The 227,912-nt window shown below is 69.1% G+C and carries 212 protein-coding genes and 4 pseudogenes (1 of these 216 only partly in view); 135 read left to right on the forward strand and 81 right to left on the reverse strand.

Translation table 11 applies throughout. The annotated features are described in order from the left end of the window. From ACQP1O_RS14100 to ACQP1O_RS14140, 9 genes are all read right to left on the reverse strand, one after another. Positions 1–621, reverse strand: partial view of a cysteine hydrolase family protein gene (locus tag ACQP1O_RS14100; RefSeq protein WP_433566249.1) — the 5' portion only. 78 nt of this gene lie to the left of the window's left edge; the window shows 621 of its 699 coding nt (coding positions 1–621); the start codon lies at positions 619–621; its stop codon lies beyond the left edge, outside the window. Beyond that, positions 618–2,006, reverse strand: coding sequence for an allophanate hydrolase (locus ACQP1O_RS14105; protein WP_433566250.1), 1,389 nt, complete (start codon positions 2,004–2,006; stop codon positions 618–620). The genes ACQP1O_RS14100 and ACQP1O_RS14105 overlap by 4 nt, the downstream gene beginning before the upstream one ends. Before the next feature lie 56 nt (positions 2,007–2,062). Beyond that, on the reverse strand, positions 2,063–2,731 hold the full coding sequence (locus ACQP1O_RS14110; protein WP_433566251.1) for a GntR family transcriptional regulator: 669 nt from the start codon (positions 2,729–2,731) through the stop codon (positions 2,063–2,065). Positions 2,732–2,827: 96 nt separating this feature from the next. After that, positions 2,828–3,898: an LLM class flavin-dependent oxidoreductase gene (locus tag ACQP1O_RS14115; RefSeq protein WP_433566252.1), complete on the reverse strand. Its 1,071-nt coding sequence runs from the start codon at positions 3,896–3,898 to the stop codon at positions 2,828–2,830. Further along, entirely contained in the window at positions 3,898–4,413 is a 516-nt protein-coding gene (locus tag ACQP1O_RS14120) for an SRPBCC family protein (RefSeq protein ID WP_433566253.1), read from the reverse strand. Before ACQP1O_RS14120 ends, ACQP1O_RS14115 begins: the two co-directional genes overlap by 1 nt. Positions 4,414–4,513: 100 nt before the next feature. Continuing rightward, complete coding sequence (locus ACQP1O_RS14125; RefSeq protein ID WP_354840285.1) at positions 4,514–5,023, reverse strand: winged helix-turn-helix transcriptional regulator; 510 nt, start codon at positions 5,021–5,023, stop codon at positions 4,514–4,516. A gap of 60 nt (positions 5,024–5,083) precedes the next feature. Further along, a complete protein-coding gene (locus ACQP1O_RS14130; protein WP_433566254.1) occupies positions 5,084–5,815 on the reverse strand; it encodes a hypothetical protein in 732 nt (243 codons plus the stop codon). A gap of 61 nt (positions 5,816–5,876) precedes the next feature. Then, complete coding sequence (locus ACQP1O_RS14135; RefSeq protein ID WP_433566255.1) at positions 5,877–6,611, reverse strand: maleylpyruvate isomerase family mycothiol-dependent enzyme; 735 nt, start codon at positions 6,609–6,611, stop codon at positions 5,877–5,879. 199 nt (positions 6,612–6,810) lie between these two features. Continuing rightward, positions 6,811–8,466: a transposase gene (locus ACQP1O_RS14140; protein ID WP_433566256.1), complete on the reverse strand. Its 1,656-nt coding sequence runs from the start codon at positions 8,464–8,466 to the stop codon at positions 6,811–6,813. 325 nt (positions 8,467–8,791) lie between these two features. Between ACQP1O_RS14140 and ACQP1O_RS14145 the strand changes: the two genes are divergently transcribed. Both ACQP1O_RS14145 and ACQP1O_RS14150 read left to right on the forward strand, forming a co-directional pair. Next, positions 8,792–9,922, forward strand: a complete 1,131-nt coding sequence (locus ACQP1O_RS14145; protein WP_433566257.1) for an agmatine deiminase family protein — start codon at positions 8,792–8,794, stop codon at positions 9,920–9,922. 103 nt (positions 9,923–10,025) lie between these two features. Beyond that, complete coding sequence (locus tag ACQP1O_RS14150) at positions 10,026–10,601, forward strand: TetR/AcrR family transcriptional regulator (RefSeq protein ID WP_433566258.1); 576 nt, start codon at positions 10,026–10,028, stop codon at positions 10,599–10,601. An 18-nt stretch (positions 10,602–10,619) separates the two neighbouring features. Here the strand turns inward: ACQP1O_RS14150 and ACQP1O_RS14155 are convergent, their stop codons facing one another. Continuing rightward, entirely contained in the window at positions 10,620–10,967 is a 348-nt protein-coding gene (locus ACQP1O_RS14155; RefSeq protein WP_433566259.1) for a zinc ribbon domain-containing protein YjdM, read from the reverse strand. A 35-nt stretch (positions 10,968–11,002) separates the two neighbouring features. After that, on the reverse strand, positions 11,003–11,815 hold the full coding sequence (locus ACQP1O_RS14160; protein WP_433566260.1) for an alpha/beta fold hydrolase: 813 nt from the start codon (positions 11,813–11,815) through the stop codon (positions 11,003–11,005). 180 nt (positions 11,816–11,995) lie between these two features. Between ACQP1O_RS14160 and ACQP1O_RS14165 the strand changes: the two genes are divergently transcribed. From ACQP1O_RS14165 to ACQP1O_RS14205, 9 genes are all read left to right on the forward strand, one after another. Next, complete coding sequence (locus ACQP1O_RS14165; protein ID WP_433566261.1) at positions 11,996–12,472, forward strand: NADH-quinone oxidoreductase subunit B family protein; 477 nt, start codon at positions 11,996–11,998, stop codon at positions 12,470–12,472. Continuing rightward, entirely contained in the window at positions 12,469–14,448 is a 1,980-nt protein-coding gene (locus ACQP1O_RS14170; protein ID WP_433566262.1) for a proton-conducting transporter transmembrane domain-containing protein, read from the forward strand. Before ACQP1O_RS14165 ends, ACQP1O_RS14170 begins: the two co-directional genes overlap by 4 nt. Before the next feature lie 5 nt (positions 14,449–14,453). Next, positions 14,454–15,410: a respiratory chain complex I subunit 1 family protein gene (locus tag ACQP1O_RS14175; RefSeq protein WP_433567679.1), complete on the forward strand. Its 957-nt coding sequence runs from the start codon at positions 14,454–14,456 to the stop codon at positions 15,408–15,410. Then, complete coding sequence (locus ACQP1O_RS14180; protein ID WP_433566263.1) at positions 15,407–16,069, forward strand: hypothetical protein; 663 nt, start codon at positions 15,407–15,409, stop codon at positions 16,067–16,069. The genes ACQP1O_RS14175 and ACQP1O_RS14180 overlap by 4 nt, the downstream gene beginning before the upstream one ends. Further along, positions 16,066–17,532, forward strand: coding sequence for a proton-conducting transporter transmembrane domain-containing protein (locus ACQP1O_RS14185; RefSeq protein WP_433566264.1), 1,467 nt, complete (start codon positions 16,066–16,068; stop codon positions 17,530–17,532). The genes ACQP1O_RS14180 and ACQP1O_RS14185 overlap by 4 nt, the downstream gene beginning before the upstream one ends. Then, positions 17,529–19,007, forward strand: coding sequence for an NADH-quinone oxidoreductase subunit C (locus tag ACQP1O_RS14190; protein ID WP_433566265.1), 1,479 nt, complete (start codon positions 17,529–17,531; stop codon positions 19,005–19,007). The genes ACQP1O_RS14185 and ACQP1O_RS14190 overlap by 4 nt, the downstream gene beginning before the upstream one ends. A 129-nt stretch (positions 19,008–19,136) precedes the next feature. Then, a complete protein-coding gene (locus ACQP1O_RS14195) occupies positions 19,137–19,457 on the forward strand; it encodes an ArsR/SmtB family transcription factor (RefSeq protein ID WP_402765153.1) in 321 nt (106 codons plus the stop codon). A gap of 96 nt (positions 19,458–19,553) precedes the next feature. Then, on the forward strand, positions 19,554–21,386 hold the full coding sequence (locus ACQP1O_RS14200; RefSeq protein ID WP_433566266.1) for a phosphoenolpyruvate carboxykinase (GTP): 1,833 nt from the start codon (positions 19,554–19,556) through the stop codon (positions 21,384–21,386). Positions 21,387–21,543: 157 nt separating this feature from the next. Next, positions 21,544–21,924: a DUF5313 family protein gene (locus ACQP1O_RS14205; protein ID WP_433566267.1), complete on the forward strand. Its 381-nt coding sequence runs from the start codon at positions 21,544–21,546 to the stop codon at positions 21,922–21,924. A gap of 11 nt (positions 21,925–21,935) precedes the next feature. Here the strand turns inward: ACQP1O_RS14205 and ACQP1O_RS14210 are convergent, their stop codons facing one another. Continuing rightward, positions 21,936–22,979, reverse strand: coding sequence for an extracellular solute-binding protein (locus ACQP1O_RS14210; protein ID WP_433566268.1), 1,044 nt, complete (start codon positions 22,977–22,979; stop codon positions 21,936–21,938). Positions 22,980–23,329: 350 nt separating this feature from the next. Here ACQP1O_RS14210 and ACQP1O_RS14215 point away from each other — a divergent pair, with 350 nt between their 5' ends. The 11 genes from ACQP1O_RS14215 (at position 23,330) to pdxS (ending at position 38,021) form a co-directional block, all read left to right on the forward strand. Next, complete coding sequence (locus ACQP1O_RS14215) at positions 23,330–25,540, forward strand: SulP family inorganic anion transporter (protein ID WP_433566269.1); 2,211 nt, start codon at positions 23,330–23,332, stop codon at positions 25,538–25,540. 220 nt (positions 25,541–25,760) lie between these two features. Next, on the forward strand, positions 25,761–27,968 hold the full coding sequence (locus tag ACQP1O_RS14220) for a SulP family inorganic anion transporter (protein WP_433566270.1): 2,208 nt from the start codon (positions 25,761–25,763) through the stop codon (positions 27,966–27,968). A 297-nt stretch (positions 27,969–28,265) separates the two neighbouring features. After that, on the forward strand, positions 28,266–29,012 hold the full coding sequence (locus ACQP1O_RS14225) for a (2Fe-2S)-binding protein (protein WP_433566271.1): 747 nt from the start codon (positions 28,266–28,268) through the stop codon (positions 29,010–29,012). 486 nt (positions 29,013–29,498) lie between these two features. Then, a complete protein-coding gene (gene thrS / locus ACQP1O_RS14230) occupies positions 29,499–31,556 on the forward strand; it encodes a threonine--tRNA ligase (protein ID WP_433566272.1) in 2,058 nt (685 codons plus the stop codon). Further along, on the forward strand, positions 31,553–32,146 hold the full coding sequence (locus tag ACQP1O_RS14235) for an HIT family protein (RefSeq protein ID WP_433566273.1): 594 nt from the start codon (positions 31,553–31,555) through the stop codon (positions 32,144–32,146). The genes thrS and ACQP1O_RS14235 overlap by 4 nt, the downstream gene beginning before the upstream one ends. A gap of 1 nt (position 32,147) precedes the next feature. Beyond that, on the forward strand, positions 32,148–32,819 hold the full coding sequence (pgsA, locus tag ACQP1O_RS14240) for a phosphatidylinositol phosphate synthase (protein WP_433566274.1): 672 nt from the start codon (positions 32,148–32,150) through the stop codon (positions 32,817–32,819). Positions 32,820–32,839: 20 nt separating this feature from the next. Next, positions 32,840–33,802, forward strand: coding sequence for a phosphatidylinositol mannoside acyltransferase (locus ACQP1O_RS14245; protein WP_433567680.1), 963 nt, complete (start codon positions 32,840–32,842; stop codon positions 33,800–33,802). After that, the gene (locus ACQP1O_RS14250; RefSeq protein WP_433566275.1) at positions 33,799–34,923 is read left to right on the forward strand and encodes a glycosyltransferase family 4 protein; all 1,125 of its coding nucleotides are present in this window, start codon (positions 33,799–33,801) and stop codon (positions 34,921–34,923) included. The genes ACQP1O_RS14245 and ACQP1O_RS14250 overlap by 4 nt, the downstream gene beginning before the upstream one ends. Then, positions 34,923–35,963: an NUDIX hydrolase gene (locus ACQP1O_RS14255; RefSeq protein ID WP_433567681.1), complete on the forward strand. Its 1,041-nt coding sequence runs from the start codon at positions 34,923–34,925 to the stop codon at positions 35,961–35,963. Before ACQP1O_RS14250 ends, ACQP1O_RS14255 begins: the two co-directional genes overlap by 1 nt. Before the next feature lie 114 nt (positions 35,964–36,077). Then, on the forward strand, positions 36,078–36,746 hold the full coding sequence (locus ACQP1O_RS14260) for a hypothetical protein (RefSeq protein WP_433566276.1): 669 nt from the start codon (positions 36,078–36,080) through the stop codon (positions 36,744–36,746). Positions 36,747–37,100: 354 nt separating this feature from the next. Then, positions 37,101–38,021, forward strand: coding sequence for a pyridoxal 5'-phosphate synthase lyase subunit PdxS (gene pdxS, locus ACQP1O_RS14265; RefSeq protein ID WP_354837128.1), 921 nt, complete (start codon positions 37,101–37,103; stop codon positions 38,019–38,021). Positions 38,022–38,103: 82 nt separating this feature from the next. On the opposite strand, the gene ACQP1O_RS14270 is transcribed toward pdxS, so the two are convergent. Continuing rightward, entirely contained in the window at positions 38,104–38,592 is a 489-nt protein-coding gene (locus ACQP1O_RS14270) for an MmpS family transport accessory protein (RefSeq protein WP_433566277.1), read from the reverse strand. Positions 38,593–39,305: 713 nt separating this feature from the next. Here ACQP1O_RS14270 and ACQP1O_RS14275 point away from each other — a divergent pair. Next, the gene (locus ACQP1O_RS14275; protein ID WP_433566278.1) at positions 39,306–39,743 is read left to right on the forward strand and encodes an SRPBCC family protein; all 438 of its coding nucleotides are present in this window, start codon (positions 39,306–39,308) and stop codon (positions 39,741–39,743) included. A 7-nt stretch (positions 39,744–39,750) separates the two neighbouring features. Further along, positions 39,751–39,876 (forward strand): annotated as a pseudogene (locus ACQP1O_RS14280) (diguanylate cyclase); the annotation flags it as partial. On the opposite strand, the gene ACQP1O_RS14285 reads toward ACQP1O_RS14280, so the two are convergent. After that, positions 39,848–40,495, reverse strand: a complete 648-nt coding sequence (locus ACQP1O_RS14285) for a TetR/AcrR family transcriptional regulator (protein ID WP_433566279.1) — start codon at positions 40,493–40,495, stop codon at positions 39,848–39,850. The pseudogene ACQP1O_RS14280 and the gene ACQP1O_RS14285 overlap by 29 nt on opposite strands. Before the next feature lie 92 nt (positions 40,496–40,587). On the opposite strand from ACQP1O_RS14285, the gene ACQP1O_RS14290 reads away from it, so the two are divergent. Next, positions 40,588–41,607, forward strand: coding sequence for a hypothetical protein (locus ACQP1O_RS14290; protein ID WP_433566280.1), 1,020 nt, complete (start codon positions 40,588–40,590; stop codon positions 41,605–41,607). Between the two features lie 43 nt (positions 41,608–41,650). On the opposite strand, the gene ACQP1O_RS14295 is transcribed toward ACQP1O_RS14290, so the two are convergent. The 9 genes from ACQP1O_RS14295 to ACQP1O_RS14335 form a co-directional block, all read right to left on the reverse strand. After that, a complete protein-coding gene (locus ACQP1O_RS14295) occupies positions 41,651–42,262 on the reverse strand; it encodes a hypothetical protein (protein WP_433566281.1) in 612 nt (203 codons plus the stop codon). A 41-nt stretch (positions 42,263–42,303) separates the two neighbouring features. Beyond that, the gene (locus ACQP1O_RS14300; RefSeq protein WP_433566282.1) at positions 42,304–43,764 is read right to left on the reverse strand and encodes a hypothetical protein; all 1,461 of its coding nucleotides are present in this window, start codon (positions 43,762–43,764) and stop codon (positions 42,304–42,306) included. Continuing rightward, a complete protein-coding gene (locus ACQP1O_RS14305) occupies positions 43,761–44,459 on the reverse strand; it encodes an FHA domain-containing protein (protein WP_433566283.1) in 699 nt (232 codons plus the stop codon). Before ACQP1O_RS14305 ends, ACQP1O_RS14300 begins: the two co-directional genes overlap by 4 nt. A gap of 11 nt (positions 44,460–44,470) precedes the next feature. Then, positions 44,471–45,763 (reverse strand): vWA domain-containing protein, encoded by a 1,293-nt coding sequence (locus tag ACQP1O_RS14310; protein ID WP_433566284.1) that lies wholly within the window; start codon positions 45,761–45,763, stop codon positions 44,471–44,473. Further along, positions 45,760–46,671, reverse strand: coding sequence for a protein phosphatase 2C domain-containing protein (locus tag ACQP1O_RS14315; RefSeq protein WP_433566285.1), 912 nt, complete (start codon positions 46,669–46,671; stop codon positions 45,760–45,762). Before ACQP1O_RS14315 ends, ACQP1O_RS14310 begins: the two co-directional genes overlap by 4 nt. Positions 46,672–46,674: 3 nt before the next feature. Beyond that, on the reverse strand, positions 46,675–48,942 hold the full coding sequence (locus tag ACQP1O_RS14320; protein WP_433566286.1) for a tetratricopeptide repeat protein: 2,268 nt from the start codon (positions 48,940–48,942) through the stop codon (positions 46,675–46,677). Between the two features lie 243 nt (positions 48,943–49,185). Continuing rightward, on the reverse strand, positions 49,186–50,010 hold the full coding sequence (locus tag ACQP1O_RS14325) for a PaaX family transcriptional regulator C-terminal domain-containing protein (RefSeq protein WP_433567682.1): 825 nt from the start codon (positions 50,008–50,010) through the stop codon (positions 49,186–49,188). An 84-nt stretch (positions 50,011–50,094) separates the two neighbouring features. After that, positions 50,095–51,297, reverse strand: a complete 1,203-nt coding sequence (locus ACQP1O_RS14330) for a saccharopine dehydrogenase family protein (RefSeq protein WP_433566287.1) — start codon at positions 51,295–51,297, stop codon at positions 50,095–50,097. Positions 51,298–51,316: 19 nt separating this feature from the next. Next, the gene (locus ACQP1O_RS14335; RefSeq protein ID WP_433567683.1) at positions 51,317–52,321 is read right to left on the reverse strand and encodes an alpha/beta hydrolase family protein; all 1,005 of its coding nucleotides are present in this window, start codon (positions 52,319–52,321) and stop codon (positions 51,317–51,319) included. Between the two features lie 107 nt (positions 52,322–52,428). Here ACQP1O_RS14335 and ACQP1O_RS14340 point away from each other — a divergent pair, with 107 nt between their 5' ends. Then, complete coding sequence (locus ACQP1O_RS14340; RefSeq protein WP_433566288.1) at positions 52,429–53,280, forward strand: acyl-CoA thioesterase; 852 nt, start codon at positions 52,429–52,431, stop codon at positions 53,278–53,280. Between the two features lie 82 nt (positions 53,281–53,362). Here the strand turns inward: ACQP1O_RS14340 and ACQP1O_RS14345 are convergent, their stop codons facing one another. Next, complete coding sequence (locus ACQP1O_RS14345; protein WP_433567684.1) at positions 53,363–55,054, reverse strand: APC family permease; 1,692 nt, start codon at positions 55,052–55,054, stop codon at positions 53,363–53,365. 208 nt (positions 55,055–55,262) lie between these two features. Here ACQP1O_RS14345 and pdxT point away from each other — a divergent pair, with 208 nt between their 5' ends. The 7 genes from pdxT to ruvB all read left to right on the forward strand — a co-directional run bounded on the left by pdxT (position 55,263) and on the right by ruvB (position 60,276). Next, positions 55,263–55,883, forward strand: coding sequence for a pyridoxal 5'-phosphate synthase glutaminase subunit PdxT (gene pdxT, locus ACQP1O_RS14350; RefSeq protein WP_433567685.1), 621 nt, complete (start codon positions 55,263–55,265; stop codon positions 55,881–55,883). A gap of 94 nt (positions 55,884–55,977) precedes the next feature. Then, positions 55,978–56,730, forward strand: a complete 753-nt coding sequence (locus ACQP1O_RS14355; protein ID WP_379385415.1) for a YebC/PmpR family DNA-binding transcriptional regulator — start codon at positions 55,978–55,980, stop codon at positions 56,728–56,730. Between the two features lie 95 nt (positions 56,731–56,825). Further along, complete coding sequence (locus ACQP1O_RS14360) at positions 56,826–57,350, forward strand: O-acetyl-ADP-ribose deacetylase (protein WP_433566289.1); 525 nt, start codon at positions 56,826–56,828, stop codon at positions 57,348–57,350. A gap of 96 nt (positions 57,351–57,446) precedes the next feature. Next, a complete protein-coding gene (locus tag ACQP1O_RS14365; RefSeq protein WP_433566290.1) occupies positions 57,447–57,893 on the forward strand; it encodes a hypothetical protein in 447 nt (148 codons plus the stop codon). A gap of 116 nt (positions 57,894–58,009) precedes the next feature. Further along, on the forward strand, positions 58,010–58,579 hold the full coding sequence (ruvC, locus tag ACQP1O_RS14370) for a crossover junction endodeoxyribonuclease RuvC (RefSeq protein WP_433567686.1): 570 nt from the start codon (positions 58,010–58,012) through the stop codon (positions 58,577–58,579). Beyond that, complete coding sequence (ruvA, locus tag ACQP1O_RS14375) at positions 58,576–59,181, forward strand: Holliday junction branch migration protein RuvA (RefSeq protein ID WP_433566291.1); 606 nt, start codon at positions 58,576–58,578, stop codon at positions 59,179–59,181. The genes ruvC and ruvA overlap by 4 nt, the downstream gene beginning before the upstream one ends. Before the next feature lie 6 nt (positions 59,182–59,187). Next, on the forward strand, positions 59,188–60,276 hold the full coding sequence (ruvB, locus tag ACQP1O_RS14380) for a Holliday junction branch migration DNA helicase RuvB (protein ID WP_433566292.1): 1,089 nt from the start codon (positions 59,188–59,190) through the stop codon (positions 60,274–60,276). A gap of 81 nt (positions 60,277–60,357) precedes the next feature. Here ruvB and ACQP1O_RS14385 read toward each other — a convergent pair whose 3' ends face one another. Continuing rightward, on the reverse strand, positions 60,358–61,326 hold the full coding sequence (locus ACQP1O_RS14385) for an NADP-dependent oxidoreductase (protein ID WP_433566293.1): 969 nt from the start codon (positions 61,324–61,326) through the stop codon (positions 60,358–60,360). A gap of 69 nt (positions 61,327–61,395) precedes the next feature. On the opposite strand from ACQP1O_RS14385, the gene ACQP1O_RS14390 reads away from it, so the two are divergent. After that, positions 61,396–62,379 carry a GlxA family transcriptional regulator gene (locus ACQP1O_RS14390; RefSeq protein WP_433566294.1) on the forward strand — a complete coding sequence of 328 codons (984 nt, stop codon included), beginning with the start codon at positions 61,396–61,398 and terminating at the stop codon, positions 62,377–62,379. 4 nt (positions 62,380–62,383) lie between these two features. Here the strand turns inward: ACQP1O_RS14390 and ACQP1O_RS14395 are convergent, their stop codons facing one another. Further along, positions 62,384–63,079, reverse strand: a complete 696-nt coding sequence (locus tag ACQP1O_RS14395; protein WP_433566295.1) for a FadR/GntR family transcriptional regulator — start codon at positions 63,077–63,079, stop codon at positions 62,384–62,386. Positions 63,080–63,234: 155 nt separating this feature from the next. Between ACQP1O_RS14395 and ACQP1O_RS14400 the strand changes: the two genes are divergently transcribed. From ACQP1O_RS14400 to ACQP1O_RS14410, 3 genes are read left to right on the forward strand one after another with little or no spacing between them, the layout of a single operon-like run. Further along, a complete protein-coding gene (locus ACQP1O_RS14400; protein ID WP_433566296.1) occupies positions 63,235–64,377 on the forward strand; it encodes an acetamidase/formamidase family protein in 1,143 nt (380 codons plus the stop codon). After that, positions 64,377–65,573 carry an amidase family protein gene (locus tag ACQP1O_RS14405; RefSeq protein WP_433566297.1) on the forward strand — a complete coding sequence of 399 codons (1,197 nt, stop codon included), beginning with the start codon at positions 64,377–64,379 and terminating at the stop codon, positions 65,571–65,573. Before ACQP1O_RS14400 ends, ACQP1O_RS14405 begins: the two co-directional genes overlap by 1 nt. 23 nt (positions 65,574–65,596) lie before the next feature. Beyond that, positions 65,597–67,048 carry a DUF222 domain-containing protein gene (locus ACQP1O_RS14410; RefSeq protein WP_433566298.1) on the forward strand — a complete coding sequence of 484 codons (1,452 nt, stop codon included), beginning with the start codon at positions 65,597–65,599 and terminating at the stop codon, positions 67,046–67,048. A 971-nt stretch (positions 67,049–68,019) separates the two neighbouring features. On the opposite strand, the gene ACQP1O_RS14415 is transcribed toward ACQP1O_RS14410, so the two are convergent. Then, positions 68,020–69,315 (reverse strand): amidohydrolase family protein, encoded by a 1,296-nt coding sequence (locus tag ACQP1O_RS14415; protein ID WP_433566299.1) that lies wholly within the window; start codon positions 69,313–69,315, stop codon positions 68,020–68,022. A gap of 80 nt (positions 69,316–69,395) precedes the next feature. Further along, a complete protein-coding gene (locus ACQP1O_RS14420) occupies positions 69,396–70,106 on the reverse strand; it encodes a GntR family transcriptional regulator (RefSeq protein ID WP_433566300.1) in 711 nt (236 codons plus the stop codon). 226 nt (positions 70,107–70,332) lie between these two features. Between ACQP1O_RS14420 and ACQP1O_RS14425 the strand changes: the two genes are divergently transcribed. The 4 genes from ACQP1O_RS14425 (at position 70,333) to ACQP1O_RS14440 (ending at position 74,541) form a co-directional block, all read left to right on the forward strand. Beyond that, positions 70,333–71,532, forward strand: a complete 1,200-nt coding sequence (locus ACQP1O_RS14425; protein ID WP_433566301.1) for an amidohydrolase — start codon at positions 70,333–70,335, stop codon at positions 71,530–71,532. A gap of 69 nt (positions 71,533–71,601) precedes the next feature. Beyond that, complete coding sequence (locus ACQP1O_RS14430; RefSeq protein WP_433566302.1) at positions 71,602–72,447, forward strand: ABC transporter ATP-binding protein; 846 nt, start codon at positions 71,602–71,604, stop codon at positions 72,445–72,447. Continuing rightward, complete coding sequence (locus ACQP1O_RS14435) at positions 72,444–73,361, forward strand: ABC transporter permease (protein ID WP_433566303.1); 918 nt, start codon at positions 72,444–72,446, stop codon at positions 73,359–73,361. Before ACQP1O_RS14430 ends, ACQP1O_RS14435 begins: the two co-directional genes overlap by 4 nt. A 46-nt stretch (positions 73,362–73,407) precedes the next feature. Beyond that, positions 73,408–74,541: an ABC transporter substrate-binding protein gene (locus ACQP1O_RS14440; protein WP_433566304.1), complete on the forward strand. Its 1,134-nt coding sequence runs from the start codon at positions 73,408–73,410 to the stop codon at positions 74,539–74,541. Here ACQP1O_RS14440 and ACQP1O_RS14445 read toward each other — a convergent pair. The 3 genes from ACQP1O_RS14445 to ACQP1O_RS14455 form a co-directional block, all read right to left on the reverse strand. Next, positions 74,525–75,280 carry a hypothetical protein gene (locus ACQP1O_RS14445; RefSeq protein WP_433566305.1) on the reverse strand — a complete coding sequence of 252 codons (756 nt, stop codon included), beginning with the start codon at positions 75,278–75,280 and terminating at the stop codon, positions 74,525–74,527. The genes ACQP1O_RS14440 and ACQP1O_RS14445 overlap by 17 nt on opposite strands. 94 nt (positions 75,281–75,374) lie before the next feature. Then, positions 75,375–75,944: a DivIVA domain-containing protein gene (locus ACQP1O_RS14450; protein WP_433566306.1), complete on the reverse strand. Its 570-nt coding sequence runs from the start codon at positions 75,942–75,944 to the stop codon at positions 75,375–75,377. Positions 75,945–76,031: 87 nt separating this feature from the next. Next, entirely contained in the window at positions 76,032–76,697 is a 666-nt protein-coding gene (locus ACQP1O_RS14455; RefSeq protein ID WP_433566307.1) for a TetR/AcrR family transcriptional regulator, read from the reverse strand. Positions 76,698–76,753: 56 nt separating this feature from the next. On the opposite strand from ACQP1O_RS14455, the gene ACQP1O_RS14460 reads away from it, so the two are divergent. The 7 genes from ACQP1O_RS14460 (at position 76,754) to ACQP1O_RS14490 (ending at position 85,642) form a co-directional block, all read left to right on the forward strand. After that, positions 76,754–78,247: a flavin-containing monooxygenase gene (locus ACQP1O_RS14460; RefSeq protein WP_433566308.1), complete on the forward strand. Its 1,494-nt coding sequence runs from the start codon at positions 76,754–76,756 to the stop codon at positions 78,245–78,247. 181 nt (positions 78,248–78,428) lie between these two features. Continuing rightward, the gene (gene yajC / locus ACQP1O_RS14465) at positions 78,429–78,803 is read left to right on the forward strand and encodes a preprotein translocase subunit YajC (protein ID WP_433566309.1); all 375 of its coding nucleotides are present in this window, start codon (positions 78,429–78,431) and stop codon (positions 78,801–78,803) included. 101 nt (positions 78,804–78,904) lie between these two features. Then, positions 78,905–80,605: a protein translocase subunit SecD gene (gene secD / locus ACQP1O_RS14470; protein WP_433566310.1), complete on the forward strand. Its 1,701-nt coding sequence runs from the start codon at positions 78,905–78,907 to the stop codon at positions 80,603–80,605. A 2-nt stretch (positions 80,606–80,607) separates the two neighbouring features. Further along, positions 80,608–81,837, forward strand: a complete 1,230-nt coding sequence (gene secF / locus ACQP1O_RS14475) for a protein translocase subunit SecF (RefSeq protein WP_433566311.1) — start codon at positions 80,608–80,610, stop codon at positions 81,835–81,837. A 17-nt stretch (positions 81,838–81,854) separates the two neighbouring features. Next, positions 81,855–83,573 carry an ABC transporter substrate-binding protein gene (locus tag ACQP1O_RS14480; protein ID WP_433566312.1) on the forward strand — a complete coding sequence of 573 codons (1,719 nt, stop codon included), beginning with the start codon at positions 81,855–81,857 and terminating at the stop codon, positions 83,571–83,573. 37 nt (positions 83,574–83,610) lie between these two features. Then, positions 83,611–84,183 carry an adenine phosphoribosyltransferase gene (locus ACQP1O_RS14485; protein ID WP_433566313.1) on the forward strand — a complete coding sequence of 191 codons (573 nt, stop codon included), beginning with the start codon at positions 83,611–83,613 and terminating at the stop codon, positions 84,181–84,183. A 229-nt stretch (positions 84,184–84,412) separates the two neighbouring features. Continuing rightward, a complete protein-coding gene (locus tag ACQP1O_RS14490) occupies positions 84,413–85,642 on the forward strand; it encodes a PucR family transcriptional regulator (protein ID WP_433566314.1) in 1,230 nt (409 codons plus the stop codon). Here the strand turns inward: ACQP1O_RS14490 and ACQP1O_RS14495 are convergent. After that, on the reverse strand, positions 85,639–85,926 hold the full coding sequence (locus ACQP1O_RS14495; RefSeq protein WP_433566315.1) for a hypothetical protein: 288 nt from the start codon (positions 85,924–85,926) through the stop codon (positions 85,639–85,641). The two genes, ACQP1O_RS14490 and ACQP1O_RS14495, sit on opposite strands and share 4 nt — an antisense overlap. 115 nt (positions 85,927–86,041) lie before the next feature. Between ACQP1O_RS14495 and ACQP1O_RS14500 the strand changes: the two genes are divergently transcribed. The 9 genes from ACQP1O_RS14500 (at position 86,042) to ACQP1O_RS14540 (ending at position 97,698) form a co-directional block, all read left to right on the forward strand. Further along, positions 86,042–88,021 (forward strand): peptidoglycan DD-metalloendopeptidase family protein, encoded by a 1,980-nt coding sequence (locus tag ACQP1O_RS14500; RefSeq protein WP_433566316.1) that lies wholly within the window; start codon positions 86,042–86,044, stop codon positions 88,019–88,021. Between the two features lie 45 nt (positions 88,022–88,066). Then, positions 88,067–88,546, forward strand: coding sequence for an RrF2 family transcriptional regulator (locus tag ACQP1O_RS14505; protein ID WP_433566317.1), 480 nt, complete (start codon positions 88,067–88,069; stop codon positions 88,544–88,546). Between the two features lie 66 nt (positions 88,547–88,612). Beyond that, positions 88,613–89,818 (forward strand): MFS transporter, encoded by a 1,206-nt coding sequence (locus ACQP1O_RS14510; protein ID WP_433566318.1) that lies wholly within the window; start codon positions 88,613–88,615, stop codon positions 89,816–89,818. A gap of 171 nt (positions 89,819–89,989) precedes the next feature. Beyond that, entirely contained in the window at positions 89,990–91,588 is a 1,599-nt protein-coding gene (locus tag ACQP1O_RS14515) for an ABC-F family ATP-binding cassette domain-containing protein (RefSeq protein ID WP_433566319.1), read from the forward strand. 209 nt (positions 91,589–91,797) lie between these two features. Further along, complete coding sequence (locus ACQP1O_RS14520) at positions 91,798–94,158, forward strand: RelA/SpoT family protein (RefSeq protein ID WP_357008088.1); 2,361 nt, start codon at positions 91,798–91,800, stop codon at positions 94,156–94,158. 345 nt (positions 94,159–94,503) lie between these two features. Next, positions 94,504–95,193, forward strand: coding sequence for a hypothetical protein (locus ACQP1O_RS14525; RefSeq protein ID WP_433566320.1), 690 nt, complete (start codon positions 94,504–94,506; stop codon positions 95,191–95,193). Between the two features lie 237 nt (positions 95,194–95,430). Further along, complete coding sequence (locus tag ACQP1O_RS14530; RefSeq protein ID WP_433566321.1) at positions 95,431–96,348, forward strand: patatin-like phospholipase family protein; 918 nt, start codon at positions 95,431–95,433, stop codon at positions 96,346–96,348. Positions 96,349–96,438: 90 nt separating this feature from the next. Next, the gene (locus ACQP1O_RS14535) at positions 96,439–96,747 is read left to right on the forward strand and encodes a pyrimidine/purine nucleoside phosphorylase (protein WP_354837226.1); all 309 of its coding nucleotides are present in this window, start codon (positions 96,439–96,441) and stop codon (positions 96,745–96,747) included. Positions 96,748–96,825: 78 nt separating this feature from the next. Next, positions 96,826–97,698: an LLM class flavin-dependent oxidoreductase gene (locus ACQP1O_RS14540; RefSeq protein WP_433566322.1), complete on the forward strand. Its 873-nt coding sequence runs from the start codon at positions 96,826–96,828 to the stop codon at positions 97,696–97,698. 9 nt (positions 97,699–97,707) lie between these two features. On the opposite strand, the gene ACQP1O_RS14545 is transcribed toward ACQP1O_RS14540, so the two are convergent. Beyond that, the gene (locus tag ACQP1O_RS14545; protein WP_433566323.1) at positions 97,708–98,856 is read right to left on the reverse strand and encodes an epoxide hydrolase family protein; all 1,149 of its coding nucleotides are present in this window, start codon (positions 98,854–98,856) and stop codon (positions 97,708–97,710) included. A gap of 63 nt (positions 98,857–98,919) precedes the next feature. Between ACQP1O_RS14545 and ACQP1O_RS14550 the strand changes: the two genes are divergently transcribed. Next, on the forward strand, positions 98,920–99,864 hold the full coding sequence (locus ACQP1O_RS14550; protein ID WP_433566324.1) for a helix-turn-helix transcriptional regulator: 945 nt from the start codon (positions 98,920–98,922) through the stop codon (positions 99,862–99,864). 196 nt (positions 99,865–100,060) lie between these two features. On the opposite strand, the gene ACQP1O_RS14555 is transcribed toward ACQP1O_RS14550, so the two are convergent. From ACQP1O_RS14555 to ACQP1O_RS14570, 4 genes are all read right to left on the reverse strand, one after another. After that, positions 100,061–100,891 carry an alpha/beta fold hydrolase gene (locus tag ACQP1O_RS14555; RefSeq protein ID WP_433566325.1) on the reverse strand — a complete coding sequence of 277 codons (831 nt, stop codon included), beginning with the start codon at positions 100,889–100,891 and terminating at the stop codon, positions 100,061–100,063. A gap of 145 nt (positions 100,892–101,036) precedes the next feature. After that, positions 101,037–102,071, reverse strand: a complete 1,035-nt coding sequence (locus tag ACQP1O_RS14560) for an NAD-dependent epimerase/dehydratase family protein (protein ID WP_433566326.1) — start codon at positions 102,069–102,071, stop codon at positions 101,037–101,039. Between the two features lie 13 nt (positions 102,072–102,084). Beyond that, a complete protein-coding gene (locus ACQP1O_RS14565) occupies positions 102,085–102,393 on the reverse strand; it encodes a hypothetical protein (RefSeq protein ID WP_433566327.1) in 309 nt (102 codons plus the stop codon). A gap of 9 nt (positions 102,394–102,402) precedes the next feature. Beyond that, a complete protein-coding gene (locus ACQP1O_RS14570; protein WP_433566328.1) occupies positions 102,403–104,064 on the reverse strand; it encodes a fatty acid CoA ligase family protein in 1,662 nt (553 codons plus the stop codon). 430 nt (positions 104,065–104,494) lie between these two features. Between ACQP1O_RS14570 and ACQP1O_RS14575 the strand changes: the two genes are divergently transcribed. From ACQP1O_RS14575 to ACQP1O_RS14590, 4 genes are all read left to right on the forward strand, one after another. Beyond that, the gene (locus ACQP1O_RS14575; protein WP_433566329.1) at positions 104,495–105,541 is read left to right on the forward strand and encodes a 3-oxoacyl-ACP synthase III family protein; all 1,047 of its coding nucleotides are present in this window, start codon (positions 104,495–104,497) and stop codon (positions 105,539–105,541) included. Positions 105,542–105,545: 4 nt separating this feature from the next. After that, the gene (locus tag ACQP1O_RS14580) at positions 105,546–106,475 is read left to right on the forward strand and encodes a hypothetical protein (protein WP_433566330.1); all 930 of its coding nucleotides are present in this window, start codon (positions 105,546–105,548) and stop codon (positions 106,473–106,475) included. A gap of 175 nt (positions 106,476–106,650) precedes the next feature. Next, positions 106,651–108,687: a LuxR C-terminal-related transcriptional regulator gene (locus tag ACQP1O_RS14585; RefSeq protein ID WP_433566331.1), complete on the forward strand. Its 2,037-nt coding sequence runs from the start codon at positions 106,651–106,653 to the stop codon at positions 108,685–108,687. Positions 108,688–108,710: 23 nt separating this feature from the next. Continuing rightward, entirely contained in the window at positions 108,711–110,075 is a 1,365-nt protein-coding gene (locus ACQP1O_RS14590; protein ID WP_433566332.1) for a lipase family protein, read from the forward strand. Positions 110,076–110,257: 182 nt separating this feature from the next. On the opposite strand, the gene ACQP1O_RS14595 is transcribed toward ACQP1O_RS14590, so the two are convergent. Both ACQP1O_RS14595 and ACQP1O_RS14600 read right to left on the reverse strand, forming a co-directional pair. Then, a complete protein-coding gene (locus ACQP1O_RS14595; RefSeq protein WP_433566333.1) occupies positions 110,258–111,079 on the reverse strand; it encodes an SDR family oxidoreductase in 822 nt (273 codons plus the stop codon). Positions 111,080–111,120: 41 nt separating this feature from the next. Then, positions 111,121–112,155: an alpha/beta hydrolase gene (locus tag ACQP1O_RS14600; protein WP_433566334.1), complete on the reverse strand. Its 1,035-nt coding sequence runs from the start codon at positions 112,153–112,155 to the stop codon at positions 111,121–111,123. Positions 112,156–112,368: 213 nt separating this feature from the next. Between ACQP1O_RS14600 and ACQP1O_RS14605 the strand changes: the two genes are divergently transcribed. Together ACQP1O_RS14605 and ACQP1O_RS14610 are read left to right on the forward strand one after the other, a co-directional pair. Next, a complete protein-coding gene (locus ACQP1O_RS14605) occupies positions 112,369–113,166 on the forward strand; it encodes an ArsR/SmtB family transcription factor (protein ID WP_433566335.1) in 798 nt (265 codons plus the stop codon). Continuing rightward, positions 113,166–113,699, forward strand: a complete 534-nt coding sequence (locus ACQP1O_RS14610; protein WP_433566336.1) for a hypothetical protein — start codon at positions 113,166–113,168, stop codon at positions 113,697–113,699. The genes ACQP1O_RS14605 and ACQP1O_RS14610 overlap by 1 nt, the downstream gene beginning before the upstream one ends. A gap of 32 nt (positions 113,700–113,731) precedes the next feature. On the opposite strand, the gene ACQP1O_RS14615 is transcribed toward ACQP1O_RS14610, so the two are convergent. Further along, complete coding sequence (locus tag ACQP1O_RS14615) at positions 113,732–114,493, reverse strand: 3-hydroxyacyl-CoA dehydrogenase (RefSeq protein WP_354837256.1); 762 nt, start codon at positions 114,491–114,493, stop codon at positions 113,732–113,734. A 302-nt stretch (positions 114,494–114,795) separates the two neighbouring features. Here ACQP1O_RS14615 and ACQP1O_RS14620 point away from each other — a divergent pair, with 302 nt between their 5' ends. From ACQP1O_RS14620 to ACQP1O_RS14680, 13 genes are all read left to right on the forward strand, one after another. Beyond that, on the forward strand, positions 114,796–115,476 hold the full coding sequence (locus tag ACQP1O_RS14620; protein ID WP_433566337.1) for a hypothetical protein: 681 nt from the start codon (positions 114,796–114,798) through the stop codon (positions 115,474–115,476). Between the two features lie 16 nt (positions 115,477–115,492). Beyond that, positions 115,493–116,368 carry a MinD/ParA family ATP-binding protein gene (locus ACQP1O_RS14625; RefSeq protein WP_433566338.1) on the forward strand — a complete coding sequence of 292 codons (876 nt, stop codon included), beginning with the start codon at positions 115,493–115,495 and terminating at the stop codon, positions 116,366–116,368. Continuing rightward, positions 116,365–117,018, forward strand: coding sequence for a hypothetical protein (locus tag ACQP1O_RS14630; RefSeq protein ID WP_433566339.1), 654 nt, complete (start codon positions 116,365–116,367; stop codon positions 117,016–117,018). Before ACQP1O_RS14625 ends, ACQP1O_RS14630 begins: the two co-directional genes overlap by 4 nt. Before the next feature lie 178 nt (positions 117,019–117,196). Beyond that, on the forward strand, positions 117,197–117,487 hold the full coding sequence (locus ACQP1O_RS14635; protein ID WP_213556317.1) for a hypothetical protein: 291 nt from the start codon (positions 117,197–117,199) through the stop codon (positions 117,485–117,487). Then, positions 117,487–117,768, forward strand: coding sequence for a hypothetical protein (locus tag ACQP1O_RS14640; protein WP_433566340.1), 282 nt, complete (start codon positions 117,487–117,489; stop codon positions 117,766–117,768). Before ACQP1O_RS14635 ends, ACQP1O_RS14640 begins: the two co-directional genes overlap by 1 nt. Before the next feature lie 53 nt (positions 117,769–117,821). Beyond that, the gene (locus tag ACQP1O_RS14645) at positions 117,822–118,646 is read left to right on the forward strand and encodes a hypothetical protein (protein WP_433566341.1); all 825 of its coding nucleotides are present in this window, start codon (positions 117,822–117,824) and stop codon (positions 118,644–118,646) included. Positions 118,647–118,689: 43 nt separating this feature from the next. Then, on the forward strand, positions 118,690–120,165 hold the full coding sequence (locus tag ACQP1O_RS14650) for a hypothetical protein (protein ID WP_364612297.1): 1,476 nt from the start codon (positions 118,690–118,692) through the stop codon (positions 120,163–120,165). After that, positions 120,162–121,652, forward strand: coding sequence for an SCO6880 family protein (locus ACQP1O_RS14655; RefSeq protein WP_354837270.1), 1,491 nt, complete (start codon positions 120,162–120,164; stop codon positions 121,650–121,652). Before ACQP1O_RS14650 ends, ACQP1O_RS14655 begins: the two co-directional genes overlap by 4 nt. Before the next feature lie 3 nt (positions 121,653–121,655). Beyond that, the gene (locus tag ACQP1O_RS14660) at positions 121,656–125,189 is read left to right on the forward strand and encodes a hypothetical protein (protein ID WP_433566342.1); all 3,534 of its coding nucleotides are present in this window, start codon (positions 121,656–121,658) and stop codon (positions 125,187–125,189) included. Then, the gene (locus tag ACQP1O_RS14665) at positions 125,186–125,494 is read left to right on the forward strand and encodes a transposase (RefSeq protein WP_379395031.1); all 309 of its coding nucleotides are present in this window, start codon (positions 125,186–125,188) and stop codon (positions 125,492–125,494) included. Before ACQP1O_RS14660 ends, ACQP1O_RS14665 begins: the two co-directional genes overlap by 4 nt. A 179-nt stretch (positions 125,495–125,673) precedes the next feature. Next, positions 125,674–126,210: a hypothetical protein gene (locus tag ACQP1O_RS14670; protein ID WP_433567687.1), complete on the forward strand. Its 537-nt coding sequence runs from the start codon at positions 125,674–125,676 to the stop codon at positions 126,208–126,210. Between the two features lie 37 nt (positions 126,211–126,247). Next, on the forward strand, positions 126,248–128,149 hold the full coding sequence (locus tag ACQP1O_RS14675; protein ID WP_433566343.1) for a TraM recognition domain-containing protein: 1,902 nt from the start codon (positions 126,248–126,250) through the stop codon (positions 128,147–128,149). Then, entirely contained in the window at positions 128,146–128,529 is a 384-nt protein-coding gene (locus ACQP1O_RS14680) for a DUF4913 domain-containing protein (protein ID WP_354837280.1), read from the forward strand. Before ACQP1O_RS14675 ends, ACQP1O_RS14680 begins: the two co-directional genes overlap by 4 nt. Positions 128,530–128,619: 90 nt before the next feature. Here ACQP1O_RS14680 and ACQP1O_RS14685 read toward each other — a convergent pair whose 3' ends face one another. Both ACQP1O_RS14685 and ACQP1O_RS14690 read right to left on the reverse strand, forming a co-directional pair. After that, a complete protein-coding gene (locus ACQP1O_RS14685; protein ID WP_433566344.1) occupies positions 128,620–129,180 on the reverse strand; it encodes a hypothetical protein in 561 nt (186 codons plus the stop codon). 403 nt (positions 129,181–129,583) lie between these two features. After that, complete coding sequence (locus ACQP1O_RS14690; protein WP_433566345.1) at positions 129,584–130,441, reverse strand: peptidylprolyl isomerase; 858 nt, start codon at positions 130,439–130,441, stop codon at positions 129,584–129,586. Positions 130,442–130,621: 180 nt separating this feature from the next. Here ACQP1O_RS14690 and hisS point away from each other — a divergent pair, with 180 nt between their 5' ends. The 3 genes from hisS to ACQP1O_RS14705 all read left to right on the forward strand — a co-directional run bounded on the left by hisS (position 130,622) and on the right by ACQP1O_RS14705 (position 133,882). After that, a complete protein-coding gene (hisS, locus tag ACQP1O_RS14695) occupies positions 130,622–131,902 on the forward strand; it encodes a histidine--tRNA ligase (protein WP_433566346.1) in 1,281 nt (426 codons plus the stop codon). A 186-nt stretch (positions 131,903–132,088) separates the two neighbouring features. Beyond that, entirely contained in the window at positions 132,089–132,736 is a 648-nt protein-coding gene (locus tag ACQP1O_RS14700; protein WP_433566347.1) for a hypothetical protein, read from the forward strand. Between the two features lie 144 nt (positions 132,737–132,880). Beyond that, on the forward strand, positions 132,881–133,882 hold the full coding sequence (locus ACQP1O_RS14705) for a malate dehydrogenase (RefSeq protein WP_433566348.1): 1,002 nt from the start codon (positions 132,881–132,883) through the stop codon (positions 133,880–133,882). 23 nt (positions 133,883–133,905) lie between these two features. On the opposite strand, the gene ACQP1O_RS14710 is transcribed toward ACQP1O_RS14705, so the two are convergent. Beyond that, on the reverse strand, positions 133,906–134,778 hold the full coding sequence (locus ACQP1O_RS14710; RefSeq protein ID WP_433566349.1) for a TIGR03619 family F420-dependent LLM class oxidoreductase: 873 nt from the start codon (positions 134,776–134,778) through the stop codon (positions 133,906–133,908). Positions 134,779–135,025: 247 nt separating this feature from the next. Here ACQP1O_RS14710 and ACQP1O_RS14715 point away from each other — a divergent pair, with 247 nt between their 5' ends. Further along, a complete protein-coding gene (locus tag ACQP1O_RS14715; RefSeq protein ID WP_354837294.1) occupies positions 135,026–135,775 on the forward strand; it encodes an SDR family oxidoreductase in 750 nt (249 codons plus the stop codon). Between the two features lie 175 nt (positions 135,776–135,950). Here ACQP1O_RS14715 and ACQP1O_RS14720 read toward each other — a convergent pair whose 3' ends face one another. The 3 genes from ACQP1O_RS14720 to ACQP1O_RS14730 all read right to left on the reverse strand — a co-directional run bounded on the left by ACQP1O_RS14720 (position 135,951) and on the right by ACQP1O_RS14730 (position 137,513). Beyond that, on the reverse strand, positions 135,951–136,949 hold the full coding sequence (locus ACQP1O_RS14720) for a hypothetical protein (protein ID WP_433566350.1): 999 nt from the start codon (positions 136,947–136,949) through the stop codon (positions 135,951–135,953). A 61-nt stretch (positions 136,950–137,010) separates the two neighbouring features. After that, on the reverse strand, positions 137,011–137,187 hold the full coding sequence (locus ACQP1O_RS14725) for a hypothetical protein (RefSeq protein WP_433566351.1): 177 nt from the start codon (positions 137,185–137,187) through the stop codon (positions 137,011–137,013). Further along, positions 137,184–137,513 carry a type VII secretion target gene (locus ACQP1O_RS14730; RefSeq protein WP_433566352.1) on the reverse strand — a complete coding sequence of 110 codons (330 nt, stop codon included), beginning with the start codon at positions 137,511–137,513 and terminating at the stop codon, positions 137,184–137,186. Before ACQP1O_RS14730 ends, ACQP1O_RS14725 begins: the two co-directional genes overlap by 4 nt. A 137-nt stretch (positions 137,514–137,650) precedes the next feature. Between ACQP1O_RS14730 and ACQP1O_RS14735 the strand changes: the two genes are divergently transcribed. The 4 genes from ACQP1O_RS14735 (at position 137,651) to ACQP1O_RS14750 (ending at position 142,931) form a co-directional block, all read left to right on the forward strand. After that, the gene (locus tag ACQP1O_RS14735) at positions 137,651–138,637 is read left to right on the forward strand and encodes an NAD-dependent epimerase/dehydratase family protein (RefSeq protein WP_433566353.1); all 987 of its coding nucleotides are present in this window, start codon (positions 137,651–137,653) and stop codon (positions 138,635–138,637) included. Between the two features lie 31 nt (positions 138,638–138,668). After that, positions 138,669–139,682, forward strand: coding sequence for an Rv2578c family radical SAM protein (locus ACQP1O_RS14740; protein ID WP_433566354.1), 1,014 nt, complete (start codon positions 138,669–138,671; stop codon positions 139,680–139,682). Positions 139,683–139,944: 262 nt separating this feature from the next. Then, positions 139,945–141,852 carry a 2-oxoacid:acceptor oxidoreductase subunit alpha gene (locus ACQP1O_RS14745; RefSeq protein WP_433567688.1) on the forward strand — a complete coding sequence of 636 codons (1,908 nt, stop codon included), beginning with the start codon at positions 139,945–139,947 and terminating at the stop codon, positions 141,850–141,852. After that, on the forward strand, positions 141,852–142,931 hold the full coding sequence (locus ACQP1O_RS14750) for a 2-oxoacid:ferredoxin oxidoreductase subunit beta (RefSeq protein WP_433566355.1): 1,080 nt from the start codon (positions 141,852–141,854) through the stop codon (positions 142,929–142,931). Before ACQP1O_RS14745 ends, ACQP1O_RS14750 begins: the two co-directional genes overlap by 1 nt. Positions 142,932–142,941: 10 nt before the next feature. On the opposite strand, the gene ACQP1O_RS14755 is transcribed toward ACQP1O_RS14750, so the two are convergent. Both ACQP1O_RS14755 and ypfJ read right to left on the reverse strand, forming a co-directional pair. Beyond that, positions 142,942–143,355, reverse strand: a complete 414-nt coding sequence (locus ACQP1O_RS14755; protein ID WP_433566356.1) for a hypothetical protein — start codon at positions 143,353–143,355, stop codon at positions 142,942–142,944. Between the two features lie 319 nt (positions 143,356–143,674). Then, positions 143,675–144,598, reverse strand: a complete 924-nt coding sequence (ypfJ, locus tag ACQP1O_RS14760; protein ID WP_433566357.1) for a KPN_02809 family neutral zinc metallopeptidase — start codon at positions 144,596–144,598, stop codon at positions 143,675–143,677. A 120-nt stretch (positions 144,599–144,718) separates the two neighbouring features. Between ypfJ and aspS the strand changes: the two genes are divergently transcribed. After that, positions 144,719–146,512 carry an aspartate--tRNA ligase gene (gene aspS, locus ACQP1O_RS14765; protein ID WP_433566358.1) on the forward strand — a complete coding sequence of 598 codons (1,794 nt, stop codon included), beginning with the start codon at positions 144,719–144,721 and terminating at the stop codon, positions 146,510–146,512. Positions 146,513–146,605: 93 nt separating this feature from the next. Here aspS and ACQP1O_RS14770 read toward each other — a convergent pair whose 3' ends face one another. Beyond that, positions 146,606–147,661, reverse strand: a complete 1,056-nt coding sequence (locus ACQP1O_RS14770) for a hypothetical protein (protein WP_433566359.1) — start codon at positions 147,659–147,661, stop codon at positions 146,606–146,608. Between the two features lie 195 nt (positions 147,662–147,856). Between ACQP1O_RS14770 and ACQP1O_RS14775 the strand changes: the two genes are divergently transcribed. Beyond that, entirely contained in the window at positions 147,857–149,026 is a 1,170-nt protein-coding gene (locus ACQP1O_RS14775) for a phosphotransferase family protein (RefSeq protein ID WP_433566360.1), read from the forward strand. A gap of 100 nt (positions 149,027–149,126) precedes the next feature. After that, on the forward strand, positions 149,127–150,485 hold the full coding sequence (locus ACQP1O_RS14780; RefSeq protein ID WP_433566361.1) for a replication-associated recombination protein A: 1,359 nt from the start codon (positions 149,127–149,129) through the stop codon (positions 150,483–150,485). A gap of 89 nt (positions 150,486–150,574) precedes the next feature. On the opposite strand, the gene ACQP1O_RS14785 is transcribed toward ACQP1O_RS14780, so the two are convergent. Continuing rightward, positions 150,575–151,234, reverse strand: coding sequence for a CatB-related O-acetyltransferase (locus tag ACQP1O_RS14785; RefSeq protein WP_433566362.1), 660 nt, complete (start codon positions 151,232–151,234; stop codon positions 150,575–150,577). A 71-nt stretch (positions 151,235–151,305) separates the two neighbouring features. Between ACQP1O_RS14785 and alaS the strand changes: the two genes are divergently transcribed. The 4 genes from alaS to ACQP1O_RS14805 all read left to right on the forward strand — a co-directional run bounded on the left by alaS (position 151,306) and on the right by ACQP1O_RS14805 (position 156,936). Continuing rightward, positions 151,306–153,972 carry an alanine--tRNA ligase gene (alaS, locus tag ACQP1O_RS14790; protein ID WP_433567689.1) on the forward strand — a complete coding sequence of 889 codons (2,667 nt, stop codon included), beginning with the start codon at positions 151,306–151,308 and terminating at the stop codon, positions 153,970–153,972. A gap of 204 nt (positions 153,973–154,176) precedes the next feature. Next, positions 154,177–154,629, forward strand: coding sequence for a Holliday junction resolvase RuvX (gene ruvX / locus ACQP1O_RS14795; RefSeq protein ID WP_357008253.1), 453 nt, complete (start codon positions 154,177–154,179; stop codon positions 154,627–154,629). Further along, entirely contained in the window at positions 154,626–156,137 is a 1,512-nt protein-coding gene (gene mltG / locus ACQP1O_RS14800) for an endolytic transglycosylase MltG (RefSeq protein ID WP_433566363.1), read from the forward strand. The genes ruvX and mltG overlap by 4 nt, the downstream gene beginning before the upstream one ends. Next, on the forward strand, positions 156,127–156,936 hold the full coding sequence (locus tag ACQP1O_RS14805) for a shikimate dehydrogenase (RefSeq protein WP_433566364.1): 810 nt from the start codon (positions 156,127–156,129) through the stop codon (positions 156,934–156,936). Before mltG ends, ACQP1O_RS14805 begins: the two co-directional genes overlap by 11 nt. A 24-nt stretch (positions 156,937–156,960) precedes the next feature. On the opposite strand, the gene ACQP1O_RS14810 is transcribed toward ACQP1O_RS14805, so the two are convergent. Beyond that, positions 156,961–157,437 carry a DUF3291 domain-containing protein gene (locus ACQP1O_RS14810; RefSeq protein ID WP_433566365.1) on the reverse strand — a complete coding sequence of 159 codons (477 nt, stop codon included), beginning with the start codon at positions 157,435–157,437 and terminating at the stop codon, positions 156,961–156,963. A gap of 13 nt (positions 157,438–157,450) precedes the next feature. Then, on the reverse strand, positions 157,451–158,068 hold the full coding sequence (locus ACQP1O_RS14815) for a helix-turn-helix transcriptional regulator (RefSeq protein WP_433566366.1): 618 nt from the start codon (positions 158,066–158,068) through the stop codon (positions 157,451–157,453). A 124-nt stretch (positions 158,069–158,192) separates the two neighbouring features. Between ACQP1O_RS14815 and ACQP1O_RS14820 the strand changes: the two genes are divergently transcribed. Continuing rightward, a complete protein-coding gene (locus tag ACQP1O_RS14820; RefSeq protein ID WP_433566367.1) occupies positions 158,193–158,675 on the forward strand; it encodes a B-4DMT family transporter in 483 nt (160 codons plus the stop codon). 128 nt (positions 158,676–158,803) lie between these two features. Here the strand turns inward: ACQP1O_RS14820 and aroB are convergent, their stop codons facing one another. From aroB to ACQP1O_RS14840, 4 genes and pseudogenes are all read right to left on the reverse strand, one after another. After that, positions 158,804–159,922 (reverse strand): 3-dehydroquinate synthase, encoded by a 1,119-nt coding sequence (aroB, locus tag ACQP1O_RS14825; protein WP_357008225.1) that lies wholly within the window; start codon positions 159,920–159,922, stop codon positions 158,804–158,806. 793 nt (positions 159,923–160,715) lie between these two features. Then, positions 160,716–161,207 (reverse strand): annotated as a pseudogene (locus ACQP1O_RS14830) (shikimate kinase); the annotation flags it as partial. A gap of 71 nt (positions 161,208–161,278) precedes the next feature. Next, a complete protein-coding gene (gene aroC / locus ACQP1O_RS14835) occupies positions 161,279–162,484 on the reverse strand; it encodes a chorismate synthase (protein ID WP_379387245.1) in 1,206 nt (401 codons plus the stop codon). 61 nt (positions 162,485–162,545) lie between these two features. Beyond that, entirely contained in the window at positions 162,546–163,007 is a 462-nt protein-coding gene (locus ACQP1O_RS14840) for a prepilin peptidase (RefSeq protein ID WP_433566368.1), read from the reverse strand. Positions 163,008–163,157: 150 nt separating this feature from the next. On the opposite strand from ACQP1O_RS14840, the gene ACQP1O_RS14845 reads away from it, so the two are divergent. Genes ACQP1O_RS14845 through ACQP1O_RS14860 form a run of 4 tightly spaced genes read left to right on the forward strand, consistent with a single transcriptional unit; the run spans position 163,158 to position 165,687 of the window. Then, entirely contained in the window at positions 163,158–164,282 is a 1,125-nt protein-coding gene (locus tag ACQP1O_RS14845) for a M24 family metallopeptidase (protein WP_433566369.1), read from the forward strand. A gap of 37 nt (positions 164,283–164,319) precedes the next feature. After that, a complete protein-coding gene (gene efp / locus ACQP1O_RS14850) occupies positions 164,320–164,883 on the forward strand; it encodes an elongation factor P (protein ID WP_354837343.1) in 564 nt (187 codons plus the stop codon). A gap of 20 nt (positions 164,884–164,903) precedes the next feature. Then, positions 164,904–165,410 carry a transcription antitermination factor NusB gene (gene nusB / locus ACQP1O_RS14855; RefSeq protein ID WP_433566370.1) on the forward strand — a complete coding sequence of 169 codons (507 nt, stop codon included), beginning with the start codon at positions 164,904–164,906 and terminating at the stop codon, positions 165,408–165,410. A gap of 19 nt (positions 165,411–165,429) precedes the next feature. After that, positions 165,430–165,687: a YciI family protein gene (locus ACQP1O_RS14860; RefSeq protein ID WP_433566371.1), complete on the forward strand. Its 258-nt coding sequence runs from the start codon at positions 165,430–165,432 to the stop codon at positions 165,685–165,687. A 12-nt stretch (positions 165,688–165,699) separates the two neighbouring features. On the opposite strand, the gene ACQP1O_RS14865 is transcribed toward ACQP1O_RS14860, so the two are convergent. Continuing rightward, entirely contained in the window at positions 165,700–166,677 is a 978-nt protein-coding gene (locus tag ACQP1O_RS14865; RefSeq protein ID WP_433566372.1) for a quinone oxidoreductase family protein, read from the reverse strand. An 86-nt stretch (positions 166,678–166,763) separates the two neighbouring features. On the opposite strand from ACQP1O_RS14865, the gene ACQP1O_RS14870 reads away from it, so the two are divergent. After that, positions 166,764–167,336, forward strand: a complete 573-nt coding sequence (locus ACQP1O_RS14870; RefSeq protein WP_433566373.1) for a helix-turn-helix domain-containing protein — start codon at positions 166,764–166,766, stop codon at positions 167,334–167,336. Positions 167,337–167,471: 135 nt separating this feature from the next. Here the strand turns inward: ACQP1O_RS14870 and ACQP1O_RS14875 are convergent, their stop codons facing one another. Continuing rightward, a complete protein-coding gene (locus ACQP1O_RS14875; protein WP_433566374.1) occupies positions 167,472–167,873 on the reverse strand; it encodes a winged helix-turn-helix transcriptional regulator in 402 nt (133 codons plus the stop codon). A gap of 110 nt (positions 167,874–167,983) precedes the next feature. Between ACQP1O_RS14875 and ACQP1O_RS14880 the strand changes: the two genes are divergently transcribed. After that, positions 167,984–168,919: an NADP-dependent oxidoreductase gene (locus ACQP1O_RS14880; protein WP_433566375.1), complete on the forward strand. Its 936-nt coding sequence runs from the start codon at positions 167,984–167,986 to the stop codon at positions 168,917–168,919. An 89-nt stretch (positions 168,920–169,008) separates the two neighbouring features. On the opposite strand, the gene ACQP1O_RS14885 is transcribed toward ACQP1O_RS14880, so the two are convergent. The 5 genes from ACQP1O_RS14885 to ACQP1O_RS14905 form a co-directional block, all read right to left on the reverse strand. Further along, complete coding sequence (locus ACQP1O_RS14885; protein WP_433566376.1) at positions 169,009–169,647, reverse strand: NUDIX hydrolase; 639 nt, start codon at positions 169,645–169,647, stop codon at positions 169,009–169,011. A 28-nt stretch (positions 169,648–169,675) separates the two neighbouring features. Continuing rightward, complete coding sequence (locus tag ACQP1O_RS14890; protein ID WP_433566377.1) at positions 169,676–170,929, reverse strand: adenylosuccinate synthetase; 1,254 nt, start codon at positions 170,927–170,929, stop codon at positions 169,676–169,678. 28 nt (positions 170,930–170,957) lie between these two features. Next, complete coding sequence (locus ACQP1O_RS14895; protein ID WP_433566378.1) at positions 170,958–171,938, reverse strand: hypothetical protein; 981 nt, start codon at positions 171,936–171,938, stop codon at positions 170,958–170,960. Between the two features lie 5 nt (positions 171,939–171,943). After that, entirely contained in the window at positions 171,944–172,963 is a 1,020-nt protein-coding gene (locus ACQP1O_RS14900) for a hypothetical protein (RefSeq protein ID WP_433566379.1), read from the reverse strand. 93 nt (positions 172,964–173,056) lie between these two features. Continuing rightward, on the reverse strand, positions 173,057–174,208 hold the full coding sequence (locus ACQP1O_RS14905) for a serpin family protein (RefSeq protein ID WP_433566380.1): 1,152 nt from the start codon (positions 174,206–174,208) through the stop codon (positions 173,057–173,059). A gap of 136 nt (positions 174,209–174,344) precedes the next feature. On the opposite strand from ACQP1O_RS14905, the gene ACQP1O_RS14910 reads away from it, so the two are divergent. Both ACQP1O_RS14910 and ACQP1O_RS14915 read left to right on the forward strand, forming a co-directional pair. Continuing rightward, positions 174,345–174,857, forward strand: coding sequence for a DUF4334 domain-containing protein (locus ACQP1O_RS14910; protein WP_433567690.1), 513 nt, complete (start codon positions 174,345–174,347; stop codon positions 174,855–174,857). A gap of 83 nt (positions 174,858–174,940) precedes the next feature. Beyond that, positions 174,941–176,173 (forward strand): FAD-dependent oxidoreductase, encoded by a 1,233-nt coding sequence (locus tag ACQP1O_RS14915; protein WP_433566381.1) that lies wholly within the window; start codon positions 174,941–174,943, stop codon positions 176,171–176,173. A 73-nt stretch (positions 176,174–176,246) separates the two neighbouring features. Here ACQP1O_RS14915 and ACQP1O_RS14920 read toward each other — a convergent pair whose 3' ends face one another. The 3 genes and pseudogenes from ACQP1O_RS14920 to ACQP1O_RS14930 all read right to left on the reverse strand — a co-directional run. Continuing rightward, positions 176,247–176,873, reverse strand: a complete 627-nt coding sequence (locus tag ACQP1O_RS14920) for an alpha-ketoglutarate-dependent dioxygenase AlkB (RefSeq protein WP_433566382.1) — start codon at positions 176,871–176,873, stop codon at positions 176,247–176,249. Positions 176,874–176,920: 47 nt separating this feature from the next. Beyond that, entirely contained in the window at positions 176,921–177,292 is a 372-nt protein-coding gene (locus ACQP1O_RS14925; RefSeq protein WP_433567691.1) for a hypothetical protein, read from the reverse strand. 207 nt (positions 177,293–177,499) lie between these two features. Beyond that, positions 177,500–177,796, reverse strand: a pseudogene (locus ACQP1O_RS14930) (roadblock/LC7 domain-containing protein); the annotation flags it as partial. 517 nt (positions 177,797–178,313) lie between these two features. Here ACQP1O_RS14930 and ACQP1O_RS14935 point away from each other — a divergent pair. Together ACQP1O_RS14935 and ACQP1O_RS14940 are read left to right on the forward strand one after the other, a co-directional pair. Beyond that, positions 178,314–179,009: an SGNH/GDSL hydrolase family protein gene (locus tag ACQP1O_RS14935; RefSeq protein ID WP_433566383.1), complete on the forward strand. Its 696-nt coding sequence runs from the start codon at positions 178,314–178,316 to the stop codon at positions 179,007–179,009. A 79-nt stretch (positions 179,010–179,088) separates the two neighbouring features. After that, entirely contained in the window at positions 179,089–180,543 is a 1,455-nt protein-coding gene (locus ACQP1O_RS14940) for an MFS transporter (protein ID WP_433566384.1), read from the forward strand. Between the two features lie 51 nt (positions 180,544–180,594). On the opposite strand, the gene ACQP1O_RS14945 is transcribed toward ACQP1O_RS14940, so the two are convergent. Together ACQP1O_RS14945 and ACQP1O_RS14950 are read right to left on the reverse strand one after the other, a co-directional pair. Next, entirely contained in the window at positions 180,595–181,479 is an 885-nt protein-coding gene (locus ACQP1O_RS14945) for an alpha/beta fold hydrolase (protein WP_433566385.1), read from the reverse strand. 43 nt (positions 181,480–181,522) lie between these two features. Continuing rightward, complete coding sequence (locus ACQP1O_RS14950; protein ID WP_433566386.1) at positions 181,523–181,864, reverse strand: alpha/beta fold hydrolase; 342 nt, start codon at positions 181,862–181,864, stop codon at positions 181,523–181,525. 106 nt (positions 181,865–181,970) lie between these two features. Here ACQP1O_RS14950 and ACQP1O_RS14955 point away from each other — a divergent pair, with 106 nt between their 5' ends. Then, positions 181,971–182,570 (forward strand): TetR/AcrR family transcriptional regulator, encoded by a 600-nt coding sequence (locus ACQP1O_RS14955; protein ID WP_433566387.1) that lies wholly within the window; start codon positions 181,971–181,973, stop codon positions 182,568–182,570. Between the two features lie 3 nt (positions 182,571–182,573). Here the strand turns inward: ACQP1O_RS14955 and ACQP1O_RS14960 are convergent, their stop codons facing one another. The 4 genes from ACQP1O_RS14960 to ACQP1O_RS14975 form a co-directional block, all read right to left on the reverse strand. Next, entirely contained in the window at positions 182,574–183,464 is an 891-nt protein-coding gene (locus ACQP1O_RS14960; protein WP_433566388.1) for an alpha/beta fold hydrolase, read from the reverse strand. Positions 183,465–183,563: 99 nt separating this feature from the next. Beyond that, positions 183,564–184,931, reverse strand: a complete 1,368-nt coding sequence (locus ACQP1O_RS14965; RefSeq protein WP_433566389.1) for an MFS transporter — start codon at positions 184,929–184,931, stop codon at positions 183,564–183,566. Continuing rightward, positions 184,928–185,374, reverse strand: a complete 447-nt coding sequence (locus ACQP1O_RS14970; RefSeq protein WP_433566390.1) for a MarR family winged helix-turn-helix transcriptional regulator — start codon at positions 185,372–185,374, stop codon at positions 184,928–184,930. Before ACQP1O_RS14970 ends, ACQP1O_RS14965 begins: the two co-directional genes overlap by 4 nt. 81 nt (positions 185,375–185,455) lie before the next feature. Then, positions 185,456–186,904: an APC family permease gene (locus ACQP1O_RS14975; protein ID WP_433566391.1), complete on the reverse strand. Its 1,449-nt coding sequence runs from the start codon at positions 186,902–186,904 to the stop codon at positions 185,456–185,458. A gap of 103 nt (positions 186,905–187,007) precedes the next feature. On the opposite strand from ACQP1O_RS14975, the gene ACQP1O_RS14980 reads away from it, so the two are divergent. The 17 genes from ACQP1O_RS14980 (at position 187,008) to ACQP1O_RS15060 (ending at position 206,573) form a co-directional block, all read left to right on the forward strand. Continuing rightward, on the forward strand, positions 187,008–188,216 hold the full coding sequence (locus tag ACQP1O_RS14980) for an ROK family protein (RefSeq protein ID WP_433566392.1): 1,209 nt from the start codon (positions 187,008–187,010) through the stop codon (positions 188,214–188,216). A 246-nt stretch (positions 188,217–188,462) separates the two neighbouring features. Then, on the forward strand, positions 188,463–189,101 hold the full coding sequence (gene pyrR / locus ACQP1O_RS14985; protein ID WP_433566393.1) for a bifunctional pyr operon transcriptional regulator/uracil phosphoribosyltransferase PyrR: 639 nt from the start codon (positions 188,463–188,465) through the stop codon (positions 189,099–189,101). Beyond that, a complete protein-coding gene (locus tag ACQP1O_RS14990; protein ID WP_433566394.1) occupies positions 189,098–190,063 on the forward strand; it encodes an aspartate carbamoyltransferase catalytic subunit in 966 nt (321 codons plus the stop codon). Before pyrR ends, ACQP1O_RS14990 begins: the two co-directional genes overlap by 4 nt. Before the next feature lie 70 nt (positions 190,064–190,133). Continuing rightward, positions 190,134–191,426, forward strand: a complete 1,293-nt coding sequence (locus tag ACQP1O_RS14995) for a dihydroorotase (protein WP_433566395.1) — start codon at positions 190,134–190,136, stop codon at positions 191,424–191,426. Between the two features lie 104 nt (positions 191,427–191,530). Next, positions 191,531–192,031, forward strand: coding sequence for a transporter (locus tag ACQP1O_RS15000; protein ID WP_433566396.1), 501 nt, complete (start codon positions 191,531–191,533; stop codon positions 192,029–192,031). Next, a complete protein-coding gene (gene carA, locus ACQP1O_RS15005; RefSeq protein ID WP_354837406.1) occupies positions 192,028–193,146 on the forward strand; it encodes a glutamine-hydrolyzing carbamoyl-phosphate synthase small subunit in 1,119 nt (372 codons plus the stop codon). Before ACQP1O_RS15000 ends, carA begins: the two co-directional genes overlap by 4 nt. Further along, a complete protein-coding gene (gene carB / locus ACQP1O_RS15010) occupies positions 193,146–196,451 on the forward strand; it encodes a carbamoyl-phosphate synthase large subunit (RefSeq protein WP_433566397.1) in 3,306 nt (1,101 codons plus the stop codon). The genes carA and carB overlap by 1 nt, the downstream gene beginning before the upstream one ends. Continuing rightward, positions 196,448–197,272 carry an orotidine-5'-phosphate decarboxylase gene (gene pyrF, locus ACQP1O_RS15015; protein WP_433566398.1) on the forward strand — a complete coding sequence of 275 codons (825 nt, stop codon included), beginning with the start codon at positions 196,448–196,450 and terminating at the stop codon, positions 197,270–197,272. Before carB ends, pyrF begins: the two co-directional genes overlap by 4 nt. 140 nt (positions 197,273–197,412) lie before the next feature. Beyond that, positions 197,413–198,261, forward strand: coding sequence for a patatin-like phospholipase family protein (locus tag ACQP1O_RS15020; RefSeq protein ID WP_433566399.1), 849 nt, complete (start codon positions 197,413–197,415; stop codon positions 198,259–198,261). Between the two features lie 44 nt (positions 198,262–198,305). Next, a complete protein-coding gene (locus tag ACQP1O_RS15025; protein ID WP_433566400.1) occupies positions 198,306–198,935 on the forward strand; it encodes a LysE family translocator in 630 nt (209 codons plus the stop codon). Between the two features lie 84 nt (positions 198,936–199,019). Continuing rightward, complete coding sequence (locus ACQP1O_RS15030) at positions 199,020–199,448, forward strand: VOC family protein (protein ID WP_433566401.1); 429 nt, start codon at positions 199,020–199,022, stop codon at positions 199,446–199,448. A gap of 602 nt (positions 199,449–200,050) precedes the next feature. After that, on the forward strand, positions 200,051–200,374 hold the full coding sequence (gene mihF / locus ACQP1O_RS15035) for an integration host factor, actinobacterial type (RefSeq protein ID WP_033086940.1): 324 nt from the start codon (positions 200,051–200,053) through the stop codon (positions 200,372–200,374). Positions 200,375–200,381: 7 nt separating this feature from the next. Beyond that, entirely contained in the window at positions 200,382–200,966 is a 585-nt protein-coding gene (gene gmk / locus ACQP1O_RS15040) for a guanylate kinase (protein ID WP_379440071.1), read from the forward strand. 74 nt (positions 200,967–201,040) lie between these two features. Beyond that, positions 201,041–201,319, forward strand: a complete 279-nt coding sequence (gene rpoZ / locus ACQP1O_RS15045; RefSeq protein ID WP_433566402.1) for a DNA-directed RNA polymerase subunit omega — start codon at positions 201,041–201,043, stop codon at positions 201,317–201,319. Positions 201,320–201,326: 7 nt separating this feature from the next. Beyond that, positions 201,327–202,547 (forward strand): bifunctional phosphopantothenoylcysteine decarboxylase/phosphopantothenate--cysteine ligase CoaBC, encoded by a 1,221-nt coding sequence (gene coaBC, locus ACQP1O_RS15050; RefSeq protein ID WP_354837421.1) that lies wholly within the window; start codon positions 201,327–201,329, stop codon positions 202,545–202,547. Positions 202,548–202,763: 216 nt separating this feature from the next. Then, entirely contained in the window at positions 202,764–203,978 is a 1,215-nt protein-coding gene (gene metK / locus ACQP1O_RS15055) for a methionine adenosyltransferase (protein WP_433566403.1), read from the forward strand. Between the two features lie 81 nt (positions 203,979–204,059). Beyond that, positions 204,060–206,573, forward strand: coding sequence for a primosomal protein N' (locus tag ACQP1O_RS15060; RefSeq protein WP_433566404.1), 2,514 nt, complete (start codon positions 204,060–204,062; stop codon positions 206,571–206,573). Positions 206,574–206,579: 6 nt separating this feature from the next. Here ACQP1O_RS15060 and ACQP1O_RS15065 read toward each other — a convergent pair whose 3' ends face one another. Genes ACQP1O_RS15065 through ACQP1O_RS15075 form a run of 3 tightly spaced genes read right to left on the reverse strand, consistent with a single transcriptional unit; the run spans position 206,580 to position 208,344 of the window. Beyond that, entirely contained in the window at positions 206,580–207,017 is a 438-nt protein-coding gene (locus tag ACQP1O_RS15065) for a MarR family winged helix-turn-helix transcriptional regulator (protein ID WP_433566405.1), read from the reverse strand. Positions 207,018–207,027: 10 nt separating this feature from the next. Then, positions 207,028–207,453, reverse strand: coding sequence for a hypothetical protein (locus ACQP1O_RS15070; RefSeq protein WP_433566406.1), 426 nt, complete (start codon positions 207,451–207,453; stop codon positions 207,028–207,030). 45 nt (positions 207,454–207,498) lie between these two features. Further along, positions 207,499–208,344: an SDR family oxidoreductase gene (locus ACQP1O_RS15075; RefSeq protein WP_433566407.1), complete on the reverse strand. Its 846-nt coding sequence runs from the start codon at positions 208,342–208,344 to the stop codon at positions 207,499–207,501. Between the two features lie 77 nt (positions 208,345–208,421). On the opposite strand from ACQP1O_RS15075, the gene ACQP1O_RS15080 reads away from it, so the two are divergent. Continuing rightward, positions 208,422–209,015: a TetR/AcrR family transcriptional regulator gene (locus ACQP1O_RS15080; RefSeq protein WP_433566408.1), complete on the forward strand. Its 594-nt coding sequence runs from the start codon at positions 208,422–208,424 to the stop codon at positions 209,013–209,015. Between the two features lie 49 nt (positions 209,016–209,064). Here the strand turns inward: ACQP1O_RS15080 and ACQP1O_RS15085 are convergent, their stop codons facing one another. Further along, a complete protein-coding gene (locus ACQP1O_RS15085; RefSeq protein ID WP_433566409.1) occupies positions 209,065–209,862 on the reverse strand; it encodes an ABC transporter ATP-binding protein in 798 nt (265 codons plus the stop codon). A 247-nt stretch (positions 209,863–210,109) separates the two neighbouring features. Between ACQP1O_RS15085 and ACQP1O_RS15090 the strand changes: the two genes are divergently transcribed. The 6 genes from ACQP1O_RS15090 to ACQP1O_RS15115 all read left to right on the forward strand — a co-directional run bounded on the left by ACQP1O_RS15090 (position 210,110) and on the right by ACQP1O_RS15115 (position 216,343). Further along, positions 210,110–210,799, forward strand: a complete 690-nt coding sequence (locus ACQP1O_RS15090; protein ID WP_433566410.1) for an HAD family hydrolase — start codon at positions 210,110–210,112, stop codon at positions 210,797–210,799. Positions 210,800–210,993: 194 nt separating this feature from the next. After that, positions 210,994–211,590, forward strand: a complete 597-nt coding sequence (locus ACQP1O_RS15095; RefSeq protein WP_433567692.1) for a PadR family transcriptional regulator — start codon at positions 210,994–210,996, stop codon at positions 211,588–211,590. A 93-nt stretch (positions 211,591–211,683) separates the two neighbouring features. Next, the gene (locus ACQP1O_RS15100; RefSeq protein ID WP_433566411.1) at positions 211,684–212,703 is read left to right on the forward strand and encodes an esterase/lipase family protein; all 1,020 of its coding nucleotides are present in this window, start codon (positions 211,684–211,686) and stop codon (positions 212,701–212,703) included. Between the two features lie 64 nt (positions 212,704–212,767). Next, a complete protein-coding gene (def, locus tag ACQP1O_RS15105) occupies positions 212,768–213,340 on the forward strand; it encodes a peptide deformylase (RefSeq protein ID WP_379440082.1) in 573 nt (190 codons plus the stop codon). A 1-nt stretch (position 213,341) separates the two neighbouring features. Then, positions 213,342–214,265, forward strand: coding sequence for a methionyl-tRNA formyltransferase (gene fmt / locus ACQP1O_RS15110; protein WP_433566412.1), 924 nt, complete (start codon positions 213,342–213,344; stop codon positions 214,263–214,265). Between the two features lie 701 nt (positions 214,266–214,966). Further along, complete coding sequence (locus ACQP1O_RS15115) at positions 214,967–216,343, forward strand: RsmB/NOP family class I SAM-dependent RNA methyltransferase (protein WP_433566413.1); 1,377 nt, start codon at positions 214,967–214,969, stop codon at positions 216,341–216,343. A gap of 151 nt (positions 216,344–216,494) precedes the next feature. Here ACQP1O_RS15115 and ACQP1O_RS15120 read toward each other — a convergent pair whose 3' ends face one another. After that, positions 216,495–216,764, reverse strand: coding sequence for a hypothetical protein (locus ACQP1O_RS15120; protein ID WP_433566414.1), 270 nt, complete (start codon positions 216,762–216,764; stop codon positions 216,495–216,497). 67 nt (positions 216,765–216,831) lie between these two features. Continuing rightward, positions 216,832–217,239 (reverse strand): annotated as a pseudogene (locus ACQP1O_RS15125) (Rieske 2Fe-2S domain-containing protein); the annotation flags it as partial. Positions 217,240–218,256: 1,017 nt separating this feature from the next. Here ACQP1O_RS15125 and ACQP1O_RS15130 point away from each other — a divergent pair. The 4 genes from ACQP1O_RS15130 to ACQP1O_RS15145 all read left to right on the forward strand — a co-directional run bounded on the left by ACQP1O_RS15130 (position 218,257) and on the right by ACQP1O_RS15145 (position 222,359). Then, positions 218,257–219,828 (forward strand): class I adenylate-forming enzyme family protein, encoded by a 1,572-nt coding sequence (locus ACQP1O_RS15130; RefSeq protein ID WP_433566415.1) that lies wholly within the window; start codon positions 218,257–218,259, stop codon positions 219,826–219,828. A 639-nt stretch (positions 219,829–220,467) separates the two neighbouring features. Then, positions 220,468–221,373, forward strand: coding sequence for an alpha/beta fold hydrolase (locus ACQP1O_RS15135; protein WP_433566416.1), 906 nt, complete (start codon positions 220,468–220,470; stop codon positions 221,371–221,373). A gap of 180 nt (positions 221,374–221,553) precedes the next feature. Then, a complete protein-coding gene (locus ACQP1O_RS15140; RefSeq protein WP_433566417.1) occupies positions 221,554–221,832 on the forward strand; it encodes a hypothetical protein in 279 nt (92 codons plus the stop codon). A 218-nt stretch (positions 221,833–222,050) separates the two neighbouring features. After that, the gene (locus tag ACQP1O_RS15145) at positions 222,051–222,359 is read left to right on the forward strand and encodes a hypothetical protein (protein WP_433566418.1); all 309 of its coding nucleotides are present in this window, start codon (positions 222,051–222,053) and stop codon (positions 222,357–222,359) included. A gap of 105 nt (positions 222,360–222,464) precedes the next feature. On the opposite strand, the gene ACQP1O_RS15150 is transcribed toward ACQP1O_RS15145, so the two are convergent. Continuing rightward, complete coding sequence (locus ACQP1O_RS15150; RefSeq protein ID WP_433566419.1) at positions 222,465–222,959, reverse strand: hypothetical protein; 495 nt, start codon at positions 222,957–222,959, stop codon at positions 222,465–222,467. A 435-nt stretch (positions 222,960–223,394) separates the two neighbouring features. Here ACQP1O_RS15150 and ACQP1O_RS15155 point away from each other — a divergent pair, with 435 nt between their 5' ends. Beyond that, entirely contained in the window at positions 223,395–224,099 is a 705-nt protein-coding gene (locus ACQP1O_RS15155) for a hypothetical protein (RefSeq protein WP_433566420.1), read from the forward strand. Between the two features lie 242 nt (positions 224,100–224,341). Next, on the forward strand, positions 224,342–224,980 hold the full coding sequence (locus tag ACQP1O_RS15160) for a nitroreductase/quinone reductase family protein (protein WP_433566421.1): 639 nt from the start codon (positions 224,342–224,344) through the stop codon (positions 224,978–224,980). Positions 224,981–225,387: 407 nt separating this feature from the next. Here ACQP1O_RS15160 and ACQP1O_RS15165 read toward each other — a convergent pair whose 3' ends face one another. Beyond that, on the reverse strand, positions 225,388–225,846 hold the full coding sequence (locus ACQP1O_RS15165) for a Panacea domain-containing protein (RefSeq protein WP_433566422.1): 459 nt from the start codon (positions 225,844–225,846) through the stop codon (positions 225,388–225,390). A 486-nt stretch (positions 225,847–226,332) separates the two neighbouring features. Here ACQP1O_RS15165 and ACQP1O_RS15170 point away from each other — a divergent pair, with 486 nt between their 5' ends. Then, on the forward strand, positions 226,333–226,809 hold the full coding sequence (locus ACQP1O_RS15170; protein WP_433566423.1) for a hypothetical protein: 477 nt from the start codon (positions 226,333–226,335) through the stop codon (positions 226,807–226,809). 136 nt (positions 226,810–226,945) lie between these two features. Here the strand turns inward: ACQP1O_RS15170 and ACQP1O_RS15175 are convergent, their stop codons facing one another. Further along, positions 226,946–227,716 (reverse strand): MerR family transcriptional regulator, encoded by a 771-nt coding sequence (locus ACQP1O_RS15175; protein WP_433566424.1) that lies wholly within the window; start codon positions 227,714–227,716, stop codon positions 226,946–226,948. Positions 227,717–227,912 lie beyond the last annotated feature (196 nt).

Consider the following 227,912-nt stretch of genomic DNA (forward strand, 5'->3'; position numbering starts at 1 on the left):
GCCGCCCTGCGCGGTGATCATGGCCAGGCCGGCGCGCTGGAAATCCGGGAAATACGAACCGACGCAGTCGGAGACGACCAGGCATTCGTAGCCGCGGTCATTGGCCTCGCGCACCGTCGTGTGCACGCAGACCTCGGTGGTGACGCCGGTGACCAGTAGTGAGCGAATCCCGGTGCGGGCCAGCACATCCGCCAGCTCGGTGGCGTAGAACGCGCCCTTGCCGGGCTTGTCGATCACCACCTCGTCGTCGCGCGGCGCGAGTTCGTCGATGATGTCGTGGCCGTATTCGCCGCGGATCAGGATGCGCCCGAACCGGCCCGGGTCCCCGATGCGCTGGGAGGGGTTGCCCCGTGCCAGCTTCGCCGGTGGGCAGTCCGACAGGTCGGGCAGATGGCCTTCGCGGGTGTGGATGACGGGGAGCCCGGCGGCGCGGGCGGCGGCCAGCAGCGCCGCCAGCGGCTCGATGACGGTGCGTAGCAGCGTCACGTCATTGCCGAGGCTCTCGCCGAATCCGCCGGGTAGCAGGAAATCGCGCTGCATGTCGATGACGAGCAACGCCACGGTGTTCGGGTCGAAGGTGAAATCCGCGGGTTGCGCCGGAATGTGGTGAACTGCCGTCATTGTCGTTCCTTCTGTGCGAGCCGGAATTCCGAATGCGCCACGGCCGGGCGCGGCTCGTCGAGGATGCGGGCGGCCGCCGCGAGCACGGTGTCGTCGGCGAGGGCCGGTCCGAAGACCATGACCGCCAGCGGGCGGCCGTCCGAGGTGGTGCCCACCGGTACCGAGATCGCGGTGAGATCCAGCAGATTCCCGAAATGCGTGTAGTGGCCCAGCACGGTGTTGGTGGCGATGGGATCGGCCTGCACCTGCGCCACGGTGAAGGTGGTGCCGATGGTGGGCACCACGATCACGTCGAATTCTGCCCACATCCGCGCTACCGCGGCCCGCAATTCCTGCAGGCGCTGCTGTGCGCGGAACACGTCGACCGCGGTGAATCGGAAACCGCCGGTGAGGATCTCGCGGATCACCGGCAGGATCGAGCCGGGTCGTGCGGCCAGGAAGGTCTCGAACTCCACCAGCCGCTCGGCCACCCATGGACCTTGGTACAGCAGTTCGCCCGCGGCCAGGAAGGGTTCCAGCGTGGTGGGTACACAGTCGAATCCGTGCCGTCCCAGCCGATCTCGCACGCCCAGATGGGCGGCCCGGAAGACCTCGTCGCCGAAGAATTCCAGCTCGGCCGCGTCGGGCAGGCCGACCCGCACCCGCCCGCCGCTGAAACGCGGCCCGCGCTCCCGGCTCCACGGATCGTCCGAATCCACACCCGCGATCACCGCGAAGACCCGATCCAGATCCTCCACCGTGGTCGCCATCAGCGACAGGCAGTCCAGCGATCGGCAGGCCGGCACCAGGCCCACGGTGCTGATCAGCCCGCGCGAGGGCTTCCAGCCGAGGATCCCGTTGAGCGCGGCCGGTACCCGGCCCGATCCGGCCGTATCGGTGGCCACGCAGAACGGCACCTCGCCCAGCGCCACCGCGCGCGCCGACCCGGAACTGGAGCCGCCGCAGATCAATTCGCCGCCGTAGACACTGCGCGGAATGGGGTAGGGCGTGCGGGTGCCGTTGAGCCCGGTCGCGAACTGGTCCAGGTTGGTCTTGCCGACGAACAGCGCGCCCGCGTCCAGCAGGCGCTGGACCGCGGGCGCGGTTTCGGTGGCCGTGTAGGTGAAATCGGGACAGGCGAGGGTGGTGGGCCACCCCGCCACGTCGATGGAGTCCTTCACCCCGAACGGCACCCCGTACAGCGGCAGGGTGCGCGCCCCCGGGCGGCGTTCGATCTCGGCGGCAGCGGCGAGCAGCTGCTCACGCGGCACCGGGGTGATCCAGGTGCCGTCCGCGCCGCGGGCGGCGATGGCGTCGGCGACCCGCGCGGCGGTGTGCGTCGGTGAGCCGCTGCCGCTTTCGTGTGAGGCCAGAATCTCCACGACCGTGGGACCGGTGGTACTCATCTGTCGATTGTCGACAGAATGTGTGAAATCGGCGGTCCCGCAATGTATCCGCTGTGTTAGCGGATATCCAGGTCCAGATAGGCCCGCTCGCCGTGCCGCACCAGCGCGTCGCAGGCGACGGCGGCGTCGCCCGACTCCAGGGCGGCCAGCAGTTCGGCGTGGCGTCGAATGCCATTGCGGCGCTGCGCGCTGCGCGCCTCGGTACGCAGGTTGCGAGCCATCGGCAGCTGAAGCTTCAGCAGGATCGGCTCATACGCCAGATTCAGTTGCCGGTTGCCCGCCAGCGCCACGATGGCGGCATGGAAGCGTCGATGGGCATTGTCGCGCTCGAACAGGTCCCCGGCGGCGTCGGCCGCGCGCATCTCCTCGAGCGCCGCCCGTACCTCGCGCAATGGATCACCTTCTGCCGCAAGCGGGAAAGCATTCTCGATGGCGTGCCGCTCCAGCACCCGCCGCAACTCGAACAGCTGCAGGATGTCGGTCGCCGACCATACCGCGACCCGGAACCCACGGCGCGGCACATGCTCGATCAGCCCCTCCTGCGCCAGCAGCCGCAGTGCCTCCCGCACCGGCGCGCGACTGGTCCCCAGCCGCGCGCACAGGGCCTCCTCGCCGATTCGCTCCCCGGGTTCGAACACCCCGCTGAGCACCTCGGCCCGCACCTGCCGGGTCGCCACCTCCACCAGACTCGGCGGCAATCCCGCCCCATTCGTCCCCGGCACCATGAATCGAGATTATGCTGTCCGGTCCGCGACAGCCCGCTCGCTGCGGCGATCGCGAAAAGGACTGTGCCCTGGCCGAAACCGGGCCGGGTGTCTCTGTCAGTCGGCGGGCGACGGCGAGCTGATCGGGGTGTGGTCGAGGTCGGCGATGAGATCCAGGGCCTGGGCGAGGTTGGACAGCTTGGTGGCGAGGGTGTCGCCGGCGGGGTAGAGGCGGACGGTGTCGACGCCGACGTCGCTCCACGTCCGGAGTCGGCGTCGCACCATCTCCGGGGTGCCGATCAAGGTGGTGGCGAGGATCATGTCGTCGGTGACCAGCGCGGTCGCTCCCGCGCGGTCGCCGGCCTGCCAGCGTTGCCGGATCTCGCCGGTGACGTCGGACCAGCCCTGGCGGGCGTAGGCGGCGTTGTAGAAGTTGGTCTTCTCGCTGCCCATGCCGCCGATGCTGAAGGCCAGCTCGAGTTTTCGGCCGGCGAGGTGGCGGCTGACGGCTTCCTCGTCGTCGAAGAACGCGACCTCCGCGCCCTGGCAGACATCGATGTCGGCGCGGATGCGGCCGGCCGCGGCGAGGCCGGCGTCGAGGTGGTCGAAGTAGGCGTGGGAGCCCTCGGGGACGAAGCTGGTGCCCAGCCAGCCGTCGGCCACCCGGCCGGTGAGCTCGAGCATCCTGGGCGACATGCTGGCGATGTAGATCGGGATGCCGGTGTTGGCGGGGATCGACAGCCGCATCGGTTTGCTGTTGCCGTCCAAGGGGATTCGGATCGTGTCGCCCTGGTAGGAGACCTTCTCACCGGCCGTGGCCTGCTTGATGACGTCGATGGTCTCGCGCATGCGGGTGAGCGCGCGGGCGAACGGGACGCCGTGCAGGCCTTCCATGACCTGAGGGCCGGAAGAGCCCAGGCCGAGCAGGAAGCGGCCCTGGGAGAGTTCGGCCAGGGTGAGCGCGGCCTGGGCGATGGCCACCGGCGACCGGGTGCCGACCTGGATGATGCCGGAGCCCAGCAGGATTCGATCGGTGCGGGCGGCGAGGTAACCGAGCACCGAGGGGGCGTCGGAGCCCCAGGCCTCGGCGACCCAGCAGATGTCCAGGCCCATGGTCTCGGCCTCCCGAACGAAATCGATGACCTGCTGGGAATCGCGGGAGAGTTCGACGGTGGTGGCGGTGCGCATCAGCGAGTCCCCTCCTCGGCGCGGCGCTTGATGTCGGCGACCACGGCCTGCATGGCGGCTTCGAATTCCCGCATGCGCACGAACACGATCTTCTCCTCTTTCTCGGGCATGGCCTCGATGGCGATGCTCAGCCCGGACCGGCCGGGGCCCATGCGGACCCACTGCCGCAGAGTCGCGCCGCCGTCCGCGGACTCGACGGTGAAACGCCATGTGGCCGAGGGGTGCTCGGGATCACTGACCGCCCAGGCGAAGACGCGCGGCGGATCCCATTCCACGACATGGGAAGTCGTCGACCATTCGCCCAGCGCCTCGTGCCGGCTGGTGCCCACGAAGGTGCTGCCCACGCCGGGCGGGGTGTCCGGCCGCACCCAGTGCGCCGATTGCAGTTCCGCGCTCATCTCCGGCATCAGCCCGATGTCCGAGACGAGCGCCCACACCGCCTCGGGTGTCGCGTCGATCCAGATCTCGGCCTGCGCCGTCGGTCCATCGGCATACTTCGCGCCGGTCCACTCCATGCGTCACCTCGCTGTGAGAGCTGCTACTGGCTCGATGGTTGCATAAATAGACGATGCAGGTCAACGCATGATTTCAGGATGTCGCCGGAATGCGGGAAAGCTACTTGGTCTCCTGCCGCGCGAACCGCGCCCGGATATCGGGCCGCTCGCGCAATCGCTCGGGATAGCCGGGCCCCATGCGCAGCCGCGACTCCTCGATCGGCACCGGTTGATCGCAGTGCTCGCACACCACCTTGAGCTGGGTGTCGTGCCCGCACGCGGTGTGGTTCAAGATCACCGGCGGCCCGTCCGCGTCGGCGAGCCAGCGGTCGCCCCACCGCGACATCACCAGCAGCACATCCCAGAAGTCGCGGCCCTTCTCGGTCAGCACGTACTCGTACCAGGTGGGTTCGGTGTGGTACGGCCGCTTTTCGAGCAGCCCCTCCTCGACCAGCCGCTTGAGCCGATCGCTCAGGGTATTGCGGGCGATCCCCAATTCCTGCTGGAACTCGTCGAATCGCCGCACCCCGTAGAAGGCTTCACGGAGCACCAGCGGCGTCCACCAGTCCCCGAGCAGATCCATGGTCCGGGCGACCGAGCAGGGCCACCGCGCGAACGACGTACGCTTCATCCCCCGAGGATACCGGTCTCACCATAGGACCATGCAGATGACGGCGATGCCGTCCGGCCGTCAGAGCTGGCACGCCAGAGCGGCCGTGCCGGTGCCGTGCACGAATTCGCGATCGCCGTAACGCAGTTGGCCGTCGTTCCATGCGCCGCCGAGTCCGGTCACGAAATTCCGCACCAGATCCTGATCGGCGCGGTCGGCCACCAGTACCAGATCGCCCGATTCGGTGACCGATCCGCCGCCGAGCCGGTCACGCACCTGCGGATCCGCGATCAGGGCATCGTGGAAGCGGGTGCGGTCGATGCCCGGGACGGTGACGGTGAAGCCGTCGGCGCGGATGTCGTCGCCGGGCAGGTACTCGAAGGTCAGCACCGATTCCTGGTTGTAGCGCACCCGCAGGTCGTCGGCGACCCAGCACAGATTCTTGAAATCGGTACAGGCCAGCTGGAATTGGCGGGACCGCTCGTAGGTGGCCGCCCCGGTGTCGGAGGACCAGAACACCCCGTCCAGCAGTTCCGAGCCGACGGGCAGCGCGAGTTCGGTGAGCGCGGTCGCGTTCACCTCCAGCTCGAACTGCGACAACCGGTCGTTCAGCCGGGGATCGGCCGGGTCGGTGATGGTGGCGGTGTTGGTGGTGGCGAACAGCTCGGAGGTGGGCTGGGTGGGATTCCCCGGAACGCACGACGCCGGTCCGTACGCCCGCGCGGGCGCCGTGGCCGGACCTGTCGCGACAGCCCCGGCGCCGGTGATCGCGAGGACGGCGGCCAAGGTGGCGGTAATGCGAACGGCGGTCATAGTTTTCGAGTCTGACCGGCGTCGGGGCCGGGTGGGAGCGGGATGGCCGAATTCGGGATGGTCAGATCCAGATCGGGGCCGGCGGCACGGTGTCGGCGCCCGCGGCGATGAGTCCGGTTGCGGCGGCGGGAATCCGGCCGCTGAGCCAGCCGAGCAGGTCGGCCTGCGTCCCGCTGATACCGATCGGGGCCGAGTGCCCTTCGCCTCTCAGCTCCCGGCGGAAGTCGCTGTCGGTGGCTCGCAGCCATAGGGCCGGGCCGTCGGGTGTCCGGCCGGAGAGCGCGTCGGCGATATCGTCGAGAATCCAGCGCGCCGCGGATTCGGGAATGTCGGAGAACGAGTATCCGGCATTCAGGTCGGCGTGGTGAATCTCCAATTCCCGCAGCCGCATCGGCACCAGCGTCTCCGGTGTCCGCGGTTCCCCGGTGCGGGGCCGGACGGTTCGCTCCCACGCCTCGGCCGGCAGCAGCCGCACCGCGTCGGCGAACCGCTGCGCGCCGGCGGCCACATCGGCCAGCTGTTCGGCCACCGGTCGCGCCGCGCCCGCCTCGATCTCGGCGGCCCGCGCCGCCATGCTCGCGTACTGCGGGGTCTCCACGCCGGTGCGCGACCAGGTCAGCAGGCGCACCAGGCTGTCCCCGGCCCGGCAGACGTGCGCGATGACATGGCCCCGCGTCCACGGCGGGATCAGCGAGTCGCCGCTGATCCGGTCGTCGGTGAGCGTGTCGACCGTCGCGAGGAACCGCTGCGTGGACTCCTCGATCGGTTCCAGCCAGCCCGCGCCCTTGCCCGCCACTCCCTGCTTCCTTCCTGTCGTCGATCGTCGTCAAAGCCACCCTAGGTGGCTGGTGTCGAACGGGTATCTGACGGCCGGCGGTGTGGTGGTGCTGGTGGGTGAGGTCGAGTTGGCGCGGGCCGGCGGTGGTATCGGTTGTTGTTTGTTTCCGGTTGTGCCCGTGGCGGTTTGGCCTGACAGCGCCGGATGACCGGCGCTGTCAGGCGGTGGTGGCCCAGCCGGTGCTGGTGTGGGTGAGTCCGAGAACGGCGAGGCGGGAGAGGTTGACCGCGGCGGCCAGCAAGCTGAAGTCGGCTCCGATTTTGGCCCGGCCGCGCATGCGGGCGCGGCGTCCGCCGTGGCGGCGGCGCATCAAATGGCCGATCTTGCGTTCGACCTTGGGTCGGGTCGCGCGGTAGTCGGCCTTCCAGACCGGATCGAGCTGCCGCTGGCGACCGGCGACCAGGTAGTTCTCGAAGGCGCCGACGGTGATCGTGCGCCCGCCCGCCGCCGAGGTGCACTGCGAACGCAGCGGGCACTCGGCGCAGAGGGCACCGAAGTGGGCGGTGCCGGTATGACGGCCGGTGCGGGCAGCGATCGATGCGGTGGCCCCGGCCGGGCAGCTCACCGTGCGGGCATCCAGGTCGATCGTGAACCGGTCCTTGGAGAAATGGCCTTTCACCGACGACGACGGCTGCACCTTCACTCCGTTGTGAATCCCGTTGTCGTCCAAACGTTTCAACAACTCACCGGACCCGTAGGCGGAGTCACCGAACACCGCGGCGGCATCCTCGTCCCGACCTTCGGCTTCGGCTTCGGCTTCGGCTTCGGCTTCGGCTTCGGCTTCGGCTTCGGCTTCGGCTTCGGCTTCGGCTTCGGCTTCGGCTTCGGAGGGCAGGGTATCGGCGAGCAGTTCCTCGGCGGGGTCGGCGTCGCCGGTGTTGCCGGGGGTGACGGTGGTGGCGGTGATGATCTCGCTGTCGGGATCGATGGCGATATGACCCTTGTAGCCGTCGAACCCGCGCGCTTGGGTCTTGTGCCCGTGGCGGGTTTCGGGGTCGACGGTGGAGATCACCCGATCGGCCGCGGTGCCCCGCACGATCCGGAAGGTCCCCTCCTCGTCGGTGATGTCCTGGCCGAGCACGGTGGCCAGCAGCGCCGCGGCCTTACCGGTGGCTTCGTCGAGGTCGCGGCCCTCCAGCAACACCAGCATGGCCATCGCGTCACGAGCCCGGGAATCGATCAGTGCGGCGCGGGCGGTCGCATCGTCCCAATCGATGACCGGTTTCGCCGCGGTGGCGTAGTCGTCACCGCTGCTGATCCGCGCCCGCAACGACCCCGCAAGCTCGGCGCCGGCGACCGCGAGCAGCCCGCGGATCGCCGAGCGGACCAAGGTGATGGTGTCCATCGTGGCCACCGCGTCATACAACGGTGTCGAGTCCAGCACCCGTTTGCGGCCCACCAGCCCGGCCTGGCGTGCCACGGCGAGCACAGCGTCGAAGATACGGCCGGGCCGATCCGAACGGGCCAGCCTCGCGCGCATGTCCACCAGCACCGTGTGCACGAACCCCGGATAATCGAAAGCCAGGCCACCGGCGGCGTATTTCCAGCGGGCGTCGAACGCGAACCGCTCCACCGCTTCCCGATCCGACAAACCTTCGATCCGCTGCAACGCCATCACCACCGCCACGATCATCGGCGGCACACTGCGCCGCCCGACATCGGTGAACAGATCAGCGAACATCTCATCCGGGAACAACCGCCCGCATTCCCGGTGCAGCACACCGTAAATCGAGTCCTCGCCCACCCGGCCCGCGCAGAACTCCACCGTCGACTGCAACAGATCACCCTGAACCGGCACACGCCCCAACGTCACCGCAACATTCTGCTCGAGACCCGCCCCTCACCGCACGAAAAACACCAGTCACCTAGAGCGAGTTCGGTGACGAATGATGCTGGCGCGCAAAGATATACGGCTCTCGTTAAACGGCCCCGCCGATCTTGTGCCCGCGCGCCGAGCCCGCCCGTGCCTGGTGACCTGCGTCGCGTTCCTTGACTGAAAATTCAGTCAGGAATACAGTCCTTGGTGCCCGGCTCGGGGTCGTCGTGTGCGGACGGCCGTCCTACCAGCGGGTTCAGCGGATTCAGCGCGCCGGAGAGGGAAACGCCGCGCCGTGCCCCTCACACAAGGAGACTGCGAGATGCAACGACGCCGGTTCATGCGATCCGGGATTTTGACCATGGGCGGGCTGCTGCTCGCGGGCTGCGACGGGCCGATCTCGTCGTGGTTCAGCGGCGACACCTCGTCCTCCACGCCCAACGACGGGCGCTCCTGGGTGATGCCCGACGAGGGCGCGCCCCACAGGCGCACCTGGATGGCCTTCGGCGCGAGCGAAGCCATCTGGGGTAGGCAGTTGCTGCCGCAGGTCCGCCAGAACCTGGCCACCATCGCCGCCACCATCTCCCGCTTCGAACCGGTGTCCATGCTGGTGCGCCAGGACGAACTCGAGATGGCGCGAAACATGCTGGGCGGTGCGAATGTCGAGCTCATCGTCGCCGACCTCGACGACCTCTGGATGCGCGACACCGGCCCGGTGTTCGTGCACGGCAACGGCACCAAGGCCGGCGTCGACTTCAACTTCAACGGCTGGGGCGGCAAACAGCAGCACCGCCGCGACGCCAAGGTCGCCACCATCGTCGACGGCCGCGCCGGGGTGGAGACCGTGCACACCGATCTGGTGCTCGAGGGCGGCGGGCTCGAGGTGGACGGCGAGGGCACCGCGCTCATCACCGAATCCTGCGTGCTGAACAACAATCGGAATCCGGGTTGGAAGAAGCGCGACGTCGAGGCCGAGCTCGAGCATCTGCTCGGTATCACGAAGGTGATCTGGTTGCCGGGCATCGCCGGGCACGACATCACCGACGGCCACACCGATTTCTACGCCCGGTTCGCCCGCCCCGGCGTCGTGGTGGCGGCACTCGACAACAACGAGGAGTCCTTCGACTACGACGTGACCCGCCGTCACCTCGACATCCTGCACAATGCCACCGACGCGCAGGGCCGCCCGCTCGAGATCGAAACCCTCGAAGCGCCTTCGGAATTGCGCTACCGGGGCGCGGGCGACGACTTCGCCGCGGGGTACATCAACTTCTATGTCTGCAACGGCGGCGTCATCGCCCCCGAATTCGGCGACCCCGAGGCCGATTCGGCGGCGCAGTCCACCCTGCGGCGCCTGTTCCCGGATCGGACCGTGGTGCAGATCAATATCGACGCCATCGCGGCCGGTGGCGGTGGCATCCACTGCACCACCCAGCAGGAACCCGTCGACTGAAGCATCCGAGCCCCCGGTGAAGCCTGTAATTCACCGGGGCGCGGCCGGTTCGGGAACGCCGCCCGTTCGGACCGGCCGCGCAATCGTTCTAGAGTGAGGAATCGTGTCGGACCGTCAGACCCAGATCCTGGAAGCCGCCGTTCGCGTCATCGCGCAGGACGGAGTCCGCGGACTGCGGGTCGAGAAACTGGCCGCCGCCGCGGGCGTGTCCACCGCGCTGATCTACTACCACTTCAAGGACCGTGCCGGCATCCTGCGCGCCGCCCTCGAGCACATCAATCACCGGGCGGAGTCCTACACCGGCCCCGCGTTCGCCGATCTCGGGGAGCCGCGCGCGCAGGTCGAGCGCATGCTGCTGCTGGAACTGCAGGACACCGACGAGGTCCGCGAGAACAGCGTCGCCTGGGGTGAACTGCGCGCCAGCGCGGTCTTCGATCCCGCACTGCGCGAACCGCTCCGGGCCAGCACCGAATCCTGGAACTCCGATGTGGAGACGCCCATCCTGCACGGTCAGGAAACCGGTTCCATCCCAATGGATCTCGATGCCGCAGCCGTCGCGGAACGCCTCACCGCCCTGGTCGAGGGTCTGAGCGAGCGCTGGCACAGTGGCTCGCTCACCCTCGACCGGGCCCGCACCCTGCTGGCCGGCGCGATTGCCGCCGAACTCGGTGCGCCCTGACGCGCTTCCGGCCCGCCGTCAGACCTTCTTCACCACACTGGATTTCAGCTGCATCGCGCCGATGCCGTCCACCTTGCAGTCGATATCGTGATCGCCGATGCCGGGCGCGAGCCGGATATTGCGTACCTTGGTGCCCGCCTTGATGCCGGTCGGGCTGCCCTTCACCTTCAGGGATTTGATGACGGTGACGGTGTCGCCGTCGGCGAGCGCATTACCGACCGCGTCCCGGATCACCCCGTCCCCGACCGCCTCGGTCTCCGCGTCGAGGGTCCACTCGTGCGCGCACTCCGGGCAGGTCAACAACCCGCCCACCTCGTAGGTGTACTCGCTCGAACAGCCGGGGCACGGCGGCAGGGTAACGCTCACTGGTGGTTCCTTCGGGGGTTGGAATCTGCTGGGGCTCAGGCGTTCACGCCGGTGAGGAAGTCGATGATGGTGCGGTTGACCTCCTCGGGGCGTTCCAGATACCCGTAGTGGCCGCACTTCTCGATCTCGACGAAGCGCGCGCCCGGAATCGCCGCGGCCACCTCCCGGCCGAAAACCGGTGGCAGCATGCGATCGTCGGCGAATCCGACCACCAGGCTGGGGATGGTGATCCGGGCGTAGTCGGCGAGTCGATTGTGGGAGCGGTCCATCCGCATCTGGGACAGCACGCCCGGCGCGGGCTCCGCGCTCGCCGAGTACTCGAAGATGTCGAGCCACTGCTGGGCCTGGTCATCGGCCTCGAGCGTGTGCGGCGACAGGTTCAGCATCGCCTTGATGGCGGCCGCGTACTCCGGCGGCAGCTTCACCCCCTGCGCCGCCAGCGCTTGCTCGCCCTTGTTCAGGGTGCTCGCCAGCGGATGGGGCCGTCCGGTGGTGGCCAGCATGACGGCCCGGCGCACCAGATCCGGCCGCGCCAGCGCGAGTTCCTGGGTGACGCGTGCGCCCATGGACGTGCCCACCACATGGGCTGGGCCGCCGAGGAATTCGATGAGCGCGGCGGTGTCGGCGACCAGATCCTCGATACGCATCCCGTGCGCGCTCTCCTCCGACGGCGCGATGCCCCGGTTGTCGAAGGTGGCGACCCGGAAACCGGCCTTCACCAGTGCCGGAACCTGATACGTCCGCCACACGCGGCCGGGGCTGCCGGTTCCCATGATCAGCACGACCAGGGGCCCGCTGCCGGTGACGTCGTAGTTGAGTCGGATGCCGTTGAGGGTGGCAAGGGGCACGGTCGGTCTTTCTCTAGGCGGTCCTGGGAACGCCCGAACGTACCATGTCTTCGAAATTTACTTCTTTCATTGTTTCGCAAACAGTGGAGCAGGGCGCTCGCATCTGCTAAACCTTCATGCCGTGGGTGACGTACTCGTAGGGGTTGCTCTTCCCACCGTCCGAAGCGGGCGGTGACAGCCATGGGCTGGTTGCGGATCATCCTGCGGATCGGCCGCGTGGCCGAGGCCGCGCCGGAGCCGCCGGCGACAGCGAATGTTCCCGCGCTACTGCGGGGTTCACTGCAACTGCGACACGTGGATGCCGGCTCGTGCAACGGTTGTGAGCTCGAGATCTCCGGCGCGTTCGGTCCGGTATACGACGCCGAACGCTACGGTGCCCGGCTGGTGGCCTCGCCCCGGCATGCCGATGGACTGCTGGTCACCGGTGTGGTGACAAGGAACATGGCAGAGGCATTGCGGCGCACGCACACCGCCACGCCCGCGCCGCGCGTGGTCGTGGCCTGTGGTGACTGCGCGCTGAATCAGGGGATGTTCGCGGGCGCGTACGGCGTCGCCGGGGCGGTGGGCGACGTGGTCGACGTGGATGTGGAGATCCCGGGCTGCCCGCCCACACCTGATGCGATCGTGGCCGCGCTGCGCTCGGTGACCGGCCGATGACGGCTGCTGTAGCGAGACACGCGGGGCCGCCGGTAATACCCCTGCGGGACAACAGCGCCGGCGTGGTGCTCGCCGGGGTGGCCACCGCGCTGGCCGGCGCCGCAGGGGTGGCGGCGGGGCTGACCGGCCTCTTCGGCCCGCCGCGTGCCCTGTCGCTGGGCTGGCTGCTGCCGCTGTCCGGGGTGTATTTGCGGCTGGACCGGCTCGGCGGATTCTTCCTCCTGATCACCGGCGCGGTGGCGATTCCGGTGGGCGCCTACGTGATCGGGTACGCGCGGCGTGAGCGCCTGGGCCCGGTACCGCTCGCCGTCCTGCCGATCTTCGTGGCCGCCATGCTGGTGGTCCCCGCCGCCGGATCGGTCACCACGTTCCTGCTGGCCTGGGAATCCATGGCGATCGCCTCGCTGGTCCTGGTCTTCGCCGAACACCACCGCCGATCCGTCCGCACCGCCGGAGTGTTCTATGCGGTCATGACCCAGCTGGGTTTCGCCGCCATCCTGGCGGGGCTGCTGGTCGCCTCGGCCGCCGCGCAGGGCGCCGACCGGTTCGCGGCGCTGACCGCGGTGCCCGACGGCACCCGGACGGCGGTCTTCGTGCTCACCGTCGCCGGTTTCGGCTCGAAGGCCGGGCTGGTGCCGCTGCATGCCTGGCTGGCCCGCGCCCATCCCGAGGCGCCCAGCCCGGTGTCGGCGCTGATGAGCGCGGCCATGGTGAATCTCGGCATCTACGGCATCGTGCGCTTCGATCTGCAACTGCTCGGACCGGGCCCGCGCTGGTGGGGGGTGGCACTGGTGGTCATCGGCGGGATCACCGCCGTCTACGGCGTGCTCCAGGCGTCGGTGGCCGCGGATCTCAAAAGGCTGCTGGCGTTCTCGACCACCGAGAACATGGGTCTGGTCACGCTCGCGCTCGGCGCGGCGACCCTGCTGGGCGCGGCCGGATCCACCGCCGCCGCCGGCGTGGCGATGGCGGCCGCGCTGCTGCACCTGATGGCGCACGCCGCCTTCAAGAGCCTCGGATTCCTCTGCGCCGGTTCGGTATTGACCGCCACCGGCCTGCGTGATCTGGATCTTCTCGGTGGCCTCGCACGTCGCATGCCCGCCACCACGACGCTGTTCGGCGCGGCCGCGCTCGGCGCGTCGGGGCTGCCGCTGGGCGCGGGATTCGTCAGCGAATGGCTGCTCGTGCAGTCGCTCATTCACACCGGCCCGCAACGTGATCTCGTGGTCACCCTGGCCGCGCCGCTCGCGGTCGGCGCGGTCGCGCTGACCGCCGGGCTGGGCGTCGCGGCCATGGTGAAGGCCTTCGGCGTCGGCTTCCTGGCGCGTGCTCGCTCCGGGGAGGCCGCCGCCGCGAGTGAAGCGCCGCCGTCGATGATCGCCGGAATGGCGTTGTGCGCGAGCGTGTGCGGGGTGCTGGCCGTCGTGCCGATGGTGGTGGGGCCGGTGGTGCGCCGCACCCTCGCCGAACTTCCGGTCACCCGGAGCGCGGATTTCACCGGCCTCGGCTGGACGGTCCGGCTGCCCGGGATGGCGGGATCGATCTCACCCGGTGTCATCGCGATCGTGGTGGCCGGTGCGGTGGCGGCCGTCGCCGTCGCGGCCGCCCTGCGCGCCCGGCGCAATCCGGCCGCCGCGGCCCTGCCGCTGTGGGCCTGCGGCGCGGACCAGCCCACGCACCGGATGCAGTACACCGCAACCTCCTTCGCCGAACCGCTGCAGCGGGTCTTCGACGACGTGCTGCGCCCCGACACCGATATCGAGATCACCCCGCTGGCCGAATCCCGGTACCTGGTCGAGAAGGTCGCCTACCGCGCCCGCATCGCCGACACCGTCGAACAGCGGCTCTATCGGCCGGTGGTGCGCGCGGTGCGGCTCGCCGCGGCCGCGGTGGCGCGCGCCCACAACGGCAGCGTCCATCTGTATCTGACCTATGGCGCGCTGGGTGTGCTGATCGTGCTGGTGGTGTCGCGATGACCGTGCTGTCGTATGTCGCGGGCGCGGCCCAGATCGGCGGCGTGATGGCCGGAGCGCCGCTGGTCACGGGGGTGATGCGGCAGGTGCGGGCGCGCGCCGAAGGCCGCGCGGGCGCCGGCGTCACGCAGCCGTGGCGGGACCTGCGCAAGCAGTTCGGCAAGCAGTCCATCATCCCGGCCGGCACCACCGTCGTCTTCGCCTGCGCCCCACTGGTGCTGGCGGGCACCACCCTGGTGATCGCGGCCGTCGCGCCGCTGGTCGCGACCGGGTCCCCGCTCGACGGCGCGGCCGATCTGTTCGCCGTGGTGGGCCTGCTGTTTCTCGGCACGGTGGCGCTGACCCTGGCCGGGCTCGACACCGGTACCGCCTTCGGTGGCATGGGGGCCAGCCGGGAGACCGTCATCGCCGCGCTGGTCGAGCCCACCATCCTGCTGTCGGTGTTCGCCCTGTCGATTCCGGGCGGGTCCTCGAATCTCGGTGCGCTGGTGCGCAATACCATCGACCATCCGGGCCGGGTGGCCACGCTGAGCGCGGTGCTGGCCGCCGCCGCGCTGGTGATCGTGATCATCGCCGAGACGGGCCGCCTGCCGGTGGACAACCCCGCCACACACCTGGAGCTGACCATGGTGCACGAGGCCATGGTCCTCGAATACGCCGGTCCCAGGCTGGCCTTGATCGAATGGGCCGCCGCCATGCGGCTGACCGTGCTGCTGGCCCTGCTGGCGAATCTGTTCCTGCCGTGGGGCATCGCGGGCAGCGCATCCGGCCTGGCGGCGATCGGGCTCGGGATCGCGGCCATCGCCGTGAAGGTGCTCGTGCTCTCGGTGGCCCTGGCCTTCGCCGAGGTGTTCATCGCCAAGCTGCGGTTGTTCCGCGTCCCCGAACTACTGGCCGGCTCGTTCCTGCTCGCCCTGCTCGCGGTGACGGCTGCCAATTTCTTCACCGCGCGAGGAGGAGCGTGACCGCGAACGGGTATGCCAGCCTGCTCGATTTCGCCGCCGGCGCCCTGGTGCTGGTCGCGGTGTTCGTGGTGTGGCGGCGCGATCTGCACGCCATCACCCGGCTACTGGGTGCGCAGGGCGGCGCGCTGGCCGTGATCCCGATCGTCGAGGGCATCCAGCATCGCGACCTGCCGCTGCTGGTGGTCGGCGGCATCGTGCTCGGACTGCGGGCGGGCGTGCTGCCGTGGCTGTTGGGCCGGGCGGTCGGGGCCGAACGGGACGAATACCGTGAGGCCACCCCGCTGGTGAACACCGCGGCGTCCCTGCTGATCGCGGCCGTGCTGACCGTGGTGGCCTTCGCCGTGACCCGGCCGCTGGTGAACCTGCGACCCGGACCGGAGACCGCCGCCGTGCCCGCGGCCTTCGCCGTCATTCTGATCGCGCTGTTCGTCATGGCCACCCGCCGCCATGCGATCTCCCAGGCGGCGGGATTCCTCATGCTGGACAACGGGATCGCGGCCACCGCCTTCCTGCTCACCGCCGGTGTCCCGCTCATCGTCGAACTCGGCGTCTCGCTGGATGTCTTCTTCGCGGTGATGGTGATCGGGATTCTCACCGGCCGGTTGCGCCGTGCCTTCGGCGGAGCCGACCTCGACCAGTTACGGGAGCTGCACGAATGACTTCGATCGTGATGTCCGCCATGCTCGCGCCCGTCCTCGCCGCGGTCGCCGGCGCGCTCGGCGGATGGCGGCGGGCCACCGCAGTGCTCACCGTCCTCGCCGCGCTCGTCGTACTGGGTTGTGCGGTGGCCCTGGGCATCCGGCTGCACGGCCGCGAGCTGGTGCTGGCCGACGGGTTGCTGCGGGTGGACGGGCTGTCGGTGACCATGCTGACCGTCATCGGCGTCGTCGGCGCGCTCGCCACCTGGGCCGGAATCGGGTACATCGACGCCGAACTCGCCCACGGCCACACCGACGCGAAGGCCGCCCGCGCCTACGCCGCCCTGGTCCCCGCCTTCCTGGCGGCCATGGTGGTCGCGGTGTGCGCCGGCAATATCGGCGTGATCTGGACCGCCGTGGAGGCCACCACCGTCGCGACGGCGTTCCTGGTCGGCCACCGCCGCACCCGGGCCGCACTGGAGGCAACCTGGAAGTACGTGGTGATCTGCTCGGTCGGCATCGTGGTCGCCTTCCTGGGCACCGTGCTGCTGTACTTCGCCGCCCGGCACGCGGGCGCGCCGCCGGAGCATGCTCTCGATCTCGACGTATTGCTCACGCGCGCACCGGGACTCGATCCCGGTGTCACCCGGCTCGCCGCCGGACTGCTCCTGATCGGATACTGCGCCAAGGCCGGGCTCGCGCCGTTCCATACCTGGCTCGCCGACGCCCACAGCCAGGCGCCCGCACCGGTGTCGGCACTCATGAGCGGGGTGCTGCTGGCGGTGGCGTTCTCGGTAGTGTTGCGGGTCAAGGCCGTTGCCGACCAGGCCATCGGAACCGGCTATCTACGTACGGGTCTGCTGACCCTCGGCCTGCTCACCCTGGCCATCGCGGCGCTGCTGCTCACCGTCACCCGCGACGTCAAACGGATGCTCGCCTACTCGTCCATGGAGAACATGGGCCTGGTGGCCGTCGCGGCCGCGGCGGGGACCCGGCTCGCCATCGCCGCACTGCTGCTGCACGTTCTCGCCCACGGCGTCGGCAAGACCGTGCTGTTCCTGTCCACCGGCCCGTTGCAGGCCGCCCACGACTCCACCGCCATCGCCTCGATCACCGCGGTGGCGGCCCGATCCCGGTTGCTGGGAACGGCTTTCGCGGCCGGCATGGTGGCGCTACTGGGACTGCCGCCCTTCGCTCTGTTCGCCAGCGAACTGGCGATCGCCCGATCCCTCGCCGACGCCCGGCTGGCGTGGGCACTGGGCGCGGCGCTGCTGCTGATCGCGATCGCTTTCGCCGCGCTGGTTCGCAACAGCAGCCGAATCCTGCTGGGCCCGGCGCCTTCCGGCGCACCGGCCATCGCGGTGCCCGCCACCCTGGCCACCGCCCTCGCGGTCGGTATCGCCGCCGCACTGGCCCTGGGCGTGACCGCCGGACCGCTCACCGACCTGTTCACCACCGCGGCCGGGCAGGTGGCCGCCCGATGAACCGCACCAGCCGCCCGGTCGCCGTCGACGAACTCGCCGATATCGCCGAGGAACTGCTGGGGGCGGGCTATCGGCTCGCGCTGGCCGCGGCGCACGACGACGGCCGGTCGCCGCTGCGTGTGGTCCATCTGTTCCTGGCCGGCCGCCCCGACCGGCGTGTAGAGCTGGAATGCCTGCTGCCCGGCCATGATCCGGTGTTGCCGTCGCTGGCGTACATGTCGTTCCCGGCCGGGCGCTTCGAACGGGAGATGCTCGATCTGTACGGGATCGGACTGCGCGGGCATCCCCGGCCGCGGCGGCTGGTGCGGCACGCGCACTGGCCGGACGACTGGCATCCGATGCGGGCCGACGCGCCGCAGGTCGTGCCCGAATTCGGTGGCTCCGGTGAATTGCGCTTTCTCACGGTCGGTGGCGAGGGCGTCTATGAGATTCCGGTCGGTCCGGTGCACGCCGGAATGATCGAGCCGGGCCACTTCCGGTTCTCGGTAGTGGGGGAGACGGTGGTGCGGCTCAAGGCCCGGCTGTGGTACGTCCACCGCGGCATCGAACGCCTCTTCCACGGCCGATCCGTCACCGGCGCGACGGAACTGGCCGAACGAGTCAGCGGCGACAGCTCCGCCGCGCACGCGCTGGCCCATTGCCTCGCGGTAGAGGAAGCTTGCGGCGCAACCGTTCCCGAGCCGGCCCAGCGGCTGCGCGCCCTGCTGGTCGAGCTCGAACGGCTCTACAACCATGCCGCCGACCTGGGTGCGTTGGCCAATGACGTCGGTTTCGGCCTCGCCAACGCGCACGCCCTGCGGCTGCGCGAGGAACTGTTGCGGCTCAATGCCGCGGTTACCGGAAACCGGCTGCTGCGCGGTGCCATCCGGCCCGGTGGCGTGCTGCTGCGGGAACTTCCCGACCCCGCGAGGCTGGCGGCCATCGCGGGCGACCTCGCCGAGGTGACCGCGGCGACCCTCGGCAACGGGGTGGTCTACGACCGCTTCGCCGGGACCGGTGTGCTGGCGGCCGACGATGCGCGGGCGCTCGGCTGCCTGGGCTATCCGGCCCGCGCGAGCGGCCTGGTCACCGACGCTCGCGTGGACCACCCCGTCGTCGACCTGCCGGTCGAGGAGATCGCCGCCGTCGGCGGTGATGTGCTCGCCCGCTACACGGTGCGGCGCGACGAGTTCGCCGCCTCGGTCGCGTTGATCACCGACATTGTCGTGAACCACAGCGGTGGAACGGAATTTGCGGGCACGAGGGCGTCCGGGATCAGGCTGGGCAGCGGTGTCGGCATCGTCGAGGGCTGGCGCGGCACCATCGTGCACCGGGTGGAAGTCGACGACGCCGATCGGCTCACCCGGGCCAAGATCGTGGATCCGTCCTGGTTCAACTGGCCGGCGCTGCCTGTGGCCATGAAAGAGACGATCGTGCCGGATTTTCCCTTGGTCAACAAGAGTTTCAACCTGTCGTACTCGGGCAACGATCTGTGACCGGTCCCAGCAACAACCTCGGACAGGCCGGTCATGGTTGTCCTGTTTGCTAAACTCTGCAATCAACCGGGTGAATCATTCGCCACATGATTCGCCGCCGATGGAAGGAATGGCTCGCAGGTGCCAGGGATGCAACAGCCGCTCTATCAGATGAAGGCTGACTTCTTCAAGACACTGGGCCATCCGGTCCGCATCCGGGTCCTCGAACTGCTGAGCCAGCGAAATCACGCTGTGTCCGAAATGCTCGCGGAGATCGGTGTGGAGGCCGCGAACCTGTCCCAGCAATTGTCGATCCTGCGGCGAGCCGGGTTGGTCACCGCCCGCCGCGAAGGACTCTCGGTGACATACGAGCTGACCTCCCCTCAGGTGGCGGAACTGCTCGCGGTGGCCCGCACCATCCTCACCGGCGTCGTAGCCGGCCAGGCCGAAGCACTCGAGCAACCGGCGTAGCGAAGGTCCTCGTCGATTCCGGTGGGGTCACCCGACCTCGCTGTTTGCGTGTTTTCTAAACTAAAAACCTAGTTGTTCCACGAAGAGAGGTTCGCCGTGCTCGAACGTCCCACCGCCACCGTCGCCACCGCGTCGGCCCCGACCGACCATCCCGGCATCCTGGCCTGGGTCGCGGAGGTCGCCGACCTGACCACGCCCGAGCGCATCGTCTACTGCGACGGCTCCCGCGACGAGTGGGATCGGCTCACCGCCGAGCTGGTGGCCAACGGGACCTTCGTCCCGCTGCAGGCCAAGCCCAACTCGTTCTGGTGCGTCTCGGACCCCGACGACGTGGCGCGGGTGGAAGACCGGACCTTCATCTGCTCGGAGCGCGAGAGCGACGCCGGGCCGACCAACAACTGGGTGGATCCGGTCGACATGCGCACCGTCATGACCGAGCACTACCGCGGGGCGATGGCCGGGCGCACCATGTACGTGATCGCCTTCTGCATGGGCCCGCTGGACGCCGCCGAGCCGAAATACGGTGTGGAGATCACCGATTCGGCCTACGTCGCGGTGTCGATGCAGATCATGACCCGCTCCGGCACGCCGGTCTGGGAAAAGCTCACCGGCGAGACGGAATACGTGCGATGCCTGCACTCGGTGGGCGCGCCGCTCGGTCCGGGACAGTCCGATGTGCCGTGGCCGTGCGACAAGACCAAGTACATCGCGCACTTCCCCGAGACCCGCACCATCTGGAGCTACGGCTCCGGCTACGGCGGCAACGCGCTACTGGGCAAGAAGTGCTTCGCGCTGCGCATCGCCTCGGTCCTCGGCCGCGACGAGGGCTGGCTGGCCGAGCACATGCTCATCCTGAAACTGACCTCGCCGCAAGGAAAGACACACTACATCGCCGCGGCCTTCCCGTCCGCGTGCGGCAAGACCAACCTCGCCATGCTCGAACCCACCCTGCCCGGCTGGAAGGCCGAGACCGTCGGCGACGACATCGCCTGGATGCGGTTCGGGGCCGACGGGCGGCTCTACGCGGTGAACCCGGAGGCCGGATTCTTCGGTGTCGCACCGGGAACCAGCGTGCGGACCAACCCGAACGCCATCGCCACCATCGACGCGGGCAGTTCCATCTTCACCAATACCGCCCGCACCGACGACGGGGACGTGTGGTGGGAGGGCCTGACCGAGCAGCCCCCGGCCCACCTCCTCGACTGGCACGGCAAGGATTGGACGCCCGGCTCGGAAACCCCGGCCGCGCACCCGAATTCGCGCTACTGCACCCCGATCGAGCAGTGCCCGTCGGTGGCCCCGGAATGGAACGACCCGCGCGGCGTGCCGATCTCGGCGATCTTCTTCGGCGGCCGGCGCGCCACCACCATCCCGCTCATCGCCGAATCCTTCGACTGGGCGCACGGGGTGTTCACCGCCTCGGTGCTGTCCTCGGAGACCACGGCCGCCGCGGCCGGGAAGGTCGGCGTGGTGCGCCGCGATCCCATGGCCATGCTGCCGTTCCTGGGCTACCACGTGGGCGACTACTTCGCGCACTGGCTGGCGATGGGGGAGCGCGCGGGCGCGCAGCTGCCGAAGATCTTCCAGGTCAACTGGTTCCGGCGCAGCGCCGACGGGAAGTTCCTGTGGCCCGGCTTCGGCGACAATGTGCGCGTGCTGAAGTGGGCGCTCGAACGACTGGACGGCACCGCTCCGGCCGAGCGCACCCCGATCGGCTTCGTGCCCACCGCCGCCGCGCTCGATTTCGACGGACTCGGTGACGGCTACCGCGGCCTGATCGACGCCGCCCTGACCGTCGACACCGACGAGTGGGTGCGCGAGCTGGAATCGATCGACGAGTGGTACGCCACCATCGGCGGCAACCGTCTGCCCGACGCCCTGCGGGCCGAACTCGCCGCCCTGAAACTGCGCCTCGCCGAGGCGCTCTGACGGTGCCTGCGCGGCGGAGCTGTCGGATGCCGGGGCGGTCGGGTGCGCATGTCGTACCTGACCGCCCCGGGCATCACCGGTGTGCATACTCTCGAGGACGCCGTCGGCACGACATCACCTGCCAGCCCGTATCCGTCACCATCGAAAGCAGTCAGAGATGAGCGATCCGACCAAACCGAATCTGGTGCAGCGCCTGCGCTATATCTGCGGCGGGACGCTGCCGCCGAGCATGCGGCAGTGGGTGATCGACGACCTGACCGGTCCGGGCGCGGCGCGGCGCTACATGTTGCGCATCCTCATCCCGATCATTCCGCCGCTGTGCCTGTTCCTGCTCATCCCCGGCCCGCTCTGGATGGGCCTGGCCATGATGGCGCTGCTGTACCTGCCGCTGATCTACTTCACGGCGGCGCTCATGTACGTGTTCCGCCGTGCCCGCCTCACCAAGCACGGCCTGGATCCGGCCCTGGCCGACCAGCGCGAGCGCGAGCGTGCCGCTGCCGCGCGGGCCGCCTACGAGCGGGCACACGGCCGCGGCTGAACCCGGGCGGATCAGCTCAGGTAGCGCTGGGTGAATTCGGCCAGGATGCCGGCACCGTTGCCCTTCACCTGATCCCAGGAGAAGGGCAGCTGCTTGACCTCGTCGTAGGAGCGGGTGCCGGGTGCGACCGGGATGTCGGTGCGGGCGGGAATCATCTTGTGCGCGGCGGTGATCTGCTGGGCCTCGGGGGTGAACATGTAGTCCACCAGGGCTTTCGCGGCCGCCGGGTTGCGGGTGGTGTTCAGGATGAAGACCGGGCGCGGTGTGATGACGGTCCCCGAGGACGGCGAGATGACCCGCAGCGGAACCCCTTTGGCGGCCGCGTCGTAGGCCGCGTAGTCGACACCGCCGAGGACGACGGCGTAGGCGCCCGCGGTCACCCCGTCGAGGGCGGGACCGTTGCCGCCGCGCACCACCATGCCATTGTCGAAGAGGGCGTCGAACATGGCCCAGGTGCGGTCCTTGCCCCACGCGCTGACCATGGCGGCCAGCAGGTCCCGTGCGGTGCCGGACTCGCGCGGGTCCGGCATGATCACCCGGCCGCGGAACTCGGGCGCGGCCAGATCGGCCCAGTCGTTCGGCAGGCGCGGGCTCGCCTTGCTGTTGACCACCATGGTGAGCGCAGACCCGTCCCGGCCGATGAAGCCGTGACCCTTGCCGATCCAGCCGTCGTGCACCCGGTCCGCGCCGCGCGGGGTGTAGGGCAGGGTGCGGCCCTGCAGGTCGTACTCCGCCGCGGGCGTCCAGGACGCCAGGTACACCACATCGGCCTGCGGCTGCGGGCCCTCCTTGTCGAGTCTGGCGGTGATCTTGCCGGTCTCGCCGTTGACGACGTTCACCTTCACCCCGGACGCCCGGGTGAACCCGGCCAGCAGATCGTCGGTGAGGTCCTGCGGATTCGCCGAGTACAGGGTGAGCTGCCCGGACAGCCCCGGCGGCGGGGTCCACGAACTGGTCACGGCGGGAACGGACACTGGTCCGGCATGCGTGCCGCAACCGGTGGTCGCGAGCGCGGCGGTGACGGCCGCGATGACAGCGCGGCGGGGGAGCGACATTCCGCGGAACCCTTTCCGAAGGACCCCGTCTCACTCCGGGTTCCACAGCAATCTGGCGCGAGAGACTAGGCAGCGTCTTTGACTCGGCAGGGTGAGGCGGGTGAACAGCCGGTGACATCTCGGCCTGCGAGAGTCTTTTTGCACTGTTCAGTGAGTTGTGTCACAGTTTGATAGCGGTTCGCCTCAACTGCCGCAAACGCTTTTCATTTCTTTTGCACTGTCTTTACGATTACCCGCGATCTGCCAAGCGTCGTGGTTCTCCAGCCTCGCCCGCCGCTGCCTCTCGATTCGATGCCAGTACATGTTGACCGATGAACCGGGCGGCGCTGCCGTGCCGGCGAAGGAGAGATATGTCCACCGACACCGATCAGCCTCCACGGACGTCGCTTCCCGGCTTCGCCGCCCTGGTGCGCCACGATCTACCCGCCTCGTTCGTCGTCTTCCTGGTCTCCCTGCCGCTGTCCATCGGCATCGCCGTCGCCGTGGGCGCGCCGGTCGCCGCCGGACTCATCGCCGCGGTGGTGGGCGGCATGGTCGCCGGACTCTTCGGCGGATCGACCCTCCAGGTGAGCGGGCCCACCGCCTCGCTGACCGTGGTGGTCGCCGAATCCATCAACCAATTCGGCTGGGCCGTCACCTGTTTCATCACCATCCTGGCCGGTGGCCTGCAGATTCTGTTCGGGCTCAGCCGGATCGCACGCGGGGTGCTGGCCATCGCGCCGGTGGTGGTGCACGCCCTGCTCGCCGGAATCGGCATCGTCATCGCGCTCGAACAGGTGCACGTGCTCATGGGCGGCGATTCGCTGACCTCGTCCTGGGACGCGATCGTCGCGCTGCCGCACCAGCTGGCCTCTGTACACCCGGGTGACCTGTGCATCGGACTGGTCGTCATCGCCATCCTGCTCGGCTGGCGGCGGCTGCCCGAACCGGCCCGCCGGGTGCCGGCGCCGCTGGTGGCGGTGGTGGTCGCGACCCTGCTGGCGCGCGTGCTGCCGGTGCGGGTCGAGCGCATCACGCTCAACGGCTCACTGCCGGCGGAACTGCACCTGCCCCAGGTGCCGCACGGCAGCTGGGCCACGGTGGCGCTGATGGCGGTGACCATCGCGCTCATCGCCAGCGTGGAGACCCTGCTATCGGCCGTGGCCGTGGACCGGATGCGCCAGAACTCCAGGCGCCGAACGGATCTGGATCGCGAGCTGCTCGGCCAGGGCGCGGCCAACATGGTCTCCGGTCTGATCGGCGGCCTGCCGATGGCGGCGGTCATCGTGCGCAGCATCACCAATGTCAAAGCGGGAGCGCGCACCAAGGCCTCGACCATGCTGCACGGGCTGTGGATCCTGCTCTTCTCGGTGGCGCTGGTCGACGTGGTGCGCTCGATTCCCAAGGCGGCGCTGGCCGGACTGCTCATCGTGGTCGGCATCCAGCTCATCAAACTCGCCCATATCCGGCGAGCCCAGCGCACCGGCGATCTGGTGGTATACGCCGCCACCGCCTTCGTGGTGGTGTTCTGGAATCTGTTGCTGGGCATGCTGGTCGGGCTCGCACTGGCCTTCGGCCTGCTGCTGTGGCGGGTGGTGCGGGTGTCGGTGGCGGCCGAGGAGGTGGACGCGCTGCGCTGGCGGGTCACCGTCGACGGCAGCTTCACCTTCCTGGCGCTGCCCAGGTTCACCGCCGAGCTCGCCAAGGTGCCCGGCAGCGCCGAGGTGGTGGTCGAGATGACCGTCGACTTCATGGACCACGCCGCCTACGACGCGGTGCAGGACTGGGTGGACCAGCATCGAAGTGCAGGCGGCACAGTCGAATTCGTGGAGGTCGGAGCGGTGCGCATGGCCGACGTCGTCGACGGGCCGCCCGCCCGCCGACACTCCCGGCACCTGCTGAACGAGGTCCTCGGACCCTGGCGGCGCACCGCCACCGATGTGGACCCGATCGTCGCCGGTGTGGCCGCCTATCACCGCAGCCACGCACACGTCGTGCGCCCGCACCTCGGGGTGCTGCGCGACGGCCAGGAACCGGACTCTCTTTTCGTCACGTGCGCAGACTCCCGCATTGTGCCGAACGTGATCACCAACAGCGGTCCGGGCGACCTGTTCACGGTGCGCAATGTGGGCAACCTGATTCCGCGTGACGCCCAGGACTCGTCGATGGAGGCCGCGCTCATCTACGCCCTCGACAAGCTGGATGTCCGCTCGGTGGTGGTGTGCGGGCACTCCGGGTGCGGCGCCATGGGCGCGCTGCACACCGAACTGGTCACCGGGTCCCGGCTCGACGATTGGCTCGCGCACGCCCGGCCCAGCCTCGAGCGCTTCCGGCTCGGGCATCCGGTCGCGGTGGCCGCGGCGGCGGCTGGGTTCGGGCCGGTCGATCAGCTCGGCATGGTGAACGTGGCGGTGCAGCTGGAAACGCTGTACGCGCATCCGGTGGTTCGCCGCGGCGTGCAGGAGCGCGGCGTGGTGCTCTCGGGTCTGTTCTTCGATATCGCCACCGCTCGCGTAGTGGAGGTCACCGTGGATGGGATCGCCGAGATCGATGACGCCGGGCGGGTGGCCCAACCCGCGTGACGACCGGGGAAGAAGGCGTGTGGGCCCGAGAGGGTTCACACCCTTTTACGTTGGGGCCCTTCTTTTTACGTTGGAGCATTTTTCACATTGGGGCCCTTCTTTCTCAGACTTTGCTAAGTCTTTACCTTTACTCTTGGCTCTGCTCGTCCGGTGAGTCTGCGGCCAGAGTCGTCCGCAGCCTTTATTCGATGCCCCCTGTACATGCTCGCTGAGGAGCGAAATGTCTCGCGACACCGATTCACCGCCAGGCAGAACCGACGGCCGGCTCGACAGCCTGCTTCGTCATGATCTTCCTGCATCCCTTGTCGTCTTTCTCGTCGCATTGCCGCTCTCACTCGGCATTGCGGTCGCCTCCGGCGCTCCTATCGCCGCCGGACTCATCGCCGCCGTGGTCGGCGGCCTCGTGGTCGGCCTGCTCGGCGGTTCGCCGCTGCAGGTCAGCGGGCCCGCGGCCGGCCTGACCGTGGTGGTCGCCGCCACTATCAACGAATTCGGCTGGAAGACAGCCTGTTTCATCACCGTGCTGGCCGGTGTGCTGCAAATTCTGTTCGGGCTCAGCCGCATTGCCCGCGCCGCGCTGGCCATCGCGCCGGTCGTGGTGCACGCCATGCTCGCCGGTATCGGTGTCACCATCGCATTGCAGCAGTTCCATGTGCTGCTCGGCGGCACCTCGCAGAGCTCCGCGTGGGAGAACCTGAAGGAGCTGCCGAACCAGCTGCTCAACCTGCACGGCGACGATTTCGTCGTCGGCCTGGTGGTCATCGCCATCATGCTCGGCTGGAAGTACGTGCCGGGCAAACTGAAGGTGCTGCCCGGCCCCCTGATCGCCGTGGTCGCCGGCACCGTGTTGTCGCTGGTGCTGCCCGGTAATCCGGAGCGAATCGTGCTGAGCGGCTCGCTGTTCGACGCCATCGGCCTGCCCGACCTGCCCTCCGGCGAGTGGGGTGAGGTGGTGCTCGCGGCACTGACCATCGCCCTGATCGCCAGCGTGGAGAGCCTGCTGTCGGCGGTCGCCGTGGACAAGATGCACACCGGCGCACGCACCAATTTCGACCGCGAACTGGTCGGGCAGGGCGCGGCGAATGTGATCTCCGGCGGCCTCGGCGGCCTGCCCGTCACCGGCGTCATCGTGCGCAGTGCCACCAATGTGCAGGCCGGCGCCCGCTCGCGCGCCTCGGCATTCCTGCACGGCATCTGGATCCTGGTGTTCTCGGTGGCGCTGGTCGGCCTGGTGCAGCAGATTCCCAAATCGGCCCTGGCCGGTCTGCTCATCGTGGTCGGCATCCAGCTGGTCAAGCTCGCCCACATCAGGCTGGCCCGGCGCACGGGCGACCTGCTGGTGTACCTGGTGACCGTGCTCGGCGTGGTGTTCCTGAACCTGCTCGAGGGCGTCATCATCGGCCTGGCGCTGGCCTTCGGCCTGCTGCTGTGGCGGGTCGTGCGCGTCTCGGTGACCGCCGGCGAGGTGGCCGGCACCGATCGCTGGCTGGTCAGCATCGACGGCACCTGCACGTTCCTGGCGCTGCCGAAACTGTCCTCGGAACTGGCCAAGGTGCCCGGCGGGACCGACGTGCTGGTCGAGATGAGCGTCGACTTCCTCGACCACGCCGCCTACGAGGCCATCCACGACTGGGCCCGCCAGCACGAGAGCACCGGCGGCACAGTCGAATTCGTGGAACTCGGCACCGCCCGCATGGAACACGCCCTGACCGGGCCGCCGGTGCGCGGGCGCGCCCGCACCCTGCTCGACGATGCGCTGCGCCCCTGGCGCGAGGACGACGGCAACCCGATCACCAGGGGCGTGGCCGCCTTCCATCAGCGCAACGCCCATGTGGTGCGCCCGCACCTGGACGAGCTACGCGACGGGCAGAATCCGCACTCGCTCTTCCTGACTTGCGCGGATTCGCGGGTCGTGCCCAATTTGATCACCAACAGTGGGCCCGGCGACATGTTCACCATCCGCAATGTCGGCAACCTGGTGGTCCCCGGCGGCCGCGACAGCTCCATCGAGGCGGCGCTCGCCTTCGCCATCGACGATCTGGTCGTCGACAACGTCGTGGTCTGCGGTCACTCCGCGTGCGGGGCGATGAAGGCGCTGGTCGCGGGTGGGCCCACCGGGCCCGGCCTGGGCAACTGGCTGGTCCACGGCCGGGCCAGCCTGGATCGCTTCCACTCCGACGACCCGGTAGCCGCCGCGGCGGCGCGTGCCGGATTCGGGGTGGCCGACCAGCTGTCCATCGTGAACGTGGCCGTCCAGCTGGACACGCTGCGCGCCCACCCGGTGGTCCGGCGGGCGATCCTGGAACGCGGCCTCGAGGTCTCCGGCCTGTTCTTCGACATCGGGACCGCCCGAGTCCTGGAGGTCACCTCCACGGGCATCCGGGAAATCGACGCACCCGAGCTATCGGCGTTGGCCCACACGCACTGACAGCACCACCCTGCGATGGTGCGGGCTTCCCGTTCGGGAGTGCCCGCACCATCGTGTTTTCGGGGCCGGCCGTCCGGCCGGTGCTCACCGCCGGGCGCGTCGGCGCGGTGGGGGAGCTCGCGCGGCATACGCTGAGCGCGCCTCGCGGTATCGCGGGTCGAACGGGTGCGCCGGGGGTCGCGGGGGAGCGGCCCACATCGGCGCGAAAACGTGACATCGTGGGTAGTAATCACCGTGGATCGGCCGGATCGGAGTCGAATGGAAATGGTTGCGCGGCCCCCCGTTACACAGGCCCTGATGCCGGGCACCGAGCTACTGCGACCACAGTGGCTGGCCGAGCGGATCGCCGACATGGGGATCTCGTGGGGGACCGCCAACACGCGAGTGTCGGGGACGCTGTGGTGGTGCATGGCGGCCTCGTCGCTGGTGGATCCGATCGTCGCGGCCATCGCGAGCGGGCGGCCCGCCTTCGACCCCGCGCTCGAGCACATCGCCCTGGAGATCCGGCCCGACGGCGGCGTGGAGCGGGTGCTGCCGGAACCGCGCGGCTACCTCGTCGGCGCGGGTCCGCTGCCCATCGAATCCCGGTCTCCGATCACGCCATCACCGCGATCCGGGGAGGCCGCGGGCCCTGCGAGCGCCGGTCCGGTGGTTCCCGCCGAGGACGCGGACGCCGAGTCCGGAGGCTGCTGTGCGACCGCGTCCGTCGGACATGCGTTGCGGCACACGCTGTCTCGCGTGATTCCGGTGGTGGCCGAGGTGTCCGGCGCGGGCGCGGCCTCGCTGTGGGCGATCGTGGCCGACGCCATCGGCAACCGCGCCCTGGACATCGGGGCCGAGGAGGCCGGTGCCCGCCTGGCCCGCGATGTCGCGGGCCGGCTGCCGGTGCCACGGTTCCAGGACGTCGGCGGCCGCACCTTCGTCCGCCGCATCTCCTGCTGCCTGGTCTTCGAGGTACCGGGCTGCGAGATGTGCACCAGCTGCCCCAAACGCCCCGCCCCCGAACGCGAAGCCCTGCTCGCCGAGGTCGCAGCGCGCGGCTGACGGCCCGACCGAGCACGTCGGCGCGCCCGCGCCCGCCCGCGGCCGCCACCCCGGCTGCCCGAAACCTCCTGCGGCGCAGGACAAGTGCACCCGGTCGAGGCCGCCGCACGCGGGTGGCGGCCTCGGCCCGGCGGTGAATTCGCTTGCCGTGCCGGTGCGGACGCTCGGAGAATCATGCGGTCGACCTGCCCGAGGGCGCTGGACTCCGCGCTTCGGGCCGATCTTGTTCCACAGGTGCCGCCGGATCCTCGATTCTTCGTGCTGATCGGGTGTTTCACCTGGTCACCGGAGCGGGATCGGCCCGGGCCGGGATGTGGCCGGTGGCGGGCGACGCGGCGGGGCCGGTCCATCGGCACACGGTGACAACCGTGCCGATAGAGTGGTGCCGCCGGGGCTCTGCCCTTCACGAAGGGGGTGCCCGGTCATCCAGTCCAACCTGTACGGCGGATCGACCACCCGCCGTGAACCGCCAAGGAGTGTCCAGCCGTGACCACCTCACCCCAGCAGACCCCAGTCGCCCGCGTCCGGGTTACGGCTGGGACTACCGCCGGGGCCGCGGTGCGTGAGGCGGACCTGCCGAGCAAGGGCCCGGCGGCGGTCATCGTGGTGCGTGACGCCGAGGGCGCGCTCAAGGACCTGTCCTGGGTGCCCGAGCTCGACACCGAGGTCGAGGTCGTCACCGCCGATTCCCCGGACGGCCGCAATGTGATCCGGCACTCGGCCGCGCACGTGCTGGCCCAGGCGGTGCAGCAGGAGTTCCCCGAGGCCAAGCTGGGCATCGGCCCGTTTATCAAGGACGGCTTCTACTACGACTTCCAGGTCGACCGCCCCTTCACCCCCGAGGATCTGGCCAAGCTGGAGTCCCGGATGAAGAAGATCATCAAAGGCGCGCAGCGGTTTTCGCGCCGGGTGGTCGAGATCGACGAGGCCCGTGTCGAGCTGGCCAAGGAGCCGTTCAAGCTCGAGCTCATCTCCGACAAGTCGGGCATCGACGATCCGGAGGTCATGGAGGTCGGCGGCAAAGAGCTGACCATCTACGACAACCTGGACCCGCGCACCGGCGAGAAGCTGTGGGGCGACCTGTGCCGCGGCCCGCACATCCCGACCACCAAGTACATTCCGGCCTTCAAGCTGACCCGGTCCTCGGCCGCCTACTGGCGTGGTGACCAGTCCCGCGAGGACCTGCAGCGCATCTACGGCACCGCGTGGGAATCCAGCGAGGCGCTCGACGAGCATCTGCGCTTGCTCGAGGAGGCCGAGAAGCGCGATCACCGCAAGCTCGGCCTGGAACTGGACCTGTTCTCCTTCCCCGACGAGCTGGGTTCGGGCCTGCCGGTGTTCCACCCCAAGGGTGGCATCATCCGCAAGGAGCTCGAGGACTACTCGCGCCGCCGCCACATCGCCGCCGGCTACGAGTTCGTCAACACCCCGCACATCACCAAGGGCCACCTGTTCGAGGTCTCCGGCCACCTGGACTGGTACCGCGACGGCATGTTCCCGGCCATGCACCTCGATGCCGAACTCAACGAGGACGGCTCGGTGCGCAAGCCCGGTCAGGACTACTACGTCAAGCCGATGAACTGCCCGATGCACAACCTGATCTTCCGGTCGCGCGGGCGCTCCTACCGGGAACTGCCGTTGCGCATGTTCGAATTCGGCTCGGTCTACCGCTACGAGAAGTCCGGCGTCGTACACGGCCTCACCCGGGTGCGCGGCATGACCCAGGACGACGCGCACATCTACTGCACCAAGGAGCAGATGCACGCGGAGCTGACCAGCACCCTGCAGTTCGTGCTCTCGCTGCTGCGCGACTACGGCCTCGACGACTTCTACCTGGAGCTGTCCACCAAGGACCCGCAGAAGTTCGTGGGCTCCGACGAGCTGTGGGAGGAGGCCACCGAGACCCTGCGCAAGGTGGCCACCGACTCCGGTCTGGACCTGGTGCCGGATCCGGGCGGGGCCGCCTTCTACGGCCCGAAGATCTCGGTCCAGGCCAAGGACGCGCTCGGCCGCACCTGGCAGATGTCCACCATCCAGCTGGACTTCAACCTGCCCGAGCGCTTCGAGCTGGAATACACCGGCTCCGACGGCGCCAAGCACCGCCCGGTCATGATCCACCGCGCGCTCTTCGGCTCCATCGAACGCTTCTTCGGCGTGCTCACCGAGCACTACGCGGGCGCGTTCCCGGCGTGGCTGGCGCCGGTGCAGGTGGTCGGCATCCCGGTCGCCGAAACCTTCGTCGAGCACCTGGACGTCGTGATCGAACGCCTGCAGGACAACGGCATTCGCGCCGAGGTCGACCGCAGCGACGACCGCATGCAGAAGAAGATCTTCAACCAGACCGCGCAGAAGGTGCCGTTCATGCTGCTGGCCGGCGCGCGCGATGTGGAGAGCGGCGCGGTCAGCTTCCGCTTCCGCGACGGCACCCAGGTCAACGGTGTGCCCGTGGCCGATGCGGTGGCCACCATCGTGGACTGGATCGGCCGCCGCGAGAACGAGTCGCCGACCGCGGAGGGCTTCGAGATCCGCAAGGCGGATCGATGAGTGAATGGACTGCACCCGTGTCCGAGCAGATCGTGGATACCGGTGCGGGGGATCCGGACCGCCTGCAGCGGTTGTGGACCCCGTACCGGATGTCCTACATCACCGGCGAGGCCGAGGATCGCAAGATCGACGCGGCCAAGAAGACCGGGCACCCTTTCACCGACATTCCGGAGATGTCGGACGAGGACGGTCTGATCGTCGCGCGTGGTGAATGGGTGTACGCGGTGCTGAACCTGTACCCGTACAACCCGGGCCACATGATGGTGGTGCCCTACCGCCGGGTCGCCAACCTCGAGGACCTGACCACCGAGGAGAGCGCCGAGCTGATGGCGTTCACCCAGCAGGCGATTCGGGTGATGAAGCAGGTGTCGCGGCCCGAGGGCTTCAATGTCGGCCTGAATCTCGGTGGCGTTGCCGGTGGTTCACTCGCCGATCACCTGCATCAACATATCGTGCCGCGCTGGAGTGGGGACGCGAACTTCATTACCGTCGTCGGCGGAGTGAAGGTGATGCCGCAGCTGCTCCGGGAAACCCGGGCGCTGCTGGCACAGGCGTGGAAGGAAGCCGACGCATGGAAGGACGCGGGATAGCGTGCTGAGCTTCTTCGGTCGCGAGACGTTCGCCAAAGCGACTGCGCCCCTGGGCAAAGCGCTGGTGAGCACGGGGCTCACGCCCGATGCGATGACGCTCATCGGCACCACCGCCTCGATCGCCGCGGCGGTGACCCTGTTCCCGACCGATCACCTGTTCTGGGGAACCATGGTGATCTGGTTGTTCGTCATGTTCGACATGCTGGACGGGGCCATGGCCCGCGCCCGGGGCGGCGGCACGAAATACGGTGCGGTGCTGGACGCCACGTGTGACCGCGTGGCCGACGGCGCCATCTTCGCGGGGCTGGCCTGGTGGTCGGTGTACCACGCGAACTCCAAGCATCTGTTCGTGGCGACCCTGGTGGTGCTGGTGACCTCGCAGGTCATCTCGTACGCCAAGGCGCGGGCGGAGGCCAGCGGGCTGTCGGCCGACGGCGGCCTGATCGAGCGGCCCGACCGGCTGGTCATCGTGCTGGTCGGCGCCGGATTGACCGGTATCGGTGGTTATTTCGGCATCACCTGGCTGTCGTACGCGGTGTACGCGGCCATGTACGCGCTGGCGGTGCTCAGCATCATCACCGTCTTCCAGCGGGTGCTGGCGGTGCGCAATTCCCCCGGCGCCCGCGACATCATCGCCCCCGCGGCGAAGGCCCCGGAGGAACCGCAGCGGTGACAACCGATTTCACGTCCGCGATGACCGACAAGGCGTACGCGGCCGGGTGGCGGCTTGTCCGCAGCCTGCCGGAGGGCATGGCGCGCAAGGGCTTCGACGTGGGCGCGAACGCCGCCGCCCGGCGATCGAACCGGGAGGCGCACCGCGGGCATCCGAGCCAGCTGCGCCGCAACCTCGCCCGTGTGCTGGGCACGACACCGGAGGCGGTGCCGGACAGCCTGATCGCGGCGAGTATGCGGTCCTATGCCCGCTATTGGCGCGAGGCGTTCCGGCTGCCGTCGATGGACCACGCCGCGCTCGGACAGCTGCACGTGGACGGGATCGAACACCTGGACGCGGCGCTGGCCCGGGGCAAGGGCGTGCTGCTGGTGCTGCCGCACTCGGGCAACTGGGATATGGCCGGGGTCTGGCTGGTGCAGAACTACGGCCAGTTCTCCACGGTCGCCGAGCGTTTGAAGCCGGAGTCGCTGTTCGAGCGGTTCGTCGAATACCGGGAGAGCCTGGGCTTCGAGGTGTTCCCGCTGACCGGCGGCGAGCAGCCGCCGTTCCCGCAGCTGGCCGATCGGCTGCGGGACAACAAGGTGGTCTGCCTGATGGGGGAGCGCGACCTGACCGGCAAGGGGGTGCCGGTCACCATGTTCGGTGAACGCACCTGGCTGCCCGCCGGCGCGGCCAAGCTGGCCGCCGACACCGGTGCGGCGCTGCTGCCCGTGCACTGCTGGTTCACCACCGAGGCCGACGGCCGCGAGGGCTGGGGCATGCAGGTCTTCGAGGCGCTGGATCTCTCCGGCGGCGTCGCACCCGCCACCCAGGCGCTGACCGACGTGTTCGCCGCCAATATCGCCGCCCATCCGGCGGACTGGCACATGCTGCAACCCCTGTGGGAAAGCGACCTGTCGCAGGCCAGACTGGAACGTATCGCCGCTGCGCAACAGGCGCTGGGCTATGACGCGCAGGGGTCGCAGGGAACAGGGGCGCTATGAGAATCGGCATGGTCTGCCCGTATTCGTTCGATGTGCCAGGCGGGGTGCAAGCCCATGTCGTGGAGCTGGCGCAGGTGCTCATCGAGCGCGGCCACAAGGTGAGCGTGCTCGCGCCCGCCGCCGACGACACGCCGCTGCCCGATTTCGTGGTGTCGGCGGGCAAGGCCGTGGCCATCCCCTACAACGGCTCGGTGGCGCGACTGTCCTTCGGGCCCACCGCCTATACCCGGATCCGCCGCTGGATCGCCGAGAACGACTTCGACGTCCTGCACATCCACGAACCCAACGCACCCAGCCTGTCCATGCTGGCGCTGAAGATCGCGGAGGGGCCGATCGTGGCCACCTTCCACACCTCGACCACGAAGTCGCTGGTGCTCAGTACTTTTCAGGGTGTGCTGCGGCCGTACCACGAGAAGATCAGCGGCCGGATCGCGGTGAGCGAGCTGGCGCGGCGCTGGCAGGTGGAGGCGCTGGGCGGGGACGCGGTCGAGATCCCCAACGGTGTCGACGTGCCCGCGTTCGCGCACGCGCCGCTGCTGGCCGGGTATCCGCGCGCGGGGAAGTCGGTGCTGTTCCTGGGCCGGTTCGACGAGCCGCGCAAGGGCATGGAGGTGCTGCTGGGCGCGCTGCCGGAACTGGTGCGCCGGCACCCGGAGCTCGAGCTGCTGATCGTCGGCCGCGGTGACGAGGACCGGCTGCGCCGCGAGGCGGGGGAGAACGCGGGACACCTGCGCTTCCTCGGCCAGGTGTCGGATGCCGAGAAGGCCTCGGCCATGCGCAGTGCCGATGTCTATGTCGCGCCCAATCTCGGCGGTGAGAGCTTCGGCATCGTGCTGGTCGAGGCCATGGCCGCCGGGACCGCCGTGGTGGCCAGTGATCTGGACGCCTTCCGCCGGGTGCTGCGCGACGGCACCGCGGGACAGCTGGTGCCGGTCGGGGACTCGGCGCGGCTGGGTGAGGCGATCAGCGGCATGCTCACCGACGACGTCCGGCGCGAGGAGTTCATCCGCACCGCCAATCAGGTTGTCGGCGAATACGATTGGCCGGTCGTGGCCGAACAGATCCTGCGGGTGTACGAGACCGTGACCGTCGGCGACGTGCGCGTCAGGACCGCCGGATGATCACCTTCTCCGCGACGACCATCCTGGTCCTCGCCCTCGTCGCGGCCCTCGTCGTCACCGCCGCGGTCTGGGCCTACACCACCGCCAACCGCCTCGACCGGCTGCACGTGCGCACCGACCAGGCCCGCCACGCGCTGGACGCGGCGCTGGCCCGGCGCGCGGTAGTGGGACGCTCGGTGGCCACCACCCTGGGTGGGCTCTACGATCCGTCCCTGATCGAGCAGGCCCGCAGGCTGACCGCGCTGGCCGACCGGGCAGAACGCTCCAACTGGCGCGACCGCGAAACCGTCGAGAACCAGCTCGCCGCCGCGCTGTCCGCGGTCGACATCGCGCTGCTGCCACCCCAGCTGGTGGCCGAACTCGCCGACGCCGAGGCCCGGGTCCTCATCGCCCGCCGCTTCCACAACGACGCGGTCCGCGACACCCTCGCCCTGCGCACCCGCCGCCTGGTCCGCTGGCTGCACCTCGGCGGTACCGCACCGCTGCCGACCTACTTCGAAATCGCCGAACGGGTCACCCCCGCTGCCTCCACCGGGCTCGACGTCGACACCGTCCGCACCTCGGCCCGCGTGGTCCTCGTCGACGAGAACGACCGGGTCCTGCTGTTGCAGGGCGTCGACCCCAAGGTTCCCGACGTCCCGTTCTGGTTCACCATCGGCGGCGGCGTCAACCCCGGGGAAACCCTGCGCGAGGCCGCGATCCGCGAACTCTACGAGGAAACCGGCCACGCCGCCGACTCCTCGGCCCTGCGCGGCCCCCTCTGGCGCCGGGTGGCGGTGTTCCCCTTCAACGGCGAACTCATCCGCTCGGAGGAACTCTTCTTCGCCCTGCGTGCCAAGGCGTTCGACCCGGTCCCCACCAACCTCGACTACATCGAACGCCGCTCCATCACCGGCAGCAAATGGTGCACCCCCACCGACATCGCCCAGATCGACCACTCCGGCGAAACCGTCTACCCCTACCACCTCGACCATCTGCTCGCCGAGGCCATCGCGGCCGCCGACTCCGACATCGAGCCCGAAGTCCGTTCCATTCGCTGACAACCGCCGGACTCGGTCCGGTGGGTGGGATCGGCGGCTGAAAGCTCGCATTCCGGGCGGCGGGCGGGGCTACGGTGGGGCGATCAATGGTGATCTGTGGCAAGGACTTACGGCATGAAATTGATGTATGTGTTGTGGGGTGCGGGGCTGGGGGAGCGGCTGCGGGGCGAGGAGCTGCGCAAAGAGCTGGCCGGGGTAGGGGTGACGGCCTATCAGGTGAATGTGCGGGATGCCGATGTCGAGGCCGCGCAGGTGAAGCACACCACCTATGACGCGCCGATCGACGCCGTCGTGAGCGTGTGGATCGAGGGCGAGCACGCGGCGGTCACCGCTGCGCTGCGGACGGTGGCGGATGACGTGAACGGCTGGATCGTGGATGAGCGCCGGCCCATCGAGCCGCCGGTGGTCGCGGACGGGGCCCGGACCGACGCACTGGCGAATATCGCGATTCTGCGGATTCCCGAGGACCTGACGCGCGAGGAGTGGCTGCATCGGTGGCACGTCCTGCACACGCCAGTGGCTATCGAGACCCAGGACACTTTCGGCTACGTCCAGAACACCGTCACCGAGGCGATCACCGACGGCAAGCGGGTCGACGCCCTCGTCGAGGAACTGTTCCCGATGGCGGCCATGACCAGCGCACATGCCTTCTACGGCAGCGGCGGGGACGATGCGGAACTGCAGCGTCGCGTGACGGCCATGATGGAGAGCGTCGTCCGCTTCGGCGCGCACCTGAACCTGGATCTGGTGCCCACGAGCCGGTACGTCTTCACCCTGGGCTGACCGGCGACGTCCCGGACCTCCCGTGATCTATGGCGCAATCTCCGCTAGGGTCCCGGGGAAGGTTTGCCGCGCAACGGAATCGGCGGACCGTGTGTGGAAGGTGGAAAGTTCTTCGTGTCTTACCTGCTCTATGACTTCCTGGAGCCGTTGATGGGTCCGGCCGCGGCCGAGTACTGGGCGACGATCTTCGTCGTCGGACCGCTGTAGTAGCGACGCGGTAACCCTGGCGCTGTGACGCCCGTCATCCCTTGCGTGGCGGGCAGTCCAGTCGTGTCGGACTGGCTATGAAGTGGCCTGAAAGCGCCGCCTAGAATCGACCTGTTCGATTCCGAGCGATCCGACCGATTGGCCCACATGACCCAGGAGTTTGCCGTGACCACGCCCGACACCACCCCGACCATCGGTACCGCCCGCGTCAAGCGCGGCATGGCCGAGATGCTGAAGGGCGGTGTGATCATGGATGTCGTCACGCCGGAGCAGGCCAAGATCGCCGAGGATGCCGGTGCCGTCGCGGTCATGGCGCTGGAGCGGGTCCCCGCCGACATTCGCGCCCAGGGTGGCGTGTCCCGCATGTCGGATCCGGACATGATCGACGGCATCATCAACGCCGTGTCCATCCCCGTCATGGCGAAGGCCCGCATCGGCCACTTCGTCGAGGCGCAGATCCTGCAGTCGCTGGGTGTCGACTACATCGACGAGTCCGAGGTGCTGACCCCGGCCGACTACGCCAACCACATCGACAAGTTCGCCTTCACCGTCCCGTTCGTGTGTGGCGCGACCAACCTGGGCGAGGCGCTGCGCCGAATCACCGAGGGCGCGGCCATGATCCGCTCCAAGGGCGAGGCCGGCACCGGCGACGTCTCCAACGCCACCACCCACATGCGCAAGATCCGCGACGAGATCCGCCGCCTGACCTCCCTGCCGAAGGACGAGCTCTACGTGGCCGCCAAGGAACTGCAGGCCCCCTACGAGCTGGTCGCCGAGGTCGCCGAGACCGGCAAGCTCCCGGTCGTGCTGTTCACCGCCGGTGGCATCGCCACCCCGGCCGACGCCGCCATGATGATGCAGCTCGGCGCCGAAGGCGTGTTCGTCGGCTCGGGCATCTTCAAGTCCGGCAACCCGGCCGAGCGTGCCGCCGCCATCGTCAAGGCCACCACCTTCCACGATGACCCCGATGTCCTCGCGAAGGTCTCGCGCGGCCTGGGCGAGGCCATGGTCGGCATCAACGTCGAGGAGATCCCCCAGCCCCACCGCCTTGCCGAGCGCGGCTGGTAATCGGCTCCGGCCGGTAAACGGCTCCGCGACAATCTGATTCGACATCGCCGGGTGGTCTTCGAGGCCACCCGGCGATCGTCGTTCACTTGCTTCCGGTGATTGTGCTCAGATCCGTGGTGCAGGTGGCCATGGCCAGCGAACCGGTGGCGGTGTTCTCCACCAGCACCTTGTCGCCCTGCACGATGCGGCAGCTGATGGTCGCACTGTCATCGTCGGCGGCCGTCGCGGTGAGGGTGGCCATCTTGAGAATGCCGGTCAGGGTGACATCCTTGCTCCACGGCAGTTGCGCCGCGGTGCTGGTCCCCGATCCCGTGTCGCCGATGCTGTAGGTGATCGACGGCTTGACGTACGTGCCTTCGCCGGACCCGGTCACCTCGTAGCGGACATCCACGGTGCGCTTGGATTCCTTGGCGACGTCGTTCGCGGCCTTGCCGAACACCGCTGTGCAGGCTGCGAACGGCAGCACGATGAGCAGCAGCAGTGCCCCCACGATCCACGGCCAGATCTTCCGCTTTCTGGGCGGTGGCGGCTGCATCGGATATCCCGGAGCCGGAACACCTTGGTACGTCATGAATCCCCTTGATTTGTATTCCTGTGGACCGGAGCGGAACCGTATCAGCGGGAATGCGCCGTGAGAACCGCCCGAAGCGGGGAGGGATAGGTCGTCGAATCGGTCGTGGAATCCGTTGGTATCGGGCGGAATTGGAGATTCTTGCCGAAGTCGGCAGACCGAGGATCTCAGAGGATTGCGCGGTCGCATTGTGCACGATTCCGCAATTGCATTGTGTACGAGTGACCTTCGGCCCCGTTGGGTTGCCAACTGATTGCTATATGTCAAGGATCGCCAACGCGGCACGCGCGGCGCTGTGAGCCTGCCCATACCGGTGGCTACCTGCGTGCATACCGTTCAGCTAACCCCGGCTAATTATTTCGGACTGTACTGCGGCAGATCTACTACCTGGTACTTCCTCGCTGGTCTTCGGCTCGGTCGCCGGTGAACTGTGATGATCAGCCATTCCGGCAAGGAGTCGGCATGCTGGTAATCGACCACCTCGCCTATCGGTGGCCCACCCTGTCCTGGCCTCTGTCATGTCCGTCACCGGGTCGTTGCTGGCGCCGCGATCCCACCGAGACCTTCGACGCCCGCCATCGCCGGTGGTGAGCCGACCGGGCTCGGCGAAACCGGGCACGGACACGCCGCCCGGGTGGTGGCCCGGCCGCCCGCTTGCTGGTGTCATGAACGCCAGCGCCGCAGCCGAACACCCTCGAGGCGAAAGGACCGCCATGCCCGCCGCGTCCCGTACGGTGACCATCGCCCGCCCCGTCGACGAAGTGTTCGCCTTCTTCGCCGACTCGACCAACAGTGCCCGCTGGCGCACCGGCGTCAAGCAGATCGCCGCCGAAGGCCCGCCCGCCGTGGGCACCGTCTACCGTCAGACGGTCTCGGGTCCCGGCGGCCGGGGCATCCCCGCCGACGTCCAGATCACCGAGTACATCCCGAACGAGAAGGTCGTCCTGAACGGCATCGCGGGACCGCTGCGCCCCACGGTCACCTATGCCTTCACGCCGGTGGCGGAGGGCACCGCGGTGACCTTCTCGCTGGCCGCGGAACTGTCGGGCCTCAAGAAGCTGCTCATGAACGGCCCGGTCCAGAAGACCATGACCGCGGAGGTTTCCGGCCTGGATCGCGCCAAGGCCCTGCTCGAGTCCGGCACGGCCTGACCGCGCCGGGACCGTCCATCGCCCGGACACCACCTTCGCGAATGTGAAAGCCGATGTCCTGGAACACTTCTCGCCAGGATTCCGGCGCGTCGACTTCGTCGAGGTCATTCTCGATTCGCCCGGGGCGGCCTGACCTCGCCCCGGTGGTGACCCGCGGTCGCATAGCCGCAGATCAGTGGCAGGTACACGGTGTCGACGATGTCCACCAGCACGTCGTCGGGCACCATCGGCGCGCCGCGCGTCACGAACTCGTTGCGCAGCAGGTCGATCGGCGTGGTGGCGACCCGGGCGACGCACGCCGCGGGCGGGGCCTCGCCGCGGTCGGCCGCCCGCTCGAGGATGGTGAGCCACGGCCGGGTTCCCGTGTCCCCGGACTGTTCCCGTAATTGCGCGAGCAGCTCGGGCTCGTTCGCGAGCTGGGAGAGCAGGCTGCGCAGGATCCCGCCGAGCGGCGAGGACAGATGGGAGTTGGCGCGGCGCAACAACTCCAGCGCGTCCGCGCGCAGGGCGCCCGTATCCGGCAGTTCGAGCGCGGCCGAGGTCAGCTGCCGATACGCCGCGACGCCCAGTGCGGCGCGGTTGGGCCAGCGCCGGTAGATGGCGTTCTTGTTGGTGCCCGCCCGGGCGGCGACGGCGTCCATGGTCATCCCGGGGTACCCGGATTCGAGCAGCTCGTCCACGGCCGCACGCAGGATCGCCTGTTCCAGTGCCGGGCCGCGGCGGCGGGTCGTGCGCTCTGTCGATTCGCTCATAACGGTACTGAGCGTACCTTGCGAGACCGGTTCGAAGCGGGTTATGGTCGCAACTAGGGTACGACCAGTACCGTAAATGGAGGAGGTAGCCGATGAGAGCGATCGGCGTTTGCTACGACACCGGCTTCGTGAACCTGGGCAGCAGCACCCACGAGCCGTTCGATATCGCCCGGGTCCGCGAGGACATGCGGGTCATCCGCGCGGACCTGCACTGCGACGCGGTCCGCATCACGGGCGGGTACCCGGAAAGGCTGAATCTGGCGGCCTCCGAGGCCGCGGCCGCCGGATTGGAAGTCTGGGTGTGCCCGTTCCTGAACGACGTCACCGAGGACGAGGTCCTCGCCGCCGTCGCCGACTGCGCCGAACACGCGGAACGCCTGCGTGCGAGCGGCGCGGAGATCGTGCTGGCGGTCGGGTCCGAGCTCGCCATGTTCGTGCTCGGATATCTGCCCGGCGAAACCCTGGCCGAGCGGGCCGCCGCCCTCCGCACCCCGGCGGGCCAGGCCGCGCTCGCCGGAATCCCCGCTCGCGTCAACGATCTCCTGGCCCGCGCCGCCGCGATAGCGCGGGACCGGTTCCGCGGCAGGCTGACCTATTGCAGTCTGCCGTTCGAGCAGGTCGACTGGGAACTCTTCGACATCCTCGCCACCGACGCCGGATACCGCGGCGCCGAGCTGGCCCCCGGCTATCGGGACACCATGCGCGCCTATGTCGCTCAGGGTGAGCAGCTCGGAAAGCCGGTGGCCATCACCGAATTCGGCTGCCCGTCCTTCCGTGGCGCGCCCGATGCGGGCCCACACGGCTTCGACATCATCGAATGGGACCCGGACACCGCGAGACCGCTACGCCTCGACGGCCCCTACGAGCGCGACGAGCCGGCCCAGGCCGACCACCTCACCGACCTGCTCGGCATCCTCGATACCGCGGGCGTGGACGCCGCCTTCTACTACTGCTTCGCCCGCTACGACCTGCCGCACCGCGACGACCCCGCGCTCGACCTGGACCTGGCGAGCCCGGGACTGGTGAAAGTCCGTCAGCCGGAGGGCAGTTCGCTGACCTGGGAGCCCAAGGCGGCATTCGGGGCCCTGGCGAAGCAGGCGGAATCGCGCTGAGTTCCGGTCCCGCGGGTCGGCCGATCAGGATTGTCGGGCGGGCTCAGCCGACACGGATCGCCGGCCGGTCCGGATGGTCCCAGGCGACCTGGATATCGGGTTCCTCGGCGTGCTCGCGCTGGAACTCGAGCAGCCCGTCCACGGTGAACAGGCTCGCGGCGTCCGTCCGGCGGCGCAGCGCCCCCGCCGACATGCGCAGGCCGACAGTCAGATCGAAGTCCAGTCCGCGCCCGAGCAGCATGGGTCCGGCGATGAACAGCACGGTGGTGTCGTCGGCGGTGCGGATACGAGCGCGGGCGGAGCGATCGGCACGTTCGTCCCAGAGCGCGGGCAGGTAGCGCCCGGTGTCCCGAAGCGGTTTGAGGACTTCGCGATTCAAGGCCGCGTAGTCGAACCACCCGGTGCGGTAGGTGAATTCGCTGTCGCGATCGTATTCCAGGCGCACGGAGGCGGGCCGGACGAAATCGTGCAGCGACACCACCGCGGCGGGGCGGCCCCGGGTGCGCAGGAGTTCGGCGACCCCGCTCGCGACGGTGAGCGGGTCCGCGGCATCCGCGCCGTCCACAGCGATCACCGCGTACCCGGTCAGCGCCATGGCCCGCTCGGCGATGAGTTCGTGCAGGGCGTCGGGGCTGATGGCGGTGAAATCGGGCACGAGACCATCTTGGCCGAGGTCTCGTGCCCGGTCACCTCCGGTCAGCGGTACTCGGCCAGGCGCGGGCGGACGCCGAGCAGCACCAGGACCGCGACGACCACGGCCGCGCCGTACGGGAGCCAGGTGCTCCAGCCCGACAAATCGTTCTCGCCCTGGGTGATCGCGGTGTCGAAGGCGTGCTGGTTGATGTCGATGGTCGACACCAGGGCCTTGTCGTAGGCCGCGAAGTGGTCGTTGGAAGCGCCGGTGTCGAGGGCGATGGCCGCCCGCAGGTCCGAGCCGGACAGTCCGCGCAGCGCGTGATCGTCGTGCTGGTAGGCCTGATAGGCGAGCAGGCTCTGCTCGGCGGCCCGGCGCTCACCGGAGAAGGTGATGTTGCGCAGTTCCTCGCCGAGGAAGGAGTCGGCGCTGAGGGCCTGTGCGAGATCGCCGCTGTGTGCGCCGATCGCCTGGTCGAGCGCGCCCGCGTAGTCGTCGAGGCCGCGCGCCCCGACGCCGGCCAGTCGTTGCGCTTTCTCGAGGAAGCTCTGCTGGTACGCCGCCGCGTGTCCGGGGTCGAGCAGGTACCGGCTCTCGTCGGCATTGGCGTCGTAGCTCAGCGCCCGCGCCTGCCGCAGCGCCAGCAGCGAGTCGAAGGCGTCCTGCTTGGCGACGGTGAGCTGGTGTGCCGCAGAAGCATTCGCGAGGTAGCCGCCGGCCAGCACCCCCAGCATCAGCACGGTGGTCGCGGCCAGCGCCGGGTTGACCCGCCGGTGCAGCATCACCCGCAGCACGACCTGCAATCCCGCCAGCACGCCGAGCAGCAGCAGGCCCAGCACGGCGATGCGCACGCGGGCCGCGACCGTGGTGTGCTCGCTGTCCTGGTACGCCTGGCTCAACACACCGCTGTTGGTGTCGGCCAGCTTCAGGGCGCGCGACAGCAGATCCGGCACCATCCCTGTCGCCGCCCGGTATGCCTCCAGGGTGCGGGCCGAGGGCTGTCCCGCCGCCCCGCGGTCGAGATCGCCGAGCTGGAAGGTGTCCGCGGCCAGTGCCTCGTACTGTCCGAACTTGTCGAGCAGCTCCCGGATCTGCCGGGACGCATCGTCATTGGTGGCGATGGTCATGGCCTGCTGCAGGTCGGCGTCGGCCTGCACCCGGCGTTGCTCGTAGCCGGCGAGCGCGTTCCTGCGCACCGTCGACAGCGTCGAATCGCTCCCGGCGAGCAGCACATTCGCCAGTTGGGCGTCCATATCGGCCAGTGCGAAGTACAGGTCCTCGGTGGCGGTCACGGTCGGCGCGGTGTGCCGGCCGATCACCTCGATGCCGTGCCGGGTCGACCGCGCGTCGGCGGCCATGACCAGCGCGGTCACCGCGGTGAGCAGCACCGTGGCCACGGCCAGCAGCCGGATCCAGCCGGGGGTGTCCGTGCGGCCCGGGAGCAGCCCGCGCACCTGCGCGAGCACCCCGGTCCGACCGGTCTCGGGGCGCGGAGTCCGGGGACGGGTCAGCATCGTCGTCATGACGGGGTGTCCTGCTTCAGGGTGAGAGTTGTCCACGCGCCCAGGTGGATACGGTCGCCGGATCGCACGGGCACCGCCTGCCCACGCGGAATGGGATCGGCGGCCGCGTTCATGCGGGTGCCGTTGGTGGAACCGAGATCGATGACGGCCCAGCCGTTTCCGGGCTGCGCGACGAACAGTACGTGCAGGTGCGAGACGCCAGGATCCTGTGGGGGACCGGTGAGATCGATCTCGGGATCGATGCCCTTGGAGGCGCTGTAGCGGCCCACCCGGACCTGCGCGCCCCGCAGCGCGAAGACGCGTTCGGGGCAGTAGACGGGGAATTCGACGTCGTCGTCCTCGCCGCGCATGGTGTCGAAGTACTCGCGGTCGGCGAAAACGATTGCTGTCCAGGCGGTTCCGGGTACCTCGGCGGCGGTCGGCGCGACCATCGTCGGTACGGGCGCGACCACGGTCGGTGCCGGCACGACCACCGTGGTAGCCGGCGCGGCCATCGGCACCCCGGGCCCGCCCGCCACGAAGTCGTAACTGCACCCCTCGCAGAACCGTCCCGTCTGCGGCTCGCCGCACACGGGGCACGGCACCCCCGTGGGTTCCGGTGCGGGCGTGGGTTTCTCGCCCGCCTCCATGAGCAGTCCGCACACATCGCAGTAGTCGCCGGCCGCCGAATCGTGTCCGGCCGGACAGGTCAGCATGGTCGTCCCCCTCACCGCTTGTGCACGCGAGAGGTCTTGGTCGACCGCGTGTCCAAGGTCATCTCGTCGGCCTTGCGCACCGCGGACTTCAGCCGCACCGTCCCGGTCCGCGCGTCGAGCACGTCTACCACCCCCTCCAGCAGCTTGGCCGTGTTCGCATTGCCGGACGCCGCGGCGATCTGCACCGCGCGCCCGAGTTTCCTGGTGGCCGTGTCGAGGTCGCCGTCGCGCCGCGCGGCGAGGCCCTCCTGGATGACCCCGGCGAGTTCGGCCTGCCCGGTGTAGTGGGCCACCTCCGGGCTGATCTTGCTGGACTGGGCTACGTCGGCGGTCCACACGGCCTTGATCAGCCCCTGCCCCAGCACCTCGGCCTGATCCCCGCTGCCGCGCACCAGCGCGACCCGCCCGGCGAGCATGACATCGCCGAGTCCGCCGGGCGCGACCTCGACGCAGATGTGGTAGTCGCGGCTCTCCGCGCCGCCCCAGGACCCGGTCGGGTATTCGCCGGTCTGCGTGCCGGTTTCGGTGCGCCGTCCGGTCAGGTCGAGCAGCTCCGGCGCGACCTGCTTGACGAATTTCACGGTGGCCCCGCGCGGGGTCCACAGCCGCAGGGCGACATCGGCGACCGACTTGCCCATGGCGGCGGTCGTCATGGCCTGGAAGTCGGCCACCAGATCCCGGGGGTCGGCGACGATGTCGACGGTGCCGAGCAGCGCGCTCGAGATCTTGCGCAGTTCCGCGATGTCCCAATCGGTGCCGACGCCGCGGCAGTCGCACACGTACACCCCGGTGCCGGCCTGGATTTCGGCGTCGAGCTGCTGTGGCGTCTCGTGCTCGTCACGGCCGTCGGTGAGCAGGATGGCGTGGCGCAGCCCGCCGCGGTCCCCGAACAGCTGCCGTGCCAGCCGCAGCCAGGTGCCGATCGCGGTGCCGCCCCCGGCGCGCAGGTTCTGCACGGCCGCAATGGCATTGGCCTTGCTTCCGGGCGAGGCGGTGATGAGCGACGGCGTGACCGGGTACACCATGCGCGCCTGGTCCGTGCCCGCCACCACGGCGAAGTCCACGCCGTCGCGCACCGCCGAGATGGCGGCGGCGGTGGCGTTCTTGGCGGCGGCCAGTTTGCCGTAGGCGTGGTCCATGCTGCCCGAACAGTCGACGATGATCACCTCGGCCGCCCCGCCGCCGGCCGGTATCGCGCCGCCGCCGGTGGCGGTCACGGTGACGACCGCGTCGACCCGCGTCGCACCGGCGGGCAGGTACTCGTTCTGGAAGGTGTCGATGCGGAAACCCAAGGGGTCGTTCATGATCGGTCATTCCTCGAGAGGGCGGGAAACGGTGCGACGGCGACGGTGATGTTGTCGCCGCCGCCGGCGGCCAGCGCCAGATCGGCCAGCTGGTGGGCCGTGGCGCGGGGGTCGGTCAGGGCGGACGGCAGGGCGAGCGCGGTGAGCGCGGCGGCGTCGGGGTAGTAGTTCCACAGTCCATCGCTGCACAGCAGCACCGCGCCCGGTCCGTCCGGGACGAAGGTGCGCAGATGGGGTTCGACGCCCTCCGCGTCGGCCCCGAGCCAGGCGGTGAGGGTGTGCGCGTCGGGCATGGACATGGCGGTCACCTCGTCCACACCCAGGTCCACCAGCCCCGCCGCCACCGAATCGTCGATACTCAACCGGCGCGGCGGGGTGGCCGCGGGGTCGCCGGTGAGCCAGTAGGCGCGGCTGTCGCCGATGGACCCGACGGTGACCGTGGTCGCCGTGACCGCCGCGGTCACGATGGTGCAGGACGGTGTCAGCTCGCCCCGATCACCCAGGGCCGCAACGGCTTCGGCCGCCGCGCCGATGGCCAGGATGGTCGCCGCCTCCACGCCGAGACCCGCGCCGAGTTCGGCCGCCAGCCGGTCCGCGGCGGTGGCGGCGGCTCGCTGGGCGGCGTCGGCGGCGTGCTCGGAGCTGGACACTCCGTCGCACACCACCAGGATCCGGGTGCCGTCGAGGACGTGCAGTGCCATCGCATCCTCGTTGTGCGCGTGCCGTTTCCCGCGATCGGTGACCGCGGCGAGCGTGCCGAGGTCGAGCTGCCGGCGGTCGGGCACGGCCGCCGGGGTGATCTCACCGGTCAGCGATGCGCCGCAGTCCTCGCAGAATCGGTCGCTGTCGGCGCATCGCGCTCCACACGCCGGGCACACGTCTGTCGTCTCCTCGAGTGTCGTCGTCATGGCTCACACCCAGCTGACGGGGCGAATGGCGTTGGCGCGGTTGACCAGATCCCGCCGCGTCCGTTTGTCGGGGGCCAGTCGCGCCAGTGTCCGGAACTGGGATTCCAGCGCGGTCCGCAGCTCGCGGTCGGCGAATCGGCAGCCCAGCACGGTCGCGCCCGGTTCGACCGGCTGCGCGGCCGCCAGGGTCCGCGCGGCGTCGAGGACGGCAATGCTCCGCCACGCCTTGTGCTCCGGATCGAGCGGGAGTCCGCTGAGGCGATCGCCGGCGGCGACGAGATACCCGTGCCGGCCCGACCCGCCCGCGAGTTGCGCGCCGAAGGCGGCGAGCTGGGCGGCGGTGTGATGGCTGGAGCCGGCGGGCACCGATTCCGCGGCGGCGATGGCGCCGTCGATATCGCGCTCCTGCAGCCGGGTGCGGGCCAGACCGAAGGCGGCACTGGGGTATCCGTGGTCGGTCCGCCACACCTGCAGGTACAGCCGGGACGCGGCGTCGAACTCACCCGCGCACTCCCTGGCCGCCGCGAGCGCGAGCTTGGCCGCCGCCTCACCGGGCAGCATGCCGTAGACGGTGTCGAAATGCTCGCGCGCGGCGGTGCAGTCGCGGCGGGCCAGGGCGGTCACCCCGCGATACCAGGTGATCCGCCAGTCGGCGTCCTCCGACTCCTCGAGCGTGGCGAGTTCGGCTGTGGCCGTGTCGAAGTCGCCGCTCTCGATACGGGCGCGGACGAGTGCCAGGGCCACCTCCGGCGAGGACCCCGGTGCGGCCTCCAATGCGGTCACCAGCTGCCGGGGATCGCCGATCGAGGTGGTGGCGAGGAAGCCCGCCGCGGGATCGGACGGATCGACCCCGGGCACCGGCAGTGCCGCCACGATGGCGAGCGGGTCCGGTGTTGCGGGCCACTGCTGCGGGTCGGCGCCGAAAGCCGCACGCTCGCCGCTGAACACGGTCGACAGCGCGGGTCGAGGCTGCCCGTCCTCGGCGGCCACCACTTCGCGCAGCACGCCGGTGACCTGCTCGGCCATCTCCGAGGCGGACCCGAATCGTTCGTTCGGATCAGCGGCGGTGGCGCGCTCGAGCAGCCGCCGGAACGACGGGAACTGCTCCAGCAGCGGCACCTCCGTCGCGGGCGGCAGGGTGTACCGGTAGGCGTGCTGGTAGTCGAAGTTGAAGGTCAGCACGGCCAGTGTCCGCGCCACGGTGAACAGATCCGACTCCACAGACGCGCCCAGGGTTTCCAGCTCCGGCGCACAGTAGCCGTCGGTCTTGAACCCGGCGCTGTCCTCGTCGTCCATGTGCCGGACCGCACCGAGGTCGATGAGCTTGAGCTGCTCCTCGGTCTGAATCATATTGTCGGGCTTGAAATCGCAGTACAGCAGATTCACGCCGTGCAGGTAGCCGAGCGCGGGCAGGATCTCGAGAATGTAGGCCAGTCCCCGGGCCAGCGGCAACGGCTGCAGCCGTCCGGCCGGATCGTGCTGGGAGCGTAGCTCTTTCAGCGATGCCCCGCCGATGTACTCCATGACGATGTAGCCGACCGGCTCCTGCGTGCGAGGGTCGGGATGCCGAACGAAGTTGAAGATCTTGACGATGTTCGGGTGCTCCACCGACGCCAGGAACTGCCGCTCGGCCACCGCCGCCGCCAGGGCGTCGGCGTCACCGGTGTCGAGCAGGCCCTTGAGCACCACCCAGCGGTCGCTGACATTGCGGTCGCGGGCCAGGTAGATCCAGCCCAGGCCGCCGTGGGCCAGACAGCCCAGCACCTCGTACTGCCCGGCCACCAGATCACCGGCCGTCAGCTTCGGGGTGAAGGAGTAGGCGGTGCCGCACTGGCGGCAGAAGCCCTCGGTGCGGCCCGGCGCGCCCTCGCGGCCGCGGCCCACCCGCTGATTGCAATTGCTGCAGAAGCGCTCGCGCTCGGGCACCTGCGGGTCGGCCATGATCGCCGTGGACGGATCCCGGTAGGGCACCTGCGGAATCGACACCAGGCCCGCGCCCAGGCGGCCCCGGCTGGACCGTGCGGTGCGGGTCGAGCGGGAGGAGGAGCGGCCGGAGCCGCGGCGACTCTGCCGGCCCGAGCGGGACGAGCCCACCCCGGTCCGGGAAGCCGGATGCCCAGAGGGCGTCGGCGCGGCCCCGGTGTAGGTGGCCGCGAGCACCGGTGTCGGAATGTGCTGCGCCGGTGCGGCGGGCGCCAGCCCGCATTCGTCGCAGAAGCCGTCCTGAATGGTGCCGCCGCAGTCCGGCCGCAGGCAGTTGGTCATGATCATGCCGTCTTCTCGATGATGGCCCGCTGATACTCGGCCACCGCGCGGGTGGCGGCATCGAGCTGGGCCAAGGCCTGATCGACCTCGGCGATCGCCAACACTGGCACCCCCCTGTTGCAGCGATGTCCCTCAACGGGTGTGAGCCCGTCAGCACATGCTGCCACCGCTGAGCGTATGCAAACCGTAAGGATTTTCCGGGTTCCGGGTCACCGTCATGGCCGAGCCGGGGGATGATGTGCTGTCGGTCTAATCTCGGGCGCCGGTGGGGGCCGCGGTGATCTCGGCGACCGCCTCCGCATACCAGCGGAACAGCCGAATCGGCGGCAGGGGAGCAGCATTCAGCTCCGCCCAGCACTCCGCGACCGCCGCGCGCGCGGTCACCCCGATCCAGTGCCGGGGAAGCAGTTCGGGCGGCAGCAGTGGATCGGACACGACCGCACGATCGAACTCGCTCGCCAAAGTGATTGCCAGCGAAAGCTGTCGGGTCGAATCTGCGGTGCGCAGCGCCGGCAGGGTGCGCTCGGCGGCCGCGAGCAGCCGCTCGTGCCCGGCGGCCAGCCGGTCCAACGGCCACAGTCGCGCCGCGAGCTCGGCACCCGCGGTGATCCCCCCGACCGACAGCTCACCGGTCGACAGCGTGGTCAGCTGCCCGTCGATGCCGAGTTTCGCTGCGAGGGAACGGATTCGGTCCTCCCACGCGTGCGGCGACACATACAGCCCGCCCTGGATCGGCGCGCCGCCGCGGTACACGATGTCCTCGCGCATGGCGTCACGCGCCTGCCGATTGGCCTCCGGTACCGCGAAGGCCGCCAGATGCCAGACGCCGTCCCACCGCACCTCCCCGCGATCCTGGGCGTAGGCGAAGCGCAGATACTCCAGATCGGGTTCGATGGTCCCGCGGGTGTCCTCGGTGGCGCGCAGTACCGCCTTGCGCCCGCGCCCCTCGTGCGTGAATCGCCCCTCGGCCACCAGCCGTTTGATGCACAGCCGCACCTGCTGATCGCTCATGCCGAGCAGAGCCGCGACATCGTAGAGCTCACCGGCGTCGATCGTGGCGTCCTCCCGGATCATGCTCTCCACGAGCGTCCGGGTCGGAATCTCGGTGGCCGGAATCAGATCGTCCACGGCGTACTCCTCACTCCACGATGCACGGTGCTACCCGACCGGTTCCCGCTCGACGACGACCGGTGAGCCGCCGCCGAATTCGCGGCCCAGATCCGCGAAGAACCGCGGCGCGTCGATGACCGCCTCCGGCGGATGCACCCCCGGACGGCGGGCGCAGCCGTCGATGACCTGGGACATGCCCAGCGCCAAGGGAATCCCGGTCGCCCGCGCCATATCGCCGAACAGCTTATCGATGCCACCGGCCACCGATGGGTCCAGGTGTGCCAGCACCCGATATTCGCGCCCGGCTCGCCGGCCCGACAGGGCGGCGAAGAACGGCGGCAGATTCCCCGGCCCCCGGGTCCGCAGGGCCGTCGGCACCGAGCGGGCGATCCGCGCCAGCGTCGGCCGCGCCAGCTCCCGCGCGGCCCCCTCGTTGGTGAGCCGGCCCGCGTCGATATCGCGGCGCAGCATCTCCAGGTAAGCCAGCGTCGACGGCGTCACCACCATCAGATTGGCCGCGTCGCCGACCGGTTTCAGGCTGCGCTGCAAGGTGATCGGCTCGGGGTGGCCGATGGTGTAGGCGGTGCCGTGCCGCCCGCCGGGCAGGGTGAGCTCGACCGGGCGCAGGGGGCGCTGCGCGACCACCCGGCCCGCCGTCACCGCCGAGATACTGCCGCTGCTCTGCTGCATCCAGTGGACGGCCGCCGCTGTCGGCTGCTCGTCGGCCAGCAGCGACTCCGCACCGCCGCCCGCGCCCGGAACATCCACCGGCCACGCGGTATACGCGTCCAGGACGGTGTCGAGCTCGGCTGCCGCCAGCGCCGCGAGCAGATTGCTGATCCCGGGGCTGGCACCCATTCCCACGATCGCGCACACCCCGGCCGCTCGCGCCCGGTCATCGAGCCCCAGCATCTCGACGGTCGGCTCCCAGTCGTCGCAGATATCGAGATAGTGCGTGCCGGTGTCGATCGCGGCGCCCAGCACGGTCCGGCCGAATCGGTAGTAGGGGCCCACGGTATTGAGCACCAGATCGACCTGCGAGAGCACGTCGCGCAGCGCGGGGGCGTCGGTGACGTCGAGCGGGCGCGCGGACACCGGTACCCGGGCGCCGGCGAAACGCCGCGCCACTGCCGCGGCGGCCTGCCCGTCCCGATCGGCGATCACGATCCGCTCGACGCCCAGCAGCCGGGCGGCGGTGTCGACGGCGGCGGCGCCCATCGCGCCCGCCGCGCCCAGGGCGAGAATCTTCATGGCGTACTCCTGTGCAGCATCAGTGGTTCGGTGGATGGGCGGCGTACTCGCGCAACGCGTCGAGATAGCCCGGGGCATAGAGGGATCGGGGCGCGAACAGCGCGACCAGGAAGGGCCGCAGGCCGTCGGGCTTGTCGAGATCGAACTTCACGATGTTGTGCGAGGCGTCCGGGAAGGTCCGGACGGTGAGCAGGTGCGCGGGCACCGATTCCCGGTACACACGGGCCGTTTCGGCGACATCGACATTGAGATCACGCTCACCGAGCAGCAGCAGCGTCGGAACCCGCAGTTGCGCAAGGGTTTCGGTGACATCGGATCGGAAGTTCTTGCCCACGAACCGCCAGCGGTCCGCCGACATGGGCGGGGAATCCGCGGTGGCCGCGAGGTAACGGTCATAGCTCGCGCCCTCGCGCAGCAGTGACAGATCGTTCTCGCGTCGCCGCAGCTCGGCGGCGATCTCGTCGTCGGAGGCGTGCCGCTCGCGCAGTTCGGCGCGCAGGTTGTACTCGCCCTGCCGGATCCAGTTGACGGCCGTGCCGACCGCGATCATGAACCGCAGCTCCGGATGCCGGACCGCCACCTCGGGCAGGACCCACCCGGCCTGGCTGATGCCCCACAGGCCGATGCGGCCCGCGTCGATGTCCGGACGCCCACGCGCCCACGCGATCGCGGCCTCGGTCTCGGCGGCCCGATCCTGCATGCTCTGGTCCAGCCAGTTGCCCGGCGCACCGTCGACACCCGGCTTGTCCCACGCCAGTGACGCGTACCCGGCCTGCGCGAAGGTCTCCCAGATCGGCCGGTAGAACTCGTCGCGGTCGGCGGTGGCCGCGCCGTCGCCGTGCACGAAAACCACCAGCCCGAACGGTCCTTCCCCGTGTTTCGGCAAGGCCAGCGTGCCCTGCAGCGGCTGAGCGCCCCCGGTGATGGTGACCCGCTCAGCGCGAATGTCGAAGTCGTGCTGGACGATCACCCATCCGCCCGCCGACAGCGCCAGTGCGGCAACGCAACTCACGGCGATGAGGATCCGGCGCTTCCAGCTCATGAAACTATCGTAACAGAAACGATCGTGGGGATATTGATAGATTGGCGCGGTTGTTAGCCTGAGCGCGACAAACGGGAAGGGACGGGTGCATGGCGACGATCGAAGAGGCGCTCGAAATAGAGCAACTCGAACGCGACATCTTCCGCGGCGCGTCCACCAAGACGCAGCTGCCACGCACATTCGGCGGGCAGGTGGCGGGGCAGGCGCTGGTGGCGGCGGTACGCACGGTGGATCCGCACTATCAGGTGCATTCCCTGCACGGGTATTTCCTGCGGCCGGGCAATCCGGAGCGACCCACCGTCTACCAGGTGGACCGCATCCGCGAAGGCCGCTCCTTCTGCACGCGCCGAGTCACCGGCGTGCAGAACGGCGAGGCCATCTTCACCATGTCGGCCTCCTTCCACGTCGGCGACGAGGGACCCGAGCATCAGGACCGGATGCCCTCGGTGCCGCCGCCGGCCGAGCTGCCCGACGCCAAGGAGTCCATGAGCCCGGAACGGCTGTGGGCCATGCGCGAATGGGAGCACTGGGACATTCGCACCATCCCGCAGGAAGAGGTGGACCGCCGCGACGGCCTCGTCGCCCAGCAGCAGGTGTGGTTCCGCTACCGGCACGCGCTGCCCGACGATCCGCTGTTCCACGTCTGCACCCTGGCGTACATGAGCGATATGACCCTGCTCGGCTCGTCCAAGGTCATCCACCCCGACGAGCCCACCCAGAACGCCTCGCTCGACCACGCCATGTGGTTCCTGCGCCCGTTCCGTGCCGACGACTGGCTGCTCTACGACCAGCAGTCGCCTTCGGCGGGCGCGGGCCGCGCGCTGACCGGCGGGCGGATCTGGAACCAGGCCGGGGAACTGGTGGCGGTGGTCATGCAGGAGGGCCTGACCCGCACCTTCCGTGACGAGCAGGCCGAGTCGTACCCGGCCGGAACCGCCTGAGCCGCATACGAAACCATCCGAGCCGTATACAAATCGAGCGCGCCACCGGTGAATTCCGGCGGCGCGCTCGGGTTTTCGGCGATCAGGCGGTCTGCACGCGCAGGTGGCACACCACCGTGTCGTTCATCTTGCGCAGCACCCGCTCCAGCTCGTCACTGCGATGGCTGGGCAGCACGTGGTTCCACCCGGCGGGCGGCTCGATCTCGGCGATCACCACCACCTTGCGGCGGCCGGTGAAGTTATCGGCGACATAGCGCGCCACCGGGCCGCCGACCGTCGAATCACCGTCCTCGAGCAGTACCAGGCGCACGTCCGGATGCCAGGCCTCCCACTCCTTGGTGAAGACGGTGATGTTCTCGCCCGGCAGGCACACGTGCACCGCGGTCACGTCCCGGCCCAGCGACATGGCCGCCGAGAGCGCCTCCCGGCTCAGCTCCGACACCTCCGACACCGGCACCACGATCGCGGTCTCGGTGGCCTTCGGCTCGGCGGGCACGCAGCCTGCGCCGCGGCAGCCGTCGATGCGGGTGTAGATCGTGCGGATCCGCTCCATGGCCACCACCAGCAGCGGTAGCACCACCACGATCAGCCACGCGCCCTCGGTGAATTTCATTGCGGTGGTGACGATCAGCGCCACACAGGTGAGCACCGCGCCGAAGCCGTTCAGCGCCGCCCGCCACCGCCAGCCCCGGGTGCGCACGTCCAGCCAGTGCCGGACCATGCCGACCTGGGCGATGGTGAAGCCCACGAACACGCCGATCGCGAACAGCGGCACCAGCGCGTTCATATCGCCGCGGGATGCGGCCAGTAGCACCGCCGAGGACATGCCCAGCGCCAGCACGCCGAATCGGTACACCTGCCGCTGCGAGCTCACCGCGAAGCGGTGCGGCAGCGAATTGTCGTCGGCGAGAATCTTGGTCAGTGTCGGCAGGCCGCCGTAGGAGGTGTTGGCCGCCAGCGCCAGCAGGATCACCGTCGCGAATTGCACTGTGTAGTAGGCGATTCCGTGACCCAGTGCCGCCTCGGTCAGCTGCGAGAGGATCGTGGTGCCCTCGATCGGGTGGATCGAGAACTTGCCGATCAGCGTGGCCAGCCCGAGGAGCATCAGGCCCAGCAGCACACCCAGCGCCACCTCGGCCCGCTGCGCGCGCTTGACCTCGGGCCGGGCGAAACTGGGCACCGCGTTGGCGATGGCCTCCACCCCGGTCAAGGCCGCGCAGCCACTGGAGAAGGCCTTGAGCAGCAACAGGACTCCGATGGTGCGCGCGTTCTCGGCGACGGCCGCGCCGGTGGCGACGCTGGCCGGTTCCGAACGCAGCAGGCCCGCGACGATCACCGCGAAGATGCCGAGCACGAACACCACGGTCGGGGCCATGAAGGCGCGGGCACTCTCGCGGATGCCGTACAGATTGAGCACGGTGATCCCGGCCAGCACGGCCAGGCAGATCCACACCGTGTAGGGGAACAGCTCGGGGAACGCGGAGGTCAGTGCCGCCACGCCCGCGGCGATCGACACCGCGACATTGAGCACGTAGTCCACGATCAGCGAGGCCGCGGCCACCAGACTGGTCCGCCGGCCCAGCCGGGCCTTGGCTACCGCGTACGCGCCGCCGCCGTTCGGGAAGGCGGCGATGACCTGCCGGTAGGACGCGATGAGTACGGCCAGCAGCACCACGATCGCCAGGGTCACCGGGAGCGTGAAGCCGAGCCCGGTCGTCCCGGCGGCCGCCAGCACCAGCACGATCGCCTCCGGGCCGTAGGCCACCGAGGCCATGGCGTCCAGCGAGAGCCCGGCCAGTCCGGTCGCGACGGTCAGCCCGTGCCGGGGCGGCGGTGCGTCGACTCCGCCGCGCGGCCCGGGCGAGGTTTGCGGTAGCAAATCAGTCACATGCCGCAGTGTTCACCCGAAACGCCTGTTGGACACCCGCCCTAACGGAACCCTGACACCGTAGGTGAGCAGGGCCACACATCCCCGCAAACGTATGCTCGACGGCGTGAAACCGACGATTGGTGTGCTGGCGCTGCAGGGCGATGTGCGTGAACACCTGCATGCTCTCGAGGCGTGCGGGGCGAATGTGGTGCCCGTGCGCCGCGAATCCGAGCTGGCCGCCGTCGACGGTCTGGTGCTGCCCGGTGGCGAATCCACCACCATCAGCAAGCTGCTGGAGGTCTTCGACCTGCTGGAACCGGTCAGGCAGCGCCTGCGTGACGGGCTGCCCGCCTACGGCTCGTGCGCGGGAATGATCCTGCTGGCCTCCGAGGTGCTCGACACCCGCCCCGACATGAAACCGCTGCACGGCATTGATATGACCGTGCGCCGCAATGCCTTCGGACGGCAGGTGGATTCCTTCGAAGCCGACGTGGACTTCGCGGGTCTCGACGGCCCGGTACGCGCGGTATTCATCCGGGCCCCCTGGGTCGAACGGGCCGGGGACGGTGTCGAGGTGCTGGCCCGGGTGCCCGCGGGTCCGGCGGCCGGACGCATCGTCGCGGTCCGTCAAGGCAATGTCATGGCAACCTCCTTCCATCCCGAAGTGACGGGCGATCTGCGGGTGCACAAGCTGTTCGTCGACACCGTGGTGCGTCCGCGCGCCGGAGTCTGAGCGAGCACTCGAGTAGACTGGTGCAGTTGTCCGTCCGCCGGGGCGGGTACGTTGCCACTTGAACGACAGCGCCCCCTGAAATGAGGAAGTAGGAATGAGCGGCCACTCAAAATGGGCCACCACCAAGCACAAGAAGGCCGGGATCGACGCGAAGCGCGGCAAGCTCTTCGCGAAGTTGATCAAGAACATCGAGGTGGCGGCCCGCACCGGTGGTAGTGACCCGGACGGCAACCCGACTCTGTACGACGCCATCCAGAAGGCGAAGAAGTCGTCGGTCCCCAACGACAACATCGAGCGCGCCCGCAAGCGCGGCGGTGGTGAAGAGGCCGGTGGCGCGGACTGGCAGACCATCATGTACGAGGGCTACGGCCCCAATGGTGTCGCCGTGCTGATCGAGTGCCTCACCGACAACCGCAACCGCGCCGCCGGTGAGGTGCGCGTGGCGATGACCCGCAATGGCGGCAATATGGCCGACCCGGGTTCGGTGTCGTACCTGTTCCACCGCAAGGGCCTCATCACACTGGAGAAGAACGGTCTCTCCGAAGACGACGTGCTCATGGCGGTGCTCGATGCGGGCGCTGAAGAGGTCAACGACCTGGGCGAAGCCTTCGAGATCATCTCCGAGCCGGGTGACCTGATCGCCGTGCGCACCGCCCTGCAGCAGGCCGGAATCGACTACGACTCCGCCGAATCGAGCTTCCAGCCGTCGATGTCGGTGGCCGTCGACGCCGAGGCCGCGCGCAAGGTGTTCAAGCTGATCGACGCACTCGAAGACAGCGACGACGTGCAGAACGTCTTCACCAACATCGACGTCTCCGACGAGGTGCTGGCCGAGCTCGACGCCTGATCGAGCTCCGAACGACGCGGGCCGCTTCCCGAACCGGGAGGCGGCCCGCGTCGTATTTCCCGGGCTCTGCGGGTGCCGGGTGCGAGAATTGCGGCGTGCCCGAATTACGTGCCGTGCGAGGCGATATCACCGAACAGCAGGTGGATGCAGTGGTGAACGCGGCGAATTCCTCTCTGCTCGGTGGCGGGGGAGTGGACGGCGCGATCCATCGCAAGGGCGGACCGGAGATCCTCGCCGCCTGCCGCGCACTGCGGGCGTCCCAGTACGGGCGCGGCCTGAAGACCGGGCAAGCGGTCGCGACCACCGCCGGAAACCTGCCCGCCCAGTGGGTGATTCACACCGTCGGCCCCGTGTGGTCGGCGAGCGAGGATCGCTCGGCGCTGCTGGCGTCCTGCTATCGCGAATCCCTGCGTGTGGCCGACGAACTCGGGGCGGCCACCGTGGCGTTCCCGGCCGTCTCCACCGGCGTGTACGGCTGGCCCATGGACGATGGCGCGCGCATCGCCGTCGAGACCGTGCGCGGCACCGAGACCCGGGTGCGCGAGGTGCGGTTCGTGCTCTTCGGCGACGAGGCGTTCCGAATTTTCGCCGCGGCCCTCGCCGCGAATCAGGGTGCGTGACGGGCGAATTCCGGGTTTACCCCGATGTGCGTCAAACCTCCTGTGCGACAAGCTGAATCCCGGGTCGGGTCATAGTCGATAGGAGTTGATTCACACATGGCTCAACGGTTGCTGGTCGGTCTGGGCGCTGCGGCCCTGATCACCGCCGCGGCTGGTGCCCTGGCCCCGGCGGCATTCGCGACGGATCTGGCCGAGGGAGTTTCGTGCAGTGATCGGAGCTGCCGCAACGACACCGACGACATCTATCGCGTCCAGGTGCGGGTGCACTGCTCGGGATTCGGTGACGGGTACGAGACATCGGTCTGGGTGCACAGCCACACCACCGAACAGCTGCAGGTCGGGTGCACCGGCCACTGGGTGTCCGGCGGATACCGTCCCGGCACGCCCTCGATGAACTCCGACGGCACCTGGAACTCGCCTCCGATGGAGAAGGAGCCCGACCGATTCGAGCCCAGTTACCTCACGGGCATCGACTACCTGAGTGCCGTGGTCGACAACAGCGGCCGCCGGAGGCCCGGCGCGCCCGCGCCCAGCGGCTCCTGATTCCGGCCGGATCACCCGAGCCCGCACCGTGACCGGCCGTGTCGATGGACAATGTCGCCACGCGGGTCCGTTAGACTCTCGAACAGTTGTTCGTTCACGGTGTGAGAGGGGTTTCGGTGCGGGTGATGGGCGTCGACCCCGGGCTCACCCGGTGCGGCATCAGCATGGTCGACGGCAGCATGGGTAGGCAGGTCTCCCTGCTCGCCGTCGATGTGGTGCGCACCCCGCCGGAAATGGAGCTGGCGCAACGGCTTCTGCTCGTCGCCGACGCCGCCGAGGCCTGGATGGACGCCCACCGGCCCGAAGTCGTGGCCATCGAACGCGTCTTCTCCCAGCACAATGTGCGCACCGCCATGGCCACCGCGCAGGCGGGCGGCGTCATCGCGCTCGCGGCCGCCCGGCGGCAGATCCCGGTGCACTTCCACACGCCGTCTCAGGTGAAGGCGGCCGTCACCGGCAACGGTTCGGCGGACAAGGCGCAAGTGACCGCCATGGTGACCCGTATTCTCGGGCTGGCCGTCGCGCCCAAGCCCGCCGACGCCGCCGACGCGCTCGCCCTGGCGATCTGCCACTGCTGGCGCGCACCCATGCTGGCACGCATGGCCAAGGCGGAGGCGATGGCCGAGCGGCAACGGCGCATGTACGAGGAAAGGCTTGCCCAGCAACGGAAGGCGGTAACGCGGTGATCGCGTCGGTACGCGGCGAGGTACTCGAGATCGGGCTCGACCATGTGGTCATCGAGGCGGCGGGGGTCGGCTATCGGCTCAATGCCACCCCGGCCACCCTGGCCGGGCTCACCCGCGGCGAGGACGCCCGGCTCTACACGACCATGATCGTGCGTGAGGACTCCATGACGCTGTTCGGCTTCGCCGACACCGAGGCGCGGGAGCTGTTCGTGCTGTTGCAGACCGTGTCGGGGGTGGGCCCGAAGCTGGCCATGGCCGTGCTGGCGGTGCTCGAACCGGAGGCGCTGCGCAAGGCGCTCGCGGAATCGAATGTGGCGGCGCTGACCCGGGTCCCGGGTGTCGGCAAGCGCGGCGCCGAACGCATGGTGGTCGAGCTGCGGGACAAGGTGAATCTGGTTCCGGTGCAGTCCGGCCCGCCCGGGGCGGGGCCCGCGCCCATGGCGACCCCGGTACGGGAGCAGGTGGTGGACGCGCTCATCGGGCTGGGCTTCCCGGCCCGGCAGGCGGAGGGTGCGGTGGACGCCGTGCTGGCCGACGACCCCGGCATCGGCACCTCGCAGGCGCTGCGCACGGCGCTCGGGCTGCTGGGCAAGAATCGATAGGCCGTCATGACCGACGAGTTCGACGATATCGACGACACCGAATCCGCCGTCAGCGCAAGCTATCTGCAATCCGACGGCGAGGTCGAGGCCAGCCTGCGCCCGAAGTCCCTCGACGACTTCATCGGCCAGCCGCGCGTGCGCGAACAGCTGGCGCTGGTGCTGCGCGGGGCGAAACTGCGCGGCGGCACCCCCGACCACGTGCTGCTGTCCGGCCCGCCGGGGCTGGGCAAGACGAGCATGGCCATGATCATCGCCGGCGAACTGGGCACCGCGCTGCGGCTGACCTCCGGCCCGGCGCTGGAACGCGCGGGCGACCTGGCCGCCATGCTCAGCAATCTGGTCGAGGGCGATGTGCTGTTCATCGACGAGATCCACCGCATGGCGCGGCCGGCCGAGGAAATGCTGTACCTGGCCATGGAGGACTTCCGCGTCGACGTGGTGGTCGGCAAAGGCCCTGGCGCGACGTCGATTCCACTCGACATCGCGCCTTTCACACTGGTCGGCGCGACCACTCGATCAGGTGCCCTGACCGGTCCGCTGCGTGACCGCTTCGGCTTCACCGGCCACATGGACTTCTACGAACCCGAAGAGCTGCAGAAGATTCTGGAACGTTCGGCCCGAATCCTGGGCGTGCGCTTGGAGTCCGACGCGGCGGCCGAGATCGCGGGCCGCTCCCGTGGCACGCCCCGTATTGCGAACCGGCTGCTCCGGCGCGTCCGTGATTATGCCGAGGTCAAGGCAGACGGACTTGTCACCCGTGAAATCGCCTGTGCCGCACTGGCGGTGTACGACGTGGACGCACTGGGTCTGGACCGCCTCGACCGCGCGGTGCTGAGCGCGCTGATCCGCAGCTTCAACGGCGGCCCGGTCGGGGTCTCGACCCTCGCCGTCGCGGTCGGTGAGGAAGCGGCCACGGTCGAGGAGGTGTGTGAACCCTTCCTGGTGCGGGCCGGATTGGTGGCCCGCACGCCCCGCGGTCGCATCGCGACAGCGGCGGCGTGGGAGCACCTCGGCTTGGTCCCGCCGCCCGACCTGGTTTTCGGATCGATCGAAGTGCGGCGTCACGAGCCTCAGATGGATCTGTTCGAGCCGTAAACCGTTCACGGGTGCGAACTTCCGTGAATGGAACCGCGCCGCTTGTCGTTCTCCGGCGGGCGGCGCGGTTCCATTGCTATGTCACTCGACGGTGAGGACGAGCTTTCCGACGGTACGGCCGGTCTCGCCGAGTGCATGGGCCTTGGCGGCGTCGGTGAGCGGGAAGGATCCCGCGATGGTGGGGCGCAGCGCACCGGATTCGGTGAGCTCGCGCAGCGCCTCCATCCCGGTGTGATCGGCCTCGACGAGCAGGATTTCGGCACGCACGCCGAGCTTCTCGGCATCGGCCTTGTAGTGGTCGCTGCCATTGGCGCGCAGGGAAACCAGAATGCCTCCGGGCCGCAGGGTGCGCAGGGACCGGTGGGCGTGGTCGGCATCGATGGGGTCGAGGACCATATCGATATCGCGGACCGTGTCCGCGAAATCGGTGGTGCGGTAGTCGATCACCTCGTCGACGCCGATGCCGCGCAGGAAATCGTGGTTGGCGGCGCTGGCGGTGCCGATCACGTACGCGCCGCGCGCCTTGGCGATCTGCACCGCGAAGTGCCCGACACCGCCGGCGGCGGCGTGGATCAGAACCCGCTGCCCGGCCTGCACATTCGCGGTGTCGACCAGCGCCTGGTAGGCGGTCAGGGCGGCCAGCGGGATGGCGGCGGACTGCGCGTGGTCCAGGTTGGCGGGCTTGCGGGCGAAGGCCCGGGCCGGTCCGGTGACGTATTCGGCGGCCGCGCCGTGCCCGTGCGGATAGGGGAGCATGCCGAACACCTCGTCGCCGGGCTTGAACAGGGTGACACCGATCCCGGTCGCCACCACCTCACCGGAGACGTCCCAGCCCAGCACGAACGGGGGCGGGGGCAGGAACAGGCCCGCGCGGCGGCGGTGGCCCCAGTCGGTCGGGTTCAGGGCCGTGGCGCGCACCCGCACCAGGATCTCGCTCGGACCGGGCTGCGGCACAGGCAGTTCCACCTCGTGCAGGACTTCGGGACCGCCGAGCACGTCCTGGCCGATGGCCTTCATGGTGGTGGGGATGATGATCTCCTTCTCGCTCATGCCTCCAGCTTGCCGCCGGGGAAGCGGGGAGGAAATGGCATGATTGACAATATTCGATAGGATCGTGCCATGCAGTCGGAGAAGGCACAGCCGCACCGGGTCGTCGTCCTGGCGCTCGACGGGGTCTACCCGTTCGAGCTCGGCATCGCGAACCGGGTGTTCGGCACCGCCGACGGACGGTACGAGGTGATCACCTGCTCGCTGGACGGGCGGCCGGTGCGCAGCAGTTCCGACTTCGACATCGCGGTCGCGCACGACGCGAGCCTGCTGGAAACCGCCGACACCGTGGTGATTCCGCCGTGCGATGTCGTGCCGATCCTGGAAAGTGGCCTGCCGCAGGCGGTTTCGGACGCACTGGCCTCCATCCGCCCGGGCGTACGGCTGGTCTCCATCTGCACCGGCGCGATCGTGGTCGCCGCCGCGGGCCTGCTCGACGATCGGCCCGCCACCACCCACTGGAACTTCGCCGACCGGTTCCGGCGGACCTTCCCGAGGGTCCACGTCGACCCGAACGTCCTCTACGTCGATGACGGCGACATCCTCACCTCCGCCGGCGCCACCGCCGGAGTCGACCTGTGCCTGCACCTGATTCGCGCCGACCACGGCAGCGAAGTCGCCAATATGGTCGCCCGCCGCTGTGTCGTCCCGCCCTGGCGCGAAGGCGGCCAGGCCCAGTTCATCGAGCAGCCGGTGCCCCCGCCGACCGCCGCGGGCACGGCCACCGCTCGTCAGTGGGCGCTCGAGAATCTGGACCGGCCGCTGACCATGGCCGACCTCGCGGATCGAGCGCGCATGAGCGGCCGCACCTTCGCGCGCCGTTTCCGCGACGAGGTCGGGATGAGCCCGGGACGGTGGCTGATTCAGCAGCGGGTATTCCGCGCCCGCGAATTGCTGGAGACCACAGAGCTTTCCGTGGATCGGATCGCCGGGGAGGTCGGATTCGCCACCGGAGCCTCCCTGCGGCAGCACCTGCACGAGGCGATCGGTGTGTCGCCACTGGCCTATCGGCGCACCTTCCGGACCGAGGCGGCGGTCGGCGCGATGCGCGCCTGAGCGCTCAGCGCGCTGCGATGCTGAGTTCGCGTACCTCCCGCAGGTGTCGTTCCATGGCCGCGCCCGCGCCCGCGCTGTCGTGGGCCGCCACGGCCTCGTAGATCCGGTGATGGCCCTCGAGCGATAGGCGGCGGGCGTGACGTGTGCGGTGGGAGAGCGTGCGGGTGCTCCTGGTCCACTCGGTGGTCATGGCGCACAGCGTCACCAGGAGCGGATTCTGCGCGGCGTGCGCCAGCAGCGTGTGGAATTCGACATCGAGCCGGAGGGATTCGGCGGCGGAGAGGGTGTCGCTGGAACGGGTCAGGACATCGTCGAGGGACAGCAGGTTCGAGTCCAGGGCACGCAGGGCGGCCAGCTCCGCGATCCGCGGTTCCACCAGATCACGCAATTCGATGGCGTGGCCGAGTTCGATATCCAGCGCCCGTAGGCCCTCGGTGAGCGCGTCCGCGTGCCGCGGGGTTTCGGTGACGGTGCTGCCGCGGCCCTGGCGGCGTTCGATGAGCTGCTTGGATTCCAGCTCGAACATGGCCTGGCGCAGGGATGATCGCGACACGTTCATATTCGCGGCCAGCTCGCGTTCCGACGGCAGCCGATCCCCGGCCCGCAGCTCGCCATTGGTGATCAGCGCCTCCAGATGCGCGGCGACCTCCGCGCTGACGCTGCGCGCACGCCGGCGCAGCGGGGGAATCGATGCTGTCATCGCCCGAGTTTAAATCCGTTCCCAGCCAAGCTATTTCGGTCAGGTAAAACGCCAGTTACGTTCGGTTTCGAGCTCCGTCATCGCCCGCTCACGCGGCTTATGGTCGGCACATCGGATGGTCCGACCAATTCGGTCGGGTACGAGAGGTAGTGAGCGTGACGTCGATCGTGCGGGAGTTCGTCCCGGCGTTTCCGGTGCTGCAGTCGGGTGCGGGAATCGGCTCGGGCACCGGTTATCTGCCGGTCGATCCGTCGGCGGTGCTGTGGGGACGGCTGCCGTGTGCGCGGGACCGGCCGATCGCGGCGGTCGAGCCGGGACGCAGCATCGTGGTCGACACCGTCAGCCACGAAGGAATTCTCGACGACCAGGGCTCCGACCCCATTGGATACTTCGGGCGGAATGGCGTCGAGCGCGACCAGGTGCTGGCCGACGCCGTCGAGGTGGCCGCGACCAGGAATCGTGACTCGCTGGCCGGGCCGCACATCGTTACCGGGCCGATCGCGGTGACCGGCGCGCAGCCGGGCGACCTGCTCGCCATCCGCATCGACGAGTTGACCATGCGCGCACCCTATGGCGTCGTCTCCACGCGGCACGCACGCGGCGTCCTGGCCCATCGGCGCGGATTCGACGGGAACTACGGGCAGTTCTGTGCGGTGGAATCCCGGGACGGGAGGTGGTTCGGCACCATGCCCATGCATCCGGATCGGCCGCAGCGGGCCAGTTTTCCGCTGCATCCCTTCCTGGGGATCATGGGCGTCGCGACCGACACCGAGAGCCGGGTGTCGTCGGTGCCGCCGGGGCTGCACGGCGGCAATATAGACATCCGCCGCCTCACGGCCGGCGCGACACTGTTTCTGCCCGTTCAGGTTCCGGACGCGCTGTTCTATATCGGTGACCCGCATTTCGCCCAGGGGAACGGCGAAGTGGCGCTCACCGCGCTGGAAGCGCCACTGCGGGCGCGATTGACGGTCGACGTGATTCCGGGCGCGCAGGTCGCAGCCGGACTGGGCCGGACGATCGGGCCGTTCGCCGCCGCGCACGGGCTGGTCATTCCGACCGGCTTGGACGAGGACCTGAACCGGGCGCTCGAGGTCTGCGTCCGCAACGCGGTGGAACTGGTGGTCTCGCTGTTCGACGCCGATCCGCAGCAGGCGTACCTGTATCTCAGCGCCGCAGCGGATTTCACCATCTCGCAGGCAGTGGACCGGGTGCGCGGGGTGCACGGCGAGGTACGGGTCGCCGACTTCGCCCACCATGCCGCCACCGAGCTGGCCCGACGCGTCCTCGAGCTGGCCTGATGACGACCGTGAAGCAGATCGATGATCGGGCAACGGATTTCGATCGGAGGGTATGGCGTGAACTGGGTGCGCCTCTGGTCCGCGCCACCGGCGACGGCGTTCTCCGCGGGCACACCGTGGCAGTGAAGGATCTCTACTCCGTCGCCGGGTTTCCGCTCGGCGGAGGAGTTCCGGACTATCTCGGCGCGCCCGCGCCGTCGCACGCGGCCGTGGTGGCCCGCCTGCTCGCAGCCGGTGCCGACATCACCGGCATCGCGCAGACCGACGAATTTGCCTACAGCATTACCGGCGGGAACGGGCGCTATGGGATGCCGGTGAATCCCGCTGCTCCGCACCGGGTTCCGGGGGGATCGTCCAGCGGCTCCGCGGTCGCCGTGGCCAGCGGCGCGGTCACCATCGGGCTCGGCACGGATACGGCCGGATCGATCCGGGTTCCGGCCGCGTATCAGCGGTTGTGGGGAATCCGTACCTCGCACGGCGAGGTACCCACCACGGGAGTGCTGCCGCTCGCGCAATCATTCGACACGGTCGGCTGGATGACGCGTGACGCCCTCGCCTTGGCTGCTGTGGCGGAATGCCTGCTGCCCGAACAAGAATCGGGTGACGCACAGTTGATCGTGGATCCGAGATTGTGCGCTGTCGCCGATGACGAGCCGGCTGCCGCGAGTGTCGCCGCCGCGAAGCGGATGGGTGCCGTCGAGACAGATCTGAGCGCCGACACAGAATCGTGGTTCACGGCGTTCCGGGCGGTCCAGGCATTCGAAGCCTGGGCCAACCACGGAACCTGGATACGGGCGCACCCCCGATCACTCGAATCCGAAGTGGCGCAGCGCTTCCGGTTCGCATCGACGATCACCCCATCGCAAGCTGCAGAGGCTCGTGAAGTGCTACGCCTAGCCGCCGAACATCTCCGCGCCGCACTGCGCGACCGGATTCTGATATTGCCCACCACCGCCACACTTCCGCCGCCTCGGACGGCCGCCGCCGAAGCATTGGAATCGGGCCGGACACGCACCCTGCATTTGACATGTTTGGCCGCTATCGCGGGTGCACCTGCCGTCACCTTTCCGCTGGCGGATATTCATGGAATTCCAAATGGTCTGTGTTTGATTGGGGCGCCCGGTATGGATCGAACCATTATTCGATATGTAATCGAAAAAGATAGGGATACTGGACAATTCGGGTTCTCTCGATGATGACGCGGCGGTAGAATTAGCACATGGATTCGAAGGGGGAAACACTCGACACGTGCGGTATCGCCGAATTGGCGGCCGCTGTCGAAACCCTGTCGACTTCCGTTCTCCACGGCAATCTGAACCGGTTCTCCGACGGTGATGTCGTGGAATTGATGCAGCGCCTGGAAACCTGCAAACGGCAACTGTCCGCGTTGGATTCACGCCTGATCATCGAAGCGTGTAACCGTTCGCTGCCCGAGGGCAGTGGGGCCAAGGATGTGGTGCCGTTCCTGCGGCAGACGTTGGGATTGTCGAGGTATGACGCGTCGGTGCGGGTGAAGATCACCCGCCAGTGCGGGGAGTTCTTCGAACCCACCGGACACCTGCGCCCGGCCGCATTGGAGAAGACCGCTGAAGCCTTTGAAGCAGGCGACATCTCGCGTGATCATGTCCGCAACATCATCGACGTCATGAACCACCTGCCCACCGACATCCCCGCCGAGACGCGCGCCGAGGCCGAGGACATCCTGGTCGGCCACTCCCGTATCGGGTGGCCCGACGATCTGCCGAAGATCGGCCGCGACATCCTCGCGCGTGTCGACCCCGACGGCAAGGTCGTCTCCGACGCCGACCGTCGTCGTCGCCGTGGTCTGATCCTGGGTCGTCCCGGGGTGGACGGGATGTCGTGGATCGAGGGCTGGATCACTCCTGAGTTGCGGGCGTTGTTGGATGCGGTGTTCGCCAAGCTCGCACGCCCGGGCATGTGCAACATCGACGATGCCGACAGTGTTGCCGCCACGGTCAAGGTGGTCGATTCGACGGTGCTCGAGGCCGCGGCGCGTCGTGACCGTCGCGATGCCGGTCAGCGCACCCACGACGCCTTGTTCGCTCTGGTGCAGCCCGGCGTCGACCCGGCCAAGCTCGGCTCCCACCGGGGTCTGCCGGTGCAGGCGATCTTGACCATGTCCATCGCGGATCTCGAGCGTGGGGCCGGGGTCGCGACCACCGCCTCCGGCGGCCACGTGAGCATCAACGAAGCCCTCAAACTCGCCGAGGGCACCCGCCCGGTGTTGGCGGTCCTCGACGCGAACGGGTTGCCGCTGTACCTGGGTCGCTGCGAGCGCCTGGCCACTCCCGCCCAGCGGTTGGCGTTGATCGCCCGCGACAAGGGCTGCACCCGACCAGGATGCGACGCACCCGCGAGCATGTGCGCGGTGCACCACATCACCGACTGGGCCACAGGCGGACCCACCGACCTGACCAACCTGACCTTGGCGTGCGATCACTGCCACGCGCTCGTGAACGACAGTGCCGATGGATGGAAAACCGTTGTCATGGGCAAGGATTCCCCCTATCGGGGGCGGACGGGTTGGATTGCTCCGAAACGTCTTGACCCCACGGGCACCCCACACGTGAACGACAGACATCACGTGGGGCAGTGGGTCGCCGCTGCCGTCGATTTCAGTTGCCGAAGGTGGGGTTCACGGGCAGCCTGATCCCCGGCTGCTCGTGTGCTGCTGGTGTGCGCAGGGACGGGGAGGTGTGGTTGCGTCGCCTGCCCTACCGGACTTGAGCTGACGCCGAGTTCGGGAACCGTCTCCCGCCGATCCCGGCCCACGGACTGCACGCATCACCTTCTACAGACAACCCCACCCTACCCACCAATCACTGAACCACCCACGCCCACAGTGATATTGCCGCCACCGCGATCGGTACGGCCATCGCCACCGCGACCACCATCTGCCACCGCGATTCCGACCGCAATCACCACCACGTCCGCGACCGCCAGCGACGACCCCCGGCCACCGCTGGCTCACCGGCTATCTCCGAACCCCGAACTCCCGCACCGACATTCCTGCCACCGCCACCGCCACTGCGATCGATACCTGCGTGGCCATCTCGTTTACTGCTGAGACTGCCGCCCCGACCGCGACCGCGATCGGTGCCTGCGTCGGCCACCTCGGTCACCGCCGCCGCCCCGACCGCGACCGCATTCGGCACCGGGGAAGGCCGCCTCTGCGACAGCCCCCGCCATCTACCGCCTTGCAGGCGACCGGCTCCGGGGGATCGCGACCGAATCGGTCGACCGCATTTTCAGGGCCCAAGGTCTCGGAGTCCTGACAACTGGTCGGCGCTCGCGGCCGCAGCTCGGGCCCCTCAGGCCGGTGACCCAATCCCCGGCAGCACGGACCATCTCCAACCCGCCGACCCCCCGTCCTCACTCATTGCCTCGCGCCGGGAGGTCGATCCACGGCGTCACTACCGATCGGCAATGTCCCCCAGGGGCGCAAGCCATCACGTGGCGACCCCACCCCGTGATCTGAAGGAACACCTCCTGCAGCAACCCCACGTGCGGCTTCGAAGGTGAGGGGGCTGGTAGGTGAAGGCGCTGACGTGAGCCCGGCCCCGCTCCCTTCTCCAGGCAGCTTTTGTCCTTTAGTCTTTTGGTTCTTTGTCTGTTGGTCTTTTAGTTTTTGTCTCTTGCGTTTTCGTCATTCCGGATTACCTCATGCACGCGGGTGGTGCGGGCGGTCATGCGTCCGGACTTGAAGACGTAGTTCCGATCCGGGCGGTCGAGCAGGGCCCCTTCCACTCTCCGCGTGGACAGCACCACCAGATCGGCGGCCGCGCCGACGCGCAGCCCGTACCGCTCCGAGATGCCAATGGTGCGGGCCGCCTCGGTGGTCGCCATCGCCAGCACCCGGGTCAAGTCCTCGGGGCCGGAGAGGTGCGCGGTTTGGGCCAGGAAGAGTCCTATATCGAGCATGTCGGCGTTGCCGTACGGGGTGAAGGCATTGCGGATGTTGTTGGACGAGTACGCCGTTGTGATTCCTGCCTGCCAGAGCTCCCGGATCGGAGCGATCCCGCGGCGCACATTGGTGACATCCGATCGGCCACCGAGATGCACGTCGGTGGCGGGCAAGGGGACGACGGAGATTCCGCTCGCCGCCAATTGCTCCAGGGTGCGGGCACGGTCGGCACGGGAACGACCGGCCAGAGAGGTCATATGACCGAGGGCGACCCGCCCGTGCCGGCCGGTGCGCTCGGTGACCTCGGCGATGTAATCGGCCATGGCATAGCGGGGGTCGGTGGCGTCGTCGGCGAAGTCGGCGTGGATATCGAGCGGGACATCGAATTCGGCGGCCAGGTCGAAGATGAGATCGATGTGGCGGCGGCAGTCTTCGACGGTGCGTTCGTTGTAGGCGCAGCCGCCCAGGACATCCGCGCCCGCGTGCAGACTCTCGCGGAGGAGGTCGAGGGTGCCGGGAGCTTGGAGAATGCCCTCCTGCGGGAATGCCACGATTTGAATGTCCAGGCGGTCGCGATACTCCTCGCGCAGATCCAGCAGCGCGGTCACACCCCGCAGGCCCACGATCGGGTCGACATCGGGGTGCGCGCGAATGGCGGTGGTGCCATTGCCGATCGCCATGTCGAGGACACGGCGGGCGCGGTCGCGGATGGCGGCGACAGTGAAGCCGCGCTTGAGTTCGGCGGTCACGCTGATGGCCCCGGCCAGGGTGCCGTCCGGATTGGACTTCTCGGCGTCGAGGAGCGCCTTGTCCAGATGCACATGGGATTCGATCAGACCGGGAATGACGACTCGTCCGGCGCAGTCGATTTCCTCGGCGCCCCGGTCGGTGAGCGCCGGCCCGATCGCGGTGATGACGCCGCCGTCGATCGCGATGTCGACCAGCTCAGCGTCCTCGGCGATACGCGCGGCGCGCAACATCAGATCCACGGTGTGCGGCAACGGATCCGCCATGGTGACCTCCCGGACGAAGTGACTCCGTTTTGTATACGAGAGCCGTGTTTCGTCCCGGGGTGGCAATTGCTGCGCCGATGTTACGAAGTGTGCGACCTCGAAGTGCGCTGTCGCGCAGTGCTTTCGGTGCGCGGCAACGCGGTTTCTCCGGTGTGTTTCCGGAACCGGTAGGCATTGGCGGCGTGCGTGATGTGGGCGCTCACCACATCGGCCGCGCGGTCGGGGTCACCGGCCTCCAGCGCGGCACAGATCTCTTCGTGCTCGCTCCACGAATCGCTGGCGCGGCGCGGCAGTTCGACCGAGTACACCCAGGCGATCTTCCAGCTCAGCTGCATGATCAGCTGCGCGAGCAGGGTACTGCCCGACGCTTCGGCGAGCACTTCGTGGAAGCGGCTGTTGAGCCGGGCCAACTCGTCCAGGCGGCCCGCCCGCACCGCGTCCTGGCCCAACGCGGTGAGCTCCTTGAGGCGTCCGAGTTGTTCGGGCGTGCGCCGCGCCGCCGCCCGTGATGCGCAGAGCGGTTCCAGGCGGGCCCGGATCTCCAGCAGGTCGGCGGCCTCGTCCTCGGTGAGTTCCGCCACGAACACCCCGGCATAGGGCCGTGACGAGGCGAAACCCTCGGCTTCCAGGGTGCGCAGCGCTTCCCGGACGGGCACGCGGGAGACGCCGTAGCTCTCGGCGAGCGCATCCTCGGTGAGTCGTTGGCCGGGGGCGTACGCGCCGCGAATGATGTCGTCACGGATGGCGCGGCACAGCTGCTGCGGTGTCATGCGCCCGGCGGTGCTGGTCACTACGGCCTCATCTGACGATCGGTGGAACGGGGATTTGCATACGATCCATCGTGGCCTCGCCCGACGGGATCCCGCAAATCTACTGCACCGGCCAGATATTCGCGGGTCCGGCTGTGTCGCAGGGCTTTCGGGTCGCTGAGCAGGCAGTGTTTGTATACGATGCGGCCATTCCGTCCGGAAGGATTCCCGAGTTGCCGTTCTCTCTTCGATACAGGTGGTGCACTCCATGAACGATCTCCTGCTCCGCGGCGGCCGCCCCTGGACTCCCGGAGTCCCGCTCGCCGGCGCCGACGTTCTCGTCCGGGACGGCCGGATCACGGCGATCGCGCCCGATCTGAGCGCCGAGGGCGTCGACACCGTGGATCTGGCCGGGGCGCTGGTGCTTCCGGGTCTGGTCGAGTCGCACTGTCACCTCGACAAGACCATGTTCGGCGGTCCCTGGGTGCCCAATACCGGCGGGCCGACCCTGGCCGGGCGCATCGCCAACGGCGAGGGCCGCCGTGACGAGCTCGGACTGCCCAGCGCCGACTACGCGTCGAACCTGCTGGGGGCCATGGTGTCCGGCGGGACCGCGCACGTCCGCAGTCATATCGACATCGACCCGGAGGTGGGCCTGCGGGGCGTGGAGGCGGTCCGGGCTGCCGCGGCGCGGCACGCGGACCGGGTCGACGTGCAATTGGTCGCCTTCCCGCAGGGTGGTCTGCTGACCCGGCCGGGCACCGCCGAGCTGCTGGAAGCCGCGCTGGCCGAGGGTGTCGAGGTGATCGGCGGGCTGGATCCGGCCGGCTACGACGGGAATCCGACCGGCCAGCTCGATTTGATCTTCGGTCTCGCCGAGAAATATGGCGCGCACATCGATATCCACCTGCACGACCGGGGCGCGCTGGGCGCCTGGCAGTTCGACCTGATCGCGGCCCGGACCAGGGCCACGGGACTGGCAGGCCGGGTCACCATCAGCCACGCCTACGCGATGGGGGAGCTCGCCCCGGGTGAGCAGCGCCGGATCGCCGAGAACCTCGCCGATGCAGGGGTTTCCATGATCACCTGCGCGGTGGGTGACGCGCCGGTGGTGCCGGTGCGGGTGATGCACGAGGCGGGTGCGGGGCTGGCGCTGGGCAATGACGGCGTCCGGGACCTGTGGACGCCCTACGGCGACGGCGACATGCTGCGCCGGATCATGCAGGTGGCCTTCCGGGATCGGCTGGTGTCCGATGCCGATATCGAACTGGCGCTGGCGGCCGGAACCTATGGCGGCGCCGCGGTTCTCGGAATCGAGGACTACGGGTTGCGGGTGGGTGCGCCCGCCGACCTGTTCACCGTCGACGCCGAAACACCCGCTGCGGCTGTGGTTTCCGTTCCGACCCGAAAGCTGGTGGTCAAGCGCGGCCGGGTGGTCGCCCGGGATGGCCGGCTCAGCGCGGGCTGATCGTATACGAAACAAAGGTGTAATCGCGTGGACCGCGTCCGGCAATGATCCGCCGATAGAACTGTGGACATGCGCACCACCGCCTCAACCATCGTCAAAGGCCAAGGCCCGGACGGGAATACGGAGCCCGCCCAGGGCGGCAATGTATACACCGATCCGGCCTTGGCCTTTCAGCATGTCGGCCTGACCTTCGAGAACGGCACGCAGGCGCTCGACGGCATCGATATCGCCATCCGGCCGGGAGAGTTCGTCTCCCTGGTCGGCCCGTCCGGCTGTGGCAAGTCCACCCTGCTGCGCCTCGCCGCCCGATTCGAGCAGCCCACCGCCGGAACGGTTTCCGTCGCCACCGGCAAACTCGGCTACGTCTTCCAGGAGGCGACGCTGCTGCCGTGGCGCTCGGTGCTGCGCAATGTCGAGCTGCCCGCGGAGCTCGCCGGCGTGGACAAGGCCACCCGGCGGGCGGGCGCGCGCGAGGCGCTGGAACTGGTCGGGCTGTCCGGCTTCGAGAACCACAAGCCCGCACAGCTTTCCGGCGGCATGCGCATGCGGGCGTCGATCGCGCGGGCCCTGACGGGTGCGCCCGAACTGTTCCTGTTCGACGAACCGTTCGGGGCGCTCGACGAGATCACCCGGCAGCGCCTGAACGAGGAGGTGAGCGGGCTGTACCGGCGGTCGGGCTTCACCGGGGTGTTCGTGACGCACTCGGTGGCCGAGGCGGTGTTCATGTCGAGCCGGGTAGTCGTGCTGACCGGGCGCCCGGGCCGGGTGGCAGCGGATATCGCTGTCCCGCTGGACTTCCCGCGGTCACCGGAGTCGCGGTATGCCCCCGAGTTCGGTGCCGTCGCGGCGGAGGTGTCGGCGGCGTTGCACGACGCGGAGCGGGGAGCCACGCGTATCGAGGGGAGGGCCGCATGACCGCCGCCACCGCCGACAGCGGAATCGTCGTGCCCGAGACGGCCGAGAAGACCAAGACAACCAAGACAACCCGGACGACCGAGGTAACCGCGCGGCCGCCACGCGCGCCACGGAAACTCCGCTGGCCCTTCGCCATCGCCCCGGTGCGCGTGCTCGCCCCCGCGCTGGTGTTCGCACTGGTCATGACGGCCTGGACGATCGCGAGCCACGTCCTGATCCCGCAGGAATCCCGATTCCTGCTGCCGCCACCGGAATCGGTGGTGTCCAAGGGCCTGTTCGATGCCGCCACCCGCACCGAGATTCTCACCGCCCTCGCCTCGACCGTGCAGATCGCGCTGGTCGGTCTGCTGATCGCCATCGTGCTCGGGGTCGCGTTCGCGGTGATCATGAGCCAGGCGCGCTGGGCCGAGTATTCGCTCTACCCGTATGCCGTGATCCTGCAGACGATTCCGGTGCTGGCCGTGGTGCCGCTGTTCGGCTTCTGGTTCGGCTACGAATTCGGCAGCCGGGTCATCGTGTGTGTGATGGTGTCGCTGTTCCCGGTTATCACCAATACTCTCTTCGGCTTGAAGTCGGTACAGGCGTCCGAACACGACCTGTTCACGCTGCACGGCGCCAACCGGTGGCAGCGGCTGCTGAAACTGCAACTTCCGGCGGCGCTGCCCGCCATGATCTCGGGATTCAAGATCTCGGCGGGCATGGCCGTGATCGGTTCCATCGTCGCCGATTTCTTCTTCCGCCAGGGCAATCCGGGCATCGGCCGGATGATCGACGTCTACCGGCAGCGGCTGGCCACCGAGGAACTGCTGACCGCGCTGCTGCTGTCCTCACTGGTGGGCCTGATCCTGTTCTGGATCTTCGACTTCCTGGCCGGGCGTGTGGACCGCGCCCACGGCAAGCGCGCCGGCGAATAGCCGAACAGATTCTCTCGCAATCAGTTTCAACCCTCTAGGAATGCTCGTGAAGAAACGTGTCCTCGCCGCTGCCGCGATCACCGGCAGCGTCCTGCTCACCGCCGCCTGCGGTGGCGGCGCCTCCACCCCGAAACCCTCCGGGCAGGGTGTGCTGGCCGGAGTCTGTCCGTCCACCATCGTGATCCAGACGGACTGGTACGCCACACCCGAACGCGCGGCGGCCTATCAGCTGGTCGGCCCGAACGGCACCGTCGACCCCAAGAAGGGCGCGTACACCGGCCCGCTGGGCGACACCGGCGTCAATGTCGAAGTGCGACTGGGCGGTCCGTTCCTCGGTGGCCAACCCGTACCCGCGCAGATGTACCAGGACAACTCCATCACCCTCGGGCTGGTCCCGACCGACGAGCAGGTGCGAGCCAGGGCGAAATTCCCGCTGACCGGCGTCTTCGCCTCGCTCGCGAAGAACCCGCAGATCATCATGTGGGATCCCGCCACCTACACCGTCAACTCGTGGAAGGACGTGCCCGCGACCAACGCCCCGATCCTGTATTCCGAGGGCAAGGTCTACATGGACTACCTGATCGCCAACGGGTACGTGAAGAAGGAACAGGCCGACGCCTCCTACGACGGCACCCCCAGCCGCTTCGTCGCCGAGCACGGGCGGGTCATGCAGCAGGCCTACGTCTCCAACGAGCCGTACCGCTGGGAGCACGACGTCAAGGGCTGGCAGAAGCCCACCGGTCACCTGCTGGTCGCCGACGCCGGATACGAGAGCTACCCGCACGCCTGGTCGGTCCGCAGCGGCGAACTCGACAAACTGCGCCCCTGCCTGCAGAAGCTCGTCCCCATGCTGCAGCAGGCCCAGATCGACTACGTCACCAACTTCGACCCCACCAACCAGGCCCTGCTCCGCATCGCGCAGACGATCCCGGACGGCCCGCCCATCTCCGCCGCCGGCAATACCGACTCCGTCCGCGTCCAGCTGGAGAACAAGATCGTCGCCAACGGCCCCGGCAATACCCTCGGCAATTTCGACACCGACCGCGTCACCCGCGCCATTGCCCAGGTCACTCCGCTGCTGCGCGCCAAGGGCCAGCAGGTCCCCGACAACCTCACCGCCGCGGACCTGGTCACCAATGAATTCATCGACCCCGCAAAGGGTCTCAAGCAGCAGGGATAGGCGGGGCGGCTGCGGGGGCCGCCGGTTCCGGGGCGGCCGATTCCGGTGTGCCCCGGAAGAAGTCGGCGTAGACGCGGAATGCCATGGCCAGGTAGGCGAGGGTCTTGGGAATCATGAGCAGACCCAGCTGGGGGATGCGGCGAGCCCACAGGATGACGGGCAGGTAGCAGGCGAACGACGCGGCCATGGCGTCGGAGAGGAAGCGGAAGGTGCGGTCGCCGGTGCGGGTGGCTTCGCGGCGCATGAGGTACATCTCGCCGGCGCCCACGGCCAGCAGCGGGAGATTGCGGTCCACGCCGTACCCGGCGGGCGTCTCGTCCCTGTCCCAGTTGTTGAACGGCGTTGCCAGCAGGATCAATCGCACGAACGACAGCCCCAGCAGCGATGTGGTGAAACCGTCCCAGGAGCGCCGGAACCGCAACCGCCAGGCATCCAGTGAGAGCACATAGAACAGGGTGATCGTGATCGAGGTGGCCATCTCTCCCAGCCCGATCAGACTCGCCCGCTGTCCCCGCAGGCTCAGATATCCGCGGTCCTCGCCGCGTGCCATGGACACCGCGCGCAACGCCAGGTGTGCGGTGTCGCCGGTCGCCAGCAGGGTGAACGCCTCCTCGAATCGCGCCGCGGTTTCCCGCTGCTCCCGCGGAACCCGGTCGCGATTGCGCCGCATGGCGATCACCAGCCCCCAGATGATCGCCAGATAGGACATGTTGAAAGCCAACTCGAATCGTCTACGCATGACGATCAGTCTGTTGCGCGGGCTGCTCCGGAGGCAGGGCCCAAGGTCCTTACGCGGGGAACGTCCGATGGAGATTCTCCTCCGCCTTCAGGCTTCAGTGCCGGGATGCTTCGGACTTCTCGAGCTGGTGGACCACCAGCTCGAGAAAGGCGTCGACCTCCTCGCGGTGATAGGCGGGCGCGCCGTCGGGGGCGAGGTGGAAAGTGATGTCCCGGACATCCTTCGGAGTGAGACCGTTGGGGCCGTGATGGGCGAGCGTTGCCGCCAGACGGTCGAGGAACGCGCCCACTTCGTCGACCGGATAGCCGGGCAAACCATAAGGGGGAGCAGAGAATTGGATGCGCAGGACGTCGTCGTGGGTGAGGGTGTCGGGGGTGCGGCCGGCAGGGAGGCGTCCGCGGCCGCGGCGTAGGTATTCCAGCTCCGTGCAGACGTAGTCGAGGAAGTCGTCGACCTCGTCGATGTCATAGCCGCGATGTCCGGGTGGCGGACCGTCGAATTCGATGTGCCGGATGTCGGCGATGCTCAGATGGTCGCGGCCGAGCATGGTGTCGGCGACGCGTGCGCAGAAGGCGTCCACCTGGGCGGGGTGGTAGCCGTGGGGCCCGGACGGCGCGTGGCCGAACCGGGTGCGGCGGACGTCGTCTGGGGTCACGTGGGTCATTGTGCCAATGGCTTCATGTCCGAATTACCTCCGCCCCCAGCCGAATCCGGCCGCACCGGACAAACGGGTCCGTTTGTACAGAATGGTTCAGTGCTTGCGGACGCCGTCGATGAGCAGATGCCGGATGGCGTGGCTGAGATCGTCGACCGCCTGCACCTCGGGCGTCCGGATGCCGTGCAGGATGGCGGCCAGCAGCATGCCGGTCACCGCCCGCGCGGTGTTCACGGTGTCGAGATCCGCACGCAGATAACCGCGTTCGACCCCGTGCTCGAGGTACCCGGCGGTCAGCGTGTCGGCGGTGTCGAGCAAACCGTAGAGCCGCGCGGTCAATTCGGTGTCGATGCCGGTGGCCTGGAACAGCAGCAGCTGCGCCACCCGCCGGTCCTCGAGGAAGATGTGGTTCAGCGCGTCGCCGATGCGATCCACCTGCGCGCGGTACTCCTCGAGGCTGTCGGCGGCGTCGGGGGCATTGTCGGTCCCCAGCGAATCGATGATCCGCGCGGACAGATCGTCGATGACATGGTCGATGATGTCGCGCTTGTTCTCGAAGTACCGGTAGAACGTCCCGTGCCCGATACCCAGCTCGGTGGCGATGTCGGCGATGCCGGTGGCGTGGTAGCCCCGCTCGGCGAAACACGCGAACGCGGTGTCGATGATCTCCTGCCGGAGTTCGGCCTTGCGCCGTTCGATTCTCGAGGATGGCTTCGTCACGAGCCCGATGATACGGTTCTCACAAACGGAATGAGATGTCATTCTGTGACGTGTGCATCATTTATTTGTTCGAACACAGTTCTTGCAGGAGGTTCGGCGTGGCACCTCAGTACGACGCCATCGTGGTCGGCGCGGGATTCGGCGGTATGGGCGCGGGCATCGAGCTGGATCGGCTCGGCTTGAGCAATTTCGTCATCCTCGAGCGGGAGAACGATCTGGGCGGCACCTGGCACGTCAACCGCTACCCGGGCCTGGCCGTGGACATCGCCTCGGTCACCTACTCGTACTCCTTCGAGCCCAACCCGTACTGGTCGCGGCTGTTCGCCCCGGGTTCGGAGCTGAAGAAGTACGCCGAGCACGTCGCCGACAAGTACGACCTGCGCCGGCGCATGCGGTTCGACACCGTGGTCGGGGGTGCGCGCTGGGACGAGGAGCAGCAGCACTGGGTGGTCTCCATCGAGAACGGTGAATCGCTCACCGCGCGCTACCTGATGGCAGCCACCGGATTCCTGTCGCAGCCCTACACCCCGCCGTTCCCGGGCATCGACACCTTCGCGGGCAAGATCATCCACACCACCGCGTGGGACGACGAGGTCGATCTCACCGGAACCAGGTCCGCCATCATCGGCACCGGCGCGACCGCCGTGCAGCTGATCCCGGAGGTCGCCAGGAAGGCACAGGCGCTGACCGTCTTCCAGCGCACCCCGATCTGGGTCGTCCCCAAGGTCGACGCCCCGATTCCGCCCGCGGTGCAGAAGCTGTTCGCGCGAGTCCCGTTGACGCAGAAGGCCGCGCGCCTGGTCAACACCTCCATGCTGGAGGCGCTCATGGTGATCGGCGTACTGCACTTCAAGGAGGCCAAGCCGCTCAACAAGGCCGCGAGCATCCTGGCCAAGGCTCATCTGCGCACCCAGGTACGTGACAAGGAGACTCGCAAGAAGCTGACGCCGGACTACGACTTCGGCTGCAAGCGCCCCACCTTCTCCAATCTCTACTTCAAGACCTTCAACGAGCCGCATGTGCGGCTGGAGACCAACTCCATCGACCACATCGAGCCCGACGGCATCGTCACCGCCGACGGCCACAAGACCGAGATCGACACTCTCATCCTGGCCACCGGCTTCAACCTGTGGGACGTCAACTTCCCGGCCATCGAGATCATCGGCCGCGACGGCCGCGATCTCGGAAAGTTCTGGCGCGACAACCGCTTCCAGGCCTACGAGGGCATCACGGTGCCGAAGTTCCCCAACTTCGTCAGCCTCAACAGCCCCTACTCCTACAGCGGCCTGTCCTACTTCACCACCATCGAGGCGCAGATGAAGCACATGGCGCGCCTGTTCGGGGAGATGTTCCGCCGCGGCGAGCGGGTCTTCGAGGTCACCGAGCGCGCCAATGCCGAATTCCTGGATCGCGTCACCGAGAAACTGGATTCGTCGGTCTTCTACGGCGGCCAGTGCGCCACGGCCCGCAGCTACTACTTCAACCAGCACGGTGAGGCCGCGCTGCTGCGCCCGACAAGCACCCTGAACGCCCATCGCGAGGCGACCACCTTCCCGCTCGACGACTACACCTACGGGCAGCAGCCGGCCTGAGCGGGACTGCGCGGTCGGCAGGGTCGGCGGTCGACCGCGCAGCTGGGGGAACGGGATGAATCAGCCCTGCGCGAACGGGCGTGGACTCTAGAACAGGTCGCCGCGCATTCTCTCAGGGATTACTGGCAGACTGTGTGGGAAACGCACCCAACCGACCACTTACTAGGGGCTGACTTCGACGATGGACCTTCTGCTGCCGCTACTGCTGGTTGCCCTGCTCATCCCGATGTTCCTCGGTGTCCGCCGTCAGAAGCGGGAGATGTCGAAGGTCACCGAGATGCAGGACAGCCTGAAGGTCGGCGACCGGGTCGTCACCACGTCGGGGCTCTTCGGCACCGTGGTCGAGCTCGATGACACCACCGTCGATCTGGAGATCGCCGAGGAAATCGTCACCACCTGGCTGCGGCAATCGATCCGCGAGGTGCGCAGCGACGACGACGCCACCGAGGACACCACCGCCGAGACCACCGAAGTCGCGTCTTCGAACGGCGTCGCCGACGATCATGGCGCCGCCCCCGAAGCCGCCGACGACGCGCCGCGGCTGACCAAGGACTGACATACTCCGCGCCATCGGCCGCACCGGATTCCCGGCGGCCGGTGGCGCTGCGGTGTGTGCCCGCTCGTTCCACCTTCGAATCCGCCTAGGAGATAAGTACTGTGCCACCTTCTCAGGGAACGGCGCACCCGTTGCGCCTGCTCGGCATCTACGCCGCGCTGGTGGCTCTGATGTTCGGCCTGATCTTCTTCACCGGGGACAAGCACCACACCCCGAAGCTCGGCATCGATCTGCAGGGCGGTACGCGCGTCACCCTGACGCCCCGCACCCCGGATGGCGGTAAGCCGAGCCAGGACAGCCTGAAGCAGGCGCAGAACATTATCGAGCAGCGCGTGAACGGCCTGGGCGTGGCGGGCTCCGAGGTCGTCATCGAGGGCGACAATCTGGTGATCACCGTTCCTGGTGCCGATGGTGCACAGGCGAAATCGCTGGCGACCACCGCCAAGATGTACTTCCGCCCGGTGGTGCAGAGCGCCCCCGCGCAGGCGGGCAAGCAGGCCCAGCAGCCGCAGCAGACCCAGCCGCAGCAGCCGCCGAGCACGAGCGCGACGCCGACCGAAACCACCCCGGCCACCGCCGAGGCTCCGGCCCCCACGACGACCGGCGAGGCCCCGCAGAACCGGGTGTTCCCGGCGCAGGCCCCGACCACCCCGTCCGCGCCGCCGTCGACGCCCGCGCAGCCGGGCGGCCAGCAGCAGACCGCGCAGGAGATCGCGGCCGCCAAGGCGGCCCGCCAGAGCACCGACCAGAACGCCCAGCTGCAGGCCATGGCCACGCTGGACTGCTCCAAGCCGGATCCGTTGCAGGGCAACGACGATCCGAACCTGCCCCTGGTGACCTGTAGCACCGACGGCACCACCGTCTACCTGCTCGACAAGTCGGTGATGGACGGTACGGAGATCAAGGACGCCTCCGGCGTGCTGCAGCAGGCCCAGTGGGTGGTCAGCCTGCAGTTCAAGTCCAGCGGCACCGACCAGTGGGGCAACCTCACCAACAAGTACGTGGGCAAGCAGATCGCCTTCACCCTGGACTCCCGCGTGGTCTCCGCGCCGGTGATCAAGGAGGGCGGCCAGTTCAGCGGTAGCACCGCGATCTCGGGTCCGGGCATCAATGCCAAGACCTCCAAGGAGCTGGCGAACACCCTGAAGTACGGTTCGCTGCCGCTGTCGTTCGGCACCTCCGAGGCCGAGACGGTCTCGGCGACCCTGGGCATCTCGTCGCTGCACGCCGGTCTGATCGCCGGTGCCATCGGCCTGGTGGCGGTGCTGCTGTACTGCCTGCTCTACTACCGCATGCTCGGCTTCCTGGCCGGTTTCTCGCTGCTCGCGGCGGGTGTGGCGGTGTACGCGCTGATCGTCCTGCTGGGCCGCTGGATCGGCTTCACCCTGGACCTGGCCGGTATCGCGGGTCTGATCATCGGCATCGGTATGACGGCCGACTCGTTCGTCGTCTTCTTCGAACGCATCAAGGACCAGATGCGGGAGGGCCGCAGCTTCCGGTCCGCGGTCCCGCGAGGCTGGCAGCGCGCGCAGCGCACCAACCTGTCGGGCAAGACGGTCTCGCTCATCGCCTCCGCCGTGCTGTACGTGCTGGCCGCGGGCCAGGTGAAGGGCTTCGCCTTCACCCTCGGTGTCACCACCGTGCTCGACGTCATCGTCCTGTACCTGGTGACCTCGCCGCTGATGATGCTGGTCTCGCGCTCGCCGTTCTGGGCGAAGCCGTCGGTGAACGGCCTGGGCGCTATTACAGAGCTCGCACAGGAACGCAAGGCCACCGCCGGCGTCCTGGTGAAGGAGGCGTGATCATGGCCAAGTCCTCTCCCGTCGTCGTGGATTCCGATTCCGAGCTCGACTACGAGGCCGTACCGGCAGGCAAGCGGCACAGCCTGTTCGAGCGGCTCTACACCGGTACCGGTGGTTTCGAGATCGTCGGCAAGCGCAAGGTGTACTACGGCATCGCGGCGGCGCTGATCGCGATCGCGGTGGCCAGCATGGTGTTCAAGGGCTTCACCCTGGGCATCGACTTCGCGGGCGGCTCCCGGATCCAGCTGCCCGCCTCCGACAGCGTCACCACCTCGAAGGTGGAGGACGTCTACCGGTCCACGCTCGGCCACGACCCGGTGACCGTGCAGAAGGCGGGCTCGGGGTCCTCGGCGACCATCCAGATCCGTTCCGACACACTGAGTGTCGAGCAGGCCGACAAGCTGCAGACCGCGCTGTTCGACACCTTCCATCCGAAGGACTCCAACGGCCAGGCCAGCCGCAATGCCATCAGCATCGCCGAGATCAGTGGGACCTGGGGTGGCCAGGTCACCAAGAAGGCGCTGCTGGCGCTGGTGGTGTTCGTCGGATTGACCACGCTCTACATCGCGATTCGCTTCGAACGCGATATGGCGTTCGCGGCGGTCGGCTCGCTGTTCTTCAACCTGATCGTCACCGCGGGCATCTACTCTCTGGTCGGTTTCGAGGTGACGCCGGCGGCGGTCATCGGTCTGCTCACCATCCTGGGCTATGTGCTCTACGACAACGTGGTCGTCTTCGACAAGGTCGAGGAGAACACCCGCGGTGTCCTGCACCTGACCAAGCACACGTACGCGGAGAAGGCGAACCTGGCGGCCAACCAGACGCTGATGCGCTCGATCAACACCACCGTCATCGGCATCCTGCCGATCATCGGCATGCTGGTGGTCGCGGTGTGGCTGCTCGGTGTCGGCACCCTCAAGGACCTGGCGCTGGTGCAGCTGGTCGGCATGATCGTGGGTGGTTACTCGTCCATCTTCTTCGCGGTGCCGGTGCTGGTGACGCTCAAGGAGACCTGGGGTCCGGTGGCCGCGCACACCAAGAAGGTGCTCAACCGCCGCTCCGGTGGCGCAAAGGCGCGGGTGGGCGCGGCGGCCGCCGAGCGGGTCGGCGCCGCGGGCCGTGGCGCCGACGCCAATGGACTCGGACGCGACCACGCGCCGCGCAGTCAGAGTGCCGGGGCGCCGCGCCCCGGGGCCCGGCCGACTGGGAAACGACAGCAGCGACGGCACTGAGCGCAGGGGGTGCGACCGTGAAGCAAGACCACAGGGTTGTGCGCCGGACCGCCGTCGCGCTGGTGGCGGGTGCCCTCGCCGCCGGTGCGCTGGCCGGGTGCTCCAGCAAGAATCAGGTGCCCTCGATCGGGTACGGCGTGGACGCGGTCATCGCCAGCTACAACGGCGGCAGCACGCTGGGCGCGAACAGTGGTGCGGCCGCGGTGTTCTCGCGAGTGCTGACCGGGTTCTTCTATACCGGCCCGGACGGGCAGCCGGTGGCCGACACCGACACCGGCACCGCCAAGGAGGTCCCGGGCGAAGCGCAGACCATCCAGTACCGCCTCGCCCCGGAGGGCGTCTACTCCGATGGCGTGGCGACCTCCTGCGATGACCTGGTGCTGACCTGGGCGGCGCGCAGCGGACGATTCACCAAGGCGGGTCCGGGCGGGCCGGTGCCGCTGTTCGACGCCGCGGGCACCGACGGCTACCGCGATATCGAGCGGGTGGACTGCCAGCCCGGATCCAAGGACGCCACCGTGGTGTTCCGGCCGGGCAAGCACTATTCGGCGTGGAAGACGCTGTTCAATGCCACCGAGCTGATGCCCGCGCACGTCATCGCCGCGCAGGTGAAGATCCCGAGTGTGGTGACGCCGGTGCAGACCGGGGATCAACCCACCCTCGAGCGGATCGCCGACTTCTGGAACAACGGCTGGAAGCTCGCCCCGGGCAAGGTGGACCTGACGCTGCTGCCGTCCTCGGGGCCGTACCGGATCGACTCGTTCGGTGACAAGGACGGTCTGGTGCTGGTCAAGAACGAGAAGTGGTGGGGCAATCAGCCCCGGACGCCGCGGATCGTGGTGTGGGACCGGCACTCCGACCTGAAGTCGAAGGTGTCGGACAAGTCGATCGGCGTGCTCGATGTGGGCGCCGGGTCGCTGGGTGAGGTGAACCTGGGCGGGTTCCACAAGCAGAATCTGCCCGGCCGCGGGGTCGAGCAGCTGGTGCTGAGCACCGGCGGAGTATTCGGATCGGCGGACGCGCGCCGGGCCTTCGCGCTGTGCGTGCCGCGGCAGGCGCTGTTCGACAAGTTCGGGCACCCGGGCTACGACGTCAAGCTGGGGCTGGGTGCGAGCCTGCTGAATTCCCGGACGGTGCAACAGGATTCGCTGTACTACCCGGCGGTCTCGGGTGCGGGTGACAAGTACAAGGGTGGTGAGGCCACCGCCACCCAGGCCGCGGAGACCTCGGGTGTCCAGAACCAGACCGTGCGCATCGGCTACGTCAAGCCGGACGAGCGGCGCGCGGCCACGGTGACCGCCATCGCCGACGCCTGCAAGGCCGCGGGCATCACCGTGGTCGACGCGGGCGCACCGGATTTCGCCGCGTCGCAGCTCACCGACGGCAAGGTGGACGCCATCCTGGGCGGCACCGCCGGCATGCCGGGCCCGTCGGGTTCGCTGACCGGTACCGACGCCATCGCGTCGCTGCGCACCGGCGCGGGGCTGAATTTCGGCCGGTTCGGCAACGGCCGCTACGATGCCATCGCGGATCAGCTTGCGGCCGAGGACAACTCGGGCACCGTGCTGAATCTGATGACCGAGCAGGAGAACCTGCTCTGGAGCGAGATGCCGTCGGTTCCGCTGTTCGCCGCCCCCCGCACCATCGGGTTCGGCGACGGCATGGAGAACGGCATCGCCAGCCCCACCGAGGCGGGAGCGGGCTGGAACATGGATCGCTGGGTGCTGAAACGGTGAGAGCCGTGGTGGCGTGGTGAATGAGGAGTGGGTGCGGATGAGCAAGCACGAGATGCTGGAGACGGCCGAGGTGGCAGGGGAGCGGGCCGCCCGCGCGGAGGCCGCGGTGCAGCGGTTGACCCGCTGGCGTGACGACTTCCCGACGCCGGGAGTACGTTTCGCGGATCTGACCCCGGTGTTCGCCGACTCCGAGGGCTTCCGCGCGGTGCTGGACTGCTTCGCGGCCTGTGCCCCCGATGCCGACCTGGTGGCGGGCGTGGACGCGCGCGGCTTCCTGCTGGGCGCGGGCGTGGCCGCCACGCTGGGGACCGGCGTGATCGCGGTTCGCAAGGCGGGCAAGCTGCCGCCGCCGGTCATCTCGCGCGAGTACACCCTCGAATACGGTTCGGCCGCACTGGAGATCCCGGCCGACGGCATCGATCTGAAGGGCCGTAAGGTCCTGCTGCTCGACGACGTGCTCGCCACCGGCGGCACCCTCGCCGCGGCGGCCGAGCTGTTCGTCGCCGCCGGGGCCGAGGTGGTCGCGGCGGCGGTGGTGTTGGAGCTCAGCTTCCTCAAAGGCCGTGAGCGCCAGGGTGATTACCCGCTGACCTCCATCGTCAAGCTGTGACCGGTCACCTCCCCGCCCCGATGTCCTGACCGATCAGGCCTGCACGGCGGTGGGGAGGATCTCCCCGAGGGTCTGCCGGAACCGGATTCGGCCATCACGAAGACCGGATCGGATCGGGGTTGATCGGCCGGATTTGGTGGAATGACAGGCCGGTCCGGCGGTGGCGGCTATTCGCCCTGCTGGATTCATTTGCCCCGCGAAGGGATTCGGTCGCGGCAACAATGTACCGGTGAGTAACCCACCCGAGGATCAGGCCGCGTTCGCGGAATTCCTGGCGGCCCACCTGTCCGAGGCCGCACGGGAGATCCTGGCGGCGGTGGTGCGCAGCGTCCCGGATTACGAGCAACTGCCACGGGATCTGCTGGAGCGGGACGTGATCCATCGTGCCGAGGACAATCTGCGGCTGTTCGCGCGACTGCTGGGGGAGGGGCGTGAACCCCAGGCGGGCGATCTGGACGACATGATCGCGGTCGCGGCGCGGCGGGCGCGCGAGGGCATCCCCCTGGACGCGGTGCTGGCGGTGTATCACCAAGGGGCGCTGGCGGCCTGGAACTTTCTCACCGCGCAGGCGCGGACGGAACATGAGCGGGAGGAACTGCTGCGGGCCGTGCCGCAGTTGCTGCGGTACCTGGGCGTCGTCATTCCCGGTGTGGCAGGGTCCTATCTGCGTGAGCGGCAGGACCTGCACTGGGAGCAGCGGGAAGCCAAACGCGCTCTGGCACAGGCATTGTTGCAGGGCAAACCGGCCGAGCTGCCGGCCGACCGATTCGGGATCGTGCTCGGCGGCTACCACGTGCTGGCGCTGCGCACCGCCGGCGCGGTGGGCGATGTGCGGCCCGCCGCAGTGGGCGATGTGCGGCCCGCCGCAGGGGATGGCGCGCGGCCCGTCATGCGCGTGATCCACGGGGAGGTCGACGCGCTGTCACCGCTGGCGCTGACCGTGCTGGATCGGGCCGGGGGGTGGGTGCTGGTGCCGCTCAGCGAACCGGCCGCCCGGGTCGACGCCGCGGTCGCCCGGATCGCCGCCGCCGCGGGTGTCCGGGTGATAGCCGGGACAGCCACCGCCGCAACGGTTTCCGAGATTCCCGCGCGCGCCGAGGAGGCGGGGGAGATCGCCCGGCTCGCCCTCGGGCTGGGACGGCCGACCGGCGTGTACCGGATGGCCGACCTGGCCCTGCAGTACCAGTTCGCCCGCCCTGGCCCCGCCCGCGCCTGGCTGCTCGGCCTGCTCGCGCCCCTGGCCGAGCATCAGCACCTGATGGCGGCCCTGCGCGCGTATCTGGCCTGCGACCACAATCGCGTCGCGGCCGCCGAGTCGCTGGTCGTGCACCGGAACACCCTGAACTACCGCCTGAACCGCATCGCCGCCCTCACCGGATACGATCCCGGCCGCTCCGAGCACACACCCCTGTTCACCGCGGCTCTCACCGCGTTCGATCTGTGGGCCGCCGGCCTCTAGCGGGCAATGACCCGGGCGACGAAACCGGTGACCACCAGCCAGAAGACCGCGGCCAGGCCGTAATTCAGGATGATGTCGACGTTCGGGCTGCCGGTGTGGAACAGCCCCGGGAAGAACAATGCGAGAGGTTCGGCGAGCCCCTTGATGAAGACGAAGAACTTGTTGGCCTGATCCGCGTCGAGGATCAGCATCAGGATGTAGACGCCCTCGACGAGGGCGAACAACGCGCCGACGCCGCTGATGATGCGAGCGGCGTGGACTTCATTGCGGGCGACGTACGGCATATCAGGGGGATGCCCGCTGTATGCCTGTTGAAACAGACACACAGATCCGTGAAACCGCGTGTCCGCCATGGCATGATGTCCGGGTGATCACCGCGGCGGCCGGGAGCGTTCGGGCGTGAAGCCCAAAGTCCTCGTAGGTGGGGCGGTCGCCCTGGTGCTGGGTCTGCTGACCCTCGTCCTCATCATCATCCTGCCCGCCAGCGAGACCAGCTGCGGCCCGGGCACACCCAGCGTTCCGGTCGTCACTTCGGCCCGCACCGAACCCAACTGCCCCACCACCGGCTCGCCCGTCGAGGCCGGCCTGCAGGAGGGCGCGTTGCGCGTGCTGCGTTGCACGGTGGCCCACTTCGGCATGATGGATATGCGCGGCATCGTGAACGACGACTCCGTTCCGGATCTGAAGGCCGGGCGCTCGGTGGAATTCATCGTCGGCGCCGACGGCGGCAAGGGCGACGCCGTCGTCTCGTTCCTGCAGCAGAACGCCGCCGCCTTCCGGGTCGACTACCTGATCTGGAAGCAGCGCAGCTGGACTCCGGGCGCGGCCGCCGGCACCGAGTGGAGCCCGCTCGGCGACCGCGGCGACGTCGCCCGCAATCACCTGGACCGGGTCCAGGTCACCATCAAGGCCGCCGCTCCCACCTCCACCGAGCTCGCCCCGGCCAATGTCTCCATGGCGGCCGCGCCCGGCACGGTGAACGAGGCGGGCGGCCTCACCGGGGCCGGGCGGCACCAATATCCGCTCGCCGCAGGCGCATTCACCGTCAGCGATGTGTTCGGCGCGCGCGGCGGCACCCACCTGGGCGTCGACCTGGCGGCCCCCGCGGGCACGCCCATCTACGCCGCCGCCGACGGGCTGGTGGTCGCCGCGGGCGCGGCGTCCGGCTTCGGAGACTGGGTGGTCATCGACTCCCTCGACCAGAGTGGCCGCCGGTACTCCACCGTGTACGGGCACATGTACCAGAACGGCATCTTCGTGCACACCGGCGATATCGTGCAGATGGGCCAGCACATCGCCGACGTCGGCAGCAATGGCGAATCCTCCGGCCCGCACCTGCATTTCGAGCTGGTGCCGGGCGGGCGGCTGACCGGCGGGCACCAGGTCGACCCCATGCCGTGGCTGGCCGGCGGCACCATTCCCGCGCCCAGTACGCCCTACTGCGAGAACGGATTCGGCACGCCGGGCGGCAATCTCGCCTCCGGGAAGGTGCCGCCCGAACTCGAGATCTGGTACCGCCGCGCGGGCTCGCTGTGCCCGGAGATCGGCGCCTCGCTGCTGGCCGCCCAGGGCCAGGCCGAATCCGGGTTCCGCACCGACGCGGTGTCCCCGGACGGCGCACAGGGCATCGCCCAGTTCATGCCCGGCACCGCCAAGGCCCTCGCACCCGACGGACAGCCGTATGTCATCGACGCCGACGGCAAAGGCTATGCCAGCGTGCTGGATCCGGCCGACGCCATCATCGGGCAGGGGCGCTACATGTGCGCCATCGCCAAGACCATCGAGGGCTGGATGTCGGAGGGCAAGGTCTCCGGCGACCTGACCGCGCTCACCATCGCCGCCTACAACGCCGGTGAGGGCGCGGTGCTCGCTTCCGGCGGCATGCCCAACCAGATCTCCCGGCACTACACCGAGACCAGGCCGTACGTGGCGCGGATCCTGGCCGCCGAGCCCGGGTTCCGCAGCCTCGGCAGCGAGGGCCGGTTCCAGGCCGACCCGAACGCCGATCTGGGGGCGCAGATCGTGGCGGCGGGACAGCAATGGGTCGGCACCCCTTACGTTTTCGGCGGTGGCGGCCCGGGCGGGCCCAGCGACGGCGGGTTCGACCAGGCGGGTTTCACCGCGGCCGCGGTATTCGCCGCCAGCGGCAGCACCATCAGCCTGCCGCGCACGGCCGAACAGCAGTGGGAGCAGGGCGTCGAGGTCCAGCTGCTCAATGCCGAACCCGGTGATCTGGTGTTCGGGTCCTTCGGCCCGCGCGGGCCCTCGGACGTGGGCGTCTACACCGGCAGCGGCCGCATGCTGCACGCCGAATCCGGCGGCAAGGTGACCGAGGTACCGCTTTCGAACGGCATGAAGGCCCGCCGCATCAGCCGTTGAATCCGGGGTTGGCCGGAGTATCCGGGACATGTATTATCCCTATTCATGATGATGGGTGAAGGCGTCGAATGGGGACTGCACTGCTGCACCGTGCTGGCCTGGCTCGACGATCACGCACCGATCGCCACCGCCCGTCTGGCCGAGATCTTCGAACTGCCGCCCGAGTATCTGAAGAAGCGGCTGCAACCGCTGGTGCGCGAGGGAATCCTCGACTCCACGCCCGGCGCGCGCGGGGGTTACCGGTTGGCGCGCGCACCCGAGCGCATCACGCTGATGGACGTGGTGGCCGCGGTCGAGGGACGCACGGAAGCCTTCCGCTGCACCGAGATTCGCCGCCGCGGGGCCGGAGCCACCCGGGCGAGTACGGAATTCGCCAAACGCTGCGGCATCGCGGGGGCCATGAGGCGCGCCGAGCTGGCCTGGCGGCGCGAGTTGGCCGCGCAGACCGTGGCCGACCTGATGGCCGACGCCCCGGCCAATGCCTCGGCCCACACACGCAGCTTCTATGAACGTGTGACCGCCTGAGCGGTCGCGTCGTCCGCGAGAAACCGGCCCGGCCCCGCGCCGGGTTTTTTCGGAAGGAGATTCGGGATGGCAAATATCCCGGTTACTGCCCGGCCGTCGACGGCCGAGGCCATCGCCGCGCCGAACGGGTTGCGGCGCACCCTGATCCTGGCGCTGGGCACTTTCGCCGTCGGCACCGACTCGTTCATCCTGGCCGGGTTCCTGCCGGACCTGGCCGGATCGCTGCGGGTGTCCACGGCGAGCGCGGGCGCGGCGGTGACGGTGTTCTCGGCGGCCTATGCGCTGGGGTCGCCGGTGCTGGCCACCATGACCGCGCGGCTGCCGCGCCGCGCACTGCTGGTGTCGGCACTGCTGGTGCTCGCGCTGGCGAATCTGGGATCGGCACTGGCGCCGACGTTCTCGATCCTGCTGGCCGCCCGGATCGTGGCGGCGCTGGGAGCGGCGGCCTTCACGCCCAATGCGGGTGCGGTGGCCGCGGCGCTGGTGTCGCCGCAGGCGCGCGGGCGGGCGCTGGCGGTGGTCGTCGGCGGCCTGACCATCGCGACCGCGCTGGGTGTGCCGCTGGGTGATCTGCTGGGGCACTGGCTGGGCTGGCGGTCGGCGCTGACCGGGGTCGCGATCGTATGCCTGCTGGCAGCGGCCGGTGTCGCGACGTGGGTGCCCGCGCTGCCCGGCAATCCCGCGATCCCGCTGGCAAAACGGCTGGCGGTGCTGCGCAATCGGTCGGTCGCGGCCGTGCTGCCGCTGACGGTGCTGGGCATGGGGGCGGCGTATGTCGTGTACGCGTATGCCGTTCCGGCGTTGGGGGCCTTGGGGATCGGGGCCGCCACGACCGCGTGGATGCTGATGCTGTACGGCGTGGGCGCGGTGGCGGGCAACCTGTCGTCCGGTTACGCCACCGACCGCTTCGGCGCCACCCGGGTGCTGACCGCCGGATACGCGGTGATGGCAGCGACCCTGGCGATCATGGGTGTGCTGGCGGCGACGGATACCCATGTCCCCGCCCTGGTCGGGCTGCTGGCCCTGGGCTGGGGTGCGGCCAGCTGGTGCCAGACGCCGGCCCAGCAGCACCGGCTCATCGCGGCCGCGCCGCAGGAGTCCGGGCTGGTGGTGGCGTTGAACGCCTCCTGCATCTACGTCGGCATCGGCGCGGGGACCGCGCTCGGCGGCATCACCCTGGGGCACGGCGCGGAGGTCATGTACGGCCTGGCCGCACTGCTGGCCGTGATCGCGCTCGGCTACCTGCGGTGCGCCGCGCGAGCCGCGCGCTGACCGGCGGTGAGATCCGGCTCACGAAATACGTTCTTGCACGGGCTCGTTGATCTCGGTTACCGTAGTCGAGTTCTTTTCCCGTCCGATCGGAGACATGCCGTTGCTCTTCTGAGGTGATCGCCGAGTGGCCCGCAATCGCGCGCCGCATTCGCTCACTCTCGGGAGGTCCGCATGTCAATGCCCGTTATTTCCGTTTCCGATCTCACCTTCGCGTGGCCGGACGGCACCGGAGTCTTCGACGGTCTCGACGCCCAGCTCGGACCCGGTCACCTCGGCCTGGTCGGCAGCAATGGCGCGGGGAAATCCACCCTCTTCCGCCTGATCACCGGCGAACTGCGCCCCGCGCGCGGCTCGGTGAGCATTCCGGGGCACTTCGGGTACCTGCGTCAGGACCTCGGATTGGCCGCGGGGCAGCGGGTCGATGCGGTACTCGGGCTGGCCGGGATCCGGAAAGCCCTGCACCGCATCGAATCCGGATCCGGCACCGACGCCGACTTCGAAACCGTGGGCACCGCCTGGGATATCGAGGAACGCGCCGTGGCACTGCTCGGACGGCTCGGATTGCATTACGTCGCAGGGGATGTCGCGCAGCTGGACCGGCGGCTCGACACCCTCTCCGGCGGTGAGACCGTGCTGCTGGGCCTGGTCGCCGAGCTGCTGCGCGAACCGGACGTCCTGCTGCTGGACGAACCGACCAACAACCTCGATCAGGTGGCGCGGCAACGCCTCTACGAGGTCGTCGCCCAGTTCCCCGGCACCGTGCTCACCGTCAGTCACGACCGCGAACTGCTCGACCGCGTGGACGCCGTCGCCGAGCTGCGACAGGGCGAGATCCGGCTCTTCGGCGGCAATTTCAGCGAGTACGAGCGGACCATCGAGCTCGAGCAGGACGCCGCCCGCGCGGCGATCCGGGAGGCCCGCAGCGATGTCCGCAAGCAGGCGCGCGAACTCGTCGAGGCCCGCATCAAACTCGACCGGCGGCAGCGCTACGGGCAGAAGATGTGGGACCAGAAGCACGAACCCAAGATCGTCATGGGTGAGCGCAAACGCCAGGCCCAGGTCGCGGCGGGCAAGCTGCGCAACAACCACATCGGCAAGGTCGAGGAGGCCAAGGATCATCTGACCGACATGCAGGACCGGCTGCGCGACGACCGCGAGATCCGCGTCGACCTGCCGGACACCCGGCTCTACCCGGGCCAGGACGTGCTCGAACTGACCGAGGTGCGGCTCCCGTGCGGGCCGACGGTGACGCTGACAATCAGTGGCCCCGAACGCATCGCGCTCACCGGACGCAACGGCATCGGAAAAACCACACTGCTGCACCGCATCCGGGAGGAATCGCCCAGGGTGCCCTGGCGCATGCTGCCGCAGCGCCTGGACGTCTTCGACGAAGGCAAGTCGGTGTTCGAGAACGTGGCGGCCACCGCGCCGCACGCCTCGGCCGAACAGATCCGGGCCCAGCTGGCCCGGTTCCTGTTCCGCGGCACCGACGCCGATGTCGCGGCCGGCGCCCTCTCGGGCGGTGAGCGGTTGCGCGCGGCCCTGGCCATGCTGCTGCTGGCCGAACCCGCGCCCAAACTGCTGCTGCTCGACGAGCCGACCAACAACCTGGACCTGCCCAGCCTCGCCCACCTCACCGAGGCGCTGGCGAGCTTCCAGGGCGCGCTGCTGGTGGTCAGTCACGACCCGCGGTTCCTCGCCGAGATCGGGGTGACGCGGCGGCTGGAACTGACCCCGGACGGCCTGTTCGAGCGCGCGGGCGAACAATGAGCAGGGAGGCCCGGCCGACACCGGAACAATCCGGGTCCCATGCGGGCGCGAAACCGAGCCCCGACCGGGTATCGTTCATCGCTCCGGAGCTGTTCGGACCGGCGGTGATCGCTGTCCCGGTCGGGATCCGATTCCAGGACTAAAGTGGATGATCTGGGTGGTTGAACGGTCCGATAGGGTTTCCGATCGAGGCCGCGAGCGGAGGTGGCATGACACAGCATCTGGAGAAGGCGAACTCGGGGCAATCGCCCGAGGGTGAGTCCGCCACCCCATCGGCCAACGGGCAGTCCGCCGCTCGCAACACCACCGCCGTTCCCACCTCCGCATCACGTCGCGTCCGCGCGCGCCTGGCACGCCGCATGACCGGGCAGCGCGGCATCGCCGCCGTGAAGCCGGTGCTCGAGCCCCTCGCCAGCGTGCACCGGGAGCTGTACCCGAAGGCGAATCTCGCTCTGCTGCAACGGGCTTTCGACGTCGCCGACGAGAAGCACGCCCACCAGTTCCGCAAGTCCGGCGACCCGTACATCACGCACCCGCTGGCCGTGGCCAACATCCTGGCCGAGCTGGGCATGGACACCACCACGCTGGTGGCGGCGCTGCTGCACGACACCGTCGAGGACACCGGGTACTCGCTCGACGAGCTGACCGCCGAATTCGGCACCGAGGTCGCCCATCTGGTCGACGGCGTCACCAAGCTGGACAAGGTCAACCTGGGCGCGGCCGCCGAGGCCGAAACCATCCGCAAGATGATCATCGCCATGGCCCGCGACCCCCGCGTGCTGGTGATCAAGGTCGCCGACCGGCTGCACAACATGCGCACCATGCGCTTCCTGCCGCCGGAGAAGCAGGCCAAGAAGGCCCGCGAAACCCTCGAGGTGATAGCGCCGCTGGCCCACCGCCTGGGTATGGCCACCGTCAAGTGGGAGCTGGAGGACCTCGCCTTCGCGATCCTGCACCCCAAGAAGTACGACGAGATCGTGCGGCTGGTCGCCGACCGCGCGCCCTCGCGCGACACCTACCTGGCCAAGGTGCGCGCCGAGATCGTGAACACGCTGGCGTCGAGCCGGATCAATGCCGTGGTCGAGGGCCGTCCGAAGCACTACTGGTCGATCTATCAGAAGATGATCGTCAAGGGTAAGGACTTCGACGACATCCACGACCTGGTCGGCATCCGCATCCTCTGCGACGAGGTGCGCGACTGCTACGCGGCGGTCGGTGTCGTGCACTCGCTGTGGCAGCCCATGGCCGGGCGGTTCAAGGACTACATCGCCCAGCCGCGCTACGGCGTCTACCAGTCGCTGCACACCACCGTGGTCGGCCCCGACGGCAAGCCGCTGGAGGTCCAGATCCGCACCCAGGACATGCACCGGACCGCCGAGTTCGGCATTGCCGCGCACTGGCGGTACAAGGAGACCAAGGGCAAGCACTCCAACGACTCCACCGAAGTCGACGACATGGCGTGGATGCGTCAGCTGCTCGACTGGCAGCGGGAGGCGGCCGACCCGGCCGAATTCCTGGAGTCGCTGCGCTTCGACCTCAAATCGCCCGAGATCTTCGTGTTCACGCCCAAGGGTGACGTGATCACCCTGCCGCAGAAGTCCACCCCGGTGGACTTCGCCTATGCCGTGCACACCGAGGTCGGCCACCGGTGCATCGGCGCGCGCGTCAACGGGCGGCTGGTCGCGCTGGAACGGCAGCTGGAGAACGGTGAGGTCGTCGAGATCTTCACCTCCAAGGCCCAGAACGCCGGACCCTCCCGGGACTGGCAGAACTTCGTGGTGTCCCCGCGCGCCAAGGCCAAGATCCGGCAGTGGTTCGCCAAGGAGCGCCGCGAGGAGGCGCTCGAGGCGGGCAAGGACGCCATCAGCAAGGAGGTCCGGCGCTCGGGCCTGCCGCTGCAGCGTCTGATGAGCGTCGACGCCATGAGCGCCCTCGCCCACGAGCTGCACTACACCGACATCTCGGCGCTGTACGCGGCCGTCGGCGAGAACCAGGTGTCCGCGCACCACGTGGTGCAGCGGCTCATGGCCCAGCTCGGCGGCGTCAGCGACGTCGAGAACGAACTGGCCGAGCGGTCCACGCCGTCCACCGTGCCGGCGCGTCAGCGCACGACAGGCGATGCGGGCGTGGAGATTCCGGGCGCGCCCGGGACGGTCTCCAAGCTGGCCAAGTGCTGCACCCCGGTACCCGGCGACGAGATCATGGGCTTCGTGACCCGCGGCGGCGCGGTCAGCGTGCACCGCACCGACTGCACCAATGCCGATTCGCTGCGCTCGGAACCGGAACGGATCATCGAGGTCAAGTGGGCGCCGTCGCCGTCGTCGGTCTTCCTGGTGGCCATCCAGATCGAGGCCCTGGACCGCACCCGCCTGCTGTCGGACGTGACCAAGGTGCTGGCCGACGAGAAGGTCAACATCCTCTCGGCCGCGGTCACCACCTCCGGTGACCGGGTCGCCATCTCCAAGTTCACCTTCGAGATGGGCGACCCCAAGCACCTCGGCCACCTGCTCAACGTGGTCCGCAATGTGGAAGGCGTCTACGACGTCTACCGCGTGACCTCGGCCGCCTGATCCCGTCCCGCCCCGGCGGAAGCCGGTGGGGGACAGGTCAGTCGGCGCGCAGCAGCGGCTGGGTGGAGCAGCGGAACGCGCCGCCGAACAGTCGCGACACCGCGAAGTCGATGTACTCGACGGTGATGCCGCGGCCCTCGAGCTCCTTGCCGATCCGCTCGAATGCCGGGTCGGTGGTGTAGGTTCCGGCGTCGATGGGCAGGCGTTGGTGGCCATGGCCGCGGCCTCGTCCTCACTCACCCCGATGCGCTCCCAGTCGCGCAGCCGCTCGGGCAGGCCCTCGGGGAGGCGGTCGGGGCAGGCGATGAGCAGTCCCTCGCGCACCAGGCCGATCGCGCAATCCAGGTGCAGCACACGCTCGGGCAGGCGGACGGGCGTGACGGTGAAGCCGTGCGGCCGCAGGTATTTCACGAGCCAGCGGTAGCCGAGCTCATTGCTGGCCATGCCGGACAGGCCGACGAAGACCTCGGTGCCGAGCACCAGGACGTCACCGCCCTCGAGGAACGGGCCCGGTCCCGGGTGGCCGACCGCGGCCTTGCCGGGCTGGAGCAGCGAAACGTAGTGCGCCGCAGACGGCATCACGCGGTCCAGCAGCAGGTCGCGGCTGGGCAGCACCTCCATGCGGCGGTGCGGGAACTGGAGCACGCCCTCGATCACGTGCTCGCCGATGGTGAACCACGGGTCACGGACGAAGAAGTTGGCGTATCCCATCGGGCCCGCCGTGGCTTTCTCGTCCGCGGTGAACCGCCGAGGCCGCAGTACCTCGACGCCGTGGCGGGTGAGCACGGCGGCGAGCTCGTCCCGCTCGGCCTCCCATCTGCGCTGCTTGTCCGGATACACCGCGCCGAAGTCCCGACCCCACACCTCGTCCAGGATGTCCAGCGCGCCGGGTTCCACCGGCATCGAGTGGCCCAGTATCTCGGCATTTGCTGGGGCCCGGAATTCGCTCTGCGAAACCACCACTGTCCGCAGCCGTGCGAATTCACTGTCCACACGAACGTTCTGAGTTTCAGCAAGCATGGAATGACACGGTAACGCCTGTATGCCCGCCCGGATTCGCCTGATGCGGGTCGCGCGACTTGCGGAATTATCCTTATGAGCGGCTGGTCTTCTGGTTGCGGTGGCCAACTTCCGGAGCCGTGGCAATCGGATGGGGATCCAAGTCGGAGCGGATCGTCACCTTCCGGGTGGCCGCTGGCCGAGCCGGTGGCTCCCGAGCTCTACCATGGTTTGCGATTCGATTGCTGGTTCCCGGGCGGGTAGGAGATCCATATGTCGACGGGCAAGCGCGTCAAACTCGCCCTGGGTAGTGGCGGCGCACGCGGATACGCGCACATCGGCGCGATCGCCGAACTCCAGGAGCGCGGCTACCAGATCGTCGGCGTGGCCGGATCGTCGATGGGGGCACTCGTCGGCGGGCTGTTCGCCGCCGGGCGGCTCGACGAATTCACCTCCTGGGCAACCACTCTCGGCCAGTTCGAGGTGGCGCGCCTGCTGGATCCGGCGTTCAGTGAACCGGGCGTGATCCGCGCGGGCAAGGTCCTCGACCGGATCCGCGAGATGCTCGGTGACCTGCGCATCGAGGATCTGCCCATCCCGTATGTCGCGGTGGCCACCGATATGACGACCGGCCGGTCGACCTGGTTCCAGACCGGTGAACTCGATGCCGCCATCCGGGCCTCGATCGCCATTCCCGGATTCATCACCCCGGTGCTCGTCGACGGGCACGTGCTGGTGGACGGCGGTGTGCTCGATCCGCTGCCGGTGGTGGCGACCATGGCGCTGGGCCCCGCGGACATGACCATCGGCGTCGACCTCTCGGGTGCGCCGGACCCGGCCTACGATCGCGCGCAACCGCGCACGAACTGGTTCACCCAGTGGTGGCGGGCCTCGGCGCAGCGGCTCGGCGGTGCACGCACCCCGGTCGAGGAGGTGCCGGCGCAGCCCCCGGCGCTGAGCAGCATCCGTGCCACCGATGTCGCCCAGCGGGCCATCGATCTCATGTTGGCCGCCCTCACCCGCCAGCATCTGGCCGCCCACCCACCGGACCTGGTGATCGAGGTGCCGCAGAACATCTGCGGCACCATGGATTTCCATCGCGCCACCCCGATCATCGAGCAGGGGCGGGCGTTGACGGCTCGGGCTCTCGACGCCCTGCCCGACCGAGCCCTCGACGCCCTGCCCGACTGAACGATTGCCCGGCGGTCGCGGGTACGATCGGCGCGAACCGGACCGGCCCGCGCGGTCGGTCGTCACCCGTAGGAAGGGCCCCGTACCAGCATGAAGTTCGAGAATGTCACCGTCACCAAGCGCGCCAACGTCTACTTCGATGGCAAGTGTGTGAGCCACAACATCGAACTGGCCGACGGCACCAGCAAGTCGATCGGTGTCATCCTCCCCGCCACCCTGACCTTCAACACGGGTGCGCCGGAGATCATGGAACTGCTCGAGGGCCAGTGCAACGTCACCCTCGCCGGCGAGTCCGAGGCCGTCACCTACAAGGGCGGCGAGTCGTTCTCCGTGCCGGGCAACTCCAGCTTCCAGATCGAGGTCGTGGAGCCGGTCCACTACGTCTGCCACTTCGGCTGAGTTTCGAACCCCTGTGGCCCGGTCGCGAATGTGACCGGGCCACAGCCATTTCCGGCTCCGGCGTGGTACGCATGGGGTATGACGACCCTGGGAGTGGTGTTCCGGCCGCAGCAACCGCCCGAGCGGCTGCGGGACGTGGTGCGGGCGGCGGACGAATCGGGACTCGACCAGCTGTGGCTGTGGGAGGACTGCTTCCTGGAGGGCGGGATCGCCACGGCCGCAGCGGCGCTCGCGTGGAGCGAGCGGGTGCGGGTAGGGGTGGGGGTACTGCCGGTGCCGCTGCGCAATGTCGCCGTCACCGCGATGGAGCTGGCGACGCTGGAGCGGATGTTTCCCGGGCGGGGGATCTGGGGTGTGGGACACGGGGTTCAGGACTGGATGGGGCAGGTGGGGGAGCGGGTCGCCTCGCCGATCACCCTGCTGCGCGAATACCTCGACGCGTTGCGGGCGCTGCTGGCGGGGCAGCGAATCACGGTGAAGGGCAGGTATGTCCGGCTCGACGACGTCGCGCTGGACTGGCCGCCGACCGCCGCGCCGCCGATCCTGGCCGCCGCGACCGGGCCCCGCACACTGGGATTGGTGGGGGAGGCCGCAGACGGAGTGATCCTCACCAGTTCCACGCCCGCCGACGGGATTCGGACGGCCGCGGAGATCGTGCGTGCCGCCCGTCCCGAAACGCTTGCGGCACAGCCATATCCGATCGTCGTGTACCTGCTGGCGGCCACCGGTTCCGGCGCCGCCGAACGGGTGGCCGCGGAGCTGCGCGCCGAGGGACGCGACACCGTCCCCGGTATCGGTGTGGCGGGCGATGCCCGGACCATCGCCGACACCGTGCTCGGCTGGATCGAGGCCGGCGCCACCAGCGTGGTCCTTCAACCCACCGGCGACGAACCGGACCCGGTGGGTTTCGTCCGGTTCGCCGCCGAGCAGATCGCGCCCCTGGTGCCCTGACCCGACGGGCTAGCGCAGGTCGCGGAAGAACTCGCGGATGTCGTCGACCAGCAGCTCGGGTTCTTCCATGGCCGCGAAATGCCCGCCGCGATCCACGTCCACCCAGCGGGTGATGGTGTTGGACTGCTCGCAGTAGCGGCGGATGCACACGTCGTGGGCGAAGGCGATGACACCGGTCGGCACGCCCGAATTGGCCGCGGGCGCACCCCATTCGCCGGTCTGTGCGTACCCGACGTAGGCCGCCGATCCGGCGGTGCCGGTGAGCCAGTAGAGCATGACGGTGGTGAGCAGGCGATCACGGTCGATGATCTTGTCCGGCTCCACGTTTCGGGGATGGGTCCACTCCCGGAACTTGTCCATGATCCAGGCCAGCTGGCCCACCGGCGAATCCACCAGCCCGTAGGCCAGCGCCTGCGGGCGGGTGGACTGGATCGCGACGTAGCCGAACTCCTCTCGCATGAAGGCCTGGATCCGCCGGATCCGGTCCCGCTCGAGGTCGGTGAGTTCGTCGATATCGTTCACGGCGGTCGGCGGCGGCAGGTTCGGGCCGCCGTTGACATGCACGCCGATCACCCGATCCGGTGCCGTGCGCGCGACCTCCGGACTGACCGCGCCGCCGATATCGCCGCCCTGCACGCCATAACGCTGGTAGCCGAGACGGTTCATCAGTTCCGCCCAGATCCGGCCGATCCGGGCCCTGGTCCAGCCGGTGTCGCCGACCGGACCGGAGAAACCGAACCCGGGCAGCGAAGGAATGATCAGGTGGAAGGCGTCGCCCGGGTGACCGCCGTGGGCGCGCGGATCGCTCAGCGGTCCGATGACGTCGAGGAAGTCGGCGATGGATCCGGGCCAGCCGTGGGTGAGCAGCAGCGGCACCGCATCCGGCTCGGCCGAGCGGATGTGCAGGAAGTGGACGCGCTGGCCCTCGATCTCGGTGACGAACTGTGGATACCGGTTGAGCTCGGCCTCGGCCGCGCGCCAGTCGTATCCGGTGCGCCAATGGTCGACGAGTCCGCGCAACCAGTGCACGGGCACGCCGGTGTCCCAGTCGTCGCCCGGCAGCGGCGCGGGCAGGCGCGCGACGTCGAGCCGTCGCCGCAGGTCATCGAGCTGCTCGGCGGGAATGTCGATGCGGAAGGGAGTGATCTGCTCGCTCATGAGAACCACGCTACGGGGCGGTTAGGACAGCTTCTGCCCTAGCGGTGCGGCAGAATCGAATTCGTGTTGGAAACCTCCGCCAGACTGCTCCGACTGCTGTCGCTGTTGCAGACCCCACGCGACTGGAGCGGCGCGGAACTGGCCGCGCAACTCGAGGTGGATGTGCGCACCGTGCGCCGGGATATCGAAAAGCTGCGCGCCCTCGGCTATCCCGTGGACGCCACCGCGGGTACGGCCGGATATCGGCTGGGCGCGGGCGCGACACTGCCGCCGCTGCTACTCGACGACGAGGAGGCCGTCGCCGTGGCCATGGGATTGCGCACGGCCGCGGGCGGAAGCATCGCGGGCATCGAGGAAAGCTCGCTGCGGGCACTGGCCAAACTCGAGCAGGTGCTGCCGTCGCGGCTGCGGCACCGCGTGACCGCCTTGCAGACCGCGACCGTGACCGTGCCCGCCGGCGGCCCGCGCGCCGACCCGGACACCCTGACCGCCATTGCCGCCGCCATTCGAGACCAGCATCGCCTCCGGTTCGACTACCGCACTCACAACGGTGAAACCTCCCGCCGCACGACCGAACCGCACCGTCTGGTGCACATCGGCAGTCGCTGGTACCTGACCGGCTGGGATGTGGACCGCGAGGATTGGCGCACCTACCGGGTGGACCGCCTGACCCCACGCATCCCCACCGGCCCGCGCTTCACGCCCCGCCCCGCGCCCGACGCCGCCGATCAGGTCTCCCGGGGAGTGACCACCGCGCCCTACCGCTATCAGGCTCGTATCACGTTGCTGACGTCCGTCGAACGGGCCGCCGAGGTGATCGCGCCGACCGTCGGCGTGCTCGAGGCCGTCGACCCGGACACCTGCGTCCTGCACACCGGCGCGGATTCACTCGACGCCATCGCCGTCCACGTTGCGGGCTTCGGATTCGAGTTCCGTGTCATCGACCCTCCGGAACTGACCGCACGCCTGCGCGAGCTGGCCACCCTGCTGCACCGTGCGGCAGGCTGACCTGCCAAGCGTCCCACCAGATCCGGATTTCTCGATGAGACTGGGTGCCCCGGTGCTGCGAACGTGAGGCCGGTGAGCGTCACCAGTGTGCCCGCGGAGACGGCCGATCGAAACATGTACTCCCCCTGATTGATCGAGAATCTACCGATCATAGGGTCGCCGCCCCGTCTGCACCGGCGTGCGGGAATTCCCGCGGTCAGCCGGCCAGGGCAGTGCGGGTGGCGGAACGGATTGCGGCCGTGACGGTTTCGGGTTGTTCCAGCATGACCAGGTGGCCGCAGTCGGGCAGCTCGATGGCCTCGGTCGGGCACAGGGTGGTGTTGAGGCGGGCGCCGGCGGCGGCGGACAGGATGCGGTTCTTGGCGCCCCAGACGGTGGTGATGGGCGGGAAGCCGGGGGCGGGGCGGAAGTCGTCGAGGACGGCCAGTTTCGGCAGGTCACGCGCGATGGCGGCGGGTGGGAGCAGGCGGCGGGGTTCGCTCCAGCGGTGGCGCAGGCCGGTGAAGGGGGAGGAGCCCATGCCGCGGCCGCGCGGGCCGAGCTGTTCGCGGACGACGAGATTCGCGGCGAAACCTGGCAGCCGGATCGCGCTCGCGACGGAGTCGAGTGGGAGCTGCGCGGCCGTGCGGGCGGTCCATCCGGTCGGCGTGGGCCGCAGGGTGGCGGCGGTCAGCGGGCTGCACAGCACCAGGGCGCGCACATTCTGCGGATTGCGGCGGGCGTACAGCAGGGACAGCGCGCTGCCGAAGCAGTTGCCGACCATCGTGACGTCGGTGAGCCCGTGGGCGCCGATGAACTCGGACACCATGCGCACGTAGTTGTCGACGGTGTACCCGTCCGCGGGTGAGTCGGAGTCGCCGTAGCCGAACAGATCCAGCGCGTACACGGTGTTGGTGGCCGCCAGCGCGCGCGTCTGGTTCACCCAGATGCGCCGGTCACCGCCGATATTGTGCAGGAACAGGATCGGATCCCCGGATCCGGCGCGATCGTAGGCGACGGATACGCCGTGATAGTCGAACTCCGGCATCGGGCGCTCTCCTCATTGAGTAGCGGTGCTGCACTGCGTCTGCGGCCACGAGGGCCGTCAGCACCGACTCACCCTCGCGCGGTACCAGTCATGGTAGCCGGTACCGCGCGTAACACAAGTTTTGGGTGGAGCGTCCGAGCGCTGGTCAGCGGGTGGATCCAGCGATCACCTCCCCGCTGCGGATCCAGGATTTCAGTTCGGTCATGCCGGTGTCGCGATCCATTACGGGCCGATATCCGAAATCGCGGGTGGCCGCGGAGGTGTCGTAGGTGCCCGAGCGGGTCATCACCGCCACCGAGTACCGCGACAGTGGCGGGGTCCAGTGTTCGGCGAGATACGGTATCCGCCTGAGGTTTTCGATCACCGACACCACCAGCGCCACCACGCGCGGATCGAGCCTGCGGCCGGGCCGCGGGTAGCCGAGGTCCGCGGCGACGTCACCGAGGAACCCCCAGACGTCGGTCCGCTCCGCATCGGCGATGAAATACGGCTTGCCGCCGACATTCTCGCTGGCAGCGGCCCTGACCGCGGCCTCGACGATATTGTCGACATGGCACAGCGAGGCGTACACCTCGCGCCCGGCCGACAGATCCGGCAGGGTCCCGGCCGCCGCCCGTTCGAGCAGCCGCACAATGGGCCCGGATCGGTCGCCCGCACCCCAGATGGCCCGCGGCCGCAGCGCGCAGGTGGTGAATCCGGGCGCATTCGCCTTCAGTACCAGGCGTTCGGCGGCGGCCTTGGTCTCGCAGTAGTGATTGAGGTAGCGGCGGGGATACGGAACCGACTCGTCGATATCGATCTGGTCGCCGCCGTCACGGTCCATGAGTGCGCTCGGACTCGAGATGAACACGAACCGCTGCGCGCCGGCTGCCCGGGCGGCGGCCAGCAATCGCGCGGTGGCGGCGGTGTTCTCGGCCCAGAAGCGGGCGCGGGTGCCGCGCTCGTCCACGCGGGCGGCGCTGTGGAACACGACATCGACCCCGGCGACGGCGTGTTCCAACGAGTCGGGATCGCTGAGATCGCCCACCACCCGCTCCACCCGGTCGAGCACCGGGGCCAGGTCCCGCAGATTGCTGGTGCGCCGCACCAGAATCGCCACCTCGTGGTCCCCGTCGCGCACCAGCCGGCGCGTGAGCGCGCCGCCCAGGAAGCCGGAGGCCCCCGTCACCAAAGCCTTCACGATGCTGCTGCTTTCACGATGCCTCCAGAAGTGTGCGGTCGCGTCGCCGAACGCGGCCGAGGAGCGGCGTCAGCGCCGCGATGTCCCAGCCGACCCGGCTGGCCAGTTCGTCGGCGGCCATGGTGAGAGGTATGCGGGTGGCCGGATCAGCGGCGCACAGTGCCGCGTCGGCCCACCACAGCAGCCGCAGCGCCGGATTCGACGGGGCGCGCCCGGCCACCGCGGCGATCAGTCCGGCTACCAGATACAGCCGGGCGGCGATCCCGGCCAGGAAATACAACCGCGTGGCCAGCGGAACCGCCTGCGGCGCCGGGCTTCTCATGCCGCGGCCCTACCCGTCGAGCTGCTCGGCCGCCCAGACTGCCAGTTTCTCGCGGCCGATCTTGGCATTGTGGCGGATGTCGACCGGGAACCGCGGATGGAACAGGAACTCCGCCACCGGCTTGGTGATGTCGAATTCGTCGCGCCGCCCGCGCAATCGGTCCTCGACCGCGGCCCGGTCGGCTCCCGGCGTCAGCTCCACACACAGCACCGGCTGCTGGTCCCCGCGCGCGCCCACGCCCACCAACGCGGTGCGGGCCACGCCCTCGACGGTATTGAACACCTGCTCGACCTGCACGGTGAACATCGGCCCGCTCGCCGTCTCCAGCCGCTGACTCTTGCGCCCGCAGAATCGGATTCGCCCGGCGTCGTCGATCCAGGCGAGGTCTCCGGTACGATGCCAGATCACCTCGCCCTCGGCGATCTTGCCGGCCCGGTTGGCCGCCTGCGGCCAGAAGTAGCGGGGGCTGACATTCGGCCCGGACACCACCAGCTCGCCGATCCCGCGCGACGCCGCCAGATCGGCCGCCCGCGCCTCCGCATCCGCCCAGTCCGGCAGTGGATCGTCGGTGATGGCGATGATGCGCGCCTGCACGTGGAGCGCGGGCGTGCCGACGCACACCCCGTGCCCGGTGTGCGCCTGCTCCACCAGATCGCCCAGCAGCTCGCGGGATTCGATGGTCGCCATGGGCAGCGCCTCGGTCGCGCCGTAGCCGGAGTACACCTTCGCCGGCTCGGGCAGTACCTGCCGCAACGCCGCGATGCACCAGTCCGGGACGGGCGCTCCGCCGGAGTAGACGCTCTGGATGCTCGGCAGCGCCGCCCCGGTCTGCTCGATGTGCCGCAGGAGCGGGATCAGCACGGCGGGGGAGGCGAACATGGTCTTCACCTCGTACCGCTGCACCGCGTCGACCACGTGCGCCGGATCGGTCGCCCCGACCTTGGAGGGAATCAGCGGCGGTAGCACGCACCGGGATCCGAGCAGCAGCTCCAGGATGCCCGCCACCGGCGCGGTGATGAGCGAGGTGCCCGGCGCGACGTGCTCGCGCGCGGCGTCCACCTGGTCGATCATGGCGCTGAGATTGCCGTGGGTGAGCACCACCGCCTTGGCGGGCCCGGTGCTGCCGGTGGTGTAGGCGATGAGCAGCGGTTCGTCATCGGGCGCGGGCTCGCGTTCGGGCAACGCGGAAGCCGGTGTGCGGCCCCAGCTTTCGAGAGTGGGCCCCTGCCACCACGAGCGCCCGACCGTGACCGCTATCCGCACCTTGCGGAAGTAGGCGCGGAACACGATGCGCAGCGCCTGCGCCTCGGTGACGCCGACGAAGGCTTCGGCGTCGGCGGCCTGCAGGCAGCGCAGCATCTTGAACATGCCCATGCCCGGGTCGATCACCACCGGCACCGCGCCGATCTTGAACAGCCCGTAGAGGACTGCGTACAGCTCGGGTCCCGGCCGCACCAGCACGATGGTGCGCACGCCGCGGGTGACGCCGGCCTCGGCGAACCGCCCGGCAATGGTGTCCGACCACGCGTCGAGTTCGGCGTAGGTGAGATGGCGGTAATCGGGCAGGCCGTCCCGATTCCTGCCGTCGGCATAGATCACCGCCTCCCGTTCGGGATGGGCGGCGACGATATCGCTGAAACGATCGAGAGCGCGCCAATAAATGGTGGGCAAGGAATGCGACACACTTCCCCCAGTGAATTGTCGAGGAATGCGAGGAATGTATCGGTGAGGCTACACGGGGTGATGTCGGACCGCTAGACGTGGCGCTCCGTATTCGCTTGATATACAACAGTTTTAGTGTGTCTCCGGGTACCGACACCGGTTCCTCGCAACCCCCTATTCCACCCCTACGGAGCGACTCGGCGGCCATTCTGCGATCGGCGTGCGTACCACTGCCTTCCAGCGATTACGCCGCGAATAACGCTCGGGCGCACTGTGATCGGTGAGGCTCGTGTGACACGCGTCTACCGGTGGGTACGGTAGCGTTTCGCTTGGCATCGGGGCTACGGGATATCAGCGGGGCCGGCCCGGGGGACACCGAATTGCGGCCGCCGCAGCCACATTCGACCGGACGCACTCAGTCCAGAGAGCAGGGGGCCACATGCGTACACGCTTCGAATCGATCGGTGCGTACACACCCACGACCATCCGTTCCACCGAGGACGTGATCAACAGCCTTTCGGTACCCAGGGCATTGGACCTGGAACGAATTACCGGAATCAAGAACCGGCGCGTGCACAATAGCGATCCGGAGAATTACGAATCGTCGTTCGCACTGGCGCGCAACGCCATCGAGGACTGCCTCGCGCGCTCCGGCTACGACGCCGCGGACCTGGACGTCATCATCTCGGTGTCGATCACCCGCTTCACCGCGCCCGGGCAGTACTGCTTCGCACCGTCTTTCGCCGCCCAGCTGGGTGCGGCCATCGGCGCGGGCCGGGCGCTGCACTTCGACCTGTCCAATGCCTGCGCGGGCATGATCACCGGCGTGCTGGTGCTGGACCGCATGATCAAATCCGGTGTGGTGCGCCGCGGCCTGGTGGTCAGCGGCGAGCAGATCACCCCCATCGCCGAGACCGCCACCCGCGAGATCTCCCAGCCCTACGACCCGCAGTTCGCCGCCCTGACCGTGGGCGACGCGGCCGTGGCCGTGGTGGTCGACGACCAGGGCGACGACGCGGACGAGATCCACTACATCGAGCTCATGACCACCTCGGCCGGCGCCGAGCACTGCATCGGCATGCCCAGCGACAAGACCACCGGCATCGCCATGTACACCGACAACCGCGCCCTGGCCAGCGAATCCCGCTTCCTGCAGGGCATTTCGCGCATGGCCGACTTCCTGCTGGAGACCGGCCGGGCCTGGGAGAGCGAGAAGTACGACTACTGGATCCACCACCAGTTCAGCGGCCCGGCCATCGACTACATCAGCTCGCTCACCGAGCGGCACTTCGACACCCCGATGCCGCAGGCGCTCAATATCTACGGCGAGTACGGCAATACCGCGTCCACCTCGCACTTCCTGGTGCTGCGCGAACACCTGGCGCAGGGCCGGATTCCGCGCGGCTCCAAGGTGCTGCTGATCCCCGAGGCGTCCGGCGTGGTCTCCGGGCACCTCGCCGCGACCATCTCCCGGCTGGAGGCCTGAATCCATGAGCACCGCAATCGTTTCCGCAGCCGTCTGCACCGACGCCGACACCGGCAGCTACTTCGAGCTGGCCGCCCGCGCCGGCGCGCAGGCGCTGGTGGCGGCGGAGGTCTCCGCCGACCGGGTCGGCCTGGTGGTCAATGCCGGGGTGTTCCGGGACAGCAATATCGCCGAGCCCGCGGTGGCCGCGCTGATCCAGAAGCGCCTCGAGGTGGGCCTGGAGTACGCGACCGGGCGGGTGCCCGCGTTCTCCTTCGACCTGCTCAACGGCGGCACCGGGGTGGTGCACGCGCTCATGGCCGCCCAGTGCTTCACCGGTCTCGGCGATGTCGAGTACGCGCTCATCGTGGCCGGCGACACCCACCCGTCCACCGAGCGCGACCGCGAGGACTTCCCGTACGCCGCCAGCGGTGCGGCCATCCTGCTGCATTCCTCCGACAGCGCGGGCGGTTTCGGTCGCATCTACACCACCGAGACCCCGGGCGCGCTCGCCCCGACCGCCTGGGCCGACCTGGAGGCGGCGGGCACCGGCGGCCGCACCGCGCTGACCGTGCGCACCGAGACCGGGGACCCGCTCGCGCTGGCCGAGGCCGCGCTGCGCGAATGCCTGGCCGGTGAAGGACTGGAGCCCAGCGACTTCGCCACCGGTGACGCGGTGCTGCTGGCCCCGGCCCCCGTCCCCGGCTTCCGGGAGCAGGTGGCCTACCGGATCGGGGTGCCCTCGGCCGCGGTCGCCGGAATCGACCCGTTCGTCGGCGACCCGTATTCCGCGGGCCCGGTCCACGCGTATCTGAGCGCGGCCACCCAGGGCATGCTCGACGAGGCACGCGCGGTGGTGTTCCTGGCGGTGGACGACACGTCGGCGGCCGCCCTGGTCTATCGCCCGCGGGCGCTCGTCACCACCTCCTGGTCGAATGTGAAATACACTATTTGACAGTACATTTCGAAACCGTTGTGCCCCGGCTGATCCTGGGCGCCCACGCGCCCTCGCTGCAATGATGCCGCTCCAGCACACCGAAGCTCGCCGTGCCACGCCTGTCAGTCGGGCGCATCCCGATCGGTGAAAGGGACGTCAGATGGCACGGTCGGTCGCTCGGGACCGAGGGGATATGCCGGTGGGGGCCGGCGCCAGGACGAGCTGGGCGGTCGCCACCCAGGTGAGCGCGGCGGACGCGGAGCGGCTGCGGGTCGCGCGCGCGGTGGCGGTGCTGGGGCCCGCCGCCGGGGTGGGCCGGGTGGCGGCGCTACTGGACACGGAACTCGACGAGACCCGTGCGGTGGTCACGGAATTGGCGGCGGCCGGGCTGATCGTGGGGGAGTGCCGCCCGCACCCGGAGCTGGCGGCCCCGGTGCTGCGGGACCTGCCCGACGAGGATCGGCGCGCCCTGCACACCGGGGCGGCCGAACTGCTGTTCCGGGAGGGCCTGCCCGCGGCGACGGTGGCCCGGCACCTGGTCGAGGCGGGCGACGCCCGTGGCTCGTGGGCGGCGCAGGTACTCCTGGAGGTCGCCGACCGCGCCTTCGACGCCGATGAATTGGACAGCGCCGGAACCTATCTGGAGCTGGCCTATCGGGCCAGCAGACGCGCCGACGAGCGGGCCGCCATCGCGACCCGGCTGGTGGCGGTGGAGTGGCGGATCAACCCGTCGTGCCGCACCCGCAATTTCGGCCGGCTCAAGGCGGCCCTGCGCACCGGGCGGGTGCCGTACCCGGAGCTGCCCACGACGGTATTGCAGATGCTGTGGCACGGTCATGTCCTGCACGCCGATCACGCGCTGGTCCAGCTGCGTCGCAGCGTGGGCTCGGCGGCGGCGGATCGGCTCGAATTCGTCGGGGCGTGGTTGCGCTACACGCATCCGGTGCAGGCGCAACGGCATCCGTGGCTGGCCCACGCCCGCTCCGGCCCGGAATCATCGTCCCCGGACCGTGACTCACCCCACCGGCAGGCTGCCGTGCTGCTGGCGGGACTGTGGGAGCAGCGCTCACCCGCCGAGACCGCCGCTGCGGCCCAGCGCATCCTGGCACACCACCGGCTGACCCCCGCCACCGTCGAGGTGCTGGTGGCGGCGGTCGACTGCCTGCTGCACACCGATCGCCTCGACGCCGCCGACGCCTGGTGCACCGCCCTGCTGGCCGAGGCCACCGCGCGCCGTGCTCCGACCTGGCAGGCGCTGTTCGCCTCGGCGCGCGCGGAGACGTTGCTGCGCAAGGGAAATCCGGTCGAGGCGGCCGGGCACGCCCTGGCGGCACTCAATCTGCTGCCCGCCGAGCAGCTCGGGGTGTGGCTGGGCCGGGCGGTCGCGGTGCTGGTGCGCGCGCTCACCGCACAGGGCAGGCACGCCGAGGCCGCCGCACAGCTGGAGCGGCCGATGCCGCGGGCCATGTTCGAATCCCGTTTCGCGCTGGGCTATCTGCGCGCCTGCGGCGAGCACTGCCTGGCCACCGGCCGGCCCGAGGAGGCGCTGCGGCACTTCCGCCGGTGCGGGCGGCTGATGGACGAGTGGGACATGGACTTCGCCTGGCTGGCGCCGTGGCGCAATGACCTGGCCGCGGCCGGCCTGGTGTCCGGGCAGCAGCGGCAGGTGCGGAATCTGGTCACCCGGCACCTCGACCTGATCGGCGGGGCCGAGCAGCACCACACCGGCGGGGTGTCGTTGCGCCTGCTCGCCGCGACCAGCGATCCGCTGCGGCGGGTGACGCTGCTGCGCCGTTCGGCGGCGCTGGCCCGCTCGGGTGGCGACGAACTCGAATTGGCCACGGTGCTGGCCGATCTCGGGAACGCCTACCGGGCGCTGGGGGAGTCGGACCGGGCCCGGCCCCCGCTGCGGGAGGCGGCGCGGCTCGCCGAGATCTGCGGGGCCGAACCGCTCCTGACCCGCCTGCAGGTCGACCCGGTGCCGGCCGCGCGAGAAACCCTGGTCGGCACCGGTTTCGACGCCTTGAGCCCGGCCGAACGGCGGGTGGCCGAACTGGCCGCGCTCGGTCAGCGCAATCGCGATATCGCCGAGGCCCTGAACATCACAACCAGTACGGTGGAGCAGCACCTGACCCGGGTGTACCGCAAACTCGCGGTCGCCCGCCGCAGCGAACTGCGGTTCGCGCTGGCGTCCCGGACCGAGACGAGCGCGCGGACCGCTACCGGATAACCGTCGGCCGAAAGGGGATTGGCATGATCGCGTATCCAACCGGGGCGCCGCAGCCGCCGCGGGACGACCATCCGCAACCGCTGCTGCCCGGGGACGACCCGTTCTACCGGCGTCCGCGCGGACTCGACCGGGTCGCGCCCGGGGCCGTCCTGGGTTCGCGTCCGGTGGAACTCGCACTGCTGGGCCGCATTCCGCAGCGCGTCACGGCCACCCAGCTGCTGTACCGGAGCACCGACCTGCACGGCCATGCCGAGGCGGCGGTCACCACGGTGCTGCTGCCGTCCGGCGCGGACCCGGCCGCCGACCGGCCGCTCGTCTCCTTTCAGTGCGCGATCGACGCCGTCGCCTCGAAGTGCCTGCCGTCATACGCGTTCCGTCACGGCGCGCGGGCACTGGGCTCGGTCCCGCAGCTCGAGCTGCTGCTCGTCGAGCATGCCCTGACTCGGGGCTGGGTGGTGTCGGTGCCCGACCACACCGGGACCGCGGGCCGGTTCGGGGCCCCGCGCGAACCCGGCCACCGCACCCTGGACGGCCTGCGCGCCACCCTGAATTTCCTGGCGCGGCCCGCTGATTCGCCGGTGGCGCTGTGGGGCTACTCGGGCGGCGGCCTGGCCACGGTGTGGGCCTCCGAGCTCGCGGCGAGCTATGCCCCGGAGCTGAATATCCTTGCCGCGGTGCTGGGTTCGCCGGTGGGGAACCTCGAATCGACCTTCTTCCGGCTCAACGGCTCGGCCTTCGGCGGGCTGGCCACCCTGTGCCTGGCCGGACTGCGCCGCACCTACCCGGCGCTGGACCGCACCCTGCGCGAGCATCTCGACGCCGCGTCCCTCGACCTGCTCGACCGCGCCGAAACCAGCGCCACCATTCCACTCCTGCTGCGCAGCGGCCGGTCCCGGATCCAGGATCGCGACGGTTCGGCCCTGGCCACGCTGCGGACCCTGCCGCAGGTGCGGGCCGTCCTGGCCGATGCCGAACCGGGTGCCCGAGCGCCGCGGTTCCCGGTGCTCGCGGTGCAGGGCGTGCACGATCTGGTCATTCCGTGCGGCAATGTGGATCGGCTCGTCGATCGCTACCGGGCCGAGGGCGCCTCGGTCCGCTATCTGCGCGATGTGCTGGGCGGTCACGCCAGCCTGGGACTGCTGGCCGCGCCCCTGTGCGAGAACTGGCTCGCCGATCGATTCGCCGGTCGCCCGCTCCCGGCCGGAACCACGCAAACCGTAGTCTCCCTGGCACTTTCGCTCTCCGCGCTCCGCGGCTACCTGGGCCTGGCGTCGATCCTGGCGAGGGCGGTGGCGGCCCGGCCGATGCGCGCCGCACCACCCGCGCGGACCGCTGCGCAGCCGGGCACGCCGGAGGCGGACATCGCGCACGCACTGCCGGTCACGTGATGGCTGGCTCATCGCCGCCGAGGACACCATCAACCGGCTCACCGGCGTCGGAGACGAGTTCGCCGACACGGCCCGCACCGCGCCGCTCGGCCTGGCCGGCGCGGTGACCATGACTGTCGGACTGGTCATCTTCATCGTGGGTGACCTGGCCGCGCTCCGAGGCGCGCTACCGCCGCGAGGCACTACCGCAACGAATCGGCCTTGCTGATCCAGCCCACCACCGCCCGGCTCACGAAAGGCGGGGACAGACGAGTGGCGAGCGCGGTGAGTTTGGTCTGCAGGCCGACCAGGACGTGCGGGCCCGACAGCGGGCGGCGTCCGGAAGCGGTGTGCCACACCGCTTCCGCGACATCGTCGGGGGTGAGGTGGACGCCCAGCGTGGTCGCGGATTTCGAGCCGCGGCTCACCTCGGTCATCATGTCGGTCGCGACGAACAGGGGCAGCAGGTCGCTGACCGTGATGCCGTAGTGCCGCCATTCGAGGTCGAGGGCCTCGGTCAGGCTGCGCACCGCGGCCTTGGTCGCGCCGTAGGTCGCCAGGCCGGGCTGGCCGTAGAGCGCCGAGGCCGAGGCCAGGTTGATGACCCGGCTGCCGGAGGTGCGGCGCAGATAGGGGAGGGCGGCGTGGCAGCCGTTGAGGACGCCCTTGATGTTCACGTCCACGAGACGATGCTGGCGTTCCACCGGGATCTCGCCGAAGGGGCCGGAGACGAGAATGCCCGCATTGTTGACCAGCAGGTCCAGCCGCCCGGCCGCGTCGTCGAAGTCCTTCAGGGCCCGATCCCAGCCTGCCGGGTCGGTCACATCGAAGGCACCCGTCACCGTCCGCCCGCCGATCTCGGCGGCGGTGCGGGCGACCGCGTCGGCGTCGATGTCGTACAGGCCGACGGTCCAGCCCTCCCGGGCGAACCGCGCGGCGATGGCGCGGCCGATACCGGCGGCCGCCCCGGTGACCAGGATCGCGGGCCGGGAAGCGGGCTGGGAACCATTGGCGGGCTGGGACATCGGAGCCTCTCGGATCGGAGGGTCGGGACCGCCGGTGCGGATCAGGCGGCGCTGCGGCCGAGGCGACCGGTATCGATCATCGCACGGTGGAAATCGGCCGCGTCACGGGCGGCGTCACGGCCGTCCGCGAGCAGGTCCGCACCCAGGTGAATGAGGGTGTGCGGGGCGCTCGGCCGCACCTGCAGGCGCAGCGGGACACCCGCCGCCTCGGCGCGTTTCGCCACCGCCAGCGCGTCGGCGAGCAGCATCTCACGGGATCCGACCTGCAGCAGAATCGGTGGCAGACCGGTGAAATCGTGGTTCACCACCGACCAGCTCGGATCCAGCTCGCCGTTCACGGCGATACCGCGGCGTACCACCATGTCCGGGCCGACCGCGGGCAGCACCGCGTCGTAGCGGGCATTGGGATGCGCGAGGCGGGCGGCGGAGTCGAAATCCGCCCAGGGCGAGGTCACCGACAGTGCGACCGGCAGCGGCAGACCCAGCTCTCGCAGTGTCAGCGCCAGCCGCAGCGCCAGTCCGCCGCCCGCGGAATCGCCCGCGACGACGATCTTCTCGGGCGGGAACCCCTCGGCCAGCAGGTGCCGGTAGGCGGTGAGCGCGTCGTCGAGGCTCTCGTTGGGGTGGGCGTCGGGCAGCTGCCGATAGTCGACGGTCAGCACCGGCAGCTCGCTCAGCGCGGCCAGGCGGGCGGTGTGGCGGCGGTAGCTGTTGAGCCCGCCCGCGATGAACGCGCCGCCGTGCAGGTACAGGATCGCGGCGTCGCGGTCCACCCGCGGATCGGGAACCGGTGCGCTCCACAGCCATTCGGCGTCGCAGTGCTCGAACCGCACCGGTTCGCGGCGGGTGCCGCGCGGGGTGCCGAGCACCCGGGCGGGCTGCTCGGACAGCCGCGTCATCCGGAACACCAGGTGCGCGGGGCGCGGGCCCAGGTCGGCGACCCAGGCTCCGGCGCGCAGGAACTGCTGCACGGTGGTGCGCAGCACCGGATGGACGAGCCTGGTCCCGATGCGCGCCGGCCGGATCGTCTCCACGATCACCGATGAGACGGGGTCCGAGGTCTGCGGCGTCGCCACGGGCGCTCCTGTCCGCGCCGCGAAACACCGGGCGCTGCTGAGACAACGATGTCAGTTCTGGCCGAGGGCCGTTGAACATCTTGACGGCGAATGCGCGGATTGTCATGTCCGAGAACGAAATTCCCACGTGAGAGGGGGTGCCGGGCGGCGGGCTCGAATGGGCGCTCCGGTAGGGCGTTGACTTATGCAGGTAAATACCTGCATAATTTTCCCGTGCAACCCGAACCCGAGGTGGACGCGGTCTTCAAGGCCCTGGCCGACTCCACCCGCCGCCTGCTACTGGACCGGCTGCGGGAGAACAATGGCCAGACCCTGCGCGAGCTGTGCCAGCGGGTCGAGATGGCCCGCCAGTCGGTGACCCAGCACCTCGACATCCTGGAGCGGGCCGGCCTCGTCACCGTGCTGCGGCGCGGTCGCGAACGGGTGCACTACATCAATCCGACCCCGATTCACGACATCGAACAGCGCTGGATCTCCGTCTTCGATCGCCCCCGGCTGGATGTCCTGCGCGCCGTCAAAAACCAGGCAGAGGAGTACGCCATGACCGCCACCGCCACCGTGCCGAACTACGTCTACGTCACCTACATCCACGCCAGCGCCGAGCAGGTGTGGAAGGCCCTCACCGACGCCGACCTGACCGCGCAGTACTGGGGACACGCGAATGTGTCCGACTGGCAGCCCGGTTCGGAATGGGAGCACCGCCGCGTCGACGGCTCGGACAAGATCGATGTCGTCGGCAAGGTCCTCGAGGTCGACGAGCCCCGCCGCCTCGTCCTCACCTTCGAGGATTCGATCGGGGCGGACCGCTCACCGTCGGTGGTGACCTTCCTCATCGAGTCCCACCAGGACATCGTCCGGCTCACCGTCACCCATGAGAACCTGCCGAATCAGGAAATGCTACAGGGCATTTCGAGCGGCTGGCCCGCCGTGCTGGCCAACCTCAAGTCGCTGCTGGAGACCGGCGCCGTGCTGCCGCAGGCGCCCTGGGAAATGTCGCAGGCCCACGCCTGATGTTCGACGCCACCGCGCTGCGCGAGGTCTATGACACCCTGCTGGAAGCCGCTGCCGCCGTGGCGGATTCGGGCCCGCCGCTGCCGCCTCCACCGGGTGAGTGGAACGCCGAGCGGATCCTGGCCCACGTCTCCCTCGTCACCGCCGCCACCATGGCCGCCGCGTCGGCGGTGGCGGCGGGGGAGCACGCCACCTACGACAATCGCCTCGCCCTCGACACCTGGACCATCGACCGCGTCGTCGATCTCGCGGGCGGCTTCCCCGGCCTGCGTGAACGCCTGTGCCGCCAGGCCGAGATGCTGTGCGGTTTCGGCGGGCCCGCGCTCAGCGACGCGGAACTGGACAGCCCGGTTCCGACCCGCCTGCTCTCCGCGGGCGCACTGCTGCTGGATCAGGCCATGCCCCTGCGGAATCTGTTCATCGGCCTGATCGATGTCGAAATCCCCGGCCATACCCGGCAGCTGCTCGCGCTGCGCGGAAACGGCGACGGCACCGGGCGGGCGAGCGCCCGCGCCGGTGCCGTCACCAGGTGATCGCCGCGGTGATCACCGCGTGGCCCTGCTGACTACCGCGGGGCCATGCGGATCGCGCCGTCGAGGCGGATGACCTCACCGTTGAGCATCGGGTTCTCCACGATGTGGCGGACCAGCGCCGCGTACTCGGCCGGGTCGCCCAGGCGCGACGGGTGCGGCACCTGCGCGCCGAGGGCGTCGATGGCCTGCTGCGGCAGGGTCGCGAACAGCGGGGTGTGGAACAGGCCCGGCGCGATGGTCATCACGCGGATCTTGTACGAGGCCAGGTCGCGGGCGACCGGCAGGGTCAGGCCCACGATGCCGCCCTTGGAGGCGGAGTACGCGGCCTGGCCGATCTGGCCGTCGTAGGCGGCGACCGACGCGGTGTTGACGATGACGCCGCGCTCGCCGTCGGCCTCCTCGACCGCCGAGATGCGCTCGGCGGCGAGGCGGATGACGTTGAACGTTCCGATCAGGTTAACGTTGATGATCTTGGAGAAGGACTCCAGCGGGAACGCACCCTGCTTGCCGACCGTCTTGATGGCATTGCCGATTCCCGCGCAGTTCACCGCGATTCGCAGCGTGCCGAGCTCCTGGGCGGCGTCCAGCGCGGCGGTCACATCCGCTTCGCTGGTCACGTCACCGGGCGAGAACACCACGCGCTCACCGAGTTCCTCGGCGATGGCCTTGCCGTCGGACGAGGGAAGATCGAGGATAACGACCTTCGCGCCGGCCGCGTGCAGTTCCCGCACGGTGGCCAGTCCGAGTCCCGACGCGCCACCGGTCACAACCGCGGCAATGTCTGCTGTCTTCACAAAACCTCCAAAATTCTTGGTCTTGTTAATGTAGATTCTGCTCCGTCCACAGGGAAGACCGCCCCGTCGGCGTGGCGTTCACACGATGTCGCGAACCCTGCTACTCGCACGCGCGCGCGGATTGAACGGAGTGTCGTCCGGCGCGTCGAGTCGTTGGAATCCTGTTCATGCGAGAGAATTTCCGACCGGGACCGTTTCGTGCGCGACGCCCGTGGCGACGCGACGACGGCGGGCTGCACAGTACCGACGATCACCGACGACAACACACCGTCAGCCACGACCGACGCCGAGAGGGTCAGACGATGCCGAGCGACGTGCCCCCAGCGGGAATGTTGAAGTCGTACAAAAAAGTATCGCGCTGGTACCCCGCCCTGGAACTCGACGCACAGGCCCCGGCCCCCGAACGGCCCGACGCCGACTCGGCGTTCGCCGACGAGCAGGGCCCGGCCCGCTACCCGGACTACATCCACGACGAACCCGAGCTCGAGATTCCGCCGGTGCCCGAATCGGTGCTGCGGCGCAACCACTTCGACGGGGCCTGGTCGGACTGGATGATCGAGCCCGGCGAGAGCGCCTCCTACGCACCGCCGCTGCGCTACCGCGGCAGCACGGTCGTCGAATTCCCCACGGGGAGTGGCGAAGCCGGTGCGGCATCGACCGGCGAGCGCGCCCCGGGAGCGTTGGACAGAGCCTCGCAGCTGCTGGACGCGGTCGCCGACCGCGCGGCCGCGCCGGTCGAGCGCATTACGGGGCGGCGGTTTTTCGCCGTCACGTTCCTGATCGTTGCCATTGTTTTGCTAGCCATTGCCGGTGGAGTTGCTCTATATGTGCTGAATTCCCACGGCGGCACTGCGCAATCCATCGGCACACCCGAGGCGGGACCCCGTTCCGGCCCGATCGCCGTCGTGGCGGCGTACAACGAAATGACGGCCCCCGCGATCATCGGCGACCATGGACCCGCCGCGGGCATTCCGGCCGGATAAGAGGAGAGCGGAGACAATGGATCAGGACTGGAGCCGCTGGCTCGACGAGAAGCCCGAAGAGGGCGAATCGACGGGCCGTGCCGCGCGTTCCAAGGCTCCGGTGATGCGCTTGCGCAAGCGCCGCGGCGACTCCGGCGAGGCCGGTCCCGCGCCGCGCCCGATTCTGGTGGTGGGTGGTTGCGGCGGCGCGGGCACCACCACGACAACGCTCGGCATCGCGGGGGAAATGAGCGCCACCGGCGCCCAAACCGTCGCTGTGGACGGCACTTTCGCGGGCAGTGATCTCGCATTGCGGGGCGCTGACGAGCACCTGAGCCCCATCAGTCTGCAGGCCTGGCTCTACGGCCGCGGCGACGACGAGGCCGCGCCACTCAAGGAATGTCTCTCCCGCGCCACCTCCGGCATCGGCCTGCTGTGGCGCGATCCCGCCCCGCTGCGCCGGCGCGCCACTTATCTGACCGTCGCCCGCGCGCTCGGCGAGACCGGGTACACCCCCGTTTACGACGGCGGCAATCCGATCGTGAGCCGGCATCTGCGCCCGCTGCTCGAGGACGCCGATATCGCGCTGGTGCTGTCGATTCCGGCGCGCGTGGATGCGGCCAACCGCTTGCGGGTGACGCTCGAGTGGCTCGACGATCAGTTCGGCGGGCAGGGTGAGGGTCAGGGCGACGGCATTGTCGGCGACACCACCATTGTCGTGTCACATCAGTTGCCGGGCAGTGATTCTCGGGTCGCTGAGCATTTGCGGGAGCATCTGGACGGCTGGGTCCGCGAGATCGTCGAGATACCCTATGACGCACACCTCGCGCGCGGAGAGTTGGTGCGGCACAGCAACCTGGCCGCCGAGACACGCCGCGCGTATCGCCGCCTGCTTGCTGGAGTGGCATCATGACCGCAGCCATGAAGGAACGCCGATCCGCCTCCGAGGCCGCTCTGGCGGCCGGTGTGGTGCCGCCGCCGGAATCCCGCCGCGCACCGATCTGGGACCGACCCGTACCCGGCGATGGCCGAGCGCCCCTGGTGTGGCTGCTCGGCGTGCACGGGGGCGCGGGCGCGACGACGCTCTCGCATGTGCTTGCGCCGGTTGCGGATTCGTATCGGCGCTGGCCGGGCGTGTTCGACCGGGAGTCCCCGTTCGTGGTGCTGGTGGCGCGCGAGACCATCGCCGGGCTCACCCGCGCCCACGATCTGCTGCGCCAGCATCACGCCGGGCTGGCCGGTCCGTGTGAGGTGCTGGGCCTGATCACCGTGGCCGCGCGGCCGGGCCGGCTGCCCGCCGAGATCCGCCGCTACCGCGATGTGGTGGGTTCGCTGGCGGGCCAGGTGTGGCAGCTGCCGTGGCACGAGGAGTGGACCCTGGTCGAGGCCGATCAGCTGCCGGTGTGGTCGCCCGGCGACCCGGTGCCGCAGCAGCGCAAGCGCAAATCCGATCCGCTGGAAGAGATTACGTCCGACGTGCGGGAGCTCGGCGCCGGCATCGTGGCCGCCGTGCAGGACGCGCTCGACGCCCCCCGCCCCGAGTTCCCGGACCGGGGGGAGTGATCATGGACGCCGACGGATTGTGTTGTGCGGGAAGAAATTCCCGGTTGCGGGGACCTGCCCGGTCCCCAGGGAAGGTGGCAGGGCAGTCAGTAGAAGGAGTTGTCGTCGCCGGCTGGACGGCCGGGCCGTGCATCGGCGAGATTGTTACTAGCAGTTCGCTTTTGGATAAGGACAGACAATGAGCATGCTCCTCGCCGTACACGACGCGTACGGCCAGATCCTCGCCCAGGTCGGGAATCCGACCCCCGAGGCACCGCCCGCGTCGGACAAATTGCTGAAACTGGTTCGGTATTTCACCTGGTTCGTTCTGTTGTCGGGAATCCTGGGCATCACCTACGCCGGTGGCCGGTTCGCCTGGGAGAAGTGGACAGGAGGCGGTTTGGAGTCGCCGAAGATGGTGGCAGGGGCCATGATCGGAGGAATCGTCGCCACGAGCGCGGGCACGATCATGAACGCAGTGATCACCTAATGCCCGCCGCGCTGGTTGCGCCAGCGATGGACGCCGTGCTGGCCTACAAGCAGATGCCGTCGGATGTGATCCGGCCGATCATGCAGCTCATCGACTGGCTGCTGTGGTGTGTGCTGCTGTTCTGCCTGGCCTGGATGATCCTGGCCGCGGGCCGGCTCTGGTATGCCTTCCGCGACGATCTGGCCGCCAACGACGCGACGCACGGGGTGGTGATGAGCCTGCTGGGCGCGATCATGGCGACCTCGGCCAGCGGGATCGCGCTGGCCCTGCTGCCGACCTGACGGGCACGGGCAGCTGAATTGTCCACTGGCACACACACTTCGGAGGCCAAGCGATGAGCGAGAAGGAGTCGCCCGAGCGTGACCGCGTCTCGTTCGGCGTCATCGCCTCGGCCGCCCTGGTCGCGGTCATCCTGATCGCCGGCCTGGTGGTCTACTTCGGGCACGGCGACAGCAAGCCGAGCGCCAAGCCCGACGGGACCGTCCCGGCGGCCTCCGACTCCGGCGCCACCGGATTCGCCTCGCCCGAGGTGGATCTGTTCGGTCGCCGCGTCGACGTCCCCAACAACACGGCCGGCCAGCCGCTGCCGCAGGATCCGTCCAAGCAGCGCAAGGCCGCCGACACCGACTGGCTCACCGCCGCCCCGCGGGGGACCACCGATCCCCACGGCTGGCAGCGGGTCTACGGCGCGTCCGTACCCTTTTCCACCTCCGACGGTCCGGCGCGCCTGGAAAACGGCCTGGCCATCGGCTATTCGCACACCCCGCAGGGCGCGGCGCTGGCCGCGGCCCAGATCACCTACCGGCTCAATGCCCGCCCGGCCGACCGGGAGCTCTACGTCCGGCAGGTGCGGGTGGCCGCCGAACAGCTCACCGCCTACGACCAGGCGCTGGCCGATCAACGGCTGCCGAAACAGCAGCCCGAGAAGGTGACTCGCTATCTGGTGGCCCCCGACGGCTTCCAGATCGAGAACTACGCCGACGACATGGCCATCGTGCGGCTGGCCGCACGCGGGCCGGTGGTCGACAACCGGCAGCTGTGGGCGGCGGTGCGCCTGATCATGGTCTGGGACGCCGGCGACTGGCGGCTCAAACCTTCGACTTCCAAGACCGCGCAAACCGAATACGTCGATTCGCTTGCGGGGTGGACCCGATGGTGACAACAACAGAAATGGCATCGCGACCCATCGAGAGGTGGACCACATGCTGAGGCGGCTAGTCACGATCCTTGCGGTCGTCTTCACCGTCATGATCGCAACCCCGACGGTGGCCTACGGCCAGACGTACGGTTTCGACCAGGCCTGCAACGAATTACACGACTCCCTCGACGGGCTGGGCGTGCCCGGCATCTCGCTCGGCGACGCGGCCTCGGCCGCGTGCAAGGCGGGCAATGTCGCGACCCACCCGACCGACGCCGCCGCCACCGTGCGCGACAAGGCGTGGGACTCCACCTTCGGCAAGGTGGTGGACTCGCTGATGAACGGTCTGGGCGAGGCGTTGATCCTGGCGTTGACGTTCTGGATGAAGATCCCGAACGAACGGGTCAGTGACGCGGGGGCGCTCTTCACGAAGATCAACGACTACACCTATCAGGTCCAGATCCTGTTACTGATGGCGTCGGTGATCCTCTCCGGCCTGAAACTGGCACAGGCCAGACGCGGAGCCGCGGTCAGCGAGGCCACGGAATCGTTCTGGATGTTCGCGCGCGTGGTGTTCAGCTCCTGGATGCTGGGCGCGGTGATCGTGGCCGCCACCCAGGCCTCGGACAAGTTCTCCGAGTGGATCATCAACGACTCCACCGGCGGCAATGCCAAGAACATCGCCGAGCTGATGGTGAAAACCTCGAAGCTGCAGGCATTCTCGCCGGGTCTGGTGCTGATCATCGCGATCGTCGGCCTGCTCGGGGCGCTGGCCCAGATCGTGCTCGCCATCGTCCGCCAAGGTCTGCTCGTGGTGGCCGCGGGCGTGCTGCCGCTGGCCGCGGCCGCATCGGGCACCCAGATCGGGCGCACCTCGTACTCGAAGCTGCTGGGCTGGATCATCGCGTTCATGCTCTACAAGCCGGTGGCGGCGATCGTGTACATGATCGCGTTCACCACCGCGGGCAATACCGACGACCTGACCGGCACCGTGAACCTGCCCGACGCCGACGAAGCCCAGCGCATGCTGGTCGCCATCGTGCTGCTGTGCACGGTCGCGTTCGTGCTGCCGGCGCTCATGCGCCTGGTGACCCCGGCGGTCGCCATCGTCGGTTCCGGCGGTTCGGGTCTGGCCGCCACCACCGGCACCCTGGTCGGCATCGCCGCGCTCGGTGCGGTCGGTTCGCGCGCGGTGGCCCCGCGCGGTGCCGCCGGACCCGGCGCCGCCGGATTCGTCGGACCCGGTCGCGGCGGGCGTCCCCGTCCCGGCCCCGGGGGCGGCGGTCCCGGCGGCGCGCCACGCCCGACACCCTCGCCACGCCCGGCGGGTGGTGGCGGCGGTGCGCCCGCCGCGAGTCCTGCCGCCCAAGGCGGTGGCGGCGCAGTACCGTCAGGCGCGTCCCGCGTCGCCAACCGGGTCGCGCAGGCGCGCGCGGCGACCGCCTCGCTGAGCAAGGCCGAGTCCACCGCGGGCGACCTGGCCGGTGACCGCTGGGCCAACCGTTCACCCGACCTCGGCAGGAGCACCATCCCACGATGACGATGACCGAGACGTACGAGCGCCGCTCGTACGGACTGTGGCAGAAGCCCCGCAGCGCCGGCCTTTTCGGCCTGCGCTGGGGTGAGACCGTGGTCGGTTTCGCTGTCGTGATCACCGCGCTGCTGACGGCGCTGGCGGCCGGGCCGAAACCGGCCGCCGTGGTGGCGGGCATCGGCACGGTCGTGATGGTTCCACTGGTGTGGCGGACGGGGGGCCGCTCCGGCTACGAGAACGGATTGATGATGTTCCATTGGTTGCGCGGCCGTTCCAAGGGCGAACACGTGTACCGGGGCGGGCGGTTCTCCCGGATCCCGGGCGGCGTCACCCGCCTGCCCGGACTGATGGCCCCGTCGCGGCTCTACGAGGGCATCGACGCCGGCGGTTACAGCTTCGGCATGATCCACCTACCGCAATTCGCCCAGTACACAGTCGTTCTGCGCGCTTGGCCGCAGGGCCACGAGGCCGTCGACCAGCCGGTCATCGACCGCTGGGTGGGCGCCTGGGGCACCTTCCTCGCCTCGCTGGGGCAGACCTCCGACATCGTGGCCGTGGTGCCGGTCATCGACACCGTGCCCGAGACCGGAAACCGTTTGCTCACCGAGGTTTCCACCATCACCCGGCCCGAGGCCCCCGATCTCGCGCAGCAGGTGATGTACGAGCTGGCCACCGAACTGCCGCAGGAGCGGGTGCAGCTGCTGCCGCGGGTCGCCATCACCTTCAAGGCGACCACCGCGGAGCGCCGCAAGAATCCGGCGGAGGAGGCGGTCGAGATCGGTCGCCGCCTGCCCGGCATCTGTGCGGCCCTGGCGGAGGCCGGCGTTCGCGCCCAGCCCATGGCGGCCGACGAGATCATCTCGTTCATCCGCCGCAGCTACGACCCGGCCGCTCAGGCCGATCTCGAGGTGGCCGCGGGCGAACCCGGTGGGCACGGCCTGGATTGGGCCGACGCGGGCCCGGTCTCGCACGAGGAGCGCTGGGACCACTTCATTCACGACGGCGGCCGCTCGGTCACCTGGGAGATGGACACCGCCCCCGAGGGCGCGGTCGACGAGCGGGTGCTGCAGCGGCTGCTCGCGCCGAATCCGGAGGTGCCGCGCAAGCGCATCACCATCGTCTACCGCCCGCACTCGGCCGGCGACGCCGCCCAGATCGTGGACGACGACTACAAGAACGCCCTGGTGGCACAGCAATCCGAGCGCGGGGTCGTGTCCGCCGCTGCCACCCTGCGCGTCGGCGCCACCCAGCAGGCCCGCGAGGAGCAGGCCCGCGGGCACGGCGTCACCCGCTTCGGCGCGCTGGTCACCATCACCGAACCCCTGCGTGGCGATCTGCCGCGCATCGAGGCCATCACCCGCGACCTGTCCACCCAGGCCCGCCTCAAGATCCGCCGCTGCTACCGCTACCAGGCGGCGGCGTTCGCGGCCTCGCTCGGCTGCGGGGTGATCCTCCCCGAACACGCCACCATTCCGAAAGCGCTTGCGGGGTAACCCATGCCACGTGACTTCGACCCCTCGGTCCGCGAACGCGACGCCGCGCCGCCCGCCCGGCGCGGCTCCCGCCGCGACCCGGCCCCCGCCGACCCCCACGACGAGCCGGACCCGTACCCGCCCCCGTCCTCCCGCGTCATGCGCGACGAGCACCGGCCCCGGCGCGGTACCCTCCCGGACCGCCGCATGCTCCGCCGCGACCCCATCGAGCCGCCCGCCGACCAGGCGGACCCGGCCCCGGCGGCGGGCGAGTCCAGCGACGCGATCCAGGAACGCACCGCCGCGATCACCGCGGGCCGGGACGATTCGGGAGTGCGACAGGACGATTCGGGGTCGAACACCGAGCGCGAACACTCACCGGAGCGGATCACCGCGAGCCGGAACTCCAGTGCCGAGACCGAGTCTGCACAGCGGGCCGGGCACGGCGAGGCCCGCGCATCGGACCGGGTGGGCAGCAGTGCCGACCGGGACCCGACCGCAGGATCCACCGCTCGCGTCGCGCGCCGGAACGATTCGGAACGTGCGGTCGCAAACGGGGCGGACGCGGCACGTGCGGAGGCATGGGGTGACAGCGTGCCGGAATCGGCCGTCGCAGAGCGCAGCGCCGAACCCGGCCGGGCACAGCGCGAGGAGTCGCGCGCCGCAGCGGCCGACGGTCGCGGTCACGATGCGGGGGACGCACTCGCGACGGGCCGCGATGGCCACCGAGCCCTCAATGACGGCGCCGCAGCGGGTATCGAGCCGGGCGGCGTGAGTTCGCCGTCGGCCGATTCCGGCGCGACCGGGCCCGCGAGTGCGCGCGGCGGTCGCGGTGCGCGCGAGGGTGATTCGCAGAGCGACCCGCATGCAACCCGTTCCGGCGGGGTAAGTCGGCCGGCGTCGGGCTCGGACGCCGGAGCATCCGGGTGGGAGGCCGCAGGGCTTGCCGAACCGACCGGACGCGATCATGGCGGGGAGACGGGCTCGGAGACCGGTGCTCCCACGGCGAGGCGGCGGCTCCCGGCCATGCCCGCGCTCGAACCGGCCAGCGGCGCAGGGGAATTCGGTGCACCCACGTCCGCTGTGCCCGACACGGCCGGCACGCCGGCCGGACGTGAGCTTGCTGTGCGGGAGCAGCGGGAGTTGGACGGCGCGACCGGTGCGCGGGGGCAGAGCGCGCCGGGGTCGGCCGGGCGCCAGACCGGGACCGAGCGGTCGGAACACGTGCTGGACAAGGGATCCGGCCGGAGTGGCGCGGGGGCGCGCTCCGGCGGTGCGCGCGGGGGGGAGGCTCGGTCACGGGCGCGCGGGCCGGAACGGACTGAGGGGGATCGTATGGAGCGCAAGCGGAGTCGCGAGACCACACCCGAGGCGGATGCGGTGCGCCGTGGGGAGCCCGGTGAACGGCGCCGGGAACGACCGCGCGCCGAGGGCGAACCCGGACGTGAGCGGCGCGGCGACGGTGAATCCGGGCGCGAGCGGCACGGCGACGGTGAATCCGGGCGCGAGCGGCGTGCGGCCGAAGGCGGGCGTGAGCGCCGTGCCGACCCGGAGCGGGATGCCCGGCGCGGCAATGGCTCCGAGGGTCGCGGGCGGTCCACGGACGCGGATCGGGTACATCTGGGCGGACGGGCCGGCGCGCCCGGTCGGACCCGCCCGGCGCGACCGGACGGCGAGGCGGGGGAGCGGCCGGTGCGCAACCGGCCCGCGCGCGACGGACGGCCCGAGCGGACCGGAACCGAGGAGCGTGGCCGCGGCGCCCGTAAGGACAAGCGCGACAAGGTCGCCGACCAGGCCGAGCGCGACGCGGCCGCCAAGCGCGCCGCGGCGCGCAAGGCCGCGGCCAAGAAGAAGCAGTCCGGTCCCAAGCTGCTCGACGACACCATGCGGGCCAAGCTCGAGGTCACCGCGCGCGAGGGCAATGGCATCAGGGCGGCCTGGGCCACCTTCCGCCTGCACACCGACGATCTGCGCCGGCGCAACTTCGCGGCGCGCGCCGAGCGCATGGAGTACGGCAGCTTCGACGAATTCGACCGCACCACAGCACAACTCACCGATCGCGGCTACATCGGCGCGGGCGGCGGGCGGATGAACGTGGTGGGCCGCCCGGTCGAGTACCGCGCCACCACCGCGCAGGTCGCGGGCCTGTGGCCGTGGTCGGTCGGTGCGGGTGCGCCGCTCATCGGCACCCCGCTGGGCTCGCACCTGCACACCGGCGCACCGGTCTGCTTCGACCCGATGAACTGGTTCATGCGCGGCAGCTTCATCACCGCGCCCAGCCTGTTCGTGCTGGGCCTCAATGGTTTCGGCAAGTCCTCGCTGGTGCGCCGGATCGTGCTGGGCGGTGTCGCTCAGGGCATCACCCCGCTGGTGCTTGCCGACGTCAAGCCCGACTACCGCAAGCTGGTGGAGTTGGTCGGCGGCCAGGTCATCGACCTTGGTTACGGCCACGGCAAGCTCAACCCGCTCGCCGCCGGTGTGCTGGGCTCGATCGTCCCGCTGCTGCACGACTTCCCGGAGTTGCAGACCCAGGTCATGCAGGAGATGCGCGCCCGCCAGGTCACGCTGGTGGCCGGTCTGGTGGAACTGGTCCGCGGCGCCCGGGTGCGCGACTTCGAGGAGACCCTCATCTCCACCGGCCTGCGCATCCTCTACCGCGAGGACAGCCGCTTCACCCCCGACCAGCCGCCCATCCTGGAGGACCTCCTGGAGGTGGTCGTGGCGGGCGGCGACGAACTGCAACTCGATGCGGGCGCGGACAATCCGGACGAATACCAGGAGGCCATCAAGGGTCTGCGCCGTTCTCTGCGCGCCCTCACCCAGGGCCCGTTCGGCGCGATCTTCAACGGCCACACCACCACTCCCATCGACACCAACTCCACCGCCGTCTGCATCGACGTCTCCCACATCCCCAACGGCGACAAGAAGCTCAAGGCCGCCGTCATGCTGGCCTGCTGGGCCGACGGTTTCGCCTCCGTCGAGGCCGCGCACGTGCTGGCCGACGCGGATCTGGGCCCGCAGCGCTACTTCCAGGTGGTGATGGACGAGCTGTGGCAGGTGCTGGGCCTGGGCGACTTCATGGTCGACCGCGTCGACGAGCTCACCCGTCTGCAGCGCGGCATCGCCACCTCGCTCATCATGATCAGCCACACCATCAAGGACCTGCAGGCCCTGGGCTCCGAGGCGGCCATCGCCAAGGCCCTCGGCTTCCTGGAACGCGCCCGCGCCAAGATCTTCGGCGCGCTCCCGGCCGAGGAGATCGCGCGCCTGGATTCCACCGTGCCGTTCACCGCCGCCGAGGAGGAGATGGTGACCAGCTGGTCCGCGCCGCAGGCGCTCACCGGTGAGGCGCTCAAACCGGGCCAGCAGCGCCCGCCCGCGCCCGGCACCGGTAAGTTCCTGCTCAAGATCGGCGAGGACCGCCGGCCCGGCATCCCGTTCCACATGGAGTTCACGCTCTCGGAACGGGAGAGCGGAATCCACGACACCAACCAGCGTTTCAGCGAATTCACCGAGACCACCGCGAGCCGCGGCTCGGACGAGGGGAGCGCCGCATGATGCCGCACCGGTCGTATCGAAGAGTGTCGCCGGAGGTCCGGCAGGCCGCCGTCGAACAGGTCATCGCCCTCACCGGCAAACTGCGCTCGGAATCCGAGGCCTGCCGGGTGGTCGCCGAACAGATCGGCGTGCACACCAATTCGGTGCGCAACTGGGTGCGTGCCGCCGAGAGCCCCGGCCTGGAACGCATGGATGCGATCGCGTTGCGCCGCAAGGTGGCTCTGCTGCAGCAGCAGCTCGCGGCCGCCGCCGAAATGAACCGCACGCTGGTGGAAACCCTCCACGACGCCAAGCGCGGCACATGAGCCGCTGCCGCGAGAGCGAACACGCCGACTCGGCGAACCCGCTGGTATGGCCCGGATATACCGCTCAGCGACTAGCCTGGAAGGGTGGTCCGGTGCTGCGCCGCCGGCGCGGGCCGGTGAGCGCGAGCACGGGTATGAACGGTGCGAGCGCAGGCACGCGTCCCGCGATTGGGGTGGTGATGCTGGTGGTGAGCGTCGCAGTGCTGGCCACCGCGTGCGGCGGCAGCAGCTCGACCGGTGGCGGCTCGAATCCGTCTGCCGGGCAACCGCCTACGTCCACCACCCGGTTGCTGGAGGATGCCCCCGCCCCCGACCCGACCACGCCCGACGGTGTCGCGGTGACCGCGCTGGAGCAGATCTACACCTGGTACCCGGCCACCGAGTCCGAGGGCGACGCGCTGCGCCGGGCCCGGAAATGGCTGGGACCCAGCCTGATCCGTACACTGGACAACCCATCCACCGGCGTGGAAACCCCGAGACCGTCACTGCGCTGGGCCGACTGGGCCAAGGCGGGCGCTCACGTCGAGGCGTTCGCGTTCGCCTCCGGTGAGAAGGCCCCCGCCGGCGCCGATCCGAACCGGCAGCAGTACAAGATCGGCATCGAGCAGACGGTCGTCTATCCGGACGGCAGGCGGGAATCGCTGCCCCCGGCCACGGTCGTCGCCACCGTCGTGCGTGGACCTGCCGGTGGCTGGTTGCTGGACGAATTCCGTTGAGCGGTAACGACTCACAGGTCATCCCAGGAGGTTAGAGATGGCGAAGAAACCGATTGCGGACCCGGCCGACCCGGGTCCGGATCGTGTCCTGCACCTCGTCTACGCGGGTTTCTACTTCTTCGGAACCGTGTGGCTGGCCGTGCAATTGGGCAACCTGCTGAGTTCGCCACGCCAGCACGTGCCGATCAACCCGATCGCCATCGTGGTCAACCTGCTCAAGGGCCAGCTGCGCTGGCCTGCCGCCGCCACCGTGATCATCCTGCTCGTCTTCGGGGGGACGCTGGGCTGGGTGCTGTACCGGCGCCGCCGCGAGATGAGCGCCAAGAAGGGCCGACTGGCGATCGACGACAAGGCCGATCACATGGGCACCGGCGGGGCCATCAAGGCGCTCACGCTGTCCGGTGTCCGCGAGAAGGCCGGCCAGATCGGCGTGCCGCTGCACAAGCACCTCAGCGGGGACATGCTCATTCCCGGTTCACTGATGCGGCCCGGGGACATGCTGGTTCCGGGCATCCCGATCGGCATGTCGGTCGCCGACGGCGAAATGATGTACGGCTCCTACGAGGATCTGCAGGTCGACATCTGGGGCCCGCGGCAGGGCAAGACCACCTCCCGGGTGATCCCGGCCGTGCTCGCCGCCATCGGCCCGGTGGTCGTCACCTCCAACAAGCGTGACGTCGTCGACGCCACCCGGGATGTGCGCGCGGGCAAGGGCAGTCAGATCTTCGTCTTCGATCCGCAAGGCGTGGCCCCGGATTCGCACGACCTGCAGGCGCAGCAGGAACCCGGCTGGTACTGGGATCCGCTGGCGTGGGTCGACGTGCACCGGCCCGGCTGCGAGGTGCGGGCGGTCAGCCTGGCGGGCCATTTCTCCGATGCGGAGGGCAGTCCCTCGGCGGGCCAGGGCGCGGACTCGTACTTCGACCCCGAGGCCGAGGATCTGCTCGCGGCACTGTTCCTGGCCGCGGGTTTCGAGGGCAGCAACATCCTGCGCGCCTGGGAATGGGTGAACAACCCGATGGACACCACCCCCATCGAGATCCTGCGCGCGCACTCCAAGCACTACATGGCCGAGGGTCTCGCCGGCCAGTACAACCTCGACATCCGTACGCGCGACGGCATCTTCGGTGGCGCGAAGGCGATGATCAGGTGCCTGAAGTTCCCGCACATCCAGCCGTGGATCATCCCCAACGGCGGCCGGTCGGCCTTCGACGAACTGGAATTCCTCGAGCGCAACGGCACCCTCTACTGCCTGTCGCTGGAGGGCCGGGGTTCGGCGGCGCCGCTGGTGAGCGCCCTGACCGCGGCGGTCATCGACGTGGCCTCCCGCGAGGCGTCACGGTCGCCGGGCGGGCGACTGCCGGTGCCGCTGCTGGCCGCACTCGACGAGGCCGCCAATGTCGTGCGCTGGAAGGATCTGCCGAAGCAGTACAGCCACTTCGGTTCTCGCGGCATCGTGGTGATGACGGTGCTGCAGTCCTGGGCGCAGGGCGCGCGCTGCTGGGGACCCGATGGCATGGAGGCGCTCTGGGGCGCCGCCAACATCAAGGTCATCGGCAGCGGCATCGACGACATGACATTCCTGCAACAGCGCTCCGAGGCCATCGGCGACTACGACAGCATCTCGCAGTCGGTGTCGGAATCGAAGGGCGGCAAGAGCTATTCGCGCTCCCTGAGCTCGTCGCGGACCTTCAACGCCCATGCCCTGGCGACCCTGCCGCGCGGGCGCGCCATCCTGTTCGCCTCGGGCACACCGGCCGTGCTGCTGCGCACGGTGCCGTGGTGGGAGGGCCCCGACGCCGCCGCGGTCGAGCGGTCGATCGAAGCCCACGACCCGTCACCCACGCGCAAGACCGAGATTTCCGATCTGATCAGCCCCGCGCTGATCAAAGAGACACTGCCGGATGTTTCGGCGCCCGAGGAGGTTCGACCGCTGTGAGCGAAGAGTCAACACCCATGGTCTACGCGAGCGTGGTCGAGTTCGTGGAGAACTACCTCAGCCTCGTGTACCGCCGGCAGGTGACCGATATCAGCGACACCGTGTGGTGCCCCGAATGGTGGAAGCACGCCGAGGCGGTCGCGCGACTGGATGCCATGTGGCGGGCGTGGGAGCACTTCCGCCACGATGGCAAGACCGGGCTGAGCATCTGGTTCCTCGATCACGCCGACCCGCACATGGCGAAACTGTTCGATCCCAAGGGCCCGTTCAAGTACTGCAGTGTGCGCAACGGCCACAAGGACATGCTCACGCCGCTGCCGTTGAAGTCCCCCCAGCAGGGCTTGTTCAGCAATCCCACGATGGGGGAGTTCCCGCTCTGAGATGAACCGTGGGCGCCGGTATGGTGCTGGCGCCGAAACGGAAAGTGGCGGATCGGGTTGCGATCCGCCACGGTTCGAAGTTATTGCTGCTCAGACTCGTTCACGCGAGCGAGCGCGTTCGCGATCCCGCTCGTGCGCTTCCTGCTCCCGCACCCGCCGCTGCGCCGCCTCCTGCTCCCGGAGCCGCACGGCATCCTGTGCCGACTGGGCCTGTCCGACCTCCATCAGCAGCCGTACCGATTGCAGTTCGGGCGAGATGCCCATGCGCGAAAGGTGTTGGGCCAGCGCGGTTCGCCGTTCCACGGAGTCGTATCGCATGGAGCCGCGGTTGGCTTGCTGCGCGGCCATTCGAGATGCCTCCGCCTGAGCGGAGAATCGATCCTTTTCGAGAGATACGCCCCGTTCACGCGTCGGGCGCTCCAAGATTCGCGAGAGTTCGCGGTTGCGCGGATCACGTGCCTTGGCATCCGCTGCCTCACGCAGCCGACGCTCGCGGCCCTCCTTCTGGCGGACCTCGGTGACCCTGACGCGTGCTTCCGCTTCCTTCTGGCCACGTTCCCGGGTGCGCAGCGCGACAAGTGTCGCGAGCTGCAACATTTGCCTCATCATCGCCGCTGTTTCGCGGCCGATGTCGTCGAGTTCCTCGGCCATTGCCTGCTCCCCGATGCTGCAGTTAGATCACTATGGATGATTGTGGTGCTTCGTCACGGACATCGCCACACGAACGGTGGTTGCGCGTAGCCATATCCCGCCTGCAAACGTGGACACCCGGAGCCCATGAGGCGTGGCAGCGGCCCGGTGGGGATTGCCCGGTGGGCTTTACTACGCCTTGGTACTCCGTTCTACGAGGTTACCAGCGAAAACTCCGAAACCACCGTACGCGCGCGTCGCGATCCAGCATATATCGCACAATTCCGGCACGTCGTGGGAAAGTCAGGATTTTCTTTGGTTAGGGAAGCCTTACGCAAGAGGTTCAACGGGACCTTCCCGAGACCTTCGCCGGAAAAGAATCGGGCCCGGCGCGGGAAGCGCCGGGCCCGAAAAACCATGCTGGTCAGTTGATTTGGACCGATTGGATGTTCACGTCCGCGGCCGGCTTGCCGTCCTGGCCGCCGCCCTGGACACCCGCCTTGGCGATCTTGTCGAGGGTGGCGAGACCGGCGTCGTCGACCGTGCCGAAGATGGTGTACTGCGGCGGCAGCTCGGAATCGCCGTAGACCAGGAAGAACTGGCTGCCGTTGGTGCCCGGGCCGGCGTTGGCCATGGCGAGCACGCCGCGCTTGTAGGCGATCGGGTACTGGGCGGCTTGATCATTCGGGTCGTACTGGTCGGTCGGGTACTCGTTGTCGAACTCGTAACCGGGACCGCCCATTCCGCTCCCGGTGGGGTCGCCGCACTGCAGCACCTCCAGGCCCTTGCCCGTGGTGATGCGATGGCAGCTGGTGTTGTCGAAGAACTTCTGCTTGGCCAGGCTCTCGAAACTGTTGACCGTGCAGGGGGATTCACCCGGGGTCAGGGTCATCGAGATCGGACCCTGGCTGGTGTCCATGGTCGCCTTGACATCACCGGCGGTGGAGATGTTGGCCGTGCTCGGCGGATTCACCGGCTTGTCGGCCGGCTTCTGCGACGGACGGTACTCACAGCTGACCGAGGCCGGCTTGGCCTTGGCGGCCGGCGGGGGAGCGGCGGTCAGCGAGGCGTCCGGAGTCTCCGAGGCCTTGGCGCTGGTGCTGTTGTCATCGCCCTTGGTCAGGAAGTAGATGCCGACACCGGCCGCGACCGCGACCACAACACCCAGGGCCGAGGCCGCGATGGTGAGTTGCTTGCGCTTACGCGCCCGCTGGGCCCGATTCTCCAGTTGACGCTCCAGCTTCCGCTTCGCCGCAGCGCGTCGCTGTTCATTGCTCGGCACTAACTGTCCCTCCGTGAACGGTCGGTATCTGATGTCTGTACAGACTGCGGCCGTCAGCCCAGCGGCCGCGGCAGACATTACCTGCATTCGCTGAGAAAAACCTACATATGGCAGGCCCTGGTGGCCGTCGGCCGGTAACCGGTTGGACTTGGCGGACGGGCGTGGTGAAAACTGGGCATCGTGACCAAGACCAGCAGCTTCCGTGCCCCGAGGGGGGTCCCCGACTATCTGCCACCCACGTCCGCCGAGTTCGTCGCCGTCCGCGACGCCCTCGTCGAGACGGCGCGATTGGCCGGATACGGGCATGTCGAGCTGCCGATCTTCGAAGAGACCGCCCTGTTCGCGCGGGGTGTGGGCGAATCCACCGACGTCGTCACCAAGGAGATGTGGACCTTCGCCGACCGCAATGGCGAGAGCTTCACCCTGCGCCCCGAAGGCACCGCCGGCGTCATGCGGGCGGTCATCGAGAACGGCCTCGACCGCGGGGCGCTGCCCGTCAAACTCTGCTACGCCGGGCCGTTCTTCCGGTACGAGCGCCCGCAGAAGGGCCGCTACCGGCAGCTGCAGCAGGTCGGCGTGGAGGCCATCGGCGTCGACGACCCGGCCTTGGACGCGGAGGTGATCGCCATCGCCGACGCCGGGTTCCGCGGGCTCGGACTGGACGGTTTCCGGCTCGAGATCACCTCGCTCGGCGACGAGACCTGCCGGCCGCAGTATCGAGAACTGTTGCAGGAGTTCCTGTTCAAGCTGCCGCTGGACGAGGAGACCAAGCGCCGGGCGCTGATCAACCCGCTGCGGGTGCTCGACGACAAGCGTCCCGAGGTCAAGGAGATGACCGTCGACGCGCCGCTCATGATCGACCACCTGTCGGAGTCGGCCAAGGCGCATTTCGAGCAGGTGCTCGGCCTCCTCGACGCGCTGGGCGTGCCCTATGTGGTCAACCCGCGCATGGTGCGCGGGCTCGACTACTACACGAAGACCACCTTCGAATTCGTGCACGACGGGCTGGGCGCGCAGTCCGGCATCGGCGGCGGTGGCCGTTACGACGGGCTGATGGCCGAGCTCGGCGGGCAGCCGCTGTCGGGCATCGGCTTCGGCATCGGCGTCGACCGGACGGTGCTCGCGCTCGAGGCCGAGGGCAAGTCCGCCATCGACGGTCCCCGCGTCCAGGTGTTCGGCGTCCCGCTCGGTGAGGTGGCCAAGCAGCGCCTGGTGGTGCTCGCGGCCGAGTTGCGCCGGGCCGGCATCCGCACCGACCTCGCCTACGGCGGCCGCGGTATGAAGGGCGCGATGAAGGCGGCCGACAAGTCCGGCGCGCAGCTGGCCCTGGTGCTCGGTGACCGCGAGGTCGCCGAGGGCCAGATCGGGCTCAAGGATCTGAGCACCGGCGAACAGCGCCAGATTCCCCTGGACGAGGCCGTAGCCCAGGTCGCGGCCGCACTCGCGGGCGAGCAGAACTGACCCGTCGGCCGAGCCGGACAGCGCCGCTGTCCGGCCCGGCCGGCAGCCGCCGCGCCGATGGGGGCTTGGGGTGGGGCAAATCGGGGTATGGGGTTAGGACCTGCTGGTACCGTGCGGTGCGTCCCGCGGGGGCGGTGCGTGCCGCCGGCAGGCCCGACCCATCGAGACTTGGACGAATGCGCTGCTGTGACTGATGAATCGAAACGGGGGCCCGACGGCGAAATCGGCCTCGACCTGATCGCCCCCGAACTGCTGGCCCCCGCCCTGCGCAGGCTCACCCTGGCCGCGCTCGGCATCGGCATCGGGGTCGGACTGCTGATGGCGCTGTTCGTGCACTGGCCGATCGCCCTCGCCATCGGCCTCGTGCTCGGCGCGCCCACCGCCCTCTACGCCGTGGCCGTGCAGCGGCGGCGAATCACGGTGTCCGGCACCGTCATCCGTGCCCGCACTTGGCGCGGCGAACGCCGCCTCGACCTGGCCGGCGCCACCGCCGTCGAAATCCTGGTCTACCCGGGCAAGATCAGCCGCATCGTGCTGCGCGTCACCGCGGGCGCCGACACCCAGGTCGTGCCGCTGGCCATCTACAGCGACTCCGGCAGCGGCCGCGAACTCCACATTCTGGGCCTGCGCAAACTCGCCGACGCCCTGGCCGGTTGCCCCCTCGCGGCCGCCCTCGCCATCTCCGGACTGCTCGTCCAGCAACTGCGCGCCGAGGCCCGCGACGCCGTCGCCGAGCAACGTCCCCTCTACCGGGCCGTCCGCATGGTCCGCGATCGCGACCAGGTCGCCCCGGTCGTCCTCACCGACGCCGACATCGCCGACCTGGCCCGCTGAGCGGTCAATTCACCCATCCCCGAGCCGGATTCACCGGCCCGCGCCGGTGTCTGTTCGCTCACGTGCTGCTCACGGGGCGGGACGTGGGGGAGTGAGCCTGGCTAGGGTGAAGACGGACCTACCCGCCATCGCGAGGAGATCGTCGTGAGCACCACCGCGCCAGTGACAGTCACCGTGACCGGAGCCGCCGGGCAGATCGCCTACGGATTGCTCTTCCGCATCGCGTCGGGGGCGCTGCTGGGGCCCGAGACGCCGGTGCGGTTGCGTCTGCTGGAGATTCCGGCCGCCGTCGGATCACTCGAGGGCGTGGCGATGGAACTCGAGGACGGGGCGTTCCCGCTCCTGGCGGGCATCGATATCGCCGATGACCCGTGGATCGGATTCGACGGGGCCAATATCGCGATTCTGGTGGGTGCGCGGCCGCGGACCGCGGGCATGGAACGGTCGGATCTGCTGGCGGCCAACGGGCCGATCTTCACCGATCAGGGCGCGGCCATCAATGCCAATGCGGCCGCGGACATCCGGGTGCTGGTGGTCGGGAATCCGGCCAATACCAATGCCTTCATCGCCATGAGCAATGCGCCCGACGTGCCCGCCGGGCGGTTCACCGCGCTCACCCGGCTCGACCACAATCGCGCGATCGCGCAGGTGGCGAAGAAGACCGGGGCGGCGGCCGCCGACATCGCGCGGATCACGGTGTGGGGCAATCACTCCGCGACGCAGTACCCGGACCTCGCCCACGCGACGGTCGGCGGGCGCGGCGCGCTCGAGCTCATCGCCGACCACGCCTGGGTGACCGACGATTTCATCCCGACCGTGCAGCAGCGCGGCACCGCCATCATCAAGGCGCGCGGCGCGTCCTCGGCCGCGAGTGCGGCCAGCGCCGCCATCGACCACATCCACGACTGGGTGCTGGGCACCGCGCCCGGCGACTGGACCTCGATGGCGGTGCCCTCGGACGGCTCCTACGGCGTGCCCGAGGGACTGATCAGCTCGTTCCCGGTGACCTGCGCCGATGGCGAGTACACCATCGTGCCGGACCTGGAGATCGGCGAGTTCGCCCGCACCCGGATCGAGCACAGCGTCGCCGAACTCGTGAGCGAGCGCGACGCCGTGATCGACCTGGGGTACGCCAAGCGGTCCTGATCAGCCCCGCCGAGCGGTCCTGATCAGCTGAGCTTGCCGATCACGTTCTCGCCGTACCACTTGATCTTGACGATCTTCTCCTCCAGCGACTCCGTGTCGGGCTCCATCGCGTACGAGTTGCGGAAGCCGACGATCAGATCGGTGATGCCCTTCTCCTCGAGACGCTTCACCCCGTCGGTGGTGTAGCCGTCGCGGGAGACCGCGTGGATCTCGAACTCGCCCGGATTGTCGCGCTCACTGCGCAATTCGTTGATCCGCGCGAGGTACTTGTCCAGATCGTCGCCCTTGCCGCCGGCGTGCATCCAGCCGTCGCACAGCCGCACCGCGCGGCGCAGCGCGGCATCGCTGTGCCCGCCGACCAGGATCGGCAGCGGCTGGGTCGGGGCAGGCGTGAGCTTGATCTTCGGGATGTCGTAGAACTCGCCGTGGTACTCGAAGTACTCGCCGGTGGACAGGCCGCGCACGATCTCGATGCACTCGTCCAGGCGCTTGCCGCGCTTCTCGAACGGGACGCCCATCATCTGGAAGTCCTCCGGCCACGGGCTGATGCCCACGCCCAGGGCGAAGCGGTTGTTGCTCAGGCGGGCCAGCGAACTGGCCTGCTTGGCCACCAGCACCGGCGGGCGAATGGGCAGCTTGAGCACGAACGGGGTCATGCGCAGCGTGGTGGTGGCCGCGGCGAGGGCGGCCGACAGCACGAAGGTCTCGATGAACGGCTTACCGTCCAGGAACTCGCGATTGCCGTCGGCGGTGTACGGGTACGTGGAATCCGACTCGGCCGGGTAGGCGATGCTGTCGGCCACGGTGATGCTGTGGAACCCGGCGGCCTCGGCGGCCTGCGCGAGGGGGATGTAGTAATCCGGGTTGGTCATCGCCTCCGCGTAGGTGAAGCGCATCGATCGTCCTCTCGACAGTGAGCCAGTACAAAAACTAGAACAGATTCTAGTTCTGTGAGTGATGCTAGCGGGAGGCTCGCGGGAAAGGCAGTCGAACGAGCGATCCGCATCCTCCGCACCCGATCCTGCTGGAGGTGCTCACCTGTCGTATCGCAGCGGCAGACCGCCCGGTCGTAGCCGTCCCGGTGGCTGAGATGCCCATCCCGGTGGGCTTGTCCGGATTCCTGGATCTTGTTCTAATCGCGTCATGACGATCGCCATCACCGGCTCCGGTTCGGGCATCGGCGCGGCCACCGCCGCCGCCCTGCGCGCCGCCGGGCACGACATCATCGGGATCGACCTGCGCAATGCCGATATCACCGTCGACCTCACCGACGCCGCGGCGCGCGCGGCCGCGGTCGAGGAGATCGTGGAGCGCTCCGGGGGCGTGCTGGACGGCGTGGTGCTGTGCGCCGGTGTCGGCCCCCAGGTGCCCGACCCGAACCTGGTGGTGGAGATCAACTACCGGGCCACCGTGGCCCTGCTCGACGCCCTGCTGCCCGCGCTGCGCAAGGGCGAAAACCCTGCGGCCGTGGTGGTTTCGTCGGTGGCCTCCACCCAGATCAAGTGGGAGGACAACCCGATCCGCACGGGCACCGAGGCCGAGGCCTTCGCCCAGGCCGGGGATTTCGCGGGCCACTACGCCTACGCGTCCTCCAAGAACGCCGTCACCGTGGCCGTGCGCGAACGCGCCGTCGAGTGGGGCGCCGCCGGCGTGCGCCTGAACACCGTCGCCCCCGGCAGCGTCGAAACCCCGCTGCTGCAGGCCGGTCTGGACGATCCGCGCTACGGTGACGCCATCCGCAACTTCGTGGCTCCTATCGGCCGCAATGGCAAGCCCGAGGAGATCGCCTCCCTCATCGCCTATCTGGTCGGCCCGCAGGCCGGCTTCATCCACGGCGCCCAGTTCGTCATCGACGGCGGAATCGACGCGCAGACGCGGCCGACCGCGGTGTAATCCACCGCGGCGCGCCGACCGCGCGCCCTGAACGGTGGCCGAGCCCGCGGGGTGTACAGCCGCATTTCGGCCTCCACCGATGCCGCGGTGACCGGGGTACCCGACCCGATCGCCGCGGCATTCTGCTGTCGGGAGACGACCGTGCCGCCACGAAAGCGGCTGTGCCGCACCCGGATCAGGCGGGATCGGCCGCGTCCGCGTCCGCGCTGTCTGCGGGCTCGCCGATGACGCCGGGGGTGAAGGTGCCCAGGTTGCCGGTGAGTTCGCTTTCGGCGGTGGGGCTCTGGTGCGGCTGCACGGTACGGCCCTGCCGGGCAGCCGCGCGGCCTTTGCCCGCGCCCGCCGCGACGGGGGAGCCCATGAAGCCCGACCCGGCCGGGTCACCGAGTCCGGGGATGCCGGCCGCGCCCGCGCCGAACGGATTCGCGGGGTTGGTGACCTTGCCACCGGGGATCGAGGACCCGGGACCGCCAGGGGCTGACGGCAGGCCGCCGCCGAGACCGCCACCACCGGCTCCGATCCCGCCACCCCCTTCGGCAGTGGTATCCGGGAGGCCACCGACCGGATCAGCCTCGCCCGGTGCGCCGGGCGCGCGAGTGGCTGCCCGCAGGCCGCTTTCGAGCAGGCCCTCGGCCTGCTCCAGGATCGGCCGGCCGACATTCTGTGCCAGCGACCGCGCGACCTCGGCCGGATTCGGACCGCCGTCCTGGTCGAGCAGTTGACCGATGATGCCGTGCACCTGCGCGGTGTAGACCGAGAGTTCGCCGTGGGTGGCGTTCACGACCGCGACCGCCTCGCCGAGATGCCGGGTGGCCGAGGCGATCAGCGTGGTCCGGCCGATCGGGGTGAGGATCAGCGGGGCCAGTGCCGTGGCCTCGGCGGCGAACGCCCGCGCGATGGCGGTGAGCTGGATATTGCCCCGCTCCACCACGGCCGCGGCCTGAGTGGTGATCGACGAGAGGTCGAAGCCGCGCTGGACGGTCTCGAGTCCGTGGTTCCCGGCCTGCCGGCCCGACTCCTGCGCACGCTGGGACGCCCGGCCCTGCCACAGGGATTCGACGGTCTCGAGCGCGCCCCCGCCGACCTGGACCGCGGACGCGATGACCTTCGACCCGGTGCTGAGCAGGGTCGCCGGATTCAGCCCGCCGAGGACGCCGGTGCCGAAGCTCTGCAACAGCTCCCGGAACGGCTGGAAAAGCGCGTCCAGTCCAGGAATCGCGGGGAGCGCGCGGCCCTTACATGAGATCGCCGACCGGATCGGCGGGCAGCGGCGGCAGCACGGCCGCGGGCAGGGTGCCCAGCGGCAGATCCGGGAGCGGACCCATGACGCTCACGCTGTCGGCTCCCCTCACGCTGGTGTCCGGACCGGCCGGGCGGAGGGCATCGATGACGCCGGAGTTGGTCGGCCTCATGCCCGTTCGCCGATCTGCGCGGCGGCCGTGCCGAGGCCCCCGGCGAATTCGGCATCGGTGGTGTCGTAGGTGGCGGCCGATCCGAGGGCAGCCCGGCCGAGGGCGCCGAAGCGGGCCGAGAGGGCGGCGATGTCGCGATCGTGCAGGAGTTCGGCGACCGCGAAGCCGACCAGGAAGTCCGCGCCGATGAGTCCGAAGACCGGTGTCATGGCCGCGACGTGGGACACCGTGTCGAGGCCGCCCTGGGCGGCGATGTCGGCGGCGACGCCGTCCTGTGCGGCGGCGAATGTGCGCACCGCACCGGTGTCGACCCAGAGATCGGCCATGGCAGTACCCCCTGATCGTCATGGACATGCGGATGGCGAATATATCCCGTCGATCGTCCAGACCGGCGTGGCGTGCGAGCACACACCGCAACCACACCGTTGTTGCAAATTAGAACAAGTTCTATATTCTCGTCACCATGAAGGTCGCAGTCACCGGCGCTGCCGGGTTCCTTGGCACCAATTTGCTTCGCCTGCTTACCGATCGCGGTCACGAAGTGACTGCCATCGACCGGGTCGCGGGCGCGAGCCAGCCCGGTGTCACCTGGGTCAACGGTGACGTGCTGGACCCGACGTCCATGCGTGCCGCGCTGGACGGGGCCGAGGTGGTCTACCACCTGGTCGCGCTGATCACGCTGGCCCACAAGAACGACGTGGCCTGGCGGGTCAACACCGAGGGCGTGCGTATCGTCGCGGACGCCGCGCGCGAGGTCGGCGTGCGGCGGATGGTGCACACCAGCTCCATTCACGCGTTCAACCAGTACAGCTGTGGCGGCCGGATCAACGAGCGCTCGCCGCGGTCCATCGATCCCGAGCTGCCGGTGTACGACCGCTCCAAATGGCAGGGCGAGATCGAGCTGCGCAAGATCATCGACAAGGGCCTGGACGCGGTGGTGTGCAACCCGACCGGTGTGTACGGTCCGATCGACAACACCGCCTCGCGCATCAACACCACGCTGTGGGACGCCGCGCGCGGCCGGGTGCCGGTCATGATCAGCGGCGGCTTCGACCTGGTCGACGTGCGCGACGTGGCCCAGGGCCTGGTGCTCGCGAGCGAGCGCGGCCGCACCGGTGAGAACTACCTGCTCGGCGGGCACTTCACCGACATGTTCCAGGCCACCCGCACCGCTGCCGAGGTCAACGGGAAGATGAAGCCCGCCTTCGCGATTCCGGCCAAGGTCATCAACGCGTGTATGCCGGTCATGGAGCCCGTCGCCCGTGCGCTGGGCAGTGACCGCATCTCCAAGGCGGCCATGGGCGCGCTGCTGTCGGCGCCGATCGTCGAGCACACCAAGGCCACCGAGGAACTCGGCTACCGGCCGCGGCCCGCCGAGCAGACCATTCGGGATCTGGTCGCCTTCTACAACGGGCAGCCGATCGAGTCCGACACGCAGAAGATTGCTTGACAGTCTTTAGAACGCATGTTCGACTGGGGTGGTGCGTTGGCAAAGGCAAACCCTCGGCGCCGATGACGGCGCGCTACCCGGGCTCGAACGTGCGGGTTTCGTACGCAGCGTACAGACGCCCGAGTTCGAGGGCATCACGTTTCACGAGGTGCTCTGCAAGAGTGCCCTGAACCGGGTGCCCGAGAGCAATCTGCCCTTCAGCTGGACCATCAACCCCATGCGGGGCTGCTCGCACGCGTGCCGCTACTGCTTCGCCCGCGGCACGCACGAGTACCTCGACCTGGATGCGGGGGCCGACTTCGACTCCCAGATCGTGGTCAAGACCAATGTGGTCCCGGTGCTGCGGCGCGAACTACACAAGCGCTCGTGGCGGCGGGAATCGGTTGCGCTGGGCACGAATACCGATCCCTATCAGCGCGCCGAGGGCCGCTACCGGCTCATGCCCGGCATCATCTCCGCGCTCGCCGACTCCGGCACCGGGTTCTCCATTCTCACCAAGGGCACGCTGCTGCGGCGGGATCTGCCGCTGCTGGTCCAGGCCGCCGGACAGGTGCCGGTGCACCTCGCCGTCTCCATCGCCATTCTGGATCCGGAGCTGCACCGCGGCCTCGAGCCAGGCACGCCCTCGCCGCGGGCGCGGCTGGAACTGGTGCGCGCCCTGGCCGACGCCGGATTCGCGGTGAATGTCATGGTGGCGCCGGTCATTCCGTACCTCACCGACTCCCAGGCGCATCTCGACGCGCTCTTCGCCGCCATTGCCGAGGCCGGGGCCGCCGGTGTCACGGCGTTCCCCATGCATCTGCGCGGCTCCACGCGCGGCTGGTTCCTCAATTGGCTGGCCGAAGCCCACCCGGCGCTGCTGCGACGCTACCGGCAACTGTATGGTCGGGGTGCTTCGGTGACACCGGAGTATTCTGCGTGGCTACGCGGCCGAATCGAGCCGTTGCTGGAGAAACACCGCTTGAACCGCGATCGGCCGGCCGAACCCGAGGTCCGCGTCGCCGAATCGCACACGCCCGATCCGCAGCTGGCGTTGTTTGCCTGACGGCGGTTCTTTGATCGAAACCATTGCGCTTCACGGGTGTGTCGCGAATATTGCGGAGTAGTTTGGCGTTGGTACCTCACACCTGACGAGGAAGTGATGCACGCGCATGGTTTCGCAGCATGACGACCCTGCGGCGCTGCCGCACAAAGATACTGCGGCACTGCCGGACACGGAAACTGTGGCTCCGCTGCACAACAGCACTGTGAAAGCTCCGTCCGACGGCGGGGTAGCGGCGGCCGGAAATGGCCGCGCCACAGCGAAATTGGCGGTCGAGAAATTGGAAAGAGTCGTCATCCGCTTTGCGGGTGACTCCGGTGACGGTATGCAGCTCACCGGTGACCGTTTCACCCACGAGGCCGCCGCCTTCGGCAACGACCTTGCCACCCAACCGAACTTCCCCGCCGAGATCCGCGCGCCCCAGGGCACGCTGCCGGGCGTGTCGTCGTTCCAGATCCAGATCGCGGACTACGACATCCTCACCGCCGGGGACCAGCCCGACGTACTGGTCGCTATGAATCCTGCTGCGCTGAAGGCGAATCTGGAGGATTTGGCCCGCGGGGCGACGGTGATCGTGAATACTGACGAATTCACCAAACGAAATCTGACCAAGGTCGGCTATGCCGGTGATCCGCTCACCGATGACACGCTGACCGATTTCGTGGTGCACCGGGTGCCCATGACATCGCTGACGCTCGGGGCAACCGAACCGACCGGTGTGGGCAAGAAAGATGGGCAGCGCGCGAAGAATATGTTCGCGCTCGGCTTGCTGTCGTGGATGTACGGGCGGCCCATCGGCGGCACCGAACAGTTCATGCGGGAGAAATTCGCGGCCACACCGGATGTCGCCGAAGCGAATATCCTCGCATTCCGGACAGGATGGAATTACGGCGAAACCACCGAGGCCTTCGCCACCACCTACGAGATAGCCCCCGCGACGCTGCCGCCCGGCACCTACCGGCAGATCACCGGCAACACCGCGCTCGCCTACGGCATCGTCACCGCGGGGCAACTGTCCGGGCTGCCGGTCTTCCTGGGCACCTACCCGATCACCCCGGCCTCGGACATCCTGCACGAACTGAGCAAGCACAAGAACTTCGGCGTCACCACCTTCCAGGCCGAGGACGAGATCGCCGGCATCGGCGCGGCACTGGGCGCCGCACTCGGCGGCGCGCTCGGGGTGACCAGCACGTCCGGGCCGGGGCTCGCGCTCAAGAGCGAGACCATCGGCCTGGCCGTCATGACCGAGCTGCCGCTGGTGATCATCGACGTGCAACGCGGCGGGCCCTCCACCGGCCTGCCCACCAAGACCGAACAGGCCGACCTGCTGCAGGCGCTCTACGGGCGCAACGGCGAGTCGCCGGTGGCCATCGTCGCGCCCCGCTCACCCGCGGACTGCTTCGACGCCGCGCTCGACGCGGCCCGCATCGCGCTGACCTACCGCACTCCCGTGTTGCTGCTGTCCGACGGCGCTATCGCCAATGGTTCCGAGCCGTGGGCGATTCCGCAGATCACCGCACTGGCCCCGATCGATCCGGGCTTCGAATCCGATGGCGCGGAGGGCGATTCGTTCCAGCCCTACGCGCGTGATCCGGAGACCCTGGCCCGGCCGCTGGCCGTGCCCGGCACCGTGGGCCGCGCCCACCGCATCGGCGGGCTCGAAAAGGCCGACGGCAGTGGCAATATCTCCTACGACCCGGCAAATCACGAGCTGATGGTGCGGATCCGGCAGGCCAAGATCGACGGCATCGCGGTGCCCGACCTCGAGGTGGACGATCCGGGGGACCGCGCCGAACTGCTGCTCATCGGCTGGGGCAGCTCGTACGGGCCGATCGGCGAGGCGTGCCGGCGGGCACGGCGACGCGGGGTGCCGGTGGCGCAGGCGCATCTGCGGAACCTGAACCCCTTCCCGCCCAACCTCGGTGACGTGCTGCGCCGCTACCGCACCGTGGTCTGCCCGGAGATGAACGGCGGCCAGCTGGCCATGCTGCTGCGTGGCCGCTACCTGGTCGACGTGCAGCCGTGGACCAAGATCGCGGGCACCGCCTTCCAAGCACAGGAACTGGTCGGCGTCATCGACGCGGCCCTGGACGGTTCCATCGCGGAGATGGAACAGGCCAAGGCCTTCACCGCACGCGCGCGGGCGACCTACCGCACCCCTGGGGGTAACTGATGACCATTCTCGAAAACCCACTCGTGGGCACCGATCTCGGCCTCACCGGACTGTCCGGCGTGCCGCGGACCGACCGGCCGCAGAAGGCGAAGGACTTCACCTCCGATCAGGAGGTGCGCTGGTGCCCCGGGTGCGGCGACTACGTCATCCTGGCCACCGTGCGCGGCTTCCTGGCCGATCTGGGTCTCGAGCGCGAGAACCTGATGTTCGTGTCCGGCATCGGCTGCTCGAGCCGGTTCCCGTACTACCTGGAGGCGTACGGGATCCACTCGATCCACGGCCGCGCGCCGGCCATTGCCACGGGCATGGCGGTGACCCGGCCCGACCTGTCGGTCTGGGTGGTGACCGGGGACGGCGACGCGCTGTCCATCGGCGGCAATCACCTCATCCACGCGCTGCGCCGCAATGTGAACATGACGATCCTGTTGTTCAACAACCGGATCTACGGCCTCACCAAGGGCCAGTACTCACCGACGTCGGAGACCGGCAAGGTCACCAAGTCCACCCCGATGGGCTCGGTCGACCATCCGTTCAACACCCTGTCGGTGGCGCTGGGCGCCGAGGCCACCTTCGCCGCCCGCGCGCTGGACTCGGATCGGGCCGGGCTCACCGAGGTGCTGCGCGCCGCCGCCGAACATCGCGGCACCTCGTTCGTGGAGATCCTGCAGGACTGCCCGATCTTCAATGACGGCTCCTTCGACGCGCTGCGCCGGGAGAACGCCGAATCCCATCTCGTCCGGTTGCGGCACGGTGAGCCCATTCGCTTCGGCGCGGACGGTGAATTCGCCGTGGTCCGTGCTGGTTTCGGCCTGCGAGTGGCGCGCGCCGACAGTGTCGCCGAATCCGAGATCGTGGTCCACGACGCCTATACCGACCACCCCGAATACGCCTACGCCCTGTCGCGCCTGTCCGATCAGGACCTCACCCACGTGGTGACCGGCATCTTCCGCAGCGTCTCCCGCCCCACCTATGACGACGGCGTCCGCGCCCAGCTGAACACCGCCGTCGAACGCAAACCGGTGAGCGAGAACTCGCTGCAGGAGCTGCTCACCGGCCGCGAAACCTGGACGGTCGGCTGATCTTTCGCCGCTAGGCCGGAACGAAGGCGTTCAGCAAGCGCTGGAACAGATCGTCGAAGCGCTTGCGGGACGCCTTCTGGTCATCGTTGAGCCCGTCGCCGAGCTCGGGCGCGTACACGATCAGGTGCACGTCCTGATCCGGCGACTGCGGCATGTAGTCGATGATGGAGGTCCCCTTGTCGGCCTGGTCCGGTGTCCCCATGTCCACGGCCGCCAGCGCCTTCACCTCGGCCGCCGCGGCCCCGATGACGTCGGCGGGCACGGTCCCGGTCACCGGCTGCGCGCCGTTGTCGGCCCGCTTCACCGCCCGACCGTCGGGCTGAATCTCCAGCGACGGATGCAGATCCGTCCGCGTCTGCCATCCCGCGGGCATGGCGGTCAGCGTGAACAGCGCCATGCCGGGCCCCGATGCCGGGTCGGCCATCGCGAATACCCCTGTGCCCGTGAGCATTACCACGGCCAGGGTGGTCACGGCCCCCGCCCGCCACCCACGCCGCCGCGCCACCCGGCCGCGTCCGGTCTCGCCGAAAGGTCTTGCTGCCCTTGCTGTCCGCATCTCATTCCTCCGAATTCCCTTGCGGGCGCCCACCCGCCGCCGCCGATTCTGCCGTCAACCGCACGCCGCACCCGCGCTGCCACGCCGACCACACCCGGATAGGGCCCTCGCCCTGAGCGAAAACGGGTGGGGGCCGGAATGGCAAGGTCCCCAGCCTGTTCGAGGCTGGGGACCGTGGGAGGTCGGGTCAGCGGAGAGCGGGTGGGTTGTTCAGGTCCCGGGCCGAATAGGTGTCGCAGGCCTTGACCTGGCCGGTCTTGTAGCCGGTCAGGAACCACTTCTGCCGTTCCTCCGACGAGCCGTGGGTCCAGGCTTCCGGGTTGACGCGGCCGGTGGCGGCCTTCTGGATGCGGTCGTCGCCGACGGCGGACGCGGCGGAGAGCGCGTCGCGGATGTCGTTGTCGGTCAACGGCTTCAGGAAGGGGGTGTTGGAACCGGGGGCGGGGAGCTTGTCGGCGTAGTTGGCCCAGACCCCGGCGTAGCAGTCGGCCTGGAGTTCGGTGCGGACCGCGCCGGAGGCGGCGCCCTGGGGGTCGCGCTGGGCGCGGTTGATGTCGCCGAGCAGGTTCTGGATGTGGTGGCCGAACTCGTGGGCGACCACGTACTCCTGGGCGAGCGGGCCGCCGCTGGAACCGAAGCGGTCGACCAGTTCCTGGAAGAAGCTGGTGTCGAAGTAGGCGGTCTGATCGGCGGGGCAGTAGAACGGGCCGACCGCGGAGGAGGCACGGCCGCAGCCGGTGTTGACCGCGCCGGAGAAGAGGTTGAGCTTCGGGACCACGTACTTGCGGTTGGTCTGCTCGGGCAGTTCGGTGCCCCAGATCGCGTCGAGGCTCTGAGCGGTCAGGATGACGCGGCAGTCGACGTACTTGTTGGCGTCGGCACCGGTCTTGCAGTGCGTGGGCAGGGTCGCGGTGCCCGACTTGGCATTGCTGTCAGCGCCCGTGAACTGGCCGAGAATGCTGCCCGGGTCACCGCCGAAGATCAGTGCCGCGATCACCGCGATGATGCCCAGCGCACCACCGCCGAGAGCCAATCCGCCGCCCATACCCGGTCCGCCACCGCCACCACTCGCCCGGTTCGGGTCGATTTGCAGGCCCTCGTTGAAGGTCATGGCTATCACTCTGACACGGGCGAGTCGATATCGGTTTCCACTCGCTGAACGTGTCTCTCTACGATGGGTCTGCACCTGGTCACATCTCACCGGTGCTTCGAGCCCGTCGAAAGGAATCCCGTGCTGCGCACCCACTTGGCTGGTTCGCTGCGAAGCGAGCACGCCGGTCAGACCGTCACCCTCACCGGCTGGGTGGCCCGGCGGCGAGACCACGGTGGCGTGATCTTCATCGATCTGCGCGATGCGTCGGGTGTTGCCCAGGCCGTCTTCCGTGAAGGCGAACCCGCGGCCGCCGCCCACAAGCTGCGCAACGAGTTCGTGGTGAAGATCGCCGGCGTGGTCGAGAACCGCCCGGCCGGCAGCGAGAACCCGAACCTGCCGACCGGCGCCATCGAGGTCAATGTGACCGAGCTCGAGGTGCTCAACGAGGCCGCGCCGCTGCCGTTCCAGCTCGACGACGAGCCGGGCGAGGAAGCCCGCCTCAAGTACCGCTACCTGGACCTGCGCCGCGAAGGCCCGGCGCACACGATCCGATTGCGTTCCAAGGTGAACGCCGCCGCCCGCGCCGTGCTGGCCAAGCACGCGTTCATCGAGGTCGAGACCCCGACCATGACCCGCTCCACCCCCGAGGGCGCGCGCGACTTCCTGGTTCCCGCCCGCCTGCAGCCCGGCAAGTTCTACGCCCTGCCGCAGTCGCCGCAGCTGTTCAAGCAGCTGCTCATGGTCGGCGGCATCGAGCGCTACTACCAGATCGCGCGCTGCTACCGCGACGAGGACTTCCGCGCCGACCGCCAGCCCGAGTTCACCCAGCTCGACATCGAGATGAGCTTCGTCGAGCAGGAGGACGTCCTCCTGCTGGCCGAGGACATCCTGGCCGCGCTGTGGCAGCTGGTCGGCTACGAGATCCCGACCCCGATCCCGCACATGACCTACGCCGAGGCCATGCGCCGCTACGGCTCCGACAAGCCGGACCTGCGCTTCGAGGTCGAGATCACCGAGATGATGGAGTACTTCAAGGACACGCAGTTCCGCGTGTTCCAGGCTCCCTACGTCGGCGCGGTCGTCATGCCGGGCGGTGCGTCGCAGCCCCGCCGCCAGTTCGACGCCTGGCAGGAGTGGGCCAAGCAGCGCGGCGCCAAGGGCCTGGCCTACATCACCTTCAACGAGGACGGCACGCTCGGCGGCCCGGTCGCCAAGAACCTCACCGACTCCGAGCGCGAGGGCCTGGCCAAGCAGGTCGGCGCCGAGCCCGGCGACTGCGTGTTCTTCGCGGCGGGCGAGATGAAGTCCAGCCGTGCGCTGCTGGGCGCGGCCCGCGGCGAGATCGCCCGCAAGTGCGGCCTCATCGACGAGAACGCCTGGGCCTTCGTGTGGATCGTGGACGCCCCGATGTTCGAGCCCACCGCCGACGCCACCGCGAGCGGCGATGTGGCCCTGGGCTATTCGGCCTGGACCGCCGTGCACCACGCCTTCACCTCGCCCAAGCCCGAGCACCTGGACACCTTCGACACCGACCCGAGCTCGGCGCTGGCCTACGCCTACGACATCGTCTGCAACGGCAACGAGATCGGCGGCGGCTCCATCCGTATCCACCGCCGGGACATACAGGAGCGCGTGTTCCAGGTGATGGGCATCGGTGAGGAGGAGGCCCAGGAGAAGTTCGGCTTCCTGCTCGACGCCTTCTCCTTCGGCGCGCCGCCCATGGGCGGCATCGCCTTCGGCTGGGACCGCATCACCGCGCTGCTGGCCGGGGTGGACTCGATCCGCGAGGTCATCGCCTTCCCGAAGTCGGGTGGCGGCGTCGACCCGCTCACCGACGCGCCCACCCCGATCACCCTGCAGCAGCGGCAGGAGGCGGGGCTCAACGCCAAGCTCGACGCGAACGGCAACCCGATCAAGGACGACGCCAAGTAAGGGCGGCGCCCGGACAGTCGAGAGCCCGCCGGTATCAGCGATACCGGCGGGCTCCGTCGTCGACAGCGGCTCGCGCGTGCGGGCGGATCGAACTCAGACCACCAGCCCGTGGGTCAGCGAGCGGTAGGCGTAGGTGGTGGCGATGGCGGTGACCGGTCCGGCCACCAGCAGGCCCAATCCGCACAGCACCGTGCCGATCACGGTCATGATCAGCACCCCCAGCGCCAGCAGGGTCACCTGCAGGGCATTGGCGATCACCAGTCGCACGCTGGATTGGATTGCGGCGATCGGGTTCTGGTCCCGGTCGATCACGAAGTGCAGCGCGAACATGCACAGCACGCCCACGATGATCGCCGGGAACACGCACGCGATCGAGGCCACGAAGCACAGCGCGAACACGATGAGCGCGGTGATCAGCACATTCCCGGCATTCACGAAGCCGAAGAAGGCCGGGAAATCCGGTGGTGTCCCGTCGGTTTCGTACAGCGCGCCGCGGATCATGGCGGCCTGCAGCAGCCACACCACCAGCGACGCCACCGCGAACATCAGGACGACGGCCGACAGCGACTGCACGTCAACCATATTCACCAGCAATGTGACCATCAGCCAGGCGATCATGCCGATCAGCACCATGCCCACCCAGGGAATGGGATTGAGCCGGAACCGATCCCACCCGTAGGTGAGGGCCGCGCCGACGTCGAGGGTCTCTCGCGGGGGTGTATAGCCCGGTGTCGGAGCCGGCTCGGCGGGCCGGGCACCGGCGGGCGGCGGCATCGTACCCGGCGGGAATCCGCCCGGCGGAGGCGGATTCCCGCCGGGTGGCATGCCTGTCGGCGGCAACTGCTGCGGCGTGCCCGGGCCATGCCCGGCCGGCGGCTGCGGCGCGCCCGGCTGCGGGGTCAAGGCCGGCGGGGGTTCCACGGGCTCGCTGCCGTACTGCGCGGCGCCGGGGCCGTCGAATTGCGGGTACCCGGCGAGGCCGGGAAGCTGGTGGCGGCCGGGCACGGGGCCCGGCTCGGGCGCGCCGGAAACCGGTGCGGGCTCGGGGTTTTGGTGCTGCCCGGCGTGGGACGGATACTGCTCGCCGCCCCCCGCGACGGGACGGTCGCCGGAGGGCTCGTACGGTGCTGAGGGCGGCGTGCCAGTCATGGTCGCAAGCCTTTCACATTTCCCGGTTTACGGTGTGGCGCACAGCAAGTGACCATGAGACAACTAGAAGGCCCTGGTTGTGTCAAGCAACCAGCGCCGCGTGGGCAAACCCACCCCAGAGACACGCCGTCCGACGCGCGAAAGGTTGCGTAACCGCTCGCTGAAAGTGACCTGACGGGAGTAACTTGGGTTCCGATGACCGCACTATTGGCCGAACGCGCCGCCGAAGTCGTGTCCGCGGCACAACAGTTGCTCACAAAGCGAATGGGTGCTCCGGTGAAGCTGAGCGATCCGTTGGAACTCAGCGGCAGTGGTAGGACGACGGTACTCCGTGTCCGCGTTGCAGAGAACGCCTTTTCGCTACCTCGCACACTGATTGTGAAGCAGGTAGCGGGCACGGCGACGCAGCGGCGCACCGGCGGCATGGCTCCCGGCGTCGCCAGCATCGACTCCGCATTCCTGCGCGAGGCGGTCTCCTACCAATTCACCACCGCCCTCGGCCGTGACCACCGGCCCGGCGCCTACCTGCTCGGCTACAGCCTGCCGGACCGCCTGCTCATTCTCAGCGACCTCGGTGAGAACACCTCGCTGACCGCGGTCCTGCAGTCCGGCGTGGAACCGAGCGGGCGCAACGCGCTCATGGCATTCGCTCAGGCACTGGGCCGCATGCACGCCGCGACCGTGGGCCGCGAGGCGGACTTCGTGGCGCTGCTGCGCCGCGTCGATGTGGTGCACCGCGTGGACGGCATAGCGCAACAAGCCGAATCCGCGGTCGCCGAGGTGCCGATCATGCTGCAGCGCGAGCTGGGCATCGAGGTGCCGGGTGAGATCGCCGAGCGGATCGTGCGCGGCAACCGGCTCTTCTCCGCCGGGCGCTACCGCGCCTTCAGTCCCTCGGACCTGTGCCCCGACAATGTCATCCTCAACGACGAGGGCGCGCGGTTCCTGGACTACGAGTGGGGCGGCTTCCGCGACGCCACCCTCGACATCGCCTATGCCCTGGTCTCGTTCCCGGGCTGCCTGTGCGATTTCGAGCTGTCGCGCGACCGCGCCCGCCAGATGGTGGAGGCCTGGCGCTCCGAGGTGGTCGCGGTGTGGCCGGCCCTCGCCGATGACGAGGTGCTCGCCGAGCGCATCCTCGAGGCGCGGCTCATCTGGGTGTGGCTGTCCACCTACTGGTTCCTGCCCGCCGACCACGCCCGCATCGCCGCCGCTCGCGAGCACGGTCTGTCCATCCCGCGTTCGGCCGCCCTGATCAACCGCTGGGCCGCCCTCGCCGAGGACGCCCGCTGCACCGGCGACGACACCCTCGGCGACTTCGCCGAGCACGTCTCGGCCACGCTGGAAGAGCACTGGGAGGAGTGATCCTCCGCGCCACCGCGGCCGATCGGCGGTGTGGACGCGCTGTCCGGGGACGGCGTCGTGGTCGGCGAGTGTGTCGGAGCCGGTCGGTAGGGTCGGGGGCGTGAGTGATGGGCTGTTCGATGCGCCGGGCACGCAGGCCGTAGTCGACGACTTCGAGGCGGGAGCCGCGCACATTCCCAGCGGGGACGACCGATTCGCGCCGCTGGCCGTGCGGATGCGACCGCGCACCCTCGACGAGGTGGTCGGGCAGCAGCATCTGCTCGGGCCCGGGTCGCCGCTGCGGCGGTTGATCGAAGGGTCCGGGGCGGCTTCGGTGCTGCTGTACGGACCGCCCGGGACCGGCAAGACCACCCTCGCCTCGCTGCTGTCGCAGGCCACGGGGCGGCGGTTCGAAGCGCTGTCGGCGCTCTCGGCGGGCGTGAAGGAGGTGCGGGCCGTCATCGATCTGGCGCGCCGCCGCCTCACCGTCGGTGAACAGACCGTGCTGTTCATCGATGAGGTGCACCGGTTCTCGAAGACCCAGCAGGACGCGCTGCTGGCGGCGGTGGAGAACCGGATCGTGCTGCTGGTCGCGGCGACCACGGAGAATCCGTCGTTCTCGGTGGTGTCACCGCTGCTGTCCCGCTCGCTGGTGCTGCAGCTGCAGTCCTTGTCGGAGGCCGACATTCGCACGGTGCTGACCCGGGCCATCGCCGACCCGCGCGGGCTGGCGGGGGAGTACACGGTCACCGACGCGGCGCTCGACCACATCGTGCGGATCGCGGGCGGTGACGCGCGGCGCTCGCTCACCGCGCTGGAGGCGTCGGCCGAATCGTCCCTGGACGGCGCCGTCGATGTGAAGTTGGTCGAGGCCAGCGTCGACAAGGCGGCGGTGCGCTACGACCGCGCCGGTGACCAGCACTACGACGTCATCAGCGCCTTCATCAAATCCCTGCGCGGCTCCGATGTCGATGCCGCGCTGCACTACCTGGCCCGCATGATCAGCGCGGGTGAGGATCCGCGATTCATCGCCCGCCGCTTGATGATCCAGGCCAGCGAGGAGGTCGGCATGGCCGACCCCACCGCCCTGCAGACCGCGGTCGCGGCCGCCCAGGTCGTCCAGCTGGTCGGCATGCCGGAGGCGCAACTGGCGTTGACCCAGGCCACGATTCACATCGCCACGGCCCCGAAGTCGGGCGGGGTGGTCAAGAGCCTCGCGGCCGCCATGGCCGACGTGCGCGCGGGCAAGGCGGGCGCGGTGCCCGCCCACCTGCGCGACGGCCACTACGCCGGCGCCGCCGCCCTCGGCAATGCCCAGGGCTACAAGTACCCGCACGACCATCCGGACGGCGTTCTCTCCCAGCAATATCCACCGGACGAACTGGTCGGCGTCGACTACTACCAGCCGACCGATCACGGCTACGAGCGTGAAGTCGGTCCTCGCGTCACCAAACTGCGCCGCATCGTCCGGGGTAAATAGCCTCGAGTGCGCAGGTGCGGTACGCGCCGAATTGCGGCGACTGCCAGAAACAGTCGCTCGGCCCGCCGCGAATGCGCTTGCGGCGCTGGTCAGTCCGCCAGCAGCCCCTCGTGGATGGCGATGCGCTCGATGTCGGCGGGCGTGCCGGCCATGATCACGCGCACGTGCTCGGTGACCAGTTCGAGTGGCCAGTTCCACCAGGCGGCGCGCAGCAGTCGCGCCACGTCCGCGTCCGGGAAACGCTGCTTGACCACCTGCGCCGGGTTGCCGCCGACGATCGTGTACGGCGGCACGTCGGAGGTCACGACCGCACCGGTGGCGATGATCGCGCCGTCGCCGATACGGACGCCCGGCATGATCAGCGAGTTGTAGCCGATCCACACGTCGTTGCCGACCACGGTGTCGCCCTTGGACGGAATCGAGGTGATGATGTCCATGGTCTCCTCGGCCCAGGTGCCGCCGAAGATGGTGAACGGGAAGGTCGACACGCCCGAGGTGGCGTGGTTGGCGCCGGCCATGATGAAGCGGGTGTTGCTCGCGATGGCGCAGTATTTGCCGATGATCAGCTTCTCGGGGCCGAAGGCGTAGAGCACATTGTTGGTCTCGAAGGCGGTCGCCGCGTCCGGATCGTCGAAGTAGCTGAAGTCGCCGACCTCGATGTTCGGCGAGGTGACGTGCGGTTTCAGGAAGACGGTGCGGTGCGCGTGGGGGAGAGGGAAGCGCTGGGATGGGTCCGGGATCACAGTCACCCCGGCGATGGTAGCTATCGCCCGGTGGTGGGTGGAAACTCCCTGGCCCCGGACCGGTAGGCTGGATGGTTGTGCAGACCCACGAGATTCGACGGCGCTTCCTGGAGCATTTCGTAAAGGCCGGACATACCGAGGTATCGAGTGCCTCGCTGATCCTGGCCGACCCCAACCTGCTGTTCGTCAACGCAGGCATGGTCCAGTTCGTGCCGTATTTCCTCGGTCAGCAGACCCCGCCCTTCGACACCGCGACCAGCGTGCAGAAGTGTGTCCGTACCGGCGATATCGAGAACGTCGGCGTCACCACCCGCCACAACACCTTCTTCCAGATGGCGGGCAACTTCTCCTTCGGCGACTACTTCAAGCGCGGGGCCATGGAGCTGGCCTGGTCGCTGCTCACCAACCCCGTCGAGGACGGCGGCTACGGCTTCGATCCGGAAAAACTCTGGGTCACCGTGTATCTCGACGACGACGAGGCCGAGCAGATCTGGCGTGAGCTCGGCGTGCCGGACGAGCGCATCCAGCGCCGCGGCATGGCCGACAACTACTGGTCCATGGGCATCCCCGGCCCGTGCGGCCCGTGCTCGGAGATCTACTTCGACCGCGGCCCCGAATACGGCGTCGAGGGCGGACCCGAGGCCGACGAGGACCGCTACCTCGAGATCTGGAACCTCGTGTTCATGCAGAACGAGCGCGGTGCCGGGCGCGGCAAGGACGACTTCGAGATCCTCGGCCCGCTGCCCAAGAAGAACATCGACACCGGCATGGGCATCGAGCGTGTCGCGTTCCTGCTGCAGGGTGTCGACAATGTCTACGAGACCGATCTGCTGCGCCCGATCATCAACAAGGCCGAGGAGCTGACCGGCCGCTCCTACGGTGTCGAGCACGCCGACGATGTGCGCTTCCGCGTCATCGCCGACCACGCCCGCACCGCCGCCATGCTGATCGGCGACGGCGTGAACCCCGGCAACGACGGCCGCGGCTACGTGCTGCGCCGCCTGCTGCGCCGCATCGTGCGGTCGGCCCGCCTGCTGGGCGCCGAGCAGCCGGTGATGGGTGCGTTCATCAAGGTCGTCGCCGACCTGATGTCGCCGTCCTACCCGGAACTCACCACCGACTTCAAGCGCATCGAAACGGTCGCCGTCGGTGAGGAGTCCGCGTTCCTCAAGACCCTGAGCACCGGCACCAAGCTGTTCGACGAGACCGTCGACGAGGTGAAGGCCCAGGGCAGCAAGAAGATCAGCGGCACCGACGCGTTCACCCTGCACGACACCTACGGTTTCCCGATCGACCTGACCCTCGAGATGGCTTCCGAAGCCGGCCTTCAGGTCGACGAGGAGGGCTTCCGCGCGCTCATGGCCGAGCAGCGCAAGCGGGCCAAGGAGGACGCGCTCTCGCGCAAGCACGCGCACGCCGACCTCACCGTCTACAAGGAGTTCGTGGACCGCGGCGCGACCGAGTTCACCGGCTTCGACGAACTGTCGACCGAGGCGACCGTGCTGGCCCTGATCAAGGACGGCGTCCGGGTGCCGGTCGCCGAGGCCGGGCAGGACGTCGAAGTGATCCTGGACCGCAGCCCGCTCTATGCCGAGTCCGGTGGCCAGATCGCCGACCGCGGTTCGCTCGTCTCGTCGCACGGCCTCAAGGTGAAGGTCAACGACGTGCAGAAGATCGCCAAGAAGGTGTGGGTGCACAAGTCCACCGTCGAGGTGGGTCAGCTCACCGAGGGCGACACCGTGCTGGCGCAGGTCGATCCGGCCTGGCGGCGTGGCGCCACCCAGGGCCACTCGGGTACCCACATGGTGCACGCCGCGCTGCGACAGGTGCTGGGCCCCAACGCGGTTCAGGCCGGCTCGCTCAACAAGCCGGGCTACCTGCGCTTCGACTTCAACTGGCAGGGTGCGCTGTCCGAGCAGCAGAAGGCCGATATCGAGGCCGTCTCCAATGACGCGGTGGCCGACGACTTCCAGGTCAACACCTTCGTCACCGACCTGACCTCCGCCAAGAAGATGGGCGCCATGGCCCTGTTCGGCGAGAACTACGGCGACGAGGTGCGGGTCGTGGAGATCGGCGGACCGTTCTCCATGGAACTCTGCGGTGGCACCCACGTGCAGCACTCCTCGCAGATCGGCCCGATCACCGTGCTCGGCGAGTCGTCGGTCGGTTCCGGCATCCGCCGCGTGGAAGCCTTCGTCGGTCTGGACTCCTACAAGTACCTGGCCAAGGAGCGGGCGCTGCTGGCCGGTGTCGCCTCGTCGCTGAAGGTGCCCTCGGAGGATGTGCCGGGGCGCGTCGAGCAGCTGGTCGAGCGGCTCAAGACCGCCGAGAAGGAGCTGGAGCGCACCAAGATGGCGGCCGTGCTGTCGAGCGCGGGCACCTTCGTCGAGCAGGCCCAGCGGGTCGGCAAGGTGCTGCTGGTCGCCGCCGCCGCGCCCGAGGGCGTGGGCGCGGGCGATCTGCGCACCCTGGTGCAGGACATCAAGGGTCGTTTCGGTTCCGAGCCCGCCATCGTGGTGCTGCTCGGCCATGCCGATGGCAAGGTGCCGTTCGTCGCCGCGGTCACCAAGGCCGCCCAGGATCTCGGCATCAAGGCCGGGGATCTGGTGTCCGCCTTCGGTCCGGCCATTTCCGGCCGGGGTGGCGGCAAGCCCGAGATGGCCCAGGGCGCGGGTTCGGACCCGTCGGGCATCGAGGCGGGTCTGGCCGCCCTGCGTGCGCGGGTCGCCGAGCTCGCCGGATAAATGGACGACGCGGACACATCCGACACGCCGGGTCCCGCAGACGGGACCCGGCCCGTACCCGAAGCAGACCCGGCAGGGCCGGATTCGGGACATTCCTCCGGATTTGCTCGCACGCCGACCGAGGCCTCCGGGGTCTCGGCCGGCGGGCGGGGCTTCGCGTCGGAGCGGCCCTCGCCGGAACGGGACCCGGGCCGCGGCCGGCGCATCGGCATCGATGTGGGGTCGGTGCGCATCGGTGTCGCCTCCAGCGATCCGGACGGATTGCTGGCCACCCCGGTCGAGACGGTGCCGCGCGCGAAGAAGGTCGCGCCCGGCACCCTCGCCTCCGATCTATCCAGAATTGCCGACATTGTGCGGGAGTACGAGGCCGTCGAGGTGATCGTCGGCCTGCCGCGCACATTGCGCGGGGAGAGCGGCGCGTCGGCTAAGCTGGCGGCCACCTTCGCGGGGCGTTTGCGGACCCTGATCGCGCCGGTGCCGGTGCGACTTTCCGACGAACGTTTGACTACGGTGTCTGCTGCACGTGCGTTGCGAGACAGTGGAGTTCGCGCACGCGGGCAGCGGCAGGTCATCGATCAGGCCGCCGCCGTGTCGATCCTGCAAGGATGGTTGGACGAACGGAGTGCCCTTTTGAAGCCGCGCGGTGATGACGCATGACCGACCGCTGGACGCGGGCCGAGGAACGCTACCGCCAGAACGCCGAACGGCGTTACCGCCGCGACGATCTGGATTGGTCCGAGGCGGACGATTACGAAGACGACACCACCGTCATCCCCCGCTACGAGGATGAGCGTTACGACGACGAGCACTACCAGGGCGAGGAATACGACGAGGAGCCCCCGCTCGAGCCGGAGCCCCCGCGCCGCAGCGCGGCCCAGCGCCCCGAGCGCGGCCGCCGCGGCGACCGGGGCCAGCGCGCCGAGCCGGGCCGCCGGGCCACCCGATCGCAGTCGCGCGCGGGGTCGCGGGGCAGTCAGCGTCCCAAGCGATCCCGGATGGCGTCGCGGAAAGCGGCCGAGCGCAAGCGGCGCCGCCGCAATCTGTTCGTCATCGCGGGTGTGTTCGCCGTATTGTTCGTCGGCGCAGTCGGATTCGCGGGCTGGAAGTTCGTCGGCAAGCTGAGCCCGCCCCCCGACTTCTCGGGCCCGCAGGGCCCGCTGGTCATCATCCAGATCAAGCCGGGTGACACCGCCACACAGATCGCGCAGACCATGGCCGACAGGGGCGTGGTGGCCAGCAGCGGCGCGTTCTACGAAGCGGCCGTGCGCAATACGAACATGAACTCCATCCAGCCCGGCTACTACGCCATTCCGGGCCACAGCAAGGGCTCCGAAGCGGTGACCGCGCTGTTCAGCAAGGACGCCCGGGTCGGCAATGTGGTCATCTCCGAGGGCCGACAGCTGCACGACTCCAGCGACGTCACCACCGGCGCGCGAAAGGACGGCATCTACCGCAAGATCGCCGAGGCCAGCTGCGTCGGCACCGGCACCGCCGCCAAGTGCGTCACCTACGAGCAGCTCGACCAGGCCGGGGCCACCGCTGATCCGGCCGCGCTGGGCGTGCCGGTGTGGGCGCTGGACCGGGTGCGGTCGGTGCCGGACCGTTCCCGCCAGCTCGAGGGCCTGATCGCCGGTGGCACCTGGGATTTCGACCCGAGCGCCAACGCGCTGGACATCCTCAAGCAGCTGGTGTCCGCGAGCGCGGCGAGCTACGACGCCACCGGGGTGGCGCAGTCCGGCGCGGCGAACGGCCTGAGCCCGTACGACACGCTGATCGCGGCGTCGCTGGTGGAGCGGGAGGCGTTGCCGCAGGACATGTCGAAGGTGGCGCGGGTCATCGTGAATCGACTCGCCGCGCAGCAGCCGCTGCAGTTCGACTCCACCGTCAACTACACCCTCGACAAGACCGAGGTCGCCACCACCGACTCCGACCGTGCGCACAAGACCCCGTGGAACACCTATGCCATGGCCGGTCTGCCCGCCACGCCGATCTCGGCGCCGTCGCTGGATGCCATGCGCGCCATGGAGAATCCGGCGCCCGGCCCGTGGCTGTACTTCGTGACCGTCGACAAGCAGGGCACCACATTGTTCACCGAGAGCTATCAGGAGCACCTGCGCAACATCGAAAAGGCCAGGCAGAGTGGAATCCTCGACAGTGGACGCTAGCCGGAGGGCCGCCGTGCTCGGCAGCCCGATCTCGCATTCCCGGTCGCCGCAACTGCATCTGGCGGCCTACCGGGCACTGGGCCTGGACTGGAGCTACGAGCGCATCGAGTGCACCGCCGAACAGCTGCCCGGCCTGGTGGACGGGCTCGGGCCGGAATGGGTCGGGCTGTCGGTGACCATGCCGGGCAAGGTCGCCGCGCTCGGCTACGCCGACGAGCGCACCGAGCGCGCGGTCCTCGTCGGCTCGGCGAACACCCTGGTGCGCACCGATTCCGGCTGGCGTGCGGACTGCACCGACGTGGACGGCGTGCGCGGCGCGCTGGAAGGCGCCGGCGTGCAGGAGATTTCCCGCGCCGTCGTGCTGGGTGCGGGCGGCACCGCCCGCCCGGCCCTGCTGGCGCTGTCCGACCTGGGCGCGCACACCGTCACCATCGTCGCCCGCGATCGCGGCCGCGCCGCCGGGACCCTGGAACTGGCCGAGCAGCTGGGCATGTCGGCCGAGGTGCTCGATTTCGACCCCGAGGGCCTGCTGTTCGTCTGTTCCGACGTGGACGCCGTCGTCAGCACCGTGCCCGCCGAGGCGGCCGCGGCCGTGGCGGATTCGGTGGCGGCGGCCCCGGTGGTGCTCGACGCCATCTACAACCCGTGGCCCACCCCGCTCGCGGAAGCGGTTGCCCGCGTGGGCAATACCGTGGTCAGCGGCCTGGAGATGCTGCTCAATCAGGCATACGGGCAGGTGGAGCAGTTCACCGGCAAGCCCGCTCCACGGGCCGAAATGGCTGCGGCCCTGCGGGATTGATCGCCCGCTCGCGGGCGTGACCCGCTAATCGAGGACGGCCGCAGATGTTTCCGCGGCCGTGTCCGGTTCGAAGGCCTGCCGGAAGGTGAAAGCGTAAGGCGTCGGCCCGTTCTCACGCAGGTGGTCCAGTCGTGCCATGGCGTCGGCGAGCGTGGGCAGCATGCCCTCCGGCACCCACCACAGCACCGTGAAGACCTCGCGCAGCGGGGTGAACCATTCCCGGCGGCGGCGCACGTAGTCCATGTGGCCGCTGCGATAGACGTAGTCGAACAACGCTTCCCGCGATTCCCACACGCTCATGTTCACCAGCATGTCCGGCTCGCCGTCGTACGGGCGCAGGGAGGTGGCGTTGTTGGATTCGCCGTCCACCATGCGCCAGACGAAGCCGGGGGAGGCTTCGGCGACGGCATTGATCTCGTCGAGGGCCGAGAAGAATTCGGCGACCCGGGGATCGCCTTCGGGGGCGACCATGCGCCCGATGTTCAGCTGTGCGAGGTGCATTCTCCGACTATAACTAGCAATCATTAGTTTTAGAAAAACCCACGCAGCATCGACCCGGCGCCGGATCCATCCGCGCGGTCCAGCCGGCCTCGGCCGCCGGACCCGCCAGCAGGGCCAGATTCATGCCGCAGACCAGCGGCGGGAAGTCCACGGCGAGGCGATGAAAGGGGCAGTTGCGCAGGCGGATCGCGTCGCCGTCGAGGTAGGGCTCGTAGCCGCGCTCACGCAGGACCTCGAACAGATCACGGCCCGCGAGGGCCGGCCCGTGCGCGGCGGCGGCCTTCGCGATGGCGTCCTCGAAGCCCTCGTGCTCGACCACCTCGGCGAGAATCGTTGCGACCATGCGATAGTCGCGGGCCGGCAGCGTGATCGCGAATTCCGCGTCGGCGCGGCGATAGAACTTGGCGGGCCGTCCCGAGCCGGGCCCGGTGCGGCCTTCCGGGCGGCGGAACACCGCGTCCAGCAGTCCGGCCTCGGTGAGCTTGTCGAGATGGAAGGCGGCCAGCGGCCGTTTGATCTCGACGGCCGCGGCCGCCTCGTCCCGGCTCACGTCGTGGTCGGCGGCCGCCACATGGTCGTAGAGCCGCTTGCGGATCGGATCCTGCAGCAGGGCGACGGCGTCGATGCTCACGCTGTCTTTTGTAGCAGCGTGTCAGGCCCGGGTGTGTCCCGCGGCCCCGCTCCGGCTATGGTTCTGGAACAAGTTTCAATTCATTCGGTTCGGCCGGGCGGCCGCGCAGGTTAAGGTGATCGTCATGAATGCGTGGGTGTTGCGCGCCGTGGGCTTGGGGGCGCTGACCGTTGTGCTGGAGGCCCTGCTCGGTTTCGGCATGAGGTACTGGCCGACCACGGGCGCCTGGATGCGGATCCTGTGCCTGATCGTGCTGGTCGGCTCGGTGATCGCGTGGGGCGTACTGGACGGCCGCGCCGATCGGCGCGCGAATCCCGATCCCGAGCGTGGCGCCGATCTGACCATGCGCTGGCTCAAGGCCGCGCTCGCCGGTGGCCTGGGCTCCGGCCTGGCCGCCTGGATCCTCGACTTCATTCCGGGCTTCGACCTGGGTGATCAGGGTCTGGTCTTCAACATCACCTCGGCCGCGTCCTTCATCGTGCTGCTGATCTTCATCCCGGGCATGCTCGGCGTCGCTGTCGGCCGCTGGCTGGCCGGCCGGGACGGCAAGAAGCAGTCCGGCACCCCCGCCGCCACCACACCCAACCCGGAGCCCGCCGGCGTCTGAGGCTCCCGTCCGCGCTCGACCCCGCGCCACCGATCGGGTGGCGCGGGGTTTTTCGTATCCGGGGGCACCGACGGCAGCGCCCGCCGCCGGAGTCCGGCGACGGGCGCTGAGATGAAAGCCGTTGTGCCCTACAGCAGAATCGCGCCGCCGGTCGGGCCGTCCTCGCGGGCGATGGCCGAGTAGGCCGCGGCCAGCAGGCTCGGATCCGGGCCCTCCAGCCGACCCGGCTTGGCCAGGCCGTCGAGCACCACGAAACGCAGCACGCCCGAACGGGTCTTCTTGTCGGTCTGCATGGCGTCCATCAGCTGCGGCAGCGCATCGGCGTCGTAGGTGGTGGGCAGGCCGATGCTCTCCAGGATGGTGCGGTGCCGCTCGGCGGTGGCGTCGTCGAGACGGCCTGCCAGGCGGCCCAATTCGGCCGCGAAGACCAGGCCCACCGAGACGGCCGCGCCGTGCCGCCAGCGGTACCGCTCCCGGCGCTCGATGGCGTGGCCGAGGGTGTGGCCGTAGTTGAGGATCTCGCGCAGATCCGATTCCTTGAGGTCGGCGGCCACCACATCGGCCTTGACCTGGATGGCGCGGCGGATGAGCTCGGGCAGCACGTCGCCGGTCGGGTCCAGGGCGGCCTGCGGGTCGCGTTCCACCAGCTCCAGGATCACCGGGTCGGCGATGAAGCCGGCCTTGATGATCTCGGCCATGCCGGCCACGATCTCGTTGCGCGGCACCGTCTCCAGCGTGGCCAGATCCACCATGACCGCGGCCGGCTCGTGGAAACTGCCGACCAGGTTCTTGCCCGCCTCGGTATTGATGCCGGTCTTGCCGCCCACCGCGGCGTCCACCATGGCCAGCAGCGTGGTCGGCACGTGCACGATGTCCACGCCGCGCATCCAGGTGGCGGCAACGAAACCGGCCAGGTCGGTGGCCGCGCCGCCGCCCAGGCTCACGATCACGTCCTTGCGGGTCAGCCCGATGCGGCCGAGCACCTCCCAGCAGAAGCCCGCGACCTGCAGATCCTTACCGGCCTCGGCGTCGGGGATCTCCACCCGGTGCGCGTCGATGCCCTTGTCGGCGAGGGCCTTCCGCACCACCTCGGCGGTCTCGGCCAGCGGCGGCTGGTAGAAGATCGCCACGGTCCGCACGCCGGACCGGCCGGTGACCTGGTCGACCAGGTCACCCAGCAGCCCCCGGCCGATGATCACCGGGTACGGGTCGGCCGTGCGGACCTCGATGCGAGTCGGCTCGCTCATAGGACTCCTCCGTGAATGGTCCCGCCCATCGGCGGGGAATAGCGTGACCCCGTGGGGCGGGGAAGTTGTCGAACGGATCGGCGGCGCGTGCCCGCGGCGCGCGATGGTGCGCTCAGGATCACGAACCTCCTTCCACCGCAGGGGAAGTGGCACCGGGAACCGGGCCGTCGGCCGGCGTGTGCTCCTGTTCGCGGGCGCGCGCCCGGGCCCGTCGGGCTCGGGCACGACGCGAGCGTCCGCTGCCGGGCGCGGCGACTGCGCCGGATACGCGGGCATCCGATGGTGCGGCGGGTGTGTTCGGGGCGACCGCGTCGGCCGCTCCGACGGGAGCTGCGGTGCGGGGCGAATCCTGGCCACCGGCAGCGGAACTCGAGGGCGCACCGGCCATACGGGAGGCGCGGCGACGGCGTCCGCCGGTGGACGTGTTCCCCGGCGCACCGGCGGGCGGCGCACCGGCGGTGGTCTCGGCGGTCGTCGCGGGTGGAACGGCCGCGGTGGCGCGGCCGCCGCGGCGGCGCGAACGCCGGTTGCGCCGAGCGCGTTTCGCGCCCCCGGTGGCCTCGGCCGAGTCGGCGGGCGAGGCAGGGGAGCCCTGGCCGTTGCGCCCCTCGGCGGCCAGGGGCGAATCGGCTTCGGCGGCAGTCGTATTCGTGACGTCGCCCGGCCTGTTCTCGCCCCGGCCGCGGCCGCCGCGGCGGCGTTTGCGGCGGGCGCGCGAGCGGGAGCTGACGCCGGGCTCGACGGTGGCCGTCTCGGTGACCGAATCCTCCGGGCGCGCAATCGGTTCCAGTCCGAGCTTGGCCAGGATCATGCGGACGACGCGGCCGGGGCTGCGGCCGTCGGTGCGCACCCGCACGGTCGCCACCTCGCGGTAGAGGGGGCGGCGGATCTTCATCAGCTCGCGGTACTTCTTGGCGGGGTCGTCGCCGTTCAGCAGCGGGCGGTTGGTGCTGGCGCCGGTGCGGCGCAGCCCTTCGCCCACACTGATTTCCAGGTAGACGACGGTTCGGCCGTGCAGCAGGGCGCGGGTCGCGGCCGAGAGCACCGAACCGCCGCCGAGGGAGACCACGCCGTGCCCGGCGAGGACGGCGTCGCGGACGACCTCCTCCTCCATGCGGCGGAACTCCGGCTCGCCGTCCTCGGCGAAGATCTCCGGAATCGTGCGCCCGGCGCGCTCCTCGATCCCGGCGTCGGTGTCGTAGAGGTCCACGCCGAGCTCCCGGGCCAGCTTGCGCCCGATCGTGGACTTGCCCGCGCCCGGCGGGCCGACCAGCACCAGACTGATTGCGGGCCGGTCGGTTTCACCGGCCGCCGCGGTGGGTTCGTGCTCGCCGGACACCGCGCTGTCGTCAGCGGTCACTGCCCGGCGTGGCCCGGGATGTGCGGGCGGGCGTTGATCCGCTTCAGGTAGGCGTGGATGTTGTCGACGGTCTCGGGCAGCGAGTCGCCGCCGAACTTGTCCAGCACGGCCTGCGCCACGACCAGCGCCACCATCGCCTCGGCGACCACACCGGCCGCGGGCACCGCGCACACGTCCGAACGCTGGTGGATGGCGACGGCCTCCTCGCCGGAGGACATGTCGACCGTCGACAGCGCCCGCGGAACGGTCGAAATCGGCTTCATGGCCGCGCGCACGCGCAGCGCCTCGCCATTGGTCATGCCGCCCTCCAGGCCGCCCGCGCGGTTGGTGGAGCGCAGCACGCCGTCGGGGCCCGGCCGCATCTCGTCGTGGGCCTGGCTGCCGCGGCGGCGGGCGGTCTCGAAACCGTCGCCCACCTCGACGCCCTTGATGGCCTGGATGCCCATGAGCGCGGCCGCCAGTCGCGAATCCAGGCGCGCCTCACCGGAGGTGAACGAGCCCAGGCCCACGGGCAGGCCCTCGATCACGACCTCGACCACACCGCCGAGGGTGTCGCCGTCCTTCTTGGCCGCCTCGATCTCGGCGATCATGGCCGCCTCGGCGTCCTTGTCGAACGCGCGCACCGGCGACTCGTCGATGGCGTCCAGATCCGCGGCGGTCGGGACGACGCCGGTGGTGTTCGCGGCGGCGCCGATGGACACCACGTGCGAGATCACCTCGACGCCCAGCGCCTGGCGCAGGAAGTTCTTGGCCACCGTGCCCGCCGCGACCCGGGCCGCGGTCTCGCGGGCGCTGGCCCGCTCCAGGACGTTGCGGGCGTCGTCGAAGCCGTACTTGAGCATGCCCGAGTAGTCGGCGTGGCCCGGGCGGGGACGGGTGAGGGGGGCGTTGCGGGCGAGGTCGGCGAGCTCGGCCTCGTCCACCGGATCGGCGGACATGACCTGGGTCCACTTGGGCCACTCCGAGTTCGCCACCTCGATGGCGACCGGGCCGCCCATGGTGCGGCCGTGGCGCACGCCGCCGACCATGGTGACCACGTCGGCCTCGAACTTCATCCGCGCGCCGCGCCCGTACCCGAGCCGTCGCCGGGCCAGCTGCGCGCCGATCTCGGCGGAGGTCACCTCGACACCGGCCACCATCCCCTCGAGGATGGTGACGAGAGCAGGACCATGGGATTCTCCGGCAGTTATCCAGCGCAACACGAGTGACATCTTTCCATGACAGCGGGGGTGCTCGAACACACGGCCCGCGCATAGCCCGATGTCAGCGCCCGGCCACCACCGCCACCACGCTCGCGGCACACATCGCGGGCCCGTGCGCGAGCGTCCCGGCGACGACCGCCCGCCCGGCCGCACCCGGGATCCGCAGTCGATGCCCGAGCATCCCGCCCAGGCCGGCGGTGGCGGTGAGCATGGGCGCGGCCAAGGCTGCCCAGGACCAGGTCTGGGCGCCGCAGAGGGCTGTCGCGGCCCCTAGACCGAGGGCTAGTTTGACGTCCCCCGCGCCGAGGGCGCGCGGGCAGCAGAGGTGGACGAGCAGGTAGGGGACGGCCAGCAGCAGCGCGCCGGAGACCGCGAGTGTCGGCCTGCCCGTGGCGAATCCGTAGCCGAGCACGAGCGCGGCGCCGGGCAGGGTGAGGACGTTCGGTAGCCGTCGGCTGCGCAGATCGCAGACGCTCAGAGCGACGCACCACAGGGTCAGCAGCAGGGCCGGCAACGGAGACATGGATCGAGGGTCGCGCGGCGGCGGCCGGTGCGGGGGGCGCGATCGCGAAATGTGGAGAACCGCTTGCGATGTGAACAGCGTGAGTTCCATTACCAGGTCATTCACGTGTTGCGTGTCGGTGTTGCGGCGTGTCGGCGGTAGCTTTGACGCATGTCTGCTGATCACGATCCGGCCCGGCGCCCCGACTACGCCCTGCGCAGGGCCAGCCTGCGCAATCTGCTGGTGGAGAACCGCGTCGATGCCCTGCTGGTCACGGACCTGATCAATATCCGGTATCTGACCGGTTTCACCGGGTCCAACGCAGCACTGCTGGTGTACGCCTGGGATTCCAGCGAGGACCGCACCATCATCTGCACCGACGGCCGCTACCTCACCCAGGTCGGCGTGCAGGTGCCCGATCTGCGCGCCGAGATCAACCGGGCCAGTGCCCGTCGCGTCATGGAGATCGCGGGGGAGTGGCAGACCGGCCGGGTCGGTTTCGAGAGCCACGTGGTCACCGTCGAACAGCATCGCGGCCTGTCCGCGCTGGGCACCGGCCTGGACCTGGTCGCGGTCTCGGGGCTGGTCGAGCAGTTGCGCATGGTGAAGGACGACTACGAGGTCGAGCAGCTGCGCGCGGCCTGCGACGCCGCCGACGCGGCCCTGGCCACCCTGCTCGAGCGCGGCGGCCTGCGTCCCGGCCGCACCGAGCGGGAGGTGGCACGGGAGCTGGAGTGGCTCATGTTCGAGCACGGCGCGGAGGCGGTCGCCTTCGAGACCATCGTGGCCGCGGGCGCGAATTCGGCTGTCCCGCATCATCGCCCGACCGGGTCGGTGCTGGCCACCGGTGATTTCGTGAAGCTCGACTTCGGCGCGGTGGTCGGCGGCTACCACTCCGACATGACCCGCACCTTCGTGCTGGGTGCGCCCACGGACTGGCAGCGCGAGGTCTACGACCTGGTGCAGCGGGCGCAGCAGGCCGGCCGCGAGGCCCTGACCCCGGGCGTCTCGACCAAGGCGGTGGACGCGGCGTCGCGCGCGGTGATCGAGGCCGCCGGGCACGGTGAGCTGTTCGTGCACGGCCTCGGGCACGGTGTGGGCCTGCAGATTCACGAAGCGCCCGGAATAGCCAAAACGGGCACGGGTACACTGCTGGATGGCGTGGCGGTGACCGTCGAGCCAGGTGTGTACTTCCCCGGCCGCGGTGGTGTCCGGATCGAGGACACACTCGTGGTTCGCCAGGGGGGCCCGGAGCTGCTCACCCGCACCAGCAAAGACCTGACCGTCGTCGACTGACGCGCGGTTCGACCGACTAGTAGGAGATCCGAAGACAGTGGCGGACACCAGCGACTTCAAGAACGGCCTCGTGCTGAAGATCGACAATCAGCTGCAGCAGATCGTCGAGTTCCAGCATGTGAAGCCGGGTAAGGGTCCCGCCTTCGTGCGCACCAAGCTGAAGAACGTGGTCTCGGGCAAGGTCGTCGACAAGACCTTCAACGCCGGCGTCAAGGTGGAGACCGCGACCGTCGACCGTCGCGACATGACGTACCTGTACCACGATGGTCAGGACTACATCTTCATGGACGGCGACACCTACGACCAGATCCACCTGAGCGAGCAGCTGCTGGGCCGCAACGCGGGCTTCCTGCTGGAGAACATGGCCGTGCAGATCGCCATGCACGAGGGCGAGGCGCTGTTCGTCGAGCTCCCGGTCGCCATCGACGTGATCGTCACCCACACCGAGCCGGGCCTGCAGGGCGACCGCTCCTCGGCCGGCACCAAGCCCGCCACCGTGGAGACCGGCGCCGAGGTGCAGGTGCCGCTGTTCATCAACCAGGGTGACAAGCTGCGCATCGACACCCGCGACGGCAGCTACATCAGCCGCGTCAACAACTGACGCGACGGATAATGTCTTCCGTGGCCGATCAATCGGACAAGAAGTCGTTCAAGAAGCTCGGCGCACGGCACAAGGCGCGCCGGCGCGCGGTGGATCTGCTCTTCGAGGCGGAGGCCCGCGATATCGATCCCGCGGATCTGCTGTCCGAGCGTGTCTCGCTGGCGGTGAGTGAGGAGTCGGTGGCGCCGGTGAACCCCTACACCCGGGTCCTGGTCGAAGGCGTCGCCGACGATCTGGACCGGGTGGACGGCACCATCGAGTCGTACCTGCAGGATTGGACGCTGGGACGGCTGCCCGCCGTGGACCGCGCCATTCTGCGGGTGGCGGTGTGGGAGTTGTTCCACGCCAACGACGTTCCGCCGGTGGTGGCGGTCGACGAGGCGGTGGAGCTGGCCAAGGAGCTGTCCACCGACGATTCGCCGTCGTTCATCAATGGTGTGCTCGGGCAGGTGGTCCAGGTGGCCCCGCAGGTGCGGGCGGCCGCGGCCGCGACCCGCGCCACCGTCGTCGCCGACGACGAGAAGTAGTTCGAAGGAGAAGCGCAGGGTGCGCAAGTATCTCGTGATGGCCATGCGCACCCCGCGCTTCGACGACTCCGTCATCGTCCCGCACAAGGACTGGCTGACGGCCGTCCGCGAGCGCGGACAGCTGGTGGAAACCGGCAAATTCACCGACGGAAGCGGCGGCGCGTACGTGATCACCGCCGAAAACCTGGCTGCGGCACAGGAACTGATCCATACCGACCCGATTCACACTACGGGCGCTTCGGAACTCACCGTCTACGAGTGGGAAATCACCGGCTGATCCGGACTTTCGTCACGCCCCGGCGGGACGCAGCACGATCGTGCCCTTGGCCGCCCGGTCGGCCAGCAGCCGATGGGCGTCGGCGGCCCGGTCGAGCGGTAGCACGCGGTCGACGAGCGGGGTCAGGGATCCCGTCGCGGCGCGATTCAGTGCCGCGCCGCGCGCAGCGGCGACCCCCGCCAGCCAGTCCGGTCCGGAGCAGCCGATCAGGGTGAGGCCGCGCATGATCAGGTCCATGGCGCCGACCTGCGCGGGTGCGCCGGACAGGAAGCCGTAGCTGAGCATGCGGCCGCGCAGCGGCGTCATGAGATCCAGTAGGGCCAGGGCGGATTCGCCGCCTATCGAGTCGAACACGACGTCCAGCGTTGTGCCGCCGAGCATCTCGCGCAGCTGCTCCGTCCAGCCGGGAATGTGGTGGTCGACGACGATGTCCGCGCCGAATTCGCGTGCCTGTGCGGCCTTTTCGACCCCGCCCGCGGTAGCGATCACCCGCGCGGCGCCGTATTCCTTGGCCAGCTGGGTGAGATAGGCGCCGACACCGGTCGCGGCCGCCTCGATCAGGACGGTCTCGGTGCCGGTGAGCCGCGCGGTCTCCAGCAGCGGGATCGCGACCGACCCGCTCATGGTGACGGCCGCCGCCTCGACGGTGCCCAGGCCGTCCGGAATCGCGGTCGCCGTCTCCACCGGAACACAGACCTGCTCGGCATAGGTGCCGAAACTGTTGCTGCTCACCACTGCGCGCTGCCCGATCAGTGCCGGGTCCACGCCCGCGCCGACCTCGGCGATGACGCCCGCGGCCTGGGTGCCGAAGACGATCGGGAATTCCACCGGCAGCGGGAACGCCCCCGACCGCAGCATGGTCTCCGGGAACAGCACCGGAATCGCCTCGGTGCGCACCAGGATCTCCCCGGCCTGCGGGCGCGGCGTGGGCACCTCGCTCGCCACCAGGACGTCGGGTGCGCCGGTACCGGTCAATAGGATTGCCTGCATTGAAAACCTCTCATAAGTTGACTGGCGGTCAAGATATGTCTGAGAAGATATTGACCGTCGGTCAAGTTGTCAATGAAAGTGGTGATATGGACCGGCCCAAGGAACGCGCCGACGCAGCGCGCAACCGGCAGGCAATCCTCGCGGCGGCGCGGAAGCTGTTCGCCGAGGAGGGGGCCGAAGCCGCCACGATGGAACGGATCGCGGCAGCGGCCGGGGTGGCCAAGGGCACGCTCTTCCACCGCTTCGGCAGCAGAGCCGGCCTGCTGCACGAACTGATGGCCGAGGGCGCGTTCGACCTGATGGAGGCCGTGCGGTCGGGTCCGCCGCCGCTGGGTCCGGGCGCTCCGGCGGGGGAGCGCCTACTGGCCTACTTCGACGCCATGACCCGCCTCGTCGCCGACGACATCGAGATCTCGGTCGCCTATCAGGCAATCCCCCCGCATCCGCGTGCCGAGGAACTCCACGCGTTCTGGGCCGCCCACATCAGCGCCCTGCTCCGCGAGGTCCGCCCCGATCTCGACGCCGATGTGGTCGGCGGGTTGCTACTCGCGCCCCTGGGTGGAGACCTGGTGCCCTATCTGGTCCGCAACGGCCAGAAGGACCGGCTGTTCGAAGCCGTCCGGCAGCTGGTCCAGTCGGTCCTCGACGGATCTGCCTGAGGCTGGAGGATTCGCCCGAGCCACACCGAATCCGCCCGAGCCGCAGCGAATTCGCCCGAGCCGCAACCGATATGCCCGAGTTGCGACGGATACGTCCGAGTCGCGACGGATATGCCCGAGTGGTAACGCTCCGGGTCAGTTCGGGTTGTCGTCGTAGCGTTCGCGAGCGGCGAGGACATCCTCGATGTGGGTCTCGGCCCAGCTCTTGATCGCCTGCATGACCGGGAGCAGACTGCGGCCGAGCTCGGTGAGCTCGTAGTCGACCCGGACCGGTACCGAGGCGGTCACCGCGCGGCTGACCAGCCCGTCGCGTTCCATCGTGCGCAGGGTCTGGGTGAGCATCTTCTGGCTGACGCCCGCGACGATGCGGGACAGGTCGCCGTAGCGGCGGGGTCCGTCGGCGAGCGCGGTGAGCAGCAGGCTCACCCATTTGTCGCTGATGCGGTCGAGCAGATGCCGGGTGGGGCATTCCTGGATGTAGGCGTCGTAGGCGCGGCGGGCCTCGGTGCGCCGCTGGGCCGCGGTCTTGGTCACCATGACTCTCCCTCGCGTACGGTACGCACTCCGAGGTGCGTACTTCCCGACGGAGAGTAACACTCCGTAGGTTTGCGACTGGATGGGAAACCGTACAGCAGAGGAGATTTCGCATGCGTGCCGTGGTGATTCGTTCATTCGGAGGCCCGGAGGTGCTGGAGCGGGCCGACGCGCCGGTGCCGTCGCCGGGTCCCGGGCAGGTGCGGATTCGGGTGACCGCCGCCGGGGTGAATCCGGTGGACCTGCACACCCGCTCGGGCGGTCTGGCACAGGCCGGCCTGATGGTGCCGCGCGACGTGATCGGCCTCGGCTGGGACGTGGCCGGCACGATCGACGAGATCGGTTCCGGCGTCCAGGATTTCGCGCTCGGTGACCGGGTATACGGGCTGTCGGACCGGCTGGACGTGCCGCTGGGCACGCAGGCGGATTTCGTTGCCCTGGACGCCGCGGCCGTCGCGCTCGCTCCGCGCCGTGCTTCCGCGGTCGAGGCGGCGACGATACCGCTGAATGCCCTGACCGCCGTGCAGTCCCTGGACGCGCTCGCACTCACCGCCGGGCAGACCGTGCTGATCACCGGCGCCGCCGGTGCCGTCGGCGGCTTCGCAGTGGAACTGGCTGTGGCCCAGGGCCTTCGGGTGGTGGCGACCGCCGCGGCGCCGGACGAGGACCTGGTCCGCAAACTCGGCGCGGAGTTCTTCGTCCCGCGCGGCGCACGCGTGGGCGAGGCGGTGCGTGCCCTGATCCCGGGCGGTGCCGACGGCGCGGTGGACGCCGCGTCCCTGGGCGCCGAGGCTCTCGACGCGGTCCGCTCCGGAGGCGCGTTCGCGGCCGTGGTCGGTGGCGCGGAACCGGCGGGTCTGCGCGGAATCCGCGTCTCCAACACCTGGATTCGCGCCGACGGTCCCCGCCTGGCCGAGCTGGCTGCCCTGGTGGACGCGGGCCGCCTGACCCCGCGCGTCGCCGACACCCTGCCCCTCGACCGGGTCGCCGACGCTCACCACCGGCTCGCCGCAGGCGGCCTGCGCGGCCGCCTGGTGCTGATTCCCTGACCGGCTGCTCGGCAACAGTGCGCCGGGGGTTGTGCCCGCCGTGAATTTCGGTGGGGTGCGGCCCGGTTCGCCGGCCGAGCGGTGCTGTCTCAGGCCGAGGCGTCCGGGCCGGATCTGGTCGGCTGGGTGAAGGACCAGACGGCGGCGGGGCGACCGGTGGCCTTGACGCGGACGCGTTCGCCGGTGCGGGAGAGCCCTGGGATGGCGGCCAGGGTCCGGTTGAGGTTGCCGGGGTCGGGTTTCGTACCGTGCAGGGCGGTGGTGAGGTCGACGGCTCTGGTGGCGGTGAACTGGTCGCCGGTCAGGGCGCGGGTGAATGTCAGGTCTTTCCAGAGCATCTCGGCCAGCCGGGCGCGGGCGGCGGCGACGATCTGATTGTGGTCGAAGGCCAGCGGCGGGACGGCGTCGAACGGAACCCAGGTCGCGCTGTCGGTCCCGTGCGGGCCGACCACGGCCCACATGGCGATGGACAGTGTCGGCCCGCGTGGATCGCGGTGCGGCTCATCGAAGGTGGCGACCTGCCCGACGGCGAGGATGGCGTCGGCCGGTACCCCGAGTTTGGTGTGGACCGCGCGGTGGGCGGCCTCGGCCAGGCGTTCGCCGAGGCCGAGCAGCACACCTGGCAGCGCGAGGTCACCGGCGAAGGGTTCCCACCGCCGGGGCGCGATGCCGAGGGCGGCGGTGGGGTCGTCGGGTCCGTAGCGCAGGGTGATCACATCGATGGACACTGCGGATTGTTGCTCCACAAATGGACAATCATGCCCGAGCCGCGATCCTGAGCGTGCGATCGGCTCGGTCCGGCCCGCATGCGGTGAGCACCACGGGCGCGCCGAGTTCGGCCTCCAGGTAGCCGGGCACGTCGGAGGGCAGGTCGGCCAGGGCCGGGGTGGCGGCGTCGAGGAGATCGGTGAGCCGCCGCTGGTGGCCGAGGTCCTGCCAGACTCCGCACGCCACCCGGTCGACGCAGCCGTCGGGGGTGAGATAGCCGGTGGCGGTGCGGATGTCGCCGATTGCGTCGAGGTGGTTGACGACCACGCCGTCGATCCCGCCGCAGGCTTCGACAGCGTAGCGGAGCAGCAGGGGATCGAGGTGCCCGCACCGGAACGCACCCTGGTATTCGCCGGTTCCATTGTGCGGCTCCGCAATCGCGAGCGCCGGGTCCTCGGTCGGGAAGGGCCCGGCCCCGTGCCTGGTCATGTACGCGCGGGTCACGCCGAGCACGTAACCGGGCGCGCCGAGGCGCGTCAGCATGGTGCGCGCGTGCCGGGGTTCGACGGTCGACCACGTGGTGTACGGGTGGGTGCCGCGCCACTCGTCGAGCAGCACCCCCTGCGCGCCTTCGAACACGAGCCGGCCCTGACGCGCGAACGCGGCGAGCTGCTCGCCCGGCAGGATGGCCACGGCCCGGGCGAACGCCGTGTACGCCGCGACCAGATCGTCGATCGGGTCGTAGCGGTGCCGTCCGCCCGCGAGCAGCGGCCCGTAGTGTTCTTCGAGCGCGATCAGTTTGCGCCGCAACACCTCCGGTCGCCGGCAGTCGGCGACCCGGGGCGCGTCGTGGCCGAGGGCGTAGCTCGCCGTCTCACCGATGCCGATGCCGCACGAACCGTGCCGGGCGGTACCCCTCGTATCCTCCTGGCAACGGTTGGCGGCTCCGTGGATCGGTGTGGTGAGCAGGGCCCGCTCGTCCACGTAGAGCAGGGACAGCGGATCGGCGACCCCGAGCGCGGCGAGTTCGCGCGCCTCCGCGGCCAGGGCCAGCGGTTCCACCAGCATGTGCCGCGACAGCAGGGTCGGCACCCGCGACAGGGTGCCGGACCCGAACTGGTGGAAGGTGTGGTGGCGGCCGTCGGCGATCACATTGTGGGCGGCCTGCGCCCCGCCGTTGAACCGCACCACCGCGGCCACGTCGAGCCCGGCCTGCGGTGAGCACAGCCAGTCCACGGTGGCGCCCTTGCCGGCATCGCCGAAGCCCAGGTCCACCACGATCAGGTGGCTGTCGCCGAACATGTTGTGTCCCTTCGTCCATCGGATCCGGTCAGAGATCCACGTCGTCGGTCCCGGTGGCGGCCGGCAGCGCCCCGACGCTGCGTCCGCGCCGAGCGTCGCCCAGCGGTGCGAGGGCCTTGCCCACCGCGTCGGCCTCGCTGGTCGATCCGATATCGCGCAGATCGGCCAGCCCCGCCCCGAGATCGATGCGGTCCTCGGCGATGCCGATGGTCAGGGCGATGAGCTCGCACACCGCGGCCGGATCGTCGAGCCGCAGGAACCGCTCACCCAGCAGCCCCTGCCAGTGCTCGGCGATCTCCGGATCCCGGTAGTAGCTGGACTGATTGGGCAGGATGTAGTGCACGTGCCAGCGGTCGGCCAGTTCGCGGTAGATCGACTCGACCGAGATGTCGCGGTCGACGTCGTCGCCGACGACGGTGCGAATGTGGCGAGCGGCCAGCCGCTTCTTGTTCAGCTCGTCGCCGACGATGAAGAGGTAGCCCTTGCGGCCCCGCTTGTCCCACGCATCGGTGGCGGTGTGCCGGGCGATGAAATATGCTGCCAGCTCGTAACTTTCGGACTTCTGACCGCCGCCGCCGCCTTCCAGCAGGATGAGCCGCAGCTGCTCGTCCATCCGGTTGTCGGATTCGAACTGCCCGACCTGCAGCGGCACCCGGTCGCTGTCGGCGTCGCCGATGGCCCCGAACAGGATCTGCGGATCCTCCGCATAGCCCTTGCGCTGCAACAGCCCGTGCAGTTTGACCAGCTTCTCCTGCATGATGCGGGGCACGCGGCCCATGGATCCGGTGACGTCGAACAGCACCGCGATGGGCAGTGAGTTGCCGTGGTCGTCGGAGTCCCGCGACTCCCGCTTGCCCACCCCGAACGGATCCAGGGTGGGGTGCGCCTTCCACTGATCCCACGGCACCGACCGCATATCCGCGGTGTAGCCGAAGTCGTCGAGGCCCTTCGCCGCGCGGAAGGTTCGCGCCGCATCGTAGGCACTGTCGTCCCAGCGTCCGTAACCCATTGCTATCACTTACCTTTCGTGAGCTCGAAGGGCCGGAAGCGGCGCTTCCCGTAGAGCCGGTCGAGCAGATCGTCGAATTCCCCGAGCAGGTCCGCGGCGTCGGGCCGCAGCCGTGGATCGGATTGCAGGCACCCCGTGGCGTAGGACCGCAGGGCCGCGGGTGCGCGGTCGCCGAGCATGGTGAGCATCAGGCGATGCGCGAGGTGGACATCGGTGGCGGGGGAGACCGCGTCCCGGATCTCGGGCGGATAGTCGAGCGACTTCAGCGTGGCCGCCGCCGGAGTCCCTGGCCGGGTCGCGAAAGACCATCCCGCCAGCACGATTCCGTGCAGGCGCGGATGCACCAGCACATTGGCCGGGCTGATGGCGGTGTGCACCCACCCCGCCAGCTGTGCGCCGACCAGGCAGCGCAGCAGCCGGCGATGCATCCAGGCGTAGTCGCGCGGATCCAGGCCGCCGGGGTAGGCGGCCCGGACGTCCTCGAGCGTCACGAACTCCCGGGTGAGCGCGCCGAGCACGTTCACCGTGCGCCGCTCGCCGGTCACGGAGTCCAGGTGGTCGACGGTATCGATCAGCTCCGGGAAGTACGGCCCCGGCCATTCGTGCTCCGCGGCCACGATCGCGATGTCGCGCAGGGCATTTCGCTCCCCGGACAGCAGCCGGTTGGCCGCTGCCCGGCGCGGGATCTTCACGACCCGGTCCGAGCCGCTGCGGTACACGTCCGCGATCGAGCCCGACGCGTGCAGCGCACCCACCGGATACGTCCCGTGCGCGCCGGTCACCTCGAAGGCGGGCTCGTCCAGTTCCAGCCATTGCCGGTACAGCTCGGCCAGCCGTGCGAACGCGGCCTCCGCGATCCCGGCATCGACGGCCTCCACCCGATCGGGATGCACGATCCCCGCCAGCCGGTGGTAGCGCCGCCGGGCGTCCTGCCGGGCCGCGGAATCCATTGCGGCAGCACCGAACAGATCCTCGGGCCGCCGGGCCGCCCGAATGCTCTCTGCGGTCTCTCGTGCTGTCGTCATTGTTTTAGGCTAGATGACTAAAACAAGGTGCACCAGAGGTTCGGAGCAACTTTTTGTAGTTTCGACAAAAAGCTTGGCGGGCGGGCCTTGCCGTCAGCGACCCGGGTGCGCGACCCATCCGGCGACCACGGCCAGTCCGGTCGGCCGGTGCACGGCCAGGAATCCGAACGGGCGGTCGAACGTCGCCGTGGTGTGCAGCACGGTGTGCCCGGGCCTCGGGAGCCGGGCGCTGCCCAGGATCATCGACAGCGCGGTGACCGCGGCGGCGTCGAACCCGGTCTCGGTGAAGCGCGCGAACACGTCCTGTGCGGCCTGGTCGACGCAGAGCGGGCGCGCCGACATCGCCGGGAAATGGCCGCGCGCACTGTCGCTCACGGTGGTCAGGCCGAACAGCGCCGACTGGTCGATCAGGTTGTGCAGGCTGCGAATCTCGAAGGGCGGCAACAGGATTTCCAGGCTGTCGCCCTGTCCGCGATCGGGCACGGCCCGCACTCTCAGTCCGGGTGCTTCGGTGCCTGCGGGCAGGTCCGTCCGGGTCGGGATGGTGCCGTCCAGCGCGTCGAGGCCGATCGTCAGAACCGTGCCCGGCGTGTCCTCGCCCAGGAGCAGGTGTACGTCGAGATCTTCTGTGCCGTGGACGATTACGCGAGTCACCGGCTTACCGGCGCCGAGTACGCCCGCCTGCCGTGGGCGCGACGAGAACCGGCGCAGAGCGGGACCGCGGTGCCCGCGCCACGGTCCGTCGGTGACCTCCATGGTGGTCCGGCGGAAGGGGTCCTCCCAACGGGTGCGAGCGACCAGTGCGGTAGCGAGCACCAGGACCGTTGCGGCGTCGATCGGGAGCGGGAACTTCTCGATCAGGCCGTCGGTGTGGTCGTTCGCCCAGGTGTCGAGCGCGGCCTGATCGGTGAGGGTCTCCACGGTTCCCGCCGGCAGTCGCTGCGACCACTCCGGGCGCAGTGGGAGGTCCCGCCGGACCCAGAGGCCGAGCGCCGCCGAGACCGAGTCGGCCTCGGCCAGTGTGCGCAGCAGGTCCAGCGCCCGGGTGTGGCCGTCGGCGGCGGAAATGCCGGTGGCCGTGGCGAGTTCGCTGCGTCCGGGCTCGTCGGCGGCGGAGGCCAGCAGGGCGAGCAGCGGCCAGACGCCACAGCCGGACAGTACGAAGTCCCCGGTCCCGGCGGCGGCGCACCAGCGGGAGGTGAGACGGTTGGCGGCGGCGACGTGGGCGGGTAGCGCGGTCGGCATGACGCCAGCCTAGGTGTGGTGTGAGCGAGGGCGGCCGGATACAGTGAGAGGAATTGTGTCGTTTACTCTCATCGAGGAGATCATGATGGTTACCGCCGAGTCGGCCACCGATGACGCGCCGCGATTGCGGGCGCTGATGGCGGGGGACGGGACGGCCGCACGGGCCTGGGAGTTGTTCGACAGCCTGCCGGCGGTGCGGGTCGAGGAGATCACCACCGGGCGGTGGCGCGGGGCCGAGGTGGCGACCGGGCATCCCTGGGACGGAATGCTGGTGGAAAGCGGTTGGTACGGCAAGCAATTCGACAGCGCCGACAGCGTGCAGCCGCTGCTGTTCTCCGATCCGGCCGGGGACATCTTCCCGGTGGATCCGCGGCGGGTGCCCCTGTTCCTGGCGGGGAAGGTACCGGTCGACACGCTGAAACCGGTGCGCCGGTCACTCGGGGTGCTGCGGCCGGTGCTGCGGACCCGGGCTCCGCGCGCCCGCCTGCGGAATCTGGAATTCCGCGGAAAGACCAGTGCCGCAATGATCTACGACGATCTGCCGATCATCGATATCTTCCGCAAGGTCGACGAGGACACCCTGCTGGGTGTGATGGACAAGCGCGGATTGACCGAACCCTACTTCTTCGTGCTGTACCGCGACCGCTAGGTCGGTACGGCGAAGCGACTGAGCCCGAGCCGCACCCGGCCTACCATCGAGGGTGGCGGTGGTCAACGGCTCGGGAGGTCCCGATGGAACGTACGACCTGTCTGATCGTCGGTGGGGGACCGGCGGGAATGTTCCTGGGGCTGCTGCTGGCCCGCGGTGGTATCGAGGTCACAGTGTTGGAGAAACACGGTGACTTCCTGCGCGACTTCCGCGGCGACACCGTGCACCCGACCACCCTGGACCTCATCGACGCCCTGGGCCTGCGCGAGGACTTCGCGAAACTGCCGCAACGGCGGCTGAACACCATACAGATCCCGATCGGCGGCCGCATGGTGTCGCTGGCGAGCTTCTCCCACCTTCCGGGCCGGCACAAATACGTGGCCATGGTGCCGCAGTGGGACCTGCTGGATCTGCTGGCCCGCGCCGGCGATGCCGAACCGGCCTTCCGGCTGCGGATGAACACCGAGGCGGTCGATCTGGTGCGCGAGGACGGCGCGGTGGCCGGTGTCCGCTATCGCACGAAAGACGGTGTGACCGGCGAGATTCGGGCCGAGCTGACGGTGGCCTGTGACGGCCGGTCGTCGGTGATGCGTGCGGCCGCGGGCCTGAGCGTACGGAACTGGCCGACGCCGTTCGATGCCTGGTGGTTCCGGATCCCGCGCAACAGCACCGACCCGGCCGGACTCGTTCCGGTGGTCAGCGCCCATCGCATGGTGGTCATGTTCGATCGCGGCGACTTCTGGCAGAGCGCCACCCTCATCGCCAAGGGCAGCGACACGGAACTGCGTGCGCGGCGACCGGTCACGGACATCATGCGCAGCCTGGCCGTGGTGGTGCCGTGGCTGGCCGACCGGACCGGCGCGCTCCACAGCTGGGACGAGGTGAAACTGCTGAACGTCAAGCTGGATCGGCTCGACCGGTGGTACACCGACGGACTGCTGTGCATCGGCGACGCTGCCCATGCCATGTCGCCGATCGGCGGGGTCGGTATCAACCTGGCGGTCCAGGACGCGGTCGCGACGGCCCGCATACTCGCCCCGAAACTGTTGTCGCACACCGTGACCACCGCGGATCTGGCCCGCGTGCAGCGTCGCCGGACGCTGCCGACCGTCGTCATCCAGGGCATGCAGCGCCTCGCCCATACTCAGATCGTGCGCCCGGCGGTCGCGGGCCGGCTGAACGTCTCGAATTCGCGCGAAACGCCCGTGGCATTGAAGGTCTTCCGCCGTATCCCGGTGATTCGCAGCCTCCCCACCTTCCTGGTGGCACGGGGTGTGATTCCCGAACCGATCCCGGACTTCGCTCGCCGCGCCTGACCGGAGCATCCGGCCGGAAGGTCGCCTACGCCTGTCGGGCGCGGGGGAGTGCGCGCGGCGTCCGGACCCCTCGTTACCGGACGCCGCGCGGGCGGAATTGAATGCTGATGCGCGGCCCCACCGGCCGCCTGGTCTTGGGTATCGCGTGCTCCCAGGTGCGCTGGCAGGAGCCGCCCATGACGATGAGATCCCCGTGCCCGAGGGGATAGCGCACGCTCGCCCCGCCGCCGCGCGGGCGCAGCAGCAGGGCGCGCGCCGCGCCCACCGAGACGATGGCCACCATGGTGTCGTCGGTGGCGCCGCGCCCGACGGTGTCCCCGTGCCAGGCGACACTGTCGTTTCCGTCGCGGTAGTAGCACAGGCCCGCGGTGGTGAACGGCTCGCCCAGTTCAGCGGAGTAGTGCGCGCTCAACGCCTCTCGCGCCTCGGCGAGTACCGGATCCGGTAGCTCCCGCTCCGCCTCGTAGAAGCACAGCAGCCGCGGCACATCCACCATCCGGTCGTACATGGCCCGCCGATCCGCGCGCCACGGCACCTCCGACACGAGGCGTTCGAACAGCACGTCGGCGCCGCTCAACCAACCCGGCAGCACATCCACCCAGGCGCCGTCGCCGAGCTCGGTGCGCCGTATCCCCTGCAGCGCACCGAGCTCCACTTCCCCGAAGCCGTCCAGAAGTGATCCCTGCCAAGGCGTCGACATGCAGAGGAACCTACCACAATTCCCGAACGTATGTTCGATAGAACCGTTCAGATGTCGAGCTCTTCGTCGATCTTGCGGAGCTGGTGGCGGGCCAGGGCCAGGTTGCCGCGGATGCGGTCGAGGGCGAGATAGAGGAACAGGCGACTCGTCGGGTGCGCGCTCAGCGGCCGCAGCAGGTGGTACTGACCGGTCGGGGTGATCAGGATGTCCTCGATACCCTCGTCGAGGCCGAGCTGTTCGATGGTGCGCATCTTGGCGCGGACCACCTCGGTATTGCCGGCCGCGCCGAGCTGCAGGTCCAGGGATCGGGATCCGCCGGCGGTGCCGAGGGTCATCCCGCTGCTGTAGTCGACGATCGCGGCGCCGAGTGCCCCGTCGATGGTCATCATGTCCTTCAGTGCCACATCCAGATTCGACATGTGTCTGCCTTTCCGTGTGATGTCATCGATCGGTGGAATTCGGGTGCCGTCAGTCGTGGGGGGCCGGCGCCAGGGTCGCGGCGATGGCGCGGACCACCGGTCGCGCTTCCAGATGAACACGGGCCAGCGTGGCATCGGCGCCCGTGAGCACGGCCAGGCAGGCGATGGGGCCGGCGCGGTAGACCACCACGTGGCCGACGCCGTGTCCAGGACGACCTCGTGCAGGTCGGCGCCATGGGTGGCGGCCGCGAAGGTCAGCGACACCGACAGCAGTGCCGCGGTCAGCGCCGCAATGCCGGTGGCTTCTATGGCATCCGGGAGATCGTCGGCCAGCAGCAGGCCGTCGCTCGAGGCCACCGCGGATCCGATCAGATGCGGAACACGTCGCCGTAGCGTGCGTAGGTGGGTTTCGAGGTCGCTGTCCGCCGAGCCCGCATGCGGTGAATCGATGCGAGCGCCGCTGCCCGGACCTGTCAGGGCGATGGCGTCGTGCGTGAGCGTCATGGGCTCGTCTCCTCTGTCGGCGGGAACCTCTTCGCTGACGCGCGCGGACAACGTGCCTGCCCTGGTCGGGCGTCACGTGCGCGTGTCGATCGATCTCGAGCCGAACGCGTTGTGCCACTGCGTGATCACTGGCGAGCTCTGCATCGCCGTTCGACGGCGCTGCGATTCGGACCTACCGCAACTTGGACGAGCGAACACACTGAGCACGACGCGCAAGCGTCAACGCCGCCGATCTCCTTGGGGCGCTGATGGTTTCACAAACTCACCTCGGCTCCATCCAGAATAGCGATCCATCCGCGAATGCGCAGCAACAACTTGTGCTCCGATGCCGGGTGGCATTTCGGGGTAGGGGCTGCAGTCGATTCGAACCGCCGGGTCGGTATTGATTGCGCGCCCGGGCCTTTCGAATCCGACCGACCAGTCGCACTCGCGCTTGCCGGCTCGGCGCGTGGGGCTCGGCGCGTAGGGCATAGGTCATGCCTTGTATTTACATACGGGCGACCGTATTGTTTTCTGCATGGAACACCATGTCCTCACCGAGGCGACCGATCCCTTCTGTCTGGACCGAGCGGCTGCCGTCGCACTGCTGACCGGGGCTCCATGGGGGAGGTATGCCGTTCTGGGAGACAGCCTTTCGGCCGGTACCGGCGATCCCACCCCGGGCTACGGCGATCAGGGCTGGCCGGAGCGGGTCGCCGGGATCCTGCGATCGGTTCGGCCGGATCTGGCCTACCTCAATGTCTCCGAGATCGGCGCGACGACCGCCCAGGCGCTCGAGCGGCAGGCGGATCGCGTGCTCGCGTTCTCCCCGGACCTGCTCCATCTGCCGTGCGGGGCCAATGACATCGTGCGGCGCACACCGGACTTCGACGAGATCGAGCGAACCCTGCGGCGCATGTACGACCTGGCGAAGCAGACCGGCGCACTGCTGACCACCTTCACGCTCGGCCGGGCCTATGTCGTCCCGGTCTTCCCGGACTGGCCGGAGCGGATCGCCCGGGTCAACACGATCGTGCGCGGGCTGGCAGCCGAATACGACGCGCTCGTGGTGGACATGTGGGACCACCCGGTCAACGACCGCGACAACCTGCTCAGTGCGGATCGCATCCACTTCTCGACCTCGGGCCAGGCCGTCATGGCATCCGAGATGGTCGAGAAGCTGGCGAAATCACTGGGACGCAACACATCCGAGTTGTCCTCGGCCGCGCGCTGACCCCTCACGGCGAGCAGCGCAGGCCGAACCTTCCGGGTTCGCACAGTGCCCGACCCCGACAAATGACGAGGTTTCCATCGTGGCAGTCAGTCAGTACTCGGCCGTTCGGCCGGTCGTGGCCGCGGACGCCGAAGCCATTCCCTGGACGACGATCTCGATTGTCCTGACCGCCTTGTTCATCGCGGTTCTGGATTCGTTCATCGTCGTGGTCGCCGCCCCCTCGATCGTGGCGGATCTGCATGCCTCCGCCGGTGAGGTCCAGTGGGTGCTCGCGGGCTATCAATTGAGCTATGCGGTCTTCATCATCACCGCTACCCGCCTGGCCGATCTGTACGGCCGCAAGCGGATCTTCCTGCTCGGTGTCGCGGTGTTCACGCTGTCCTCGGTCGCCTGCGCGCTCGCACCGGACGCGGACATCCTCATCGCCGCGCGCGTCGTCCAGGGCCTGGGCGCCGCGCTGATGGTGCCGCAGGTGTTCGCCTATGTCACGGTGCTGGTGCCGGCGGCCGAGCGGCACAGCGTCTTCGGCGTGCTCGGCATCGTCATGGGCATGGCCACCATCGGCGGACAGGTCATCGGCGGACTGCTGATCGGCGCGGATCTGTTCGATTCCGGCTGGCGTCCGGTGTTCTGGGTGAACGTGCCGATCGGCGTCGTCATGTTCCTGCTCGCCCTGCGCTGTGTTCCGGCCACCGGGTCGGCCGCCTCCCGCCGGCTGGACCTGCCCGGCGTGCTGGTGCTCAGCGTGGCCCTCTTCCTCCTGGTGCTGCCATTGATCCAAGGGCAGCAGGCGGGCCGGCCGGGGTGGGTCTGGGCCTGCTTCGCGGGCAGCGCAGTCGCTTTCGGGGTGTTCGTCGCGATCGAGCGGCGGCTGGAACGCCGGGACGGGGATCCGCTGGTGCCGTTGACCTTGTTCGGCCGGCGCTCGTTCTCGCTCGGGATCGTCCTCGTGCTCGCCCTGTACGCGCTGATCTACTCGTACTATCTGGCCCTGTCGGTGACGATGCAGCAGGGTCTCGGCCTGTCGGCGCTGGGCGCGGGCCTGGTCTACGCGCCGGCGGCCACCGCGTTCTTCGTGTTCAGCGTGGTGGCGAGCCGGACCATCCCGAAATACGGGCGACGGGTCCTCGAGGTCGGCGCGATCATCATGGCGAGCAGCTACCTGGCGACGGGATTGCTGCTGGTGTCCGGCCCGCGGATCACGCCACTGCTGGTGATCCCCACCCTCGTATTGCAGAGTGTCGGTGGCGGATTGGTCATCACGCCCGCGCTCAACACGGTGCTGAGCCGGGTGCGACCGGAGTCGGCCGGCGTCGCATCGGGGGCCCTGTCCACGGCCCAGCAGTGCGGGGGAGCGCTGGGTGTCGCCGTGATCGGCGCGATCTTCTTCGGCGCGTTCGATCCCGCCGCGACAGACCGGGGCGCCGCCGCCGGTCACGCCTTCGCCGTCGCGTCCTTCGCGACCTGCGTCATCGCGGTCATCGCGGGTGTGATCGTCTTCCTGCTGCCGAAACAGTCTGCGGCCCAACGTTGAAGGGTTCGAAGCGCTGAGGGCCGGACCCCGGGGGCGGCCCTCGGCATCCGGTCAGGCGCGAACCTGATCGTGCTGGTTCACGAAAGCGAGGAACCGCGGAATCACCTGTTCGGGAATGGCCCACAGCATCTCGTGGCCGACGCCCGGGTAGATGTCGACCTCGGCCCCCGGAATGCACTCCCGGACTCGCCGCGCACCCACCTCCGGATCATTGGCGACCGTGGTGGCGCCGAACAGCACCATCAGCGGCGCGGTGACGGCCGCCAGCTGCTCGTCGGTGAGCGGTCGCTCCCACGGCATGGCGAGGCGGAACTTGATGGCGCTCAACGTCAATGCCCACTGTTCCTCGCTGAACTCCAGACCCGGCGTGAGCCACTCCGAGAGCTTCGCCAGCCGCTTGCGGGTCGGCACCATCCCGCCGACGAGGAACCGGAAAAGCACACTCCAGCGCGGCTTGGTGAAGGTCGCCCCGCCCGGTTCGAGCATGGTCAGGCTGGCCACCCGCTCGGAGTGCCGGACACCGACCAGCAGCGCCAGCCAGGAGCCGACGGAATACCCGCCCAGATGCACGCGCTCGGTACCCAATCCGTCGAACACCTCCAGCAACCAGCGCACGATGTCGTCCTGGTCGCGCAGGGGTGCGGTCTGCTCGCTGCGTCCCGCCCAGCCGAGCGGATCCGGCGTGTACACCACGTGATCCCGCGACAGCTCCGCGATGACCGACTCCCAGAACAGCCCATTGCCCGGCATCCCCGGCAGCAGCACGATCGGCGTGCCATCCCCCGATCCGGATTTGCGCACTCGTGTTGTGCCGAAAGAGGTTTCGATATCGAGATCGATCGATGGCACCGGCCATTGCGCGGCCATCGCGTCGTACGCGCGCAGGTACTTCTCCTTGGCCTTCGCGCTGATGAAACGTCCGATCTTCTTGGCCATCGGGCCTTCCCTTCCTCTTCGGTGCGTGGTCTGTATCGGTCGACTAGTCGGCGGTGAGCAGGCCGGCCGGCTCGTGCGATCGGGCGAAGGCCCCGGTCTGCACGCTCAGTCCCGGCGCGCCGATGGTGTCGAGCGCGTAGACCGTCCGCTCGGCCGCGAGCCGCTCGATGATCGGATACCAACACACCCCATTGCCGTTCAAGGGATGGAGCAGCACCAGCGGCGCTCCCGTCCCGCTGCCGCACTTGCGGACATGAGTTGTCCCATAAGAAGTTTCGACGTCGAACTCGGTGGACGGAATCGTCCACAGGGCCGACTGTGACGCATAGGCCTTCATGCAGGCGACCCGGGCCGCCCCGCTCTTCCATTGCCCGATCTCGGCCATCGCGCCTCCCCGCTCGTCACCGTTGATGATACGAACGTATCATAAAAATGATATGGGCGTACCATCAAAATCTTCGTAGCCCAGGAGTCGCAGGAGAGCCGGTCACATGCCGCGTTTGGTCGATCACGAGCAGCGGCGGCGGGAGATCACCACCGCCGCGCGCACAGTCATTGCCGCCGGTGGGCTCGACGCCGCCACCTTCCAGGCGGTGGCGGCGGAGGCCGGCATCTCGGTGCGCTTGATCCAGTACTACTTCGGCACCAAGCGCGATCTCATGCTCGCCACGCATCGCGCGGTGGTGGAGGACTGGGGGAGGGGATTCGAGGAGGCGCTCGGGGCGCTGGGGCCCGAGGCCTCACCGCGCGAGGTCATCAGGGCCATCTCGCTCGGGCTGATTCCGCTGAATGATGTACGCCACCAGGACAATCTGGTGTTCGCGGCCTTTCACGCGGCCAATCTGACCGGCAATACCGTCACCTCCGAGGAGATGATGGGACCGCCGCGCTACCTGATCACCAGCTTCACCGAGCAGTTGCGCCGCGACCGGCCGGACGAAACCGATACGCGCGCCCTGGAACTCGACGCCGAGCTGACCGTGCTGGCGGTCACCGGCATCAGCCAGGCGATCCTGGCGGGCGGAACCACCCGGGAGACGGCGGTCGAACTGCTCGACCACCTGCTCGACCGGGTGTTCACCGGGAAATAGGCGCTAGCGGCCCTGGGTGCTGACCTGCGCCCGGACGAAATCGACCACCGCGTCGGTGAATTCGTCATTGGCGTCGCTGGCGGCGGTGTGCGCCGCGGTGCCGATCTCGGCGTAGTCGGCGTGCGGGACCAGGGCCCGGAACGCCGCCACGCCCTCCTCGCTGACGACATCGGAGAGCGCGCCGCGCACCAGCAGCACCGGGATGGTCAGCTGCAGGGCCGCGTTCTCCAGCAGCTCGGTGTGCACGTCGATCTCCTCGCCGCGCCCGTCGCGCGGGCCGCCCATCATGGCGGGATCCCAGTGCCAGTACCAGCGGCCGTCGGCGCGCTGGCGCAGATTGCGTTGCAGCCCTTCGGGATTGCGCGGGCGGCGGCGGTGGGGGAGGTAGGCGGCGACGGCGTCGGCGGCCTCCTCGAGGCTGGCGAAGCCCTCCGGGTTGCTGCTGAGGAAGTTGATGACGCGCTCGACGCCCTTGCGCTCGGGGCGCGGCACCACATCGACGAGGACGAGACCGGTGATGCGCTCGCGCTCGGGGTGGGTGGTGGCCATGAGCCCGGTCAGGCCGCCCATGCTGGCGCCGACGATGAAGGCGGGCCGGTCCAGTTCGCGCAGCACCGCCATGAGGTCCTCGACCATGGCCTCGCGCTTGTAGTTGCCCTCCGGGTCCCAGTCGCTGTCGCCGTGCCCGCGCGCGTCGAGCAGGACCGCGTGCATCCCGGCCTTGGCCAGTGCGAGTCCGGAGTCCTTCCACGAGCCGCGGGTCTGCCCGCCGCCGTGCAGGAACACCACCAGCGGGCCGTCCTGGGGTCCCCAGCTGTCGCCGGCGATGGTGATACCGCCGTGCCCGCGGAAGCTCACCCGGGCGGGTTCGGTGAATTCAGCGTCGTTGCTCACCCTTCGAGCATTGCACACCCGTGTTTACGGTGTATGAAGACTGGCCGGTAGCTAGGACCGCCGGCGGTGAGGGCGGGCCGTCGCGGTGCTCGCCGCCGGTCACAGCGAGCGGTCGATCACCGCGAGGACCAGGCACAATGCCGCCGCCGCCAGCATGAACGCGGCCAGATCGTGCAGTCCCGCGATGCCGGAACCCGGGGTGAGGAATGCGCCACTGACCGCCGCCGACCCGATCGCACCGAAATAGGAGAAGGTGCGCATCAGGCCCGCCGAGGAACCGATGCGCTCGGGCTCGGCCTGGTGGTAGAGGGCGTTCTGGTTGGCCAAGTTGTTGAGCCCCTGCGGGATGCCGTTGATGACGGCCGCGCCGACCAGCAACCACAGGGCGGTGCCGGAGTGCAGGGTCAGCAGCACCACCGCCATCACCACCTGGCAGCTGCAGCCGACCAGCAGCTTGCGGCGAATCTCGGGACGCCGCCCGGTGAGCGCGGACACCCCGATCGCGGTAGCCGACATGGGCAGCAGGATCAGGCCCGCCCCGGCCGCGGACAGGCCGCGCCCCTCCTCGAGCCACTGGGTGAAGCCGTACAGGAAGCAGTAGCCGACCAGGGCGGTCAGCAGGGTGCGGGCGTAGGTGGTCAGGAGCGGGACATTGCCCGTCAGCAGTCGCACATCGAGGAAGGGCCGCTCGGCCCGCCGCTCCCGCCACACCAGTCCGGCCCCTGCGGCGATCGCCAGCACCAGCAGATACCAGCGCGTCGTTTGCGGTTTCATCAGGAAGAACAGAAAGCTGATCAGCATCGCCGCGAAAAGCCCGACACCGGGCAGATCGATATCCGACCACCGGCCGCCGTGCGGCGCATCGGTTCTCGCGATCCGCCGCCATCCGATGACCAGGCACACCAGTGCCAGCGGCAGATTGACCGCGAACGTCGCCCGCCACCCGCCGAGATGGATCAGCAGACCGCCGAGGGTCGGGCCGATGACGGCAATGGTCTGGGTAGCCACGGCCAGGGCGGTGAGCACCCCGTGGGGACTGTCCTTCCCGGTGCGTTCGGACTCGCTGCGAATCAGGTACATGGATGCCGGATAGCCCGCGCACGTGCCGAATCCGAGAATCATCCGGGCCAGCACCAGTACCCAGAGGCTCGGCGCGACCATGCCCAGCAGGCCGGCGAATCCGGTGAGTGCGGCGCCGCCGAGATACAGCCGCCGCGGCCCGTAGAGGTCGATGAGCCGTCCCACCACCGGCTGCCCGATGGCGGTGGCCAGGTACAGCGCCGACACCAGCCACGCGGTCTCCGACGCCGGCGCGCCGAAAGCCACACCGATCGGCACCAACGAGACCGCGATGATGGACGAATTGATCGGGTTCAGGATCGAGCTGGTGATCATGGGCACCAGCAGCCGTCGGTCGAACCCGTCGGGCGGCCGCTCCCGGGTACGCCGGTGCAGCGTCGAGATCATTGCGGCCCGAGTCTTTCCAGCAGCTCCAGCGCCGCCAGCAGCGTCTGCCGCTCGGCCTCGGTGTACTTCTCCTCGAGGGCGGTGGTGAGCCATTCCTGCCCCGCCCGGCTGCGGCCCGCCATCAGCTCCCGTCCGGCCGGGCTCAGTGAAACCAGTTGCCGCCGACCGTCTTTGGGATCGGGCCGTCGCAGTACGAAGCCGCGGTCGCTGAGAATGGCGAGGTGGGTGGCGATTGCCTGCGGCCGCACTCGCTCAGCGGCGGCGATCTCGCTGGCGGTGGCATCACCGTTCTTCAACCGGCTCAGCACCGACAGCTGCGAGGGCGTCAGCTCCACATTGTCCGACGCCTCGAGGAACCGCCGCCGCAGGCGGCTCACCAGAACACGCAGTTCCCGGGCCGCCTGGGCCGAGGACGCGGACAGGATCACGGGAGCATCGGTCATCCCTCGACCCTAGGTAGACAATCCAGATTGCACAATTGAAATTGAACAATCTGAATTGTCTATCTCACCACGGTCGGCCGGTCAGGCGGCTGCGGGCTCGGAGTCGAGGTACTCCTCACGGATCTGCTTCGGCCCGAACGGCCAGGTCTTCTCCACCCGCGACCAGAGCAGGAAGGCCGCGATACCCAGGGCGGTCCAGGCCAGTGACCACTCGATCGGGTGTACGCCCGGATTCGCCTTGTCGGCGTACCCGTAGATGACCGCCCAGCCGATGGCCGCCACGACCGCCGGCAGCGGATACAGCAGCATCCTGTAGGGCCGTGCGAGCCCGGGCTGCCGTCGCCGCAAGACGGCTACGGCCGCGATCTGCGCGAAGGCCTGCACGATCACCATGACCGTGGTCAGCAGTGAGATCAGCACCGCCAGTGGCGGATGGGTGGCCGAGGTGCCCACATGCCGGGCGAAGACGAACCCGGCCGCGGTGATCGCACCCATCACGATCAGCCCGAGCATCGGGAACTCGTGTTCGGGGTGCAGCCGTCCGAAGGATCGGAAGAACACCCCGTCGCGGGCGGCGTCGAACGGTACGCGCGAGCCGCCGAGCAGCCCGGCGAAGACCGAGGCGAAGGCGGTGACGAGAATCAGCACGGTCACCACATCGGCGGCTCCCTTTCCGAAGGTCTTCTCCAGCACCGCCGACGCAACCGATTGTGAAGCAACGTTGTTCGGGTCGAGTATGTCGTGCCAGTCGATGACGCCGAGCACACCGATCTGCATGCCGAGATAGATGACCATGACCGCGAGCACCGCGTAGATGATCGAGCGGGGGAGGACCCGCCCCGGGTTCTTCAGCTCCGCACCGATATACGCGGTGGTGTTGTAGCCCAGGTAGTCGTAGATGCCGATGGTGAGCCCGGAGGCGAAGCCCAGCCAGAAGCCGCCGCGTCCGAAATCGATGGCATGGTCGGGCCAGGTGAATGCCATGCTCGGATGAAAGTGGGTGAACGCGGCCAGGATCACCGCGGCCACCGACACGATCATGACCGCCCACATCACCACGGTGATGCGGCCGATGGAATCCACCCGCCGCCACAGCAGCGCAACGACCAGCGCCACCACCGCGAGCCCGACGATGTCACCCTGCCCGGTGGTCATGGACGGCCACAGATAGGTCAGGTACTGCACCAGTCCCTGCACGCCGGTCGACATGATCAGCGGAATGAAAAGGATTGCGGTCCAGACGAACAGGAACGGCATGAGCCGTCCGGTGCGGTACTGGAACGCCTCACGCAGATACACATAGGTGCCGCCCGCGCCCGGCATGGCCGCGCCGAGTTCGGCCCAGATCAGGCCGTCGGCCAGCGCCAGGACCGCGCCGGCGACGAATCCGATGACGGCGTGCGGCCCGCCGAAGGCCGCGACCATGAGGGGGATGGTGACGAAGGGTCCGATGCCGACCATCTGGCTCATATTGATGGTCGTGGCCTGGAACAGGCCGATTCTTCGGGGGAGGGTGCGGGGGCCGGTCATGGCTGCCTCCGGGTCGCGCAGGGGAGGGCGTATGGGTTTTGTAAAGTTAAATTCCTTTACTATCGGAGTCAAGGGCTGCGGCCGATTGTTTACAGTCGGCTCGATGACGCATCAGGATCGGACGGTCATGGACGAACTCCCTTGGAACAGGCAGCGTTTGCGCAGCAACAACGAGTGGTTGCTGCTCGAGCAGCTGCGCACCGCCGGACCCAGCTCGCGCGCCCAGCTCGCCCGTGACACCGGACTGTCCAAGCCCACCGTGTCCAGCGCCCTTGCCGCGCTGCAGGAGCACGGGCTGGTGCGGGAGGTCGGGACGATCGTCCCCGAGCGCGGACGGACGGCGGTGCTGTACGAACCGGATCCGAGCGCGGGCTACGTGCTCGGCATCGATATCGGCCGCGCGTTCCTGCGGACCGCCGTGGCCGATCTGTCGGGAAAAGTACTGTCCCGCATCGATATTCCGAACCGCGCGCGCACCGCCACCGCCCTCGCCCGGACGACGGCCGGGGCCGTGCGCGAAACCCTGGGCGACGCCGCGATTCCCGTGGACCGCATCGTCCACACCGTCCTCGGCAGCCCCGGCGTCTTCGATCCGCAGGACGGCCGCATGCACTACGCCGTCAACCTGCCCGGCTGGGGCCGCGCGGGCCTGCTCGACGAATTACGCGACGCTCTCGGCGTTTCCGAGCTGTCCGTCCACAATGACGCCAATCTCGCCGCTCTCGGCGAGTACGCCCACGGCGGCGGCCGCGGCAGCCGCCTGTTCGTCTACGTCCTCATCGGCACCGGCCTCGGCGTCGGAATCGTCTCCCAGGGCGAGCTCTTCGCCGGCGCCCACGGCGCGGCCGGTGAAGTCGGCTTCCTTCCCGCCGCTTTCGGCGATCCTGCCGCCGGGGTCTCCCGGCGCGGCGCCCTCGAGGAGGCCGTCACCGCCGACGCGGTGGTCCGCGCCGCCCGTGCCCGCGGCATGACCGGCCGCCTCACCGCCAAGCGCGTCTTCGATGCCGCCCGCGCCGGTGACGCGATCGCCACCGAGGTGGTCCGCCAGGAAGGCGAACGCATCGCCCTGGTGGTGGCCGCCGTCACCGCGGTCCTCGACCCCGATGTCATCGTCGTCGGCGGCGGCCTCGGCCGCAGCGCCGACCTACTGCTCGACCAGGTCCGCGCGGCGTTGCAACGGACGACCCCGCTGCGCCCCACCGTTCGTCCGAGCGAACTGGGCGACGACGCCGTGCTGCTCGGCGCCATCGCCACCGCCCTGCGCACCGCCCGCCCCTTGGTCTTCGACCGCAGAACCCCGAACAGCCACTGACGCCGGACTGCTCCGGCGGCCCGATCGTGAACCTGGCCACAGGGTGACCGGGCTCGCATAGCTGCGGGCTTGCCGGTTGGTCTGGATGTTTCGGGTTCGGGCTGGTCGCGGCGTGTCCCGAAGGGCACGCTGACGCGGGTTGCGGAGAGGGGTGCGCGGTCAACGGTGTGTAAGCGCGCTGGTAGGGTGACCGCTCGAAAGACATCCTTTAACGGACCGTCCCGTGAGGCGGGGAAGGAGGTCGGCATGGCTGTGCCCGAAGACCGGGCGGCCAAGTCGAGCGCTGCCGAGTTCTCGCAGCGGCACGACCCGGACCGGGTCCAGACCGGACGCGAGCTGCTCTCGGATTCGGATGTGAGCCGGACCGTCGCGCGCATGGCGCACCAGATCATCGAGAAGACGGCTCTGGACTCCGGCGACCCCCAGGTTGCTCGCGTGGTGCTGATCGGAATCCCCACCCGCGGAACCACTCTCGCCCATCGCCTGGCCGGGCGGATCGAGGAATTCTCCGGCGTCCGCCCTGCGATCGGCTCCCTGGACATCACCCTGTACCGCGACGACCTGCGCTCCAAGCCGCACCGTCCGCTCGAGCGCACCTCGGTGCCCGAGGGTGGCATCGAGGACGCGCTGGTGGTGCTGGTCGACGATGTGCTGTTCTCCGGCCGCACCGTGCGCTCCGCGCTGGACGGCCTGCGCGATCTGGGCCGCCCCCGCGCGGTGCAGCTGGCGGTGCTCATCGATCGCGGTCACCGCGAACTCCCCATCCGCGCCGACTATGTCGGCAAGAACGTTCCCACCGCCCGCACCGAGGACATCTCGGTGCTGCTGCGCGAGCACGACGGACGCGACGGTGTCTACCTGCGTCAGGAAGGTGACAACCAGTGAAGCACCTGCTGTCGGTCACCGACCTGGACCGGGACGCCGCCACCGGCCTGCTCGACGAGGCCGAGCGGTTCGAGCAGGCGCTGCTGGGCCGGGAGGTCAAGAAGCTGCCGACACTGCGCGGGCGCACGGTCATGACCGTGTTCTTCGAGAACTCCACCCGCACCCGCGTGTCCTTCGAGGTCGCGGGCAAGTGGATGAGCGCCGACGTCATCAATGTCAGCGCGTCGAGTTCTTCGGTCTCCAAGGGCGAGTCGCTGCGCGACACCGCGCTGACCCTGCACGCGGCGGGCGCGGACGCGCTCATCGTGCGGCACCCGGCGTCGGGCGCGGCCCATCAGATCGCGCGCTGGTTCGCCGAGATGGACGAGGCCGCAAGCGGTTACGCCGGTCCCGGCCCCTCGATCATCAATGCCGGTGACGGCATGCACGAGCACCCGACCCAGGCGCTGCTGGACGCGCTGACCCTGCGTCAGCGCCTCGGCGACCTGGAGGGCAAGCGGGTCGTGCTGGTCGGCGACATCCTGCACAGCCGGGTGGCGCGCTCGAATGCGTTCCTGCTCAACACGCTCGGTGCGGAGGTCGTACTGGTCGCGCCGCGCACGCTGCTGCCGGTGGGCGTGGAAGCCTGGCCGGTGCGGGTCTCGGATTCCCTCGATGCCGAGCTGCCGGGCGCGGACGCGGTCATGATGCTGCGCGTGCAGGCCGAGCGCATGAACGGCGGCTTCTTCCCGTCGGCGCGCGAGTACTCGATCCGCTACGGCCTCAACGAGCGCCGCATGAAGATGCTCGACGAGCACGCGGTGGTGCTGCACCCCGGACCCATGCTGCGCGGCATGGAGATCGGCTTCTCCGTCGCCGATTCCCCGAAAGCGGCTGTGCTGCAACAGGTCAACAACGGAGTCCATATGCGCATGGCGGTGCTGTTCCGCCTGCTGGTCGGAACCGACGAGGTGGTCGCGTGATCGGGTCGGGCCCGGAGGCGGCAGCCTGCGTAACCACGGAGGGCCCCCGATCGCGCAGAAAGGAGACGGCATGAGCGTCCTGATCAAGAATGTCCTTCTCTACGGCGAAGGTGACCCGGTCGAGGTGTTGCTGGCCGACGGTGAGATCCGCGAGATCGGCGCGGGCCTGACCGCCCCGGACGCCGAGATCGTCGACGGCAAGGGCCAGTACCTGCTGCCGGGCTTCATCGACCTGCACACCCACCTGCGCGAGCCGGGCCGCGAGGACACCGAGACCATCGAATCCGGTTCCGCCGCAGCGGCTCTGGGCGGCTACACCGCGGTGTTCGCCATGGCCAACACCAGCCCGGTCGCCGACACCGCGGTCATCACCGACCACGTGTGGAAGCGCGGCCAGGAGGTCGGCCTGGTCGACGTGCACCCGGTGGGCGCGGTCACCGTCGGGCTCGAGGGCAAGCAGCTCGCCGAAATGGGCACCATGGCCGCCGGAGTCGGCGGGGTGCGCATGTTCTCCGACGACGGCCAGTGCGTCTACGACCCGCTGATCATGCGCCGCGCGCTGGAGTACGCGAACTCCCTGGGCGTGCTCATCGCCCAGCACGCCGAGGAGCCGCGTCTGACCAAGGGCGCGGTCGCGCACGAGGGTCCGACCGCCTCCCGCCTGGGCCTGGCGGGCTGGCCGCGCGCCGCCGAGGAGTCCATCGTGGCCCGCGACGCGCTGCTGGCCCGCGATGCCGGTGCCCGCGTGCACATCTGCCACGCCTCCACCGCCGGCACCGTCGAACTGCTGAAATGGGCCAAGGCCCAGGGTATTTCGATCACCGCCGAGGTGACCCCGCACCACCTGCTGCTCGACGACTCGCGCCTGGAGACCTACGACGCGGTGAACCGGGTGAACCCGCCGCTGCGCGAGGCCTCGGACGTGGCCGCGCTGCGGCAGGCCCTGGCCGAGGGCGTCATCGACTGCGTCGCCACCGACCACGCCCCGCACGCCGACCAGGACAAGTGCTGCGAGTTCGCGGCCGCCCGTCCCGGCATGCTGGGCCTGGAGACGGCGCTGTCGATCATCGTGGAGACCATGGTCAAGCCCGGACTGCTCGACTGGCGCGGTGTCGCGATGGTGATGAGCGAGAACCCGGCGCGGATCGTGGGCCTGGACGATCAGGGCCGGCCGCTCGCGGTCGGCGAACCCGCCAACCTGGTGCTGATCGACCCGGCCGCCGAATGGACGGTCGAGGCCGCTGAACTGGCCTCGATCTCCCGCAACACGCCCTTCCAGGCGATGACCCTGCCCGCGAAGGTGACCGCCACCTTCCTGCGCGGCCGGCTCACCGCCCGGGACGGCAAGATCGTCGCCGGTTAGCGGCGGGTGGGGAACCCGGGAATGAGTGGTCAGGGGCCGGATGTGGAAGCTTGCGTAACCACGCAGGCCCGCCGCTCATTCCAAAATGAACACGGAGGACCGTAATGGAGCGAACGCTGCAAGTACTGGTGATGCTGGTGCTGTTCGCGCTGTGCCTGTGGCTGATGTACCGGGCCTGGACCAAGAGGGCCGTGCGGCAGGCATCCGTGATCGGCGATCTGCCGCCGGTGCCCGCCGACTGCGGCGCGCAGCTGCTGGAGCCGACCACGGGGCTCTACCTCGGCAGCACCCTCGCCCCCAGCTGGATTCAGCGAATCACGGTGGGCGACCTGGGTTTCCGCGCCACGGCGGAACTCACGCGATTCGAGCGCGGCATCCTGCTGGAGCGGGACGGCGCGGCGACGATCTGGATTCCCCAGGAATCCATAACCGCGGTGCGCGCCGAGCGCGGGCACGCGGGCAAGGTAATGACGGAAGACGGTGTGCTGGTGATTCGCTGGACATTGCCGACCGGGACCGAGGTGGATACCGGTTTCCGTGGCGATGACAAAGCGGTGTACCCGGCATGGACCGCAGCAGCTACGAAGACGGGAGACGAGGCATGAGCAGCGGAAATACTGCCGTGATGGTGCTCGAGGACGGCCGCGTGTTCCGCGGGACGACCTTCGGCGCCGTCGGGCAGACCTTGGGTGAGGCGGTGTTCTGTACCGCCATGACGGGCTATCAGGAGACCCTCACCGACCCCAGCTACGACCGCCAGATCGTGGTGGCCACCGCGCCGCAGATCGGCAACACCGGCTGGAACGACGAGGACGACGAGTCCTCGAAGATCTGGGTCGCCGGCTACGCCGTGCGCGACCCCGCGCGCCGCGCCTCCAACTGGCGCGCCACCCGCACCCTGCAGGACGAGCTGGAGAACCAGAACGTCGTCGGCATCGCGGGCATCGACACCCGGGCCCTGGTGCGGCACCTGCGCACCCGCGGTTCCATGAAGGCGGGCATCTTCTCCGGTGAGTCGCTCACCGAGTACGAGGACATGCTCGACAAGGTCAACGGCCAGCAGTCCATGCTGGGCGCGGACCTGGCCGGTGAGGTCTCCACCGACGAGATGTACACCGTCGACCCGATCGGCGAGCACCGCTTCACGGTGGTCGCGGTGGACCTGGGCATCAAGTCCAACACCCCGCGCATGTTCGCCCAGCGCGGCATGCGGGTGCACGTGGTGCCGTCCAACGTCACCTTCGACCAGATCAAGGAACTGAACCCGAACGGTGTGTTCCTGTCCAACGGCCCGGGCGACCCGGCCACCCAGGACGCCATGGTGGCGCTCACCCAGCAGGTGCTGGGCGAGGACATCCCGCTGTTCGGCATCTGCTTCGGCAACCAGATCCTGGGCCGCGCCTTCGGGCGCAAGACCTACAAGATGAAGTTCGGCCACCGCGGCATCAATGTGCCGGTCGTCGAGCATCATTCGGGCCGCATCTCGATCACCGCGCAGAACCACGGCTTCGCCCTGGAGGGCGAGCGCGGCGAGGTCTTCGACACCCCGTTCGGCAAGGCCGAGGTCAGCCACGTCTGCGCCAACGACGGTGTCGTCGAAGGCGTGCAGCTGGTGAGCGGCCGCGCCTTCTCCGTCCAGTACCACCCCGAGGCCGCGGCCGGACCCCACGACGCCGCCTACCTGTTCGACCGTTTCGCCATGCTGATGGAAGGAGCCTGATGCCACGCCGCACCGATCTCAACCACATCCTGGTGATCGGCTCGGGCCCGATCGTCATCGGCCAGGCTTGCGAGTTCGACTACTCGGGAACCCAGGCGTGTCGCGTCCTGAAGTCCGAGGGCCTGCGCGTGTCGCTGGTGAACTCCAACCCGGCGACCATCATGACCGACCCGGAGTTCGCCGACTCGACCTACGTCGAGCCGATCACCTGGGAGTTCGTCGAGAAGGTCATCGCCAAGGAGCGTCCCGACGCGATCCTGGCGACCCTGGGCGGCCAGACCGCGCTCAATTGCGCTGTCGCCCTGCACGAGAACGGCATCCTGGACAAGTACAACGTCGAGCTGATCGGCGCCGACTTCGAGGCCATTCAGCGCGGTGAGGACCGCCAGAAGTTCAAGGACATCGTCGCCAAGGTCGGCGGCGAGTCGGCGCGCTCCAAGGTCTGCTTCACCATGGACGAGGTCCGCGAAACCGTTGCGGAACTGGGCTTCCCGGTGGTCGTGCGCCCGTCGTTCACCATGGGCGGCCTGGGCTCGGGCATGGCCTTCAACCACGACGACCTCGATCGCATCGCCGGCGGCGGCCTGGCCGCCTCGCCCACCGCGAACGTGCTCATCGAGGAATCCATCCTGGGCTGGAAGGAATTCGAGCTCGAACTCATGCGTGACGGCAAGGACAATGTCGTCATCGTCTGCTCGATCGAGAACGTGGACCCGATGGGCGTGCACACCGGTGACTCGGTCACCGTCGCCCCGGCCATGACCCTCACCGACCGCGAATACCAGAAGATGCGCGATCTGGGCATCGCCATCCTGCGCGAGGTCGGCGTCGACACCGGCGGCTGCAACATCCAGTTCGCGGTGGACCCGCGCGACGGCCGCCTGATCGTCATCGAGATGAACCCGCGTGTGTCGCGCTCGTCGGCGCTGGCGTCCAAGGCGACGGGTTTCCCGATCGCCAAGATCGCCGCCAAGCTGGCCATCGGCTACACCCTCGACGAGATCCTCAACGACATCACCGGCGAGACCCCGGCCTGCTTCGAGCCGACCCTCGACTATGTCGTGGTCAAGGCCCCGCGCTTCGCTTTCGAGAAGTTCCCGGGCGCCGACCCGACGCTGACCACCACCATGAAGTCGGTCGGCGAGGCGATGTCCATGGGCCGCAACTTCTCCGAGGCCCTGGGCAAGGTGCTGCGCTCGCTCGAGACCAAGGCCGCGGGCTTCTGGACCCGGCCCGACGGTGAGTGGACCGACGTGCAGGCCATCCTGGACGACCTGAAGGTTCCGACCGAGGGCCGCATCTACCAGGTGGAGCGCGCGCTGCGCCTGGGCGCGAGCATCGAGGACGTGGCCGCCGCCTCCGGCATCGACCCGTGGTTCGTGGCCGAGGTCGCGGGCCTGGTGGAGCTGCGCCAGGAGATCATCGACGCCCCCGTGCTGGACGAGCCGCTGCTGCGCACGGCCAAGCACTACGGCCTCTCCGATCGCCAGATCGCCTCGCTGCGACCGGAACTCGCCGGTGAGGGCGGCGTGCGCGAGCTGCGCCACCGCCTCGGCATCCGCCCGGTGTTCAAGACCGTCGACACCTGCGCCGCCGAGTTCGAGGCCAAGACCCCGTACCACTACTCGGCCTACGAGCTGGATCCCGCCGCGGAATCCGAAGTGGCGCCGCAGAAGGAGCGCGAGAAGGTCATCATCCTCGGCTCCGGCCCGAACCGCATCGGCCAGGGCATCGAGTTCGACTACTCGTGTGTGCACGCGGCGCAGACGCTGTCGGCCGCCGGGTTCGAGACCATCATGGTCAACTGCAACCCGGAGACGGTGTCGACCGACTACGACACCGCCGACCGCCTCTACTTCGAGCCGCTCACCTTCGAGGACGTGCTCGAGGTGTACCACGCCGAGACCGAGTCCGGCACTGTCGCGGGCGTCATCTGCCAGCTGGGTGGCCAGACCCCGCTGAGCCTGGCCCAGCGCCTCACCGACGCGGGCGTGCCCGTGGTCGGCACGTCGGCCGCGGCCATCGACCTGGCCGAGGATCGTGGCGAGTTCGGCGATGTCCTTCTGGCAGCAGGGCTTCCGGCTCCCAAGTACGGCACCGCCACCACCTTCCCGCAGGCCAAGAAGATCGCCAACGAGATCGGCTACCCGGTGCTGGTGCGCCCGTCCTACGTGCTGGGCGGCCGCGGCATGGAGATCGTCTACGACGAGAAGTCCCTCGAGGACTACATCTCCCGCGCCACCGAGATCACCCCGGACCACCCGGTGCTGGTCGACCGGTTCCTGGAAGACGCCATCGAGATCGACGTCGACGCCCTGTGCGACGGCGAGGAGGTCTACCTGGGCGGCGTCATGGAGCACATCGAGGAGGCCGGTATCCACTCCGGTGACTCGGCGTGCGCCCTGCCGCCGATCACCCTGGGCCGCAGCGATATCGAGGCCGTGCGCCGTTCGACCGCCGCGCTCGCCAAGGGCATCGGCGTCAAGGGCCTGCTGAACGTGCAGTACGCGCTCAAGGACGACGTGCTCTACGTCCTCGAGGCCAACCCGCGCGCCAGCCGCACCGTGCCGTTCGTCTCCAAGGCGACCGCGGTGCCGCTGGCCAAGGCCGCGGCGCGAATCGCGCTCGGCGCCACCATCGCCGAGCTGCGCAAGGAGGGCCTGCTCCCGGCCGAGGGCGACGGCGGCTACGCGCCGATCGACGCCCCGGTCGCGGTCAAGGAGGCCGTGCTCCCGTTCCACCGCTTCCGCCGCCCCGACGGCACCGGCGTGGATTCGCTGCTCTCCCCGGAGATGAAGTCCACCGGTGAGGTCATGGGCATCGACGCCGACTTCGGCACCGCGTTCGCCAAGTCGCAGTCGGCCGCCTACGGTTCGCTGCCGACCGAGGGCACCGCGTTCGTCTCCATCGCCAACCGCGACAAGCGCGCCATGGTGTTCCCGGTCAAGCGCCTGCACGACCTGGGCTTCCGCATCCTCGCCACCGAGGGCACCGCGGAAATGCTGCGCCGCAACGGCATTCCGTGCGATCGGGTGCGCAAGCACTCCGACGACGCGCCGGACCAGCCCAGCATCGTGGACATGATCAAGGACGGCGACGTCGACATCGTGTTCAACACCCCGTACGGCAACAACGGCCCGCGCGTGGACGGCTACGAGATCCGCACCGCCGCGGTGGGCGCGAACATCCCGTGCATCACCACCGTGCAGGGTGCGGCCGCGGCCGTGCAGGGCATCGAGGCCACCATTCGCGGCGGCATCGGCGTGCGGTCCCTGCAGGAACTCCACGCGGTGCTGCGCGGATGACGACCTTCGGTGTGCGGCTGCGGGAGTCGATGCGCGAGCACGGCCCGCTGTGCGTCGGTATCGACCCGCATCCGCCGCTGCTGCGGGACTGGGGCCTGAGCGAGGACGCCGCCGGCGTGGCGAAGTTCGCCGACGCCTGCGTGCGGGCCTTCGCGGGCCGGGTGGCACTGGTCAAACCACAGGTGGCGTTCTTCGAGACCTATGGTTCGGCCGGAATCCTGGTGCTGGAGGAGACGATTGCCGCGCTGCGGGCGGCGGGCACCCTGGTGCTGGCCGATGCCAAGCGCGGCGATATCGGCTCCACCATGGACGCCTACGCCCACGCCTGGCTCGGCGACGGCCCGCTCGGCACGGACGCGGTCACCGTCTCCCCGTACCTCGGATTCGGGTCCCTCACACCGGCTCTGGACCTCGCCGAGGCCAATGACCGGGGTGTGTTCGTGCTGGCCGCCACCTCCAACCCGGAGGCGGTGGAACTCCAGAACATCACCGGCCCCGACGGCCGCAGCATCGCCCAGCGCATGGTCGACGACGCGGCCGCCGCCAATGCCGGAGCCGAATTCGGTTCCGTCGGTGTGGTGGTCGGCGCGACCCTGGATGCGGCTCCGGACCTCGGCAAACTCAACGGCCCCATCCTCATGCCCGGCGTCGGCGCGCAGGGCGGGGGAGCGGACTCGATCCGCAAGCTGGTCCCCGCGAGCAGCCTCGGCGCGGTCCTGCCGAACGTCTCCCGCGAGGTCCTCAAGTCGGGTCCGTCGGTCGCCGCGCTGAAGCAGCGGGTCGCCGAGCTCGCCGACGAGTTCGCCTTCCTGCAGAACTGAATACGGAAGCGCCGCAGCGCCCTACCCGCCGCCGAATCGCCCCGGACGCCCCAGCGCGACCGGGGCGATTCCTGTTCAGGTCCGAGCGCGAATTTCGGAGGATATCCCTCCGGTTCCTTTCGCTCGGATACAGTGGCAGCATGTCTGCCGCGATGCCGCCCAACGAAATTCGTCATGCGCTCGTGCTCGGAGGGGGTGGCGCGGTCGGGCTGAGCTGGATGGCGGGCGTGGTCATCGCGCTGCGCGAGGCCGGAATCGACCCGGCCCTGGCCGAGCGGATCGTCGGCACCTCCGCCGGTGCGGTCGTCGGTGCCGCGCTGGCCGCCGAGGTCGATCTGAGCCTGCTGCTGCGGCGGCCCACCCCGGACTCCGACCTCCCGCCGATCCGGTTCGACCCGAACAGTTTCGGTGAGATCATGGGCATCCTCGCCACCCCCGGACTGGACCCGGACGAGGCGCGCCGCCGCGCCGGGGTCCGTGCGCTGGAGATGGCGGTCGGCGACCCGGCCGACCATATCGCCCGCATAGGCGGGTTCGTCGGCAACGCGTCCTGGCCGCAGCGCGATCTGCGGATCACCGCCATCAGCGTCACCACCGGTGCACTCCAGGTGTGGACCCCTGACGGCAAGGCCACGCTCCCCGAGGCGCTGGCCTCGAGCACATCGGTGCCCGGTGTCTTCCCGCCCATCCCGATCGACGGCGCCTACTACTTCGACGGCGGCATGCGCTCACCGATCAATGCCGACCTGGCCGCCGGCGCCGAACGCATGCTGATCATCGAACCGCTGGCCCACCTGTTCCCGCACAGCCCCACCGATCGCGAGCTGGGCGGCGCGGCAACGGCATTCATCGTCCCCGACGCCGGCGCCATCGCCGCATACGGCCCCGACCTGTTCAACGCCGCCGCCCTGGAGCCCGCCTACGAGGCGGGCCTGCGTCAGGGCGCGGAGGCGGCCCCCGGCCTGAAGGACTTCTGGCCCGCCGCCTGAATCGGGGTCCGAACGGGCCTCCGGTCCCCGCGTAGGCTGGCCGGGTGCTGTCGCTCACCGAGATCCTCACGCTGGCCGGCGTCATCGTGCTCGGCTCCATGTCGCCCGGGCCGGATTTCCTGATCGTGCTGCGGAATTCGGTGGTCTCCGGCCGTCGCGCCGGAGTCGCCAGCGCGGCCGGCATCGCGGTCGGCGTGTTCGTGTGGGCGCTGGTCACCGCGGTCGGCGTCGCCGGGCTGCTGGCCGCCTCGGCCCAGGCGTACACAGTGGTGAAGCTGGTCGGTGCGATCTACCTGGCCTACATCGGCATTCGCGCGCTGCTGGCCGCGCGGCGCGGCGACTACCGGCCCGATCCCGACGCGGCCGCGAACCGTCGCGGCGCGCTGGTCGCCTTCCGGCAGGGCCTGCTCACCAACCTGCTGAATCCGAAGTGTGCCGTGTTCTTCATCGCACTGGTGCCGCAGTTCCTGCCCGCCGATCCCTCGGCGCCGGGCACCCTCGAACTGGCCGTGGTGTGCACGATCGCCAACCTGTTCTGGTTCGTGATCCTGGCCTTCGGCGTGGGCGCGTTGCGGCACGTGTTCACCCGTCGCCGGGTGCGCCGCGCCCTCGACACCGCCATGGGCACCTTCATGGTCGGGCTGGGCCTGCGAATCGCCATGGAGAGCAACTGATTCCGTCCCGGAGCTCCTGATCCACCGCCTGCCGCCGAGCACTAGGCTCAAACCCGACCGCTCGGTAGAAAGGTGGGATTTCTCATGTCCGACGCCGGCCTCGGCCTCGTCTCCTACGGCCAAACCCGCGTCCTGGTGGACGATTTCGCGTCCAGCTATCGCTTCTATCGCGACGTCCTGGGCCTGTCCCCGAAGCAGGAGGTGCCCGGCGACGTCCCCGAATCCGACGCCGGCCCCTACGCCTGCTTCACCCTCGGCGGCCAGGACCTCGCGCTGTTCACCCGCGCCTACATGGACGCCGCGATCGGCGCCGCGCATCGCCCGCGCGACGAGATCGACACGGTCGTCGTGGTTTTGCGCGTCGCCGATGTCGACCGGGCCGTCGAGACCCTGCGCGAGCGCGGCGCCCGGATCGCCGCCGAGCCCGCCGAACAGCCCGCGTGGGGCATGCGCGTGGCGCATGTGCGCGCCCCGGAGGGCACGCTCGTGGAGCTGTGCCAGTACGACGACTGACGCGATCCTGTTCGCTGTTGGCGAACCCATCCGGCGAGCCGATCGAACGCATGTCCGTATCGCCACTCTCACGCCCGCCGCATCGCGGCGGGCGTAGTTCGTCGGTGCCGGGAGGTTTGAGCCGTCAGTGGCCGCGTGAGGGGTGGAAAACGGGCCGTTCCGATGGTGGCGTGGGCGCCCCGAACCGGCCCGACCTGCAAGGGAAGGCGTCGGAATTGCGTGTTCCGCCACTGCTCGCAGCGCCTCGGGTGACACGCGACACGCGATGCTGAATCGAACGACACGCCGAGAAATCCAAGAAAAATCCAGGTCGCGTGATTACAGGTCGGTCACGGTTTCGCGCGGGGCCCGTCCGACCTCTCCCGAGCTCTGTCAAGTCCGTGAAAAAGCCCTGGCTGCAAGGCTATTCGCGACCGTGCCGAGCGGACCTGCGGGCCCGGTCCGGCACTGCTCGCGGTGCCGCCCATCCGGCCCGGTCACGGCCCGAATCACGCGCTGACCTGGGGGGTGGGTTCGCAATCGGCAAGCGTCGTGGGTACGGTCGCTGAGACCACCGGGTTACCGGAGGTAGATCAAGCAATGAACGATGAGACGGAGGAACCGTGGCCCTTCCCCAGCTGACTGACGAGCAGCGCGCCGCTGCTTTGGAGAAGGCGGCTGCCGCTCGCCGCGCTCGGGCGGAGCTCAAGGAGCGCTTGAAGCGTGGTGGCACCGATCTGAAGACGGTCCTTGCGGACGCCGAGAAGGACGAAGTCCTCGGCAAGATGAAGGTTTCGGCGCTGCTCGAGGCCCTGCCGAAGGTTGGCAAGGTCAAGGCGGCCGAGATCATGAGCGAGCTCGAGATCGCTCCCACCCGCCGCCTGCGCGGACTGGGCGACCGGCAGCGTAAGGCGCTGCTGGCCCGGTTCGACTTCAGCGCCGAATAATCCGAGGGTGGTCGAACACACTCGGAAGGGTCGACTGGTTGTCCTGGTCGGCCCCTCGGCCGTCGGTAAGTCCACCGTCGTGCGCTGCGTACGCGAACGACTGCCCGAATTGGTATTCAGTGTGTCGGCCACCACCCGGGCTCCGCGGCCCGGGGAGGTCGACGGCCGGGACTACCGATTCGTCACCCGTGAGAAGTTCGACGCCATGATCGAGGCGGGCGAACTACTCGAATGGGCCGACATCCATGGTGGACTGCAGCGGTCGGGCACCCCGGCCGCACCCGTGCGGGAAGCGCTCACGTCCGGACACCACGTCCTGATCGAGGTGGACCTCGAGGGCGCGCGCTCGATCCGCAAGACCATGCCGGAAGCCAAACTGGTCTTCCTGGCCCCACCCAGCTGGGACGAGCTGGTGTCCCGCCTGACCTCGCGCGGGACGGAATCGCCCGAGGTGATCGAGCGTCGTCTGCAGACCGCTCGCACCGAATTGGCTGCATGTGACGAGTTCGACATCGTCATCGTGAACGACCACGTGACCAGCGCCTGTGAGCAGTTGGTATCGTTGTTCGTTAGCACAAATTCGGGGTCATAGGTCCCGAACTACCGGCTCGTCTTCGAAGTGAGCCGGACGCCACCCTTCCGAACAACCCCGCAGGAGTCCTCCTAGTGAGTACGGACCTCAAGACCGCGCCCGCCTACGACACTCCGGTCGGCCTCACCAACCCGCCGATCGACGAACTGCTGGAGCGGACTTCGTCCAAGTACGCGCTGGTCATCTACGCGGCCAAGCGGGCCCGGCAGATCAACGATTACTACAACCAGCTCGGCGACGGCATTCTCGAATACGTCGGTCCGCTGGTCGAGCCGGGTCTGCAGGAGAAGCCGCTGTCGGTGGCGATGCGCGAGATCCACGCCGACCTGCTCGAGCACTCCGAAGGGGAGTAGTCCCGCGGTGACCCGGATCGTCGTCGGAGTCGGCGGCGGTATCGCCGCCTACAAGAGCTGCAACCTCGTGCGCCGGTTCACCGAAACCGGGCACGAGGTTCGTGTCATTCCCACCGAGTCGGCGCTGCAATTCGTCGGCAAGGCCACCTTCGAGGCGCTGTCCGGCCACCCCGTGCACACCGGTGTCTTCGCCGATGTGCCCGAGGTGCCGCACGTGCGCCTCGGCCAGGAGGCCGACCTGGTCGTCATCGCCCCTGCCACCGCGGACCTCATGGCCCGCGCCGCACAGGGCCGCGCCGACGATCTGCTGACCGCGACGCTGCTGACCGCGCGCTGCCCCATCCTGTTCGCCCCGGCCATGCACACCGAGATGTGGGAGCACCCGGCCACCCGGGCGAACGTGGCGACGCTGCGCGCGCACGGCGCCGTGGTCATGGAACCGGCCTCGGGCCGGCTGACCGGGACCGACACCGGCCCGGGCCGGCTGCCCGAGCCGGAGGAGATCTTCGGTCTGGCCCGGCTGCTGCTCGAACGCGCCGACGCCCTGCCGCGCGACCTCGAGGGCCGCCGCGTCGTGGTGTCGGCAGGTGGCACCCGGGAACCGCTGGATCCGGTTCGATTCCTGGGCAATCGCAGTTCCGGCAAGCAGGGTTACGCGATCGCCCGCCTGGCCGCCCAGCGCGGTGCGCAGGTGACGCTGATCGCGGGCAACACCATCGGGCTCGAACCGCCGGCCGCGGTCGAGGTCGTGCACGTGACCACCGCCGAACAGCTGAAGGTGGCCGTCGACAAGCACTCGCTGGGTGCGGACGCGGTCGTCATGGCCGCGGCGGTGGCCGACTTCCGTCCGGTGAACGTGGCAGCGGCTAAAATCAAAAAGGGTGCGGGAGAACCGGATTCGATCGCACTCGCCAAGACACCGGATATCCTGGCCGGGTTGGTGCAGTCCCGTCGCGACGGGCACCTACCGGGCACCGCGATCGTCGGCTTCGCCGCCGAGACCGGGGACGAGCACGCCGATGTGCTCACCCACGCCCGGGCCAAACTGGCCCGTAAAGGCTGCGACCTGCTGGTCGTGAATGCCGTCGGAGAAGGGAAGGCCTTCGAGGTCGACACCAACGACGGCTGGTTGCTCGGTGCCGACGGCACCGAGATCGCCCTGGACCACGGGTCCAAGGCACTGCTGGCCAGCCGGGTGCTGGATGCACTCGGCCCCTTGCTCCGCTGAAGCCTCGGCACCGCAGGGTTCGGGCACTTGCCGCTGCCTCCCGCCGGGACGGCAGATTAACGGCGACTGTCTGAGTCACGATGTGTTCTTAACGAGGGCGGCTCGCCCCTGTGACGAACATATTGGAATAACCTGAGACAAAGGGTTGTGCGACGCAGCGGAGACGCTACTGTCGCCACCCGATACGAGAAACCCGTTGAGGGAGAGGGAACAACTGTGCGCACGTCTGGCAGCCGCCTATTCACCAGTGAGTCGGTGACCGAGGGTCACCCCGACAAGATCTGTGATGCCATCAGCGATTCCATCCTCGACGCGTTGCTCGCGGCCGATCCGCGCAGCCGGGTCGCGGTGGAGACCCTGGTGACCACCGGTCAGGTACACGTGGCCGGTGAGGTCACCACCACGGCCTACGCCGATATCCCGACCATCGTCCGCGAGAAGGTCCTGGAGATCGGGTACGACTCCTCCGCAAAGGGTTTCGACGGCGCGTCCTGCGGTGTGAACGTCGCCATCGGCGCCCAGTCGCCGGACATCGCCATGGGCGTGGACACCTCGCACGAGGCCCGCGTGGGCGGCGAGGACGACGAGATCGCCCGTCAGGGCGCGGGCGACCAGGGCCTGATGTTCGGCTACGCCACCACCGAGACCCCCGAGCTCATGCCGCTGCCGATCTCGCTGGCGCACAAGCTGTCTCGCCGCCTGACCGAGGTCCGCAAGTCCGGCGTGCTGCCGTACCTGCGTCCCGACGGCAAGACCCAGGTCACCATCGAGTACGACGGCGCCATCCCCAAGCGCCTCGACACCGTGGTCATCTCGACCCAGCACGCGGCCGACATCGACCTGGACAACCTGCTGACCCCGGACATCCGCGAGAAGGTCGTCGACGCGGTGCTCGGCGAGCTCCAGCTGCCCAACCCGCTGGACACCTCCGATGTCCGCCTGCTGGTCAACCCGACCGGCAAGTTCGTGCTCGGCGGACCCATGGGTGACGCGGGCCTGACCGGTCGCAAGATCATCGTCGACACCTACGGCGGCATGGCCCGCCACGGCGGCGGCGCCTTCTCGGGCAAGGACCCGTCGAAGGTCGACCGCTCGGCCGCCTACGCCATGCGCTGGGTCGCCAAGAATGTCGTCGCCGCCGGCCTGGCCGAGCGGGTCGAGGTCCAGGTCGCCTACGCCATCGGCAAGGCCGCCCCGGTCGGCCTGTTCGTCGAGACCTTCGGCACCGAGCTGATCGACCCGATCAAGATCTCCGATGCCATCGGTCAGGTCTTCGACCTGCGTCCCGGCGCGATCATCCGCGACCTGGACCTGCTGCGCCCGATCTACGCGCCGACCGCCGCCTACGGCCACTTCGGCCGGACCGACGTCGATCTGCCGTGGGAGCGCACCGACCGCGCGGAGAAGCTGCGCGCGGCCGCCGGTCTGTAATTGATCAGCACCCCACCACTCTCGACGGGAGCGTCGGGCACGGAGACACCCTCCGAGCCCGACGCTCCCGCCGTCAGTGGCGTGTATCGCCCTATCGCGCGGGTGCTGCCCCTGCTCGAACCCGCCCACCTGGACCGGGATTTCGACTACCTGGTCCCGCCCGACATGGACGAGCTCGCCCAGCCCGGCGTCCGCGTCCGCGTCCGCTTCTCCGGCCGCCTCGTCGACGGCTACCTCCTCGAACGGCGCGAAAAGTCCGATCACACCGGCAAGCTCGTCCGCCTCGAACGCGTGGTCTCCGGCGAACGCGTCCTCACCCCGGAGATCCTCGCACTCGTCACCGCCGTGGCCGCCCGCTACGCGGGCACCCGCGCCGACGTCCTCCGCCTCGCCATCCCACCCCGCCACGCCAAGGTCGAATCCGAGGGCGTTGAAAAGCCCGGCAAGCCCGAGCGCGCTTCGACGAAGAACTCCCCGCTCACTGATCCTGTTGTGGCAGCCGATGACTCGGCCCACCCCGAAGTGACGCAGGCCCGCACCACCGCATCGCATCCGAGTGAGGCGACGATCCCCGTCGTGCCCGGAAACGCTGAAGACGCTGCCGCACACCCCGCCCCGCAAGGTGTCGAGTCGGCGGGGGAGTCGGCGCTCGCGATCGCGGAAGGCGGAAGCGACATCGGGGACGCCGCGCACGGCGAGAGTGCGGACACCGTCCCGGTCCAGGGCAGCGATGTATCCGCCACGGATCACGTGACGCTTGTCGCCGACAGGGATACGGTGTCGATACCCGTGGCCGTCGATGCGGGCGCGATCGCCGCCGAAAGCTCGACGGGAGCCGTTGCTGCGCAGCCTGATCTGGTTGCGCTCGGAGCCGGCGACCACTCGACGGCTTCAGTGGCCGCGGTGCAGGCAGGCGAGTCGGGGCAACAGCCGGGGACTGCTGCTTCGCCGACGTCGGCCGCTGAGTTCCCGGCGTGGGGGCGGTATGTCCACGGGCATTCGTTCCTGGGTGCGCTGGCAGCAGGGCGGGGACCGCGGGCGGGGTGGCAGGCACTGCCGGGGGAGGACTGGGCGCGGCGGCTGGCGGAGTTGGCGGCGGTAACCGTGCGTGGCGGGCGCAGTGCGGTGATCATGGTGCCGGATCAGCGGGACCTGGATCGGGTACTGGGGGAATGTGTTGCGCTGGTGGGGGAGTCGGCGGTGGGGCTGGCGGCGGGGCTGGGACCGTCGGCGCGGTATCGGCGGTGGCTGTCGGTGTTGCGAGGGACGGCGCGGGTCGTCGTGGGGACGCGGAGTGCCGTGTTCTCGCCGGTGAAAGACCTTGGGCTGATCTCCATCTGGGACGACGGGGACGATACCTTCGCCGAACCGCGGTCGCCGTATCCGCATGCGCGGGAGGTGGCCATGTTGCGGGCGCACGAGACCGGGGCGGCATTCGTGGCGGGCGGGTTCTCGCGGACGGCCGAGGTGCAGGCGATCGTCGAATCCGGGTGGGCCCACGATCTGCTCGCGGATCGGGCCGTGGTGCGGCAGGCCATGCCGCGCATCACCGCGCCCGGCGACACCGACGCGGCACTGGAGCGGGACCCGATCGCGCAGGCCATCCGCATTCCGGCCGTGGCGTTCACGGAGGCGCGCAAGGCGATCAAAGCCGGTGGGCCGGTGCTGGTTCAGGTGCCGCGGCGCGGATACATCCCGGCGCTCGCCTGCGCCAAGTGCCGGACCCCGGCGCGCTGCCGCCACTGCAACGGTCCACTGGCACTGCCGGACAGCGCGCCCGCGTCACGTGGCGCTCTGCGCAGCGGGCGGGAAGGCGTCGCCGAGGCGCAGAGCCCGGCCTGCCGCTGGTGCGGGATCACCGAGGCGGCCTTCCGCTGCGGAGCGTGCGGATCGCGGGCGCTGCGGGCCGTCGTCATCGGTGCGTCGCGCACGGCCGAAGAACTGGGACGCGCGTTTCCCGGTGTGCCCGTACGAGGTTCGGGCGGGTCGTCGATCCTGAACACCGTGCCGGAGGGCCCGCAGGTCGTGGTGTCCACCATCGGCGCGGAACCCCGGGTGCCCGGCGGCTACGCGGTCGCCATGCTGCTCGACGGCTGGGCCCTGCTCGGCCGCGCCGATCTCCGCGCCGCCGAGGACGCCCTGCGTCGCTGGATGTCGGCCGCGGCGCTGGTGCGCCCCGGCGGCCGGGTCATCGTCATGGCCGACGCCGGGATCCCGACCGTGCAGGCGCTGGTGCGCTGGGATCCGGTGTGGCACGCGGGTTTCGAGCTCGAGCAACGCACGGAGGTGCGCTTCCCGCCCGCGGTCCGCTTCGCCGCCATCGACGGCACCTCGGACTCCATCGCCGAATTGCTCGGCGAGGCACAGCTTCCCGACGGCGTCGAGATCCTGGGCCCGGTGCCGCTGCCGCCGGGTGCGCGAAAGCCGTTCTCCTCCGGCGACTCTCCCGCCGAGGTCGAACGCATGATCCTGCGCGCCGACCGCGCCACCGGCTCGGCCCTCTCCCGCGCCCTCACCGCGGCACAGGCCGTCCGCAGCACCCATCGCTCCGATGCGCCCCTACGCGTCCAGATCGACCCCATCGACATCGGCTGATATCGGTCAGGGGCCGGTGATTTCGTCGCGGGGGAGGGCGGCGAGGGTGATGAGGGCATTGAGGAAACCGCGGCGATCGGCGGCGGGGAGCTTGCCCAGCAGCTGATCCTCCTGAGCCTGGATCCCGGCCTGCGCCGCGTCGCGCAGGCGACGGCCCTCGGGGGTGAGGGCGAGCAGCCGGGCCCGACGGTCGGCCGGATCGGGGTGGCGTTCGATGAGGCCGCGCTCCTGCAGGTCGTCGAGCACCGCGATGATGCGCGTCTTGTCCGCCCCGATCTCCTGCGCCAGCACGCCCTGACCCCGCGCGGGCCCCTCGTCCAGATGCAGCAGCACGACGTACGCCCACATGGTGAGTCCGTGTGCGGCGAGCACCGGTTGCTCGGCCGCCATGAGGGCGCGGCCCAGGGGGACGATCATCGCTGCCAAGTCCGGACGGTCTGTCATGCGGACAAGATTAAGCGGCGCGCCGGTGCGGCCTTTCGATCGTGTCGCCGGCGCGGGTCAGAATCGCGTCGGCGTCGAACTTTTCGGCCTGCCAGGAGTCGACGCCGATGCCGACCCGGCCGCGCCAGGCCCGCACGATCGCGGTGTGCACCGGCCACCGCACGAACCGGCGCATATCCCGCTCCGACTCCCACACCGAGATCGAGCCGCCGCGGAACTCGGCCGGCCTGCCCCACAGCCACAGGCCGACCGCGCCCTGCATGACCGGCCACGTCCTCCCCAATTCCAGCCCGGTCGTATAGATCTCGCGCGAGTCCGTCTCCGAGCTCGCGAGGAAATCGGTGACGCTGACGAAGACCGGGCCCGCGAGCCGGTGATTCGGGCCGGGATTCCACGGCATCAGCACGGTGCCGTCCGAGAACGATTTAATATGCATATGCGTACGATAAGCGAATGCATACTAAATCGACAATGGTGAGATTCACCGGAAGGCCGGCGCCACGCGGGCCGCCCATTCGGCGTATCCGGTTGCCCGCCGGCCCAGTATCCGCTCGACATCGCTGCTGACCAGCTGCTCCTCGGGCGTCGGCTCGCCGAGGATGGTGAGGGTGTGGTCCGCGACCGATTCCGGCATGAACCGCAGCATGTTCACCCGGGCCTGCTCGCGAGTGAGTTCCGCGAACCGCAGCGGCTCGCCCAGCGCGGCCGCCAGCGCCTGCGCCTGCTGGCGCGGGGTGACGAGCTCCGGACCGGTCACCGTGTAGACCTGCCGGTCATGGCCGTCCTGCCGCAGCGCCGCCGCGGCCATGGCCGCGATATCGGCCGGATCCACCTGCGGCAGACCGACATCCCCGAACGGCGCGGGAATCATCCGCTCGGCCCGCACCGGCTCGATCCAGGCGAAGGTATTGCTGAAGAACCCGCCCGGCCGCAGCACCGTCCACTCCAGATCCGAAGCGGCCAGCGCCTTCTCGAATTCCAGCGTGCGCGCGTAGCCGTCGCTGCCCGGCCGCGTCACCGCGCCCTGCGAGGACAGGAAAACCACCCGCCGGACACCCGCCGCCGCAACGGTTTCCAGCACCTCGGTGGCTGCCGGTCCCGCCACCAGCTGCGGGCCGGTGATGAGCAGGAACAGTGCCCGCGCACCCGCCACCGCCTCGGCGAGGCTGTCGAGCTCCCCGATATCGGCGCGGCGGTGTTCGGCGCCCTCGGGCAGATCCACCGGCTTCTCGCCCCGCGACACCGCGACCACCTTCTCGCCGGCCCCCGCGAGCTCCCGCACGAGAGCGTTGCCGACATTTCCGGTCGCACCGGTTACCACGATCATCTGTCCACTCCTGAGTTAGTTGGCTGACTAACTCGAACCATAGGGCATGTGACCGGGCATTGTCTATAGTTAGTTGTATGACTGACTCAGTGCCGCGAGCGGCGACCCCGAAAGCGGGGAAGCGGGAGCGGCTCGCGGACGCGGCGGCCAAGGTCTTCCACGAACAGGGCGTCGAGAAGACGACCATCGCCGATATCGCGCGCGCCGCCGAGGTGCCGGTGGGCAACGTGTACTACTACTTCAAGACCAAGGATCAGCTGGTCCAGGCCGCCATCGGCGCCCACGCCCGCACCGCCCAGGAGATCATCGCGGCCCTGGAGCTCTTCGACGCCCCCGCCGAACGACTGAAGGCCCTGGTCCGCGGCTGGGTCGACCAGCGCGACCTCGCCGCCCAATTCGGTTGCCCCTCCGGCTCTCTCGCCACCGAACTCGACAAACGCGCCGACGGCCTCGACCGCGAACTGGCCGCAGTCATGCGCGGCCTCCTGGACTGGATCGACACCCAGTTCGCCGCGATGGGCCGCACCGACTCCCATGAACTGGCCGTCGCCCTGCTGGCCGCCTACCAGGGAATCTCCCTGCTCACCAATACCTTCCGCGACCCCGCGATGATGGAGGCCGAGGGTGCGCGCCTGGAGCGCTGGATCGACTCCCTCGTTCCCGCAACCTGAATCGGCCGCGCTCGGTGCCGCGAGGTTCTGATGCCCGGTGGCTTCGGGGTCAGTTCAGCTGGGGCTGAGCGGGTCTCACGGACCAGCGGCCCTCGTCGCGGAGGATACGGACCGGGTGGTCGAAGCAGGCGCTGATGTGGGCGGTGGTGATCACCTCGTCGACCGGGCCCGCGGCGACCGTGTGGCCGTTGCGTAGCAGCATGGCGTGGGTGGTGCCCGGCGGGAGTTCCTCCAGGTGGTGGGTGACCAGGACCGAGGCGAGGTCGGCGTGGGCGCGCTGGAGTAGGTCGAGACGTTCCAGGAGTTGTTCGCGCCCGGCCAGATCCAGGCCGGTGGCGGGTTCGTCGAGCAGGAGCAGGCGCGGGTTCGGCATGAGGGCGCGGGCGATGAGGGTGCGGCCGCGCTGGCCCTGGGACAGGATCTGCCAGTCGGCGTCGCGGCGGTGGGACAGGCCGAGCAGGTCGATCAGGCGGTCGGCCTCGGCGAGCTGGGCCGGCGTCGCATGCCATCGGGGGATGAGGCCGGCGGTGTTGGTCGCGCCGGTGATCACCACGTCGCGGACCGTGAGCGGGCCGCTCGGAGTGTGGCGCGGATCGACATGGCCGATGCCGGCCCGAAGGGCGCGCATGTCCACCCGGCCCAGCCGCTCCCCGAGCACCTCCACACTGCCCCGGGTCGGATGCTCGAACGCGCCGAGCATGCGCAGCAAAGTGGTCTTGCCCGCACCGTTGGGACCCAGCAGCGCCCAGTGCTGTCCGGCGCGCACGGTGAGCGAAACCCCTTGCAGAATGGGGTTTCCGCCGCGCACCACCGCCACGTCGTTCACGTTCAGCACCGGATCCGTCATGGGCCCACCGTAACAAATTCCTCAGACAAGTTGAGGAGTAGTGGTTCGGCTCACGGACTCGCGGGGGCTTGCGCGAGCGAGCTGACCGGTCCCCGGCCCAGGCATCCGCGCGGTATCGCGGGGCGGGTGTCGTTGCGCGGGGACCGCATGAAGATCTGCTGTGGCGGGGGCGAACACGATGAGTCTGCTTCTGCGGGTGCGGGATTCGGCGACGTTCTCGGCGGGGTCGGCTGTGTAGGGTGGCGGGATGGCGATCGACGCGGTGCTGTTCGACTTCTCCGGTACTGTTTTTCGATTCGAGGAGTCCGCGTTCCACGACGCACAGCTCACCGACACCGCCGGTCGCCTGCTCGATACCCATGAGATCGCCGAGATCATGCGCCGGCTCACCGCGCCCGTGGGGCAGACCGTGCGGTTCGATGCCGAGGGTCAATATGCCTGGGAGAACCGGGATCTCGATCCGGCGCTGCATCGCCGCGCCTATCTGGAGGTGCTCGAGCAGACCGGTGTCCCGCACACGCAGGCTCTGCAGGTCTACGAGTTGCTGCTCGATCCGGACGGCTGGACGCCCTACCCGGACACCGGTGAGGTGCTGCGCGCGCTGCACGAGAGCGGCGTGCGGGTGGGCATGGTCAGCAATATCGCGTTCGACATCCGTCCAGCCTTCGCGGATCGCGGCTGGGATCGATATATCGGCGATTACGCGCTGTCCTTCGAAGTCGGTGTGATCAAACCCGACGTGCGCATCTTCAAATCGGCGCTCGACAACCTCGGTGTGACCACCGCGAACACCCTGATGGTCGGCGACAGCGCCGAGGCCGACGGCGGTGCGTCCGCCCTCGGCTGCGCATTCGCCCTGGTGGATCCGCTGCCGACGGCCGAGCGTCCGTCCGGGCTGCGGGAGGCCGTGCGCGCCCACGGTCTGCTGACCGCCTAAGTCCAAACCAGACGGTTTGTGTCTCAGCCCGCCCTTGTTGTGGATAGATTGTCGATATATCGTCGATATCAACAAACACAACGACGAGCCTTGAAGGAGGCACGACCATGGAACACATGGACAACATCGAACGGGGCCGCGGCCCCTGGCGGCGGCTGCGCGCCGAAGAGCAGCAGGGCCCCGAACATCCGCGGATGCGCCGCGGCGGCCCGCGTGGCCCGCGCGGCGATTTCGGCCCGCACCGCCACGGCCACGGCCGTGGCTTCGGCCCGGACTTCGGTCCCGGCTTCGGACCCGGTCCGCACTTCGGCCGCGGTCGCGGCCGGGGCGGGCGCGGCCGGCGCGGCGATGTCCGCGCGGCCATCCTCCTGCTGCTGCAGGAGCGGCCCATGCACGGCTACGAGCTGATCCAGCAGATTCGCGAACGCAGCGAGGATGTCTGGCGTCCCAGCCCGGGCTCCATCTACCCCGCGCTCGCACAGCTCGAGGACGAGGGGCTGGTCCTGATCGAGAAGGTGTCGGGTCGAAAGACGGCCAAGCTCACCGAATCCGGTGTCGAGTACGTCGAGGCCAACCGCACCGAGCTGGGCGATCCCTGGCAGGACGTCAAGGCCGGTGTCGGCGATCAGGCCCTGGACCTGCGCGGACTGGTCGGCCAGCTGATGGGCGCGGTCGCCCAGGTGGCCGCGGTCGGCACACAGGAGCAGGCGGCCAAGGCGGCCGAGGTGCTCACCGAGGCGCGCCGCTCGCTCTACCGGATCCTCGCCGAGGACGACACACCCGAAAAGTAATGGCCTCGAAACTGCGTTTCTCGCTGGAACATTCGGCCTGATTCCGACGAAGATCGTGACATGGGACAAAAGCGCCCCATGCGATCTTGTGACATGGGACAACAGAGGAGCCGGATCCGCGCACTGCGCCGCGTGGCACCGGTGGGGGTGATGGCGCTGGCGGCCGCCGTGATCGGTACGGCCGCCACACCGACGGGGACGTACGCACAGGCCGAGCCGGCCGTGACTCCGGTACTCCAGGTACCGGCGCAACAGGGGCCGCCGCAGACCGAACATCTGGCGGCGGCCCGCTATCTCAAGGAGCATCCGGACGCGGCGCCCGAGGGCGCCAACGACTTCGGCTGCAAACCGACCGCGGAGCATCCGCGCCCGGTGGTGCTCGCACACGGCACCGACTCCTCGGCCTACTCCGACTGGTCGGGCATCGGCCCACTGCTGGCCCAGGCCGGGATCTGCGTATTCGCCCTCAACTACGGCGGCAAACCCGGCAAGGACACCTACGGCACCGAGGACGTGTGGGCCAGCTCCGCGCAGATCGGCACCTTCGTCGATCAGGTGCTCGCCGCGACCGGGGCCGCCCAGGTCGATCTGGTCGGTTTCTCGCAGGGCGCCAGCGTGACCCGGTACTGGATCAACAGGCTCGGTGGCGCGGCGAAGGTCGGCCAGTGGATCGGCCTGGCCTCGCCCAGCTACGGCGGGATCATGTACGGGCTGGTGCCGATCGCCGACGCGGTGCCGGGCATCTACAAGCTCGTGGAGATGGGTTCCTCCACCGCCGCCATTCAACAGGCGGCCGGATCGCCGTTCATCAAGGACTTGAACGCGGGCGGCGACACGGTGCCCGGTGTGAAATACACGACGATCGGCAGCCGCGTCGATGAAATGATCCAGCCCAACACCAACATCGCGCTGCATGGCGCGGGCGCCACCAATATCGTGCTGCAGGAGCAGTGCGCGGAGGACCTGACCGGGCATTTCCACCTGGTTTACGACCCGTTCGTGCAGCGGCTGGTGGTCAATCTGCTCGATCCGGGCCACCCCGTGACACCGGCCTGCGTGCCGGTCGCGCTGGGCACCGGCATCAGCGATGTCGTGTTGGCGGCGCATTCCTGATCAGGGTGGTCACGGGCGTCCGTAAAATGAGACGACCGTATTCGTTCGCTATCGGGAGCTGCCCGTGACCATCCAGCCTGTCCGCCTGTTCGGCGATCCGATCCTGCGCGCCCGCGCGGCGGAGGTCGAGACGTTCGACCGGGAGGTGCGCCAGCTGGTGACCGACCTCATCGACACCATGTACGAGAGCGGGGGCGTCGGCATGGCGGCCCCGCAGATCGGGGTCGGGCTTCGGGTATTCGTCTACGACACCGGCGACGCGCAGGGGCATCTGATCAACCCGGTCTTCGAGGTGATCGGCGACGAGACCCAGACCGGGCCGGAGGGCTGCCTGTCGATTCCGGGCGTGCGCTTCGACGTGACGCGCCCGCTGACCGTGCTCGCCCGCGGTGTCGACATGGACGGCAAGCCGGTCGAGTTCCGGGCCGAGGGGCTGCTGGCGCGCTGCGTGCAGCACGAGACCGACCACCTCGACGGGGTGCTGTTCCTGCAGCGGCTGGAGTCGGCCTCGCGCAAGGAGGCCATGCGTACCATCCGGGAATCCGGTTGGTTCACACAGGGAGTCACGGTGCTGCCGGCGTCCGAGATCGGTGGCGGGCGTCGCGCGGCGGCCGGTGACCGGGAACGGAGTCGCTGATATGCGTCTGGTCTTCGCGGGAACACCCGAACCGGCGGTGCCGTCGCTGCGGCGGCTCATCGAATCCTCCAGGCACGAGGTGGTCGGGGTGGTGACCCGGCCGGACGCGGTGGCCGGACGCGGCCGCAAGATCACCCGCTCGCCCATCGGGCGGCTGGCCGACGAGCACGGGATTCCCGTGTTCACGCCCAAGCGGCCGTCGGAGCCGGAATTCATCGAGCAGCTCACGGCTTTGGCGCCCGACTGCTGCCCGGTGGTGGCCTACGGCGCGCTGCTGCCCGAGCCGGTGCTCGACATTCCCCGGCACGGCTGGATCAATCTGCACTTCTCGCTGCTGCCCGCCTGGCGCGGCGCCGCACCGGTGCAGGCCGCCATCCTCGCCGGTGACGAGTACACCGGCGCGTCGACCTTCCGCATCGAGAAGGGCCTCGACACCGGCCCGGTCTTCGGCACCATGACCGAGCGCATCGCCGTCGCCGACACCGCGGGCTCGCTGCTGGAACGGCTCGCCGACAGCGGTTCGGTCCTGCTGGAATCCACCCTCGACGCCGTGGAAGACGGCACCGTGCACGCGATTCCGCAGCCCCTGGACGGTATCTCCTACGCCCCCAAGGTGGATCCCGAGGCCGGCCGTATCCGCTGGAGTCAGCCCGCCCTCGCCATCGACCGCCGGATTCGCGCGGTCACCCCCGCCCCCGGCGCCTGGACCGAAATCGACGGCAAACGTCTCAAACTCGGCCCCGTCGAGATGATGGAGGAGACGCTCCCGGTCGGCACCATCGACATCCGAAAGACCGGCGTCTACCTCGGCACCGCGAGCACCGCGGTCCGCCTCACCCAGGTCCAGCCCCAGGGCAAACGCATGATGCCCGCCCTGGACTGGGCCCGCGGCGCCCGCCTCGAGCCCGGCACGGTGGTCGAGTGACCCGCCCGGACGGCGAAGGCCGCGACCGCGATTCGCGCACCGGCGGTCGCGCGCAGTCGGGCGGCGGCGACCAGCGCCGCGGCTTCCGCCGCTCCGCATCTGCCGGGGATTCGGGCACCTCGCCGGCGAGCGACCGATCCCAGGGTGATCAGCGCCGCGCATCGGGATACCGAACCGATGACGCACACGGCGCGAACTCGCGAGGCGGCACGCAATCGGGAGAAGGTGACCAGCGTCGCGGCTTCCGTCGCTCCGCCGGGGCGGCCGGCGATTCGGGTGCGGCACGATCCTCCGGACCGCGTGGGACCGACGGCGGGGACCAGCGGCGCGCCGGCTTCGGCAAGGGCGAACGCCCTGCGGGAGAACGCAATTCGGGGTCGAACCGGTCGGGTGGCGGACTTCGCGGGCGCGACGGGTATGGGTCGGGCACCGGCCGCGATTCGGCGGTCGGCGGTCGGCGGAGCGACGACAGGCGTGGCGGATTCTCGGAAGGGGACCGCGATTCCGGGTCGAACCGGTCGGATCGTGGGCCGCGCGGTGGCGATGGGCGGGGTGCGGGACGTGACCGCACGGCGTCCACGGGCGGACGGTCCTCCGGCGGTAACCGCGCGGGCGGCCGGAGTGGCTCGTTCGATCGCGAGAGGACTGCGGGGCAAGGGGACCGGGGACCGAAGCGGACCGCGGCGGGCGCGAAGGCCGGCATGAGCAGTGCCGCGGCCCGGCGGGCCGAGCGGGCCGGGGCCGATCCGGTGCGGGTGGTGGCGCGGGATGTGCTGCGGGCCGTGCGGGAGCGGGATGCCTACGCGAATCTGGTACTGCCCGGATTGCTGCGGGAGCGGCATATCAGTGGGCGTGATGCCGCGCTGGCCACCGAGTTGACCTATGGGGCTTCACGATCGCAGGGGTTGCTGGATGCGGTGATCGCGGAGTGCGCGGGGCGAGGTGTCGAGGAGATCGACGGACCGCTCCTGGACGCGTTGCGGCTGGGGACCTATCAGCTGCTGCGCACCCGGATCGGCGCGCACGCGGCGGTCGACACGTCCGTCGCGCTGGTGCGGGCGGAGTACGGGCAGGGGCGGGCCGGGTTCGTGAACGCGGTGCTGCGGCGGGTGGCCGAGCGCACTCCCGAGGAGTGGGTGGAACGGCTCGCGCCACGGGATCCGCTGGGGCACTTGGCATTCGAGTACGCGCATCCGGTCTGGATCGCGCAGGCCTTCGCGGACGCCCTGGGCGCGCGGGCCGGTGAGCTAGCCGACGTGCTGGCGGCCGACGACGCGCGGCCCGCCGTGCACCTGGTGGCGCGTCCCGGCGATATCACCGCCGAGGAACTGGCCCTGGTCACCGGCGGCGAGGAAGGCCGCTGGTCGCCGTACGCGGTGTACCTCGAGGGTGGCGACCCGGCGAAGCTGGAGCCGGTCCGCGAGGGCATGGCAGCCGTCCAGGACGAGGGCAGCCAGCTGGTCGCCCTGGCCGTCACCCGCGCACCGCTCGAGGGCCCCGACACCGGCCGCTGGCTCGACCTGTGTGCCGGGCCGGGCGGAAAGACCGCACTGCTGGCCGCGATCGCGGATATCGACGGTTTCCGCGTCGATGCCGTCGAACCCGCCCAACACCGCGCCGACCTGGTCCGCCAGGCGACCCGCGGCATGCCCGTGGACGTCCATGTCGCCGACGGCCGCGACAGCGGCCTGACCCCGGGCTTCGACCGCATCCTCGTCGACGCCCCCTGCACCGGCCTGGGCGCCCTGCGCCGCCGCCCGGAGGCCCGCTGGCGCCGCCAGCCCTCCGACGTCCGCGACCTGGTGACCCTGCAGCGTGAACTCCTCACCGCCGCATGGGATCTCGTCCGCCCCGGTGGTGTCGTGGTCTACTCGACCTGCTCCCCGCACCTCCCGGAAACGGTCTCCGTGGTGGCCGATATGGTCCGCCGCACCGGCGCGGAACAGCTCGACACCCGCGACCTGCTCCCGGGCGTCCCGGAACTCGGCGACGGCCCCGGCGCCCAGCTGTGGCCCCACCGCCACGGCACCGACGCCATGTTCCTGGCAGCCCTGCGCAAACCAGTTCAGCCGCAATAGGGTCGACTCGCATGAGCGTCCGGCCTCGGTCCACCCGTGCACCGAGGCCGACCGCTGGGCGCGCCGACCCGTGCGCCGCGGATCCATCGGCGGTCGCGTGGGTTCGTGACCCGCAGATGCACCGGCGGTCGTGTGGGTGCGTGGCGCGGACCTACCGGCGGTCGCGTAGTTCTGTTGTGCTGTAGGCGGTGCGCAGGTAGGGGCCATCTGTTTTCAGCGGGTGGCGCACCGTCACGGCCCCGAACCCGTGCAGGACGGTCAAGTGACCAAGATCAACCGAGTTTTCGGACACCTCTTGCGGATGGCCCGAAAATCGAAGGACAGTGTGCTGCAGCGGAAGCCATTCCTCCGGATCTGCCGAGACTTCTTCGACCTCCCACTGCGGGTCGCCGCGGTCGGGGCCGTGCCACACCAGGATCACGCCCAACACTTCCCGCGCGTGTAGCATCGCCAGCCGCGCCGTACGCGGTGCGGGACCCGTATGGCGTTGCCGCACAACGGCCGTCGGTGACGTCGAACTCGAAGCCATGGAAGGGACAACGCAAGTTCCCGTCTGGGGGCACGGTGCCGCCCCTGCCGAGATGGGCACCGAGATGCGGACACCTCGACTCGGACACCGCGAGACGGCCCGTTCGCTGGCGAGCCAGAACGACGTCACGACCCGCGAGACGGCGCGTAATGACCTGCCCAGGCCGAACATCCGCGCTGCCCGCAACAGCGAACCACCCAAAAGGAAAGGCGGCAGCGGCTGCGGGTGCCGCGGCGGGCGTAGATGCCGAGCGAGAGTCGAGACAGAGGCCATTGGCGGGTTCTCCGGTGCGCGTGGCACCGTGCTGAGAGCCGGCGCCTGGTTCGATGGCGTGTCCAGCGATGAATTTCGCTGGTTGACAAGGCATTCCGAGCAAATGGGGAGGGTCTTGGTTGATCGCTGTCGCTACCGGCGTCCAGCTTCGCTGCCGGGTACTCCCAGCTGGTGACCGAACGTTCCAGCTCGCAGTGATCTAGGGCACGGCAACCTACAGTAGCGTAAGTTACCTGGCTGGGCCAGCTCAGGCTCTGCACACCGGTGGTGAGCAGACGAATCCCGGTGAAACGCTGAACAAATCGCCTGCGGTGGCATGATGCAGCCGTGGGAAGTTTTGTTGGCCTGCCTCACGATTGGGAACGGAAGGGCGTCCGTGCGCGATACGGCATTATGAATCCAGCGTGACGGATAGTCTCGCCGGGTGGCCGAATGAGGCGCTGAGAAGTTCGACACCGCGATGACAGCCTGGCAGCAATGGCAAGACGCGCCTTTGGGGTCGTCTGCGCTATTCGATGGCTGAAGCGAATTTGCTGCGCCACCTCGGCGGTCTGGGAGAATCGAGGTTGCGGGTGCTCGGGCTTGCAACGGGTAGCCGATGAGAAAAAGCTGCGCGGTTTCGCGGTGGGCTGGACGGATTGCATGTGGGGCTGCCGTTTGAGGTACACCCCAGCACCACACTCCGGCGTGCGCCGAAAAGTGTCACTCGCAGCGGTAGAAGGCGGTGCTGTCGCACTCTCGGGTGTCGCCGACGGCCCGAACCTGGTGCGGTGCAGAACGTCCGCTATTGCCGCATACCGTGCTGACCGAATCGGCCAGCGCGGGGCATCGAAAGATCAACTGGCCGTGCCGATCCGAGGCTGGCAGAACGTCGGCTATTGCCCCTTCCTGAGGTGTGCGGGCCCTTCGAGTGCGAATCACCGCGTTGGTGACGCCGGACCACCCATGACGGCCTACTTCTCAAGCGTTGCCACCAACAAAACAAGCACGCATGCTTGCTTTGTTGGAGTGACTGGCTTATGGTGACGCAGGATTGCTGGATGTGACTGCCGTCACGGCGCCCGCGTCTCGGGTGGTCGTGCGGCGCTGCCCCGAATGATCGGAATGCTTGATGGACAAAGGAATTGGCAACGGGTCGACGATTCCCGCGACGCTCGCTGCTCGGGTTGCGGCAGCGCCCGGGTCGACGTTCGTCCACTTCGGTGGTGAGGCAATCAGCTATGCCGAGATCGATGAGCGATCGGACCGCGTCGCCACCGGTTGGTTGCGCCTGGGTCTGGGCCACGGTGACCGCATCGCGATCGCCGCGACGAACTCGCCCGACTGGATCGTCGCCTACCTCGCTGCAGTGAAGATCGGGGCGGTGCTGGTCACCCTCAACGTCGTCTACCGTGAACGCGAGTTCACCTACATGCTCACACAATCGGGGGCGCGTGCCCTGGTCTGCGACGCGGAGTCGAACGGGTTCGAGTTCGGGCCCTTTCTCGACCAGCTCCGCCCCGACATCCCGACGGTCGAGCATCTGTTCTTCCTCGGCCGTGACCAGGTCCCGGGCCGGCAACAGTGGGCGGACCTCACAGCCACCGAGCCCGAACCAGTGCTGCTTTCCCGCGCCGCCGAGGCCGTCAGGCCCACGGATCCGGCGGTGATCCTCTACACCTCAGGAACGACCGGCACACCCAAGGGTGCCACGATCACTCATGCCAGCCTGCTCGCTTCGGCTGCCGCGCAAGTGGATCGGTTCGAGCAGTCGGCTGCTGATGTGATTCTCGGCGTCATGCCGTTCAACCACGTCGGGGGACTGACCTGCACCTTGGGCTCGACCCTTGTCACCGGGGGCGCGATCGCGCTGCTGCCGCGGTTCCATCCGGACCTCGTAGTCGCCACGATGGCCGACATCGGCGTGACGATGTTCGTCGGCGTCCCGACCATGTACAAGATGATGCTCGGCGCGGACTCCGCTGTGGGAGCGGACATGTCGAGTGTGCGCTTGTGCGTGGTCGGCGGGTCGAACCTGGAACCGGCCCTCGCCGAGCAGGTCGCGGCGAGATTCGATGGCGTCCGGATCGCGAACCTCTACGGCATGTCCGAGACGTCGGGCGCCTGCGTCATCTCGCCGCTGGGCGATTCTCTGGAGACGGTCGCCCACACCATCGGGACTATGACCGGCGACTTCGAGGGCCGCATCGTCGACGACCGAAACACCCCACTGGCCCCCGGCCAGGCCGGTGAACTGCAGGTCCGCGGCGGGTGCGTAGCGGCGGGCTACTGGCAGCTGCCCGACGAGTCGGCCGCGGCATTCCTCGCCGACGGCTGGCTCGCGACCGGCGATATCGCATCGATGTCCGCCGACGGGCACCTCCAGCTGCTCGGTCGCCGGAAAGAGATGTACGTGCGCGGCGGATACAACGTCTACCCGGCAGAGGTCGAAAACGTGCTCTCCGAGGACCCGACGGTGGCGATGTCCGCGGTGATCGGGGTGCCGGATGAAACCTTCGGCGAGACAGGGTACGCATTCGTAGTGGCCGCGCCCGGTGCTGCGGTGGACCCCGACATACTGCTCGAGCGGTGTCGGCGCACCCTGGCCAAGTACAAGGTGCCCGACCGGGTCGAGGTGGTCGACAGCCTGCCGATGACGCCGGCAGGCAAGATCCGCAAGGTCGCACTGAAGCCACGGACCTGACCGGGCCGGCTGAAAGGCGGTGTCAGGCAACAGATGAGACCGGTTTCTCCCACCACGTCCATCAAGCGCGCCGAGCGGCGACAAGGCCCTGAGGGCAGACATCCGGATATCCGGTCATGCCGCATACCGCGCTGACCGAACCGGCCAGCGCGAACCCTCGGAAAATCTACGGGCAGATCGCCGTACGGCCGGCGGCAGTGCTCGCTCCTGCTGATGTGAGATGAGTTGTGGTACGGGCCATCCGGAATGTTATGAGGTATGCCTTAGCTTGGTGAAAGACGCCGTCTCATGTCACGTGGACGACATTTTCACACTCCTAGGTAGGTGGCCTCCGGTAAGCGGGAACGTGACTCCAGCCAGCTGCGGTCGCCGACGTCGGTCAGGCTGCTGCCCTCTGGCCGTCATCCTGTCCCTAGCCGACGAGCGGGAGTTGCCCGATATCCCTAACGCAGGACCTTGACTGCGGGCCGAGGTGTGCTTGGGTCGGATTTCGGGCGGGCCGACCTGCGGTCAGCCGGGCCGAAACCACCTCTAGGACAGCGGATTAACCTGAGTCGGCGGTGCCAGGCACGCGAGGGGCGATAACAAGTCCGCAATTCGTGCGACGATCGTTCGATGGGCGTGAGGGAGTGACACACGATGACCGATACCGAACTCCATACGCAGGGCATCTCGGAGTGGGTTACAACACGGGACGGGCGGCGGCTACATGCGAAGGTGTTGCGTCGGCCAACCTACTTCGCCGGAACATCAGGCCCGACTGTCGTATTCGAGGCAGACGCGGCAGGTAACCGAGTGTCCTGGGCCCGCGTGCAACCTATCGTCGCGGTGCTCATGCGGGCGATTGTCTATGACCGCTCCGGTCTCGGCCGCAGCGCACCCGATCCGGCCGACCGCTCCCTCGATCGCATGGCCGAGGACCTGAACGAGGTGCTCGACCATTTCGGGCCAGGACCGTTCATTCTCGTCGGCCACGGAACGGGTGGTCCCATAGTGAGGCTCGCGGCCGCGCGCAAGCCGCAACGGATCACGGGCATCGTGCTGGTCGACGCTACCGACGAAGCCGCCGAGGTGGTTTTCGACCCGCGCTTGCGCCGAGTCGAGCGCGTCTTTGCCGGTGTGGCCGGGGTCCTCGCCCGGCTTCGCTTGCTTGCATTGGTGTTTCGCTGGCAATGGCGTGGCCTGCCGACCGACGTGCGCGGCGAGCTGAAGCGCGAAGGATTCACCCCCAGCGTGGTCCGCACGCGGCGGCAACAGTCCCGCACGTACTTCGACGAGCTCGCCACTTGGCGGACCGCTCCGCCCGACCTAGGGTCCATCCCGATCACCGCGATCTCCGGCGTACGCGGCGGCAACGGCATCTACGCCACGTTGCGCGCCGAAACCAACAGCGCGCACGCGCACCGCGCTGCGCGATCACCACGCGGACGTCACGTCATCGCCGAACGGTCCGGCCACGAAATCCCACTCACCGAGTGGTTCCTGATCGCCCGCGAGATCCACAAGGTGTTCGAGGATGAAATACGCCGCCGCGGTAGGACATAAGACCTCCGATGGCCCTCTTAGCTTGGTGAAAGACACCGCCTCATGTCACGTGGACGGCGGAATCGCACTTCTGGATCGGTAGTCGTCAGATGATGATTCGGGTCGAGCAATCCGCTGGCACAGTGGCGTCGAACTATTGAGCGGTTCTGTGATCGGTGGAGGGGGAGTGCTGGAGTGCAGATGTTCATCAGCGGTCGGGTCAGCCGCTGTGGCGGTGAGGCCGATGTCGTGATCGGTGCGCCGCGACCGGTCGCCGGGTGTGCCCTCGGTAACGAGGTCTGCCACATCGAAATCCGCGAGGCGGACACGGTCGTGCGGCTGCATCCGCGGCCGGGGTCGACGCGGGCGGCACTGGACAACGCGCTGGGCGAGGTCGCCCGGCATCTGGGTAGTGACCGGTCGGGGTTGCTCGCACACGTCGTGATCGGGCCCGCGGTGCACGAGTCTCAGGTCAAGTAGCCGAGATACGCCGCCTCCCCATGCCGCCTACCACCCCCGATGGCTACGTCCGCTCATGCCGAATTTCGGACACCCGATCGGCGCGCCAATGCCTCACTTGTCCGGTGTCCGCAGGACCGAGGGTCTTGTCCGAATCGACCTCACCGGTAAGCCATTCCGCAAAAGGATGGTGGCAGCGACCGGCCGCGCTGTCGTACCGACACTGTAGGTTCCATCACGTGTCTGCGAACTGTGATCTCTACGCCACGGTAAAAGGCGTTGCCGATCTTCATGAAGCACAGGCGGTGAAGACTGCGGTCGAGCAGCTGTTAGCGGAGGAGTTCCGAGGGGGATGGGACTTCAACGTAGAGATCAAGCAGCGAGGCGATGGCGAGGTCTACGTGGTGATCGAATCGCTCGATACGCTGATCATCAGCGGAAACGGCTCGTGGATAGACGTATTCGATGACCTTCTCGCAAAGCGTGCTTCAGCGGTTGTGGCCCATGCCAAGACTGACACCGAGTGGACCTGGCCCGACTACCGCTAGCCGAAAACAGGGCCGCCGCCGAGGACGACGCCTTCCCGAGGCCTAAACGTCTTTCTATGCCGCTGATCGCGCTTGCTGAAACGGCCAGCGGGGCAGGGAAGTAGGTCAGTCGAGCGTTGGATCTGCCAGAAGCACCACACGATCGGCGACGGGGTCGAAACCGAGTACCGGGTAACGGGTGGAGCTGGTGTTGAACTCCGAGCACATGGATACCTGCTTGCCCAGACGCCGACCGATCGTGCACAGGAAATCGCACAGAGTGTCCACCCCGGCCTGGCCCTGCAACTCGCGAAGGTCGACATCGAAGTCCATCTCGTCAGCAGACCAGGGACGAAAGATCACCTGCACGTCCGGGACAGGCCAGACACGCAGCATCATGGTCTCCGCATCGGCGGGATGTGAAAAAACCTCCGCGGCAGACGGCAGCTGTCGCTTGTTGAAACCCTCGAGGTACTCCCATGCCCACCCCTTCGAGCGAACCAAATCGAATACTGCCTGCCAATCCTCGACCGACGTACCCGGCACGTACACGTCCGGGAGCGTGCCCATCTGGTCGGGGTCGAAGAAGTTCTTGACCTCGCTCCACCGCAAAACCGTCAACTGTCACACAACCTTTCGGTACGACTCCGCATCCCCGTCAGTCCTGACCCAAAGACACGACCGAATATCCGCTCATTCCGCTGACCAATCGGCCAGCCCCAGTACGCACGGAAGACAAGGGGCCCCGGCCATCCGGTGTCGGCCGGACATACGCTACTGCCGCATACCGCGCTGACCGAACCGGCCAGCGCTGAGCGCCGGCGGCCGAAAACCGGTGCGGTACAGGTCGTCTTTCTATGCCGATTGTCGAGTGTTGGATGCTGATCAGCTCTGGGATCATCGGGGTCGGAGTTCGACATCGGTGCCGGCGGGAGGAAATCGCAGATGACCACCTTGCGGCGGTTCTGGATCGAATTCGACACGCAGGAGTTCTCCGACGGCCTGCTCCAGCAGGGCGTCGGTGTGTCAGGCTTCGATGTGCGGGATTGCTTGTCGATGGTGGCGGATCTGGTCCGCGCCCGACCGTTGCCGCCCGTGAGCCGAATTACCGTCGACATCTCACTGGCCGAACCACTCCCGGTGAGTCGCCGCTATCTCGGAGTTTCGGTGTGGCGCGGCGTGTGGTATCCACCCGTGAACCTTGAAACCGGACCGACCCGCAGCATCGACCGAAGAGGCGCGCCCTGCGACTACCCGACACCTGTCACGCAATCACGCCCCAGGCGAGCTAGTGAGACCCTGTGCACGAAGGCTACGTGGTGGGACGAAATCCCGCATATCGGTAGCCTGCTGTGGCCGCTGGTGAACATGCACCGCACCGAATACGGCCGCGGAATGTGCTCTAGCGCAACGGTGTTGCGCGAGGTCTGTGCCACGGATTCGACCTATGGGGTTATGGTGCGCGAAGCGCTCGACTTCATGGTCGCGTGGCACCCGACACCGGACGAGTGGTTCGACCCGACCGAAACCAGGTTCGCCGATCAACGGGATCTGGACGAGTACCTGCGAGCCTTCCGCGACTACTTGTTCGGAACTCGCCCGGAACCGATCTATCCTCCCGGCAGCGAACCGCTTTCACCCGAGGACGCGTGGCTGGACGCTATCAGCCGTCTGGTCGTCACTCGCCCGGGTCCGGTCGACGCTCCCGGCAGCGAACGGCTTTCACCCGACACGGAACCACGACTTCCCAAGAACGAGTGAAATCGTCTGGGGTCCAGGAGGTCCCGCGATTGCCGCTGGGTGTGCGACCGAGTGTTGCGGAACGCGCTGCGGCCCGAGGTATCCGGTAAGTAGCCGCATACCGCGCTGACCGAACCGGCCAGCGCGGGGCGCCGGCGGCCGGAACCTGGTGCGGTGCAGAACGTCCGCTATTGCCGAATGGCGTGCATTCGGAGACCGGTGCCAGCGGTGGCTTGCACTACTGGGATATGAATCGTGCGACGTTGGACGACAACCTTTTTCACCACGTAACCGCGTTTTCACGGGAGCGGTCCCTCAGCTGGTCTGAGCAGGTTCGGCGTACTGGCGCCTTGAGCGGGATACTGCTGGGCAGTGGCCGATCGACGAAAGAAGAGGAGCACGATGTGATTGGCGAGCCTGCGCGTCGACCTGCCGCGCGGATAGTCAACTCCCGGGCATTCTCACAACTCGCCCGCCTGTTCAGCCTCGCGCACATCCGCGTGTTCCGTGCGACCGGCGGCCGGGTCGGTGGCGTCGCCCCGTGGCGCAATGCCGACGGCCGGATCCACTATTGCCTGCTGACCACGCGCGGCCGACGCAGCGGGCTGCGACGAGTCACGCCGCTGGCGTACGTCCCCACTGCCGACGCGGTGCTGCTGGTCGCCGCCAATGTCGGCCGCACCCGAATGCCGCAGTGGTACCTGAACATCCGCGCCGCCCCCGCTGTCATTGTTGAGACACGCGGTCACAGTGCCCGGTGGATGTACGCACGTCTCCTCACTGGTGAGGAGTACACCGCACACTGGCATCGTGCTGTCGGCACTGCACGGTTGTTCGCCCGCTATCAGACCTGGACGTCGCGTCCGATCCCGCTGGTATTGTGCTCGCCACTTCCGTGCTGAGGAACGCACTCATCTGCCGCTTCCCGCGCGGAGTGAACTGGCCCAGCGCGGACCAGGCGAAGATCAACCGGCAGCACGGATCCGAGGTATCTTTGACTGCCCGATGCTACTGATGGCGATCGCCGTGGAGGGCCGTTGAATCGCCGTTGTAGTTCGAGCAGAATCAGCGAACGCTGTTGACAAGGCGTGCAATTGATCCGACGGGGTAAGTTCAGCGGCGGACGGTGTCGCAGGGGCGACGGGCCGCGCGGATTACGCTGTCCAACAGCTCATCTCGTGCTCAAGCGTAGATCTGGGTGGTTTCGGTTTTGGCCTGTCCGAGTCGACCGGCCCTTTGAATCCGTTCCGGACTTGTCGATACGGCTCGCATGCGGCAAGCCAGTGCACCAAGGTTCCTCCGCGGCCGCTCAGCGTTCGTGACGGAAGAAAGAGCCGAGCCGATCGAGTGGGATGATATTGTTCCCAGTCGCCTCGAGCGCTTCCCTCCAGGGGCTTTCGAGGTGGAGGTTGTCCCGGGCAGCCGGGGTGGCAAGACTGCCGTAGGTATCCCAGGTGCTGGTCAGGACGGATTCGACCGGGTCGAAGTCGTCCCAGTCCCACTCGAGCACCTCGGGGACGAAGAGACTGATGTCGATGGGGTCGTGTCCGAACAGTTGCAGATCGTGATAGAGGTCGGCAACGACCGGGCCGTCGGCCCAGGCCTCGATGGGTTCGTCGAACAGTGGCCTGCCGCTGGTGGCGAGACTGTGACCTTGCGCGTAGTAGAGCAGCTTCTGGACCTCGAGGTTGGAGACTTCGGCATCGACTGTGTCCGCCCAGCACACGAACCACTGCGCGATATCGTGCGCGGTAAATGATGCAGCCATGTGACCTCTCCCGACCGAATCGAACTGTTCGGCCGCGAGTCTATGCCCGGGGTCCGACAGGTTCTGTTGACCGTCAAGACAATCGAAGCCGGGACATCACGGACGGGGGACACCACCGCGCCGGGAGACACGAATCCCGAGTAGTAGTCGGGCACTGCCTGAGCGGCCGAAAAGCCTCTCTAGGTAGGTCGTGCACTCCAAGTCGCGGCGAGACCAGAATGGTCAGCTCGGCCTCGATCCCCAAATGCACTGATCTGCCGCGACCCGCGCGGTTCGAAGCAGCCAGCGCGGGCCTGCGGAAGATCAACGGGCAGAGCGTAGTTCGTCCGCGGGCGACGCACCATAATGCCGATTTCCGTGAACAATGTGAACGCTGATATCTGTTTCGAATCAGCTTGCCCGATTCTCTTCGGCGAGAACGTCGGTCGCGCGCCGTCGAGGTACTGTGCGGGGACGACTGTGGTTTCGCGAGGAAGGCCAGATCGCATGGGTGTGCCGGACCTGATCCCTATCAAGCGAGTGCCCGGCCACCGCACGGAGATGGCCGGGCGCTGGCAGCGGGGCCAGTTTTTCGGATACGTGACGCGCATCAACCAGGGGCTTTCCGAGGGTGACGCCGTCTTACAGCGGGTCTACTCAGTGTTGCACGAGTTCGACACGGCAGGAACGCATCTCGATACCACGATCGAGGTTGCAGGCGAGACCTACGGCGGACAGCAGGCACAGAATGTCGTAGCCCAAGCGGAGCGCCTGCTGGACGAGTGGATGAAGTGGCTGCCCGATCGGGAATTCGGCGACATCGTGATCTCACCGTTCACCGAAATGCATGATGGGGTGCTTTTCGGACTCGTTGTGGAGTGCCACGGCGAATACCCCGAAGGCGAAGAAGTTGACGACTGGGCGGAGTTCTACCCTATCCGACTGGGTTTCGGCTGGCCGTGGGATGGTAGCTACAGTACGTGACCGATGATGCCGACTAGGCGTTCGGAACTGCCCGACCAGGATCGTGTCTCGACTGGTGAACGCACTCATCTGCCGCATGTCGCGCTGAGCGAACCGGTCAGCGCGGGGCAGTCCGGATGGTGTGGGCGGCTGTCGGTTACGTGAGCCTGGTATCCGCGAAGACCACCATCGCGTCGTGGTAGTAGGTGGCCAGTCCCGCAGCGATCCGATCGAAACTTGCGGTGGCGGTGGGGTCGTCGAGGTAGGTCTGGGCAAGTTGCTTGAACATTTGCGCGTCCGGGGTCCAGGTGGCACTGACGAGTCGGTATGCGGCGTCGATTTCGGACTGCACGGCCGCATCGCTGACAGGCGTTCTCGATGCCATCAGCTCAGCCATGCGGGTCATCGCCGCGGTCGTTTCCTTCTGCATTCGCGCGATCTCCTCGGCCGACAGCGAGTCGGTGTACGCCTTCGAGCGCTCGAGTGCCTCCGTCTGATCGGGCCAGCGTTTGAGCGCGTCGGCTTCGTACGGGCTCGGGTCGAATCCCTCGAAAAGGTTTTCCGGCCTGTTGATCTGGGGCATGCCCGTTGTTCCTTCCTGTGCCTGGAGTTCCTCGATGGTGCGCGCGACGGTGTGCGCCACTCGATCGAGGCGGTCGCGCTCACGCAGCAATCTCGCGTGGTGTTCCCGCAGCGCGACCAAACGATCGGTCTGCCGGTCGAGAATCGCTGCGATCTCGTCGAGCCCGAGATCCAGTTCCCGCAGCACCAGGATCTGCTGCAGGCGCAACAGTTGCGCCTGCTCGTAGAAGCGGTAGCCGTTGGTGCGGACGCCCGCCGGCGGCAGCAGGCCGATCTCGTCGTAGTGCCGAAGGGTCCGTGTTGTCACCCCGGACATTCGGGCGACTTCGGCAATCGACCAGGACACGACCCACTCCTCACCGCACCGGGACCCTGCCGGTCCATCCGGCATCTCGACGCTAAACATTCACCCAACGTGAACCTCAAGACCGCAACCAGCACGATCGGTACCACGGTTTCATCGTGGTCGCCGGATCGGCCGGCAGTTTCAGCTAGGAAATCGCCTTCAGCACATCCACTATTGCCGCTGATCGCGCTGACCG

This window comes from Nocardia sp. CA-151230 (assembly GCF_050942175.1).
Taxonomy (GTDB): Bacteria; Actinomycetota; Actinomycetes; order Mycobacteriales; family Mycobacteriaceae; genus Nocardia.

Bases quoted from the DNA above. Each gene is read 5' to 3' on its own strand.
- ACQP1O_RS14105 (WP_433566250.1), bottom strand. From the start codon at position 2,006: ATGAGTACCACCGGTCCCACGGTCGTGGAGATTCTGGCCTCACACGAA.
- ACQP1O_RS14110 (WP_433566251.1), bottom strand. From the start codon at position 2,731: ATGGTGCCGGGGACGAATGGGGCGGGATTGCCGCCGAGTCTGGTGGAG.
- ACQP1O_RS14115 (WP_433566252.1), bottom strand. From the start codon at position 3,898: ATGCGCACCGCCACCACCGTCGAACTCTCCCGCGATTCCCAGCAGGTC.
- ACQP1O_RS14120 (WP_433566253.1), bottom strand. From the start codon at position 4,413: ATGGAGTGGACCGGCGCGAAGTATGCCGATGGACCGACGGCGCAGGCC.
- ACQP1O_RS14125 (WP_354840285.1), bottom strand. From the start codon at position 5,023: ATGAAGCGTACGTCGTTCGCGCGGTGGCCCTGCTCGGTCGCCCGGACC.
- ACQP1O_RS14130 (WP_433566254.1), bottom strand. From the start codon at position 5,815: ATGACCGCCGTTCGCATTACCGCCACCTTGGCCGCCGTCCTCGCGATC.
- ACQP1O_RS14145 (WP_433566257.1), top strand. From the start codon at position 8,792: ATGCAACGACGCCGGTTCATGCGATCCGGGATTTTGACCATGGGCGGG.
- ACQP1O_RS14165 (WP_433566261.1), top strand. From the start codon at position 11,996: ATGGGCTGGTTGCGGATCATCCTGCGGATCGGCCGCGTGGCCGAGGCC.
- ACQP1O_RS14170 (WP_433566262.1), top strand. From the start codon at position 12,469: ATGACGGCTGCTGTAGCGAGACACGCGGGGCCGCCGGTAATACCCCTG.
- ACQP1O_RS14185 (WP_433566264.1), top strand. From the start codon at position 16,066: ATGACTTCGATCGTGATGTCCGCCATGCTCGCGCCCGTCCTCGCCGCG.
- ACQP1O_RS14190 (WP_433566265.1), top strand. From the start codon at position 17,529: ATGAACCGCACCAGCCGCCCGGTCGCCGTCGACGAACTCGCCGATATC.
- ACQP1O_RS14195 (WP_402765153.1), top strand. From the start codon at position 19,137: ATGCAACAGCCGCTCTATCAGATGAAGGCTGACTTCTTCAAGACACTG.
- ACQP1O_RS14205 (WP_433566267.1), top strand. From the start codon at position 21,544: ATGAGCGATCCGACCAAACCGAATCTGGTGCAGCGCCTGCGCTATATC.
- ACQP1O_RS14210 (WP_433566268.1), bottom strand. From the start codon at position 22,979: ATGTCGCTCCCCCGCCGCGCTGTCATCGCGGCCGTCACCGCCGCGCTC.
- ACQP1O_RS14215 (WP_433566269.1), top strand. From the start codon at position 23,330: ATGTCCACCGACACCGATCAGCCTCCACGGACGTCGCTTCCCGGCTTC.
- ACQP1O_RS14220 (WP_433566270.1), top strand. From the start codon at position 25,761: ATGTCTCGCGACACCGATTCACCGCCAGGCAGAACCGACGGCCGGCTC.
- ACQP1O_RS14225 (WP_433566271.1), top strand. From the start codon at position 28,266: ATGCCGGGCACCGAGCTACTGCGACCACAGTGGCTGGCCGAGCGGATC.
- ACQP1O_RS14235 (WP_433566273.1), top strand. From the start codon at position 31,553: ATGAGTGAATGGACTGCACCCGTGTCCGAGCAGATCGTGGATACCGGT.
- ACQP1O_RS14245 (WP_433567680.1), top strand. From the start codon at position 32,840: ATGACCGACAAGGCGTACGCGGCCGGGTGGCGGCTTGTCCGCAGCCTG.
- ACQP1O_RS14250 (WP_433566275.1), top strand. From the start codon at position 33,799: ATGAGAATCGGCATGGTCTGCCCGTATTCGTTCGATGTGCCAGGCGGG.
- ACQP1O_RS14260 (WP_433566276.1), top strand. From the start codon at position 36,078: ATGAAATTGATGTATGTGTTGTGGGGTGCGGGGCTGGGGGAGCGGCTG.
- pdxS (WP_354837128.1), top strand. From the start codon at position 37,101: ATGACCCAGGAGTTTGCCGTGACCACGCCCGACACCACCCCGACCATC.
- ACQP1O_RS14270 (WP_433566277.1), bottom strand. From the start codon at position 38,592: ATGACGTACCAAGGTGTTCCGGCTCCGGGATATCCGATGCAGCCGCCA.
- ACQP1O_RS14275 (WP_433566278.1), top strand. From the start codon at position 39,306: ATGCCCGCCGCGTCCCGTACGGTGACCATCGCCCGCCCCGTCGACGAA.
- ACQP1O_RS14285 (WP_433566279.1), bottom strand. From the start codon at position 40,495: ATGAGCGAATCGACAGAGCGCACGACCCGCCGCCGCGGCCCGGCACTG.
- ACQP1O_RS14290 (WP_433566280.1), top strand. From the start codon at position 40,588: ATGAGAGCGATCGGCGTTTGCTACGACACCGGCTTCGTGAACCTGGGC.
- ACQP1O_RS14300 (WP_433566282.1), bottom strand. From the start codon at position 43,764: ATGACGACGATGCTGACCCGTCCCCGGACTCCGCGCCCCGAGACCGGT.
- ACQP1O_RS14305 (WP_433566283.1), bottom strand. From the start codon at position 44,459: ATGCTGACCTGTCCGGCCGGACACGATTCGGCGGCCGGCGACTACTGC.
- ACQP1O_RS14310 (WP_433566284.1), bottom strand. From the start codon at position 45,763: ATGAACGACCCCTTGGGTTTCCGCATCGACACCTTCCAGAACGAGTAC.
- ACQP1O_RS14315 (WP_433566285.1), bottom strand. From the start codon at position 46,671: ATGACGACGACACTCGAGGAGACGACAGACGTGTGCCCGGCGTGTGGA.
- ACQP1O_RS14320 (WP_433566286.1), bottom strand. From the start codon at position 48,942: ATGATCATGACCAACTGCCTGCGGCCGGACTGCGGCGGCACCATTCAG.
- ACQP1O_RS14325 (WP_433567682.1), bottom strand. From the start codon at position 50,010: ATGATCCGGGAGGACGCCACGATCGACGCCGGTGAGCTCTACGATGTC.
- ACQP1O_RS14330 (WP_433566287.1), bottom strand. From the start codon at position 51,297: ATGAAGATTCTCGCCCTGGGCGCGGCGGGCGCGATGGGCGCCGCCGCC.
- ACQP1O_RS14340 (WP_433566288.1), top strand. From the start codon at position 52,429: ATGGCGACGATCGAAGAGGCGCTCGAAATAGAGCAACTCGAACGCGAC.
- ACQP1O_RS14345 (WP_433567684.1), bottom strand. From the start codon at position 55,054: ATGGCCTCGGTGGCCTACGGCCCGGAGGCGATCGTGCTGGTGCTGGCG.
- pdxT (WP_433567685.1), top strand. From the start codon at position 55,263: ATGCTCGACGGCGTGAAACCGACGATTGGTGTGCTGGCGCTGCAGGGC.
- ACQP1O_RS14355 (WP_379385415.1), top strand. From the start codon at position 55,978: ATGAGCGGCCACTCAAAATGGGCCACCACCAAGCACAAGAAGGCCGGG.
- ACQP1O_RS14365 (WP_433566290.1), top strand. From the start codon at position 57,447: ATGGCTCAACGGTTGCTGGTCGGTCTGGGCGCTGCGGCCCTGATCACC.
- ruvB (WP_433566292.1), top strand. From the start codon at position 59,188: ATGACCGACGAGTTCGACGATATCGACGACACCGAATCCGCCGTCAGC.
- ACQP1O_RS14385 (WP_433566293.1), bottom strand. From the start codon at position 61,326: ATGAGCGAGAAGGAGATCATCATCCCCACCACCATGAAGGCCATCGGC.
- ACQP1O_RS14390 (WP_433566294.1), top strand. From the start codon at position 61,396: ATGCAGTCGGAGAAGGCACAGCCGCACCGGGTCGTCGTCCTGGCGCTC.
- ACQP1O_RS14395 (WP_433566295.1), bottom strand. From the start codon at position 63,079: ATGACAGCATCGATTCCCCCGCTGCGCCGGCGTGCGCGCAGCGTCAGC.
- ACQP1O_RS14405 (WP_433566297.1), top strand. From the start codon at position 64,377: ATGACGACCGTGAAGCAGATCGATGATCGGGCAACGGATTTCGATCGG.
- ACQP1O_RS14410 (WP_433566298.1), top strand. From the start codon at position 65,597: ATGGATTCGAAGGGGGAAACACTCGACACGTGCGGTATCGCCGAATTG.
- ACQP1O_RS14415 (WP_433566299.1), bottom strand. From the start codon at position 69,315: ATGGCGGATCCGTTGCCGCACACCGTGGATCTGATGTTGCGCGCCGCG.
- ACQP1O_RS14425 (WP_433566301.1), top strand. From the start codon at position 70,333: ATGAACGATCTCCTGCTCCGCGGCGGCCGCCCCTGGACTCCCGGAGTC.
- ACQP1O_RS14430 (WP_433566302.1), top strand. From the start codon at position 71,602: ATGCGCACCACCGCCTCAACCATCGTCAAAGGCCAAGGCCCGGACGGG.
- ACQP1O_RS14435 (WP_433566303.1), top strand. From the start codon at position 72,444: ATGACCGCCGCCACCGCCGACAGCGGAATCGTCGTGCCCGAGACGGCC.
- ACQP1O_RS14445 (WP_433566305.1), bottom strand. From the start codon at position 75,280: ATGCGTAGACGATTCGAGTTGGCTTTCAACATGTCCTATCTGGCGATC.
- ACQP1O_RS14450 (WP_433566306.1), bottom strand. From the start codon at position 75,944: ATGACCCACGTGACCCCAGACGACGTCCGCCGCACCCGGTTCGGCCAC.
- ACQP1O_RS14455 (WP_433566307.1), bottom strand. From the start codon at position 76,697: ATGACATCTCATTCCGTTTGTGAGAACCGTATCATCGGGCTCGTGACG.
- yajC (WP_433566309.1), top strand. From the start codon at position 78,429: ATGGACCTTCTGCTGCCGCTACTGCTGGTTGCCCTGCTCATCCCGATG.
- secF (WP_433566311.1), top strand. From the start codon at position 80,608: ATGGCCAAGTCCTCTCCCGTCGTCGTGGATTCCGATTCCGAGCTCGAC.
- ACQP1O_RS14485 (WP_433566313.1), top strand. From the start codon at position 83,611: ATGAGCAAGCACGAGATGCTGGAGACGGCCGAGGTGGCAGGGGAGCGG.
- ACQP1O_RS14495 (WP_433566315.1), bottom strand. From the start codon at position 85,926: ATGCCGTACGTCGCCCGCAATGAAGTCCACGCCGCTCGCATCATCAGC.
- ACQP1O_RS14505 (WP_433566317.1), top strand. From the start codon at position 88,067: ATGATGATGGGTGAAGGCGTCGAATGGGGACTGCACTGCTGCACCGTG.
- ACQP1O_RS14510 (WP_433566318.1), top strand. From the start codon at position 88,613: ATGGCAAATATCCCGGTTACTGCCCGGCCGTCGACGGCCGAGGCCATC.
- ACQP1O_RS14515 (WP_433566319.1), top strand. From the start codon at position 89,990: ATGTCAATGCCCGTTATTTCCGTTTCCGATCTCACCTTCGCGTGGCCG.
- ACQP1O_RS14520 (WP_357008088.1), top strand. From the start codon at position 91,798: ATGACACAGCATCTGGAGAAGGCGAACTCGGGGCAATCGCCCGAGGGT.
- ACQP1O_RS14530 (WP_433566321.1), top strand. From the start codon at position 95,431: ATGTCGACGGGCAAGCGCGTCAAACTCGCCCTGGGTAGTGGCGGCGCA.
- ACQP1O_RS14535 (WP_354837226.1), top strand. From the start codon at position 96,439: ATGAAGTTCGAGAATGTCACCGTCACCAAGCGCGCCAACGTCTACTTC.
- ACQP1O_RS14540 (WP_433566322.1), top strand. From the start codon at position 96,826: ATGACGACCCTGGGAGTGGTGTTCCGGCCGCAGCAACCGCCCGAGCGG.
- ACQP1O_RS14545 (WP_433566323.1), bottom strand. From the start codon at position 98,856: ATGAGCGAGCAGATCACTCCCTTCCGCATCGACATTCCCGCCGAGCAG.
- ACQP1O_RS14555 (WP_433566325.1), bottom strand. From the start codon at position 100,891: ATGCCGGAGTTCGACTATCACGGCGTATCCGTCGCCTACGATCGCGCC.
- ACQP1O_RS14565 (WP_433566327.1), bottom strand. From the start codon at position 102,393: ATGAGAAGCCCGGCGCCGCAGGCGGTTCCGCTGGCCACGCGGTTGTAT.
- ACQP1O_RS14575 (WP_433566329.1), top strand. From the start codon at position 104,495: ATGCGTACACGCTTCGAATCGATCGGTGCGTACACACCCACGACCATC.
- ACQP1O_RS14580 (WP_433566330.1), top strand. From the start codon at position 105,546: ATGAGCACCGCAATCGTTTCCGCAGCCGTCTGCACCGACGCCGACACC.
- ACQP1O_RS14585 (WP_433566331.1), top strand. From the start codon at position 106,651: ATGCCGGTGGGGGCCGGCGCCAGGACGAGCTGGGCGGTCGCCACCCAG.
- ACQP1O_RS14590 (WP_433566332.1), top strand. From the start codon at position 108,711: ATGATCGCGTATCCAACCGGGGCGCCGCAGCCGCCGCGGGACGACCAT.
- ACQP1O_RS14595 (WP_433566333.1), bottom strand. From the start codon at position 111,079: ATGTCCCAGCCCGCCAATGGTTCCCAGCCCGCTTCCCGGCCCGCGATC.
- ACQP1O_RS14610 (WP_433566336.1), top strand. From the start codon at position 113,166: ATGTTCGACGCCACCGCGCTGCGCGAGGTCTATGACACCCTGCTGGAA.
- ACQP1O_RS14620 (WP_433566337.1), top strand. From the start codon at position 114,796: ATGCCGAGCGACGTGCCCCCAGCGGGAATGTTGAAGTCGTACAAAAAA.
- ACQP1O_RS14625 (WP_433566338.1), top strand. From the start codon at position 115,493: ATGGATCAGGACTGGAGCCGCTGGCTCGACGAGAAGCCCGAAGAGGGC.
- ACQP1O_RS14630 (WP_433566339.1), top strand. From the start codon at position 116,365: ATGACCGCAGCCATGAAGGAACGCCGATCCGCCTCCGAGGCCGCTCTG.
- ACQP1O_RS14635 (WP_213556317.1), top strand. From the start codon at position 117,197: ATGAGCATGCTCCTCGCCGTACACGACGCGTACGGCCAGATCCTCGCC.
- ACQP1O_RS14640 (WP_433566340.1), top strand. From the start codon at position 117,487: ATGCCCGCCGCGCTGGTTGCGCCAGCGATGGACGCCGTGCTGGCCTAC.
- ACQP1O_RS14645 (WP_433566341.1), top strand. From the start codon at position 117,822: ATGAGCGAGAAGGAGTCGCCCGAGCGTGACCGCGTCTCGTTCGGCGTC.
- ACQP1O_RS14650 (WP_364612297.1), top strand. From the start codon at position 118,690: ATGCTGAGGCGGCTAGTCACGATCCTTGCGGTCGTCTTCACCGTCATG.
- ACQP1O_RS14655 (WP_354837270.1), top strand. From the start codon at position 120,162: ATGACGATGACCGAGACGTACGAGCGCCGCTCGTACGGACTGTGGCAG.
- ACQP1O_RS14660 (WP_433566342.1), top strand. From the start codon at position 121,656: ATGCCACGTGACTTCGACCCCTCGGTCCGCGAACGCGACGCCGCGCCG.
- ACQP1O_RS14665 (WP_379395031.1), top strand. From the start codon at position 125,186: ATGATGCCGCACCGGTCGTATCGAAGAGTGTCGCCGGAGGTCCGGCAG.
- ACQP1O_RS14670 (WP_433567687.1), top strand. From the start codon at position 125,674: ATGCTGGTGGTGAGCGTCGCAGTGCTGGCCACCGCGTGCGGCGGCAGC.
- ACQP1O_RS14675 (WP_433566343.1), top strand. From the start codon at position 126,248: ATGGCGAAGAAACCGATTGCGGACCCGGCCGACCCGGGTCCGGATCGT.
- ACQP1O_RS14685 (WP_433566344.1), bottom strand. From the start codon at position 129,180: ATGGCCGAGGAACTCGACGACATCGGCCGCGAAACAGCGGCGATGATG.
- ACQP1O_RS14710 (WP_433566349.1), bottom strand. From the start codon at position 134,778: ATGCGCTTCACCTACGCGGAGGCGATGACCAACCCGGATTACTACATC.
- ACQP1O_RS14715 (WP_354837294.1), top strand. From the start codon at position 135,026: ATGACGATCGCCATCACCGGCTCCGGTTCGGGCATCGGCGCGGCCACC.
- ACQP1O_RS14725 (WP_433566351.1), bottom strand. From the start codon at position 137,187: ATGAGGCCGACCAACTCCGGCGTCATCGATGCCCTCCGCCCGGCCGGT.
- ACQP1O_RS14730 (WP_433566352.1), bottom strand. From the start codon at position 137,513: ATGGCCGATCTCTGGGTCGACACCGGTGCGGTGCGCACATTCGCCGCC.
- ACQP1O_RS14735 (WP_433566353.1), top strand. From the start codon at position 137,651: ATGAAGGTCGCAGTCACCGGCGCTGCCGGGTTCCTTGGCACCAATTTG.
- ACQP1O_RS14750 (WP_433566355.1), top strand. From the start codon at position 141,852: ATGACCATTCTCGAAAACCCACTCGTGGGCACCGATCTCGGCCTCACC.
- ACQP1O_RS14755 (WP_433566356.1), bottom strand. From the start codon at position 143,355: ATGGCCGACCCGGCATCGGGGCCCGGCATGGCGCTGTTCACGCTGACC.
- ypfJ (WP_433566357.1), bottom strand. From the start codon at position 144,598: ATGACCTTCAACGAGGGCCTGCAAATCGACCCGAACCGGGCGAGTGGT.
- ACQP1O_RS14770 (WP_433566359.1), bottom strand. From the start codon at position 147,661: ATGACTGGCACGCCGCCCTCAGCACCGTACGAGCCCTCCGGCGACCGT.
- ACQP1O_RS14775 (WP_433566360.1), top strand. From the start codon at position 147,857: ATGACCGCACTATTGGCCGAACGCGCCGCCGAAGTCGTGTCCGCGGCA.
- mltG (WP_433566363.1), top strand. From the start codon at position 154,626: ATGACCGACCGCTGGACGCGGGCCGAGGAACGCTACCGCCAGAACGCC.
- ACQP1O_RS14810 (WP_433566365.1), bottom strand. From the start codon at position 157,437: ATGCACCTCGCACAGCTGAACATCGGGCGCATGGTCGCCCCCGAAGGC.
- ACQP1O_RS14820 (WP_433566367.1), top strand. From the start codon at position 158,193: ATGAATGCGTGGGTGTTGCGCGCCGTGGGCTTGGGGGCGCTGACCGTT.
- aroB (WP_357008225.1), bottom strand. From the start codon at position 159,922: ATGAGCGAGCCGACTCGCATCGAGGTCCGCACGGCCGACCCGTACCCG.
- ACQP1O_RS14840 (WP_433566368.1), bottom strand. From the start codon at position 163,007: ATGTCTCCGTTGCCGGCCCTGCTGCTGACCCTGTGGTGCGTCGCTCTG.
- ACQP1O_RS14845 (WP_433566369.1), top strand. From the start codon at position 163,158: ATGTCTGCTGATCACGATCCGGCCCGGCGCCCCGACTACGCCCTGCGC.
- ACQP1O_RS14865 (WP_433566372.1), bottom strand. From the start codon at position 166,677: ATGCAGGCAATCCTATTGACCGGTACCGGCGCACCCGACGTCCTGGTG.
- ACQP1O_RS14870 (WP_433566373.1), top strand. From the start codon at position 166,764: ATGGACCGGCCCAAGGAACGCGCCGACGCAGCGCGCAACCGGCAGGCA.
- ACQP1O_RS14875 (WP_433566374.1), bottom strand. From the start codon at position 167,873: ATGGTGACCAAGACCGCGGCCCAGCGGCGCACCGAGGCCCGCCGCGCC.
- ACQP1O_RS14880 (WP_433566375.1), top strand. From the start codon at position 167,984: ATGCGTGCCGTGGTGATTCGTTCATTCGGAGGCCCGGAGGTGCTGGAG.
- ACQP1O_RS14890 (WP_433566377.1), bottom strand. From the start codon at position 170,929: ATGTTCGGCGACAGCCACCTGATCGTGGTGGACCTGGGCTTCGGCGAT.
- ACQP1O_RS14895 (WP_433566378.1), bottom strand. From the start codon at position 171,938: ATGGGTTACGGACGCTGGGACGACAGTGCCTACGATGCGGCGCGAACC.
- ACQP1O_RS14900 (WP_433566379.1), bottom strand. From the start codon at position 172,963: ATGACGACAGCACGAGAGACCGCAGAGAGCATTCGGGCGGCCCGGCGG.
- ACQP1O_RS14905 (WP_433566380.1), bottom strand. From the start codon at position 174,208: ATGCCGACCGCGCTACCCGCCCACGTCGCCGCCGCCAACCGTCTCACC.
- ACQP1O_RS14910 (WP_433567690.1), top strand. From the start codon at position 174,345: ATGGCGGGGGACGGGACGGCCGCACGGGCCTGGGAGTTGTTCGACAGC.
- ACQP1O_RS14915 (WP_433566381.1), top strand. From the start codon at position 174,941: ATGGAACGTACGACCTGTCTGATCGTCGGTGGGGGACCGGCGGGAATG.
- ACQP1O_RS14920 (WP_433566382.1), bottom strand. From the start codon at position 176,873: ATGTCGACGCCTTGGCAGGGATCACTTCTGGACGGCTTCGGGGAAGTG.
- ACQP1O_RS14925 (WP_433567691.1), bottom strand. From the start codon at position 177,292: ATGTCGAATCTGGATGTGGCACTGAAGGACATGATGACCATCGACGGG.
- ACQP1O_RS14935 (WP_433566383.1), top strand. From the start codon at position 178,314: ATGGAACACCATGTCCTCACCGAGGCGACCGATCCCTTCTGTCTGGAC.
- ACQP1O_RS14945 (WP_433566385.1), bottom strand. From the start codon at position 181,479: ATGGCCAAGAAGATCGGACGTTTCATCAGCGCGAAGGCCAAGGAGAAG.
- ACQP1O_RS14950 (WP_433566386.1), bottom strand. From the start codon at position 181,864: ATGGCCGAGATCGGGCAATGGAAGAGCGGGGCGGCCCGGGTCGCCTGC.
- ACQP1O_RS14955 (WP_433566387.1), top strand. From the start codon at position 181,971: ATGCCGCGTTTGGTCGATCACGAGCAGCGGCGGCGGGAGATCACCACC.
- ACQP1O_RS14965 (WP_433566389.1), bottom strand. From the start codon at position 184,931: ATGATCTCGACGCTGCACCGGCGTACCCGGGAGCGGCCGCCCGACGGG.
- ACQP1O_RS14970 (WP_433566390.1), bottom strand. From the start codon at position 185,374: ATGACCGATGCTCCCGTGATCCTGTCCGCGTCCTCGGCCCAGGCGGCC.
- ACQP1O_RS14975 (WP_433566391.1), bottom strand. From the start codon at position 186,904: ATGACCGGCCCCCGCACCCTCCCCCGAAGAATCGGCCTGTTCCAGGCC.
- ACQP1O_RS14980 (WP_433566392.1), top strand. From the start codon at position 187,008: ATGACGCATCAGGATCGGACGGTCATGGACGAACTCCCTTGGAACAGG.
- pyrR (WP_433566393.1), top strand. From the start codon at position 188,463: ATGGCTGTGCCCGAAGACCGGGCGGCCAAGTCGAGCGCTGCCGAGTTC.
- ACQP1O_RS14995 (WP_433566395.1), top strand. From the start codon at position 190,134: ATGAGCGTCCTGATCAAGAATGTCCTTCTCTACGGCGAAGGTGACCCG.
- ACQP1O_RS15000 (WP_433566396.1), top strand. From the start codon at position 191,531: ATGGAGCGAACGCTGCAAGTACTGGTGATGCTGGTGCTGTTCGCGCTG.
- carA (WP_354837406.1), top strand. From the start codon at position 192,028: ATGAGCAGCGGAAATACTGCCGTGATGGTGCTCGAGGACGGCCGCGTG.
- carB (WP_433566397.1), top strand. From the start codon at position 193,146: ATGCCACGCCGCACCGATCTCAACCACATCCTGGTGATCGGCTCGGGC.
- pyrF (WP_433566398.1), top strand. From the start codon at position 196,448: ATGACGACCTTCGGTGTGCGGCTGCGGGAGTCGATGCGCGAGCACGGC.
- ACQP1O_RS15020 (WP_433566399.1), top strand. From the start codon at position 197,413: ATGTCTGCCGCGATGCCGCCCAACGAAATTCGTCATGCGCTCGTGCTC.
- ACQP1O_RS15030 (WP_433566401.1), top strand. From the start codon at position 199,020: ATGTCCGACGCCGGCCTCGGCCTCGTCTCCTACGGCCAAACCCGCGTC.
- ACQP1O_RS15065 (WP_433566405.1), bottom strand. From the start codon at position 207,017: ATGACAGACCGTCCGGACTTGGCAGCGATGATCGTCCCCCTGGGCCGC.
- ACQP1O_RS15070 (WP_433566406.1), bottom strand. From the start codon at position 207,453: ATGCATATTAAATCGTTCTCGGACGGCACCGTGCTGATGCCGTGGAAT.
- ACQP1O_RS15075 (WP_433566407.1), bottom strand. From the start codon at position 208,344: ATGATCGTGGTAACCGGTGCGACCGGAAATGTCGGCAACGCTCTCGTG.
- ACQP1O_RS15080 (WP_433566408.1), top strand. From the start codon at position 208,422: ATGACTGACTCAGTGCCGCGAGCGGCGACCCCGAAAGCGGGGAAGCGG.
- ACQP1O_RS15085 (WP_433566409.1), bottom strand. From the start codon at position 209,862: ATGACGGATCCGGTGCTGAACGTGAACGACGTGGCGGTGGTGCGCGGC.
- ACQP1O_RS15090 (WP_433566410.1), top strand. From the start codon at position 210,110: ATGGCGATCGACGCGGTGCTGTTCGACTTCTCCGGTACTGTTTTTCGA.
- ACQP1O_RS15095 (WP_433567692.1), top strand. From the start codon at position 210,994: ATGCGCCGCGGCGGCCCGCGTGGCCCGCGCGGCGATTTCGGCCCGCAC.
- ACQP1O_RS15100 (WP_433566411.1), top strand. From the start codon at position 211,684: ATGGGACAACAGAGGAGCCGGATCCGCGCACTGCGCCGCGTGGCACCG.
- fmt (WP_433566412.1), top strand. From the start codon at position 213,342: ATGCGTCTGGTCTTCGCGGGAACACCCGAACCGGCGGTGCCGTCGCTG.
- ACQP1O_RS15115 (WP_433566413.1), top strand. From the start codon at position 214,967: ATGAGCAGTGCCGCGGCCCGGCGGGCCGAGCGGGCCGGGGCCGATCCG.
- ACQP1O_RS15130 (WP_433566415.1), top strand. From the start codon at position 218,257: ATGGACAAAGGAATTGGCAACGGGTCGACGATTCCCGCGACGCTCGCT.
- ACQP1O_RS15135 (WP_433566416.1), top strand. From the start codon at position 220,468: ATGACCGATACCGAACTCCATACGCAGGGCATCTCGGAGTGGGTTACA.
- ACQP1O_RS15140 (WP_433566417.1), top strand. From the start codon at position 221,554: ATGTTCATCAGCGGTCGGGTCAGCCGCTGTGGCGGTGAGGCCGATGTC.
- ACQP1O_RS15155 (WP_433566420.1), top strand. From the start codon at position 223,395: ATGGTGGCGGATCTGGTCCGCGCCCGACCGTTGCCGCCCGTGAGCCGA.
- ACQP1O_RS15165 (WP_433566422.1), bottom strand. From the start codon at position 225,846: ATGGCTGCATCATTTACCGCGCACGATATCGCGCAGTGGTTCGTGTGC.
- ACQP1O_RS15170 (WP_433566423.1), top strand. From the start codon at position 226,333: ATGGGTGTGCCGGACCTGATCCCTATCAAGCGAGTGCCCGGCCACCGC.